Origin of the sequence: Streptomyces sclerotialus (assembly GCF_040907265.1) — a bacterium.
GTDB lineage: Bacteria > Actinomycetota > Actinomycetes > Streptomycetales > Streptomycetaceae > Streptomyces > Streptomyces sclerotialus.
In genome coordinates this window covers 7,010,069-7,238,128 of record NZ_JBFOHP010000002.1, presented here as the reverse complement: position 1 = coordinate 7,238,128, position 228,060 = coordinate 7,010,069, and the positions used below count along the sequence as shown (strand labels likewise).

Annotated in this window: 197 protein-coding genes, 2 tRNA genes, 3 pseudogenes and 1 riboswitch (2 of these 203 only partly in view); of the genes and pseudogenes, 91 read left to right on the top strand and 111 right to left on the bottom strand. The window is 72.8% G+C overall.

Going from position 1 to position 228,060, the window contains the following annotated elements; genetic code table 11:
- The 13 genes from AAC944_RS31865 to AAC944_RS31805 form a co-directional block, all read left to right on the top strand.
- On the top strand, positions 1-731 hold the 3' portion of the coding sequence (locus AAC944_RS31865; RefSeq protein ID WP_030612132.1) for an acyl-CoA dehydrogenase family protein. Its footprint begins 508 nt before the window's first position; the window shows 731 of its 1,239 coding nt (coding positions 509-1,239); its start codon lies off the left edge, out of view; its stop codon occupies positions 729-731.
- Positions 732-944: 213 nt separating this feature from the next.
- On the top strand, positions 945-1,496 hold the full coding sequence (ssuE, locus tag AAC944_RS31860; RefSeq protein WP_030612134.1) for an NADPH-dependent FMN reductase: 552 nt from the start codon (positions 945-947) through the stop codon (positions 1,494-1,496).
- On the top strand, positions 1,493-2,683 hold the full coding sequence (locus AAC944_RS31855; protein ID WP_030612137.1) for an SfnB family sulfur acquisition oxidoreductase: 1,191 nt from the start codon (positions 1,493-1,495) through the stop codon (positions 2,681-2,683). Before ssuE ends, AAC944_RS31855 begins: the two co-directional genes overlap by 4 nt.
- Before the next feature lie 71 nt (positions 2,684-2,754).
- Positions 2,755-5,706, top strand: a complete 2,952-nt coding sequence (locus AAC944_RS31850; protein ID WP_051871600.1) for a glycoside hydrolase family 2 TIM barrel-domain containing protein — start codon at positions 2,755-2,757, stop codon at positions 5,704-5,706.
- 13 nt (positions 5,707-5,719) lie between these two features.
- A complete protein-coding gene (gene mmuM, locus AAC944_RS31845) occupies positions 5,720-6,640 on the top strand; it encodes a homocysteine S-methyltransferase (protein ID WP_030612143.1) in 921 nt (306 codons plus the stop codon).
- A gap of 182 nt (positions 6,641-6,822) precedes the next feature.
- On the top strand, positions 6,823-7,620 hold the full coding sequence (locus AAC944_RS31840) for a basic amino acid ABC transporter substrate-binding protein (protein WP_030612146.1): 798 nt from the start codon (positions 6,823-6,825) through the stop codon (positions 7,618-7,620).
- A 34-nt stretch (positions 7,621-7,654) separates the two neighbouring features.
- Positions 7,655-8,440, top strand: a complete 786-nt coding sequence (locus AAC944_RS31835; protein WP_030612148.1) for an amino acid ABC transporter permease — start codon at positions 7,655-7,657, stop codon at positions 8,438-8,440.
- 5 nt (positions 8,441-8,445) lie between these two features.
- Positions 8,446-9,288, top strand: a complete 843-nt coding sequence (locus AAC944_RS31830) for an amino acid ABC transporter ATP-binding protein (RefSeq protein WP_030612151.1) — start codon at positions 8,446-8,448, stop codon at positions 9,286-9,288.
- A gap of 114 nt (positions 9,289-9,402) precedes the next feature.
- Positions 9,403-10,368 carry an acetylxylan esterase gene (locus AAC944_RS31825; RefSeq protein WP_030612154.1) on the top strand — a complete coding sequence of 322 codons (966 nt, stop codon included), beginning with the start codon at positions 9,403-9,405 and terminating at the stop codon, positions 10,366-10,368.
- A 61-nt stretch (positions 10,369-10,429) separates the two neighbouring features.
- A complete protein-coding gene (xylB, locus tag AAC944_RS31820) occupies positions 10,430-11,860 on the top strand; it encodes a xylulokinase (protein WP_030612158.1) in 1,431 nt (476 codons plus the stop codon).
- Positions 11,861-12,107: 247 nt separating this feature from the next.
- Positions 12,108-13,526, top strand: coding sequence for a family 2B encapsulin nanocompartment shell protein (locus tag AAC944_RS31815; RefSeq protein WP_030612161.1), 1,419 nt, complete (start codon positions 12,108-12,110; stop codon positions 13,524-13,526).
- Between the two features lie 168 nt (positions 13,527-13,694).
- A complete protein-coding gene (locus tag AAC944_RS31810; RefSeq protein ID WP_030612165.1) occupies positions 13,695-15,110 on the top strand; it encodes a family 2B encapsulin nanocompartment shell protein in 1,416 nt (471 codons plus the stop codon).
- A 371-nt stretch (positions 15,111-15,481) separates the two neighbouring features.
- Positions 15,482-16,102, top strand: coding sequence for an N-acetylmuramoyl-L-alanine amidase (locus AAC944_RS31805; protein WP_030612168.1), 621 nt, complete (start codon positions 15,482-15,484; stop codon positions 16,100-16,102).
- Between the two features lie 24 nt (positions 16,103-16,126).
- On the opposite strand, the gene AAC944_RS31800 is transcribed toward AAC944_RS31805, so the two are convergent.
- Positions 16,127-16,969 (bottom strand): phosphatidylinositol-specific phospholipase C/glycerophosphodiester phosphodiesterase family protein, encoded by an 843-nt coding sequence (locus AAC944_RS31800; protein ID WP_030612171.1) that lies wholly within the window; start codon positions 16,967-16,969, stop codon positions 16,127-16,129.
- Positions 16,970-17,134: 165 nt separating this feature from the next.
- On the opposite strand from AAC944_RS31800, the gene AAC944_RS31795 reads away from it, so the two are divergent.
- Positions 17,135-18,379, top strand: a complete 1,245-nt coding sequence (locus AAC944_RS31795) for a phosphodiester glycosidase family protein (protein ID WP_030612173.1) — start codon at positions 17,135-17,137, stop codon at positions 18,377-18,379.
- A gap of 45 nt (positions 18,380-18,424) precedes the next feature.
- On the opposite strand, the gene AAC944_RS31790 is transcribed toward AAC944_RS31795, so the two are convergent.
- The 8 genes from AAC944_RS31790 to AAC944_RS31755 form a co-directional block, all read right to left on the bottom strand.
- A complete protein-coding gene (locus AAC944_RS31790; RefSeq protein WP_030612176.1) occupies positions 18,425-18,619 on the bottom strand; it encodes a hypothetical protein in 195 nt (64 codons plus the stop codon).
- 110 nt (positions 18,620-18,729) lie between these two features.
- A complete protein-coding gene (locus AAC944_RS31785) occupies positions 18,730-19,395 on the bottom strand; it encodes an ABC transporter ATP-binding protein (RefSeq protein ID WP_030612180.1) in 666 nt (221 codons plus the stop codon).
- Positions 19,388-20,368, bottom strand: a complete 981-nt coding sequence (locus AAC944_RS31780; protein WP_107054118.1) for an ABC transporter ATP-binding protein — start codon at positions 20,366-20,368, stop codon at positions 19,388-19,390. Before AAC944_RS31780 ends, AAC944_RS31785 begins: the two co-directional genes overlap by 8 nt.
- Positions 20,369-20,433: 65 nt before the next feature.
- Positions 20,434-21,309 carry an ABC transporter permease gene (locus AAC944_RS31775; RefSeq protein ID WP_030612187.1) on the bottom strand — a complete coding sequence of 292 codons (876 nt, stop codon included), beginning with the start codon at positions 21,307-21,309 and terminating at the stop codon, positions 20,434-20,436.
- Complete coding sequence (locus tag AAC944_RS31770) at positions 21,302-22,258, bottom strand: ABC transporter permease (RefSeq protein ID WP_438272841.1); 957 nt, start codon at positions 22,256-22,258, stop codon at positions 21,302-21,304. Before AAC944_RS31770 ends, AAC944_RS31775 begins: the two co-directional genes overlap by 8 nt.
- A gap of 38 nt (positions 22,259-22,296) precedes the next feature.
- A complete protein-coding gene (locus AAC944_RS31765) occupies positions 22,297-23,907 on the bottom strand; it encodes an ABC transporter substrate-binding protein (RefSeq protein ID WP_030612193.1) in 1,611 nt (536 codons plus the stop codon).
- Between the two features lie 128 nt (positions 23,908-24,035).
- On the bottom strand, positions 24,036-25,457 hold the full coding sequence (locus tag AAC944_RS31760; RefSeq protein ID WP_030612196.1) for a hypothetical protein: 1,422 nt from the start codon (positions 25,455-25,457) through the stop codon (positions 24,036-24,038).
- A gap of 87 nt (positions 25,458-25,544) precedes the next feature.
- On the bottom strand, positions 25,545-26,654 hold the full coding sequence (locus tag AAC944_RS31755) for an FAD-dependent monooxygenase (protein WP_030612199.1): 1,110 nt from the start codon (positions 26,652-26,654) through the stop codon (positions 25,545-25,547).
- A gap of 183 nt (positions 26,655-26,837) precedes the next feature.
- Between AAC944_RS31755 and AAC944_RS31750 the strand changes: the two genes are divergently transcribed.
- A complete protein-coding gene (locus AAC944_RS31750; RefSeq protein WP_030612202.1) occupies positions 26,838-27,779 on the top strand; it encodes a TetR/AcrR family transcriptional regulator C-terminal domain-containing protein in 942 nt (313 codons plus the stop codon).
- A 103-nt stretch (positions 27,780-27,882) separates the two neighbouring features.
- Here the strand turns inward: AAC944_RS31750 and AAC944_RS31745 are convergent, their stop codons facing one another.
- The 4 genes from AAC944_RS31745 to AAC944_RS31730 all read right to left on the bottom strand — a co-directional run bounded on the left by AAC944_RS31745 (position 27,883) and on the right by AAC944_RS31730 (position 31,993).
- On the bottom strand, positions 27,883-29,055 hold the full coding sequence (locus AAC944_RS31745) for an acyl-CoA dehydrogenase family protein (protein ID WP_030612204.1): 1,173 nt from the start codon (positions 29,053-29,055) through the stop codon (positions 27,883-27,885).
- A complete protein-coding gene (locus AAC944_RS31740) occupies positions 29,052-30,239 on the bottom strand; it encodes an acyl-CoA dehydrogenase family protein (RefSeq protein WP_030612207.1) in 1,188 nt (395 codons plus the stop codon). The genes AAC944_RS31745 and AAC944_RS31740 overlap by 4 nt, the downstream gene beginning before the upstream one ends.
- Positions 30,236-31,234, bottom strand: coding sequence for an NADPH:quinone oxidoreductase family protein (locus tag AAC944_RS31735; RefSeq protein WP_030612210.1), 999 nt, complete (start codon positions 31,232-31,234; stop codon positions 30,236-30,238). Before AAC944_RS31735 ends, AAC944_RS31740 begins: the two co-directional genes overlap by 4 nt.
- Before the next feature lie 123 nt (positions 31,235-31,357).
- Complete coding sequence (locus AAC944_RS31730; protein WP_030612213.1) at positions 31,358-31,993, bottom strand: SAM-dependent methyltransferase; 636 nt, start codon at positions 31,991-31,993, stop codon at positions 31,358-31,360.
- 102 nt (positions 31,994-32,095) lie between these two features.
- Here AAC944_RS31730 and AAC944_RS31725 point away from each other — a divergent pair, with 102 nt between their 5' ends.
- Positions 32,096-32,689 carry a helix-turn-helix domain-containing protein gene (locus AAC944_RS31725; protein WP_030612216.1) on the top strand — a complete coding sequence of 198 codons (594 nt, stop codon included), beginning with the start codon at positions 32,096-32,098 and terminating at the stop codon, positions 32,687-32,689.
- A 17-nt stretch (positions 32,690-32,706) separates the two neighbouring features.
- Here AAC944_RS31725 and AAC944_RS31720 read toward each other — a convergent pair whose 3' ends face one another.
- Both AAC944_RS31720 and AAC944_RS31715 read right to left on the bottom strand, forming a co-directional pair.
- Positions 32,707-33,189, bottom strand: a complete 483-nt coding sequence (locus AAC944_RS31720) for a phosphatase domain-containing protein (RefSeq protein ID WP_030612219.1) — start codon at positions 33,187-33,189, stop codon at positions 32,707-32,709.
- A gap of 3 nt (positions 33,190-33,192) precedes the next feature.
- The gene (locus AAC944_RS31715; RefSeq protein WP_078888469.1) at positions 33,193-33,891 is read right to left on the bottom strand and encodes a winged helix-turn-helix transcriptional regulator; all 699 of its coding nucleotides are present in this window, start codon (positions 33,889-33,891) and stop codon (positions 33,193-33,195) included.
- A 106-nt stretch (positions 33,892-33,997) separates the two neighbouring features.
- Here AAC944_RS31715 and AAC944_RS31710 point away from each other — a divergent pair, with 106 nt between their 5' ends.
- The 7 genes from AAC944_RS31710 (at position 33,998) to AAC944_RS31680 (ending at position 41,371) form a co-directional block, all read left to right on the top strand.
- On the top strand, positions 33,998-35,209 hold the full coding sequence (locus AAC944_RS31710) for a pyridoxal phosphate-dependent aminotransferase (RefSeq protein ID WP_030612225.1): 1,212 nt from the start codon (positions 33,998-34,000) through the stop codon (positions 35,207-35,209).
- Positions 35,210-35,372: 163 nt separating this feature from the next.
- On the top strand, positions 35,373-36,737 hold the full coding sequence (gene egtA / locus AAC944_RS31705; protein WP_078888451.1) for an ergothioneine biosynthesis glutamate--cysteine ligase EgtA: 1,365 nt from the start codon (positions 35,373-35,375) through the stop codon (positions 36,735-36,737).
- Positions 36,734-38,050 (top strand): ergothioneine biosynthesis protein EgtB, encoded by a 1,317-nt coding sequence (gene egtB / locus AAC944_RS31700; protein ID WP_030612232.1) that lies wholly within the window; start codon positions 36,734-36,736, stop codon positions 38,048-38,050. The genes egtA and egtB overlap by 4 nt, the downstream gene beginning before the upstream one ends.
- Positions 38,051-38,117: 67 nt before the next feature.
- The gene (gene egtC, locus AAC944_RS31695; protein ID WP_030612235.1) at positions 38,118-38,879 is read left to right on the top strand and encodes an ergothioneine biosynthesis protein EgtC; all 762 of its coding nucleotides are present in this window, start codon (positions 38,118-38,120) and stop codon (positions 38,877-38,879) included.
- Positions 38,876-39,838 carry an L-histidine N(alpha)-methyltransferase gene (egtD, locus tag AAC944_RS31690; RefSeq protein ID WP_030612238.1) on the top strand — a complete coding sequence of 321 codons (963 nt, stop codon included), beginning with the start codon at positions 38,876-38,878 and terminating at the stop codon, positions 39,836-39,838. Before egtC ends, egtD begins: the two co-directional genes overlap by 4 nt.
- 575 nt (positions 39,839-40,413) lie before the next feature.
- Positions 40,414-40,566, top strand: coding sequence for a hypothetical protein (locus AAC944_RS31685; RefSeq protein WP_368396588.1), 153 nt, complete (start codon positions 40,414-40,416; stop codon positions 40,564-40,566).
- 40 nt (positions 40,567-40,606) lie between these two features.
- Positions 40,607-41,371, top strand: coding sequence for a bestrophin-like domain (locus AAC944_RS31680; RefSeq protein ID WP_030612243.1), 765 nt, complete (start codon positions 40,607-40,609; stop codon positions 41,369-41,371).
- A gap of 8 nt (positions 41,372-41,379) precedes the next feature.
- Here AAC944_RS31680 and AAC944_RS31675 read toward each other — a convergent pair whose 3' ends face one another.
- The 3 genes from AAC944_RS31675 to AAC944_RS31665 all read right to left on the bottom strand — a co-directional run bounded on the left by AAC944_RS31675 (position 41,380) and on the right by AAC944_RS31665 (position 43,629).
- Entirely contained in the window at positions 41,380-41,883 is a 504-nt protein-coding gene (locus tag AAC944_RS31675) for a VOC family protein (protein WP_030612246.1), read from the bottom strand.
- A gap of 18 nt (positions 41,884-41,901) precedes the next feature.
- Positions 41,902-42,435 (bottom strand): DoxX family protein, encoded by a 534-nt coding sequence (locus tag AAC944_RS31670; RefSeq protein ID WP_030612249.1) that lies wholly within the window; start codon positions 42,433-42,435, stop codon positions 41,902-41,904.
- Positions 42,436-42,579: 144 nt separating this feature from the next.
- The gene (locus tag AAC944_RS31665; protein WP_030612251.1) at positions 42,580-43,629 is read right to left on the bottom strand and encodes a phosphatidylinositol-specific phospholipase C domain-containing protein; all 1,050 of its coding nucleotides are present in this window, start codon (positions 43,627-43,629) and stop codon (positions 42,580-42,582) included.
- Between the two features lie 127 nt (positions 43,630-43,756).
- On the opposite strand from AAC944_RS31665, the gene AAC944_RS31660 reads away from it, so the two are divergent.
- Together AAC944_RS31660 and AAC944_RS31655 are read left to right on the top strand one after the other, a co-directional pair.
- Positions 43,757-44,269, top strand: a complete 513-nt coding sequence (locus tag AAC944_RS31660) for a DUF2165 domain-containing protein (protein ID WP_030612254.1) — start codon at positions 43,757-43,759, stop codon at positions 44,267-44,269.
- Between the two features lie 44 nt (positions 44,270-44,313).
- Entirely contained in the window at positions 44,314-45,258 is a 945-nt protein-coding gene (locus AAC944_RS31655; RefSeq protein WP_030612257.1) for an NADP-dependent oxidoreductase, read from the top strand.
- 47 nt (positions 45,259-45,305) lie between these two features.
- Here the strand turns inward: AAC944_RS31655 and AAC944_RS31650 are convergent, their stop codons facing one another.
- Together AAC944_RS31650 and AAC944_RS31645 are read right to left on the bottom strand one after the other, a co-directional pair.
- The gene (locus AAC944_RS31650) at positions 45,306-46,508 is read right to left on the bottom strand and encodes an FAD-dependent monooxygenase (protein WP_030612260.1); all 1,203 of its coding nucleotides are present in this window, start codon (positions 46,506-46,508) and stop codon (positions 45,306-45,308) included.
- 236 nt (positions 46,509-46,744) lie between these two features.
- Complete coding sequence (locus tag AAC944_RS31645) at positions 46,745-49,915, bottom strand: bifunctional cytochrome P450/NADPH--P450 reductase (RefSeq protein ID WP_030612263.1); 3,171 nt, start codon at positions 49,913-49,915, stop codon at positions 46,745-46,747.
- Positions 49,916-50,102: 187 nt separating this feature from the next.
- Between AAC944_RS31645 and AAC944_RS31640 the strand changes: the two genes are divergently transcribed.
- From AAC944_RS31640 to AAC944_RS31615, 6 genes are all read left to right on the top strand, one after another.
- Positions 50,103-50,768, top strand: coding sequence for a PAS domain-containing protein (locus tag AAC944_RS31640; RefSeq protein ID WP_051871604.1), 666 nt, complete (start codon positions 50,103-50,105; stop codon positions 50,766-50,768).
- 341 nt (positions 50,769-51,109) lie between these two features.
- Entirely contained in the window at positions 51,110-53,971 is a 2,862-nt protein-coding gene (locus tag AAC944_RS31635; protein ID WP_030612280.1) for a peroxidase family protein, read from the top strand.
- Between the two features lie 92 nt (positions 53,972-54,063).
- Positions 54,064-54,525 carry a universal stress protein gene (locus AAC944_RS31630; protein ID WP_030612285.1) on the top strand — a complete coding sequence of 154 codons (462 nt, stop codon included), beginning with the start codon at positions 54,064-54,066 and terminating at the stop codon, positions 54,523-54,525.
- Positions 54,526-54,694: 169 nt separating this feature from the next.
- Complete coding sequence (locus AAC944_RS31625; protein ID WP_030612288.1) at positions 54,695-54,910, top strand: dodecin; 216 nt, start codon at positions 54,695-54,697, stop codon at positions 54,908-54,910.
- Positions 54,911-55,043: 133 nt separating this feature from the next.
- Positions 55,044-56,495 (top strand): amino acid permease, encoded by a 1,452-nt coding sequence (locus AAC944_RS31620; RefSeq protein ID WP_030612291.1) that lies wholly within the window; start codon positions 55,044-55,046, stop codon positions 56,493-56,495.
- Positions 56,496-56,661: 166 nt separating this feature from the next.
- Complete coding sequence (locus AAC944_RS31615) at positions 56,662-57,057, top strand: hypothetical protein (RefSeq protein WP_030612294.1); 396 nt, start codon at positions 56,662-56,664, stop codon at positions 57,055-57,057.
- Between the two features lie 100 nt (positions 57,058-57,157).
- Here the strand turns inward: AAC944_RS31615 and AAC944_RS31610 are convergent, their stop codons facing one another.
- From AAC944_RS31610 to AAC944_RS31585, 6 genes are all read right to left on the bottom strand, one after another.
- Positions 57,158-57,373, bottom strand: coding sequence for an EF-hand domain-containing protein (locus AAC944_RS31610; RefSeq protein ID WP_030612297.1), 216 nt, complete (start codon positions 57,371-57,373; stop codon positions 57,158-57,160).
- Positions 57,374-57,453: 80 nt separating this feature from the next.
- A complete protein-coding gene (gene uvrA / locus AAC944_RS31605; RefSeq protein WP_107054113.1) occupies positions 57,454-59,895 on the bottom strand; it encodes an excinuclease ABC subunit UvrA in 2,442 nt (813 codons plus the stop codon).
- Positions 59,896-59,976: 81 nt separating this feature from the next.
- The gene (locus AAC944_RS31600) at positions 59,977-61,224 is read right to left on the bottom strand and encodes an NAD(P)/FAD-dependent oxidoreductase (protein WP_030612301.1); all 1,248 of its coding nucleotides are present in this window, start codon (positions 61,222-61,224) and stop codon (positions 59,977-59,979) included.
- Positions 61,221-61,415, bottom strand: a complete 195-nt coding sequence (locus AAC944_RS31595; protein WP_030612304.1) for a ferredoxin — start codon at positions 61,413-61,415, stop codon at positions 61,221-61,223. Before AAC944_RS31595 ends, AAC944_RS31600 begins: the two co-directional genes overlap by 4 nt.
- A 36-nt stretch (positions 61,416-61,451) precedes the next feature.
- Entirely contained in the window at positions 61,452-62,672 is a 1,221-nt protein-coding gene (locus AAC944_RS31590) for a cytochrome P450 (RefSeq protein ID WP_030612307.1), read from the bottom strand.
- Positions 62,673-62,876: 204 nt separating this feature from the next.
- Entirely contained in the window at positions 62,877-63,512 is a 636-nt protein-coding gene (locus tag AAC944_RS31585; RefSeq protein ID WP_030612310.1) for a TetR/AcrR family transcriptional regulator, read from the bottom strand.
- Between the two features lie 110 nt (positions 63,513-63,622).
- Between AAC944_RS31585 and AAC944_RS31580 the strand changes: the two genes are divergently transcribed.
- A complete protein-coding gene (locus tag AAC944_RS31580) occupies positions 63,623-64,657 on the top strand; it encodes an aminoglycoside phosphotransferase family protein (protein ID WP_051871605.1) in 1,035 nt (344 codons plus the stop codon).
- Positions 64,658-64,748: 91 nt separating this feature from the next.
- Positions 64,749-65,342 (top strand): alpha/beta fold hydrolase, encoded by a 594-nt coding sequence (locus AAC944_RS31575; RefSeq protein WP_078888470.1) that lies wholly within the window; start codon positions 64,749-64,751, stop codon positions 65,340-65,342.
- A 23-nt stretch (positions 65,343-65,365) separates the two neighbouring features.
- Here AAC944_RS31575 and AAC944_RS31570 read toward each other — a convergent pair whose 3' ends face one another.
- From AAC944_RS31570 to AAC944_RS31560, 3 genes are all read right to left on the bottom strand, one after another.
- A complete protein-coding gene (locus AAC944_RS31570; RefSeq protein ID WP_030612318.1) occupies positions 65,366-65,716 on the bottom strand; it encodes a DUF1330 domain-containing protein in 351 nt (116 codons plus the stop codon).
- A gap of 127 nt (positions 65,717-65,843) precedes the next feature.
- On the bottom strand, positions 65,844-66,539 hold the full coding sequence (locus AAC944_RS31565) for a CE1759 family FMN reductase (RefSeq protein ID WP_030612321.1): 696 nt from the start codon (positions 66,537-66,539) through the stop codon (positions 65,844-65,846).
- Positions 66,536-67,636, bottom strand: coding sequence for an LLM class flavin-dependent oxidoreductase (locus AAC944_RS31560; RefSeq protein WP_030612324.1), 1,101 nt, complete (start codon positions 67,634-67,636; stop codon positions 66,536-66,538). The genes AAC944_RS31565 and AAC944_RS31560 overlap by 4 nt, the downstream gene beginning before the upstream one ends.
- Positions 67,637-67,844: 208 nt before the next feature.
- Between AAC944_RS31560 and AAC944_RS31555 the strand changes: the two genes are divergently transcribed.
- The 3 genes from AAC944_RS31555 to AAC944_RS31545 are packed head-to-tail and all read left to right on the top strand — an operon-like array spanning position 67,845 to position 70,137.
- Positions 67,845-68,627, top strand: coding sequence for a triose-phosphate isomerase family protein (locus AAC944_RS31555; protein ID WP_368396583.1), 783 nt, complete (start codon positions 67,845-67,847; stop codon positions 68,625-68,627).
- Positions 68,624-69,076 (top strand): RpiB/LacA/LacB family sugar-phosphate isomerase, encoded by a 453-nt coding sequence (locus AAC944_RS31550; RefSeq protein ID WP_030612329.1) that lies wholly within the window; start codon positions 68,624-68,626, stop codon positions 69,074-69,076. The genes AAC944_RS31555 and AAC944_RS31550 overlap by 4 nt, the downstream gene beginning before the upstream one ends.
- 50 nt (positions 69,077-69,126) lie before the next feature.
- Positions 69,127-70,137: a zinc-dependent alcohol dehydrogenase family protein gene (locus AAC944_RS31545; protein ID WP_030612332.1), complete on the top strand. Its 1,011-nt coding sequence runs from the start codon at positions 69,127-69,129 to the stop codon at positions 70,135-70,137.
- Between the two features lie 42 nt (positions 70,138-70,179).
- Here the strand turns inward: AAC944_RS31545 and AAC944_RS31540 are convergent, their stop codons facing one another.
- The 3 genes from AAC944_RS31540 to AAC944_RS31530 form a co-directional block, all read right to left on the bottom strand.
- A complete protein-coding gene (locus AAC944_RS31540) occupies positions 70,180-71,205 on the bottom strand; it encodes a HEAT repeat domain-containing protein (protein WP_030612335.1) in 1,026 nt (341 codons plus the stop codon).
- Positions 71,206-71,208: 3 nt separating this feature from the next.
- Positions 71,209-71,880: a HEAT repeat domain-containing protein gene (locus AAC944_RS31535; RefSeq protein WP_030612338.1), complete on the bottom strand. Its 672-nt coding sequence runs from the start codon at positions 71,878-71,880 to the stop codon at positions 71,209-71,211.
- A gap of 112 nt (positions 71,881-71,992) precedes the next feature.
- On the bottom strand, positions 71,993-73,543 hold the full coding sequence (locus AAC944_RS31530; RefSeq protein ID WP_030612341.1) for an AMP-binding protein: 1,551 nt from the start codon (positions 73,541-73,543) through the stop codon (positions 71,993-71,995).
- A 149-nt stretch (positions 73,544-73,692) separates the two neighbouring features.
- Here AAC944_RS31530 and AAC944_RS31525 point away from each other — a divergent pair, with 149 nt between their 5' ends.
- The gene (locus AAC944_RS31525; RefSeq protein ID WP_030612344.1) at positions 73,693-74,268 is read left to right on the top strand and encodes a TIGR03086 family metal-binding protein; all 576 of its coding nucleotides are present in this window, start codon (positions 73,693-73,695) and stop codon (positions 74,266-74,268) included.
- Between the two features lie 100 nt (positions 74,269-74,368).
- Here the strand turns inward: AAC944_RS31525 and AAC944_RS31520 are convergent, their stop codons facing one another.
- Positions 74,369-74,542 carry a hypothetical protein gene (locus AAC944_RS31520; RefSeq protein ID WP_196942923.1) on the bottom strand — a complete coding sequence of 58 codons (174 nt, stop codon included), beginning with the start codon at positions 74,540-74,542 and terminating at the stop codon, positions 74,369-74,371.
- A 271-nt stretch (positions 74,543-74,813) separates the two neighbouring features.
- Between AAC944_RS31520 and AAC944_RS31515 the strand changes: the two genes are divergently transcribed.
- The gene (locus AAC944_RS31515; protein WP_030612347.1) at positions 74,814-76,247 is read left to right on the top strand and encodes a lipase maturation factor family protein; all 1,434 of its coding nucleotides are present in this window, start codon (positions 74,814-74,816) and stop codon (positions 76,245-76,247) included.
- On the opposite strand, the gene AAC944_RS31510 is transcribed toward AAC944_RS31515, so the two are convergent.
- The 6 genes from AAC944_RS31510 to AAC944_RS31485 all read right to left on the bottom strand — a co-directional run bounded on the left by AAC944_RS31510 (position 76,150) and on the right by AAC944_RS31485 (position 83,560).
- On the bottom strand, positions 76,150-77,229 hold the full coding sequence (locus AAC944_RS31510) for a tetratricopeptide repeat protein (RefSeq protein ID WP_030612352.1): 1,080 nt from the start codon (positions 77,227-77,229) through the stop codon (positions 76,150-76,152). The two genes, AAC944_RS31515 and AAC944_RS31510, sit on opposite strands and share 98 nt — an antisense overlap.
- 199 nt (positions 77,230-77,428) lie before the next feature.
- Complete coding sequence (locus tag AAC944_RS31505; protein ID WP_030612354.1) at positions 77,429-78,139, bottom strand: ATP-binding cassette domain-containing protein; 711 nt, start codon at positions 78,137-78,139, stop codon at positions 77,429-77,431.
- Entirely contained in the window at positions 78,136-79,182 is a 1,047-nt protein-coding gene (locus AAC944_RS31500; RefSeq protein ID WP_030612357.1) for an ABC transporter ATP-binding protein, read from the bottom strand. Before AAC944_RS31500 ends, AAC944_RS31505 begins: the two co-directional genes overlap by 4 nt.
- Positions 79,163-80,998 carry an ABC transporter permease subunit gene (locus tag AAC944_RS31495; protein ID WP_078888452.1) on the bottom strand — a complete coding sequence of 612 codons (1,836 nt, stop codon included), beginning with the start codon at positions 80,996-80,998 and terminating at the stop codon, positions 79,163-79,165. The genes AAC944_RS31500 and AAC944_RS31495 overlap by 20 nt, the downstream gene beginning before the upstream one ends.
- Positions 80,999-81,024: 26 nt before the next feature.
- On the bottom strand, positions 81,025-82,506 hold the full coding sequence (locus AAC944_RS31490; RefSeq protein WP_030612362.1) for an ABC transporter substrate-binding protein: 1,482 nt from the start codon (positions 82,504-82,506) through the stop codon (positions 81,025-81,027).
- A gap of 64 nt (positions 82,507-82,570) precedes the next feature.
- Positions 82,571-83,560: a CPBP family glutamic-type intramembrane protease gene (locus AAC944_RS31485; protein WP_368396582.1), complete on the bottom strand. Its 990-nt coding sequence runs from the start codon at positions 83,558-83,560 to the stop codon at positions 82,571-82,573.
- A 132-nt stretch (positions 83,561-83,692) separates the two neighbouring features.
- Positions 83,693-83,865: riboswitch (cobalamin riboswitch) on the top strand.
- 52 nt (positions 83,866-83,917) lie between these two features.
- Between AAC944_RS31485 and AAC944_RS31480 the strand changes: the two genes are divergently transcribed.
- Both AAC944_RS31480 and AAC944_RS31475 read left to right on the top strand, forming a co-directional pair.
- Positions 83,918-84,583 (top strand): ABC transporter ATP-binding protein, encoded by a 666-nt coding sequence (locus AAC944_RS31480; protein ID WP_078888453.1) that lies wholly within the window; start codon positions 83,918-83,920, stop codon positions 84,581-84,583.
- A gap of 72 nt (positions 84,584-84,655) precedes the next feature.
- Positions 84,656-85,546: a DUF72 domain-containing protein gene (locus AAC944_RS31475; RefSeq protein ID WP_030612370.1), complete on the top strand. Its 891-nt coding sequence runs from the start codon at positions 84,656-84,658 to the stop codon at positions 85,544-85,546.
- A gap of 29 nt (positions 85,547-85,575) precedes the next feature.
- Here the strand turns inward: AAC944_RS31475 and AAC944_RS31470 are convergent, their stop codons facing one another.
- Positions 85,576-86,562 (bottom strand): Rossmann-fold NAD(P)-binding domain-containing protein, encoded by a 987-nt coding sequence (locus AAC944_RS31470; protein WP_030612373.1) that lies wholly within the window; start codon positions 86,560-86,562, stop codon positions 85,576-85,578.
- Positions 86,563-86,706: 144 nt separating this feature from the next.
- Here AAC944_RS31470 and AAC944_RS31465 point away from each other — a divergent pair.
- Positions 86,707-86,780, top strand: a tRNA-Met gene (locus AAC944_RS31465).
- Between the two features lie 214 nt (positions 86,781-86,994).
- Here AAC944_RS31465 and AAC944_RS31460 read toward each other — a convergent pair.
- A complete protein-coding gene (locus AAC944_RS31460; protein WP_030612376.1) occupies positions 86,995-87,810 on the bottom strand; it encodes a SigB/SigF/SigG family RNA polymerase sigma factor in 816 nt (271 codons plus the stop codon).
- A gap of 670 nt (positions 87,811-88,480) precedes the next feature.
- Between AAC944_RS31460 and AAC944_RS31455 the strand changes: the two genes are divergently transcribed.
- Positions 88,481-90,187 carry an ATP-binding cassette domain-containing protein gene (locus tag AAC944_RS31455; RefSeq protein ID WP_051871627.1) on the top strand — a complete coding sequence of 569 codons (1,707 nt, stop codon included), beginning with the start codon at positions 88,481-88,483 and terminating at the stop codon, positions 90,185-90,187.
- A 36-nt stretch (positions 90,188-90,223) separates the two neighbouring features.
- On the top strand, positions 90,224-91,213 hold the full coding sequence (locus tag AAC944_RS31450) for an aminoglycoside phosphotransferase family protein (protein ID WP_051871607.1): 990 nt from the start codon (positions 90,224-90,226) through the stop codon (positions 91,211-91,213).
- Here the strand turns inward: AAC944_RS31450 and AAC944_RS31445 are convergent.
- A complete protein-coding gene (locus AAC944_RS31445; protein WP_368396581.1) occupies positions 91,158-91,964 on the bottom strand; it encodes a methyltransferase domain-containing protein in 807 nt (268 codons plus the stop codon). The two genes, AAC944_RS31450 and AAC944_RS31445, sit on opposite strands and share 56 nt — an antisense overlap.
- 68 nt (positions 91,965-92,032) lie before the next feature.
- Between AAC944_RS31445 and AAC944_RS31440 the strand changes: the two genes are divergently transcribed.
- The 3 genes from AAC944_RS31440 to AAC944_RS31430 all read left to right on the top strand — a co-directional run bounded on the left by AAC944_RS31440 (position 92,033) and on the right by AAC944_RS31430 (position 94,873).
- A complete protein-coding gene (locus AAC944_RS31440) occupies positions 92,033-92,491 on the top strand; it encodes an RrF2 family transcriptional regulator (RefSeq protein ID WP_030612386.1) in 459 nt (152 codons plus the stop codon).
- 140 nt (positions 92,492-92,631) lie between these two features.
- Entirely contained in the window at positions 92,632-93,561 is a 930-nt protein-coding gene (locus AAC944_RS31435) for a sulfite exporter TauE/SafE family protein (RefSeq protein ID WP_030612387.1), read from the top strand.
- A gap of 79 nt (positions 93,562-93,640) precedes the next feature.
- The gene (locus AAC944_RS31430) at positions 93,641-94,873 is read left to right on the top strand and encodes an acyl-CoA dehydrogenase family protein (protein WP_368396579.1); all 1,233 of its coding nucleotides are present in this window, start codon (positions 93,641-93,643) and stop codon (positions 94,871-94,873) included.
- A 9-nt stretch (positions 94,874-94,882) separates the two neighbouring features.
- Here the strand turns inward: AAC944_RS31430 and AAC944_RS31425 are convergent, their stop codons facing one another.
- From AAC944_RS31425 to AAC944_RS31415, 3 genes are all read right to left on the bottom strand, one after another.
- Positions 94,883-95,548 carry a phosphoribosyltransferase gene (locus AAC944_RS31425; RefSeq protein ID WP_030612390.1) on the bottom strand — a complete coding sequence of 222 codons (666 nt, stop codon included), beginning with the start codon at positions 95,546-95,548 and terminating at the stop codon, positions 94,883-94,885.
- Positions 95,549-95,621: 73 nt separating this feature from the next.
- On the bottom strand, positions 95,622-96,965 hold the full coding sequence (locus AAC944_RS31420) for an erythromycin esterase family protein (protein WP_196942911.1): 1,344 nt from the start codon (positions 96,963-96,965) through the stop codon (positions 95,622-95,624).
- Positions 96,953-97,636, bottom strand: coding sequence for a dienelactone hydrolase family protein (locus AAC944_RS31415; protein ID WP_051871608.1), 684 nt, complete (start codon positions 97,634-97,636; stop codon positions 96,953-96,955). The genes AAC944_RS31420 and AAC944_RS31415 overlap by 13 nt, the downstream gene beginning before the upstream one ends.
- Before the next feature lie 204 nt (positions 97,637-97,840).
- On the opposite strand from AAC944_RS31415, the gene AAC944_RS31410 reads away from it, so the two are divergent.
- Positions 97,841-99,040, top strand: a complete 1,200-nt coding sequence (locus AAC944_RS31410) for a lactonase family protein (RefSeq protein ID WP_051871609.1) — start codon at positions 97,841-97,843, stop codon at positions 99,038-99,040.
- A 48-nt stretch (positions 99,041-99,088) separates the two neighbouring features.
- Here AAC944_RS31410 and AAC944_RS31405 read toward each other — a convergent pair whose 3' ends face one another.
- The 4 genes from AAC944_RS31405 to AAC944_RS31390 all read right to left on the bottom strand — a co-directional run bounded on the left by AAC944_RS31405 (position 99,089) and on the right by AAC944_RS31390 (position 102,615).
- Positions 99,089-99,322, bottom strand: coding sequence for a hypothetical protein (locus tag AAC944_RS31405; RefSeq protein ID WP_030612404.1), 234 nt, complete (start codon positions 99,320-99,322; stop codon positions 99,089-99,091).
- 108 nt (positions 99,323-99,430) lie between these two features.
- Positions 99,431-101,392: an ABC transporter permease gene (locus AAC944_RS31400; protein ID WP_490368276.1), complete on the bottom strand. Its 1,962-nt coding sequence runs from the start codon at positions 101,390-101,392 to the stop codon at positions 99,431-99,433.
- 8 nt (positions 101,393-101,400) lie between these two features.
- Positions 101,401-102,192, bottom strand: a complete 792-nt coding sequence (gene modA / locus AAC944_RS31395) for a molybdate ABC transporter substrate-binding protein (RefSeq protein WP_030612410.1) — start codon at positions 102,190-102,192, stop codon at positions 101,401-101,403.
- A gap of 21 nt (positions 102,193-102,213) precedes the next feature.
- Positions 102,214-102,615 (bottom strand): TOBE domain-containing protein, encoded by a 402-nt coding sequence (locus AAC944_RS31390; protein ID WP_030612413.1) that lies wholly within the window; start codon positions 102,613-102,615, stop codon positions 102,214-102,216.
- 74 nt (positions 102,616-102,689) lie between these two features.
- Between AAC944_RS31390 and AAC944_RS31385 the strand changes: the two genes are divergently transcribed.
- Positions 102,690-103,715: a triphosphoribosyl-dephospho-CoA synthase gene (locus AAC944_RS31385; protein WP_051871610.1), complete on the top strand. Its 1,026-nt coding sequence runs from the start codon at positions 102,690-102,692 to the stop codon at positions 103,713-103,715.
- 62 nt (positions 103,716-103,777) lie between these two features.
- On the opposite strand, the gene AAC944_RS31380 is transcribed toward AAC944_RS31385, so the two are convergent.
- Positions 103,778-104,575: a PaaX family transcriptional regulator C-terminal domain-containing protein gene (locus AAC944_RS31380; RefSeq protein ID WP_078888456.1), complete on the bottom strand. Its 798-nt coding sequence runs from the start codon at positions 104,573-104,575 to the stop codon at positions 103,778-103,780.
- Between the two features lie 84 nt (positions 104,576-104,659).
- On the opposite strand from AAC944_RS31380, the gene AAC944_RS31375 reads away from it, so the two are divergent.
- The 5 genes from AAC944_RS31375 to AAC944_RS31355 all read left to right on the top strand — a co-directional run bounded on the left by AAC944_RS31375 (position 104,660) and on the right by AAC944_RS31355 (position 109,856).
- Complete coding sequence (locus AAC944_RS31375) at positions 104,660-106,324, top strand: acyl-CoA dehydrogenase family protein (RefSeq protein WP_030612419.1); 1,665 nt, start codon at positions 104,660-104,662, stop codon at positions 106,322-106,324.
- Positions 106,321-107,085, top strand: a complete 765-nt coding sequence (locus AAC944_RS31370) for a crotonase/enoyl-CoA hydratase family protein (RefSeq protein ID WP_030612422.1) — start codon at positions 106,321-106,323, stop codon at positions 107,083-107,085. The genes AAC944_RS31375 and AAC944_RS31370 overlap by 4 nt, the downstream gene beginning before the upstream one ends.
- 107 nt (positions 107,086-107,192) lie before the next feature.
- Positions 107,193-108,044, top strand: coding sequence for a YndJ family protein (locus AAC944_RS31365; RefSeq protein ID WP_037771855.1), 852 nt, complete (start codon positions 107,193-107,195; stop codon positions 108,042-108,044).
- Positions 108,041-108,589: a DUF1990 domain-containing protein gene (locus AAC944_RS31360; RefSeq protein ID WP_030612426.1), complete on the top strand. Its 549-nt coding sequence runs from the start codon at positions 108,041-108,043 to the stop codon at positions 108,587-108,589. The genes AAC944_RS31365 and AAC944_RS31360 overlap by 4 nt, the downstream gene beginning before the upstream one ends.
- 43 nt (positions 108,590-108,632) lie before the next feature.
- Entirely contained in the window at positions 108,633-109,856 is a 1,224-nt protein-coding gene (locus tag AAC944_RS31355) for a metallophosphoesterase (RefSeq protein ID WP_030612428.1), read from the top strand.
- Here the strand turns inward: AAC944_RS31355 and AAC944_RS31350 are convergent, their stop codons facing one another.
- The gene (locus AAC944_RS31350; RefSeq protein ID WP_030612431.1) at positions 109,857-110,744 is read right to left on the bottom strand and encodes a universal stress protein; all 888 of its coding nucleotides are present in this window, start codon (positions 110,742-110,744) and stop codon (positions 109,857-109,859) included. It lies immediately after the preceding gene.
- 170 nt (positions 110,745-110,914) lie between these two features.
- Here AAC944_RS31350 and AAC944_RS31345 point away from each other — a divergent pair, with 170 nt between their 5' ends.
- On the top strand, positions 110,915-113,059 hold the full coding sequence (locus AAC944_RS31345; RefSeq protein ID WP_078888457.1) for a SpoIIE family protein phosphatase: 2,145 nt from the start codon (positions 110,915-110,917) through the stop codon (positions 113,057-113,059).
- Between the two features lie 45 nt (positions 113,060-113,104).
- Here the strand turns inward: AAC944_RS31345 and AAC944_RS31340 are convergent, their stop codons facing one another.
- Positions 113,105-114,502 carry an NADP-dependent succinic semialdehyde dehydrogenase gene (locus AAC944_RS31340; RefSeq protein ID WP_030612438.1) on the bottom strand — a complete coding sequence of 466 codons (1,398 nt, stop codon included), beginning with the start codon at positions 114,500-114,502 and terminating at the stop codon, positions 113,105-113,107.
- Positions 114,503-115,007: 505 nt separating this feature from the next.
- Between AAC944_RS31340 and AAC944_RS31335 the strand changes: the two genes are divergently transcribed.
- Complete coding sequence (locus tag AAC944_RS31335; protein WP_051871611.1) at positions 115,008-115,751, top strand: L,D-transpeptidase family protein; 744 nt, start codon at positions 115,008-115,010, stop codon at positions 115,749-115,751.
- A gap of 16 nt (positions 115,752-115,767) precedes the next feature.
- Here the strand turns inward: AAC944_RS31335 and AAC944_RS31330 are convergent, their stop codons facing one another.
- A complete protein-coding gene (locus AAC944_RS31330) occupies positions 115,768-117,042 on the bottom strand; it encodes an MFS transporter (protein WP_030612444.1) in 1,275 nt (424 codons plus the stop codon).
- A 127-nt stretch (positions 117,043-117,169) separates the two neighbouring features.
- Positions 117,170-119,257, bottom strand: a complete 2,088-nt coding sequence (locus AAC944_RS31325) for a SpoIIE family protein phosphatase (RefSeq protein WP_030612447.1) — start codon at positions 119,255-119,257, stop codon at positions 117,170-117,172.
- Between the two features lie 194 nt (positions 119,258-119,451).
- Between AAC944_RS31325 and AAC944_RS31320 the strand changes: the two genes are divergently transcribed.
- The 4 genes from AAC944_RS31320 to AAC944_RS31305 all read left to right on the top strand — a co-directional run bounded on the left by AAC944_RS31320 (position 119,452) and on the right by AAC944_RS31305 (position 122,810).
- Positions 119,452-120,318, top strand: coding sequence for a TetR/AcrR family transcriptional regulator (locus AAC944_RS31320; RefSeq protein ID WP_030612449.1), 867 nt, complete (start codon positions 119,452-119,454; stop codon positions 120,316-120,318).
- A 137-nt stretch (positions 120,319-120,455) separates the two neighbouring features.
- Positions 120,456-121,343 (top strand): beta-keto acid cleavage family enzyme, encoded by an 888-nt coding sequence (locus AAC944_RS31315; RefSeq protein ID WP_030612451.1) that lies wholly within the window; start codon positions 120,456-120,458, stop codon positions 121,341-121,343.
- Between the two features lie 28 nt (positions 121,344-121,371).
- Entirely contained in the window at positions 121,372-122,334 is a 963-nt protein-coding gene (locus AAC944_RS31310) for a 3-hydroxyacyl-CoA dehydrogenase NAD-binding domain-containing protein (protein WP_030612454.1), read from the top strand.
- Positions 122,331-122,810, top strand: a complete 480-nt coding sequence (locus AAC944_RS31305) for a thioesterase family protein (protein ID WP_030612457.1) — start codon at positions 122,331-122,333, stop codon at positions 122,808-122,810. The genes AAC944_RS31310 and AAC944_RS31305 overlap by 4 nt, the downstream gene beginning before the upstream one ends.
- A 10-nt stretch (positions 122,811-122,820) precedes the next feature.
- Here the strand turns inward: AAC944_RS31305 and AAC944_RS31300 are convergent, their stop codons facing one another.
- A complete protein-coding gene (locus AAC944_RS31300) occupies positions 122,821-124,188 on the bottom strand; it encodes an FG-GAP-like repeat-containing protein (protein WP_030612459.1) in 1,368 nt (455 codons plus the stop codon).
- Positions 124,189-124,363: 175 nt separating this feature from the next.
- On the opposite strand from AAC944_RS31300, the gene AAC944_RS31295 reads away from it, so the two are divergent.
- Entirely contained in the window at positions 124,364-124,696 is a 333-nt protein-coding gene (locus tag AAC944_RS31295; RefSeq protein WP_030612462.1) for a DUF427 domain-containing protein, read from the top strand.
- A 74-nt stretch (positions 124,697-124,770) separates the two neighbouring features.
- Entirely contained in the window at positions 124,771-125,367 is a 597-nt protein-coding gene (locus AAC944_RS31290) for a DUF309 domain-containing protein (protein ID WP_078888473.1), read from the top strand.
- Between the two features lie 49 nt (positions 125,368-125,416).
- Here the strand turns inward: AAC944_RS31290 and AAC944_RS31285 are convergent, their stop codons facing one another.
- The 9 genes from AAC944_RS31285 to AAC944_RS31245 all read right to left on the bottom strand — a co-directional run bounded on the left by AAC944_RS31285 (position 125,417) and on the right by AAC944_RS31245 (position 135,509).
- Positions 125,417-126,757: a serine hydrolase gene (locus AAC944_RS31285; RefSeq protein WP_078888459.1), complete on the bottom strand. Its 1,341-nt coding sequence runs from the start codon at positions 126,755-126,757 to the stop codon at positions 125,417-125,419.
- A gap of 172 nt (positions 126,758-126,929) precedes the next feature.
- The gene (locus AAC944_RS31280) at positions 126,930-128,156 is read right to left on the bottom strand and encodes a cytochrome P450 family protein (RefSeq protein ID WP_030612472.1); all 1,227 of its coding nucleotides are present in this window, start codon (positions 128,154-128,156) and stop codon (positions 126,930-126,932) included.
- Between the two features lie 190 nt (positions 128,157-128,346).
- Positions 128,347-129,561 carry an MAB_1171c family putative transporter gene (locus AAC944_RS31275; RefSeq protein ID WP_030612475.1) on the bottom strand — a complete coding sequence of 405 codons (1,215 nt, stop codon included), beginning with the start codon at positions 129,559-129,561 and terminating at the stop codon, positions 128,347-128,349.
- On the bottom strand, positions 129,554-130,234 hold the full coding sequence (locus tag AAC944_RS31270; protein ID WP_030612478.1) for a hypothetical protein: 681 nt from the start codon (positions 130,232-130,234) through the stop codon (positions 129,554-129,556). Before AAC944_RS31270 ends, AAC944_RS31275 begins: the two co-directional genes overlap by 8 nt.
- Positions 130,221-130,712: a helix-turn-helix domain-containing protein gene (locus AAC944_RS31265; RefSeq protein ID WP_030612480.1), complete on the bottom strand. Its 492-nt coding sequence runs from the start codon at positions 130,710-130,712 to the stop codon at positions 130,221-130,223. The genes AAC944_RS31270 and AAC944_RS31265 overlap by 14 nt, the downstream gene beginning before the upstream one ends.
- A gap of 168 nt (positions 130,713-130,880) precedes the next feature.
- A complete protein-coding gene (locus AAC944_RS31260) occupies positions 130,881-131,759 on the bottom strand; it encodes an alpha/beta fold hydrolase (RefSeq protein ID WP_078888460.1) in 879 nt (292 codons plus the stop codon).
- Between the two features lie 20 nt (positions 131,760-131,779).
- Positions 131,780-133,123, bottom strand: a complete 1,344-nt coding sequence (locus AAC944_RS31255; RefSeq protein WP_030612484.1) for an MFS transporter — start codon at positions 133,121-133,123, stop codon at positions 131,780-131,782.
- 122 nt (positions 133,124-133,245) lie between these two features.
- Entirely contained in the window at positions 133,246-134,466 is a 1,221-nt protein-coding gene (locus AAC944_RS31250; RefSeq protein WP_030612486.1) for an acetyl-CoA C-acetyltransferase, read from the bottom strand.
- A 128-nt stretch (positions 134,467-134,594) separates the two neighbouring features.
- The gene (locus tag AAC944_RS31245) at positions 134,595-135,509 is read right to left on the bottom strand and encodes a LysR family transcriptional regulator (RefSeq protein ID WP_030612488.1); all 915 of its coding nucleotides are present in this window, start codon (positions 135,507-135,509) and stop codon (positions 134,595-134,597) included.
- 99 nt (positions 135,510-135,608) lie between these two features.
- Between AAC944_RS31245 and AAC944_RS31240 the strand changes: the two genes are divergently transcribed.
- The 7 genes from AAC944_RS31240 (at position 135,609) to AAC944_RS31210 (ending at position 143,042) form a co-directional block, all read left to right on the top strand.
- A complete protein-coding gene (locus AAC944_RS31240) occupies positions 135,609-136,577 on the top strand; it encodes a CoA transferase subunit A (RefSeq protein ID WP_051871613.1) in 969 nt (322 codons plus the stop codon).
- Entirely contained in the window at positions 136,574-137,356 is a 783-nt protein-coding gene (locus AAC944_RS31235) for a CoA-transferase subunit beta (protein ID WP_030612493.1), read from the top strand. Before AAC944_RS31240 ends, AAC944_RS31235 begins: the two co-directional genes overlap by 4 nt.
- A gap of 205 nt (positions 137,357-137,561) precedes the next feature.
- Positions 137,562-139,106, top strand: a complete 1,545-nt coding sequence (locus tag AAC944_RS31230) for a 3-hydroxyacyl-CoA dehydrogenase (RefSeq protein ID WP_030612496.1) — start codon at positions 137,562-137,564, stop codon at positions 139,104-139,106.
- Between the two features lie 184 nt (positions 139,107-139,290).
- Positions 139,291-140,178, top strand: coding sequence for an MBL fold metallo-hydrolase (locus AAC944_RS31225; protein ID WP_078888461.1), 888 nt, complete (start codon positions 139,291-139,293; stop codon positions 140,176-140,178).
- Between the two features lie 183 nt (positions 140,179-140,361).
- Complete coding sequence (locus tag AAC944_RS31220; RefSeq protein WP_051871628.1) at positions 140,362-141,159, top strand: ABC transporter ATP-binding protein; 798 nt, start codon at positions 140,362-140,364, stop codon at positions 141,157-141,159.
- Positions 141,104-141,982, top strand: a complete 879-nt coding sequence (locus tag AAC944_RS31215) for an ABC transporter permease (protein WP_078888462.1) — start codon at positions 141,104-141,106, stop codon at positions 141,980-141,982. Before AAC944_RS31220 ends, AAC944_RS31215 begins: the two co-directional genes overlap by 56 nt.
- A 28-nt stretch (positions 141,983-142,010) precedes the next feature.
- Positions 142,011-143,042 carry an ABC transporter substrate-binding protein gene (locus AAC944_RS31210; RefSeq protein ID WP_030612506.1) on the top strand — a complete coding sequence of 344 codons (1,032 nt, stop codon included), beginning with the start codon at positions 142,011-142,013 and terminating at the stop codon, positions 143,040-143,042.
- Positions 143,043-143,089: 47 nt separating this feature from the next.
- On the opposite strand, the gene AAC944_RS31205 is transcribed toward AAC944_RS31210, so the two are convergent.
- The gene (locus AAC944_RS31205) at positions 143,090-145,105 is read right to left on the bottom strand and encodes a glycoside hydrolase family 84 protein (RefSeq protein ID WP_030612509.1); all 2,016 of its coding nucleotides are present in this window, start codon (positions 145,103-145,105) and stop codon (positions 143,090-143,092) included.
- Between the two features lie 243 nt (positions 145,106-145,348).
- Between AAC944_RS31205 and AAC944_RS31200 the strand changes: the two genes are divergently transcribed.
- The 3 genes and pseudogenes from AAC944_RS31200 to AAC944_RS31190 form a co-directional block, all read left to right on the top strand.
- Positions 145,349-146,512 (top strand): isoaspartyl peptidase/L-asparaginase family protein, encoded by a 1,164-nt coding sequence (locus AAC944_RS31200; RefSeq protein ID WP_051871614.1) that lies wholly within the window; start codon positions 145,349-145,351, stop codon positions 146,510-146,512.
- A 181-nt stretch (positions 146,513-146,693) separates the two neighbouring features.
- Positions 146,694-147,935 (top strand): nickel pincer cofactor biosynthesis protein LarC, encoded by a 1,242-nt coding sequence (larC, locus tag AAC944_RS31195; protein ID WP_030612513.1) that lies wholly within the window; start codon positions 146,694-146,696, stop codon positions 147,933-147,935.
- A 124-nt stretch (positions 147,936-148,059) separates the two neighbouring features.
- Positions 148,060-148,193: pseudogene (locus AAC944_RS31190) on the top strand (aminoglycoside phosphotransferase family protein); the annotation flags it as partial.
- Positions 148,194-148,276: 83 nt separating this feature from the next.
- Here the strand turns inward: AAC944_RS31190 and larB are convergent.
- The 6 genes from larB to AAC944_RS31160 all read right to left on the bottom strand — a co-directional run bounded on the left by larB (position 148,277) and on the right by AAC944_RS31160 (position 154,971).
- Positions 148,277-149,014: a nickel pincer cofactor biosynthesis protein LarB gene (larB, locus tag AAC944_RS31185; RefSeq protein ID WP_368396570.1), complete on the bottom strand. Its 738-nt coding sequence runs from the start codon at positions 149,012-149,014 to the stop codon at positions 148,277-148,279.
- Positions 148,998-149,873: an ATP-dependent sacrificial sulfur transferase LarE gene (larE, locus tag AAC944_RS31180; RefSeq protein WP_030612522.1), complete on the bottom strand. Its 876-nt coding sequence runs from the start codon at positions 149,871-149,873 to the stop codon at positions 148,998-149,000. The genes larB and larE overlap by 17 nt, the downstream gene beginning before the upstream one ends.
- A gap of 10 nt (positions 149,874-149,883) precedes the next feature.
- Complete coding sequence (locus AAC944_RS31175; protein WP_051871615.1) at positions 149,884-151,197, bottom strand: lactate racemase domain-containing protein; 1,314 nt, start codon at positions 151,195-151,197, stop codon at positions 149,884-149,886.
- 56 nt (positions 151,198-151,253) lie between these two features.
- On the bottom strand, positions 151,254-152,177 hold the full coding sequence (locus tag AAC944_RS31170; RefSeq protein ID WP_196942918.1) for a hypothetical protein: 924 nt from the start codon (positions 152,175-152,177) through the stop codon (positions 151,254-151,256).
- Positions 152,178-152,287: 110 nt separating this feature from the next.
- Complete coding sequence (locus tag AAC944_RS31165; protein WP_030612531.1) at positions 152,288-153,199, bottom strand: YceI family protein; 912 nt, start codon at positions 153,197-153,199, stop codon at positions 152,288-152,290.
- A gap of 326 nt (positions 153,200-153,525) precedes the next feature.
- Complete coding sequence (locus tag AAC944_RS31160) at positions 153,526-154,971, bottom strand: MFS transporter (RefSeq protein ID WP_063759910.1); 1,446 nt, start codon at positions 154,969-154,971, stop codon at positions 153,526-153,528.
- A 112-nt stretch (positions 154,972-155,083) separates the two neighbouring features.
- On the opposite strand from AAC944_RS31160, the gene AAC944_RS31155 reads away from it, so the two are divergent.
- From AAC944_RS31155 to AAC944_RS31140, 4 genes are read left to right on the top strand one after another with little or no spacing between them, the layout of a single operon-like run.
- On the top strand, positions 155,084-155,884 hold the full coding sequence (locus tag AAC944_RS31155; protein WP_078888465.1) for an IclR family transcriptional regulator: 801 nt from the start codon (positions 155,084-155,086) through the stop codon (positions 155,882-155,884).
- A 60-nt stretch (positions 155,885-155,944) separates the two neighbouring features.
- Complete coding sequence (locus AAC944_RS31150) at positions 155,945-156,712, top strand: (Fe-S)-binding protein (protein WP_051871618.1); 768 nt, start codon at positions 155,945-155,947, stop codon at positions 156,710-156,712.
- Positions 156,709-158,247: a lactate utilization protein B gene (locus AAC944_RS31145; RefSeq protein ID WP_051871619.1), complete on the top strand. Its 1,539-nt coding sequence runs from the start codon at positions 156,709-156,711 to the stop codon at positions 158,245-158,247. Before AAC944_RS31150 ends, AAC944_RS31145 begins: the two co-directional genes overlap by 4 nt.
- Complete coding sequence (locus AAC944_RS31140) at positions 158,244-158,744, top strand: LutC/YkgG family protein (protein WP_051871620.1); 501 nt, start codon at positions 158,244-158,246, stop codon at positions 158,742-158,744. Before AAC944_RS31145 ends, AAC944_RS31140 begins: the two co-directional genes overlap by 4 nt.
- Before the next feature lie 67 nt (positions 158,745-158,811).
- On the opposite strand, the gene AAC944_RS31135 is transcribed toward AAC944_RS31140, so the two are convergent.
- The gene (locus AAC944_RS31135; protein ID WP_078888466.1) at positions 158,812-160,440 is read right to left on the bottom strand and encodes an AMP-binding protein; all 1,629 of its coding nucleotides are present in this window, start codon (positions 160,438-160,440) and stop codon (positions 158,812-158,814) included.
- Positions 160,441-160,855: 415 nt separating this feature from the next.
- On the opposite strand from AAC944_RS31135, the gene AAC944_RS31130 reads away from it, so the two are divergent.
- Together AAC944_RS31130 and AAC944_RS31125 are read left to right on the top strand one after the other, a co-directional pair.
- A complete protein-coding gene (locus tag AAC944_RS31130; protein ID WP_030612550.1) occupies positions 160,856-161,716 on the top strand; it encodes a GNAT family N-acetyltransferase in 861 nt (286 codons plus the stop codon).
- Between the two features lie 167 nt (positions 161,717-161,883).
- Positions 161,884-162,675, top strand: coding sequence for a VOC family protein (locus AAC944_RS31125; protein WP_030612553.1), 792 nt, complete (start codon positions 161,884-161,886; stop codon positions 162,673-162,675).
- Positions 162,676-162,881: 206 nt separating this feature from the next.
- On the opposite strand, the gene AAC944_RS31120 is transcribed toward AAC944_RS31125, so the two are convergent.
- Positions 162,882-163,733, bottom strand: a complete 852-nt coding sequence (locus AAC944_RS31120) for an alpha/beta fold hydrolase (protein ID WP_051871621.1) — start codon at positions 163,731-163,733, stop codon at positions 162,882-162,884.
- 237 nt (positions 163,734-163,970) lie between these two features.
- On the opposite strand from AAC944_RS31120, the gene AAC944_RS31115 reads away from it, so the two are divergent.
- Positions 163,971-164,963 carry a DNA cytosine methyltransferase gene (locus tag AAC944_RS31115; protein ID WP_030612557.1) on the top strand — a complete coding sequence of 331 codons (993 nt, stop codon included), beginning with the start codon at positions 163,971-163,973 and terminating at the stop codon, positions 164,961-164,963.
- A 180-nt stretch (positions 164,964-165,143) separates the two neighbouring features.
- On the opposite strand, the pseudogene drmB reads toward AAC944_RS31115, so the two are convergent.
- The 5 genes and pseudogenes from drmB to AAC944_RS31090 all read right to left on the bottom strand — a co-directional run bounded on the left by drmB (position 165,144) and on the right by AAC944_RS31090 (position 177,251).
- Positions 165,144-167,010: pseudogene (drmB, locus tag AAC944_RS31110) on the bottom strand (DrmB family protein).
- Positions 167,007-170,270 carry a helicase-related protein gene (locus AAC944_RS31105; protein WP_030612562.1) on the bottom strand — a complete coding sequence of 1,088 codons (3,264 nt, stop codon included), beginning with the start codon at positions 170,268-170,270 and terminating at the stop codon, positions 167,007-167,009. The pseudogene drmB and the gene AAC944_RS31105 overlap by 4 nt, the downstream one beginning before the upstream one ends.
- Positions 170,271-170,272: 2 nt before the next feature.
- Positions 170,273-172,192 (bottom strand): UvrD-helicase domain-containing protein, encoded by a 1,920-nt coding sequence (locus AAC944_RS31100; protein ID WP_030612563.1) that lies wholly within the window; start codon positions 172,190-172,192, stop codon positions 170,273-170,275.
- Complete coding sequence (locus AAC944_RS31095; RefSeq protein ID WP_030612564.1) at positions 172,189-176,946, bottom strand: sacsin N-terminal ATP-binding-like domain-containing protein; 4,758 nt, start codon at positions 176,944-176,946, stop codon at positions 172,189-172,191. Before AAC944_RS31095 ends, AAC944_RS31100 begins: the two co-directional genes overlap by 4 nt.
- A gap of 50 nt (positions 176,947-176,996) precedes the next feature.
- Entirely contained in the window at positions 176,997-177,251 is a 255-nt protein-coding gene (locus AAC944_RS31090; protein WP_030612565.1) for a hypothetical protein, read from the bottom strand.
- A gap of 550 nt (positions 177,252-177,801) precedes the next feature.
- On the opposite strand from AAC944_RS31090, the gene AAC944_RS31085 reads away from it, so the two are divergent.
- Genes AAC944_RS31085 through AAC944_RS31075 form a run of 3 tightly spaced genes read left to right on the top strand, consistent with a single transcriptional unit; the run spans position 177,802 to position 181,846 of the window.
- Entirely contained in the window at positions 177,802-179,946 is a 2,145-nt protein-coding gene (locus tag AAC944_RS31085; RefSeq protein WP_030612566.1) for a helix-turn-helix domain-containing protein, read from the top strand.
- On the top strand, positions 179,943-180,947 hold the full coding sequence (locus AAC944_RS31080; RefSeq protein ID WP_030612567.1) for a hypothetical protein: 1,005 nt from the start codon (positions 179,943-179,945) through the stop codon (positions 180,945-180,947). The genes AAC944_RS31085 and AAC944_RS31080 overlap by 4 nt, the downstream gene beginning before the upstream one ends.
- Positions 180,944-181,846 (top strand): DUF6339 family protein, encoded by a 903-nt coding sequence (locus AAC944_RS31075; protein ID WP_030612569.1) that lies wholly within the window; start codon positions 180,944-180,946, stop codon positions 181,844-181,846. The genes AAC944_RS31080 and AAC944_RS31075 overlap by 4 nt, the downstream gene beginning before the upstream one ends.
- Here the strand turns inward: AAC944_RS31075 and AAC944_RS31070 are convergent.
- The 3 genes from AAC944_RS31070 to AAC944_RS31060 form a co-directional block, all read right to left on the bottom strand.
- Positions 181,771-183,141 (bottom strand): DNA cytosine methyltransferase, encoded by a 1,371-nt coding sequence (locus tag AAC944_RS31070; RefSeq protein WP_030612572.1) that lies wholly within the window; start codon positions 183,139-183,141, stop codon positions 181,771-181,773. The genes AAC944_RS31075 and AAC944_RS31070 overlap by 76 nt on opposite strands.
- Before the next feature lie 126 nt (positions 183,142-183,267).
- Positions 183,268-184,680 (bottom strand): MFS transporter, encoded by a 1,413-nt coding sequence (locus tag AAC944_RS31065; protein WP_030612575.1) that lies wholly within the window; start codon positions 184,678-184,680, stop codon positions 183,268-183,270.
- 542 nt (positions 184,681-185,222) lie between these two features.
- Positions 185,223-185,296: transfer RNA gene (locus AAC944_RS31060), tRNA-Pro, on the bottom strand.
- 166 nt (positions 185,297-185,462) lie between these two features.
- Between AAC944_RS31060 and AAC944_RS31055 the strand changes: the two genes are divergently transcribed.
- The 3 genes from AAC944_RS31055 to AAC944_RS31045 all read left to right on the top strand — a co-directional run bounded on the left by AAC944_RS31055 (position 185,463) and on the right by AAC944_RS31045 (position 187,499).
- Positions 185,463-185,675 (top strand): hypothetical protein, encoded by a 213-nt coding sequence (locus tag AAC944_RS31055; RefSeq protein ID WP_030612577.1) that lies wholly within the window; start codon positions 185,463-185,465, stop codon positions 185,673-185,675.
- 191 nt (positions 185,676-185,866) lie between these two features.
- Entirely contained in the window at positions 185,867-186,580 is a 714-nt protein-coding gene (locus AAC944_RS31050) for a thiamine pyrophosphate-binding protein (RefSeq protein WP_037771862.1), read from the top strand.
- Between the two features lie 4 nt (positions 186,581-186,584).
- Entirely contained in the window at positions 186,585-187,499 is a 915-nt protein-coding gene (locus tag AAC944_RS31045; RefSeq protein WP_030612584.1) for a transketolase family protein, read from the top strand.
- A gap of 105 nt (positions 187,500-187,604) precedes the next feature.
- Here the strand turns inward: AAC944_RS31045 and AAC944_RS31040 are convergent, their stop codons facing one another.
- A complete protein-coding gene (locus AAC944_RS31040) occupies positions 187,605-188,534 on the bottom strand; it encodes an alpha/beta fold hydrolase (protein ID WP_030612587.1) in 930 nt (309 codons plus the stop codon).
- Between the two features lie 177 nt (positions 188,535-188,711).
- Here AAC944_RS31040 and AAC944_RS31035 point away from each other — a divergent pair, with 177 nt between their 5' ends.
- Together AAC944_RS31035 and AAC944_RS31030 are read left to right on the top strand one after the other, a co-directional pair.
- Positions 188,712-191,894: an amidohydrolase family protein gene (locus AAC944_RS31035; protein ID WP_030612590.1), complete on the top strand. Its 3,183-nt coding sequence runs from the start codon at positions 188,712-188,714 to the stop codon at positions 191,892-191,894.
- A 444-nt stretch (positions 191,895-192,338) separates the two neighbouring features.
- Positions 192,339-193,607, top strand: a complete 1,269-nt coding sequence (locus AAC944_RS31030; RefSeq protein ID WP_078888467.1) for an acyl-CoA dehydrogenase family protein — start codon at positions 192,339-192,341, stop codon at positions 193,605-193,607.
- Between the two features lie 158 nt (positions 193,608-193,765).
- Here the strand turns inward: AAC944_RS31030 and AAC944_RS31025 are convergent, their stop codons facing one another.
- From AAC944_RS31025 to AAC944_RS30990, 8 genes are all read right to left on the bottom strand, one after another.
- On the bottom strand, positions 193,766-194,374 hold the full coding sequence (locus tag AAC944_RS31025; protein WP_030612596.1) for a GAF domain-containing protein: 609 nt from the start codon (positions 194,372-194,374) through the stop codon (positions 193,766-193,768).
- Positions 194,371-195,006: a GTP-binding protein gene (locus AAC944_RS31020; RefSeq protein WP_078888468.1), complete on the bottom strand. Its 636-nt coding sequence runs from the start codon at positions 195,004-195,006 to the stop codon at positions 194,371-194,373. Before AAC944_RS31020 ends, AAC944_RS31025 begins: the two co-directional genes overlap by 4 nt.
- Positions 194,984-195,385 carry a DUF742 domain-containing protein gene (locus AAC944_RS31015; RefSeq protein ID WP_030612603.1) on the bottom strand — a complete coding sequence of 134 codons (402 nt, stop codon included), beginning with the start codon at positions 195,383-195,385 and terminating at the stop codon, positions 194,984-194,986. Before AAC944_RS31015 ends, AAC944_RS31020 begins: the two co-directional genes overlap by 23 nt.
- Positions 195,386-195,387: 2 nt before the next feature.
- The gene (locus AAC944_RS31010; RefSeq protein WP_030612605.1) at positions 195,388-195,834 is read right to left on the bottom strand and encodes a roadblock/LC7 domain-containing protein; all 447 of its coding nucleotides are present in this window, start codon (positions 195,832-195,834) and stop codon (positions 195,388-195,390) included.
- Positions 195,824-197,791 carry a sensor histidine kinase gene (locus AAC944_RS31005; RefSeq protein ID WP_368396560.1) on the bottom strand — a complete coding sequence of 656 codons (1,968 nt, stop codon included), beginning with the start codon at positions 197,789-197,791 and terminating at the stop codon, positions 195,824-195,826. Before AAC944_RS31005 ends, AAC944_RS31010 begins: the two co-directional genes overlap by 11 nt.
- 276 nt (positions 197,792-198,067) lie before the next feature.
- On the bottom strand, positions 198,068-199,237 hold the full coding sequence (locus AAC944_RS31000) for an MBL fold metallo-hydrolase (protein WP_030625381.1): 1,170 nt from the start codon (positions 199,235-199,237) through the stop codon (positions 198,068-198,070).
- A gap of 236 nt (positions 199,238-199,473) precedes the next feature.
- Positions 199,474-200,328, bottom strand: coding sequence for a GNAT family N-acetyltransferase (locus AAC944_RS30995; protein ID WP_030625378.1), 855 nt, complete (start codon positions 200,326-200,328; stop codon positions 199,474-199,476).
- Between the two features lie 43 nt (positions 200,329-200,371).
- A complete protein-coding gene (locus AAC944_RS30990) occupies positions 200,372-201,154 on the bottom strand; it encodes an alpha-ketoglutarate-dependent dioxygenase AlkB family protein (protein ID WP_030625375.1) in 783 nt (260 codons plus the stop codon).
- A 364-nt stretch (positions 201,155-201,518) separates the two neighbouring features.
- Between AAC944_RS30990 and AAC944_RS30985 the strand changes: the two genes are divergently transcribed.
- Entirely contained in the window at positions 201,519-202,445 is a 927-nt protein-coding gene (locus tag AAC944_RS30985) for a carbohydrate kinase family protein (protein ID WP_051872450.1), read from the top strand.
- 46 nt (positions 202,446-202,491) lie between these two features.
- On the opposite strand, the gene AAC944_RS30980 is transcribed toward AAC944_RS30985, so the two are convergent.
- The 3 genes from AAC944_RS30980 to AAC944_RS30970 are packed head-to-tail and all read right to left on the bottom strand — an operon-like array spanning position 202,492 to position 204,506.
- Positions 202,492-203,382, bottom strand: a complete 891-nt coding sequence (locus AAC944_RS30980) for an SAM-dependent methyltransferase (RefSeq protein ID WP_051872449.1) — start codon at positions 203,380-203,382, stop codon at positions 202,492-202,494.
- A complete protein-coding gene (locus AAC944_RS30975) occupies positions 203,358-203,636 on the bottom strand; it encodes a DUF397 domain-containing protein (RefSeq protein ID WP_030625367.1) in 279 nt (92 codons plus the stop codon). Before AAC944_RS30975 ends, AAC944_RS30980 begins: the two co-directional genes overlap by 25 nt.
- Positions 203,637-203,639: 3 nt before the next feature.
- Positions 203,640-204,506 carry a Sco1979 family transcriptional regulator gene (locus tag AAC944_RS30970; protein WP_030625353.1) on the bottom strand — a complete coding sequence of 289 codons (867 nt, stop codon included), beginning with the start codon at positions 204,504-204,506 and terminating at the stop codon, positions 203,640-203,642.
- 136 nt (positions 204,507-204,642) lie between these two features.
- On the opposite strand from AAC944_RS30970, the gene AAC944_RS30965 reads away from it, so the two are divergent.
- The gene (locus AAC944_RS30965) at positions 204,643-205,086 is read left to right on the top strand and encodes an ATP-binding protein (protein ID WP_368396555.1); all 444 of its coding nucleotides are present in this window, start codon (positions 204,643-204,645) and stop codon (positions 205,084-205,086) included.
- Positions 205,087-205,214: 128 nt separating this feature from the next.
- On the opposite strand, the pseudogene AAC944_RS30960 reads toward AAC944_RS30965, so the two are convergent.
- Positions 205,215-206,003, bottom strand: a pseudogene (locus AAC944_RS30960) (SGNH/GDSL hydrolase family protein); the annotation flags it as partial.
- Positions 206,004-206,311: 308 nt separating this feature from the next.
- Between AAC944_RS30960 and AAC944_RS30955 the strand changes: the two are divergent.
- Entirely contained in the window at positions 206,312-207,124 is an 813-nt protein-coding gene (locus AAC944_RS30955) for a tyrosine-protein phosphatase (protein ID WP_030625345.1), read from the top strand.
- 79 nt (positions 207,125-207,203) lie between these two features.
- Here the strand turns inward: AAC944_RS30955 and AAC944_RS30950 are convergent, their stop codons facing one another.
- The 17 genes from AAC944_RS30950 to AAC944_RS30870 all read right to left on the bottom strand — a co-directional run bounded on the left by AAC944_RS30950 (position 207,204) and on the right by AAC944_RS30870 (position 227,457).
- The gene (locus AAC944_RS30950) at positions 207,204-208,586 is read right to left on the bottom strand and encodes an aspartate aminotransferase family protein (protein ID WP_030625343.1); all 1,383 of its coding nucleotides are present in this window, start codon (positions 208,584-208,586) and stop codon (positions 207,204-207,206) included.
- The gene (gene dxs, locus AAC944_RS30945; RefSeq protein ID WP_030625340.1) at positions 208,583-210,490 is read right to left on the bottom strand and encodes a 1-deoxy-D-xylulose-5-phosphate synthase; all 1,908 of its coding nucleotides are present in this window, start codon (positions 210,488-210,490) and stop codon (positions 208,583-208,585) included. Before dxs ends, AAC944_RS30950 begins: the two co-directional genes overlap by 4 nt.
- A gap of 49 nt (positions 210,491-210,539) precedes the next feature.
- Positions 210,540-211,706: a flavodoxin-dependent (E)-4-hydroxy-3-methylbut-2-enyl-diphosphate synthase gene (gene ispG, locus AAC944_RS30940; protein ID WP_368396552.1), complete on the bottom strand. Its 1,167-nt coding sequence runs from the start codon at positions 211,704-211,706 to the stop codon at positions 210,540-210,542.
- Positions 211,707-211,710: 4 nt separating this feature from the next.
- A complete protein-coding gene (hpnH, locus tag AAC944_RS30935) occupies positions 211,711-212,736 on the bottom strand; it encodes an adenosyl-hopene transferase HpnH (RefSeq protein WP_030625470.1) in 1,026 nt (341 codons plus the stop codon).
- Between the two features lie 5 nt (positions 212,737-212,741).
- The gene (locus tag AAC944_RS30930; RefSeq protein ID WP_030625468.1) at positions 212,742-213,386 is read right to left on the bottom strand and encodes a phosphorylase family protein; all 645 of its coding nucleotides are present in this window, start codon (positions 213,384-213,386) and stop codon (positions 212,742-212,744) included.
- Positions 213,387-215,414 carry a squalene--hopene cyclase gene (shc, locus tag AAC944_RS30925; RefSeq protein ID WP_030625467.1) on the bottom strand — a complete coding sequence of 676 codons (2,028 nt, stop codon included), beginning with the start codon at positions 215,412-215,414 and terminating at the stop codon, positions 213,387-213,389.
- Between the two features lie 131 nt (positions 215,415-215,545).
- Entirely contained in the window at positions 215,546-216,667 is a 1,122-nt protein-coding gene (locus tag AAC944_RS30920; RefSeq protein ID WP_051872455.1) for a polyprenyl synthetase family protein, read from the bottom strand.
- Entirely contained in the window at positions 216,664-218,127 is a 1,464-nt protein-coding gene (gene hpnE / locus AAC944_RS30915; RefSeq protein WP_030625461.1) for a hydroxysqualene dehydroxylase HpnE, read from the bottom strand. Before hpnE ends, AAC944_RS30920 begins: the two co-directional genes overlap by 4 nt.
- A gap of 115 nt (positions 218,128-218,242) precedes the next feature.
- Entirely contained in the window at positions 218,243-219,196 is a 954-nt protein-coding gene (gene hpnD / locus AAC944_RS30910; protein WP_037773720.1) for a presqualene diphosphate synthase HpnD, read from the bottom strand.
- Entirely contained in the window at positions 219,193-220,080 is an 888-nt protein-coding gene (gene hpnC / locus AAC944_RS30905) for a squalene synthase HpnC (protein WP_030625455.1), read from the bottom strand. The genes hpnD and hpnC overlap by 4 nt, the downstream gene beginning before the upstream one ends.
- A 387-nt stretch (positions 220,081-220,467) precedes the next feature.
- A complete protein-coding gene (locus AAC944_RS30900; protein WP_438272766.1) occupies positions 220,468-221,289 on the bottom strand; it encodes an ABC transporter ATP-binding protein in 822 nt (273 codons plus the stop codon).
- Positions 221,282-222,211 (bottom strand): ABC transporter permease, encoded by a 930-nt coding sequence (locus AAC944_RS30895; RefSeq protein WP_368396548.1) that lies wholly within the window; start codon positions 222,209-222,211, stop codon positions 221,282-221,284. Before AAC944_RS30895 ends, AAC944_RS30900 begins: the two co-directional genes overlap by 8 nt.
- A gap of 82 nt (positions 222,212-222,293) precedes the next feature.
- Positions 222,294-223,166, bottom strand: coding sequence for a glycosyltransferase family 2 protein (locus AAC944_RS30890; protein ID WP_030620760.1), 873 nt, complete (start codon positions 223,164-223,166; stop codon positions 222,294-222,296).
- A gap of 20 nt (positions 223,167-223,186) precedes the next feature.
- Positions 223,187-223,966, bottom strand: a complete 780-nt coding sequence (locus AAC944_RS30885) for a CDP-alcohol phosphatidyltransferase family protein (RefSeq protein WP_078888817.1) — start codon at positions 223,964-223,966, stop codon at positions 223,187-223,189.
- A complete protein-coding gene (locus AAC944_RS30880; RefSeq protein ID WP_030620756.1) occupies positions 223,944-225,008 on the bottom strand; it encodes an iron-containing alcohol dehydrogenase family protein in 1,065 nt (354 codons plus the stop codon). The genes AAC944_RS30885 and AAC944_RS30880 overlap by 23 nt, the downstream gene beginning before the upstream one ends.
- Positions 224,996-225,733, bottom strand: coding sequence for a phosphocholine cytidylyltransferase family protein (locus AAC944_RS30875; protein WP_030620754.1), 738 nt, complete (start codon positions 225,731-225,733; stop codon positions 224,996-224,998). The genes AAC944_RS30880 and AAC944_RS30875 overlap by 13 nt, the downstream gene beginning before the upstream one ends.
- Positions 225,730-227,457 carry a DUF5941 domain-containing protein gene (locus tag AAC944_RS30870; protein ID WP_490368285.1) on the bottom strand — a complete coding sequence of 576 codons (1,728 nt, stop codon included), beginning with the start codon at positions 227,455-227,457 and terminating at the stop codon, positions 225,730-225,732. The genes AAC944_RS30875 and AAC944_RS30870 overlap by 4 nt, the downstream gene beginning before the upstream one ends.
- Here AAC944_RS30870 and AAC944_RS36605 point away from each other — a divergent pair.
- A complete protein-coding gene (locus tag AAC944_RS36605) occupies positions 227,338-227,775 on the top strand; it encodes a hypothetical protein (protein ID WP_490368273.1) in 438 nt (145 codons plus the stop codon). The two genes, AAC944_RS30870 and AAC944_RS36605, sit on opposite strands and share 120 nt — an antisense overlap.
- Positions 227,772-228,060, top strand: the 5' end (the start) of a protein-coding gene (gene galE, locus AAC944_RS30865) for a UDP-glucose 4-epimerase GalE (protein ID WP_030620750.1). It continues 722 nt past the right edge of the window; the window shows 289 of its 1,011 coding nt (coding positions 1-289); its start codon is at positions 227,772-227,774; its stop codon lies off the right edge, out of view. The genes AAC944_RS36605 and galE overlap by 4 nt, the downstream gene beginning before the upstream one ends.

The window sequence follows — 228,060 nt, the reverse complement described above, 5'->3', positions numbered from 1 at the left end:
GCGTCCTGGAGGGCAGCGTCGGACCCGGCAACCCCGACGGCGACCATGTCTTCGCCATCGTGCCGTCCGACAGCGCGGGCCTGACCTTCCACGACGACTGGGACAACATCGGTCAGCGGCTCACCGAGAGCGGCAGTGTGACGATCGACGGGGTGCGCGTCCCGTGGAGCGCGGCGGCGGGCTACGTCGACAAGTCGTTCCAGCGACGTGTCTACAACACACTCAACGTGCCCACGATCCAGCTGGTGTTCGCGCACTTCTACCTGGGGATCGCGGCCGGCGCCCTGGAGACCGCCCGGACCTACACCCGTACCAAGTCCCGCTCGTGGCTGCACGGCGGTCACGAGCAGGCCGTCGACGAGCCGTACGTCATCGACGCCTACGGGGACCTGACGGCGAAGCTGTGGGCGGCCGAGGCGCTGGCCGACCAGGTGGCCGAGGAGGGCTGGGAGCTGCACGCGGACCCCGATGCGGTGACCGAGCAGGCCCGCGGTGAGCACGAGGTGCGGGTCGCGGCCGTGAAGGCGCGGGCCACGGACGTGGCCCTGGAGGTGGCGAACCGGATCTTCGAGGTCACCGGGGCGCGGTCCACGGCCACCGCCGAGGGCCTGGACCGCTTCTGGCGCAACATCCGTACGCACACCCTCCACGACCCCGTCGCCTACAAGCGCCGCGAGGTCGGCCGCTTCGTCCTCACGGGCGAGCTGCCGCAGCCGACCTGGTACTCGTAAGGCCGGACCCTGCTCGTACACGGGTGCGCGGGCCCACTGCTGCTCGTGAGCCCGCGCGCCCGTAGGGCCGCGCCCGCCCCGTACTCATAAGGCCGTTTCCGCTCGGTACTCGACAAGCCGTTCCCGCTCCGTACTCGTAAGGCCGCGCTCGCTCGGTACTCGTGAGCGCACACCACAGGTCCCGCACCGCTACACACTTCGAGGTGAACTTCCATGGCCACCGTGCTGTCCCTCTCCGGCAGCCCCTCCCCCACGTCCCGTACGGCGCGACTGCTGCGCCACCTGGACGCCGAGCTCGTCGCACAGGGACACGAAGTGATCCCCCTGGACGTCCGTACGCTGCCTCCCGAAGCCCTGCTGGGCGCGGACTTCGCACACCCGGCGATCGTCCGGGCCACCCGGCTCGTCGAGCGCGCCGACGGCATCGTCATCGGCACGCCCGTCTACAAGGCCGCGTACTCCGGCCTGCTGAAGTCCCTCCTCGACCTGCTCCCCCAGTACGCGCTGACCGGGAAGACCGTGCTGCCGCTGGCCACCGGCGGGTCCACCGCGCACGTCCTCGCGATCGACTACGCGCTGCGGCCCGTGCTGTCCTCGATGGGCGCCTCGCACATCGTGCAGGGCTGGTTCGTCCTCGACCGCGACATCACCGTGCGGGAGGACGGCGGGGTCCACGTGGCAGCGGAGACCCGCGAGGCACTGGACGGCGTGCTCGGCCAGTTCGCGGCGGCGCTGGACCGCGCGCCCGTGCGAGTGGCGGCATGACCGGCACGGCGCACGTGATCGCCGACGACGCCGAGGCGCTGGCGGTCGCGGCCGAACTCGCCACGGAGTTCCGTACCGGCGCGGCGGGCCGGGACGCGGAGCGCCGGCTGCCGCGCGCCGAGCTGGACCGGCTCTCCGACAGCGGGCTGCTCGGCATCTCCGTGCCGCGTGAGCACGGTGGCGCCGAGGTGTCGGCCGAGACGCTCGCCGGGGTCTTCCGCCTGCTGGCCGCCGCGGACGCGAGCCTGGCGCAGATTCCGCAGAGCCACTTCGTGTACGTGGCGGTGCTGCGCCGCCAGGGGAACGCTGAGCAGCGGAAGTTCTTCTTCCAGGAGGTGCTGGCCGGGCGGCGGCTGGGCAACGCGCAGTCCGAGGCGGGCACCAAGCACGTCCAGGACATCCGTACCCGGCTCCTTCCGCAGCCGGACGGCTCGTACGTATTGGAGGGCACCAAGCACTACTCCACGGGGGCGCTGTTCGCCGACTGGATCCCCGTGCTGGCCCGCGGTGCCGACGAGGAGTTGCACGTCGCCTACGTGCCGCGGGACGCCCCTGGGGTGACGGTCGTGGACGACTGGGACGGCATGGGGCAGCGCACCACCGCGAGCGGCACGGTGCGCCTGGAGTCCGTGCCGGTCCCGCGCGAGCGGGTGGTGCCGCATCACCTCACCTTCCGGGGCCCGCAGCTGCACGGCGCGCTCGCGCAGTTGCTGCACGCGGCCATCGACACCGGGATCGCCGAGGGGGCGCTGTCCGAGGCGGCGGAGTTCGTCCGGGTCAAGAGCCGCCCGTGGTTCGAGAGCGGGCTGGAGACAGCGGCCGAGGACCCGCTGCTCATCCAGCAGTTCGGTGAGCTGGCGCTGGCCGTTCGGGCCGCGGGCGCGCTGCTCTCCGAAGCGGCGCGGACGGTCGACGCGGCATCCGGTGACCTCACGGACGACAGCGCGGCCGCTGCGTCCATCGCGGTGGCGGCCGCGAAGGTGCAGGCCGCGCGCGCCGCGGTGGAGACCGGCAGCGCGCTCTTCGAAGTGGCCGGTACCCGCGCGGCGCTGGACGGCCTCAACCTGCACCGGCACTGGCGGGACGCGCGTACGCACACGCTGCACGATCCGGTGCGCTGGAAGGTCCAGCACATCGGCCGGTACGTACTGAACGGCACCCTGCCGCCCCGGCACGGCCTCCTCTGAACGGCGGGCGCCCTCCCGGTGAACAGCCGGATGTGGTCGCAATCGGGAGGCGTGCGTGCTTCGCTGACGGCATGGTGTCGTACGAGGAAGACGTGCCGTATTCAGAAGCGCATTCCGCAGCAGACGTGCCGTACTACGAAGACGTGACGCCGGGGAGCGGCTGTCTGCCGCCCGCCGCCTGGCTGCCCGGGTCGGACGCCCGGCGGCTGTCGCTGAACGGGACCTGGCGGTTCCGGCTGTCGCCGGCCGCGGCCACCGAGGACGAGAGCTTCGCCCGCCCCGAGTACGACGACTCGGCCTGGGCCGGGCTGCGCGTGCCGGGGCACTGGGTCCTCCAGGGGCACGGCGCCCCGGCCTACACCAACACCGGTTACCCGTTCCCCGTGGACCCGCCCCGGGTACCGGACGAGAACCCCACCGGCGACCACCGGTACGCGTTCGACCTGCCGGCGGACTGGCCGGCGGGCTCCGCCGTGCTGCACTTCGGGGGCGTCGAGTCCTGCGCCCGGGTATGGCTGAACGGAAGCGAGCTGGGCCACTTCAAGGGCAGCAGGCTGCCGCACGAGTTCGAGGTGGGGGCACTGCTGCGGCCCGGGCGCAACGTCCTGGCCGTCCGCGTGCACCAGTGGTCCTCCGGTTCGTACCTGGAGGACCAGGACCAGTGGTGGCTGCCGGGGATCTTCCGGGAGGTGGAGCTGCGGCAGCGCCCCGAGGGCGGGGTGCGGGACGCCTTCGTGCACGCCGGGTACGACCACCGCACCGGCAGCGGCACCCTGCGGGTGGACTGTGCCCCGGGCGGGCGGGTGTCGGTACCGGAGCTGGGCCTGGACCTGGCGACCGGTGAGAGCGCGACGGTCCCGGTGGAGCCGTGGACGGCGGAGACCCCGCGCCTGTACGACGCGGAGCTGGCCACTCCCGGGGAGCGTGTCCGGCTGCGCATCGGGTTCCGTACGGTCGTCGTCGAGGACGGGTTGCTGAAGGTCAACGGGCGGCCGCTGCTGCTGCGCGGCGTCAACCGGCACGAGTTCCACCCGGCGCGCGGGCGCGCGGTGGAGGCGGAGGACATGCGGCGCGATCTGCTGCTGATGAAGCAGCACAACATCAACGCGGTCCGCACCAGTCACTATCCGCCCGCTCCCGCCTTCCTGGAGCTCTGTGACGAGCTGGGCCTGTGGGTGGTCGACGAGTGCGATCTGGAGACGCACGGCTTCGCCCAGCAGGGCTGGCGGGGCAACCCCGTGGACGACGAGCGCTGGACACCGGCGCTGCTGGACCGGGCGCGGCGGATGGTCGAGCGGGACAAGAACCACCCGTCCGTCCTCATGTGGTCCCTCGGCAACGAGTGCGGTGCGGGGCGCGGGCTGTCCGCGATGGCCGCCTGGATGCGGGAGCGCGACCCGTCCCGGCCGCTGCACTACGAAGGCGACCCCAGCTGCGCCGACACCGACGTGTACTCCCGGATGTACGCCGACCACGCCGAGGTCGAGCGGATCGGGCGGCGCACGGAGGAGCCGCTGCCGGACGCCGCGCTGGACGCCCGCCGGCGCGGTCTGCCCTTCGTGCTGTGCGAGTACGCGCACGCCATGGGCAACGGCCCCGGCGGGCTGAGCGACTACCAGCGGCTGTTCGAGACGTACGAGCGCTGCCAGGGCGGCTTCGTATGGGAGTGGATCGACCACGGGCTGCGGCAGGAGACCGCGGACGGCGTCGCGTACCACGCGTACGGCGGCGACTTCGGGGAGGAACTGCACGACGGCAACTTCGTGTGCGACGGGCTGGTCCTCCCGGAGCGCACGCCCTCCCCCGGGCTGATCGAGTACAAGAAGGTCATCGAGCCGGTGCGCATCGAGGCGGCCGGACCGGACGCCGCCCCGGGGGCAGTGCGCGTCACGAATCTGCAGGACTTCGCCGACCTCTCGGCGCTCGTCTTCCCCTGGCGTTACGAGGTCGAGGGCCGGACCGAGGCGGAGGGGACCCTCATGGTGCCGCCCCTGCTGCCCGGCGAGAGCGCCGAGCTGAAGCTGCCGCCGCCTGCCGACGGCGCCCCGGCCGGTGAGGCTCTGTGGACGGTGCGGGCGGTGCTGGCCGAGGACACCGCCTGGGCGCCGGCCGGGCACGAGGTCGCGTGGGGCCAGCTGCCGGCCGCGCCGCGCCCGGTACCGCGTCCCCTCGCGCCCGCCGTGGCTCCACGGCGGGGCGCCGACCGCACGATCGCGCTCGGTCCGGGCTTCTTCGACGCCGCCACCGGGGTCCTGGCCAAGCTGGACGACCGCCCGGTGGCCGGCCCGCGGCTGGACGTCTGGCGGGCACCGACGGACAACGACGAGGGTGCGCCGTGGCAGCCGGGGCAGCGCTGCGGACCGGAGTGGCGGCGGATCGGGCTGCACCGGATGCGGCACCGTACGGACGCGGTGGCGGCGGACGGGGACACGCTGGTCGTCCGTTCCAGGGTCGCGCCGGCCGCGACGTCGCTGGGCCTCACGGTGGTGTACCGCTGGACCTCGGACGGTGCGGCGCTGCGGCTGGAGGTGGCCGTGACGCCGGAGGGCGACTGGCCGGTACCGCTGCCGCGGCTGGGGGTGCGGATGGGCCTGGACGGCGCTGTGGGGACCGTTCGGTGGTTCGGCGGCGGGCCGGGCGAGGCGTACCCGGACACGTCCGCAGCGGCCCGCGTGAGCCGTTGGGAGCTGCCCGTCGACGAGCTCCGAACCTCGTACGTCCGGCCGCAGGAGAACGGCGCGCGCATCGGTGTCCGGTGGGCGGAGCTGACGCGCGCGGACGGCACGGGACTGCGCGTCGAAGGGCAGCCGGACTTCTTCCTCACGGCCCGGCGGTGGACCACCGAGGAGCTGGACGCCGCCCGCCACACCCCGGACTTGGCCCCCGGCGACCGGGTATGGCTCCATCTGGATCACGCGCAGCACGGAATCGGCAGCCGGTCGTGCGGCCCCGGGGTGCTCCCGCGGTACCGCCTCGACGCCGCTCCGGCCACGTTCGCCTTCACGTTCCGGCCGGTCGGATGACAGGCTGCTCGACATGAGCACTACCTCCCCCGCCTTCGCGGCGGCCCTGGCCCGCGGCCCCGTCGTCCTCGACGGCGGGCTGTCCAACCAGCTGGAATCGGCCGGGCACGACCTCAGTGACGAGCTGTGGTCGGCCCGGCTGCTCGCCGAACAGCCGGAGGCGATCACCGCCGCGCACCAGGCGTACTACGAAGCCGGCGCGCAGGTCGCCATCACGTCCAGCTACCAGGCCACGTTCGAGGGCTTCGCGCGGCGCGGCATCGGCCGCGAGGCGGCGGCCGGGCTGTTGCGCCGCAGTGTGGAGCTGGCCCGGGAGGCGGCCCGGCGCGCCACGGAGGGCGGCGTGCCCGGCCCCCTGTACGTCGCCGCCTCGGCGGGTCCGTACGGCGCGATGCTCGCGGACGGCTCCGAGTACCGCGGCCGGTACGGGCTGGGCGTCGACGAGCTGGAGCGGTTCCACCGGCCGCGGCTGGAGGTGCTGGCGGCGGCGGAGCCCGACGTGTTCGCGCTGGAGACGGTGCCGGACGCGGACGAGGGCCGGGCGCTGGTGCGCGCGGTGCGCGGCCTCGGTGTGCCGGCCTGGCTGTCGTACAGCGTCGAGGGCGACCGGACGCGGGCCGGGCAGCCGCTGGAGGAGGCTTTCGCGCTCGCCGCCGAGGCGGCGGAGATCGTGGCCGTCGGGGTCAACTGCTGCGTACCGGAGGACGCGGACGCGGCGGTGGAGCTGGCGGCGCGGGTGACCGGCAAGCCTGTCGTGGTCTACCCGAACAGCGGTGAGGAGTGGGACGCGCAGGCGCGTGCGTGGCGCGGTCACGCGACCTTCACGCCGGAACGGGTGACGGCGTGGACCGCGGGCGGCGCACGCCTCATCGGTGGCTGCTGCCGCGTGGGCCCCGACTCCGTCTCCGCCCTCGCCGGCCTCGTCTCCCCCTGACACCCCTCGGCGAACCGCGGCCCCGTCCATGTGCGGCGGGGCCGTTCCGTGCGCGTACGGATCAAGGTCGTTATGCAGACGCAACCCTCGCGCCGGAGACAGCGGAGACGGCCGGTGGCAGGATTCAGCCCAACTCGGTGTCAATACCCCGCTGTTGATCTTCACGTCCCCCTGGAGGACCGGTGTCAGCTCGCTCGTCGCTGCCTGTCATAGCCGTCGTCGCGGCCGTCGCCCTGGCGGCCGGCTGCACCAGCACGAAGTCCGAGGGGAACCAGGGTTCCGGATTGCAGCTGGTGTCCAAGGGGACGCTCAAGACCTGTACGCACCTGCCGTACGCGCCGTTCCAGGTGAAGAAGGGCGACAAGATCGTCGGATTCGACGTGGACCTCGTGGACCTCGTGGCCAAGGACATGAAGGTCAAGCAGGAGATCGTGAACACGCCCTTCGAGGGCATCGAGACCGGCCAGGACTTCAACATTCGCAAGTGCGACCTGGCCGCGGCGGGCATGACGATCACGCCCGAGCGCAAGAAGGTCATGGGCTTCTCCGACCCGTACTTCAACGCCACCCAGGCGCTCATCACGAAGAAGGGCGAGCCCTACAAGAAGCTCGAGGACCTCAGGGGCAAGACGCTCGGCTACCAGAAGGCCACCACCGGCGGCGTCTACGCCAAGAAGCACGCGGGCGACGACGTGGACCTCGTGGAGTACGAGGACCTCGGGCTGCTGCTCACCGCGGTCAAGACCGGCAAGGTGGACGCCGGCATCAACGACAACGGTGTGCTGCTCGACTACGTCAAGGCCAACCCCGACACCGAGGTCACCGCCGAGTTCGACACGGGAGAGCACTACGGGATCGGCGTGCGCAAGGGTAACGACGCGCTGCTGAAGCAGATCAACGCCTCGCTGAAGAAGGCGAAGTCCGACGGCAGTTACGACCGCATCTACAAGAAGTGGTTCGGCACCACTCCGCAGAGCTGATCCGCGCCGTCCACCACTGAGGAGCTCTGCACGCATGCCCCTGTCCAAACGGCAGCGGACCCGCGCGGTCCGCGGGTCGCAGTACGCCCTTCTGGTCCTCGTCGTGGTCGTCGTCGCGCTGGTCGCCGACTGGGAGCAGTTGCAACGGGCGTTCTTCGACGTCCGCATCGTCCAGGACCTGTTCCCCGACATCCTCATCACCGCGCTGGTCAACACGGTCATCTACACCCTGCTCGGCTTCGGGTTCGGCCTGGTGCTCGGACTGGTCCTGGCGCTGATGCGACTCTCGTCGGTGCCGCCGTACCGCTGGATCGCCGTCACGTACATCGAGTTCTTCCGCGGCGTGCCCGCCCTTCTGGTCTTCATCGCGCTGGGCTTCGGTGTGCCGCTCGCCTTCGAGGTGGCGCTGGACCAGTACATCACCGTGATGCTCTCCCTCGGGCTGGTCGGCGCGGCCTACATGGCGGAGACCATCAGGGCGGGCATCCGGGCCGTGCCCAAGGGGCAGACCGAGGCGGCCCGCTCGCTCGGCATGTCGCACGGCCGGGCCATGGTCTCCATCGTCATCCCGCAGGCCTTCCGCATCGTCCTGCCGCCGCTCACCAACGAGCTGATCCTGCTCACCAAGGACTCCTCGCTGGTGTACCTGCTGGGCCTCTCGATCGGCCAGTACGAGCTGGCCAACTTCGGCCGGGACGCGCTCAACCAGTACAAGAGCCTCACCCCGATCCTGGTGGCGGGCCTGCTCTACCTCGTCATCACCCTCCCGCTCGGCCATCTGGTCCGGCGGCTCGAGGCCCGTACGGCAAAGGCCAGGTGACCGGCATGACGACCGACGCAGCGAAGGCACACGGGACGCCGGCGGCCGGGGACGCGACCGCCATCGAGGTCACCGGGCTGCACAAGTCCTTCGGCGACCTCGAAGTGCTCAAGGGCATCGACTTCACGGTGCGGCGCGGCGAGGTGGTGTGCGTCATCGGGCCCTCGGGCTCGGGGAAGTCGACGCTGCTGCGCTGTGTGAACCTGCTGGAGGAGCCCACCTCGGGGCGGGTCACGGTGGCCGGTACCGAGGTCACCGACCCGGACGTGGACATCGACCGGGTACGGCGCCGGATCGGGATGGTCTTCCAGTCCTTCAACCTCTTCCCGCACCTGACCGCGCTGGAGAACCTCACGATCGCCCAGCGGCGGGTGCTGCGCCGGGAGAAGGCCGAGGCGGAACGGACCGCGCGGGCCAACCTGGCACGCGTCGGGCTGAGCGACAAGGAGCACTCCTACCCGGCGCAGCTCTCCGGGGGCCAGCAGCAGCGGGTGGCCATCGCCCGTGCGCTCTCCATGGACCCGGAGCTGATGCTCTTCGACGAGCCGACCTCCGCGCTCGACCCGGAGCTCGTGGGTGACGTGCTCGCCGTCATGCGGTCGCTCGCCGACGAGGGCATGACGATGCTCGTCGTCACGCACGAGATGAGCTTCGCCCGGGAGGTCGCCGACCGGGTGGTCTTCATGGACGGCGGGGTGATCGTCGAGCAGGGGCCGCCGGACCGGGTGGTGGGCGCACCGCAGCACGAGCGCACGCGTACCTTCCTGGCCCGCGTACTGGACCCGGCGGCGGCCGAGGTCGGTGAGGTCGTCGACACCGGCCCGGAGGGCAAGCGCGTGGACCGGTGAGCCGTACGGGCGGGTGGTGTACGCGGACGCGTGCCACCCGCCCGTGGTCGGACCGGCCGCCGCCGGGGCATGGTGTCCGGTGATCGGATTTCCCCGAGCCTCAGGAGACCGCCGGTGTTCGTCGACATGCCCCTCGAAGACCTGCGTACCTACCGTCCCGACCGGCCCGAGCCGGCCGGCTTCGACGCCTTCTGGCAGCGCACCCTCAAGGAGACGCGCACCTTCCCGCTCGATGTGCGCTTCACCCCGGTCGATGTGGGCCTGGCCCTGCTCGACACCTACGACCTGGAGTTCTCCGGTTTCGGCGGGCACCGCATCCGCGGCTGGTTCCTGGTGCCGCGCGGCGCGGCGCGGCCGCTCCCGTGTGTCGTGCGGTACCTGGGCTACGGGGGCGGGCGCAGCCTGCCGCACGACTGGCTGCTGTGGCCGGCCGCCGGGTACGCCACCCTCGTGATGGACCCCCGGGGCCAGACCGGCCCGAACCGGTCCGGCGACACCCCCGACCCCGTGGGCTCCGCCAACCCGTCCGTGGGCGGGATGATGACGCGCGGAGTCCTGGACCCCGACGAGTGCTACTTCCGGCGGCTCTACACGGACGCCGTACGGGCCGTGGAGGCGGCCCGCGAGCACCCGGCGGTGGACCCGGACCGCATCGTCGTGGAGGGCAACAGCCAGGGCGGCGCACAGGCGCTGGCGGTGGCGGGGCTGGTGCCCGGGCTCGCCGCCGCGCTGGTACGCGTGCCGTTCATGGCCCACATCCGGCGCGCCGTGGAGATCGCCGAGGCCGGTCCGTACACCGAACTGGCCGCCTACTTCGCCGGGGAACGGCTGCACATCGACACCGCGCTGGACACGCTGGACCATTTCGACGGGCTGAACTTCGCGGCCCGCGCGGAGGCCCCCGCGCTCTTCGGTACCGGCCTCGCCGACACCATCACGCCGGCTTCCACCGGCTTCGCCGCGTACCACCATTACGCGGGCCCGAAGGACCTCCGGGTGTGGCGGTTCAACGGCCATGAGGGCGGCGGGGCGCACCATCAGGCGGACGAGGTCATGTTCGTACGGGAGCTGTTCGCATGAGGCCGCGCCGGACGGTCCATGAAGCAGCGGCGTGCGCCGGGCATCCGAGGGAGGAGTGGCGATGAGCGCGTGGGGAGCGGGCCCGCTGGTGGTCGGCGTGGACAGTTCCACGCAGTCCACCAAGGTGCTGGTCGTGGACGCGGCGTCGGGCGAGGTGGCGGCGCGCGCCCAGGCGCCGCACACGGTCACCGCCGGGCCCGGCAAGGAGAGCGACCCGGAGGAGTGGTGGGAGGCGCTCGGGCGGGCGCTGACGGCCTGCGGGGACGCCGCGCGGCAGGTGTCCGCCGTCTCCGTCGCGGGCCAGCAGCACGGGCTGGTCACGCTGGACACGGCCGGCCGTCCGGTGCGTCCCGCGCTGCTGTGGAACGACGTACGGCCGGCGCCGCAGAGCCGCCGTCTCGTCGAGGAGCTGGGCGGACCCGAGGCGTGGGCCGAGCGGGTGGGCAGCCTGCCGGGGCCGTCGTTCACGGTGGCCAAGTGGGCGTGGCTGCGCGCCGAGGAGCCGGCGGCGGCGCGTGCCACCGCAGCGGTGCGGCTGCCGCACGACTACCTGACCGAGCGGCTGACCGGCGAGGCCGTCACCGACCGCGGGGACGCCTCGGGGACGGGCTGGTGGTCCTCCGCCACCGGAAGCTACGACGCGGACGTCCTGGACCACGTGGGGCTGCGTACGGAGATGCTGCCGCGGGTGGCGCGCCCCGGTGAGGCGGCCGGGACCGTACGCCCCGACTCGTTGCCGCTGCCGCGCGGCGCACTCGTGGCGGCCGGTACGGGCGACAACATGGCGGCGGCGCTCGGCCTCGGGCTGCGCCCCGGGCACCCGGTGCTCAGCCTCGGCACCTCGGGGACGGTGTACGCGGTGACCGGCCGCCGCCCCGCCGACCCGACGGGCACGGTCGCCGGCTTCGCGGACGCGCGCGGCGACTGGCTGCCGCTCGCCTGCACCCTGAACTGCACGCTCGCGGTGGACCGGACGGCGGCGCTGCTGGGCCGGGACCGGGAGGCCGTGGAGCCGGGCGGCTCGGTGGTGGTGCTGCCGTTCCTGGACGGCGAGCGCACGCCGAACCTCCCCGATGCCACGGGGCTGCTCCACGGGCTGCGGCACGACACCACGGGCGGGCAGGTGCTGCAGGCCGCGTACGACGGTGCGGTGTTCGCATTGCTCCGGGCGCTGGACCTGGTGGCGGGGCCCGAGACGGCGGCGGACGAGCCGCTGCTGCTGATCGGCGGCGGGGCGCGCGGGCAGGCCTGGCGGGACACCGTACGGCGGCTGTCGGGCCGGCCCGTGGTGGTACCCCGGGAAGGCGAGCTGGTGGCGTTGGGTGCGGCGGCGCAGGCGGCGGGGCTGTTGCTGGGTGAGGACCCGGCGGCGGTGGCGCGGCGCTGGGGGACGGACCGGGGCGAGCGCTACGAGGCGGTGGAGCGGGACGCGGTCGCGTGGGAGCGGCTGTCGGGAACCCTCACTGCCGCGGGGCCGCTCTTCGGGGCCTGAGCCCTCTGCTCCTGTAGGAGGGGCGGCGTGCCGGCCGCCCCTCCTGGGCGCCGTTGTACGCCCGCGCACCTTTCGCCGGGTTCCGTCATCGCGCGCCGACGACACAGCTATTCCGGCGAGCCTATCCACTCAATTCCTATTTCATGCCACTCATTTGAGGGATTGTGTAGATAAAATCAGTGCGACTACCTTCTCTGTTCGGCGGATAGGCCGATTTCAACTTCTTCCAGAGATGGGTGGGGCAGCTGTGACGGTTCCGGAAGAAACACTCTCCGACACCGGAGGCGAAAGCCAGAATTCGAACCTGACCAGTCTGGCCACGACTGCCGCGCGCAATCTGGCGACCACCACCAAGACCGTACCGCAGATGCAGAACATCACCTCGCGGTGGCTGCTGCGTCTGCTGCCCTGGGTGGAGGTCTCCGGTGGCACCTACCGCGTCAACCGCCGCCTGACCTACGCCATCGGGGACGGGCACATCGAATTCGCCGCGGACGGCGGGGAGCTGCGCGTCATCCCCGACGAGCTGCGCGAGCTGCCCGCACTGCGGGATTTCACCGACGGCGAGGTGCTCGGCGCACTCGCCGAGCGGTTCGAGCGGCAGCAGTACGAAGCGGGTGACGTGATCGCCGAGGCGGGGACCGCGGCCGACCGTGTCGTGCTCGTCGCGCACGGCAGGGTGGACCGGATCGGCACGGGCAAGTACGGCGACGAGGCCGTGCTGGGCGCGCTGGCCGGCGGTGACCACCTCGGCGACCGGCCCTTCACGGACCCCGAGGCCACCTGGCAGTTCACCTACCGGGCGGTGACCCGGGTGACCGTCCTGTCCCTGCCCGGCAGCGCGCTGGCCGAGCTCCGGGACCGTTCGGAGGGGCTGCGGGACCACCTGGAGTCGGCGCGGTCCGGCGCCCCGGCACCGCACAACGAGAGCGGCGAGGCGGCCATAAGGATCGCTTCGGGCCATCACGGCGAGCCGGTCCTCGACAGCACCTTCGTGGACTACGAGCTGTCCCCGAGGGAGTACGAGCTGAGCGTCGCGCAGACCGTGCTGCGCACCCACACGCGCGTCGGGGACCTCTACAACGACCCGATGAACCAGGTCGAGGAGCAGCTGCGGCTGACCATCGAGGCGCTGCGCGAGCGGCAGGAGCACGAGATGGTCAACAACCGCGAGTTCGGCCTGCTGCACAACGCCGACCCGCGGCAGCGGATCCCCACCCGCAGCGGCCCGCCCACCCCCGACGACATGGACGAACTGCTCTCGACCGTATGGAAGGAGCCGTCCTTCCTGCTGGCCCACCCGAAGGCCATCGCGGCCTTCGGCCGGGAGTGCAGCAAGCGTGGCCTGTATCCGACGGCCGTGGACTTCATGGGCCACTCCCTGCCGTCCTGGCGTGGAGTGCCCATCTTCCCCTGCGGCAAGATCCCCGTCAGCGGCGACGGCACCAGCTCGATCTTCGTGATGCGTACCGGCGAGGAGCGCCAGGGTGTCGTGGGGCTGCACCAGACCGGAATTCCCGATGAATATCAGCCAAGCCTGTCCGTCCGCTTCATGGGCGTCGACGACAAGGCCGTTCTGAACTACCTCGTGAGTGCCTACTACTCCGCGGCCGTCCTGGTCCCGGACGCACTCGGAATTCTCGACGACGTGGCGATCGGCCACTGAGACGGATAATTCCAGCCACTACAGCGGTGATTCAAGCCACCGCAACGGCAATTTGCCCGCCGGGCTGCGTACACCGGGGGACGGTACCCCGCCGAATACCGCCCGCCCTGCGGGGCCGGGCCTTCGGCCGCACGTTTCACACTGGCACAGGAATAGGTGAGCATCTCCATGACCACTTCGCTCGACCCGACGTCCGGCCTCGACGACTCCTCGAACGAACAGGCCCGGTCGAGCCTCGCCACGGCGGCGGCACGGAATCTGGCCACCACCACCAAGACCGTGCCGCAGATGCAGGGGATCTCCTCCCGCTGGCTGCTGCGCGTCCTGCCCTGGACGGAGGTCTCCGGCGGTACGTACCGGGTGAACCGCCGGCTCAGCCACACCCTCGGCGACGGCCGCGTGGAGTTCACCAGCACCGGCAGCGAGGTCCGCGTCATCCCCGTCGAGCTGCGGGAGCTGGCACCGCTGCGCGGGCTCACCGACCAGGCGGCACTGGAGGCCCTGGCCGGCCGCTTCGAGCAGCGCGACTTCGCCCCGGGGGACGTGCTCGTCGAGCGCGGCACGCCCACGGACCGGATCCTGCTGGTCGCGCACGGCAAGCTGGAGCGCGTGGGCCAGGGCAAGTACGGCGACGACACCGTGCTCGGCGTGCTCGCCGACGGCGACCACGTGGGCGCGACGGCGCTGCTCGGCGGGGACGGGACGTGGGAGCACACCGTCCGGGCCGTGACCCGGGGTACCGCGCTGGTGCTGCCCCGTTCCGCGGTCCAGGAGGTGACCGGTCAGTCCGAGGCGCTGCGCAGCCACATCGAGGAGTTCCGCTCCGCGCTGGTCCCGGCGCAGAACAAGCACGGCGAGGCGGCCATCGAGGTGGCGTCCGGCCATGTCGGCGAGCCGCAGCTGCCGGGCACGTACGTGGACTACGAGCTGGCGCCGCGGGAGTACGAGCTGAGCGTCGCGCAGACCGTGCTGAAGATCCACAGCCGGGTCGCCGACCTCTACAACGACCCGATGAACCAGCTGGACCAGCAGCTGCGGCTGACGGTCGAGGCGCTGCGCGAGCGGCAAGAGCACGAGATGATCAACAACAAGGAGTTCGGCCTGCTGCACAACGCCGATCTCAAGCAGCGCCTGCACACCCGTTCCGGCCCGCCCACCCCGGACGACCTGGACGACCTGATCTCGCGCCGCCGGAAGACCCAGGTACTCCTGGCGCACCCGCGCACCATCGCGGCCATCGGCCGGGAGTGGAACGCCCGGGGCATCTACCCGACGGGCGTGGAGTTCGGCGGCCAGGAGGTACGGGCCTGGCGCGGCATCCCGCTGCTGCCCTGCAACAAGATCCCGATCAACCCCGACCAGACCAGCTCCATCCTCGCCATGCGTCTGGGCGAGGAGAACCAGGGCGTGGTGGGCCTGCACCAGACGGGCATCCCGGACGAGTACCAGCCGGGCCTGTCGGTGCGCTTCATGGGCATCAACGAGCAGGCGGTCATCCGGTACTTGGTCAGCGCGTACTTCTCGGCCGCCGTGCTGGTGCCGGACGCGCTGGGTGTCCTGGAGGACGTCGAGATCGGGCACTGAGGGGCCCGCGGTCCCTGCGGACGGTGCGGCGTCCAGCAGGGACCGGTCACCCTCACGGAGCTGACGGCGATGGCCCGCGCGGCCATCGCCGCCGGCGGTTCCGAGTGGCTGCCGGGAGCGGTGGGGCGCGGCGGGTCCGTGCGGAACCGCGGGCGGGGCCGCGAAACCGCGCTGAGCAGGGGCGAAGGCTCTGCCCGGAAACTTCCCCGCCGTTATTGGTCGAGCCATTGGCGGACCGGGCAGAACCTTGGCAACGGGCGTGCGGTTCCGCATGATGGCGGAGCCGCATGTTCATGACATCACACCATGGCCCGCGGGCCGTGACAGGTACGCGAGCATCCCCTTCCCCCATGGCTCTGGCAGGAGATCGCATGCAGTACGACCGCCCCCAGCCGTCCCGCCGCAGGCTGCTCACCGGTGCCGCCGCCGCGGCCGCCGCCTTCATCCCCCTCGGTACCGGCCTGACGCACGCCGCCCCTCAGCGCTCCGGCAGCGCCCTGCGCGCCGCCTACCCCGACGTGCACTGGACGCCGGCCGCCCCCGCCAACTACACCGCGGCCGACCGCCCGGCGCAGTACGGGATCGACAGGGTGATCGTCCACGTCACGCAGGAGACGTACGCCGACACCGTGAAGATCTTCCAGAACCCGAAGAAGCAGGTCTCCGCGCACTACTGCGTGCGCTCGGCCGACGGGTACATAGGCCAGTTCGTCCGCGAGGACGACGTCGCCTGGCACGCGGGCAACTGGGGCTACAACACCCGCAGCATCGGCATCGAGCACGAGGGCTGGGTGGACCAGCCGCAGTGGTTCACCGACGTGATGTGCGAGCAGTCCGCGCTCCTCACCGCCGCGATCTGCACGCGGTACGGCATACCGAGGGACCGTCAGCACGTCATCGGGCACGTCGAGGTGCCCGGGACTGACCACACGGACCCGGGCCGCTACTGGGACTGGGCGCGCTACATGAGCCTGGTGAAGGCGGCCCCCTGAGAGCCGGTCCCGCAGACTCCGGTCTCACCGGCCGGCCGCGCGCAGGAAGCGCTCCAGTCCGGCCAGGTCATCGGTGTTGAGGTGATCCACGCCCGCCGCGAGCAGTTCCCGCCACACGGCTTCGCGTTCGGGGCCCGGCGCGTCCGGCGTGGCCCAGAAGCGCAGCCGCCGCCCCTCCCCGTGGGCGGCGGCCACGATCCGGTGCAGTTCGGCGCGCTCGGCCCCGGGTATCGGTCCCGCGCCCCGCCAGCCGAACCGCTCGGACCAGTTCGCGGAGACCAGCGGGACGAAGGAGGCGGGCGCCGCCGTGCCGAGGTCGGTCAGCCGGCCGTCGTAGAAGGCCCGGCGCACCTTCTCCGCCGCCATCGGCTCGCGTGCGCCCCGATCGCCCGAGATCACGGCGGTGACGGCACGCGTGCGGACCCGGTCCGCCGCGCAGACGCTGAGCATCGGCGCGTACGGCCGCAGGCGGCGGGCCAGTTCACGGTAGGCCGGTGCGCCGGCGGTCTTGATGTCGACGAGGAGTTGCAGGGACAGCCGGTGGCCCCGGTACACCGTGCCGCCGTTCTTCCTGACCAGCGACCACAGGGGATCGAGGTACAGCGCTTCCAGGGTGCGCCGCGGGTCCAGCTCCGACTCCTCGTGGGCGACCAGCAGTCGTCCGTCCACGAGCCAGATGTCGGCCTCGACGCTGCCGAACCCGTGGTCCAGCGCGTCGAACAGGGGGCGGTCGTGCGCGTAGTCGTTGTGGGCGTGGGCCCGGCGCAGCGGTGCCGGGCCACGGTCCGCCGTGCCGTGCGGCTCCCTCCCCCGGGCGGTGGCCGGCGCCGCCGCCCCCGCCAGGAGGGCGGCGCATACCGACGCCACGGCGCTTCTGCGCGTGAACGGGCCCGTGCCGGTGTACGAACGACTACGGACAGGTGCATTTCTCGGAATGTACGGACTCATGACATCTCCGGGATTCCTGACGGCTTCGGTCAGCGGTGTACTCCGTTGGCCCGAGGAACAGTTGGCGTGACAACAGGGGTGATCGTGAAGCAGCGATTCGGTCGTGTTCGCGCAGTACTGACGGTTCTGGTGACGGCCGGCGTGCTGGCCGGCGGAGGGGTGGCGGGCGGCGGGAGCGCGGCCGCCTCGGGGGACGCGCTCCGGGCGGGCCGGGCGGCCCCGGCGGCGTCCGGGGTGACGTACGCGCAGTTCTCGTTGGCGGTGCCGCGGGGCACGGCACACGGGCATCTGCTGACGGTGGACCTGAGAAGACCGGGGGTCTCGGTCGACCTGCTGTACGCGGGATCGGTCGGGGCCCGTAAGGCGGTGTCCGCGATGGCCGGCGCGCAGCGCGCGGTGGCCGGCGTGAACGGGGACTTCTTCAACATAACGGAGACGCAGCACCCCGGGGTCGAGCCGACCGGGGCCTCCGTAGGGCCCGCGATCGCCGCCGGGCAGCGGCTGAAGTCGGCGGTGCCGGACGGCCAGCGGTTCGGGCCCGCGCTGCCGCCCGGCACGACGGCCGAGGACGTCATCGCGGTGGGCGCCGACCGGCGGGCCCGGCTGGACCGGCTGTCGCTGCGCGGCTCGGTGACCACGCCGGACGGGCGGCTGCCGCTGCGCGGGCTGAACCTGTACGCGCTGCCGGTCGGCGGTATCGGCGCCTACACCCCGCAGTGGGGCACCACGTCCCGGGTGCGCGCCACCTGCGGTACGGACACCGACCGCGCGGCCCCGTGCAGCACGGACACCACCGAGGTCACGGTGCGCAGGGGCCGGGTCGAGAAGATCGCGGACACGCCGGGGCGCGGCGGTGTGCCCGAGGGGACGACCGTCCTCGTCGGCCGCGAGGAGGGCGCACAGCAGCTGCGGAAGCTGTCGGTGGGCGAGCGGGTGCGGGTGACCGAACGGCTGGCGGGGCAGCGGCCGGGGGCGCCACGGTTCGCGGTGGGCGGCTTCCCGGTGCTGCGGGACGGTGCGCCGCTCCCCGGCCTGGACACCGTCGCGTCGGCGGTGCGGACCGCGGCGGGTGTCGGCGGGGGCGGTCATGTGCTGTACCTGCTCGCGCTGGACGGCACGAAGGGGAACGCCGGGCTGACGATCGGTGAACTCGCCTGGTTGATGCAGCGGCTCGGCGCGCGGGACGCGGTGAACCTGGACGGCGGCGGCTCCTCGACGCTGGTCCTGCGCGACCCCGGGAGCGGCACGGCAACCGTACGCAACCACCCTTCGGGCGGCGCGGAGCGGCCGGTGCCCAACGGGATCGGAGTCTTCGCACGGCAACCTTGAGCGCGGCCGGCGGGCCCCGTGAGCGGCGGCCCCGGGGGCGCTCCCTCAGGGCTGTACGCTGCTGACCAGGTCCGCGGCGCCGGAGAGGCCGTTGCTGATGTCCGGGGCGAGGCTGCTGCCGGCCAGGAAGAAGCCGAGGAGCATGCACACGATGGCGTGCGAGACCTTCAGCTGGCCGCTGCGCATGAAGACGACGGCGAGCACCACCAGCAGTAGGACGACTGAGATCGAAATAGCCATGGCGAACCTCCCTCGGTGGCCCGAACGGGGCCATCACCGGCGCCAGTTTGGCGTATTTCGCGCCGTTCACCCCACTCTCAGGCGTCCACCGATCGGGTGATCACTGCGGGTCACCGGGCGGCCGGCTCCAGCGACTCCCAGCGGACCGTACGGTCGCACCACCGTTCCAGCAGCACCCGGTCGTGACCGACGGCCAGCAGGCCCGCGCCGGTCATCCTGCGGTACTCCTCCACCACCGCCACCAGCGCGGCCGTGGTGGAGGCGTCCAGCATCGCGGTCATCTCGTCGCAGATCAGCCAGCGTGGGCGGAGGACCAGGGCGCGGGCGAGGCAGGCGCGTTGCAGCTGGCCGTCGCTGACCTCGTGCGGGCGGCGGCCGAGGAGTTCGGGGCTCAGGCCGACCCGCTGCACCAGCTCGGCGAGCCGTTCGGCGGCCTCACCGCGGCGGCCGGCCGCGCGCAGCGGCTCGGCGATCAGGTCTTCGAGGCGCAGCCGGGGGTCGGCGGCGAGCCTGGGTTGCTGGAAGACGACACCGAAGGCGGTACGGAGGGCGCGCGGTGCGCGGTGCCGCCAGCCGGGCGCCGCCTGCCCGTCCACGACGACGGTCCCCCGCTCGGGCCGGTGCAGCAGGACCGCGACCTTGGCGAGCGTGGACTTGCCGCAGCCGCTGGGGCCGAGCAGTCCGACCGCCTCGCCGGGGGCCACCCGCAGGGAGACGTCGCGGACCACGGGCCTGGCGGGGTCGTAGCCGGCGGTGATGTCCGTCAGTTCAAGCATCGGCGGGCTCCTGTGCGTGGGCCTGCGCGTCCGTCGGTACGTGGTGGCAGGCCACGCCGTCGACCGGTTCGGGGACGGTCGCGCAGGCGGCCGTGGCGTGCGGGCAGCGGGCGGCGAAGGCACAGCCGTCCGGGAGCGCGCCGAGCTCGGGCGGCAGGCCGGGGATGGGGGCGAAGGCGCGTTCCGGGAGGGCGTCGAGCAGCCCGCGCGCATACGGGTGCCGCGGGCCCGGCGTACCGAAGAACTCCGCCGCGTCAGCCAGTTCGACGATCCGGCCCGCGTACATGACGGCGACCCGGTCGGCGATCCGTTCGGCCGCCGCGAGGTCGTGCGTGATCATCAGCAGTGCGCGTCCGTCGTCCGCGTGCCGGCGCAGCTCGTCCACCGTACGGTCGACCAGGTCGCGGTCCAGCCCGGTGGTCGGCTCGTCGGCGATCAGCAGCGGCGCCTCGCCGACCAGCGCGAGCGCGGTGGCCGCGCGCTGCGCGAGGCCCCCGGAGAGCTGGTGCGGGTACCGGTCGAGGTGGTCGGCGGGGAAGGCCGCGCGCTCGGCTGCCCCCTCTGCAGCCGAGCGCAGTTCGTGGCGGGGGACGTCCGTCAGCTCCCGGACGGTCTCCTCCAGCTGGGCCCGTACGGTGCGTACGGGCGTGAGGTGCGCGGCCGGGCTCTGCGGGACCAGGCCGACCCGCCGGCCGCGCACGCTGCGGGCGAGCTCGCGCTCGGTGGCGGTGAGCAGGTCGATGCCGGGCAGCGGTGCGCTGCCGGCGGCGCCGGGCCGCGGTGAGCCGTCGGCGGGCGTCCCGGTGAGCACGGCGGCGCCGGCGGTCCGCGCGTTGCCGGGCAGCAGGCCGAGCAGCGCGGAGGCCAGGACGGACTTGCCGCAGCCGCTCTCGCCGACCAGGGCCAGGCACTCGCCGGGCGCGAGGTCGAAGGAGGCGTCGGTGACCGCGGCGATGTGCCGGCCGCCGCGCATCCGGAAGCGTACGGAGAGCCCTCGTACGGACAGCACGGACTCGCCCAGTGGCGCGTCTGCGGTGGTCACAGCATCAGCTCCGATCGGCGGCGCGGGTCGAGCCGTTCCCGCCAGGCGCCCGCGAGGCCGGCGACGGCGAGGGTGGGCACGATGATGAACAGGCCGGGGAAGAGCGTGGGCCACCAGTCGCCCGCCAGCAGGGAGCTGCGCGCCGAGTTGACCATGATGCCCAGGCTCGCCTCGTGGGCGGGCAGGCCGAGCCCCAGGAAGGACAGCGCGGACTCGTGCCAGATGGCGTGCGGCACCATCAGGACGGCGGCGAGCCCGGCCCGTGGCAGCACGCCGGGCAGGAGGTGGCGTACGGCCACCCGCCACCGCGAGGCGCCCCCGGAGACCGCCGCGTCCACGAACGGGCGGCCGCGCAGCGACAGCACTTCGGCCCGGACGATGCGCGCGGTGGACAGCCAGTGCGTGAGCCCCACCGAAATGATCACCGGCCAGACGCCGGGCCGGAACATCGCCACGATGAAGATGCCCATCAGCAGGTGCGGCACGGACGAGAAGAGGTCGACGACCCGCATCACGGCCCGGTCCGCCCAGCCGCCGAGGGCGCCGGCGAGCGCGCCGACCGCGGTGCCGATGACCGTGGCGGTGAGCGCGGCGACCACGCCGACCAGAAGGGAGACGCGCAGCCCGTAGACGCAGCGCAGCAGCAGGTCCCGGCCGACCTCGTCGGTCCCGAAGGGGTGCGCGAGCGACGGCGGCCGCAGCTTGGCGGCGAGGTCGACGGCCTGCGCGTCCACGGGGACGAGCGGCGGTACGAGGAGCACGGCGAGCAGGACCACGGCCATGACGACGGCCGAGCTGCCCACCCTCAGGGTGCGGTTGCCGCGGTCCTTCGAGGTGCCGGACCGCGCCGGGTGCCAGGTGAGCTCAGCCATCGAACGCCACCCTCGGGTCGGCGAGTCCGTACAGCAGGTCCGAGAGCAGGTTGCCGACCAGCACCGCGGCCGTGGCCAGTACCGTCAGGGCGGCCAGCAGCGGGAAGTCGACGCTGGTGGCGGCCTGGACGGTGGCCGCGGCGATGCCCGGCCAGCTGAAGACGGTCTCCACCAGCAGTGCGCCGGTGATCAGTTCGGGCACCCGGGAGCCGATCAGGGTGAGCACCGGCAGCAGGCCGCTGCGCAGTGCGTGCTGGAGCAGGACCGTGCGCTCGCGCAGGCCCCGGGAGCGTGCGCCGCGCACCGGGTCCTCGGCGAGCGCGTCGCCGACGCCCTGCCGGACGTACAGCACGAACCACGGGAGCTGCGAGACGGCCAGCACGAGGGCGGGCAGGAGCACATGACGGGCGATCTGGCCCGCGGTGGCGGTGCTGCTTCCCGTGTCGGTGAGGCCGCCGGCCGGCAGCACGCCGAGCTTGAGCGCGAACAACCAGACGGCGAGCAGGCCGAGCCAGAAGGGCGGCGCCGCCTCCAGTGCGTACGCGGCGCCGGTCACGGTGCGGTCGAACATGCCGCCGCGCCATCGGGCGGCGAGCACGCCCAGTACGGTGCCGAGCAGGACGGCGACCACGAAGGCCAGCGCGCACAGCAGTACGGACCAGCCGAGGCGTTCGCCGATGACCTGGGAGACCGGGGCGCGCAGCGAAGCGGAGTCGCCGAGGTCCCCGGTGAGGGCGCCGGTCAGCCAGTCCCACCAGCGGGCGAGGAGCGGCTGGTCCACGCCGAGGTTGTGGCGGATCTGGTCGAGGTTCTCCTGGGACGCGGTCAGGCCCGCGGCCCCGGCGTACGCCTTGACCGGGTCGAACGGCGAGGCGGCGGCGATGGCGAACACCCCGAAGGTGACGGCGAGGAGGACCGGCACGGCGAGCAGCGCCCGCCGACCGGTCATCCGCGCCATCGGCCCCCAGGGCAGGGACTTCAGAGCGCTCACTTCTTGGGCTGCCAGTCCTCGACGTTCCACCAGGGGCCGGAGGCCAGACCGTGGTCGTGCGGCTCGACCTGGGTGGTCAGGCCCTTCTCCCCCGGCACCCGCCACTTGTCGTCGACCACGTAGAGGTGGTCGATGTGGGTGAGGAAGATGTACGCGGGGTCCTTCTCCAGCGCGCGCTGGACGGTGTCGTACCCGGCCTTGCGGCGGTCGTGGTCGTCGGTGCGGCGGGCGTCGACGAGCGCCCGGTCGATCTTCTCGTTCCTGTACCGCGACATGTTGTTGAAGCCGTCGCCCGCGAGCGAGGAGTGCAGCAGCAGGTACTGGTCGAAGTCGGGGTCGGCGGGGCTGCCGCCGCCCGCGAGCACCGCGTCGTGCTTCATGCGCGGCTCGATGACCTCCCAGGTGCCGGACTCGACCTTGGCCTCGATGCCGGCCTTCTTGGCGTCGGAGGCGAAGGCGAGGGCGTGCTCCTGGCGGAGCTTGTCGCCGGAGAGGTACCAGAGGGTGAAGGACGCGCGCTGCCCGCCCTTCTTGCGGATGCCGTCCGGGCCCTTCTTCCAGCCCGCGTCGTCCAGGATGCGCTCGGCCTGCTTCAGGTCGTGCGGGCGCTCGGTGCCCTTGGCGAACCAGGGGCTGTCGGTGGGCACGGGCCCGTAGGCGGGCTTGCCCGCGCCGTTCAGGATGCCCTTGACCATGGCGTCGCGGTCCACGGCGAGGTCCAGGGCGCGGCGGACGGCCTTGGCGCCGGTAACCGGGTTGGCGCTGGGCAGTGTGACGTTGCGGTAGTCGAAGGTCTTCGCCGTGTACGTCTTCTTGTCCTGCGCGGACTTGAAGGCGGCGGCGAGGTTGGGCGGCAGGATGGCGCCGTCGAGGTCGCCGGAGCGCAGCCGGGTGGCGCGCACGTCGTCGTCCTTGATGATCGCCATGGTGAAGTTCTTCACCTCGGGCGCGCCGCCCCAGTAGTGCGGGTTGGCCTTGAAAGTGAGCTTCTCGCCCTTGGACCAGCGGGTGAGGACGTACGGGCCGGTGCCGACCGGGTGGGTGGTGAAGGACCCGTTGTTCACGTCCTGCTTGCCCGCGATGTGCTCCGGGGCGATCGGCAGTACGGTGCGCTCGGCGAACGGCGCATACGGGTACTTGAGGTGGAAGACCACGGTGTGGTCGTCCTTCTTCTCCACACTTCTGATCGCGTCGAGCTCGGCCTTGGAGGCGTTGTTGGTCTTCGCGTCGAGGATGGTCCGGTAGGTGAAGACCACGTCGTCGGCGGTGAAGGGCTTGCCGTCACTGAACTCCACGCCCTTGCGCAGGGTGTAGGTGTAGGTCCGGCCGTCGTCGGAGATCTCGGGGAGCTTCGCGGCGAGCGCCGGCTCGAGCTTCATGTCCGCGTCGTGGGTGAGCAGCCCGTCAAAGATCTTGGAGTTGCCGTCCTTGCCGTAGCCCAGCAGCGGGCTGAGGCTGTCCGGTTCGTACGCGATGCCGACCACGGCCGAGTCCTTCGGGCCCGCGGCGCCCGTGCCGTCGGACGGCGTGGAGCAGGCGGCGGCGCCGAGGGCCAGCGTCGTCGCCAGGGCCGCTGCTGCCACTCCTCGTATGGACCGGGCGGACATGCACCACTCTCCTCTTGCCTCATGCTGTCTCATGCCGTCGCAAAGCTTTTGCGAACGGGTCGCAATTAAACAGCATGTAAGAGAGTGCTGTGAGACGTGGTCCTTACCGCTTCCTGCGGACGCGGCGGTCAGTCGCCGAAGCCGCCGCCGAAGCCGCCACCGTCGCCCCCGAAGCCCCCGCCGCCGAAGCCGCCGCCGAAGTCACCACCGTCGAAGTCACCACCGGAGTAGTCCCCGCCGCCGAGCCCGTCCCCGTGGTACGCGCCGTCGCCCCACCCGTAGGCGGCCGGGCCCGTCATCGAGGAGCCGAGCAGCGTACCGAGGAAGAGGCCGGGCAGCAGACCGCCGCCGAGCATCCCGTAGTAGCCGCCCGCCCAGGGGGCGTAGACGGGGCCGGCGTCCCAGTACGGGCGGTCCTCGCCGTACGGGGTGCGCACCGTGCGGGCCATCGGTTCCTGGCCGTCCGCCAGCCGCGCCTGATCGGCCGCGCATACGGGGACGGTGCGCTCCGCGCCTCCTTGCGGGGTCCACCGCGCATCGGCGACGGACGGGCCGTGCCGCGGGTCGAAGAAGCACGGCGGCCGGCGCTCCGGGAGCGGGCTGCCCTCGCGCCGGGCGGCCAGCGTGGCCAGCGCGAACCGGCCGTCCTCCAGCGCCTCGGTCACCTTCCGCACGTCCTCGGGGTGGCGCACCTGCCCCATCGCCTGCTTGGCGTTCTCGTACGCGTCCAGGGCGTGCGCGTAGTCCCCGCGCATCGCGTCGTCGGCGCCCGGCTCACCGGGCCGGAAGTCCAGCCGGTCCAGCTCCTCGCCGTACGCGGTGATGTCCTCGTCGACCACCACTCGCAGCGAGTCCAGCGCGGCCTTCTCCTCGGCCTCACGACGGCGCTTGGCACGCCGGTGGACGGTGTAGGCGCCGCCGGCCCCGAGGACCACGAGCGCCCCGAGCCCGACCAGCGCACCGCTGCTGACCCCGGCGCCGCCCGAGCCCTGCCACGACCCCGGTGTGCCCATTCCGGCCTGCTTCTCGGCCTGTGCCACGAAGTCCTTCAGCTGAGCCGTCGCGTCGTTCGGATGCGCCCGCTGGGCGGCCCCCACGAGGCGGCGTACCGACTCACGGGACATCACGTCCCCGTCGGCCCGGGCGTCGAAGCGGTCGCCGAGCTGCACCGCGTACACGCCCTTGAGGCCGACCCGGGCCCGCAGGTCCTCGAAGAGCGTGGCGGGCGGGTAGTCGGCGGTCGCGGGCAGCACGGCGACGAAGACCGGCTTGCCGGCCTGCTCGATACCGCTCGCCAGTGCTTCGGCCTGCCCGGCCGGCAGCCGTCCCTCGGCCCGTGGATCGACGTACACCGGCCCTTCGGACAGCGCGTCGGCCGCCGCCTGGAGCCCTCCGTCGTCCCGTGCCACGGAGCCGGCGGCGGCCGGCGGTGCGCCGTAGGCGGCCGGGAGGTCAGCGGCGGCCGGTGCCGCCGCGAGCAGCAGCGCCGCGGACACGGCCGTCAGGGCCGGTACCGGCCGGTGCCGGGGTCGTCCGGGTGCGACCTTCATACGTACGACGCTACTCCGGACTTCACTTTTCCGACATGCCAGCTGAGACAACCGCAAAATCATTTGGCCGGCCCGGTCGCCGCCGGGTCAGCCGTCGAGTGCGATCGCGTTCTTGGCCAGCTCGACCGCCTCCTCGTCGGCGGGTCCGGAGCGGCCTTCCGGGACCAGCGCCTGATTGCGGGCGACGAACGGACGCATCCGCTCCTCGTAGCGCTCGAACGCCACGGCGTGACCGGCGCCCGCCCGGCCGAGCTCGTCGGCGAGCACATAGGCACCCACCAGGGCCAGGCTGGTTCCCTGGCCGGACAGCGGGGAGGCGCAGTAGCCCGCGTCCCCGACGAGCGCCACCCGGCCCGCGGTCCAGCGGTCCAGATGCACCTGCGCCATGGCGTCGAAGTAGAAGTCGGGCGCCTCCCGCATGGCCGCCAGCAGCTTCGGCGTCTCCCACCCCAGGTGGCCCAGCCGCTCCTGGAGGAGCGCTTTCTGGCGCTCGGTGTCACGGTGGCCGCAGTCGAGCGGCCCGGACCGGAAACCGAGCGTCGCCCGCAGCTCACTGTTGCCGCGCACCGGGTAGACGCAGTAACTGGCGCCGCCGTCCTGGAGCCACACCTGCCAGTCCTCGAGGCCGAGGAAGTTGTCCGTACTGAACACGGCCACGTATGCGGAGAGGTGGCGCAGGAACCGCGCCTCGGCACCGAAGGCCGGCCCGCGCACCGTGGAGTGCAGCCCGTCCGCGCCCACCACGAGGTCGAAGGTGCGGCTGCCGCCGCCTTCGAAGCCGACACGCACGCCGCCGGGCCCCTCCTGGAGAGTGGCGACGGAGTCGCCGAAGAGGTACTCGACGCCGTCATACGCCCGTTCGTACAGCAGCCCGGTGAGGTCGTCCCGCAGCAACTCGATGTCGCCGCTGTCCAGCCGGCCGCTGCTGTAGGTCATCTCGGTGGACCGCCACAGTTCCTCGCCCGCGCCGTCGAGCATCGACATGCCGCGCATCCGAGTGCGCAGCCGGCGCGCGTCGGCCAGCAGGTCCATCCGGTCCAGAACGTCCAGTGCGACGCCCCGGACGTCGATCGCCTGACCGCCCGGGCGTACTCCGGGGGCGCGCTCGACCACGGTCGGCAGGTGGCCGCGCCGGCGCAGCCAGTAGGCGGTCGCGAGGCCGGCGATCCCGGCACCGGAGACGAGCACGGTCTTCATGGCTCCCCCTTGATTGACGCATACGGCGTACGCACCTGAATGTACGACGTACGCGCCTGTCCGCCAAGCACCTACTCGCTGCCTGAAGTCTCGGTTCCTGGTGCGCCTGTTCTAGGGCAGACAGGGTTCGGAAGCGCTCGCCACTGGTAGCCTCTGTGCTAGTACAGCCGAGGGAGGGGCGCGATGGTCGCAGAGAAAAATGTCCCGCCGTACCGGCGCATCGTGGCGGAGATCCGGCGGCGCATCGAGGACGGCGAGCTGGTCCCCGGTGACCGGGTTCCGTCCACCCGCCGGATCGCCCGGGAGTGGGGCGTCGCCCTGGCCACGGCCACGAAGGCGCTGACCACCCTGCGGCAGCAGGGCCTGGTGGAGGCACGGCCGCGGGTCGGCACGGTGGTGGCGCCCGCCCGGGACGCCGCGGGCCCGGCTCGTGCTCCCCGTACCGCGGCGGCGCCCGAGCACGACCTGACCCGTGCGCGCATCGTGCGCGCGGCCGTCGAGATCGCCGACGCGGAGGGACTGGCCGCGCTGTCGATGCGGGGCGTCGCGGCGCGGCTCGGGACGGCGGCGATGTCCCCCTACCGGTACGTCGACGGCAAGGAGGACCTGGTCCTGCTGATGGCGGACAGCGTGCTCGGTGAGATCGCGTACCCGGCCGAGCCCCCCGTCTGCCGGCGGACGCGCCTGGAGACGGGCGCCCGGGCCCTCTGGGCGCTGCACCGCGTCCACCCCTGGCTGGCCCAGCTCGCGCCGCTCACCCGCCCGTTGGCCCTGCCGAACCTGATGGCCTACTCGGAGTGGATGCTCGCCGGCCTCGACGGCCTGGGCCTCGACGGGACCGCCATGCTGAACATCAATGTGCTGCTCTACAGCCACGTCCAAGGGCTCGCCGTCCACCTCGAACGGGAAGCCCAGGCGGAGAGCCTGACGGGGCTCTCCCAGGACGAGTGGCTGGCGGAACAGGAGGCCGCGTTCGGGGCGATCGCCGCTTCGGGGCGGTACCCGACGTTCAGCCGGCTCCGGGAGTCCTTCGGCACCGGCGGTTACGACCTGGACCTCGACGGGCTTTTCGAGAGCGGCCTCCAAGCCCTGCTCGACGGGTTGGTGGCGCCCCGCCTCCGGTGACGGGGCGACGCCGGCGGACGGCCCCCACAGCCGCCGGCCGGCGTCCGTCCCCGAGCGGCCCTGCCCGGCCCGGAAGCCGGTTCACAGGGCCCTCCCAGGGGGCCTACGGCGCCGTGAGATCCACCAGTTCGGCGAGGGCCGCACGGTGATGGCCGGGGGCGCCGAGGGCGATCTCGTCGCTCTTGGCTCGCTTGAGGAAGAGGTGCAGCGGATGCTCCCAGGTCATGCCGATGCCGCCGTGCAGCTGGAGGCATTCCTGTGCGGCGCGGACGGCGACCGGGGCGCAGTACGCCTGGGCGACGGCCACCGCCACAGGCGCGTCCGGGCTCTCGGTGGCCAGCGCGTCCGCCGCGTTACGCGCCGCCGCCCGTGCCGACACCACCTCCAGCCAGAGCGCGGCCATGCGGTGCTTGAGCGCCTGGAACGAGCCGACCGCCCGGCCGAACTGATGGCGCTGCTTGGTGTACTCCACGATCTCGGTCAGACACCACTCGGCGAGGCCCAGCTGTTCGGAGGCGAGCAGCCCGGCTCCGGTGAGCAGCGCCTTCCGTACGGCCACGCCGGCCCGGTCGGCACCGGCCAGCCGGCGGCCCGCCGCTCCGTCGAAGGTGACGCGGGCGAGCCCGCGGGTGAGGTCCAGCGGGGTGACCGTCTCGATGTGCAGCCCCGGCGCGCCGGCGTCCACGGCGTACAGCTCGATGCCGTCCGCCGCGCGTACCGGTACCAGCAGCACGTCGGCGGCGGCCGCGTCGGCGACCGAGGTGACCGTGCCGAGCAGGGCACCGTCACCCCCGGCCCGTACGGTCGGCTCCAGCGGCCCGCCGGGCGCGGCCGTCAGGGGCAGCGCGAGCACGCCAATGCGCTCGCCGCGGGCCAGCGCCGCCAGCAGCCGGGCCGGCTCCTCCTCGTCGGTGTCACAGCCGAGCAGGGCGGTGACGGCGAGGACGGCGCTCGTCAGGTACGGCACCGGGGTCACCGCCCGGCCCAGCTCCTCCAGGACGACCGCCGCCTCTCTGGGGCCGGCGCCCTGGCCGCCGAGCTTCTCGGGGACGAGCAGCCCGGCCGCCCCGATGTCCGCGGCGAGCGAGCGCCAGAGGGCCGCGTCGTGCGTCCGCCCGGACTCCAGCTCGGCGAGCACCCCGGCCGGGCCGCCGCGGTCGGCCAGCAGGGACCGTACGGCGGCGCGCAGGTCGTCCTCGGGCTCCGAGTAGAGCAGGTCCGGGCCTTCGGGTACGCCGGGCGCCGTGGTGTCGGCGAGCGTCTGCTGGTCGGTCATCGGGGCAGGTCCTTCCACGCGACGTCCTTGTCGGTGCGCGGCTCGGACGGCAGGCCGAGCACGCGTTCGGCGACGATGTTGAGGAGCACCTCGGAGGTGCCGCCCTCGATGCTGTTGCCCTTGGCGCGCAGGTAGCGGTAACCGGCCTCGCGCCCGGTGAAGTCCACGCCTTCGGGGCGGCGCAGCGTCCAGTCGTCGTACGTGAGGCCGTCCTCGCCGAGGAACTCCACCTCCCAGCCGCTGATCTCCTGGGCGAGCCGGGCGAAGGCGAGCTTCATGCCGCTGCCTTCGGGGCCCGGCTGGCCCTGCGTCAGCTGCTGGCGCAGCCGTTCGCCGGTGAGGCGGGCCACCTCGGAGTCGACCCAGAGGCGCAGCAGCCGTTGGTGCAGGTCGTGCGTACGCAGCTCGGGCCGCTCGCGCCAGTCGGCGGCGGCGACGCCGATCATGCCGCCCTCACGGGGGATGCGGGCGCCGCCGATGGCGACCCGCTCGTTCATGAGGGTGGTCTGCGCGACCTTCCAGCCCTCACCCACCTCGCCGAGCCGGTGCGCGTCCGGGATGCGTACGTCGCCGAGGAAGACCTCGTTGAACTCGGCCTCGCCGGTGATCTGGCGCAGCGGCCGGACGTCCACTCCGGGGTCGGTCATGTCGCAGACGAAGTACGTGATGCCGCGGTGCTTGGGCGCGTCCGGGTCCGTACGGGCGATGAGGATCGCCCAGCGGGCCTTGTGCGCGCCGGAGGTCCACACCTTCTGGCCGTTCACCGTCCAGCCGCCGTCGCCGTCGCGTACCGCACGGGTGGCCAGGGCCGCCAGGTCGGATCCTGCGCCGGGCTCGCTGAAGAGCTGGCACCACACCTCCTCGCCGGTCCACAGGGGCTTGAGGAAGCGCTGCTTCTGCTCCTCGGTGCCGAAGCGCAGGATGGTCGGCGCCGCCATGCCCAGGCCGATGCCGATCCGGCGCGGGTCGTTGTCGGGCGCGCCGGCGGCGGTCAGTTCCGCATCGACGACGGCCTGGAGGGCACGGGGCGCGTCCAGCCCGCCGAGCCCTTCGGGGAAGTGGACCCAGGCGAGCCCGGCGTCGAAGCGGGCGCGCAGGAAGTCCATGCGGTCGGTGGTGGCGGGCGGGTGCGCGGCGAGCAGTTCGGCGGTGCGCCGGCGCAGCTCCTCGGGGCCGATGCTCATCGGGTGGCCGCCTCTCCGGGGACGACGACCAGGCGCCCTGTGGTGACGCCGTCGGCGACCCTCTGTACCGCGTCGGCGGCGCCCTCCAGTGGCACGCGGTCGCCGATGAGCGGCTTGATGACGCCCTGGGCCGCGAGCTTGGTCAGCTCCTCGTGGCAGGCGCCGATGGCGGACGGCTCCTTGGTGGCGTACAGGCCCCAGTGGAGGCCGAGTATCGAGTAGTTCTTGACCAGCGCGTGGTTGAGCGCGGGGCTCGGGATCGTGCCGCTGGCGAAGCCGACGACGATGATGCGGCCTTCGAATGCCACGCACTTGGCCGACTGGGCGTACGCGTCGCCGCCCACCGGGTCGTAGATCACGTCGGCGCCGCGGCCGCCGGTGGCCTCCTTCACGGTCTTGATGACGTCCTCGGTGCGCCGGTCGACGACCACGTCGCAGCCGAGTTCGCGGGCGACCGCCGCCTTCTCGGCGCCGCCGACGACGCCGATGACGCGGGCGCCCGCCGCCCGGCCGAGCTGGACGGCGGCGCTGCCGACGCCGCCGGCCGCCGCGTGCACCAGCAGCGTCTCGCCGGCCTGGAGGTGTGCGCGGCGGTGCAGCGCGAACCAGCCGGTCTGGTACCCGATGTGCAGCGCGGCGGCCTCCGCGTCGTCCAGCGCGTCCGGCGCCGGGAGGACGGTCCTGGCGTCCGCCACGGCCAGTTCGGCGAACCCGCCGTCGGGCAGCGGCGGCTGGGCCAGTACGCGGGTGCCCACGGCGATTTCGGCGCCGTCACCGGCGGCGAGCACCTCGCCGCAGATCTCCACGCCGGGCGTGAAGGGCAGCGGCGGGCGCACCTGGTACTGGCCGCGGCACAGCAGGGCGTCGGGGAAGTTGACGTTCGCGGCCTTCACCCGGAGGAGCAGCTGTCCCGGCCCGGGGTGCGGGTCCGGGACCTCCTCCAGCCGCATCGCCTCTCGTGGCTCGCCGTTCGCGTGTACCCGCCATGCCTTCACTGAGCTTCCCCTCACGACGTCGGTCGGCCTCGGTGCCATCGGCATACTAAGCGGTCGGTATGGCTGAGGGAACAGGTGTCAGGGAGGCAATCGGGACGGGGGCAGCCGCTCGGGGAGAGGGGGTCAGCCCTTCAGGCGGCGCACCTTGACCGTGTTGTCGGTCCGGACGGCCGGCTGCCCGTCAGGGGCGGTCTGGAGACGTTCGTGCTCCTCGCAGACGAGCACCTCCCACTCCCCCTCGGGCAGCCGGAGGTCCGCGAGCACCTCTTCAGGGCCGGGCAGGCGGACATCCGGGTGCGCGTCGGGCTCCCACGGGGGCGGCCCGGAGTGGCCGGTCACCAGGAGCGTCCCGCCCGGCTCCACCGCGCCGGCGGCGGTCCGCAGGACCTCCTCCCGCGGCAGCTCGCCGAGGGTGTGCAGGAAGTGGGAGGAGACCAGGTCGAAGCTGCCCTCGGGGAAGGTCTCGCCCAGGGTGTGGCGCTGCCAGTCGATCCGGTCCGCCACCCCGGCGTCGGCCGCGTGTCCGGCCGCGCGGTCCAGCGCGACGCGCGAGACGTCGACCGCGGTGACCCGCCAGCCCTGCCGGGCGAGCCAGATCGCGTCGCCGCCCTCGCCGCAGCCCAGGTCCAGGGCCCGGCCCGGCGTCATGCCGGACACCTCCCGTACCAGCGCGGCGTTGGGCTCGCCGCTCCAGATCCGCTCGCTCTCGCCGTACCGGCTGTCCCAGAACTCCTCGTCCGAGATCTGCGTTTCGGTCATCGGTGCGCTCCTCCGTCATGCCGGCGTGTCACTTACCACTGCCGATGCTCCGGGGCCCCGTGCCGCTTGACAAACATTGTTGCCGGGACGGCAAATAGCGACATGCCGGACGACGACCTCACGAGTGTGCTGACCGCCGTAGGGCCGCGCCTACGGGCGCTGCGCCGCAAGCGGGGCACGACCCTGACGGCGCTGAGTGAGCGCACCGGGATATCGCTCAGCACGCTCTCGCGCCTGGAGTCCGGACAGCGCAAGCCGACCCTGGAACTGCTGCTGCCACTGGCGAAGGCGTACGGCGTCCAGCTGGACGAGCTGGTCGGCGCGCCGTCCACGGGCGACCCCCGCATCCATCCGCGTCCGGTCGTCCGGAACGGCGAGGTCCACGTGCCGCTCACCGGCCGCCTGGGCGGGCTGCGCGCGTACAAGCGGATCCTGCCCGCCGGGCGGCCGGGCGCGGCGCGGCCCGAGCAGCGGGTGCACGAGGGCTACGGATGGCTCTACGTGCTCTCCGGCCGGCTGCGGCTGGCGCTGGCCGAGCACGACCTCGTCCTGGTTGCGGGCGAGGCGGCCGAGTTCGACACCCGTACGCCGCACGGCTTCGAGAACGCGGGCGCGGAACCGGTGGAGTTCCTGCACCTGTTCGGCCCTCAGGGCGAACGGGTGCACACCCGCGCCCGCCCGGCCGGCGACGCCTGACCGGGCCGCCGGGTCTCTCAGGTGCGCCCCTCACGCTCCTGGGCGTCCTCGAGGGCGGCCGAGTGCGTGGCCCAGCCAGCCCGCACGACCGGGAAGCCGGCCTTCTGGACCGCGTCGCAGACCAGCTCGTCGTCGTCCACGACCACCCGGACCTCGCGGCCCCTGGCGAGCTTGCGCAGCAGTTCGAGCTTGGTGTGACGGGCCGGACGGCGGTCACCGGACGGGCGCATCCAGACGCGGCCTTCGGGGAGGCCGTGCCGGGCCAGCCAGTCCAGGGTGGCGGCGCGGCACCGCTCGGGCCGCCCGGTCAGGTAGACGATCTCGCACTCCGCGGCGCTCTCCAGAGCCAGCGCGACGCCTTCGGGCAGCGGCGGATCGTCCGGCGCCGCGGCGAAGAAGCCGTCCCAGTCGCGCGGCCGCCGCTCCAGGAAGTGCTGCCGGTGCGCCGTGCCGGCCAGGGTGTTGTCCAGGTCGAAGACCGCCAGGGGTGCCGTTCCCATGTGTCATCCCGTCGCTGTGCGTGCGGTCGCCGCGGCGACGCCGGCCGGTTCGCCACAGGCCGTCGCCCGGATGCGGCCGGTGCCGATGCCGTGGGCGAGTGACAGCCGATCGTAGATCACCTCGGCGCAGGCCGCCGTGTCCAGCTCCAGGACGACGTCGGGCGCGGGAGCGGGCCCGTCGGTGTAGCCGTACGCGTCCGTTCCGGGCCCCTGGACGCCCTCCTCCGCGTCCAGCGTGACGTGAAAGGTTCCCTCGTCCAGCCGCACCTCCACGACCCGTACGGGCGCGTCCTCGGCCCGCCGGGCGGAGAAGTGCCGGGCGAGCCGGGGCATGAGCGGTACGGCGAACCAGTGCGCGCGCACGGCGTCCGTCGGCCGCGGCGCACCGAGCTCGGGGGCGCCCCAGTCGGCCAGTGCGGTGAGGACGGGCAGCAGGGCCCGGCCGCGCGGGGTGAGTTCGTACACGAAGGCGGCGGCGGGCGGGTCGAGTCTGCGGCGGACGGCCACGCTGTCGCGCTCCATGTCCTTCAGGCGGGAGGCGAGCATGTCCGTGCTGACGCCCGGCAGGTCGGCGTGCAGGTCGGTGTAGCGCCGGGCCCCGGCCAGCAGCTCCCGGACGATCAGCAGGGTCCAGCGGTCGCCCACGACGTCCAGGGCGCGGGCGACGGAGCAGTACTGGTCATAACTTCGGCGCGGCATGATCCCAGCATAGACAAGAAGTTGGACTTTCCAAGTTGTCGCTTGGTAAAACCAAGTAGAGCCAGAGACGCGCCGCGCCGCGGCGAGCGAGGGACCGGGAGGCCGCCGCATGGAGTTCAAGCAGTCGAGCAAGATGGCCGACGTCTGCTACGAGATCCGCGGGCCGGTGATCGAGCACGCCGACGCGCTGGAGGAGGCCGGGCACAGCGTGCTGCGCCTGAACACCGGCAACCCCGCGCTGTTCGGCTTCGAGGCGCCCGAGGAGATCCTCCAGGACGTGCTGCGCAACCTGTCCCGCGCGCACGGCTACACGGAGTCCCGCGGCATCCTCCCGGCGCGCCGGGCCGTCGCGCAGCACTACCAGTCGCTCGGCCTCACCGACGTCGACGTGGACGACGTCTACCTCGGCAACGGCGTCTCGGAACTGGTCTCGATGGCGGTCCAGGCGCTGCTGGACGACGGCGACGAAGTACTGATCCCGGCCCCGGACTTCCCCCTGTGGACCGCGGTGACCACACTGGCGGGCGGCAAGGCGGTGCACTACGTGTGCGACGAGACCGCCGACTGGCTGCCCGACCTGGACGACATGGCAGCGAAGATCACCGACCGGACCCGGGCGCTGGTCATCATCAACCCCAACAATCCGACGGGCGCCGTGTACCCGCGCGAGCTGCTGGAGGGCATGCTCGACCTGGCCCGGCAGCACGGCCTGATGGTCTTCGCCGACGAGATCTACGACCGGATCCTGTACGACGGCGAGGTGCACCACAACGCCGCGGTGCTCGCCCCCGATCTGGTCTGCCTCACCTTCAGCGGGCTCTCCAAGGCGTACCGCGTGGCCGGCTTCCGCTCCGGCTGGCTGGTGGTCTCCGGGCCCAAGCAGCACGCCGCCGACTACCTGGAGGGGCTGGGCACGCTGGCCTCCATGCGGCTGTGCCCGAACGCCCCTGCGCAGTACGCCATCCAGGCGGCGCTCGGCGGCCGCCAGTCGATCAACGAGCTGGTGCTGCCCGGCGGCCGGCTCCGGGAGCAGCGCGACCGGGCCTGGGAGCGGCTGAACGAGATCCCGGGCGTGTCGTGCGTGAAGCCGAAGGGCGCGATCTACGCCTTCCCGCGCCTGGACCCGGCCGTGCACAAGATCCACGACGACGAGAAGTTCGTCCTCGACCTGCTGCTCCGGGAGAAGATCCAGGTCGTCCAGGGCACCGGCTTCAACTGGCCGCGCCCGGACCACTTCCGTATCCTGACACTCCCGCACGCCGACGACCTCGACGCCGCCATCAGCCGCATCGGACGCTTCCTGGCGGGGTACCGGCAGTGAGAGACTCCCCGTGCGGGCGCGCCGTCGTACACCGGCGCGGCCGCGGGCGGGCCGTGCGCGGCTCGTGCTCCCCGGGGCGCTGATGCGCCCTTGAGTGCGCCGCTCGCACCCGCTTAGGTGGGAGGCCTGCGTCCGGCGTCCGGCCACGGAGGGAGTGAGGTCCATGTCCGCCCAGCGCGCTGTCACGGAAGAGGAGCTGGCAGCCCACCTGCACGGCATATGTTTCAAGACCGGGCCGCCGCGGCGCATCGGGGTCGAGATCGAGTATCTCGTCCACGACGCGCGCAACCCCCGATGTCCCCTCCCCCGCGAGCACGTCCGCACCGCGATGACCGCACTGCGCGCCCTCCCCCTGCGGTCGGCGCTCACCTTCGAGCCGGGCGGGCAGCTGGAGCTCAGCTCGCTCCCCGCCACCTCACTCACCGACTGCGTCACCACCGTCTCGGCGGACCTGGCCCTGGTACGCACGGCGCTGCGCGCCATGGGCCTGAGCCTGGCGGGCCACGGTCACAACCCCTGGCACCCGCCGCACCGCATTCTCGACGAGCCGCGCTACGACGCCATGGAGGCCTACTTCGACCGCTGGGGGCAGGCCGGGCGGTCCATGATGTGCGGCACCGCCTCCGTACAGGTCTGCCTGGACGCCGGGTACGAGGAGCCCGGCCCGCTCGGCCACGGCCGGCGCTGGCGGCTGGCCCATCTCCTGGGCGCCGTGCTCACCGCGGCCTTCGCCAACTCCCCCACCAGCGAGGGGTGCCCGACGGGCTACCGCTCGACCCGTCAGGCCGTCTGGACGCAGCTCGACCCGGCCCGCACCCTCGCCCCCGCCGACGCGCCCGAGCCGCGCGCGGCCTGGACCGCGTACGTCCTCGACGCGCCCGTGATGTGCGTGCGCAGCCCGGACGGCCCCTGGGACGCGCCCGAGGGCCTGACCTTCCGCGACTGGGTGCGTACCGGAATCCCCAGGCCCCCCACCCAGGAGGACTTCGACTACCACGTCACCACGCTCTTTCCGCCGGTCCGGCCGCGCGGCCATCTCGAACTGCGCATGATCGACGCACAGCCGGGCGACGGCTGGATCGTGCCGCTCGCCGTGACGGCGGCCCTGTTCGACGACCCCGAGGCCGCCGAGACCGCGTACCGCGCGGTCAAGCCGCTCGCCGAGACCGCCGGCGAGCGCCCCGCACCGCGCAACCCCCTGTGGCGGCGCGCGGCGCGGCACGCGCTGACCGACCCGGAGCTGGCCGCCGCCGCGACGGCGTGTTTCGCCGCGGCCCGTGAGGCACTGCCCCGGCTCGGGGCCGGGCCCGACGTGCTCGCCGCCGTCGAGGAGTTCACCGAGCGCTACGTGGCGCACGGCCGCTGCCCGGCCGACGACCTCCTGGACGCCGCGTACGCGGCACCCGAGTACGCCACGGAACCCACGGAGAGCGCGGCGGCCCGGCTCGCCGCCGACGCGCAGGAAGCGGCGCTCGCCGCGGAGTACGCCCGCACCGCCGAGCGCATCCCAGGGAAGGACAGCCAGTGATCCACGATCCCGAAACGCTCCGGGACCGCGCGGCGACGGCGCTGCTCGCCGCGCGCGCCCGTACGCACACGCTGACCACCTGCGTCGACGAGCCCGACCTGACCGCCCAGCACTCACCACTGATGTCGCCCCTGGTGTGGGACCTCGCCCACATAGGCAACCAGGAGGAGCAGTGGCTGATGCGGGCGGTGGGCGGCCTCGAAGCGCTGCGCCCGGAGATCGACTCGGTCTACGACGCCTTCGAGCACCCCCGGGCCGAGCGGCCCTCCCTGCCGCTGCTGGCCCCCGCCGAGGCGCACAGCTACGTGGCCGAGGTGCGCGGCCGGGTGCTGGACGTCCTGGAGAAGACCCCGCTGCGCGGCGACCGGCTGGTGGAGCAGGCGTTCGCGTTCGGCATGGTCGCGCAGCACGAGCAGCAGCACGACGAGACGATGCTCATCACCCACCAGCTGCGGCGGGGCCCCGCCGCGCTGTCCGCTCCGCCGCCGCCGGACACCGCGCGCGGCGTGGTGGGTCCCGAGGTGCTGGTGCCGGCGGGGCATTTCACGATGGGCACCTCCAGTGAGCCGTGGGCGCTGGACAACGAACGCCCCGCGCACCACCGGCTGCTGCCCGCCTTCCACATCGACACGGTGCCGGTGAGCAACGCCGCGTACCTCCGGTTCGTCGAGGACGGCGGCTACCGGGAGCAGCGCTGGTGGGCGCCCGAGGGCTGGCGGATGGTGCGGGAGAACAACCTCGAGGCGCCGTTGTTCTGGCGCCACGAGGGCGGCGAGTGGCTGCGCCGCTCGTTCGGCGTGACCCAGCCGATCGCTCCTGAAGAACCGGTTCTGCATGTGAGCTGGTACGAGGCCGACGCGTACGCCCGCTGGGCCGGGCGCCGGCTGCCCTCGGAGGCCGAGTGGGAGAAGGCCGCCCGCTGGAACCCGCGCACCGGGCGCAGCCGCCGCTACCCGTGGGGCGACGAGGACCCCCGCCCCGAGCACGCCAACCTGGGCCAGCGCCACCTGCGGCCCGCGCCCGTGGGCAGCTACCCCGAAGGCGAGTCGCCGCTGGGCGTCCGGCAGCTCATCGGGGACGTGTGGGAGTGGACCTCGGGGGACTTCCTGCCGTACCCGGGCTTCCAGGCGTTCCCGTACGCGGAGTACTCCGAGGTGTTCTTCGGCGGCCCCTACAAGGTGCTGCGCGGCGGCTCGTTCGCGGTGGACCCGGTGGCCTGCCGCGGCACGTTCCGCAACTGGGACCTGCCCGTCCGCCGGCAGATCTTCGCCGGCTTCCGCACCGCCCGCGACGCGACTCCGGAGGAGGCGTGAGGTCCCCGGCCCCGGAGCGCCCCGTGAGCGCCCCGGCCGCGCGCCGCAACCGGGCAGGGTGGAGCTGATGTGCCGCCACCTCGCCTACCTCGGCCCCGAGGTGTCCCTCGGCGACCTGCTCACCGCGCCCGAGCACAGCCTGTACCGGCAGTCCTGGGCGCCCCGCCGCCAGAAGTACGGCACCGTCAACGCGGACGGCTTCGGAGTCGGCTGGTACGCCCCTGGCGACCCCGTGCCGGCCCGCTACCGCCGCGCCGGGCCGATCTGGGCGGACGCCTGCCTGCCCGACCTCGCCCGGGTCGTACGCAGCGGCGCCGTCCTGGCCGCCGTACGGGACGCCACGCTCGCCTGCCCGGACGGTGAGGCCGCCGCCGCGCCCTTCGCCGGCGGCCCCTGGCTGTTCAGCCACAACGGCGCGGTCAGCGGCTGGCCGGGCTCGCTCGGCCCCCTGGCCGCCACGCTGCCCTCCGAAGCGCTGCTCGGCCTCGAGGCGCGCTGCGACGCGGCGCTTCTCTGGGCGCTGGTGAAGCACCGTCTGGAGCAGGGTGCCGACGTCTCCGAGGCGCTGTCGGAGACGGTGCGGGAGGTGGCCGGGGCGGCCCCCGGGTCCCGGCTGAACCTGCTGCTCACCGACGGCGCCACGATCGCCGCCACCACCTGGGGCGACACGCTCTTCCACCGCCGCGTTCCGGGGCCGGCGCCCGGCATGCTGATCGCCTCCGAACCCTCCGACGACGAAGACGACTGGACCGAGGTCCCCGACCGCACCCTGCTGACCGCCACCGCCACGGATGTCCTGCTCACCCCGCTCAAGGAGCCCACCGCGTGAGTCCCCTCGCCGTCACCCGCACGCTGCCCCTGGACGCCACCGCCGCCGCTCTCCGTACCGATGTCGCCCATGGCCTCACCGGCAGCCCGAAGACGCTGCCGCCCAAGTGGTTCTACGACGCCCGGGGCAGCGCCCTCTTCGAGGACATCACCGCACTGCCCGAGTACTACCCGACGCGCGCCGAGCGGGAGATCCTGGTGGCCCGCGCGGGGCGGATCGCCACCGCCACCGGCGCCCGGACCCTGATCGAGCTGGGCTCGGGGTCCTCCGAGAAGACCCGGCACCTGCTGGACGCGCTCACCGGCCTGCACACGTACGTGCCCGTCGACGTGAGCGAGAGCGCGCTGGCCGCCGCGGGCGAGGCACTCCTCGCCGAGCGCCCCGGGCTGACCGTGCACGCCCTCGTGGCCGACTTCCAGCACGGCCTGGAGCTGCCCGACGCGCCCGGCCCCCGGCTGCTGGCCTTCCTCGGCGGCACGATCGGCAACCTGCTCCCCGCCGAGCGGGCCGGCTTCCTGCGCTCCGTGCACGACCTGCTGGAGCCGGGGGACGCGCTGCTGCTCGGCACGGACCTGGTCAAGGACGAGGCGACGCTGCTGGCCGCGTACGACGACAGCCAGGGCGTCACCGCCGAGTTCAACAAGAACGTCCTCGCCGTCGTCAACCGCGAACTGGCCGCCGACTTCGACCCGGCGCAGTTCGCGCACCACGCGGTGTGGGACGCCGAGCGCGAGTGGATCGAGATGCGGCTGCGCTCCCTGAAGGAGCAGACCGTGAAGATCCCGGCGCTGGACCTCGCGGTCCACTTCGACGAGGGCGAGGAGGTGCGCACGGAGGTCTCGGCGAAGTTCCGCAAGGAGGGCGTCCGCACGGAACTGGACGCCGCGGGGCTGGAGTTGCGCGAGTGGTGGACGGACGGCACGGACCGCTTCGCACTGTCCCTCGCGGTACGGAGGTAACACCGGCCACCCGCGGGCGAACCTGGCCGTACGGGGATGAATCCGCCCGCCCCGTAAGGCAGTCGGCCGTTTTTGTACACCCGACCGTACGGTAATCCGCACTATCAGGGGAATCACCCGTCCGGGACGCTTGATGGGCGGCGGGGCTGCGCAGCCTCCTGGCGTGTACAGATCGATTCGCGCGGGACTGACCCTGGCTGCCGCCGCGTTCGTGGCAGGGGTGGGCTGGGCGCCGGCGGCGGCCGCACACGGTGACAACTGTTCCTACGCGGGGACGAAGCCGCCGGTGACGGCCCCGACCGGCGTGCCGGGGCTGCCCGACGACTGGCCCTGGCCCTGTACGTCACCGACGCCCCGGCCACCCACACCGACGCCGCCGTCCCCCGAGCCCCCGCCGCCGCCCCCGAAACCCACGCCCCCGAAGCCCGCACCACCGGAGCCCGCGCCGCCCCCCGCCGGCCACCACGCCGCCGCCGGCTCCGCGGCCCGAGCCGCCGAAGCCCGCGCCGCCGAAGCCGAAGCCGCCCTCCGCTCCCCCGCCGACGACCGAGGCGCCGAAGCCCTCGCCGTCGCCGATGAAGCCCCGGTCGTACGCCGTCAGCAGCCGGCCGCCGGAAGGCGGCCGCTCGCTGGTCACCAACATGCTGCTGCTGACCGCTCCGGCCGTGCTCGCCGCTGCCGCCCTGCGTCCCCGCTCCTCGTCCGGCTCCGGCGGCAGCCGCTCCTGACCACGGGTCCGCTCCCCATCGCTCTTCTCTGGAGGTCTTCATGTCGGACTGGCTCGTGCTGGGCATCGCCATGGCCGCGACGTGCGGCGTCGTGCTGCTCGTGACCGTGCTGCACCAGCGGCGGATCGACGAGGAGGAGGACGACCCGACCGAGACGCCCGACGTCATGGAGTACATGACGATGATGGTCGGGGTGGTCTACGCGATCGTGCTGGGCCTGGCCATCGCGGGCGTGTGGGAGGCACGCAGCGCGGCGGAGGACACGGTCCGTACGGAGGCGCAGGCGCTGCACGAGGTGAGCGCGCGGGCCCGGGCGTATCCGGACCCGGTGCGCGACCGCATCCGCGCGGACGTGGACGCCTACGTCTCGCACGTGGTGGACAAGGAGTGGCCGGTGATGACCGAGGAGGGCGAGCTGACGCCGCGCGGGGACGCGCTGCTGCTGAAGGTCCGCGCCGACGTGTCCGACTACCACCCGCGCGACGACTTCGAGAACCAGACCTACCAGCCGCTGGTGGACCAGGTCGCGGTGGCGGACGGCGCCCGGTCGGCCCGCGGGCTCAGCGCCGGGCCGACCATGCCGCCGGTGGTGTGGTTCGGCCTGCTCGCGGGCGCCGTGGTCACGGTGGGCCTGATGTTCACGCTGCAGATCAGGCGGTCGGGGCGGGAACTCCTGATGGCAGGGGTGTTCACCGCCCTGATCGCCTTCCTGCTCTTCCTGGTGTGGGAGTTCGACGATCCGTGGCTGCGCAGTACCGACGCGATCCAGCCCCTGAAGGACCTGCTGCCTTCGGGCCGGGGCTGACCCGGCTCTCAGGTGGCGGAGCCGGCGGCGGCCCCGGTCGCCAGGTCGGGGCCCCAGCGGCGCAGCGCGTCCTCCAGGTCGAGCGGGCGGACCTGCGCGCCGCCCTCCTCGGGGCCCGGCCAGTCCTCGCGCGGCACCCGCCACATCACCTCGAACTCGATGCCGTCCGGGTCCTTGGCGTACAGGGACTTGGAGACGAGGTGGTCGCTGGCGCCGACGAGCGCGCCGGCGGCCCGCAGCCGTCCGGCGGTCTCCGCCAGTTCACCGAGGGTGCCGACCTCCCAGGCGAGGTGGTACAGGCCCGCCCGGCCGTGCTCGGGGCCCGGGGCCTGGTCGCCGAGCGCGAAGAGGCCGAGGTCGTGGTCGTTCCGGGTGCCGTCGGCCCGCAGGAAGGCGGCCCGCCCGGGGATCTCGGTGTCCACGGTGAAGCCGAGGGCGTCGGTGTAGAACGCGACGGAGCGCGACAGCTCGCGTACGTAGAGGACCGCATGGTTCAGGCGGCGTACGGACATGGGGACCTCCTTACGGGGTCACTTGCGCAGCAGCAGGACGACGAAGGCCACGATCAGGCCGAGGGCGACAGCGGCGAAGCCGTAGGCGGCGCGCTCGCGGCGCAGGCCGGGCAGCAGCCGGTCGACGGCCCAGCGGCCGGGCCCGGTGAGGGTGAGCGCGGCGGCGGCCACGGTGAGCAGCAGCTCGTACTCGATGCCCTTGGGCGCGAAGAAGCCGCCGCCCCACTTCACGGCGAGCGCGTTGACCATGGTGCCGAGGACGGCGGCGCCGGCGAGCGGGGTGAGCAGGCCGAGGGCGAGGCCGAGACCGCCGAAGGTCTCGGTGAGCCCGGCGATCACGGCCATGGCCTTGCCGGCGGGGTAGCCGCTCACGGTGAAGAACTGGCCCGTGCCGTCGAGGCCGGGCCCGTCGAACCAGCCGAAGAGCTTCTGCGAGCCGTGCGCCGCCATGGTGAGGCCGACGGCGAGCCGCAGCACCAGCAGGCCCAGGTCGTGGGCGGGCGAGGACGCGGCCGCGCCGGTACGGGCGACGGTCGTGGCGGGGGACGTCATACGGGCTCTCCCTGTGGGGTCGGCGAAATACTTGAAAGTTCAAGCCACGCTTCGACCATACACAGTGCTTGAAACCTGTACAACAAGCCCCCGCCCGTCACGCCGCTTCTCAGCCGTTCCTCAGCCGCGTCTTCGGCCGCGTCTTCAGCCGCGCGGCGCCACCGTGCCGAGCACGTCCGGCAGCGGGTACCAGTCGGCGGTGAGGACGCTGGCGTGCGCCTTGGCCAGCAGCGCCACCCGGTCCCTGGCCTCCTGCGCGGTCGGCTTCGTACCGTCGATCGCCGGGGCCACCTTGTGCGCGTCCGTCATGACCACGAGGTAGTGGCGGGTGTCGTACCAGGCGGTGTCGATGCCGCCGGTGTACGCGGTGGCGTCCCCGTCGAAGACCACGAACCAGGGGCGCAGCGCGGGGTCGGTGTAGCGGGAGCGGGGGTCGCCGGACTCGGCACCGTGCACGGCGGGGAAGGCGGTGGACGTGGCCAGTTGTCCCTGGCCGGCGAGGGTGCGCAGATGGGTGGCGTACTCGCGGTCGGTCCACAGCTTGTCGGCCGGATTTCCCTCCTCGACCGTGCCCGGTATCAGCTCGATCAGGAACTTGCCCGCGAGCGCCGACCGCTCCGGCCAGCCGTCGGCCCGCACCGCCTCGTCCAGCGTCGCGTGGTCGCCGATGAGGTCGCCGGGCCCGAAGACCGCGTCCCCCAGCTTGCCGCGCACCAGCGCGTCGAACTCGTCCGGGCCGCGGCCGCCCTTGTCGTTGAAGCCGTCCTTCAGCTCCATCTTGAGCAGGACGGGGCGGTGGCCGGGATGGGCGTCGTGCCAGGCCCGCAGGTCGGCGAGGCAGCCGCCGAGGTCCTGGTTGCGGGACTTGGTGCGCAGCTCCGCAGGTGTGGCGGCGTTCTCGCAGTTGTTGTCGTTGCCGAGCGGGTTGCCGTGCGAGACCCGCCAGGACTTCCCCAGCCCGTTGGTCCACACGTCCAGCTCCAGCAGGCCGGCGCCGGAGTCGAGCGCGTCCGCGAAGTAGGGGTACTTGTCCTTCTCGTACGCGTTGTGCACGCCCACCGTCGTGGTCGTGTCGTACGTCGTGCCGGCGGCTGCCGCGGTGCCGGCGCCGGCCGGCCAGGCGACCACCGCCGCCACCAGTGCCGCTCCTGCCACACCCGCCACCATCGTCCCCGTACGCCGATGTGCGCCCATGTGTCCCTGCTTCCTCGTTGGTCAGTCGATCAGGCGGCAGCGTACGGGACTTGGGATACGCGTGGGACGCGTGCGACCTCACCGACGCCCCGTTCCCAGGCGGCCTGAGGGCCTTTACCATGACGCCATGGCCGGCAGAAGAGCAGCGGCGGCGCCCACCCTCGCCGCCGGCATCCTCACGGGCACGGTCGCGCTGTACATGGCGCTCGTCGCCTTCGGTAACATCACCGACTTCGGCACCAACCAGGCGTTCGTCCAGCACGTCCTGGCGATGGACACGACCTTCAAGGACCCCGACCTCATGTGGCGGGCCATCACCTCGCGTCCGCTCCAGGACGCCGCCTATATCGCGATCATCGTCTGGGAGACCGCGGCCGCCGCCGTACTGGTCGTGGCCACCGTGCTGTGGGCGATGCGCCGCGAGCAGGCCCGTCGGCTCAGCACTCTCGGGCTGCTGATGGTCCTGCTGCTCTTCGGCGCCGGCTTCCTCGCCATCGGCGGCGAGTGGTTCGCGATGTGGCAGTCCGAGGACTGGAACGGGCTGGATGCCGCCACCCGCAACGTCCTGCTCGCGGGCCTGGCCCTGCTGTTCGTGCAGTCCAGCTCCCCGGGCGGCGGGCGGAAAGCCACCGGCACCTGAGGCAGCCGCGGAATAGCCGCACCGGCGCCCCGGTTGCCCCCGGTATGCGAGCAATCGGAGTGGAAGAATACGGCGGGCCCGACGCGCTGCGGGTCCTGGACCTGCCGGAGCCGCAGGCCGGGCCCGGCGAGGTACGCATCAGGGTGCACGCCGCGGCGGTGAACCCCACGGACACGCTGCTGCGGTCCGGCGCCCACGCACAGCGGCTCACCGACCGCGAGCCGCCCTACATCCCGGGCATGGACGCGGCCGGTGTGGTCGACCAGCTCGGTCCGGACACCGGTGACCGGCTCGCCGTCGGGCAGCGGGTGGTCGCGGTGGTCGTGCCCACCGGACCGCGCGGCGGCGCGTACGCCGACCTGATCGTGGTGCCGGCGGCGTCGGTGGTGCCGGCGCCGGAGGGTGCCGGCTTCCCCGCGGCCGCCACGCTGCTGATGAACGCCCTGACGGCCCGGCTCGCCCTCGACGAGCTGGCCCTCTCGCCCGGCGACACGCTCGCCGTCACCGGTGCGGCCGGTGCCCTCGGCGGGTACGCGGTGCAGCTGGCGAAGGCCGACGGACTGCGGGTCGTCGCCGATGCCAAGCCGGCCGACGAGGCGCTGGTGCGCGAGCTCGGCGCCGACGAGGTCGTGGCGCGCGGCGACGACGTGGCGGAGCACATCCGGAAGCTGGTTCCGCAGGGCGTCCCGGGCTTCGTGGACGGCTCGCTCCAGGGCGAGAAGCTGTTCGGGGCGCTCGCCGACGGGGGCCGGCTCACGGTGTTCCGCGGCTGGTCGGGCGGCTCGGAGCGGGGCATCGACGTACGGCCGGTGCTGGTCTCGGACCACGCCACGGACACCGAGCGCCTGGACCGGCTGCGCCGCCAGGCCGAGGAGGGTGTCCTCACGCTGCGGGTCGCTGAGGTCTTCCCCGCGGAGCGGGCACCCGACGCCCACCGCCTGCTGGAGGCCGGCGGCGTCCGCGGGCGGCCGGTGCTCGACTTCAGCTGACGTACCGTCAGGGCCCCGCCCGCCGCACCGTGCGAGCGGGGCCCCGCTCACCACTCGATCCGGTACGACCTGAGCCAGTCGGCCGCGCCCGCCTCACTGCGCCGGGCACGGTGCGGGAGCACGGTGTCACGGACGACGCGGCGTACGGGGCCCACCGCCGAACGGCGGACCATGTCGGCGCCGGCCGCGACGACCTTCTCCACGCGCGCACGGCGGAGTTCCTCGTACGCCCGGAAGGCGCGCCGGTTGCCGGCCTGGTCACGCAGGGACTTGGCCAGCACGATGGCGTCCTCGACGGCCATGGAGGCGCCCTGCGCCACGTTCGGCGCGGCGGCGTGCGCGGCATCCCCGATGATCACCATGGTGTCGGTCCACCAGCGCGGGGCGCCGGCTATGTCGTAGGCGTTGGAGCCGATGATGGTCTCGCCGGTGGACCGGATGATCTCGGCGGCCGGGGTGTTGTCCTCGTCGAACAGCCCGGCGAGCCGGTGCCGCCAGTGGTCGGGGGTGGACGCGGCCAGGTCCTCGCGGGAGAGTTCGGGGCCCGGTGCGCTGGCGAACCACCAGGTCTCGCCGTCCGGCGCGCGGGTGCAGCCGAAGAACGCCTTCTTGCCGAAGAACATGCTGTACGTGCCGGGGTCGGGCGCGTTCTTCGCGTCGCGGGTGTAGCCGCAGACGGTGTGCCGGCCGGTGTACCGGGGCCGCGCCGCGGCCGGGTCGATGAGCTTGCGGGTCACGGAGTGGATGCCGTCGGCGCCGATGAGCAGGTCGCCCTCGGCGCGGGTGCCGTCGGAGAAGGTGGCGACGATCCGGCCGTTCTCCACCGTCTCGGCGGCCACCAGCCGCTTCCCGTGCTGGACGGTGATGCCGCGCCGGGTCGCCTCGTCGTGCAGGACCCGGTAGAGCGTGGCGCGGCGCAGCGTACGGGGGCCCTGGCCGTCCGGCGTTGTGCCCTCGGCCCCGGTGTCCTGGCGCTCGGTCGTGCCCATCGGCCGTTCGCCCAGCCGCTTCCCCGTGTTGCTCAGGAACTCCACCCGGCCGGCGGGGAAGGAGTTCTCGATCACGGGCCCGTGGGCGTCGATGACGCGCAGCGCCGCCAGGCCGTTCTCGAAGACGACGAGGAAGGCCCCGACGTCGTCGGCGCCGCTCGCGTACGCCTCGAAGACCTCCGATTCGATGCCGGCTTTCTGCAGGGCCATCGCGGTCACCGCTCCCGCGATGCCACCACCGATGATCAGGGCGTGGGTCATGACGCTCCAAGGTCGGACGGCCGGTCTCAGGGGCGCAAGTCGTACGCCCCGGCAGCGGGCGCGGCCCCCTCGGCGCCTGTGTCCGAGGGAGCCGCACCCGTCGCACGGGTCCACCTTGGCGCGCCGGGCGCGCCGGGGCCAGAGCGGGAACCGGCATGTCGTAGGCGTGGGCCGTACTTCCCGTCGTACCCGTGCCGCTCCCCGCCGTCCCGCCAGCCCCCGCGCGCCCCCGGGGATCAGCCCGCCGCGTACACGTCCTCGATGTAACGGCCCTCGGTGGTCAGCCCGGTGAGCCAGGCCTCGGCGTCCTCCGGGGTGCCGCCGCCGTGCCGCACGTACAGCTCGCGGAAGGCCTCGCGTACGCCCGGTGCCATACGGCTGCCGTCGCCGCAGACGTACACCCGGGCGCCCGACTCCAGCAGCCGCCAGACCTCTTCGCCGTCCGCGGCGATGCGGTGCTGGACGAACCGGCGGCCGTCCTCGGGCCGTTCGCTGAAGGCGGGGCGCACCCCGACGACGCCGGCCGCCTCGGCGGCACGCAGCTCCTCGGCGTGCAGGAAGTCCGCGTCGGGCGCGTCGCAGCCGAAGAAGAGCAGTGCCGGGGCGAGCGGCCCGGTGGCCGCCGTGCGGTCGGCGACGGCGCCGCGGAAGGGCGCCAGGCCGGTACCGGCCGCCACCATGATCACCGGCGTGGAATCGGCCGGATCGATGCGGAAGGCGTCCCGGCACGGCTGCACTCGGGCGAGCACCGTGTCGCCCGCCTTCAGGGTGTGCAGATGGCTCGAACCGGTGCCGCCGGGCAGCAGCGAGACCATCAGGTCGGCATGGCGGCCGTCGGCGGCCGGGGAGGACGAGACGGAGTAGTGCCGGGTGCGCATCGGCGGCAGCAGGTCCAGCACCACCGGCCAGGGCAGCGCGCCGCGCAGGGCCGGGTACGCCTCGATCAGCTCCAGCATCGTACGGGTGTCGTCCCCGGCGGGCGCTTCGAGCGCCGCCCGCTCGGGCGGGCAGGGGTTGTGCGCGGCCAGCAGGGCGCGCTGCTCCGGGGTCGGCCGGGCGTTCAGCTCCAGGTGGTGCGTGAGGAGTTCGCGCACGGTCAGCGGGCGGTCGACGGGCAGTGCGTTCCGTCCCGCGCCCGGCTGGCGGATGCTGAGCACGGCCGCCGGGTCCACGCCGAGCGCCCGCGCGGCGCGGGCGACCCGCTCCGGGGTGTTCTCGGGCAGCACACTCAGGTGGTCGGCGGTGCGGTAGGTGACGCCCTCGGGGAGGGCGAGCCGCAGGAACCGCTTCTTTCGCGGGTAGCCCTCAGCGGTGAGGTCGTACGCCTCGGTGACGGTCATCGGGGTGAGACCGTGCCGGGCCGCGAGCGCGTCCAGGGGGCCGCCGGTGATCTCGGTGACGGTGCACGCGGCCTCTTCGGGCGCCGTGGTGCTGCCGATGCTCTCCGGGTCGCCGTAGCGGGTCAGCAGTTCGGTGCGGAGCGCGGTGGTGAAGTCCTTGACCGTGCCCGCCATGTCGCCGGAGGCGTCGGCCTCGGCGCGCGGCAGCAGCCGGTCGCCGCCGAGCGCGGCCAGCCGGTCGTCGAGGAGGGTGGGCACGCGCTGGTAGGTGGCGGCCCAGTTGCGGTCGCCGACGCCGAGGACGGCGTACGGGACCCCTTCGGCGGCGCCTTCGGGGGCGTCCTCCAGCCACGCCACGAAGGCGGCTGCGTCGTCCGTCGGGCGGCCGTTGTAGGACGCCGCCACGACCACCACGGGGCGGTCCGTGGGCAGCCCGCCGGCATACGTGTCCAGCGGCGCGACCTCGGTGGCGCAGCCGAGGGACGTGGCCTCGTCGGCCAGCCGCTCGGCGAAGTCCTTGCAGGTGCCGTAGTTGGTGCCGTGCAGGAGCAGCAGGCCGGTGTCCTGGTGGACGCGGGTGGGCAGCCCGTCGTCGGCAGCGGGCCCCTCGTCCGCGGTACCGGTGCCGGGGAGCACGGCGAGCGCCGCCCGGTCGGCGGCGCGGTCGGCGGCGGTGCGCCCGGCGAGCCGCACGGTGAAGCCGTCCGGCTTCAGCGTCAGCGTCTCCTTGATGGTCAGCGCGTAGTCGCCGTGGTCCTCGAAGCGGTACCGGTGCACCAGCAGGGCCAGCAGCATGGTCGCCTCGTGCAGCGCGAACTGCCGCCCGATGCAGGCGCGTTCGCCGGTCCCGAAGGGCTTGTACGCGTGCGGGGAGCGGGCCGCTTCCGCCTCGGGCGCGAACCGTGCGGGGTCGAACAGCTCGGGGTTGTCGCCCCACACCGGGTCGCGGTGCAGCATCGGGGTGAGGACGGTGAAGATCTCCCCCGCCTTGACGGGGTACCGGCCGCCGAGCACCGTGTCCGTCTTCGCGCGGCGGCTGAACGCGGCAGCGGTGGGCCACAGCCGCAGCGCCTCGTTGAGCACCTGCCGGGTGAAGGCCAGCTTGCCGATGTCCTCGAACGACGGGTCCGGGTCCGCCGCGTCGCCGAACAGCTCGTCGGCCTCGCGGCGCGCCAGCCGCAGCGCGACGGGGTCCTTGAGCAGGTGGTACAGGGCGAACGAGAGCGCACCGGAGGTGGTCTCGTGACCGGCGATCAGGAAGGTGATGACCTGGTTGCGGATGTTGGCCGGGTCCAGCGTCGTGCCGTCCTCCGGGTGCGGCGCGCCCAGCATCAGGCCCAGCAGGTCGTCGGCGGAAGTGTCACCGGAGGCGGTACGCGCGCTGATGACCTCGTCCACCACCGACGCGAGGTAGTCGGCGTCGGCCCGGAACGCCTCGTCCTTCTCGGTGTAGTCCACGCCCGGCTTACGGGCCAGCCGCGTCATGCTCCACTCCAGGCAGCGCACCATCGCGTCCACGAAGGGGTGCGGCTGCTCGCGCCCGAAGGACTCGAAGTCGAAGCCGAATCCGGCGAGTCCGATGGTGTCCAGCGTCATCCGGGTCATGTCGTCCGGCACGTCCACCGGCGCGCCGTCCTCGACCCGGCGGTCCCAGCTCGCCATCAGCCGGCGGGCGACCTTGAGCATCGCCGGGTGGTAGGTGCGCATCGAGCCCAGCGCGAAGGCGGGCATGAGGATGTCGTGCGCCTTGGCCCAGTTGGGCTCGTCGTTGTAGGCGGTGAAGAGGCCGTCGGCGGCGAACTCCCGTACGTTCTCCAGGGCAGGACCGATGGCCTTCTCGAAGCGCGTCTCGTCGGCCAGCTCGGTGACCAGTTCGACGGAGGTGACGAAGGTGGCGTCCCGGCCGTGCAGCCGGCGGCGGAAGATGGGGCCGCCGTGCGCGCGGGCGATGCCCATGGCCCGCTGGAGGGGGGTACGGGAGAGACCGGCGGCCGTGATGTCGACCACGGGGATCCCGTCGTCGCCGAGGGTGACGGTGTCGGCGCTCTGCAGCTGCGTGTCGCTCATGACTCCACAGTGACCGGCCCGGTGTGCCGCGCTCCCCGCGGTAACTGCATGATTGTGCAGTGTTTTCCTGCGTCCGGGGCTTGCGCTCCGGGCGAAGATGATCATTGCGGTACGGCGGCCCGGCCGGCCGCGGAGCGGAGCAGGACCGATGGACGCACGAGACGAGAGGGACGGGTGCCGCCGGCCGATGAGTGACGACCTCTTCGCGCACCCGGGAGTGCCGGGTCCGGCGGCCGCGCCCTGGCACAACTACTTCCTGATCCTGCTGGACCGGATGCCGCTGCCGGTGGCGGTGTGCCGCGCCGACGGCGAGGTGCTGATCGCCAACCCGGCGATGGCGGCGGTCTGGGGCACCACCCGCGGCCAGCTGCGCGGCCGCAACCTCTTGGACCACTTCCGCCCGCGCGCCATCTCCCAGGTCGGCCGGCTCGTCGAGGCCGTACGAGCGGGCCGCCGCTCCCGCTACCCCGTCGAGGTCCGCTGGCGCGAGGGCGCCGACGGGCCCGAGCGCGAGGGGATGCTCACCCTGGACCCGGTCGGCGACCCCTCCGACGAGCCCCCGGCCCTGCTCGCCATCCTCCGCGTCCACGAGTCCCGCCCGGCGCCGCCGCCCGCCGCGCAGGTCAGCCCGGTGGAGTCGCGCATCCTCGCGCTCGCGGCGGCCGGCGCCACCACGGCGGCCATCGGCAAGGACCTCGGCCTCACCGTCGACGGCGTCAACTACCACCTCACCCGCCTGACCCGCCGCTACCGCGTCCCCAACCGCACCGCACTGATCGCCCGCGCCTACACGCTCGGGCTCCTCTCCCCCACGGCGTGGCCTCCGGCCCCGGCCGCCGACGAGGACGCCTGACGGCCGGGACGCCTGAGGGCACGCGAGGAAGCCCGTACGACGCGCACGGCCGCCGCCCGTACGGATGCCGGACACCGGGCTGGACACCGGTGACCGCGCCGGGCCCGCCGTCCGGGCACCGTGTCCACCTCCGCCTCGGCGGTCCCGCCGAGCCGGACCGGGCACCCGCCGTAGCGCACCCCGCTGTCCAGCGACGGGCGGACGAAGCGGCACCGCACGGCGTCCGTCCGAGGTGACCGGCCACCGCGGTCCGGGCGGAATCGGCCCGAATCGGCTCCTGCCGGGCCGCCCCCGGGCGAGTAGCGTCGGGCCCCTTCTTCCCGTACGGAGGGTGCGGACCCATGGCCGACACCGTGAGTTACGTGCAGTACGAGACGTACGAAGGCGGCAGTCCCGAAGCGGAGCGACTGGTCTTCGAGAAGCTGGCGCGCGACATGATGCGCGTACAGCTGCGCAACAAGAGCAGCGGCGGGGCGCCACGCGTCCGGCGGGCCTTCCACGCCAAGGGCGTCCTCGGTGTGGAGAACGCCCGGCTGCGCTTCAACGACGATCTGCCGCCCGCGCTGTCCCAGGGGTTCGCCCAGCCAGGTGCCGAATACCCGGCTCTGGTACGGATGTCCAACGCCAGTGGCATACCCCGGTCCGACGTCTCGCCCGACCTGCGCGGCATCAGCGTACGGGTGGAGGTGTCGGCGGAGGAGACCCACGACCTGCTGGCGGCCAACTTCCCGGTGAGCCATGCCCGTGACGCCCGCGAGTTCGTGGCCTTCGCCAAGGCCATGGCAGGCGCCAGGACGCCGCTGCAGAAGGCGTTCGGGCTGCTGGTGAAGCTGCCGCTGGCGGTCGGCTGGTCCACCGCGACGCGGATGCGGCGCAACGTGCAGGCCGCGGCGCGCCACACGGTCGGCTCGCTGGCCCGCGAGACGTACTGGAGCCGCGGCGCGTGCCTGTGGGGCGACGCCGGGCCGGTGCGCTACCAGCTGCGGCCCGCGCCCGGCGGCGCGCCCGCGCCCCGCCCGGACCGGCACGACCCCGACCACCTGCGCCACGAGCTGGCCGAACGGCTGGCCGCCGCGGACATCGAGTTCGACCTGTGCGTGCAGCGGTTCGTCGACGAGCGGCGCACACCGATCGAGGACGGCGCCTCGGACTGGCGGGAGTCGGACGCGCCGGTCGTCCCGGTGGCCCGGCTGACCATCCCGCGCCAGGACATCACCACGGCCGAGGCCGGCTCCGCCGCCCGCCGCATCGAACAGCTGGCGTTCAGCCCGTGGCACACCACGGAGGACTTCCGCCCGCTGGGCAACCTGAACCGGGCCAGGAAGGCCGCGTACCAGGCGAGCGCCGCACACCGCCTCGGCACCCGCTTCCGGGCCGAGGAGCCGCTGCGCAACACCGTGCTCGGCGCACCGCTGCGGGCGGTGTTCACCACGCTCAACCGCTATCTGCCCTGGCACCGGCTGCCCCTGAGCGCGAGCCTGCTCAACCTGGTCGTGCTGCGGCAGGTGCTGCGCCGCGACAACCTCATCGACACCGAGCCGCCCGAGGCGCCGCCGAAAGCGGTACCGGTGCCGGAGCCGGTGGACGAGCGCGCCCGTACGGCCCGCTCGTACGACGGCTCCCACACCGACCTGTCGGCGCCCCGGATGGGCGCGGTGGGCTCGACCTTCGGCCGCAACCTCAAGCCGGTCTACCGCCCCGACCTCTTCGACACCCCGAACGCCGTCACCGTCGCCCGCGAACTGCTGCACCGCCGCTCGTTCCAGCCCGCCTCCTCGCTGAACATCCTGGCCGCCGCCTGGATCCAGTTCCAGGTGCACGACTGGGTCGACCACCGGCGCTACGCGCTCGCCGAGCGCTCGGTGGAGGTACCGCTGCCGCCCGGCAGCAGCTGGTACAACACCCCCGGCGGCCCCGCCGAGAACGTCATGCGGATCGCCGACAACAAGGGCCTGGAGCGTCCAGGACAGCCGCCCGTCCTCTTCACCCACACCACCTCGCCGTGGTGGGACGGCTCCGAGGTCTACGGCAGCGACGAGCGGACCGCGCGCACCCTGCGCGAGCCGGACGGCGCGAAGCTGCGCCTTGAGGACGGCCATCTGCCGATGGGCGGCAACGGCATCCCGCTGACCGGCTTCGCCGACAACTGGTGGCTGGGCCTGTCGGTCATCCACACCCTCTTCGCGCGCGAGCACAACGCGGTCTGCGAGGCGCTGCACAAGGAATACCCGAAGATGAGCACCGAGCAGGTGTACCAGACCGCCCGGCTCGTCGTGTCCGCGCTGATCGCCAAGATCCATACGGTCGAGTGGACCCCCGCGATCCTCGCCACCAGGTCCGTCGACATCGCCCTGCGCACCAACTGGGAGGGACCGCCGGACAACTGGCTGCACAAGCTGGGGCTGTGGCTGGTCGAGTCGCACTCGCTGGCCGGCATCCCCAGGACCCTGCCCGAGCACCACGGCGTGCCCTACTCGCTGACCGAGGACTTCGTCACCGTCTACCGGATGCACCCGCTCATCCCGGACGACTACGAGCTGCGCGAGCACCACTTCGGGCAGCGTCTGGAGGCCCTGTCCTTCACCGATCTGCAGGGCGTCGCGGGCGAGGCGCTGGCCCGCAAGACGGGGCTGACGGACTCGCTGTACTCCCTCGGCATCGCGCACCCGGGCGCGATCACCCTGCACAACTACCCGCGCGCGCTGACCCGCTTCGAGCGGGACGGCGAGATCATCGACCTGTCGGTGGCGGACATCGTCCGGACGCGGCGGCGCGGGGTGCCCCGGTACAACGACTTCCGGGCCGGGCTGCACAAGCCGCGGGTCACCCGGTTCGACGAGATCTCCGCCGACCCGGACACGGCCGCGCTGCTGAAGGACGTGTACCGGAACGTCGACGAGGTCGACACCGTGGTCGGACTGTTCGCGGAGAACCCGCCGGACGGCTTCGGATTCAGCGACACCGCCTTCCGGATCTTCTTCCTGATGGCGAGCCGCCGCATCCAGTCCGACCGGTTCCTGACCGTGGACTTCCGACCGGAGATCTACACGCCGCTGGGCATGGACTGGGTGGCACGCGGCGGGATGAACTCCGTCATCCTGCGGCACTGCCCGGAGCTCGCGGCGATGCTGCCCCGCGACGCCGGCGCGTTCGCGCCCTGGCGGCCGGTACTGCCGGTGCGCGGCAGCGGCGCGGAGTCGTGAGGGACCGCCGCCGTCGGGCCGCGTACGCGGGGCGGGCGGTCTCGTGAAACCCCACGAGATCGCTCCCGGGCGCGGGCGTTAACCTCCTCCCTGTGGAGGACAAGACGCCCGCGCCCTTCGAGCGCGGCACGGACGGCCCCAAGGTCATCGTCGTCGGCATCGACGGCTCGCAGTCGTCGTGGCGGGCCGCCGCGTACGCAGCGGGGCTGGCCCGCCGGCAGGGCTCGAAGCTGGTCCTGGTGTACGTCCAGCCGGTGCTGGCGGCCGGCGTCGCGCTCGGCGCCCCGGTCGCGCCCACGACGGACGAGATAGCCGAAGAGCTGATGGCCGAGATCCGCGCCTCCACCGAACGCCTCCAGGGCATCTACGACCTGCGCTGGGAATTCCACATCGTGCGCGGCGACCCGTACGGCGCGATGCTCCGGATGGCTGACGAACTGAAGGCCGACGCGGTGGTGGTCGGCGCGTCGGAGTCCGCCGGGCACCGGATCATGGGCTCGGTCGCGGTACGCCTGGTCAAGGCGGGCCGCTGGCCGGTCACGGTCGTCCCGTAACGGCGCTCGTCCCGTGCCGCGTCCGGGAGGCGGACCGCGGCGGGCCGGTGCACCGTGGGAGCACAGCCCGGTGCACCGGGGCAGCAGAGCCCGGTGCACTGTGGCAGCACGGCCGGCACGCCGAACGACACGCTGACGAGTACCCGACACGCCGACGAGGGAGTCTGCCGTGACCGACCGGACCTACCGTGTGACAGAGATCGTGGGAACGTCCCACGAGAACGTGGACACCGCCATTCGCAACGGCGTACGGCGCGCTTCGCAGACGCTGCGCAACCTGGACTGGTTCGAGGTGACCCAGGTGCGCGGCCACATCGTCGACGGCGAGATCGAGCACTACCAGGTCGGCCTGAAACTCGGCTTCCGCCTGGAGGACGCGGACTGACCCGGCCGGCCGCCCCCGGCGGCCGGTTCCGCACCGCCGCCCTCCGTATGGGGAGTCCCCTCCCGAGTCGCCTTCCGTAAGCGCCCGATAAGGGCCATGATGATCCGCCGTCGGACCGACGAGAGGACATCGCATGGGCCTGCGCGCGGGACAGGGCGTACTACGCCGCAAACCGATCGAAATGATCCAGGAGACCGAGGGCGGCTCGGGCGAACAGCTCACCCGTTCGCTCGGCCTGTGGCAGCTGACGGCCATCGGCGTCGGCGGCATCATCGGCGCCGGCATCTTCACGCTGGCCGGCACCGTGGCGAACGAGAAGGCCGGGCCCGCCGTCCTCCTGTCGTTCCTCATCGCCGGCATCGCGAGCGCGGCCGCGGCCTTCTCCTACGCGGAGTTCGCCGGGATGATCCCGAAGGCGGGTTCCGCGTACACGTACGGGTACGCGGTCCTCGGCGAGCTGGCGGGCTGGTTCATCGGCTGGGACCTGCTGCTCGAGTACACCGCGATCGTCGCCGTCGTCGCGATCGGCATCTCCGGCTACTTCAGCTTCCTCCTCGGCGAGCTGGGGGTGGAGCTGCCCGCCTGGATGCTGGGCGCGCCGGGCACCGGTGACGGACACCGGGTCGACCTCTTCGCCGCGGTCCTCTGCCTCCTGATCGCCTACCTCCTCACCCTCGGCATCAAGAACGCCGCGCGCTTCGAGACGATCGTCGTCGGCCTGAAGGTCCTGGTCGTCCTCGTCGTCATCGGCGTCGGCTTCTTCCACATCAAGACCGGGAACTACACGCCGTTCTTCCCGCACGGCCTCAGCGGCGCGTTCGCGGGCGCGGCCACGGTCTTCTTCGCCGTCTTCGGGTACGACGCCATGTCGACCGCGGCGGAGGAATCCAAGGACGCCCAGCGCCACATGCCGAAGGCGATCCTGTACTCGCTCCTGATCTCCATGGTCCTGTACGTCCTCGCCTGCCTCGTCCTGACCGGCATGCAGAACTACACGAAGATCGACCCGGAGAGCGGCTTCTCCACGGCGTTCAAGTCCGTCGGCCTCAGCGGCCTGGCGGACGTGATCGCCGTCGGCGCGATCATCGGCATCCTCACCGTCATGTTCACGTTCATGCTCGGTGTGACCCGCGTCTGGTTCTCCATGAGCCGCGACGGCCTCCTCCCCAAATGGTTCGCCAAAACCCACCCCACCCGCCACGTACCCACCCGGGTGACGTGGATCGTCGGCGTCGCCTCGGCGGTGATCGCGGGGTTCCTGCCGATCCGGGAAGCCGCCGAACTCACCAACATCGGAATCCTGCTGGCCTTCGTCGTGGTCTGCATCGCCGTCATCGTGCTCCGCTACAAGCGTCCCGAACTGCCCCGCGCCTTCCGGTGCCCGGGTGTCCCGGTCGTCCCGGCCATAGGAGTCGTCTTCTCCATCTGGCTGATCACCTTCCTGGAGTGGCAGACCTGGCTCCGCTTCGCCGCTTGGTTCGCGCTCGGTCTGATCATCTACTTCGCCTACTCCTACCGGCGCTCGGAGCTGGCCAAGGCCGACCGTGAGGTCAGCGATCTGGAAAAACGCGAAGACCGGATGTGAGTTCGGAATTCCCCAGTCCGAAATAACGGTACGGTGAGCTGATTGAAGCGGTAATTGGACTGCCCGGCGCTTCTGCCGCTAACGTCCGCAGCAATCAAGCAGAGCCGTCCGGTGCTGTTTTGGACGCGCCGCTGCACAAGAACAGCGGACGAAAGACGAAACACGTATGCGCAAGACAATCCGTTCGACCCTGGCGGCAGCCCTCGCAGTGGGCTTCTCCGCCACGCTGTCCACGCCGTCGTACGCCAGCGCAAGCGACTGCGTCGGCGGCAACGGGACGAACGACTCGTACCAGACGTGCACGACGGTCGAAGGCACGGGCCTGTGGGTCCGCAGGTGGCAGACCTCGGCGTACTCCTCACTCGGCGGACAGCACGTGTACGCGCGCTTCTACGTCAACGGGAAGCGCGTGCACACCGTGAAGAGGTACACGGGAGCCCCCAAGCGGCTGGCCGTGAAATTTCCCGGGAAGCTGCCGCGGAAATACCGGGACGGCACACGGCTGTGCAATGTGTGGAGCGTGAATACGCACTACAAGTCCTGCATCACCGTGCACAAGTGACCTGCCGGAAAGTGAAACGCGTACTCCCGCCGGAGGCAATTCCGGCGGGAGCACGCGTACAGGGGGCGGCAACCGGGCTGTGGGGTCGGTTGCGGGGAGGTCAGGAGTTCTGGAGGGCGGTCCAGAACTCTTCGAAGGACATCAGGCCGTCGTTGTCGGTGTCACGGGCCTTGATGACGGCCTCGGCGACCGGGCCGGTGACGTAGGGGTCACCCATCTCGGCCATCGCGTGCTTGAACTCCTCGGCCGTGACCATTCCGTCGCCGTTCGCGTCGAATCGTGCGAACGTCGCCTTGGCCGTCTCGATGTCTGCCATGGGTGTGCCCCCTTCGTGCGGTGCTGTCGTCGTGCCGCCCGGGTGGCCCACCCGGGTGACCCGGGTACATTAACCGACCGTCAGGGGCGGCCGAGCGCCCGGGCGAGGTATGGGGCCGTGCGGCTGCCTTCCGCGGCCGCGACCTCGGACGGTGTACCGGCCGCCACGACGTGCCCGCCGTCGGCGCCGCCGCCGGGGCCGAGGTCGATGACGTGGTCGGCGCCGGCGACCACGCCCATGTCGTGTTCCACGACGACCACCGTGTTCCCGGCGTCCACCAGCCCGTGCAGCTGGCGCAGCAGCACTTCGGTGTCGGCCGGGTGCAGGCCGGTGGTGGGCTCGTCGAGCAGGTAGAGGGTGTGCCCGCGGCGGGTGCGCTGCAGCTCCGTGGCGAGCTTGATGCGCTGGGCCTCGCCGCCGGAGAGCTCGGTGGCGGGCTGGCCGAGGCGGAGGTAGCCGAGGCCCACGTCCTGGAGTGTGCGCAGGCTGCGGACCGCGGCGGGGACTTCGGCGAGGAAGTCCGCGGCGGCGTCCACGGTCATCTCCAGGACCTCGGCGATGTTCCGGTCCCGGTAGGTGATCTCCAGGGTCTCGGGGCGGTAGCGGGCGCCGTGGCAGGCCGTGCAGGGCGCGTACGTACCGGGCAGGAAGAGGAGTTCGACGGCGACGAAGCCCTCGCCCTGGCATGTCTCGCAGCGGCCGGACGCGACGTTGAAGGAGAAGCGGCCCGCCTTGTACCCGCGGGCGCGTGCCTCGTCGGTGGCCGCGAAGACCCTCCGTACGGCGTCGAACAGGCCGGTGTACGTGGCCAGGTTGGAGCGCGGGGTGCGCCCGATGGGCTTCTGGTCGACGCGTACGAGCCGGTCGACGGCGTCCAGGCCCTCCGCGGCGGCCACTTCGGCCGCCGGGCCGACCTCGGCGTCCTCCTCGTCGCCCGCCCCGAGCCGGTCCCGTACCGCATCCGCGAGCACCCGTGTCACCAGGGTGGACTTGCCCGACCCTGAGACGCCGGTGACGGCCGTGAACACCCCGAGGGGGAACTCCGCGTCCAGCCCCCGCAGATTGTGCAGCCGGATGCCCGACAGGCGCAGGGTGCCCGAGGGCTTGCGCGGCTCGCGCACGCCCCCGCCCGGCTCCTCGAAGAGGAAGCGGCGGGTGAGGGATTCGTCCACCGCCGCGAGGTCGTCGACGGGGCCACTGTGCAGTACCCGTCCACCGTGCTCGCCCGCCCGCGGTCCCACGTCCACGAGCCAGTCGGCCCGGCGGACGACGTCCATGTCGTGCTCGACGACGAAGAGGGAGTTGCCCGCGTCCTTCAGCCGGTGCAGGACGGTGAGCAGCGCCTCGGTGTCGGCCGGGTGGAGTCCGGCGGAGGGCTCGTCCAGGACGTAGACGACGCCGAAGAGCCCGGAGCGGAGCTGGGTGGCCAGCCGCAGCCGCTGGAGCTCCCCGGCGGAGAGGGTGGGCGAGGGTCGGTCCATGCTGAGGTAGCCGAGGCCGAGTTCGGTGAGGACGTCGATGCGGGCGACGAGGTCGCGCGTGAGGGTGCCCGCCACGCTGTCCTCGGCCGTGCCCTCGTCCGTGTCCTCGGCCGTCGGCCGCAGCAGCGCGGCGAGCGCCGCGAGCGGCATGCCCGCGAGCGCGGCGATGTCGTGCCCCGCGAAGGTGACCGCCAGCGCTTCGGGCCGCAGCCGCCGCCCGTCGCACGCCGGGCACGCCTCGGACACCAGGAACCGCTCGACGCGCCTGCGCTGCGTCTCGCTCTGCGAGTCGGCGAAGGTGTGCAGGACGTAGTGGCGGGCGCTCTGGTACTGGCCCTGGTACGGCCGCTGGATGCGCCCGGCCTCGCGTACCGGGTGCACGGTGACGACCGGCCGTTCCTCGGTGAAGAGGATCCACTCGCGGTCCTCGGCCGGGAGTTCACGCCAGGGCCGGTCGATGTCGTGGCCGAGGGTGGCGACGATGTCGCGGAGGTTCTTGCCGAGCCAGGCGCCGGGCCAGGCGGCGATGGCGCCCTCACGGATGGAGAGGCCGGGGTCGGGTACGAGGGAGTCCTCGGTGACACGGTGGACGCGGCCCAGCCCGTGGCACTCGGGGCAGGCGCCCGCCGCCGTGTTGGGCGAGAAGGCGTCGGAGTCCAGGCGGCCGGTGCTGTCCGCCGGGTAGTCGCCCGCGCGTGAGAAGAGCATCCGGAGCGAGTTGGAGAGGGTGGTGACGGTGCCGACGGAGGACCGGGAGGTGGGGGCCGAGCGGCGCTGCTCCAGGGCCACGGCCGGCGGCAGGCCGGTGATCTCCTCGACCTTGGGCGCGCCGACCTGGTGGATCAGCCGTCGGGCGTAGGGCGCGACCGATTCGAAGTACCGGCGCTGTGCCTCGGCGTAGAGGGTGCCGAAGGCGAGCGAGGACTTGCCGCTGCCGGAGACACCGGTGAAGACGCAGAAGGCGTCGCGCGGGAGGGCCACGTCGACGGCGCGGAGGTTGTGCTCACGGGCGCCACGCACCCGTACGTACGCATCGGTCATGCCTTCCATGATCGGGGACGCCTGCCGGGTACGGGGACGCCGGCCGGCCGGCGGGGAGGTGGCCGGCCGGCGTCCCCGGGCTCATTGCCCGCCGACGGCGGCGAGCAGGCGCGCGTGGGCCTCGTCCCACGGTCCGGGCGTGGCGATCACCGCGCGCAGCCCGCGGATCTGCCGGGGCGGCAGTCCGGCGGCGAGCACGCCGGTGGCCAGCCCGTCCCGGCCGTAGAGCGCGGCCACCTGGCGCTGCTCCTTGTCCAGGAGGACCGTCTCGGCCCGGTCGGCGCCCGCGAGCACCCCGTACGCCTGGAGCTTCATCCCGTACTGGTCGGACCAGAAGTACGGGACCGGCGTGAACGGGCGGCGCTCGTCCTCGGTCGCGCCCAGCTCGGCGAGCAGGTTGCGGGCCGCGGCCATGGCCTGCTCGGTGGCGTTCATCCGGTGCTCGATCCGCAGGTGGCGGCCGTGCCCGGGGTGGTACCAGCGGGCCACGTCACCGGCGGCGTAGATCCCGGGTGCCGCGGCGCAGTACTCGTCGCAGCGCAGCCCGTCGGAGGTGTCCAGTGCCGCGTCGGCGCGCAGCCAGTCCACCGCCGGTTCGGAGCCGATGGCGAGCAGGACGGTGTCGGCTTCGAGCGCGGTGCCGTCGGCCAGCCGTACTCCGGTGACGTGTCCGTCCGCCGTCTTCACGCCGTCCAGGCTGCCGGTCAGCATCCGTACGCCGTGCCGCTCGTGCGCGTCGGCCAGCAGCGCGCCCGTGCCGTCGCCGACGAGGCGGCCCATGGGCAGCGGGTCGCGCCCGACGAGCGTGACCTCGTGGCCCAGCTCGCGGGCGACCGCCGCGGCCTCGCAGCCCAGTACGCCGTTGCCCGCGACGACCAGCCGCCGCGGCGCGCCGGACGCTCCGGACAGCCAGGTCTGCAGCCCGAGGGCGTCGTCGAGCGTGCGCAGCGTGTGGATGCCGGCGGTGCCGGCCAGGCCGGGCAGCGTACGGGCCCGCACGCCGGTGGCGACGATCACGCCGGCGCACTCCAGCCGCTGGCCGTCGGCGAGGGTCACCGTACGCGTCACGGTGTCCAGCGCCGTGGCCCGGGTGCCGAGGCGGAGGTCCAGGTCCAGTGTGTCGAGCTGGCCTGCCGTCCGCAGTCCGAGCCGGTCGGCCTGCCAGTCGCCGGACAGCAGCTGCTTGGACAGCGGCGGCCGGTCGTACGGCAGGTGCGGTTCGTCGCCGATCAGGGTCAGTGCGCCGGTCCAGCCGCCCCGGCGCAGCGCCTCGACGGCGGCGAGGCCCGCCGCCGAGGCGCCGACGACGGCGATGCGCCCGACGGTCATGCGTGGACCTGGATGGCGGCGGCCGGGCAGATGGCGGCGGCCTCGTGGACCGCGGCGTGCTGCTCGGCGGGCGGCTGGGCGTCCAGCAGGACGACGATGCCGTCCTCGTCACGCTGGTCGAAGACCTCGGGGGCGACCAGGACGCACTGGCCGGCGGCGCAGCACTTGTCGGCGTCGAGGGTGATGTTCATGGCTTCTTGCTCCTGTGGGGTGGTGGGGGGAACGGATTACCAGGTGACCGGCAGCTCGTGGCAGCCGTAGATCGCCATGTCCGTGCGGAAGGGGATGGTCTCGATCGGCACGGCGGGCCGCATCGTCGGGAAGCGGCGGAGCAGGGTCGCGAGGACGACCTGGAGCTCGACGCGGGCCAGGGCCTGGCCCAGGCACTGGTGGATGCCGTAGCCGAAGGCGACGTGGTGCTGCGCGTTGGGGCGGCAGACGTCGAGCGTGTCGGGGTTCTCGAAGGTCTCCGGGTCGCGGTTGGCGGACGGCACGGCGACCACGACGCCCTCGCCGGCGCGGATGAGCTGCCCGCCGATCTCGACGTCCTCGGTGGCGGCGCGGCGCGGGCCGTTGCGGATGATGCTGTGGAAGCGCAGCAGCTCCTCGACGGCGCCGCGGATCAGCGAGGGGTCCTCGCGCAGCTGCTGCGCGGTCTTCGGCTCGCCCATCATGCTCAGCGCGGTGAGGCCGATCATGTTGGCGGTGGTCTCGTGCCCGGCGACGAGGAGCAGGGCGGCGAAGCCGATGACGTCGTCGTGGGTGATCTCGCCGGCCTGCTGCTGCTCGACGATGAGGCGGCTGAGGATGTCCTCGCCCGGGTTCACCTCCTTGGCGGTGACCAGGCGGTCCAGGTACGCGCGCAGCTCTTCGCGGGCGGCGTCGGCCTCCGCCTTGGGGATGACGCGGGAGAGCAGCTTGCCGGTCAGGTCCTGGAAGAGCGCGTGGTCCTCGTACGGGACGCCGAGCAGCAGGCTGATGACGAGGGAGGGCACCGGGAGGGCGAGGGCCTCGACGAGGTCGACCGACTCCGCGCCGTTCAGCTTGGCGGTCTGCATCGCGTCGCAGAGCTCGTCGGTGATCCGCTGGATCTCCGGGCGCAGCGCCTCGACCTTCTTGACCATGAACTCGCGGGTGACCATCCGGCGCAGCCGGGTGTGCTCGGGCGGGTCCATGCGGATGAAGCCGCGGTTCTGCTGGCTGGCGCCGCCGGTCATGCCGCTGAGCGGGTAGCCCGGGGTGGTGGTGTCGGAGCTGAACCGGGTGTCGCCGAGGATCGCGCGGATGTCGGCGTACCGGGTGACGAGCCAGGCCCAGCTGCCGTCGGGCAGCGAGATCTTCTTGACCGGCTCCTCGATGCGCATCCGGCCGAACTCGGCGGGCGGGTCGAAGGGACAGCCGGTGGGGGGCTCCACGGGCAGCGGGGCATGGGGGGAAGTGACGGTCATGTCGCTCCTTGCGGACACGCGGACGGTGGCGCCGTGCTCGGACGCTCGCCTAACACCCGTAAACTTACACCCGTAAAAGGCAGGCAAACGGACCGGGGGCGGCCTCAACTCCCGCACCGGCAGCGGGTAGGCTGGTGGTGGTTGCCAAATACAACCCTCCGGTCACACGCCCCGTACCGGACATACGAGGTCATTCAGGGACCGTCAGGCGCGGGAGTCCGCCCGCTCCAGCAGCAGGTCGAGGATGTCGTCCACGAAGCGGTGCAGGCGCTCGGGGTTCTTCGCGGCCGGCAGCACCTGCCAGAGCATGACCCTGCCGTGGACCGCCGACCACAGGACGTACGGCGCCTCGTCCCGCGAGCAGCGCACCCGCCAGCCCGCTTCCTCGCACGCCGTCAGCGCGTCGTGCAGACCGCGCACCAGGAGGCCCGCCGGATGCTGGGCCAGCCGCTCGGGGCCGACCGGGGACTGCCGGGTCTCGTAGAGCAGCCGGTACTTCGCCGGATGGTCGATGGCGTACCGGCAGTACGCCCGCAGCCGGGCCCGCAGTCGCGCCACCGGGTCCCCCTCCGGGACCAGCGCGCCGGCCGCGGCCATGTCCTCGACCAGCCGTTCGTAGCTGACCTGCATCGTCGCCCAGACCAGCGCGGTCTTGTCGGCGAAGTGCCGGTAGATGCTGGGGGCCGCGACGCCCGCCTCCCGGGCCACGGCGCGCAGCGACAGCGCGTCCTCGCTGCCCACCTGTTCCAGCAGCCGCTCCGTGGCGGTCAGCAGCTCGGCGCGCAGCCGGTCACCCTGGCCGCGCGGGTTCCTGGGCCGTGCGGCCGCGCTCTCCGTCATCGCCGTACGCCTCTTTTTCTCGTCCTGGCGGGCCTCAAGAGTTTCACACCCGCGCCCCGGATCCCGCCGCGTGCCCACCCGGGCGGCCACCGAGCCGCTACCGTGCGCCCATGCCCGAGCACCTGGACACCGAGACCGGCACCGGCTCCGCCCCCTGGCGGCCCGACCTCTTCCCGCCCGGCCTCCTGGTCGCCGACACGATGGACCGGCACGCCTCGGGCCGCGCCTGGCTGGCCCGGCTGCCCGGGCTGGTCCGCGCGGCCGCCGAACGCTGGGAGCTGCGCCTGTCGGCACCGTTCGACGGCGGCAGCTGCTCCTGGGTGGCCCCGGCGCGGCTGCCCGACGGCGGCCGGGCGGTGCTGAAGGTGACCTGGCCGCACCGGGAGGCGGCGGGCGAGGCCGCCGCGCTGCGTGCCTGGGGCGGCCACGGCGCGGTCCGGCTGCTCGACCACGACCCGGCACGCCACGCGCTGCTCCTCGAACGCTGCACACCGGGTACGACACTCCTGGACGCGACCCCGGAGACCAGCGCCGCCGAGGACGTACGGGACGCCGCTCCCCCGGGTGCGGCGCTGTCGCCCTCCGAAGGACTCGGCCGTGCCGCCGAGGTCCTGGACGCCCTGTGGAACGCGCCCCGGCCGCCGGACGGCGAGCTGGAGACCATGGCGGCGGTCTGCGCCGAGTGGTCGGACGGGGTACGCGAACGCCAGGACCGGCTCCGCCCGCCGTACGACCCGGGCCTGGTGGAGCTCGGCGCCGGGCTGCTCCGGGAGCTGCCCGCGACCGCCCGCCGGGAGGTCGTCGTGCACGGCGACTTCAATCCCGGCAACGTGCTGGCCGCCGGCGGTTCCCGCGGCTGGCTCGCCATCGACCCCAAGCCGATGACCGGCGATCCGGGGTACGACCCCTGGCCCCTGCTGACGCAACTGGACGATCCCTTCGCTCACGAGTCGCCGGACAAGGTGCTCCGCGCCCGGCTGCGGCTGCTCGCCGACCGGCTCGGCGAGCCGCCCGAGCGGATGGCGGCCTGGGGCGCGGCCCGCTCCGTGGAGAGCGCGCTGTGGGCCGCGGCGCACGACGACGTGGCGGGCGGTGCCGAGGAACTGGCGGAGGCCAGGGTGCTGGCGGAGGTCGCGGGACTGTGACCGCACGGCGTGCCGGACGGTACGAGCGCCGGCCCCGGGGCGAGCGGCACGGTCTCCGGGCCGGCTGCCCATGAGACGCGAGTGTCCGGTGGTGACGGTCTGGGACGAGGCGACACCCGGCGCCCCGCGCGTCGTCATGGTGTACGGTCCGCTCGCACCGGGGCCGGAGGTCTTCGCCGCTCAGCGCCCGCTGGCCGAACTGTTCCGGCTCGAACTGGCCGGCCCGGCGGCCGGCACCCCCGGCCCGGACGGCTCCCGCCTCGCGCAGCTCCTCGGCCACGGCGCCCACGTGGTGGGCCACTGCGCCGGGGCCACGGCCGCCCTGCACGCCGCGGCGGCCGCCCCGCACGCCGTACGCTCGCTCACCCTGATCGAGCCCTGCGCGCTGCGGGCAACGGCGGACGGCCTGCGCAGCGCGCCCCCGTGGTCCGCGCCCCTGAACCCCGGGTTCAGCGCCGCCGCGCTGATCACCGCCGACTGGCCCACGCTGATCGTCAACGGCGCGCCCGGCGGCCCGTACGACGCCCGCCGCAGCTGCGTGCATCCCACGCCGCCCGGTTACGGCGAGCAGCTCGCCGACGCGCTCGGCGCCCGGCAGCTGCGGGTCGAGGACGCGGGCCACGCCCCGCAGCGCGACCGCCCCGGCCGGGTGAACGCCGCGCTCAGGCGCCTGTGGCAGGGCTGACGAGCCCGCGGAACCGCTTCCGGTCAGTCGCCGTTCAGCACCGCTGACCGGACGGCTGCCGCCGTGTGCTTCGCGTCGTAATCGGCCGGGACCCCCGGCACGAGCACGACGTCCGCTTCGATGTGCCGGGTGCGCAGCGGCAGTATCTCCTGGTACTCGGGCGAGTCGTACCACGCGCTGGCCCGCTCCAGGTCGGGGAACTCGACGAGGATCACGTACCCGGGCCAGGTGCCCTCGCGGACCTCGGGCGTGACGCCGTGCACCAGGAAGCGGCCCCCGAAGGGGACGAACGTCCCCTGGATGCGCTCGATGTAGGACAGCACGTCCTCGTGCCGGCTGTCGTTCTTCAGGTGGGCCACGGCGTACGCGCTCATGTCGGTCCCCTCTCCCCGTCGAGTGGCGCCGGCCGCCCGTGCGGCCCGCGCTGACCCCTAGATTCCCAGGCCGGGGTCAGCGCGTCGATGACCTCGGAGGTCATGGCGGGCATGCGGCACACGGGCCTCAGCCCGCGCGCAACGCCGCCAGCTGCTCCTCGAACGGCACGACGGTGTCGAGGTCGTCGGGGCCGTCGGGGCCGTCCGGGCCGTCCGGGCCGTCGGCCTTCACGGGCCCGCCCGCCCGGCCGGCGACGGGCGCCGTACCCGCGCCCGCGCCCAGGAGCCCGGCCAGTTCCCCCGCAGCCCGTTCGATGCGTTCCGTGAGTGCGCCGCCGGGGCCGCCGCCCGAGCCCCAGTCCTCGGACGCGGCGTACACCGCGGTCGGTACGACCACCGCGCGCAGATACGCGAAGAGCGGGCGCAGGGCGTGCTCCAGGGCGAGCGAGTGCCGGGCCGTGCCGCCGGTGGCCGCGATCAGTACGGGCTTCCCGGTCAGCGCGGTGTGGTCGACGACGTCGAAGAACGACTTGAACAGCCCGCTGTAGGAGGCGGTGAAGATCGGCGTGACGGCGATGACGCCGTCCGCCTCCGTGACCGCCTCGATCGCCTCGGCGAGGGCGGGCGAGGGGAAGCCGGTCACCATGTTGTGCGCGATGTCGGTGGCCAGGTCGCGCAGTTCGACGACGCGGGCCTCCACCGGCCGGGCCGCCCCTTCCGACAGCTGCTGCCGGGTGGCCCCGGCCAGCCGGTCGGCGAGCAGGCGGGTGGACGACGGGACGCCCAGCCCCGCCGAGACGGCAACGATCCTCAGCGGCTTCATTCCGCCACCTCCTCCAGGGCCGCGGCGTCGCGCCGGGCGACGCGCTCCGCGTGCGTGGGCCCGTCCGGCACCTCGGCCGGGCGGTTCTTCGCGAACTCCTTCCGGAGCACGGGGACGACCTCTTCGCCGAGCATGTCCAGCTGCTCCAGGACGGTCTTCAGCGGCAGGCCCGCGTGATCCATCAGGAACAGCTGGCGCTGGTAGTCGCCGAAGTACTCGCGGAATTCGAGGGTCTTCTCGATGACCTGCTGCGGGCTGCCGACGGTCAGCGGGGTCTGCTCGGTGAACTCCTCCAGGGAAGGGCCGTGCCCGTAGACCGGCGCGTTGTCGAAGTACGGACGGAACTCGCGTACCGCGTCCTGGGAGTTCTTCCGCATGAACACCTGGCCGCCGAGGCCCACCATGGCCTGCTCGGGGGTGCCGTGCCCGTAGTGCGCGTAGCGGTGGCGGTAGAGCCGGATGAGCCGCTGGAAGTGGTGCTTGGGCCAGAAGATGTTGTTGGCGAAGAAGCCGTCGCCGTAGTACGCGGCCTGTTCGGCGATCTCCGGGCTGCGGATCGAGCCGTGCCACACGAAGGGCGGCACGCCGTCCAGCGGGCGGGGCGTCGAGGTGAAGCCCTGGAGCGGGGTCCGGAACTTGCCCTCCCAGTCGACCACGTCCTCGCGCCACAGCTTGTGCAGCAGGGCGTAGTTCTCGATGGCGAGCGGGATGCCCTGGCGGATGTCCTGGCCGAACCAGGGGTAGACCGGGCCGGTGTTGCCGCGGCCCATCATCACGTCGACGCGGCCGTCGGCGATGTGCTGGAGCATCGCGAAGTCCTCGGCGATCTTCACCGGGTCGTTGGTGGTGATCAGCGTGGTGGACGTGGAGAGGATCAGCTTCTCCGTGCGCGCCGCGAGGTAACCGAGCATGGTGGTCGGCGAGGACGGCACGAAGGGCGGGTTGTGGTGCTCGCCGGTGGCGAAGACGTCCAGGCCGACCTCCTCGGCCTTGAGCGCGATGGCGAGCATCGCCTTGATCCGCTCGTGCTCGGTCGGCGTCCGGCCCGTCGTCGGGTCGGTGGTGACGTCGCCGACGGTGAAGATCCCGAACTGCATGGTGGCCGCCTCCGTACGGTCCGCGAGGGCTCGCGGTAGTTGAATCGTGAACTACTCGGCCAACCGTATCGGACCCCGCGACTATTCCGCATCTTCACCCCCGCCCCGCCGCGACGGGACACCGAGCAGAAATAACACCGATCCCGTGAAGTTCACGTCTTGATTTGAGAACTTCACATGTGCTTTTGTTTTAAGCATCATGAACGACGTGATCTCTGACCGCCGCCGCCCCGTGGTGGGCGTCTCGCTGAAGCTTTACTTCGGTCTCGCCGAGACCCGGAAGTGGCTCGCCGACGTCGCCGCGCTGGCCGGTACCGCCGCGCTCGGCCGGCACGCCGTCGACCTCTTCGTCCTCCCCTCCTTCCCGGCCCTGGCCGACGCCCGCGAACTGCTGGCCGGTACCGGGGTGGCCTTCGGCGCCCAGGACGTGCACTGGGCCGAGTCCGGCCCCTGGACCGGCGAGGTCTCCGCGGGGATGCTCGCCGAGGCCGGCGCCACGTACGTCGAGGTGGGACACGCCGAGCGGCGCGCGCACTTCGGGGAGACCGACGAGACCGTGCGCGCCAAGACCCGCGCCGCCACCGCCGCCGGGCTGATCCCCGTCATCTGCGCGGGCGAGCGGGACGGCACCGACCTCGCGGCGGCCGTCGAGGAGACGCGTCAGCAGGTGCGGGCCGCGCTCGCGGGCGCCGTGCCCGGCAGCGAGGTCGTCATCGCCTACGAACCGGTCTGGGCGATCGGCGCCACCGATCCCGCGCCCGCCGCGCACGTCCTGACCGTGGCCGCCGCGATCCGCGCCTGCCTGGACGCCCACGACGTACGCGGCCGTCTGGTCTACGGCGGGACGGCCGGGCCCGGCACGTACGAACGGCTCTCCGCCGGCCCCGTCGACGGCCTCTTCCTCGGCCGGCTCGCCCATGACACCGAGGGCCTGCGCCGCGTCCTCGACGAGATCGCCCCGTCCGACCACTCCCAGGGAGACCACCCATGACCTACCGCATCGCCATCGGCTGCGACGACGCCGCCGTCGAGATGAAGGACGCGATGATCGCCCACCTCAAGGGCCTCGGCTACCCCGTCACCGACCTCAGCGCGTCCCCGGACGAGGACTACCCGGACGTGGCCGAGCGGGTCGCGCGCAGTGTCGCCCGCGGCGAGCACGAGCGCGCCGTCCTGGTCTGCGGCACCGGCATCGGCATGGCCATCGCCGCCAACAAGGTGCCCGGCATCCGTGCCGCGCAGATCCCGGACAGCTACAGCGCCGAGCGGGCCCGTAAGTCCAACGACGCGCAGGTCGCCTGTTTCGGCAGCCGCACCATGGGGGTGCACGCCGCGCTGGTGTGCCTGGACCACTGGCTGGTCTCCGACTTCGCCGGCGGCGGTTCAGCGCCCAAGGTGGAGAAGATCAAGCAGGTCGAGACCCGCAACCTGGTCGCCTGAGCCGTCCCCTCCCCCGCCCCCTCCCGTCCCTCCCGAAAGGCGGTAGCACCATGCGCGCAGTAGTCATCGAGGAACCGAACAAGCTGTCCGTCACCACCGTGCCCGACCCGACGCCGGGCAGCGGCGAGGTCGTCGTGAAGGTCACCGCCGCCGGGCTGTGCGGTACGGACGTGCACATGCTGGCGGGCGAGTTCGGGCCGACGCAGTACCCGGTGATCCCCGGGCACGAGTTCTCCGGCGAGATCGTCGCCGTGGGCGAGGGCGTCACGGACTTCGCCGAGGGCGACAAGATCGCCGCCGATCCGGCGGTCTACTGCGGCGCCTGCCACTTCTGCGCCATCGGCCGCGGCAACCTCTGCGAGCGGTGGGGCACCATCGGCATCACCGTGGACGGTGCCGCCGCCGAGTACGTGAAGGTGCCGGCCCGCAACTGCTACCGGCTGCCGGAGACCGTGGAGCTGCGGCACGCGCCGCTCATCGAGCCGCTGTCGACGATCGTGCGCGGCTTCGACATCGTCGACCCCAAGCTCGGGGACCACTTCCTGATCTACGGCGCGGGCACGATGGGGCTGCTCTACCTGCAGGTGGCCCAGCGCGCCGGGGCCGGCTCGGTGTCCGTCGTGGACATCAACGCGGACCGGCTGGAGGTGGCGAAGAAGCTGGGCGCCGACCAGGTGGCCACCAGCGCGGACGACCTGGCGGGCCCCCGGCTGGGCTGGCAGGTCGTCACGGACTGCACCGGCAACGTCAAGGCCATCGAGGACGGGCTGACCCGGCCGATCCGCGGCGGCACGTTCCAGCAGTTCGGCTGCGCGCCCGACCAGGAGATGGCGCAGTTCTCGCCGTTCCGGATCTACAACGACGAGATCCGCATCGTGGGCTCGATGGCGATCCTGCACAGCTATGGGCGCGCGGTGGAGCTGCTGGGCAAGGGCGTCATCGACGCCGAGATGATGATCACCCATCAGTTCGCGCTGGACGAGTACGCCGAGGCGCTGGCGACCTTCAAGCGCGGCACCGGCCGCAAGCTGCAGATCGTCCCGGACAAGGCGCCCGCCTGACGCGCCCCGGCGACGGCCCGGAGGCTCCTGCCCCGTCCGGCCTCAGCCCCCGCCCGCCCTTCGCTCTCGTGCCTCGCGCAGCTGGAGAATGTATGTCGCGGTGAGCGCAACGGCGCGGTCCTCGTCATGGGACAGCTCTTCGAGGGCACGTGACGCCGTGCTCCCCGGGATGTCCGCGAGCGCCTGTGTCAGCCGCCGACGGGCAGACGATCCCACGGTGGCGCGGGCGAGGGCCTCGACGAGCCCCTCAGCGATCTCATCCGCCCACGCGGGATCGGTCGCCAGCGCGCTCAGCGCATCGGCTGCGCCGGCGTCGTCCCGCTCCTCGACGATCATGTCGAGGAGCGTCGGGACGGCGTCGGTCACGCCACGTGCCCCGAGCGCCAGAGCCGCGTACCTGCGGACCACGGCGTCGGGGTGGGTGAGGGCGTCCCGCAGCAGTGCGGTCGCCGCACCGTCCGGGATCTCGGCGAGGGACCGGACGGCACGTTTCCGCACTTCGGCCGCGGGTGAGCCGAGGCCCTCCGCCAGCAGTGCCGACCCGTCCTCCCCCGATTGCGCCAGAGCCCAGCGAAGGGCTCCGGCGACGTTCGGGTCCGACTCGCTCAGCACGGCCTCGACCAGTGCTTCCACCGGCACGGGAACGTCCTCGGCCGCGGACAGGGCCGCGCGCTGCCGCGTCCCCGCGCTCTTCGACCCCAACCCCTGGAGGAGCGCGACGGTCTGGAGGACGTCCTCCCAGCCGGCGGGTTCCGCGGCACCGATCCGGCGAAGCCGCGTGAGCAGCTCCGTCTCCGCCGCGATGCGGTCCCGCGTCTGACGGATGAGGTCGTCGACGAGGTCCGCGGGCGCGAAGCCGGGGTCGTCGAGCGCGCGCCCGACGTCGCGCAGCGACAGCCCCAATGACCGCAGGCTCTCGATGTGGAAGATCCGCCGGATGTCCTCGCCGGAGTACTCCCGATAGCCGGAACCGGTACGCCCCGTCGGCCGCACCAGGCCCAGCGACTCGTAATGCCTGAGCATGCGGGCGCTGACCCCGGACCGTCGCGCGACGTCACCGATCAGCACTGCCTACCGCCCCTCCTGGCCGGCCCCGCCGAGGGCCACGACGCGCTTCGCCTCCTCGATCGCGAACTCGAATCCGGCGTCCGGGTCGCGCCACAGCCGTTCCGTGGCGAACGCGTGCGCGCGCACGCGAGGGTCGGGATCCGTCGTCGCGGCGCCCAGTATCGGCAGCATCACCTCACCGAGCGCGATCAGCGCCCGGCTGAGGCTCAGCTGCGTCTCGCGTGCGCCGCGCCCGAGCTGTGTCGCCAACACTACGGCCAGCTCGCGCTCCGCACCTTCGGGGACGAGTACGACCGCTGCCCGCCAGGCGCTCCGGGCCACCTCGTCGTCGGCGTCGGACAGCAGCGCCGGTGTGATCACCGGCCACGCCCGCCGATCCCCGATCTTGGACAGCGTGTGCAACGCCTGGCTCCGTGCCTGCGCACGCCCCGAGCGGACTTCGTCGAGAAGCACCGGCACCGTCATCGATGCCGCGTGGCGGGTCAGTGCCCACGTCAGCATCTCGCGCACGGCGAACTCGGGTTCGGTCGCGCATCGCTCGACGAGCTTGCCGATGAACCCCGGGTCCGGGGCCGTACCGACCGCCAGCGCCGACCGCAGCCGAACCGACGCGCTGTCGTCCGCCAGCCCGCGGAGGGCTCGCATCGTGGTCGTGTCCTCTTTCGACATGGTCATGAGGACCACCTCCTCGGCGACAGTGAAGACCTTGTCACTGTGTCAAGGTCAAGCGGCCCGTGCGGCGCACAGGGTGGCATGCCCACTCCGATCGGCGGCGAAGGCCTTGCGCTCAGATCTTCGTGCCGTGCCCTTCCCAGTACGGCTCGCGCAGTCGGCGTTTGAAGAGCTTGCCGGACGGGTCGCGGGGCAGGGCCGCCTCGAAGACGACGGTCCTGGGGACCTTGTACTTGGCCAGCCGGGCCGCCACGTGGGCACGGACGTCGGCGGCCGTGAGTCCGGCGGCGGGGTCGGCCTGCACGTGTGCGGCCAGCGCCTCGCCGTACTCCGCGTCCGGTATGCCGAACACCGCGGCGTCCCGTACCCCGTCCAGGGAGAGCAGACAGCCTTCGATCTCGGCGGGGTAGATGTTGACCCCACCGGAGATGACCATGTCGTTCAGCCGGTCGCTGAGGTAGAGGTAGCCGTCCTCGTCGAGGTGGCCGATGTCGCCGATGGTGACGTAGCCGGGCAGGGCTGCGGACTCCATCGCGGCGCGCTTGGCGGCGTCGCCGAGGTAGGTGAAGCGCGGCCAGGTGTCGGCCGGTCTGAGATAGATCTCGCCGGTCTCGCCGGGCGGCAGCACCCGCCCGTCGGGCCCGAGCACGGCCACCCCGCAGGTGCCTTCCGCGCGCCCGACGGTCCCCGGGTGGGCCAGCCACTGTTCGCTGTCGCACCAGGTCACGGCGCCGGTCTCGCTGCCGCCGTAGTACTCGCGGAGGATCGGCCCGAACCAGTCGATCACCGCGTGCTTGACGTGCGGCGGGCAGGGCGCCGCCGCGTGCACGACCGAGCTGAGGGAGGACAGGTCGTACCGCTCGCGTACCTCCTTCGGCAGCCGGAGCAGGCGCACCAGCATGGTCGGGACGACCTGCACGTTCTCGATCCGGTGCGCCTCGATCAGACGCAGGAACTCCTCGGCGTCGAAGCGCGGCATGAGGGTGATGTCCAGGCCGCAGGCGACCGCGAGGACGGCGTGCTGGCTGGGCGAGGCGTGGTACAGCGGTGCCGGGATCATGGTCCGCCCGCCGGGGCGCACGGCGAAGTAGGAGAGGAAGTTCGCCACCGCCTCGGGCAGCGCGGCGGACGGGACCGGCTCGCGCAGCACGCCCTTGGGGCGGCCGGTGGTGCCGGAGCTGTAGATCACGGTGGAGGGGCGGTCCGGTACCGGGTCGGCCAGCGGCTCGTACCCGGCCAGCCAGTCGTCCAGGACCGGGTGCGCGCCGCTGACCGGGGGCGCGTCGAACCCGCAGGCCGCGGCGACCCCGTCCGGGACGGGTGCCTCGATGACATGCACGCCGGCGGGGAGGTGGGCGGTGACGGCGGGCAGCATGTCGGAGTGGACGAAGACGGCGCGGCTGCCGCTGTCGGTGAGGACGTGCGCCAGGTCGTCGTGGCGGAAGTGCCAGTTGACCGGCACCGCGGAGACGCCCGCCTGGGCGGCCCCCGTGGTGACTTCGAGATAGGCCGGTTCGTTGCGCATCACCACCGCGATCCGGTCACCCGGCGCGATACCGAGGGCGCGGAGCCCGGTGGCGATACGGGCCGCGCGGTTCTGGAAGGCGGGGTAGGGGCGTTCGTGGCCGGCGGAACGGATGGCGGCGGGTGCAGACGCGAGATCCATGCAGCCTCCAATGATGTTCGGCTCGCGCACATCAAACCGGCCGTACGGGAGATTGACCAGAGTGCTGACAGCACGTCAGTGAGACGCCCCGGCGCCACGGGCGCGCGTCGGAGGGCCGCCGCGGGGCATCGCTCCTATGCTGAGGAGGCATGGAGACCGACAACATTCTGCGCCGGCACGGCGAGGCCATCGCGCTGTTCGGGGACCGCGTCCACTCCGTGCGCGTCGACCAGTGGGACGCGCCGACGCCGGACACGGACTGGACGGTCCGCGACCTGGTGAACCATCTCACCGCCGAGCAGCTGTGGGTGCCGCGGCTGGTGCGGGACGGGGCCACCATGGAGGAGGTCGGCGACGAGTTCGACGGCGATGTGCTGGGTGCGGACCCGGTGGGAACCTGGGACCGGGCAGCGGTCGCGGCGGTCGCGGCGTTCAGTGAGCCGGGCGCCCTGGACCGGGAGGTACACCTCTCGTACGGCAAGAGCGGCGCCGCCCCGTACTGCAGTCAGATGACGATGGACGCGGTCGTGCACGCCTGGGACCTGTCACGGGCGATCGGCGCGTCGGAGGTGCTGCCGGGCGAGCTGGTGAGCCAGGCGCTGCGGGAGGTCGAGCCGTACGCGGCGGAGCTGAGCAAGTCGGGGATGTTCGCTCCGGCGATCGAGCCGCCGCCGGGGGCCGATGACCAGACCCGGCTGCTCTGCCTGCTGGGCCGCCGTCCGTAGGCGACGGCCCGAAGGGGTGCCGGCCGGTCACCCGGCCGACCGTACGCTTCACCGGCCGTACGCGTCAGCAGCCGTACGCGCCGGTCGACAGCCGTACGCGTCAGTCGATCCCGCGGAAGATGTGCTGCTCAGCCGTCGATTCGTCGTCGCAGCCCGCCAGGTGGACCGGGGCGCAGCGGCTCCAGACCTCCAGGTTGCGCACCTCCCGGATGCGCCCCTGGCGCTCGCTCTGCTTCGGTCGGGGCTGCTTGCTGATCGTCTGTTCCGGTGCCACCACGCACTCCTTAGCCAAAAGGGATGAGGTAACTGACGCGGTGGCGCCGTATGTCATAACCGGGAGTTCGGCCATGGTTCGTGGCGCATCCCGCGACGGGCCGAGGATGTCGGCATCTCCCAGACAGGTCGTCCGTCGCCCCTCAGCCTAACGACATGAGTTCCCCGCTGCGCGGTAATTACCGTCGACCGGGTCACAGGACGGAGAAACTGCCCCCGTACGGCCCGTTTCGGCCACGCCGACGACCCGCCGCGGTGCTACGGATAGGCATGTGGAGTGGTTTCCGGCATCCGAGTACTGGCTGGGCCGGCTGGTCTTCCAGCGGGCCCTGGCCGCGCTGTACGTGATCGCGTTCGTCTCGGCGGCGCTGCAGTTCAGAGCGCTGATCGGGGAACGCGGCATGACCCCGGTACCGGATTTCGTGCGCCGGGTGCCGTTCCGCAGGTCGCCGTCGGTCTTCCACTGGCGCTTCTCGGACCGGTTCTTCGCGGGCTGGGCGTGGGCGGGCGCGCTGCTGTCGGCTGCCGTGCTGGCGGGCGCCGCGGACGCCGTGCCGCTGTGGGCGTCGATGGTGTGGTGGGCCGCGCTGTGGGCGATGTACCTCTCGATCGTCAACGTGGGCCAGACCTGGTACGGCTTCGGCTGGGAGACGCTGCTCCTGGAGACGGGCGCGCTGGCGGTCCTCCTGGGCAACGCCCGCACCGCGCCGCCCGTCCTGGTGCTGTGGCTGCTGCGCTGGCTGCTGTTCCGGCTGGAGTTCGGCGCCGGGCTGATCAAGATGCGCGGCGACCCGTGCTGGCGGGACCTGACCTGCCTGTACTACCACCACGAGACGCAGCCCATGCCGGGCCCGCTGAGCTGGTTCTTCCACCGTCTGCCGAAGCCGCTGCACCGCGTGGAGACGGCCGCGAACCATGTGGCGCAGCTCCTCGCGCCCGTCCTCCTCTTCACTCCGCAGCCGGTGGCCACGTGGGCGGCGCTGGCGATGATCGCCACCCAGCTGTGGCTGGTGCTCTCGGGCAATTTCGCCTGGCTGAACTGGCTGACGATCGTGATCGCCGTCTCGGTCGTGGACGCCTCCGCCCTCGGCCTCGGCGGTCTCGCGGGGCCGCCCGCTGACCTCGCGCCGCCCCCGCTCTGGTACGAGGTCCTGGTCGTCGCCGCGACCGCGGCCGTCCTCGTGCTCAGCTACCGCCCGGCCCGCAATCTGCTCTCCCGCAGGCAGCGGATGAACACCTCCTTCGAGCCGCTGCACCTGGTCAACGCGTACGGCGCCTTCGGGTCCATCACCCGCGTCCGGCACGAGGTGGTGATCGAGGGCACCGCGGACGAGGTGATCACCGATGCCACGGAGTGGCGGGAGTACGACTTCAAGGGCAAGCCGGGTGACGTACGCCGCCTGCCCCGTCCCTTCGCCCCGTACCATCTGCGGCTGGACTGGCTGATGTGGTTCGCGGCGCTGTCGCCGGGCTACGCGAGCCGGTGGTTCGGACACTTCCTCGAACGACTGCTCGAAAACGACCGCGACACGCTGCGCCTGCTGCGCCGCAATCCCTTCCCGGACGCGCCGCCCCGCCACGTACGGGCCCTGTTCTACCGCTACCGCTTCACGACCTGGCGGGAACTGCGGGAGACCGGCGCGTGGTGGCACCGGGAGCCGGTACGGCAGTTCTTCCCGCCGACAGCTCTGCGCGAAAGGCCCTGACCATGTCCCGGGCGTGCCGCAGCCCGATCCGGGCGACCTCGCGCTCGACGTCGTCCAGCTCGGCGACCACCTCGTCGTACGGCCACCCCGTGTGCGCCCGGGACTTCACCAGCCCCAGCCGCGCGAGCGCCGTGCCCCGCGGCTCCGACATCGACCGGAACTCCGCCAGCGCGCCGCGGTAGACGACGGCGGCCTCCTCGTACCGTCCGGCCCGGTACAGCACGTTGCCGCGCATCTTGTGGTTGTACGCCAGCGCCCCCGCGAGATCCAGCTCCCGGCACAGCGCCTCGCCGCGGCTCAGCAGCCGCAGCGCCTCCTCGGTCTCCCCCAGCACGGACCGCACGTCGGCCACGCCCCGCAGTGACCAGGCGAGCCCCCGCCAGTCCTCGGCCCGCTCGGCGACCTGGGCCGACTCCTCGAACAGCGCCAGCGCCTTCTCGTAACCCCCCGTGTTGCGGTGCATCTGGGCTATCCCCGACATCGCCCACACCATGTGCCGCGCCTCACCGTGCGCCCTGGCCTGCGCCAGCAGCTCCTCGTGCAGCTCGGCGACGGCTTCGTAGTCCCCCTGTATCCGCCCGGTCTCGGCGAGCCCGGCCAGTGCGTACCCGTGCGCCAGGCGGTCGCCGCTCGGCTCGGCGAACGCGACGGCCGCCGCGAGCAGCCGCCGCGCGAGCGCGAGCCGCCCGCACTGGCGGGCGAGCGTGCCGCCGCTCCACAGTGCCCAGGCCATGCCGCCGGTGTCCCCGGCGGCCCGCGCGCTGCGGTAACTCGCCCGCCACGCGGCACCGGCCTCAGCGACCCGGCCGAGCCGCCGCCCGGCCTCCGCCTCCGCCAGCGCGGCCCGCGCGGCCTCCTGCGGCCCGCCGGCCGTCCCCCGGGCCCGCCGCGCCGCCGCGAGCACGTCCTCGTACGAGGAGTTCACACTCAACTCCGCCCCCAGCTCACCCTGATACTCCGGAGCGAATGCCTTCCCGTACATCGCGAGTCCTCCTGGTCACTTGCGTCGGTCAGGCACCGACGCTATGTGCCGAGGAAGCTGCCGGGCGTCCCTCCACCTGCGGTTATCCCGATCGCTCTCGGGATGTACGGCCGAGCTGCCGATCACCCCGGAGATGTACGGGGTGTCCCCTAGGGGGAGGAGCCGGGAAGCACCGGTGTACCGCCGGTGAGGGCCGCCGCTAAGCGCTCCCGGCCCCCGTGACGCGGCCGTCCCGCATCTCGACCGACCGGTCGGCGAAGTGGCGGACGACCGCCCGGTCGTGGCAGATGAAGAGGTAGCCGAGGGCCAGCTGGTCCTGGAGGTCGGCGAGCAGGTTCAGGACCCCGGCGCGGACGGAGGGGTCGAGGGAGGAGACCGGTTCGTCGAGGACCAGGAGACGCGGCTCCGACGCCAACGCCCGTGCGATACCGGCACGTTGGCACTGCCCGCCGGAGAGCTCGTGCGGGAAGCGGTCGCCGGTGGCGGGGCCGAGGCCGACCCGGTCCAGCAGCTCGTCGACCCGGGCCGGGCCCGACGCGTCCCAGCGGCCCTGGACGCGCAGGGGCTCCGCCACGGCGTCGCGGATGCGGTGCCGGGGACTGAGGGAGCCGTACGGGTCCTGGAAGACCGGCTGCATACGGGGGCGGATCGGCCGCAGCGCGCGGTCGCCGAGCCCGGTCAGCTCCACGCCCTCGAAGCGGACCTCGCCCGAGGCCGGGCGGCGCAGCTGGAGCACCGCCATGGCCGTGGACGACTTGCCGCAGCCCGACGGGCCGTTGAGGGCGAGCGTCTCGCCCGCGTCCAGGGTGAACGAGACGTGGTCGACGGCGGTGACGGTGCCGTACCGCACGACGAGGTCGCGGACGTCCAGCAGGGGCGCACCGGTGTTCCCGGGCACGGAAGTCGTCATGCGGGCTGCTCCAGGAACAGGCCGGACGCCGCGTACGGCACGTCGTCCCGGCGATGGCAGGTGACCTCGTGGCCGTCGCCGGCCGGCCGCGGCAGCGGCTCCTCGGTACGGCAGCGGTCCTCGGCCAGCGGACAGCGCGGCGCGAAGGCGCAGCCGGGCGGCAGCCCGTCCGGGGCGGGCGGAGCGCCGGGGATGACGGGCAGCCGCCGGCCGGTGCGGCGGCCCCCCGGCCCGTCCGGCGGCAGCGAGGCGAGCAGCCCCGCGGTGTAGGGCGCCCGGGGGCGGTCCAGCACCTGCCGTGCCGGCCCCTGCTCGACGGGACGCCCGGCGTACATCACCAGCACCCGGTCGGCGTGCTCCCTGACCACCGCCAGGTCGTGGGTGACGAGCACGAGGGCGGCCCCGGCCGCCGCCCGCCGCTCGCCGAGGACCCGCAGCACCTGCTCCCGCATCCCGGCGTCGAGGGCGGTGGTGGGTTCGTCGGCGACCACCAGGGCCGGTTCGTTGACGGTCGCCATGGCGATCACGGCGCGCTGCCGCATCCCGCCGGAGTACTCGTGCGGGTACGCCCGTGCCTTGCGCGCGGCGTCGGCGATGCCCACCCGGTCCAGGGCGGCGACCGCCCGTGCGCGGGCCTCCTTGCGCGAGACGCGGGACACCGACCGTACGGCCGCGGCGAGTTGGTCGCCCACCGGGTGTACGGGGGACAGTGCGGACAGGGCGTCCTGCGGTACGAGGGCCACGCGCCGGCCGCGGAGGGCGGCGACGGTCCGGGGAGCGGCGCCCACCAGCTGGGTGCGGGCTCCCGTGCTCTCCCGGAGCCGTACGCTCCCCGTGGCCGTCGCGCCGCGCGGGAGCATGCCGAGCAGCGCCCGCGCCGTCAGCGACTTGCCCGCGCCCGACTCCCCCACCACGGCCAGCGTCCGGCCGGCGCTGACGTCGAAGGACACGCCGCGTACCACGTCGGTGCCGTCGAAGGAGATCCGGAGGTCGCGTACGGAGAGGAGCGGATCGGCGTGCTGATCACGGTGCGGTGCGCTCAACGGACGTCTCCTTCCGGGGAGTTGCGTCGAGGTGGTGGGCGGGACGGGAGGACCGGCCGGAGCGGGTGGCGCGGCCGGTCACGGCGCCACGGAGGCGGGCGGGGCGGCCGTCCGACGCCGGGCGGTCGTCCGCGTACGCCGCCGTCGACACCGCGAGGCCCGCCAGCAGGGCCAGCGCGACGGCCGGGGCCAGCGCCGCCCACGGGGCCCGCTCCACGTACGCGCGGGACTCGTCGAGCAGCAGCCCCCATTCGGGCGCGGGCGGCTGGGCGCCCAGTCCGATGAAGCCCAGGGAGGCGAGGGCGAGGGCGATGCCGGGCAGGCGGAGGACCGCGTGCCGGGTGACGGGCCCGGCGACGGACGGCAGCACGTGCCGGGTCAGGATCCACCAGGGCGGCGCGCCCATGGCCCGTTGGGCGGTGAGGAACGCCGACGCGCGGACCTCCTGCACCAGGACCGCCGCGTGCGCGGCGAGCGGCGGCCAGGAGATCAGGGCCACCGCGAGGGCCGCGCCGCCCGTGCCGGGCCCTGCCGCCGCCGCGACCAGAATGCCGACGATCACCGGGGGCAGCGCGTTCGCGATGTCCGCTGCGCCGGTCGCCACCCCCGGCAGGAAGCCGAGGGCCAGCGCCACCAGCAGGCTCAGCGCGCACACCGCGGCCGCCGTGCCGACCGTCGAGGCCGCACCGTGCCCGAGGCGGGCCAGCACGTCACGGCCCAGTCCGTCGGTACCGAGCGGATGCGCCCACGACGGGGCGAGCAGCCGGGCCGTGGTGTCCACCGCGTACGGGTCGCGCAGCAGACCCCAGCCGATGGCGGCCGGCAGGACGGCACCCAGCACCACCGGCACCGCCGGATGCGCGCGCACCGGACGCGGCGCGGGCAGCGTCAGCCCCGCGTCGCGCAGGGCCGGGCCCAGGAGCCTGCGCCGGACGAGTGCCGCCAGCGCGCCCGCCGCCAGGCCGAGGGCGAGCAGGGCGAGCACGGCGCCCTGGAGCAGCGGCAGGTCCTGGGACTTGGCCGCGCCCAGTGCCGTACGGCCGATGCCGGGCACCGCGAAGACCGTCTCCACGGCGACCGCGCCGCCGGTCAGGCCCACGGCCGCCATGCCGAACTGCGGGACGAGGGGCGGCAGTACGCGCCGGAGCGCCGCCGCCGCGATGCGGGCCCGCCCGGCCCCGGCGCCCCGCCACAGCGCCACCCACCGCTCGTCCAGGACGGCGGGCAGCGCGTCCGCGACGAGCCGGCCCAGCAGCCCGCCGGCGGGCACGCCGAGGGCGACCGCCGGCAGCACCAGGTACTGCGGGCCCTGCCAGCCGGACGTGGGCAGGACGCCCAGCCACACGCCGCACACCAGGAGCGCGACCGTGGCGAGCAGGAACTCGGGGACGGCGGCGAGCATCGCGGCGAGCGCCCCGGCCGAGCCGCGCCCCCGCACCAGCACCGGCGCGACCAGGACGCAGGCCAGCAGCACAGCGACGCCGAAGGCGGCGGCCATCAGGCCGAGGGACACCTGGAGCCCGGCGACCACGGACGGCAGGACGTCGGTGCCGGAGACCCACGAGGTGCCGAGGTCCCCGCGCAGCACCCCGAGAGCCCACCGCCCCAGCGCGGACAGCGGCCCCACGTCCAGTCCCAGGTCGGCGCGGATCGCGGCCAGTGCCTCCGGGGTCGCCTCCTGCTCGGCCGACCGGGCTCGCAGCACGGTCAGCGCCGGGTCCCGGCCGGAGAGCCAGGGCAGCAGTCCGACCGCCGCCACCACACCGGCCAGGCAGAGCACGCGGACCGGCCCGGCGGCGCCGACCGGCCGCCTCACGAAAGATTCTCTGCGACGTTCGGGGCTCACTTGATGCGGGTCTCCGCCGTGACCAGCTCGCGCTCGCGCGGGTCGTGGGCCGCGCCCGTGACGCGCGCGGCGTCGCCCTGGATCACACGCTCGTGCAGCAGCGGCACCGCCGCATCCGTCGCGAGCACCGCCGCCTCGGCCTCGACGACCGCCTTGCGGCGCGCGTCACCGACCTCGTGCCGGCCGGCCTCGGCCAGCGCCTTGTCGGCCTTCCCGTCGGCGAGCTGGGAGATGTTGAAGGAGCCGTCGGACCCGAAGTCGCTGTAGAGGTAAGCGGCCGGGTCGCCGGAGTCGAGGACGGTCGCGCGGGAGAGGAGGAACGCGTCGAACTTGCCCGCCAGGGCGTCCGACTCGATGTTGGCGTACTCGCGGATCTCCAGCTTCACCTTGAAGCCGGCCTTGCGGAGCTGCTGCTGGAGCGTCGCGGCGACCTCGGGCAGCTCGGCCCGGTCGGTGAACGTACCGATGGTGATCGTCTTCCCGGGTGCGGCACCGGCCGCCGTCCGCTTCACCGGCGTCCGCAGACCGTCGGCCCAGGGGAGCGCGGGGCCGAGCAGTCCCTCGGCGACATCGGCCCGGCCCTCGTACACGCCCTTGACGATCGACTTCGCGTCGATCGCTTCCCGGACCGCCGCCCGCGCCGAGGCGTCCTCGAAGGCGCCCTTCCCGGTGTTGAGGTACAGCGTGTTGGTGCGCGGCATCGGCACCTCGGTGATCAGGTCCTGGTCGAGCACCGCGGCCTGCGAGACCGGCACCGCTTCCACGATGTCGGCCTCGCCGCTGCGCAGCGCCGCGGCCCGCGCCGTGCCGTCGGGTACGAAGGTCACGTCGATGCCCGGGGCCTGGGCCTTGCGACCCCAGTAGCCGTCGTAACGGTCGAGGGTCGCCGAGGAGGTGCCGTGGACGTCGGTGAGCTCGAAGGGGCCGGTGCCCGCGCCGACCGGGTCCACCGTCTTCTTCCCGTACGCCCTGGCCGCGAGGACCGACAGCTGCGGCGAGCTGAGGCGCTGCGGGACGAGCGGGTCCTCCTCGGCGGTGGTGACGACGACCGAGTCGCCCCGGGTCTTCGCGGTGAGCTCGACGCCGTCGAGGATGCGGGGCTTGGGGGAAGCGGTCGCGGCCCTGGTCAGGGAGCGGACGACGGCCTCGGGCGTGAGCCGGGTGCCGTCGTGGAAGGTGACGCCGTCCCGGATGGTGAACGTCCAACTGCGGCCGTCGCGCCGCCAGTCGGTGGCCAGCGCGGGCTTCGCGTTCCCGTCCGCGTCCAGCTTCACCAGCGTCTCGGCCGTGGACCAGCGGGAGAGCTTGAAGGCGTCGTCGGAGAGCGGGGAGAGGCCCGAACGCGGCGGCTGCATCATCGCCACGCGTATCCGTTCACCTTCGGAGGACGTGCCACCGGGACCGGACGACGCCGAGAAGCAGCCGGTGAGCAGTACGGAGGCCACGGCTAGGGACAGGAGGCGGGCGGGCAGGCGCACGGAACTCTCCGGTAAAGGGACGGTCAAGAGGAGACGGGAAAAGGTAACACGATGACAATCGTTTTCAATAGTTCCCGTTCTCCGGACCGCGGCCGAAGCGCCTGCACACCGCGAATCCGGCGGCGGCGAGCAGCAGGTACGCCGGTACGAGCAGGACCGCGTCCGGCGTCATGAGCTCCGCCGACCAGCCCGCGCCCCGCGCGTCGCCCTCCAGCAGGAGGCGATTGACGCTCAGGAACGTCAGGTGGGCCCCGATGGCGGCCCAGAGCGGGGACCGGCGCACGGCCGTACGGGCCGCGACGAGGGTCAGCCCGAAGACCGCCAGCAGGATCAGGTAGTCGGCCGGGGGCTGCCCGTCGGGCGCGAAGCCGATCGGCTGCGGAGCCCGGCCGAGCAGCCGGGCCGTCCCGGCTTCCACGACCGTCGACGCCGCCGGCACCAGCAGGAACACCGCCGTGGTGCCCAGTGCGGTGACCGTGCCGCCGAAGCGCTCGCGCAGGGCGGTCCAGGTGTGGCCGCGCAGCGTCGTCTCCTCCGGCAGCGCTTCGAGCAGCAGGGCGACCACCGCGTTGGAGACGAGGAACCCGGCGAGGGTGCCGAGGTCCGGACTCGACCAGCGCAGCATCCCGCCCGCCGTGGCCGCGCCGAGTACGAGTGCCGCCGCTGCCGCCGTCACGCCGACGCCCGTCAGGAACGCCCGTACGCTCGCGCCGGGGCCGCCGAAACCGAGCGGAGCCGCCGCGCGGCGCCGGTGCACGGCGACGACGACCGGCACGGCGAGCACACTGACGAGTGCGGCCGGGATCAGGCGCGCCGCCAGGCCCGAGGCACCGACGCGGTCGGCGACGGCCGTGCCCAGGGTCGTACCGCATCCCAGCGCGACGGCCATGACCAGACCACCGGCCAGGGCCCGGCCCACCGCCGCCGTACGCGACGTGGTGGGGGCGGGGCGGGGAAGGTCCGCCGTCCGTCGTTCTCTGATCGTCCCGCTCCGCCGCATACCTGCCCGGACCTCGCGTTCGTACCTCGTGTCGCCGACTCGTACCTCTGGCATCGTCGCCGTCGGCACCGCCTCCGACCTCCTGCTCAGGAGGGAAAGCCGGCTACATCCTTCGGTCTACGCGGGCGGGAGCTCCCACCTCCGGTCGCCGGCCGGTGCCGTGAAGTGCCTGTGGTAGCTGCGTGGGCCAGTCGTACCTTGCATGCGCATGTGCACATGTATGGGTCAGGGAATCCGGTGCGAATCCGGAACTGACGCGCAGCGGTGAGGGTGACGGGCGGGGCATCGGCCACTGGACGGCGCACGCGGTCCGGGAAGGCGTCCCGTCCGGGTGACCCCGAGTCCGAAGACCTGCTGGCGGCCTCCGGTGCGTGCCGCGCCGGGGGGAACACCGCAGACCGGGCTTCGCCAGTGCTCGCCCCGGACTCCGGCACCGTCACCCTCGACGGCCGCCGGCTGGGTGACACGGGCCGCCGGACGGTCGCCCGGCGCGTCGCCGTGGTCGACCAACAGGCCGAAACCCGGAGCGCGTTGACGGTACTGGACGTCGTACGCCTGGGCCGCGTCCCGCACCGCAGCGCATGGACGCCGGCGTCGGCGGCGGACGAGGAGGCCGTCCGTACCGCACTGGCCCGAACCGGCATGGCCGACAAGGCACACCGGCACTGGCACACCCTCTCCGGCGGCGAACGCCGGCGGGCCCAGATCGCCCGCGCCCTCGCCCAGGAGCCGCGTGAACTGCTGCTGGACGAGCCGACCAACCACCTGGACATCCGGCACCAGCTCGACCTGCTGAACCTGATCGCCGGCCTCCGCCTCACCAGCATCATCGCGCTGCACGACCTGAACCTGGCGGCGATGTACTGCGATCAGCTCGTGGTCCTCAAGGAGGGCCGGGTGGTGGCCGGCGGCACCCCGCAGGAGGTGCTGACCGAGACGATGGTCGCGGGCGTGTACGGGGTACGCGCGCGCATCACCCGGTCCGGGCCCGAGGACCGGCCCCACATCCGCTTCCTGCACACGCACACGTCCGCCCCCGCTCACCCGCCTGCCTCCGGGACGGGCCGGGGGCGGTGACCGGGAAGGCCGCTGGAACGCCGATCGCCACGCAGCACGGCTGCTCCCCGCGACACGGGGTACGCGGGCGCCATGAACAGCAGTGGGATCGCGGTCGGTACGTGTTCGTGGACGGACCAGGCGCTGGTACGCAGCGGCTGGTATCCGCGGGGACGCCGGGACGCGGAAGGCAGGCTGCGGTACTACGCCGAGCGGTTCCCCGTCGTGGAGGTCGACGCCACGTACTACGCACTGCCCAGCGCGCGGAACAGCGCACTGTGGGCGGAGCGCACACCGGACGGCTTCCGCTTCGACGTGAAGGCGTTCTCCCTGCTCACCGGGCACCCCACTGCACCGCACGCGCTCCCGCCCGGCCTACGGCCGGCACGCGAGCGGCCGGGCGCCGCGCGGGGCACCGACCCGGCGCTGCTCGACGAGGTCTGGGACCGGTTCGGACAGGGGCTGGAGCCGCTGCGCCGGGCCGGCCGCCTCGGCACGCTCCTCTTCCAGTTCCCGCCGTGGTGCGCGCCCGGCAGCCGGTGGGAGACGTTCCTCACCGCATGCCGGCAGCGGACCGAAGGGTGGCCCGTGGCCGTCGAGTTCCGTCACCCGGCCTGGTGGCAGGGGGACCAGGCGGAGCGGACGACGGCGCTTCTCGCGGAGCTGGGCATGGCGGCCGTGGCCGTGGACATGACCCGGACGCTCCCCCGTTCCGTCCCGCCGGTCACCCCGGTGACCTCTGCGCACACGGCGGTGGTCCGCTTCCACGGCCGCAGCGCCTCGTGGGGCAGCGGCAGCAAGGAGGACCGCTTCCGCTACGCCTACGCACCGTCGGAGCTGGCGGAGTGGGTACCGCGCATCCACGACATGGCCGCGCGGACCGACCGGGTCCACGTCCTCTTCAACAACTGCTGCGGGGACGCGGCGGTACGCGCGGCGGAACACATGCAGCACCTACTGGCCGGCGCCGGCCACCGCGGCTGAACACCACACCGCGGCCGGCCCCGCCGCCGTCAGCCGAGCGCGTCGAGCAGCTCGCGCTCGCGCGCCGCGCTGAGCCCGGCCCGGCGCGCGCGGTCCAGGCCCTGCTCCCGCTCCCAGCGCAACGTGTCGGCCAGCAGCTCCGCCGGGGGCCGGTGGCGCAGCCCCGCGGCACGCGCCGCGGCGCCGCTGCGCGCCGACCACCCCTGCCAGCCCGGCTCGACCAGCCACATCGGCAGCGACTCGGCCCCCATGTACTCGGCCACGCCCTGCGCGAGCAGCCAGGCCGAGTCCGCGGTGACCACGGGGCCGGTGTGGCCGCCGACGGCGCGGGACAGCTCGATCCACTCCGCGAACGGCACGACCGGCCCGACGGCGTCGTACGTCCCGGCGCGTCCCGCCTCCGAGGCGTCGAGCACCCAGGCCGCGAGGTCCCGCACGTCGACCGCCTGGGTCGGCATGTCCGGTACGTCGGGCACCAGCATCGGCCCCAGCGGATCGCGCGCGGCCCTGGCCACCCAGTAGCCGGAACGCCCGCTGTGGTCCCCGGGTCCTCCGATGAGACCGGCGCGCACCACGAGGAGACGGTCGCCCACGGCAGCGGCCGACGCCTCCTCGCAGGCGGCCTTCGCCTCGCCGTACGACTCACGGCCGGCCTCGCTCCGGCCGGTGGGAGCGAGGAGGGGAGCGGACTCGTCGGCACCCACGGTGGCGTGCGAGGCGTACGCGCTGATGGACGAGACGTAGACCCAGTGCCGGGCCCTGCCGCCCAGTGCGTCGAGCGCCCCGCGGACGAACCCGGGCTGCCACGACACCTCGACGACCGCGTCCCAGTCACGGCCGGCCAGCGGCGCGTACGCCGCCGGGTCGCGCCGGTCGGCGCACACCAGCACCGCGCCGTCCGCCACCCCTCCGCTCTCGCCTCGCGCGAGGCACGTCACCTGATGGCCGCGCCCGATCGCCTGTCGCGACAGCTCCCGCCCCAGCCAAGCCGTCCCACCCAGCACCAAGATCTCCATTGCGCCACCCAAGCACCGCCCGCCCGTTCCCCGAACGCGGTTCGCTGTCAGCGGAGTTCACAGTGACGGTGCCGCGCGGCGGTGCCCCGCCTCCGCCGCGATTGGGCTTTCGACCGGACCATAGCGTAGGGTTGCATTCACCGACGCGGGGTGGAGCAGCTCGGTAGCTCGCTGGGCTCATAACCCAGAGGTCGCAGGTTCAAATCCTGTCCCCGCTACTCATCGCAGCCGGCCCCTCGACACTCGTCGAGGGGCCGGCTGCTTTCGGTGTCACCGAGGTGTCATCGAGGTGTGGCGTTCAGGCCGCCTCGCCGGCCGCGCTCGGCCGGCGGACGGTGTGCCGGCCGGGTGCGGCCGGCGCCGGGCGGCCGCGGCGTACCAGGAGTCGGTACGCCGCTGACCGGACCCGGATCGTGAGCAGGCGTGCCGTCCTCACGCCGCGGCACGCTCGCCACGGCTCTCGCCGATGCGGTCGGCGATCTGGCGGCAGGTGCGGGAGATGATGCGGGAGACGTGCATCTGGGACAGGCCCAGCCGCTCGGCTATCCGGCTCTGCGTCATGTCGCGGAAGAACCGCAGGTAGAGGATCTCCTTTTCGCGCTCGGGGAGTTTGGTGAGGTACGGCTTGACCGCTTCCCGGGCGACGACCAGGTCGAAGCCGGCCTCCGGGGTGCCGAGGGTGTCGGCGAGCGAGCAGCCGTCGTCGCTGTTCTGCAGCTCCGCGTCCAGGGACAGGGGACTGAAGCTGTTCAGGGCCTGCGAACCGAGCAGCACGTCCTCGACGGGCATGCCGGTGTGCTCGGCGATCTGCTCGGGGGTAGGGCCGTGGTCGTCGATGCTGCTGGTGAGTTCCTGACGGGCGGCGCGTACGCGGTTGCGCAGTTCCTGGACCCGGCGGGGCACGTGCACACCCCACATGTGGTCCCGGAAGTGGCGCTTGATCTCGCCGATCACGGTGGGTACGGCGAAGCTCTCGAAGGCGTTGCCGTGCGCGGGGTCGTAGCGGTCGACCGCCTTGACCAGCCCCATGGCGGCCACCTGCTGCAAGTCCTCCAGGTTCTCACCGCGGTTGCGGAAGCGGAGTGCGAGGCGCTCCGCCATCGGCAGCCAGGCACTGATCACCCGGCCGCGGAGCTCCTGCCGCTCGGGGCCGTCCGGCAGGGCGACCAGGCGGCGGAAGTCCTCGGCGGTGTCGGGAGCGTCGTCGTGCGGGTGCCGGCCGCGGCGCTGGGGAGCGGCCGGCGTCACCGCCCGCGCACTCCGGCGCTGCCGCTTGATGCCGCGGGGCTTGTTCGGCGGCCGGTTCGGGGCCTGGTCGGCGCGTCGCCGCGCGGCCCGTGCTTCCGTGCCGCCCTGCGGTGCCACCGCTCCGTCCGACGCCTGCTCCGCCGCGCCGGCGAGCTGACGGTCATCGATCTGAACTGTGTTCTGCGTCTTCACGAGCATGGTCCGGGCTCCTGGGTCAGCAAGTCGTTCTTCAGGACACTTCATTCACCCGTGGGAGCGTGGCCAGGCAGGCTCGCCGGGCGGAAGTCACACTGCTCCCACGGGGCGTGCCTACGGGCCGAAGCACGTAGTCCCTGCTGCCCCCGGCCTGCCCCGGCAAACAACCCGCTGAAAATTTTTCGCCGGGCGTCCGGTGTCCGTGCTGAACGGCCTTGCGGGAGCTCTTTCCCGCGTCTCGGATCGGCCGCTCCGCTGAATTCGCGAGACGGTCCGGTTCGCCCCTGTTACCGTAGGAGCGTGAGATTCTTCTACTTCCTGTGACGGAACACGCGGCCGCCCGCTCCTCGTGAAGTGACCGAGGCAGCAGGCCGCTTGCTGTGTCCACGGCCCGCTTCGCCGGCCTTCCGTCCTCATCACAGGAGGACCGCTCCCCGCCGCCCGGCGGGTGGAGTGTGTCCTGATCCGGAGAATCATGAACACCCGCACCCTTCCCGCGCGTGCCCGCGCACAGCTCACCGCTTCCGACGTCCGCCTCGTCCGCGGCGGCCGTCCCGTCCTCACCGGTGTCGACATGACCGTCTCCCCCGGCTCGCGCTGGGGCGTCGTCGGCGAGAACGGCTGCGGCAAGTCGACCCTGCTGCACGTCCTCGCCGGCGCCCTGACCCCGGACGCCGGTTCCGTCCGGCGCGTCGGCACGCTGGGCAGCGCCGAACAGGAGATGGACGCCGACGAGGACCGTACGGTCGGCGACGTCATCGACGGGCATCTCGCCGACGCGCGTGCCGCACTGGCCGCCCTCGACGAGAGCGCGGTGGCGCTCGCCGAGGGGCGCGCGGACGCGGACGCGTCGTACCAGGCCGCCCTGGAGGCGGCCGAGGCACTGGAGGCGTGGGACGCCGACCGGCGCGTGACGGTCGCGCTCGACGCGCTCGGCGCGGTGACCGACCGCGACCGGCGGCTGGTGACGATGTCGGTGGGGCAGCGCTACCGGGTACGCCTGGCGTGCCTGCTCGGCGCGGCCTACGACTTCCTGCTGCTGGACGAGCCGACCAACCACCTCGACCAGGCGGGTCTGGACTACCTGACCGGACGCCTCACCCGGTGGCCGGGCGGTGTGGTGGTGGTCAGCCACGACCGTACGCTGCTCCAGGACGTCGCCACCACGATCGTCGACCTCGACCCCAGCAGCGACGGCCGCCCCGCCGTGTACGGCAACGGTTACGACGGTTACGTGGCCGGCCGCCGGGCCGCCCGCCTGCGCTGGGAGGAGGAGTACGGCAGGCAGCAGGCCGAGCACGCCCGGCTGGCGGCGGACCTGACGGCCGCGCAGAACCGTCTGGTCACCGGCTGGCGGCCGGACAAGGGCACGGGCAAGCACCAGCGCGCCACGCGTGCCGCGGGGCTGGTCCGCTCGGTGCACCGCCGCGAGGAGGACCTCCGGCGCCACGAGGTGTCACTGCCCGAGCCGCCACTACGCCTGGCCGCGCCCGCACTGCCCGCCCGGGCCGGGGTGACCCTGGTACGCGCCGAGGGCGTCACCGTCGCCGGCCGGCTCACCGCACCCGCCGACGTGACGCTGCGGTCCGGCTCGCGGCTGATGGTCTCCGGTCGCAACGGGGCGGGCAAGTCCACCCTGCTCGCCGTGCTCGCCGGGCGCCTGGAGCCGGATTCCGGGCAGGTGCGCCACGCCCGGCACGTGCGGGTCCAGTTGCTGTGCCAGGAGTCCGCGGCGGCGGGCCGGCGCCGCGCACACGAGCTGTACGACACGCACATCACCGCGCTGGTCACGGCGGGCCGGCTCGACGGGAACGAGACGGTCGGCCTGGCGGAGCTGGGACTGCTCGCGCGGCGTGATGCCGACCGGCCCGTGCGGGAGTTGTCCATGGGACAGCGGCGGCGCCTGGACCTCGCCCTCGCGCTGGCCGCCCGGCCGCACGCCCTGCTGCTGGACGAGCCGACCAACCACCTCTCGATCGCCCTGGTCGACGAGCTCACCGAAGCCCTCGAAGCGACGGCCGCCGCGGTGGTGGTGGCCACCCACGACCGCCGGCTCCGGCGTGACACCGCGCACTGGCCCCATCTCACGCTCGGGACCGGCGCCACGGCGGCCGCCGCACGGGCCGCCGACGGCACGGACCGCGGAAATCCCGTGGCCGGGGCGGCTTCCGGGCAGGCATAGTGCCGTCGGCGAGGACGGCGGGACGGGGAGGTCTCCATGGGTGACGGCGCGGAGCCGGGCGTCGGTGCGGCCCTCGTACGGCGGCTGCTCGCCGCGCAGTTCCCCCAGTGGGCGGAGCTGCCCGTCGCGGCGGTCGGGACGGCGGGGACGTCCAACGCCATGTACCGGCTCGGCGCGGACATGGTCGTCCGGCTCCCCCGCGCGGCGGGCGCCGCGGCGGACGTGGTGAAGGAGCACCGGTGGCTGCCGCGGCTCGCCCCGCGGCTGCCGGTGGCCGTCCCCGTACCACTGGGCCTGGGAACGCCCGCCGAGGGGTTCGCCTGGGACTGGTCCGTCCACCGCTGGCTGCCGGGCGCGAACCCGGCGGTCGGGCGCGGCGCTCCCGATTCAGGCGTGGCGGTGGAGGACCCCGCGCTGTTCGCCGCAGAACTGGGGGAGTTCGTCACGGCGCTGCGCCGGACCGATCCGGCGGACGGTCCGCCCTCGTACCGCAGTGAGCCGCTGCCGGACCGGGACGCCGCGACACGTGACGCCCTCGAGGCGCTGCGCGGCTGCGTCGATCCGGTGGCGGCGACGGCCGTGTGGGACGCGGCGCTGCGGGCTCCGGGGCCGGCCGGGCCGCCGGTCTGGATCCACGCGGACCTCCAGCCGGGGAACGTCCTGGTCGACGGCGGGCGGCTGAGCGCCGTCATCGACTTCGGCTGCCTGGGGCTCGGCGATCCCGCGGTCGACCTGCTCGCGGCGTGGTATCTGCTGCCGGCCGGCGCGCGCGAGGTCTTCCGGGCCGCCGTGGCGGCGGACGACGCGGCCTGGGCGCGCGGGCGCGGCTGGGCGCTGTCGGTCGCGCTCCTGGAACTGCGCAACTACCGGGAGAGCAACCCGCGTATGGCGGCGATCGCGCGCCATGTGATCGGCGAGCTCACCTCCGACGGGGCGGGCGGCGGCAGCACACGGCTCCGAGCCGGGCCGGTCACCGCTCCCCGCCCGGCTTGCGGCCCCACGCGGAGACCAGCGGTGCCGTCGTGAGGTCGAGCCGTCCCGCGGTGACGTTGGCGAGGTGCTCCTCGATCTCGGCCTCGGTGGCGAGGCCGGCTTCGACGAGGCGGCCGCGGAGCTGCCGTACGGTCGCGGCCTCCAGGGCGTCGCAGGCCGGCGAGGTGACCGGGAAGTACGCGTCGGCCGCCACGTCGGTGAGGCCCGCCTCGCGCAGCAGCCGCGGCAGCGTCCGCCCGAAGGCCAGGTCGGCGCCGCGCCGGGCCAGGAGTTCGCGGAAGCCCCGCCGCAGCCGGTTGGCCAGCCGCTCCGCGTGACCGTGCTCGTCCAGGCAGCTGAGCGGCTGGAGCGCCGGGTCGGCGTCCTCCAGTACGAGGCGTCCGCCGGGGCGCAGCGCACGCACCATCGCCTCGAGGGCGGCCGCGCGCCGCGGTACGTGGACGAGGACCAGCCGCGCGTGCACCAGGTCGAACGGGCCCGGCGGTGGCTCCTCCGTCCCCACGTCGTGCCGCGCCACCTCGAAGGGGGCGTCCGGCGGCATCCAGGCCGTGTCGATGTCGGTGGCCAGCACACGCCCTGCCGGTCCGGTACGCGCGGCCAGCCAGGCCGGTACGCCCGGACTGCCGGCCCCGACCTCCCAGCAGTGCCAGCCGTCGGTCACGCCCACGGCCGCCAGGTGCCGGAAGGTGACCGGGTCGAAGAGCTCGGACATCGCGCCGAAGCGCTGTCCGGCCTCGGCCTGCCGGTTGTCGAGGAGGTATCCGTCGTCGTTCACGCGAGCCACCCGATGATCGTAGGACGCGGTTCGCCGGGCCGCCCGGCGCGCCGTCCACCGTGCGGGATAATGCGGCCATGCGCATCTCAGCCAGGGCGGACTACGCGGTACGGGCCGCGCTGCAGCTCGCCGCCTGTACCGACGCCGGACCGCTCAAGGCCGAGGCCATCGCCGCCGCCCAGGACATCCCGCACAAGTTCCTCGAAGGCATTCTGAACGACATGCGCCGCGGCGGGCTCGTGCGCAGCCAGCGCGGCGGCGGCGGCGGTTACCGGCTGGCCAGGCCGGCCGGGGCGATCAGCGTCGCGGAGGTCATCCGTGCGGTGGACGGGCCGCTGGTGTCGGTGCGCGGCGTCCGCCCGCCGGAGTTGTCGTACACCGGCCCCGCCGAATCGCTGCTGCCGCTGTGGGTGGCGCTGCGGGCCAACGTCCGCCAGATCCTGGACGGGGTGTCGCTGGCCGATGTCGCGTCCGCCCGACTCCCCGCCGATGTCCTGTCGCTGACGGAGAGTCCGGAAGCGTGGACCAACCCCTGACGGAACCCGCTCCCACCTGCGGCGTCTCGTATCGCGAGAGCATTCTGTCCACTTCTTGAACACCCCCTTGTCACCACGCGGCAGCGCGCCGAGTATTCCTACCAATCCAGTGGGAAAACTAGGGAATCTGTGAGGTCGCCGTGCGTACGCTGATCCTGTTGGCCTTGGCCGGGCTGGGCGCCCAACTGGTGGACGGCAGCCTGGGCATGGCCTACGGCGTCACCTCCACCACCCTGCTGCTCGCCGTGGGCACCAACCCCGCCGCCGCTTCCGCCACCGTCCACCTCGCGGAGATCGGCACCACCCTCGCGTCGGGCGCCGCGCACTGGCGCTTCGGCAACGTCGACTGGCGCGTGGTCCTGAAGATCGGCATTCCCGGGGCCGTCGGTGCCTTCGCGGGCGCCACGTTCCTCTCCGCCCTCTCCACCGAGCTCGCCGAGCCGGTGATGGCCCTGCTCCTGCTGGGCCTCGGGCTGTACGTGCTGGGCAGGTTCACCGTCGCCGGGCTGCCCGCCGACAAGCTGGACAAGCCGCTGCGCAAGCGTTTCCTGTCCCCGCTCGGGCTGGTCGCCGGATTCCTGGACGCCACCGGGGGCGGCGGCTGGGGACCGGTCGGCACGCCGGCGATCCTGGCCAGCGGCCGCCTGGAGCCCCGTAAGGTCATCGGCTCCATCGACACCAGCGAGTTCCTGGTCGCGGTCGCCGCGAGCCTCGGCTTCCTCGTCGGCCTCGGCTCCGCAGGCGTCAACTGGCTCTGGGCCGTGGCCCTGCTGGCCGGCGGACTCGTCGCCGCGCCGATCGCCGCCTGGCTGGTCCGCCACGTACCGCCGCGCATCCTCGGCTCGGCGGTGGGCGGGCTCATCGTCCTGACCAACATCCGCACCCTGCTGCGGAGCGACTGGGTCGGCGCCGGCGACACCACCCAGTGGACGGTCTACGGCTTCGTCTACGTCGTGTGGGCGGCCGCCGTCGGCTACTCCGTCAAGGAACACCGCCGCGCGAGCAGGACCGCGCCGCACCCCGCGGCGGAGGCGGCGGATGCACGCGCCGCCGAAGTCACCACCAGCTGACGGCCCGAGTCCCCGAACCCCCACCGGCGACCCGCCGACCCCCCGGAGGTACCGCGTGCCCCTCAACCCCTCTTGTCCGGTGCCCGCCGGACAGCCGGCCGACGGCGGGACCTGGCCGCGCGCCGTACAGGAACTCGCCGACGACCTCGCCGTGGACGCGAGCGCCCGCGACCGGGCGGGCAAACCGCCCTTCGAGGAGGTCTCCCGGCTGCGCGAAGCCGGCCTGCCGGGCTTCCTCACGCCGCCCGGCCCGGACGGCCGCGGCACGGACTGGCACACCGCCTGCGCCGCCGTACGGGAGATCGCGACGGCCGACAGCTCCCTCGCCGAACTCCTCGCCCACCACTACGTGTTGTCCTGGGGGCCCCGGCTCTTCGGCGCACCGGAGCGCGCCGCGCGGCTCGAACTGCGGGCCGTGCGCGGGCAGTGGCTCTGGGCGGGCCGTACCGACGCGCCGGAGGGCCCGGACGGGAGCGGCCTGTGGCTCGCGCCGCACGGCAGGAAGTACGTACTCAGCGGATACCGCGCGGTGGCCGCGGGCGCGAGCGTGGCCGACCGGTTCCTGCTCTCCGCCACCCACGCCGACACCGGTGAACCGGTCGTCGTCCTGGTGGATCCGGCGCGTACCACCGTGGCGCCGGACGCGCCGGAGGAGCGGCTCGGCCAGCGGCTCACCGGCGCCGCCACCGTCACGTGCGACGAGGTGCCGGTGACGGCCGCGCAGGTGCTGGGCACCGTGCCGGGGGACGAGCACACCGTCTCCCCGTACACCGCGCTCGCGCCGCTCGCGCTCCGGCTGATCCTGCTCCACGTCGGCCTGGGGAACGCCGAGGGCGCCCTGGCCGAGGCGCGGGACGTGAGCCGGGTGGCGCCCGGCGTCCATCCCTTCACGGACACCGGCAGCGGGGAGTACGCCGCGGCGCCCGGCGAGGACCCCTACCTGCTCCTGGCCTACGGCGAGCTGGCCACCGCGGCGCACAGCGCGTCATCCGTCGTCGACCGGGCGACGGACGCGATGGCGCGGGGGCTGCTGACGGGGCCCGGACTCGGCCCGGACGAGCGTGCCGACATCGCCTTCCTCGTCGCCGCCGCCGAGGCCGTCACCACCGACTCGGCGCTGCACATCACCACGCGGATCCTCGAACTGACCGCGGGGGCGCCGGGCCTCTCCCCCGCCACCGACCCCGGCTTCGACCGCTTCTGGCGCAACGCCCGTACGCTCACCGCCCGCAGCTCCCCCACGCACCGGCTCCGCGACATCGGCGCCCACTACCTCAACGGCGCCCGGCCGTCACTGACCCTGCACGCCTGAGGGCACCGTTCATGGCCGCTGCAGGGTCTTGATGACGTCCTCGTCGGAGACCTGCGTGAAGTCCTCGTACCACTCGCCGACCGCGCGGAAGTCCGGCGGCTTGCTCAGGCAGAGCACCTCGTCGGCCTCCTCCGCCAGCGCGGCGGCGGTGGTCGGGGAGGCGACCGGTACGGCGAGGACGACGGCGGCGGGGCCGTGGCGGCGGAGGTTGCGCAGGGCGGCCCTGGCCGTCATGCCGGTGGCCAGGCCGTCGTCGACGAGGACGACCGTACGGCCGGCGAGTTCGGGCGGCGGGCGCCCGCCGCGGTAGAGGTGCTCGCGGCGGTGCAGTTCGGTCCGCTCGCGCGCGACGTCCGCGGCGAGCTCCTCCTCGGTGAGGCCGAGGAAGTCCAGGGCGCGGCGGTCGAAGAGCGGCGGGTCCTCGCCGGCGAGGGCGCCGATGCCCAGTTCGCGCCGGCCGGGGGCGCCGATCTTGCGGGCGACGAAGATGTCCAGCGGTGCCCCCAGGTCGCGGGCGACCTCGGCGGCCACGGGCACCCCGCCGCGCGGCAGGGCGAGGACGAGGGGGCCGTCCGGCGGGTGACCGCCCTGGAGGTGGGGCCGGGCCGCCGCGAGGTGCTCCCGCACCCGCAGTGCGAGCTGCCGGCCGGCGTCTCTGCGGTCCGTGAAGCGCATCGGGCTGTCTCCTTGGCAACGGGGCGGCGGTGCCGCCGGCCGGCGCGGATCGCACCGGACGCCGGCGGTGCGGTCATTGGCCGGTGGGCCAGGTCTCCTCCTCGCCCGTGCCGGCCGGGTGCCGCTGCGGCAGCGGCGTCAGCGCCCGGGTGGTGTCGAGGTGCAGGAACGCGTCGTAACGCCGGTCGAGGACGGTGGGCACGTAGTTGCCCCACTTCTCCCGCTCCGGGCGGTAGACGACGCCGATGGCCCGGTGGTCGTGCGGCATCCGCGTCCAGTGGCCCGGCCCGGCCGGCCGCTCGCCGGGCGTCGCCGAGGTCAGCAGGAAGAGCGCGGCGCCGCCGGGCAGCGCGCGGTGCAGCAGCTCCTCGGTGCTGCCGGGCCGGGCCGCGGGGACGGTCATGACGCGCGGTTCGGCGCCCCAGCTCTCGCCCGCCAGCACCGTGCCGTCGTAGGAGCCGAAGCCGACCAGGACGACGCCTTCGGCGGCGTGCCGCTCACGGACCAGCTGCCCGACGTTGACCAGTCCGGCCTCCGCCATGTCGGTGGCGCGGGCGTCCCCGACGTGTGTGTTGTGTTCCCACACCACGGCCTTGGCGGACGGGCCGTGATGCGCCGTCAGGCGGTCGAGGGTGTCGGCCATGTGGTGGTCGCGGACGTTCCACGACTCGGGTCCGCCGCGCACCATCGCCCGGTAGTACCGTTCGGCCCCGGCCAGCACCTCCGCGTTCTGCCGGGCGGCGAGGCCGGCCAGGCTGCCGTCGGCCGCGGTGGCCCGCTGGGCCCGTTCGCGGACCGCGGTCAGCAGCCGGATCACCTCGGGTTCGCAGCCGCTGGGCACGAGCCGGGTGGCCAGCGCGTAGCTCTGCGGGTCCTCGGCGTACGGCTCGAAGCACCGGTACGCCTCCAGGGCCTGCGCCACCTGACCGGGATCGTGCTCCCGCAGGTGGTCCAGGACGGCGTCCAGGGACTCCCACAGGCTGTAGACGTCCAGGCCGTAGAAGCCGACGCGCCGTTCGGGCGGCAGTGCGGTGTTGTGGTCGCGCAGCCAACGGGTGAACCGGGCCACCTCCGTGTTGGCCCACATCCACGCCGGCCAGCGGCGGAAGCCCGCGAGCGCCTCGGCCGGGTCGGCGGGCGCCCCGGGCGCCCCGGTGAGGGAGCAGTGCACGGCCTGGCAGTCCGGCCAGTCGCCCTCGACCGCGACGAAGGAGAAGCCCTTCTCCGTGATGAGCCGGCGGGTCAGCTCGGCGCGCCAGTGGTAGAACTCGGCCGTGCCGTGCGACGCCTCGCCCACCAGGACGTACCGCGCGTCGCCGATCCGTGCCAGCAGCGGGTCCAGCGACTCGGGGCCGGTCAGCGGCCGGGCGCGCCCGGTGATCTCCGTGCGGTCCGCCGGGCCGGTCACGGTGCGCACTGCGGGCCCTCCTCCCCGTGGGGCGGCTTCCCCGGGGCGAGGAACCAGTCCCGGGCGGCGAGGGCGACCTGGTCCAGGGCGCCGGATTCGGGGAAGAGGTGGGTGGCGCCGGGGATCACGTGGAGGTGGCAGGGGGCCGTCAGCCGTTCGGCGGCCTGCCGGTTCAGCTCCAGCACCTGCGCGTCGTGGCCGCCCACGACGAGCAGGACGGGGGCGCGCACCCGGCCCAGCGCGTCGCCCGCGAGATCGGGGCGGCCGCCGCGGGAGACGACGGAGCCGACCTGTTCCGGGCGTTCGGCGGCCGCCACCAGCGCGGCGGCGGATCCGGTGCTGGCGCCGAAGAGGTGCGGCCGCAGCCGTGCGGTGGCCGGGTGGGTGCCCAGCCAGTCGACCGCCGCCACCACCCGTCCGCCGAGCAGACCGATGTCGAAGCGGTGCTCCCGGGTCACCTCGTCGACCCGGTCCTCGTCCTCGGTCAGCAGGTCCATCAGGAGGGTGCCCAGCTCGTTGGCGTGCAGGTACTCGGCGACCCCTCGGTTGCGGGGGCTGTGCCGGGAGCTGCCGCTGCCGTGCGCGAAGACGACCACGCCCCGGGCGTGCTCGGGGACGTTCAGGTCACCCGCCAGGGTGACTCCGCCGGCCGGTACGGACACCGTTTCGTCGAAGGTCATGGGACTCGCTCCCGCTCCGTTCGCTTGCGGTCTCTCGCTTGCCGATACGGGTAACCCTCCACGAAAGATCGTACTCTTCCCCGCAGAACGGGCAACGGCGGCGCGGGCGGGCCGGGCGTGCACGGGGTCTTGTCAGCCCCGGTGGTATGGACCACTCTGGCTGCCGACCGACGCCGATCATGCCGATGGATGCCGAGGTGTGCCATGAACGACCGCTCGTCAGCGTCAGCGCGCAGGCTCTCCGGGCGGCCCGGCCGCCGTGGCTTCCTCGGTGCGCTGGCGGCGGGGGCGACGGCCGCCGGCCTGGCGGCAGCGGCACCGGCCGCCGCCGCGGGGCGGGGACACCCGCGGCCCGCCGGACTCCGGCCGATGTTCCTCGGGACGTACACCTCCACCGCGGGCGGCGGCAGCGGCGTGGGACTGGCCGCGTACTGCCCGAGGACCGGGCGGATCACCGGCACCGGCGTGCTCCCCGGCGTCGCCGACCCCTCCTACCTCGCCCTCTCCCCCGACGGCAGGACGCTGTACGCGGTCGAGGAGAACGCGGCCGGTGCGGTCACCGCCGTGGCGCTCGCCGCGGACGGCGCGCACCGCGTACTGGGCAGCCGGCCGACCGGCGGCGCCGGCCCCTGTCACCTGTCCGTCCACCCCTCCGGCCGCTGGCTGCTGAGCGCGCACTACACGTCCGGCAGCGTCGCCGTGCACCCCGTCGACCCGGCGACGGGTGCCCTCGGCGCACGCACCGACCTGGTGACGCACTCCGCGCCGCCGCCCGGCCCCGGGCAGGACGGGCCGCACGCGCACCAGATCGTCACCAGCCCCGACGGCGGCCACGTCCTCGCCGTCGACCTGGGCACCGACACCGTCTACAGCTACCGCCTGGACCCGGTGGCCGGCACGCTGCGGCAGGTCTCCACGGCGGCGCTGCGGCCCGGCGCGGGCCCGCGCCATCTGACCTTCCACCCGGGCGGCCGGTACGCGTACCTCGCGAACGAGGTCGACAACACGGCGGTGGTCTGCGGCTACGACCCCGCCACCGGCCGGCTCACGCCCGGCACCCCGCAGACCACCGGGACCGGCCCGGGGACCAGCTATCCGGCGCAGTTCGTCCTCACCCGCGACGGCCGGTTCGCCTACCTGGCCAACCGGGGGCACAACAGCCTGACCCGGTACGCCGTCGAGGAGCGCGGCGCCCGGCTGCGCCTGCTGGACACCGTTCCCGTGGGCGGCGACTTCCCGCGCCACCTCGCCTTCTCCCCCGACCACCGGCTGCTGTTCGCGGGAAACCAGCGCTCGAACACGGTCACGGCCTTCCACGCCGACCCCCGCACGGGTGCCCTGCGCCCCGCGGCAGCACCGTTCGGGGCCCCGATGCCGGTGTGCGTGCTGCCGCTGCAGGCATGACGAGTGCCGGGTGGTTCTCTCCTGGAGACCACCCGGCACCCCGGGTACTCAGCTGCCGAGCCGGCTGCCGAGCAGCTGCTTGCCGAGTTCCGCGCCCTTGCGGCTGTCGGCCTGGGCCTTGCGGAACAGCTCCGCCAGCTCGGTGTCCTTCTCCCGCTCCGCGTCCTGGATGTACGTCTCCATCCGCAGGGCGTTGTCCAGGCACGTCTGGGTGTACCAGAGCAGGTTGTAGTTCTTGTCCTTGGTGCCGGTGACCTCACCGGTCTCGTGCGTGCCGGCCATGTGACTCACCTCCGCGTGTCGTGAACTGGAGCCCGTTGCGGGTTACCGGCGCCCGTCGGCCCAAACTCCGTGCCGCGGTCCTCGGCTGATTCACACCGGTACGCCGGTTCACACCGGTACGAGGGTGACCTCCGTGGCCTTGACGCTCACCCAGACGTCCGTGCCGTCGCGCAGGTCCAGTTCGGCGGCGGCCTGGTGGGTGATCTCGGCGATCAGGTCGGGGACCTCGGGCGAGCCGATGAGGACGCGCAGCCGGCTGCCGACGGCGGTGAGCTCGCGGACCCGGCCGGGCCAGACGTTGCGCGGGCTGCCGCCGGGGCGGGTGCGGTGCACGGACACCGCCTCGGGGCCGATGACGGCGAGCGCTTCGGTGCCCTTCTCCAGTGGTTCGGCGGCGGTCAGGGAGCCCTGGCCGCCCGCCAGGCCGAGGCCGTCGGCGGTGGCCGTGCCGGGCCAGGCGTTGCGGCCCAGCATCCGGGCCACCCAGGGCGAGCGGGGATGCCGGGACACCTCGGCGGGCGCCGCGTCCTGGAGGGTGCGGCCGTCCTGGAGTACGAGCACCCGGTCGGCCAGCGAGACCGCTTCCACCGGGTCGTGGGTGACGAGCAGGCAGACGCCGCGGAAGCCGGCGAGGTGCTGCCGCAGGGTGTGCCGGACGTGCGCCCTGGTGGTCTGGTCCAGGGCGGCCAGCGGCTCGTCGAGGAGGAGCAGCCGGGGCCCGGCCGCCAGCGCCCTGGCCAGCGCGACCCGGCCGGCCTGCCCCCCGGACAGGCCGGCCGGACGGCGGTGCGCGAGGTGGCCGACGCCGAGCCGGTCCAGCCATTCCTGGGCGGCGCGGCGGGCCTCCGCGCGGCGGACGCCGCGGGCGCGGAGGCCGTACGCGGTGTTGCCGAGCGCGGTCAGGTGCGGGAAGAGCGCGCCGTCCTGCGGTACCCAGGCGACGCCGCGGCGGTGCGGCGGCCGGGCCGTCACGTCGTCGTCCCCGAGGGTCAGGGCCGCGTGGGCCCGCGGGGTGAGGCCGAGGAGCGCGCGCAACAGGGTGGTCTTGCCCGCGCCGTTGGGGCCGACGACGGCGATGGTGGTGCCGGGCCCGGCGTCCAGGGTGAGCCGGGTGAAGCCGGTGACGTCGGCGTGCAGCGGCCAGGCTTGAGTCGCCGCCGGGGTGCCGGCGGGGGCCCGGCCGGGCGCCTCCGGGAGCGGGCCGGCGGGCACCGCGTCCGGGAAGGTGTGGCCGCCCGGCGGCTGCGGGTCCGCGGGGGGTGCCGCGGCGGCCCCCGCCCGGCCCTTCGCCGTCGCACCCACCGACCACCGGCCGCGCAGCGCGATCAGTACGGCCATGGCGACGGCGAGCAGCAGCAGCGAGACCGAGGTCGCGGCCTCCGGGCTGTCCTGGAGGAGCAGATAGACCTGGAGCGGCAGGGTCTGGGTGACGCCGGGGAGGTTGCCGGCGAAGGTGATGGTGGCGCCGAACTCGCCCAGCGCGCGGGCCCAGGTGAGCGCGGCGCCGGCCGCGAGGCCGGGGGCGACCATGGGCAGGGTGACGGTGCAGAAGACCCGGAAGGGCCCGGCGCCCAGGGAGGCCGCGGTCTCCTCGTACCGTGCGTGCAGCCCGGCCAGCGCGCCTTCGAGGCTGATCACCAGGAACGGCATCGACACGAACGTCGCGGCGACCACCGCACCGGAGGTATGGAACGGCAGCTGGACGCCGAACCAGTCCTCCAGCACCCCGCCCAGCAGGCCGCGCCGCCCGAAGCCGAGCAGCAGCGCGACGCCGCCCACGGTCGGCGGCAGCACCATCGGCAGCAGCACCAGCGAGCGGACCAGCGCCTTGCCGGGGAAGTCCACCCGGGCCAGCAGCCAGGCCAGCGGCACGCCGAGCAGCAACGAGAGGCCCAGCGCCCAGAACGCGACGGCGAGCGACAGCCGGATCGCGTCGGTGACGCCGGGCGCGGTGAGATGCTGCCCCAGGTCCGACCAGGTCGTCCGGACGAGGATGCCGGCCAGCGGGACGAAGAGGAACGCCACCGCCAGCACGGCGGGCACGGCCAGGGCGAGCGGTGCCCGCCGCAAGGAGGGCCTCACGGCTTCTGGAATCCGGCGTCGCGCAGGATCTTCTGGGCCTCGGCGGACCGCAGCCACGTCACGAACGCGTCGGCCTGCTTCTTGTGCTCGGAGACCTTGAGGGTGGCGGCCGGGTAGGCGGCGATGGCGTTCTGGTCGTCGGGGACCTGCACGGCGTCGACCTTGCCGGGCGCGGTCATGGCGTCGGTGGCGTAGACGATGCCCGCGTCCGCCTCGCCGAGCTCCACCTTGCTGAGCACGCCGCGTACGTCCTGCTCCTGGGAGACCGGCCGCACCTTCAGGTGCTGCTCGTCCAGCACCTGCTTGCTGTAGCGGCCGACCGGGACCTCGGGCGCGGCGAGCACGACCTTGAGCTTGCTGTCGGTGAGGCCCTTGAGGTCCTTCACCTTCTTGGGGTTGCCCTCACCGGTGGCGATGACCAGCCGGTTGTGGGCGATGACGGACGGCGTGCCGGTCTTCCCCTTCAGGCCGTCCATGGTCCTGGTGTCGGCCGTGACCAGCGCGTCGGCCGGGAAGTCCTGCTCGACCTGGGCGGCGAGCTGCTGCGACCCGGCGTAGGAGAACTTCACGACCGTGTCGGGGTGGGCCTTCTCGTACGCGGCGCCGGCCTTCTGGAAGACGTCGGTGAGCGAGGCCGCGGCCAGCACCTTGATCGTGGTCTTTCCTCCGCCGGCGGACGCGTCGTCGCTCTTGCCGCCGCAGCCGGCGGCGAGCGGGACGAGCAGGGCGGCACCGAGCGCGGCCGCCACGGGGGTGCGGTGGCCGCGGAACGTACGGGTGCGGGGCATGGGCACTGGCTCCTTGGGTGCTTACTGGACCCGGTCGATGTGGACGTTGGTCGACTTCACGCGGGCGGTGGCCCGCATGCCGACCTCCAGCCCCATCTCCTCCACCGCTTCCCGCGTCAGCAGCGACACCAGGCGGTGCGGGCCCGCCTGGATCTCCACCTGGGCGGCGACGTCACCGAGCTTGATCGCGGTGACGATGCCGGGGAAGGCGTTGCGGACGGAGGTGGTGGCGGGGGAGTCGTCCTCGGCGGAGCCGCTCTTGGCGAGCTCGGTGGAGAACGCGGCCAGGTCGCGGCCGTCGATCAGCCGGCGCCCTGCCTCGTCCCGGTGGGTGGGGACCTTGCCGGCGTCCGCCCAGCGGCGTGCGGTGTCGGCGCTGACGCCGAGCAGCCGCGCCGCCTGACCGATCGTGTAGGACTGCATGTGCGGCACGCTATGGCAAATACCCTCTCACCTGCAACGAAGTCTGTGCGTTGCACGCAGCAGATGCGAGCCGCATGGTGGGATCGCACAAGATCACGTCCCCGGGGCACTGCCGCACCGCCGCCGACGACGGGACCTACGGGCCGGACATACAGGGCGGAAGTCCCGCGTACCGGGGCGTCACGGGCGGCATCACAGAGGCGGACGCCGTTCCGCGCGCCCTACCGACCGATTCGTACGACCAGGAAGGCACCGCCATGCTCCGGCCCGCGCCGACCTCGCCCGCCCACCTCACTCCCCCGGTGACCCCGCACCTCCTCGCGGACCTCGCGGTGGCCGCCTGCACCGCACGCCTGCGGCTGCCGCACATCCCCGACGTGGCCGCGCCCGACGACCCCGACGGTGCCGCCGAGGCGCGGTCCCTCCAAGCGCTCCGCCCGACGTTCGCGGCGATCGCGGAGACCGCCGACGGCCGCCCCCTCGACCGCGGCCTGCGCGCCGAACTCGGCAGGCTGGGCGAGCAGGCCCGGGACGGGGCCGCCGGCCACCAGGGCGAACTGTGGGCCGTCGGCCTGCTCGTCGCGGGCGCGGCGGCCACCGGCTGCCGGTCGGCGTACACGGCCTGCGCGGCGGCGGCGACGCTGGCGCGGCTGCCGTACGACGGCGCGCCCGGTCCCGCCGACACCCCGGGCGGCCGGGCCCGGCTGCACTTCCACGTGCCCGGCGCGACCGGCCAGGCCGAATCGGGGTTCCCGAACGTACGGCGTGTGGCGCTGCCCGCGCTGCGCGAGTCCCGGGCGCACGGCAGGCCCGAGGTCGCCGCGCGGATGGACGCGCTGCTCACGCTGATGGCGACGCTCGACGACACCTCGCTGCTGCACGAGGGCGGTCCGGCGGCGCTGCTCTCGGTACAGATGGACGCCCGGGACGTGGTGCGGGCCGGGGGCTACGACAGCCCGGGCGGCCGGGCCGCGCTGGACCGCCTGCACGCCCGCATGCGGGACTCCGGACTGACCCCGCGCGGCAGTCACGCGGTCCTGTCCGCCGCCCTCTTCCTGGACTTCACCTTCGGCACGGAGGGCATGACGCCGGGGGTCTGAAAGCCGGCGGGGCGGGCCCTCCCGCGGCTCCTGGCCCGCCCCGCCTTTCCCTTTTCGCCGTCTCAGCCCTCGGCGTGGCGGCGGAGCAGCTCGCCGAGCTCCGCCTCGAACTCGCCGTACCGGGCGCGGAGTTGCGGACCCGGCCAGTCGTCGGGGAGCAGCGCCTCCGGGAGGAGGGGGTCGGTGAGGAGGTGACGGAGGATGGCCGCGGAGACCGTGAAGCGGCCGGCGGGACCGGCGGCCCGGTCGAGAGCCGTGAGGAGGGCGCGGGCCCGCGCCGACCAGCCGGCCAGGTCCCAGAGCCGCGCGGCGAGGGCGCGGGGATCACCGTCCGGCGCGCCGGTCAGCCATGTGCACTGTTCGGCGGCGACGGCGGGCCGCGGCCGGTCGAGGTTGGCGGGGCGCAGCCAGCTGCCCTCCCGCAGTTCGCCCAGGCGCAGCGCCGCCATGGCCTGGCGGAGCGCGGTACGTTCCGCAGCGGTGCGTGGTTCGGCGCCGCTGACCAGGGCGATCTCCCAGTCGCCCGACCAGGGCACGGTGCGCGGCACGCGGCTCTCGTCCTGTCGGCGCTGGCGGTCCAGCAGCCGTGCGGTGAGTCCGTACGCACCGTCGCGCTGTTGCAGGTCACCGGCCGCGACCATACGGGACAGGGCGACGCGTACGGTGCCCTCGGCTATGCCGAACAGCTCGCCCACCCGGACCAGGGCGCGGGCCGGCAGCCGGGGCGGGTGGTGTCCGAGGAGGGTGCTGAGCACGACGGAGCGCGCCGTGAGCGGACGCAGCCCGAGGGAGGAGTCCTCCCCCACGCCGTCGTGCGCCGCGGCGGCGCCCCGCGTCCCGGTACCCGTCTTCGTGTCCATGTCTGTTCGGAATCCTAACCACCGGCCGGAGCGGCGCGCATTACACTCTTCCGCCGCCTGATGTGACTCTGTAATGTCCACCGTATGACCGTGACCCATGAAGTCGTGAATCAGGCGCCGCCGCTCACCGGGTTCAGCGCGGCGGACGACCCGGCCCTGCTGGAGGCGCTGCGCCGGGAGGACGCCGGGTGGGGCGAGCGCGAGGTGCAGGTGCTGGGCGCGCTGGCCGGCTCGGCGGAGGTCCTGGAGCTGGCCCGGATGGCGGAGGAACAGCCGCCGAAGCTGCACACCCACGACCGGTACGGCCACCGGGTGGACGAGGTGGAGTTCCACCCGGCCTGGCACCAGCTGATGACCGTGGCGGTCGAGCAGGGGCTGCACGCCGCGCCGTGGGCGGAGGCGCGCCCCGCCGGCCATCTGGTCCGTGCCGCCAAGTTCTACGTGTGGTCGCAGGCCGAGCCGGGCCACGGCTGCCCGATCTCCATGACGTACGCGGCGGTCCCCGCGCTGCGGGCGGCACCGGAGCTGGCCGCGCGGTACGAGCCGCTGCTCGCGGCCCGCACGTACGACTTCGGGCTGCGGCCGCCGCTGGGCAAGGCCGGGCTGATCGCCGGCATGTCGATGACGGAGAAGCAGGGCGGCTCGGACGTCCGGGCCAATACGACGCGCGCGGTGCCGGCGGGCGACGCCGACGGGACGTACCGCATCACCGGCCACAAGTGGTTCACCTCCGCGCCGATGAGCGACGTCTTCCTGACGCTGGCGCAGACGGACGAGGGGCTGACCTGCTTCCTGCTGCCCCGCGTACTGCCGGACGGCAGCCGCAACCGCTTCCATCTGATGCGGCTCAAGGACAAGCTCGGCAACCGCTCGAACGCCTCCTCCGAGGTCGAGTACGACGAGGCGGTGGCCTGGCCGGTGGGCGAGCCGGGGCGCGGGGTGCGGACCATCGTGGAGATGGTCAACATGACCCGGCTGGACTGTGTGCTGGGGTCGGCCGCGGGGATGCGCGCCGGACTGCGGCAGGCGCTGCACCACACCGCGCACCGGCGCGCCTTCGGCCGGGAGCTGGCCGACCAGCCGCTGATGCGCGCGGTGCTGGCGGACCTCGCGGTGGAGTCGGAGGCGGCGACCACGCTGGGGCTGCGGCTGGCGGCCGCGGTGGACCGGGCGCAGGCGGGCGACGCCGCCGAGGCCGCGCTGCGCCGCCTCGCGCTGGCGGCCGGCAAGTACTGGGTCTGCAAGCGGGGCGCGACGCACGCCGCGGAGGCGCTGGAGTGCCTGGGCGGCAACGGCTACGTCGAGGAGTCGGGGATGCCCCGGCTGTACCGGGAGGCGCCGCTGCTCTCCATCTGGGAGGGCTCGGGCAACGTCGCGGCGCTGGACGTGCTGCGCGCGCTGGCCAAGGAACCGGCGGCGCTGGACGCGTACTTCGCCGAGGTGGAGGCGGCGGCGGGCGCCGATCCGCGGCTGGACGCCGCGGTGGCGCGGCTGAAGGCGACGCTGCCGGAGCTGGCCGACCCGGAGCGGGCGCAGCTGATGGCGCGGACCCTCGCGGAGCGGCTGGCACTGGTCCTCCAGGGCTCGCTGCTCGTCCGGTACAGCCACCCGGCGGTGGCGGACGCCTTCTGCGCCTCGCGGCTGGCCGGTGAGTGGGGCAACGCCTTCGGCACCCTGCCGGCCGGCGCCGACCTGGGCGCGATCCTGGCCCGTACGCGCACCAAGTCACCGGACGAGGCGCGCGGATGAGTGCGGTACGGGCCGAGCGGCAGGGGCCGGTCACCACGGTCGTGCTGTCCCGGCCGGCGGCCCGGAACGCGGTCGACGGCGGTACGGCGCGGCAGCTGGCCGACGTCTTCCGGGAGTTCGACCGGGACGACGGTGCGTCGGTGGCGGTGCTGTGGGGCGAGGGCGGCACGTTCTGCGCGGGCGCCGACCTCAAGGCGGTCGGCACCCCGCGCGGCAATCGTGTGTCCCCGGACGGCGACGGGCCGATGGGGCCGACCCGGCTGCGGCTGTCCAAGCCGGTGATCGCGGCGGTGAGCGGGTACGCGGTGGCGGGCGGCCTGGAGCTGGCGCTCTGGTGCGACCTGCGGGTCGCCGAGGAGGACGCGGTCTTCGGGGTCTACTGCCGCCGCTGGGGCGTGCCGCTGATCGACGGCGGCACGGTCCGGCTGCCGCGGCTGATCGGCGAGAGCCGGGCGATGGACATGATCCTCACCGGCCGCCCGGTGCCGGCCGCCGAAGCGCTGGACATCGGGCTGGCGAACCGGGTGGTGCCGAAGGGCCGGGCCAGGGCCGAGGCGGAGGCGCTGGCGGCGGAGATCGCCCGCTTCCCGCAGGGCTGTCTGCGGGGCGACCGGGCTTCGGCACGGGAGCAGGCCGGGCGTACGGAAGCGGACGCTATGGCCACCGAATTCCGTTACGGGCAGGCGTCGTTGGCGCAGGCGGCCGAGGGTGCCGCACGCTTCGCCGCGGGCGCGGGGCGGCACGGCGCGAAGGAGGCCTGAACCGGCTCGCGGGGCGCCGCACCCACCACCCGGCTTGAACGCGTTCAAGACACCGCGTACGGTCTGCCGTGAGCGTTATTTGAACACGTTCAAGGACAGGGGGAAGCATGGACGTACTCGTCCGCCTCGTCGTCGCGCTGGGCATGCTGGCGGTGGTACCGACGGGCCTCGCATTGACCGGCGAGCCCGGCGCGGCGCGGCTGCGCGGCATCTGGTGGCTGCCCGCTACGCTCGGCGCGGTGAGCATGTGGCTGCCCCGCGGTCCCGCCGCCACCGCACTCGCCGCCTGTTACGCCGCGGCCACGCTCGCCCTCGCCCTGCTCGCGCCCCGGCGCCTGCTGCGCACCCGGTCGCTCGCGCCGCGCGAGGTCGCCGTGCTCACCGCGCTGGCCACCCCGGCGGTCGCGGGCGTGGCGCTGGTCGCCGAGCGGCACGGCACCGAGCTGTTCGGCTTCTCGCTGCGCATGCTGTCGCTGACCGTGCCGCACTTCCACTTCGCGGGGTTCGCCGCCGCGCTGGTGGCGGGGCTGGCCTGCGGCGCCGCCGACAGTCCGGCCGCCCGGTGCGCCGCGCTCGGCGTCCCGGCCGGCACGCTGCTGGTACTGGCCGGGTACTTCACCGGCGAGTGGGTGGAGTTCGCGGGCGCCGCGGTCCTCACCTGCGGGCTGTGGCTGGTGGGCCTGGCCACCCTGCGCGGCGCGCGCGCCGCCGCGGCCGACCGCACCACCCGCACCCTGTTCGCCGTGTCCGCCGCGGTGCTCGTGGCGACCATGCTCCTGGCGCTGAGCTGGGCGCTGGGCGAGGCGACCGGCCTGCCCCACCCGACCCTGACCTGGATGGCCGCGACCCATGGCGTGGGCAACGCGCTGGGCTTCGCCCTGTGCGCCCTGCTCGCCTGGCGCCGCCTCGCCGCCGCCCCGGCCACCGCCGCCCCGAGCCTCACGGAGGAGCCCGCATGAACCGCACCGAGCAGCCCGCCGTCCTCACCTACCCCGAGCAGGGCGCCACCGCGCGCTCCCCGCTGCCCGCCGGGTACCACCACCTGCACGAGGAGATGCCGATCGGGCACGGCCGGGCCGTCTTCGAGCGGGCGGGCGAGGCGGTCACCACCTTCCGGATGCACCGTGCGGCCGGGGTGCGCATCCGGGCGGGCGCCGAACACGCCGACCCCGGCGTCCCGGTCGAGAGCGGGCTCGGGGTCGGCCCGCTGCGGATCACCGCCCCCTGCCGGGTGGTGTGGAGCGCGTACGACAGCGATCACATCGGCTTCGCGTACGGCTCGCTCACCGGGCACCCCGAGTGCGGCGAGGAGTCGTTCGTGGTGCGGCTGCGGTCCGACGGCTCCGTCTGGTTCACCGTCACCGCCTTCAGCAAGCCGGCGCGTTGGTACACCCGGCTGGCCGGGCCGCTGGTGCCCGTCTTCCAGCGGGCGTACGCGCGGCACTGCGGACGCACGCTGCGGCGGCTCGCCGCCGACCCCGGTACGTCCACGTCACGTTCATGACATCTTCACCAACTGACCAGTAGGTCATGAGACAACTCCCTGCATGTGTGAGCTGATTCCGCCGCAGGCGGACATGACCGAGGACCGGTGGCTGCGGAGCGGCACGGTCCCCGGCGGGGACCCGACCAGCCCCGCCGACACCCGCACCGCTCCCCTGCTGAACCGCCGCACCCTGCTCGGCGGCGCCGTCGCGGGCGCCGCCCTCGCCGTGCTCCCGTACGGCGCGGCCGGGACCGCGACGGCACGGGACCGGACGGCGGACGGGAAGTACCCCTTCCCCACCGCGACCGACGGCGACGGGGAGATCGCCGTGCTGGTGACCGGCGACGCCGGGACCGGCGAGGAAGGCCAGTACGCGGTGGCCGCGGCAGCCCGCGACCTGATGCGCACCGAGCGGATCGGGCTGGCCGTCGGACTGGGCGACAACCTCTACGAGAACGGGCCGGAGTCGGCCCACGACTCCGAGTTCCAGGACAAGTTCGAGAAGCCCAACACCGGCATGGACGTGCCGTGGCTGATGATCCTGGGCAACCACGACTGCTCGGGGCTGATACCCGGCAGTGGCGGCGACCCCTCGCGCGGCGACCGTGAGGTGGCCTACGCGACGACCTCGAAGCGCTGGTACATGCCCAGCCGCTACTACAGCGTGGCGCTGCCCGCCGGATCCGGTGCCGACGGCGCGGCGGGCGGCGATCCGCTCGTGGAGTTCTTCGCCCTGGACACCACCCCGGTCTCCTCGTACGTCGTCCAGACCGACCCCTACTTCCACTGGGACGGCCCGTACATGCGCGAGCAGCGGGCCTGGCTGGAGGGCGCGCTCAAGGCGTCGCGGGCACGCTGGAAGGTCGTGCTCGGCCACCACCCGTACCTCAACAACGGCAAGCACGGCAGCGCCGGCTCCTACGACGGCTTCACCCTCGGCCACTACACGAGCGGCATCCACCTCAAGGAGCTGTACGAAGAGGTGGTGTGCGGCCGCGCCGACCTGATCCTGTCGGGCCACGACCACACGCTCCAGATCCTGGAACCCTCGGCGCGCACCGGGGGCACCCGCCAGGTCGTCTGCGGCGCGGCCTCGAAGACGGGGGACGGCAAGGCGCACTTCGACGTGCCGGCGGAGTGGCAGGACTTCTCCAGCCACGGGTTCATGGTGCTGAAGGTCTCCGCGAAGGGGCTGACCATCGACGCGTACACGGTGGACGTGCCCACGCGTACGGCGAAGCTCGCGCACCGTACGCGGAGCGCCGCGCCGGTGGCCGTGGGCTGATCACCGTACCGGGATCACCGCCGTCGGGCAGTGCCCGTGCAGCAGTACCGCGTTGGCGACGGAGCCCATCAGGCCGCCGTCGCGCAGCCGGCGGCGGTGCCGGCCGACCACGACCAGGTCAGCGGCGCGGGAGGCGGCGACCAGGCGGCCGGCCACGTCGCCCTGCGCGAGGACCGGGTCGACGGTCACCTTGGGGTAGTGGCGCTCGGCGAAGGGACGCAGCCGCTCCTCCTGCCGGGCGCCGGCGTGGGCCTCCAGCTCGCCCGAGGTCCGGTGGCCGGGCGGCAGGTCGTCCGGGTCGACGAGCAGGGGGTACGGGTTCGGGTACGCGGTGACCACGCGCAGCACGGCGGCCCGGCGCTCGGCCTCGGCGAAGGCGAACTCCACCGCCTCCTCGGAGGTCTCCTCGGGATGCAGGCCGAGCACCACCCGCTGCTGCGCCCCGGCGCCCGGCTCCGCACGCCGCTCGTCGGGCACGACCACGACCGGGCAGGCGGCCCGCATGGCGGCGGCCCGGCCCGCCGAGCCGAGCAGCAGGCTGGTGAAGCCGCCGCGGCCGCGCGAGCCGAGGACCAGCAGTCCGGCCTGTGCGCTCAGCCGGATCAGTGTCGAGGTGGACGCGCCGTGCGTGGAGAGGTAGCGCGTCTCCGGGACGTCGCCGCGGCCGGCGAAGCGCTCCTGGACCTCCTGCAGCACCGGGTCGGCGGGGTCGGGCACCGGTTGCGGGCGGGCGTCGCCCAGCGCGCGGGGCATGGGGGTCACCGGCCAGACGTGCACCACGTGCAGCGTGGCTCCGGCGAGCCGGGCCGCACCGGCCGCCCAGTCCAGCGCCCGGAGGCTGTTCACCGAGCCGTCGACGCCGGCGATGACGGGAAGCGTGCTGTTCACGGTCTCCTCGATCCGTCGGTGCGGGCACCGCGTCTCCGGCGCCCTGGTGTCCTGGGCCGTGCGGCGGGCGGCGGAGCCCGCGCACGAGGGGGCACGGCACCGCGTACGGACCGGGACACCCCACCGTCCCCAGTTCCCATACTCACCCGATATGACCTTAAGATCCCGTTATGGAGCAGAGCTGGGACGGGGCGGAGCGGGCGGGGCCCGACGGCGCACGCGAGCCGCGCCGGACCCGCCACAGCCTCCTCGGCCGGCCCGGGAAGGACCGGCCCCGCCGGCCGGGGATCGCCCTGCCCGACCTGCTCGCGCTCAACCGGATGGGGTCCTTCGACTGGAACCTGGACAACGGGGCCTTCGACCTGGACCCGGGCGGCCTGGCCGTCTTCGACCTGCGTCCGGAGGAGTTCGACGGGACGCGGCTGTCGCTGCTCCCCCGGGTACCGCAGGAGGAGGGCTACCGGCTGGACACCGCCGTCGTCCAGGCGATCCAGCAGGGCCGGGAGGCCTGCGGCGCGTACTTCCGCATCCGCTGCCGGGACGGCACGCCCCGATGGACGCACGCCCAGGGCCGCATCCTGCGTGACGGCGGCGGCCGCCCGTACCGGATGGCCGGGATCGTCCGCGAGGCCACCGCCGAGCTGACCGACTCCGCGCTGCTGAACATCTCCGACGAGGAGCGCGAGCGGCAGACCCGGCTGGTGCAGTGGACGACCACCGCGCTGTCGCGGGCGCTGTCGGTCGCGGACGTCACCGAGGTGCTCACCGCGCACGGCGGTCCGCTGCGGCTGGGCGCCGACGCCCTCGTCCTCGGCCTGGTCGAGCACGGCGTCTTCGACGTCATCGCGGCCACGCCGCCGCTGGACGAGGTGCCGGAACTGCTGCACATGCCGCTGGACCGGACGCTGCCGCTCTCCGACGCGGTCGTCACCCGCCAGCCGTCCTACGTCTCCTCCCACGAGGAGCTGCTGCTGCGCTACCCCCGGCTCCGCCCGTACCTGCGGCACATCAGCATCCGCAGCGCGGCCTTCCTGCCGCTGGTCGCGCAGGACAAGGTGATCGGCGCGCTCGGGCTGATCAACACCGAGGCGAAGGTCTACACGGCGGAGGACCGCAACCTGGCGCTGGCGCTGGCCGGCGTCATCGCGCAGTCCCTCCAGCGGGCCACCCTCTTCGACCAGGAACGGGAGATCGCGACCGGGCTGCAGGCCTCGATGCTGCCGCGCCGGATCCCCGCCGTCACCGGGGGCGACGTCGCGGTCCGGTACCACGCGGCGCGCACCGGGCGGGACGTCGGCGGCGACTGGTACGACGTCGTGCCGCTGCCGCAGGGCCGTACCGGTGTGGTGATCGGCGACGTGCAGGGCCACGACACGCACGCGGCGGCCGTGATGGGCCAACTGCGGATCGCGCTGCGCGCCTTCGCCGGTGAGGGGCATCCGCCACAGACGGTACTGGGGCGGGCCTCCCGGTTCCTGGCCGAGCTGGAGACCGACCGCTTCGCGACCTGTACGTACATCCAGGCGGACCTGGCCTCGGGGGTGCTGCACGTGGCACGGGCCGGGCATCTGGAGCCGCTGCTCGCGGACGCGGAGCGGCACGTGCACTGGCCGACCGTGCACGGCGGCCTGCCGCTGGGACTGGCGACCGTACTCGGCGAGGACCACTATCCGGAGACGCAGCTGTTCCTGGAGCCGGGCTCCACGCTGCTGCTGTGCACCGACGGGCTGGTGGAGCAGCCGGGCTCGGACATCCTCGCCGGGCTCGAAGCGCTGACCAGCGCCGTACAGGACGGGCCCGGCGAGCTGGACGCGCTGGCCGACCACCTCTCGGACCTGCTGTGGGAGCAGCCGGGCTCTCCGGACGACATGGCCCTGTTGCTGCTGCGCCGGCCGGCCGAGCCGGGCGGCCCGGCCACACCGCGCATCCGGCTCCACGTCCACCAGGCCGACCCGGCGGGCCCCGCCGAGGTCCGCACCGAACTGCGGCGGATGCTGGACCAGTGGCGGGCCGGCGCGGTGGCGGGCGACGTGGAGCTGGTGGCCACCGAGCTGATCACCAACGCGCTGCGGCACACCGACAGCGGGGCGCTGGTCTCCCTGGAGCTGCGCTGCGGCCCGCCGGACCGGGTGCGGCTGGAGGTCGAGGACCGGTCCAGCCACTGGCCGCGACGGCGCAGCCCCGGCGAGACGGCGACGACCGGCCGGGGGCTGCTGCTGGTGGAGGCGCTGTCGGACCGGTGGGGCGCGGAGGCCCGGGGCGCGGGCAAGGCACTGTGGTGCGAGTTCACCGTGCCCGGCCCCGGAGGTCCGTGAACCGTGCCCGGTCCCGGGCGCCCGTGAGGTGGCGGTCATGGGCGCTCAGCCCTTGGCGCCGTACCAGACCGTGGTGATGTTGCAGAACTCGCGGATGCCGTGGTCGCCCAGCTCCCGGCCGTACCCGGAACGCTTGGTGCCGCCGAACGGCATGCCCGGGTGGGAGGCGGTCATCCCGTTGAAGAACACGCCGCCGGCCCGGATGTCCCGCACCAGCCGCTCCTGCTCGGCCGCGTCCTCGGTCCAGGCGTTGGAACTGAGGCCGAAGGAGGTGTCGTTGGCGGTCTCGATCGCCTCGTCCAGGCTGTCGACGCGGAAGAGCGTGGCGACCGGGCCGAACGCCTCCTCGTAGTAGATCTTCATCTCCTTGGTGACGTCGGCGAGCACGGTCGGCGCGTAGAACCAGCCCTGGTCCAGGCCCTTGGGCCGGCCGCCGCCGCACAGCACGGTGGCACCGTGCATGGTGGCGTCGTCGACCAGCTGCTCCAGGTCGGCGCGGCCCTGCTCGCTGGAGAGCGGGCCCACATCGGTCCCGTCCGCCATCGGGTCGCCGACCCGCAGCGCGGCCATCTTCTCGGCGAAGCGGGAGGCGAACTCGTCGTAGACGTCGGTGTGGACGATGAAGCGCTTGGCGGCGATGCAGGACTGGCCGTTGTTCTGCACCCGGGCGGTGACGGCGGTGGCCGCCGCCTTCTCCAGGTCGGCCGAGGGCAGCACGAGGTACGGGTCGCTGCCGCCCAGTTCGAGCACCGTCTTCTTGATCTCGTCACCGGCGATGGACGCCACCGAGCGGCCCGCGGGCTCGCTGCCGGTGAGCGTCGCGGCGGCCACCCGGGGGTCGCGCAGGATCATCTCGACCGAGCCGGACCCGATGAGCAGCGTCTGGAAGGCGCCCTCGGGGAAGCCGGCGCGGCGGAAGAGGTCCTCGAGGTAGAGCGCCGTCTGCGGGACGTTCGAGGCGTGCTTGAGCAGGCCGACGTTGCCCGCCATCAGCGCGGGCGCGGCGAAGCGGATCACCTGCCAGAGCGGGAAGTTCCACGGCATCACCGCGAGCACCGGGCCCAGCGGGCGGTAGCGCACGTAGGCGCGGGCCGCGCCGGAGTCCTTGATGTCGGCGGCCCGCGGGTGCTCGTCGGCGAGCAGCGCCTCGGCGTGGTCGGCGTACCAGCGCATGGTCTTCACGCACTTGGCGGCCTCCGCGCGGGCCTGCGCCAGCGGCTTGCCCATCTCGGTGGTCATGGTGCGGGCGATGTCGTCGGCGTCGGCCTCCAGCAGGTCCGCCGCCTTGCGCAGCAGGTTGGCGCGCCGGTCGAAGCCGGTGGTGCGGTACTCCTGCCAGGCCTGGTCAGCGCGGACCAGGCGGTCCTCGATCTCGCCTTCGTTCAGCGCGTCGAACGTCTTGAGGGTCTCGCCGGTGGCCGGGTTCACCGTGGCGATGGCCATGGGAAGCACCTCTCCTTCTGGTCGTGCGGGCGGCCGCCTCACGGCGTGCGTACGGCCGCGGGGCCGTACGCACGGGTGCCCGTTCGGGCCGGGTCAATCCCGGGTCAGCCGAGCGGGCTCGGCTGCGGCGACGGTTCCGGTACCGGGTCGGGGTCCGGGCCCGGCGGGCGCGGGACCGGTGACGGTTCGGGGGTGGGCGGTACGGGGTCGGGTGGGCCCGGTACGGGGTCCGGCACCGGGCCGGGGCCCGGATTGGGCGGTGTCGGGCCGCCGGGGTCGTGAGCGCGCGCGGGGTGCGGCTGCCGTTCCACGGAAGACCTCCTGGATCTCACGGTGCGGTGCGTGCCGCGGGTGTTCCGCCCGCGGCGGTGGTTCTCCTGGCCCCCGTACCCGAGTCTGGCCCGGCTATCGCTCCGGCGCGCGGCGGAATCGGCCGGGTCCCGCGCGCGGAACGCGTCCCGTTCGCGGGGGCGCGGGCGGCGCCGCGGCGCCCTACAGTGCCGTCATGAAGCCTTCGTTCCTGGCACTGGCGGCCGGTGCGGCCGCGCTCGCGCTGGCCGCGACGGCCGGCTCGGGACCGGCCACGGCGGCGCCCGGGCCCCCGGCGGCGGACCGTACCGGTGGTCCGCTGCCCGCCCGGATGGCGGACACCGGCGGCGGCAGTCAGCTGATCACGGCGGTGGCGCCGAGGACGTCCGCCACGCACGGGCGGCTGGTCTGGTGGGAGAAGCGGCACGGTCACTGGAAGCGGGCGGGCTCGGCACCGGCCCGCTTCGGCGCGAAGGGCGTGACCGAGGGCAGCACCCGGAAGCAGGGCACGAACACCACGCCCACGGGGCTGTACGACCTGCCGTACGGCTTCGGGATCAGCGCTGCTCCGCCCGGTACGGAGGTCACCTACCGCCGGGTGCACGGCGACTCCTGGTGGTGCGAGGACAACGCCTCCACGGCGTACAACCGCTGGGCCGAGCCGCTGCCCGCCGACTGCGCGGCGAAGGAGTCGGAGCGGCTGGCCGCCTACCCGAAGCAGTACGACCGGGCGCTGGTCATCGGGTTCAACTACGACAAGCCGGTGCGCGGCCGGGGCGCCGGGATCTTCCTGCACGTCAACGGCAAGGGCGCGACGGCGGGCTGTGTGTCCGTACCGGCCGGCGCGATGGCCCGCATCCTGGCCTGGGCGGACCCGGACAAGCGGCCGCACATCGCGATCGGGACGCGGTCCGGGGACACGGCGATCACGCGTTACTGAGCGGCCGCGCGGCGGCTCAGGGCTGCGGGTCCCGGGCGTCGTAGCGGGCGAAGGCGGGGCGGCCCAGGCCGAGGAGCGCCACCACCAGGACGCAGGCCAGGCCGCCGCCGACCACCGCGGCGGCCGGGGTGGCGAGGTCGGCGGCCGACCCGGCGAGGAAGTCGCCGAGCCGCGGCCCGCCCGCGACCACGACGATGAAGACGCCCTGGAGCCGGCCGCGCATCCGGTCGGGGGTGGCGGCCTGGAGCATCGTGGAGCGGAAGACCATCGAGACGGTGTCCGCGCAGCCCGCGACGGCGAGGAAGAGCAGGCCGAGCCAGAGGTTGCGGGTGAGGCCGAAGACGGCGACGGCCGCGCCCCAGGCGGCGACGGCGAGCAGGATCGCCAGGCCGTGCCGGCGGATCGCGCCCAGCCAGCCGGAGAACAGGCCGCCCAGTACGGCGCCGACGGCGGGCGCGGCGACCAGCAGTCCGACGGTCTTGGCGTCGCCGCCGAACCACAGGGCGGCGACGGCCGGGAAGAGGGCGCGCGGCTGGGCCAGCACCATGGCCGCCATATCCGCGAAGAAGGTCATCCGCAGGTTGGGGCGGGTGGCGAGGAAGCGCAGGCCGTCCAGGACGGAGGCCCGCTTCGGCCGGGCACCGTCCGGCCCTGCCTCATGGTCGGGTCGCATCGAGGGCAGCCGCCACATCGCGTACAGGGAGGCGGAGAAGGCGACGACGTCGATGAGGTAGGCGGCCTGGTAGCCCCACAGGCCGACGATGACGCCGCCCAGCATCGGGCCGCCCATCAGGCCGAGATTGCTGGTGAGGGAGTTCAGCGCGTTGGCGGCCGGCAGCTGCTCGATGGGCAGCAGGCGCGGGATCATCGACGCGCGGGCCGGTGAGTTCATCGCGAAACAGACGGCCTGGAGTGCGACGACGACGTACAGCAGCCAGACCTGCCGGACGTGGAGGAGCGCGGCGGCGGCCAGCACGACGGACATCGCGGTGGCGCCGAGGGCGCTGGCCAGGCCCAGGGTGCGGCGGTCGACGGTGTCGGCGACGGCGCCGCCGTACAGCCCGAAGACGACCAGCGGGACGAGCGAGCAGAGGCCGACCAGGCCGACGGAGAACGTCGAGTGGGTGAGGTCGTAGACCTGGAGCGAGACCGCGAGCGCGGTCATCTGCTGACCCACCCAGGAGACGGTGTTGCCGGTCCACAGCCGGCGGTAGTGGACGGAGGTACGCAGCGGTGTGATGTCGGCGAATATGCGCGAGCGCAGGCCGGTGGGGGCGGTCTCAGTGGGCACGCGGCAGTAAAGCACGCGGGACAGGGCATGTATGTGGCGGGGGCCACCTTCACGCCTTACAGCCTGTAGACGGCAGCCATTCGTGCGGCCCTGCTGACGACTCCGCCCGCGGCTCGCCGGACCGGCCTCACGGGCACTGGAACTCGCACCACACGCTCTTGCCGTTACCGCGCGGGGTCACCCCCCAGACGTCCGCGAGCCGTTCGACCAGCAGCAGACCGCGCCCGGAGATGCCCCCCTCGCCCGGCCGGCGGCGGCGCGGCAGCGTGCTGGAGCGGTCGGCGACCTCCAGGCGCAGCCGCCGCTCGGCGGTCCCGGGCAGGGTGAGGGTCACCATGGCGGCGCCGTCGGTGTGCAGCAGCGCGTTGGTGATCAGCTCGTCGGCGGCCAGCTCGATCTCCGCCGCACGCTCCCGGGCGCCCCAGGCCCGTACCGCGTCCCGGATCATGTGCCGCGCCGCGACCAGCGCCGCGGGGTCACCGGGGGCGATGTGCCGGCGGACCGTACCGCGGTGGCGCGCCGGGGGCGTGCCGCTGCGGCGGAGCAGCAGCAGCGCCATGTCGTCCTCGCCGTCGCCGCTGAGGGAGAGCGTGCACAGCAGGTCGGCGAGTTGCTGGACGTCCTGCGGTCCGGTGCGCACCGCCCGGGCCAGCCGGGCCATCCCGTCGTCGAGGTCGGCGCCGGGCCGCTCGACCAGCCCGTCGGTGCACAGCACCAGCGTCTCGCCGGCGGCGAGGTGCACCGTGGTGACGGGGTAGTCCAACTGCCCGAACTGGGCGGACAGGCCGAGCGGCAGCCCGCCGACCACGGGGAGTTGGCGGCAGAGTCCCTCGGCGTGCCGGAGCAGCGGGTCGACGTGGCCCGCTCGGACGATCTGCAGGGCGCCGGTGGTCAGGTCGATGTCGGCGTAGGTGCAGGTGGCGAAGCGTTCGGGGTCCAGTTCGTGCAGGAAGGCGGAGGCCCGGGCCATGACGGTGGCGGGCGCGTGGCCCTCGGCGGCGTACGCGCGCAGCACGATGCGCAGCTGGCCCATGAGGGTGGCGGCCTGGGTGTCGTGGCCCTGGACGTCGCCGATGACGACGGCGACCCGGCCTTCGGAGGAGGGGCCACCGGGCAGCGGGATCACGTCGTACCAGTCGCCGCCGATGTCCCGGCCCAGCCGCGCCGAGCGGTAGCGCACCGCGATCTGGGCGCCGGGGATGCCGGGGATGCGGCGCGGCAGCATGGCCTTCTGGAGCGCCTCGGCGAGGTCGTGTTCCTGGTCGAAGAGCATCGCCCGGGCCAGGCTCTGCGCGATGCTGCTGCCGAGCGCCACGAGGATGCTGCGCTCATGCGCGCTGAACTCGCTCTCCTCGCGGTAGAAGAGGCCGATCACACCGATGGGGCGGGCCTGCGCGATCAGCGGGAGGTAGGCGGCGGAGCCGATGTCCAGCGGCTGGACGTGCGGCCAGAGCCGCGGGTAGCAGGCGGCGAACTCCGCCCGGGAGCGGACGAAGCGCGGCGTGAGGGTGCGCACGACCTCGCTCATCGGGAACTCGTCCGCCACTCGGGTGAACCGGTGCTCCGGCACGAAGCTGCCGGCCTGCCCCTCGGAGACGAGCTGGATGCGGCCGGCCTCCACCAGCCCCAGGATGACGTTCTCCGCACCGAGCCGGCTGAGCCCCTGGCTGTCGCCGAGGACGGCGATGACGTCCCCGACGCTCCTGGCGTGGGCCAGCGCCGCCGTGGTGCGCTCCACGACGGAGTGGTGCCGTCGGCGGCGCCGGTCGCCGGAGGTGGCCGGGCTCGCGGTGCGGGAGAGCTCCAGCTCCTGGCGGGCGTCGCGGACGATGCCGATGATGCGGTGCGGCCGTCCGGTGTCGTCCCGGTAGATCGTGCCGTGGGTGTGGAGCCAGCGCAGCGCGCCGCTGCGGCGCCGGACGCGGAAGTACGCGCCGTACGACTCGCTGCCGTCCTTGATGGCCTGGGCGACCAGGGAGTCCAGGCGGGCGGCCTCGGCGGGCGGGACCCGGCGGGACAGTGTGGTGGGGATGCCGTCGTACTCGTCGGGGCGCAGGTCGAAGACCCGCAGCGCGGCGGCGTCCATGTGCAGCCGGCCGCGCTTCAGGTCCCAGTCGAAGCCCCCCATTCCGTTGAGCGCCAGGATCAGGTCCGGCGGGGCGGGCCACTCCTCCGGCAGCGACACGGCAGGGGGCTGCGCGCCCCGATCGGCCATGTCGTCACTTTGCCACATTTCCACCCCTAGGGGGGGTGTCCGTACTCCTGGCCGCGCCCTCCGGACAAGGGGTCTGACTTGCTCATCAGTCAGCCCTCATCACAAGCCCTTCTCCGCAGGAAACCAGGGTTTTTCACGGAAACGAGCGCATCGAGCGTTGCGCTGACCTCATCACACTGCTACGGTCCCGAACCATGCAGGAAGACCCCGGCACCCGGCTCGCCGACGAGAACGGCGACCTCACGGACCGCGTCAAGAAGGTGATCGACGGCATCGGATGCAGCCGCCGTGAGTTCGCCCGGCGGATCGTGATGGACCCCTCGAAGCTCTCCCGCTCCCTCGGCGGGACCCGCCGCTTCACCGTCGCCGAGATCGTCCGGATCGCCGAGATCGGCGGGGTGGACGCGGGCTGGCTGCTGGGCTCCCGGGCCGGGACGCCCGCGCCGCCGGCGGACGACGCGGCGCCCGCCGCGCTCCCCGAGGGCGGCCGGCCGCTGCAGATCGTCCGCGAGACGGTCCGGCTGATCGCCGAGCACGGCTTCCACTCCGTACGGGTCGCCGACATCGCCGCGGCCTGCGGGACGAGCACGGCCGCGATCCACTACCACTTCCCCGGCCGGGACGACCTCCTGGAGGCCGCCGTCCGCTGGTGCATGGACGAGGACACCGCGCGCCGCGCCCAGGGACTGGCCGGGGCCGCCGACGCGCGCGAGGAGATGCTGCACCTCATCGCCCTGCAGACGCCGCGCACCGAGCAGCAGCGCCGGCAGTGGCTGGTCTGGCTGGACATGTGGGCCCAGGCGGCCCGCTCCACCGAGGTCGGCCGGCTGCACGACCACTACTACCGGCAGTGGCGGACCACCGTCGCCGACGTCGTGCGGCGCGGCGTCGAGCAGGGCGTCTTCCGCCCCGTCGACGTGGAGTTCACCGCGCTGCGGCTGACCGCGCTGATCGACGGCCTGGCCACCCAGGTACTGGCCACGGCCCCCGGCAGCACCACCCCCGACAGCATGCACGCCGCGCTGACCGCCTTCGTGGAGGACGAGCTGACCGCCTCGTAAGGCGCTCCCCCGGACGACCGTCCGCCCCCGATCGTGCGCGGGCAGGCGTGGCCGACGCCTGCCCGCGCACCCCTCCCTTCCCCTCCGCCGTCACCTGACGGTACGTCACCACACCACCCGCAGAAGGGACTCCCGTCATGAACGACGAGGTCATCATCACCTGTGCGCTGACCGGCGCGGGCGACACCGTACGCCGCTCCCCGCACGTCCCCGTGACGCCCGAGCAGATCGCCGGATCCGCCGTGGAGGCGGCGGACGCGGGCGCCGCCGTGGTGCACATCCACGTCCGCGACCCCGAGACCGGCGACCCCTCGCGCGACCCGAAGCTGTACGCCGAGGTCGTCGAGCGCATCAAGGAGACCGGCACCGACGTCGTCATCAACCTCACCGCCGGCATGGGCGGCGACCTGGTGCTCGACGCCGACCAGCCGCTGGAGAAGGGCGCGCAGCCCGGCACCGACCTGGTCGGCGGCCTGGACCGGCTGCCGCACGTCGAGGACCTGCTCCCCGACATCTGCACCCTGGACTGCGGCTCGCTGAACTTCGGCGACAACCTCTACATCTCCACCCCCGAGATGCTGCGCAAGGGCGCCAAGCGCGTCCAGGAGCTGGGCGTCCGCCCCGAGCTGGAGATCTTCGACACCGGCCAGCTGTGGTTCGCCAAGCAGCTGCTGGCCGAGGGCCTGCTGGACGACCCGACCATCTTCCAGCTGTGCATGGGCATCCCGTGGGGCGCCCCGGCCGACCCGGGCGTGCTGCAGTCGATGGTCAACATGCTGCCCGAGGGCGCGCAGTGGGCCAGCTTCGCGCTCGGCCGCATGCAGATGCCGTGGGTCGCCCAGTCCATCCTGCTCGGCGGCAACGTCCGCGTCGGCCTGGAGGACAACCTGTACCTCGCCAAGGGTGTGAAGGCCACCAACGGCCAGCTCGTCGAGCGCGCCGTGACCATCACCGAGTCGCTCGGCGCCAAGGTCGCCACCCCCGACCAGGCCCGCGCCCGCCTGGGCCTGAAGCCCCGCGCCTGACGTACGTCCCACCTCCTTGGAGCCCCGCATGACCGCCACCCCTCCCCTCGCCCCCGAAGACGTACGCAAGGTCGCCTGCATCGGCGCCGGCGTGATCGGCGGCGGCTGGGTCGCCCACTTCCTCGCCCGCGGTTACGACGTGACCGCCTGGGACCCCGCCGACGACGCCGAGGAGAAGCTGCGCCGCCTGGTCGCCGCCGCCTGGCCGGCCCTGGAGCAGATAGGCCTCGCCGAGGGCGCCTCGCAGGACCGCCTCACCGTCGCGCCCACCCTCGCCGAGGCCGTCGCCGACGCCGACTTCGTGCAGGAGAGCGCCCCGGAGAAGCTGGAGCTGAAGCGCTCGCTGCTGGCCGAGCTGACCGCCGCCACCCGCGACGGCGTCGTCATCGCCTCCTCCACCTCCGGCTACCCGATGTCCGACATGCACTCCGACGCCGCCGACAACGGCCGCCTCGTCGTCGGGCACCCCTTCAACCCGCCGTACCTGATCCCGCTCGTCGAGGTCGTCGGCGGCGAGAAGACCGACCGCGCCGCCGTCGAGTGGGCCTCCCGCTTCTACGACGTGGCGGGCAAGTCCGTGATCACCATGGACCGGGAGCTGCCCGGCTTCATCGCCAACCGCCTCCAGGAGGCCCTGTGGCGCGAGGCGCTGCACATGGTCGCCAACGGCGAGGCCTCGGTCCAGGACATCGACGACTCGATCACCGAAGGCCCGGGCCTGCGCTGGGCGTTCATGGGCCCGCTGCTGACGTTCGCGCTGGCCGGCGGCGAGGGCGGCATGGGCCACATGCTCGACCACTTCGGCCCGTCCCTGAAGTCCCCGTGGACCCGCCTGGAGGCCCCCGAGCTGACCCGCGAGCTGCGCGACGCGATGGTGGACGGCTGCGAGGCGGAGGCGGGCGACCGGACGTACGCGGACCTGGTGGCCGAGCGCGACCAGGGCGTCATCAACGTCCTGCGCGCCACCGGCCGGCTCGGCGGCGCCAAGTGACGGCGGCCACCGGGGCACTGCCGCTCTTCCGGCAGACCGTCAAGGACGAGTGGATCGACTACAACGGCCACCTGAGCGAGGCGTACTACGTCCTCGTCTTCGGGTACGCCACGGACGCGCTGATGGCGGAGACCGGCCTCGGCCCGGAGTACCGGGAGGCGAGCGGCTGCTCCCTCTACACGGTCGAGGCGCACGTCCGTTACCTGCACGAGGTCGACCGCGGCGCCGGCCTCACCGTCCGCACCACGGTGCTGGGCGCGGACACCAAGAAGGTCCGCTTCCTGCACGAGATGTTCGCCGACGACGGATCCGGCACCCCGTCCGGTGACCCGGTCGCCACGGAGGAGCTCTTCGCCCTCCACGTCGACCAGGCCACCGGCCGCTCCGCACCCCTGCCCGACGCGGTACGCGACCGTCTCACGGCCCTGACCGCACCCGCCCCGGAGTGGGCGGGCCGGGGCATCCGGGAGGTCTAGCAGCCTCGCCTCACTGGAGGAAGCCGTCGACGATCTCGTTGTCGGCCGGCCGGGTGACGCCGGCAGTGGTCAGGCCACTGCCGGTGCCCGGCAGCCGGAGTGCCCCCTCCGTACCGCTGACGAAGAGGTCGGCGTGACCGTCGCGGTCGGTGTCGCGCAGCCGGACGTCGGCGCCGAAACCGTCGTCCATGCGGACGGCGCCGGGCACGCCGCTGGTCCCCCGGTCGAACCACTGGGAGCCGGTGCCGGTCAGACCGCCCTTGCCGCCCTTGAAGAGGTGGACGCCGCCGGCGTACCCGACCGTGCCGATCGCCTCGCCCCGTACGCCGACGGCCAGGTCCGCGCAGCCGTCGCCGGTGACGTCGGCGGCCGAGAGGCTGTCGCCGAACCAGTCGTCGGCCTCCGGGGTGCCTGCCACGCCGGACGTGGCCTGCGTGAGGCGCTGGGAGGTGGTGCCCGGGCCGGTGGAGCCGCCCCGCCAGACGGTCACCGCGCCCTTGTACCCGCTCTCCTCCGGGTTGCCGAGGGCGATGTCGCCGTAGCCGTCCTTGTCGAAGTCGGCGATCACGCCGGACGGGGCCGAGGCCCAGTGGCGGGCGTCGATCCGCAGCGTGCGGCCCGGCTGGAGCGTGCTGCCGCCCCGGATGAACCAGGCGTCCGTCGCGGTGCCGCTCGCGGTCACGGTGGCCCCGGTGACCACCAGGTCGGTGGCCGAGTCCTTGGTGACCTTGCCGGCGGTGAGCGTGTCCGCGGTGAACCCGGCCCCCTCGATGTCGTGCTCGGTCACCGCCCCCGTCTTCCCGCCGCGGGTGACGGCGCCGCGGTAGACGTACGTGTTGCCGCCGCTGATCGCGGCCAGGTCCGGCCTGCCGTCGCCGTCGAAGTCCCCGGTGGCGAGGTCCCGCCCGAATGCGCTCCAGCTCTGCCGGTCCTTGTTCGCCACGGAGGTGCCGCCGGACAGGCCGGTGCGGGAGCCCCACAGAATGGTGACGGCCCCCTGGTTCTCCTTGCCGTCGACGTCCTCGCCGGGCGCCGCCACCGCGAGGTCGCCGTAGCCGTCCCGGTCGAAGTCCGCGGCGGCGCGGACCTCGCCGAACTCGTCGTCCGCCTCGTCCGCGCCGGGCACGCCCTTGCTGCCCTGGCCGATGATCTGGGTCTTCGTGCCGGGGCCGGTCGCGGTGCCGAACACCACCTTGACCGCGCCGCCGTCGGTCGAGCCCCACCACCGGTAGGCGTAGTCCCGGTAGCCGTCGCCGTTGAAGTCATCGGCGTACTTGGCGGCGGCAGCAGCCGCGGGGGGCGCCGCCATTATGACCGGGCCGGCGGTGAGGGCCGCGGCGGCCGCGGTGGCCGACGCGAGACGGAGTCGTCTGGGCACGTGAAGTTCTCCTGCTGTCCACGGAAGTTTGTCGGACAGGAGACTCCGTATGCGGCACAAGAGTTGTACGGACCGGCGAAACTCGCGGCGCCGCGGCGTGCCGCCGGCCGGACCGGCACCGCCGCGCACCGGGTGACATCCTGGGAGGGACCGTTCCTCACCCGGGAGGACCCTCATGACCACAGGCCACCGCATCACCGTCGAGCGGAGCACCGACCACGTGCGCGTGGTGCACGGCGGGCAGGTGCTCGCCGACAGCACCCGGCCACTGGTGCTCCGCGAGACCGGCTACCCGGCCCGGTACTACCTGCCGCCGGCGGACGTCCGTACCGACCTCCTCGTCCCCTCCGGAACCCGGACCCACTGTCCCTTCAAGGGCGACGCGTCCTACTGGTCGCTGCCGGACGGGCCCGAGGACGCCGTGTGGGCGTACACGGAGCCCAAGGACGCCGTGGCGGACATCAAGGACCACTACTGCTTCTACGAGACCGAGGTCGTCGACGGCTGATGAGCGCACAGGGCCACGACGAAGGCGGCGACCCGGCCTGCTGGCTGGACCGGGTCTGCGACGCGTGCGGCCGGATCCGCGAGGACCCGGCCGCCGCCTGCCCGCACTGCGCGGCGGACGCGGCGGAGGAGACGGGCGGCGCCGCGGCGCCCCGGAGCGCGCCGGACGCGTCCCCGAGCGCGCCGGACGCATCCCGGCGCCGGGACCGGGACGCCGAGGGGCGGGCGCGCAACGCCCGGCCGCGGGACGGTCTGGGCCGTCCGCTGCCGTACGGCTCCCCCGGCGTCGCCCGGCAGCCGGAGGGCGTCGTACGGGAGCCGGCGGAGTCGCTGGCGGAGGCGCAGCGGCTGCTGGACGACGGGATGCCCTTCCACGCGCACGAAGTGCTGGAGGACGCCTGGAAGTCCGGGCCGCCGGAGGAGCGCGAGCTGTGGCGCGGCCTCGCGCAGCTGGCGGTCGGCCTCACCCACGCGGCGCGCGGCAACGTCACGGGCGGCGCCGCGCTGCTGACCCGCGGCGCCGCCGCCATCGAGCCGTACGCGGGCTCGGCTCCGTACGGCATCGACGTGGCCGGGCTGACCCGCTGGGCCGGTGCGCTGTCCGCGTCCCTGCGCGGACCGGTGCCGGCGGCCGCCCACGCGCCCCGGCTGCGCGCCGCCCCGCAGCGCTGACCGGCGCCCGGGAGCCGTACGAGCCGGCTCCCGGGCCCGGCGGAGCCCGTCAGGGCACGACGACCTCTTCGGGCTGGAACACCTCTCCGAGCTCCGGTACGTCCCCGGGCTCAGGGACGTCTCCGGGCCGGGCAGCGTCTCCTGGCTGAGCGCCCCACTCGGGTTGAGCGTCCCACTCGGGCTGGCCGTCCCACTCGGGCCGAGCGGCTCCGCCCGGCTCGGTGTCCCCGCCGGGCTTGGTGGCTCCGCCCGGTTCGGCGGCGCCTCCGGGATCGGTGGCTCCGCCCGGCTCGGTGGTGCCTCCGGGATCGGTGGCTCCGCCCGGCTCGGCGGCGCCTCCAGGATCGGTGGTGCCTCCAGGCTCTGTGGTTCCGCCCGGCTCGGTGGTTCCGCCCGGCTCTGCGGCGCCTCGGGGTTCCTTGAAGCCCCAGTCCAGCAGTGCGGCGGCCTCCTTGTAGACCGCGTTCTCCTTGTTGACGGGATCGAGGACGGTGACCACGAGGGTGCGCCCGTCCCGTTTCGCCGCGGCGATCAGGGTGTTGCCGGCCTTGCTGGTGTAACCGTTCTTGACGCCGATGATGCCGGGGTAGCGCTGCACACCTTTCGAGCCGGCCAGCATCCGGTTGGTGTTCACGATCTCGTACGGACCGCGGGAGCCGCCGGGGAAGGTGGCCCGTACGGTGCCGCAGTACCGCGCGAAGTCGGCGTTCTCCAGGCCCTTGCGGGCGAAGAGGGAGAGGTCGCTCGCCGAGGAGACCTGGCCCGCCGCGTCGTACCCGTCCGGCGTCTTCACGGTCGTGTCCTGGGCACCGAGCTCGCGGGCCTTGGCCTGCATCTCCTGGGCGGTGGCCTGCCAGCCGCCGTTCATGTTCGCCAGGACGTGCACCGCGTCGTTGCCCGAGCGAAGGAAGACACCGCGCCACAGGTCGGCGACCTTGTAGCGCTGCCCCTTCTTGATACCGACGAGACTGCTGCCCTCGCCCACGCCCTTGAGGTCCTCGGCGGTGACCGTGCGGACCGTCCCGGCGGGGAACTTCGGCAGGACGGTGAGCGCGAAGAGCGTCTTCAGGGTGCTCGCGGGGGCCAGTTGGCGGTGCGGCTCCTTCGAGGCCAGCACCCGGCCGGTCGCGGCGTCGGTGACGGCCCAGGCCTTGGCGCTGATGCCACTGGGCGGCGGTGCGGCGGGCCGGGCGGCGAAGGTGCCCGCCCGGGCCGGTCCGGGCCAGGCCGCCGTACGGGTGGCCGTACCGGGGACGGAACGTTCGGGGAGTGCCCTGCCCTGTGCTGCCGGCGCGGCGTGCGCGGGGGCGGGCAGAGCGGTGAGGGCGCCCGCCACGGCTATGGCCGTCAGGGTGCCGGTGGTCCTGTGCGAAACAGCGTCGGTTCCCATGCAGCTACGTTAGGGAAAGGTGCGGTCACGCGCAGTACCTGATGCGCCAGACGGCTCACGCGTCGCGAAGGAAGACCCGCCCGGTGCGACGGGGGATGCACACCGGGCGGGCTCAGAACCTTTCTACCGCATGCCGGAACGGTTATGCAGGAAAAGCCTGTTCGAGTCGCTGTTACCAGGCGACGGGGAGCGACATCAAGCCACGCGCACGGATGGTCCGGCGCCACCGCAACTCCGTCCTCGGCACGGCGGGACGGAGCCCGGGAAACCGCTGAATCAAGGCGTCGAGGGCGGTTTGCGTCTCCATCCGGGCGAGCGGGGCCCCGAGGCAGTAATGGATGCCATGCCCCAGCGCGAGATGGCCGAAAATATCGCGGTGCGGGTCGAGCTTCGCGGCGTCGGGGAACCGTTCCGGGTCACGGTTGGCGGACGCCAGCGAGAGCAGCACGCTCTCCCCGGCCGGAATCCGCACGCCGCCGATCTCCACGTCCTCGACCGGGAAGCGGCGGATCGCCAGCGGCGCCGGCCCGTCGTACCGCGCGAACTCCTCCACGGCGGCGGGCATTCCGGCCGGATCGGCGCGCAACTCCGCCAGCACGTCCGGGTGGTCGAGCAGCGCGAGGACGGCGTTGCCGATCAGATGGACGGTGTTCTCGTAGCCCGCGAAGAGGATCAGGAAGGCGAGCGAGGTCAGTTCGTCCTCGCTGAGCCGGTCCCCCGCCACACCGCCGTCGGCGTCCGGCTCGTCGCGCACGGCGATCAGGTCGGAGAGGAGGTCGTCGCCCGGCTCGGCACGCTTGGTGGCGATCAGCCCGGTGAAGAAGCGCAGCATGGCGCCGATCGCCTCCTTCATCGCCTCGGGCCGGGACGGGTCGGGCGTGATGAGCGCGTCGGTCCAGGCGCGGAAGTCGTGCCGGTCGCCCTCCGGCACGCCCAGCAGATCGCAGATGACGATGATCGGCAGCGGTCCCGCGAAGTCGGCGATGAGGTCGGCGGCGCCCTTCGCCTCGACGGCGTCCAGCAGGCCGTGCGCGACCTTCGCCACGGGGGCGCGCAGCTTCTCGACACGGCCGGGCGTGAAGGCCTTGACGACCAGGCGGCGGACGCGGGTGTGGTCCGGCGGGTCCATGTTCAGCAGGTTGGCGTCCAGCGCCGGCGGCAGGGAGAAGCCCCGGTAACCGTTCGAGCTGTTGCGCTTGTCCAGGCTGAGCCGGGGGTCGGCCAGCGCGGCGCGGACGTCGGCGTAGCGGGTGACGAGCCAGGCGGGCTGCCCGTCGGGCCCGGTGATCCGGTGCACCGGGCCGGCCTCGCGCAACTGCTCGTAGGCCGCGTACGGATCGTCGAGCAGCGTCGTCGGGTCGAGGGGGTCCGGGCGGTCGGGCGTGGGGGTGTTCTGCATGGATCCCGACCTTATGGGGTGGCGGCCGGCCATCCGTATCCGGGGCGGGACCCGGGTCCGGGGCGGGAGCCGTATCCGGCGACGGCAAGAGCACAGGGCGGCTCCGGGGCAATGCCCCGTGCCGCCCTGTGCCGTAGGCGGTTCGGACCCCCGTACCGAGCCACCTCGTCTGTGGTGCGCCGCCGCGGCGTCAGGCTCCGCGCTCCCGCACGCTGCTGCGCTGCCGCAGCTCGGCGAGGACGGTGTCGGCCAGGGACGAGCGGTAGACGTCCGCGACCAGTGCCAGGTGTTCGTACTCGGCGGCCGGTGCCATGTCCGTGGTGACGACGACGGATTCGGCGTACGGCTCCGGGAGCCGGCCGGCCTGCCGGTTGTCCATGCCCCGGCGGAGCGCCACCGCCTCGGCCACCGCGGCCAGTTGCGCCGCCTCGATGCCCACCGCGCGGGCCCGCTCGCGGGCGAAGTCGACGGCGTCGGCCTCGACGTACCGGCGGATGCCGCGCTGTACGTCGCGGATTTCGGCCATCTGGCGGTTGGCCCGCCACTCCAGGTCGGCGAAGGGCCAGCCGCCGGGCCGCGTGCCCTCCATCGTCACCTCCGGGGCCTGGGCGGTGGCTTCACGCCACAGGGGCGAGAGGCGGCGCAGCCGGCGCCAGGCGGAGGCGCGGGGCCCGGCGGCGGGCAGCGCGAACCCGACGAGGACGAGGATCGCGGCGACCGAAGCGCTCAGCGGGGCCACGCCGTTGGAGAGCCAGAGCGCCGGGCTGCCGGCCCAGGAGAGCGCGAAGCCGACGAGCTTGCAGGCGCAGTACAGCAGGCCCAGCCAGCAGCCGGCGGCCAGCACGCGCAGGCCGCGGGCCAGCCAGGAGGGGCCGACCTTGGCGGCGTAGCGCGGGCAGAGCGTGCCGAGTCCGGCCAGACTGGCGCCGAAGATCGCCAGGTACAGCATCAGGAAGAGCATGACGCCGGGCGCGTCGGTGTACGCGGTGCTGAAGTCGCGCGGATGCTCCACGGCGTCCGGGCGGCCGACGGCGAAGCCGGTGACGGCCACCGCCCACGCCACCACGACGAGGGCGAGGACCGTACGCGTACGGGAGCGGGCCCGGCGGCGGCCCGTCTCGTCCTCGCCGCCGGTCCAGCGGAGCAGCAGCACCAGGGCGCCGGCCGCGAAGACCACGACGGAGGAGTACAGGAAGACCATGGCGAGGTTGGCGACGCCGGTGAGCCGGTCGAAGGCGCGGTACAGGCTCGGGGCCGAGAAGAGGAACACCGTGGCGACGCCCGCGGTCATCAGGGAGGTCAGGCCCAGGTCGGCGTTGTGCCGGTCGCGCAGCCAGGCGCGGAACTTGTAGCCCGCGAGCGCCCAGGCGACGGCCGCGAAGCAGAGGTAGACCACGTCAAACACGCGGCGGCCCTCCGTCCTCGGAGCCGGCCGGCGGGGCCTCCGCTCCGCCGGCCGGGACGCCGTCCAGCTCGCGGCGGATGTGCTTGAGCGCCGGGCCCAGCGCGGCGGCGATCTCGGCCGCGTCGCCGCTGAGCGGCGGGTCGTCCTTGGCGGTGGCGGGCACCAGGTGCGCCATGAGGAGCGTGCCGAGGACCTCGGTCTCGCGCTCGGTGGCGTCGTCGTAGCAGTGGTGGCGCGCGAAGCGGGCGGTCAGGCCCATCCGCCGCGCCGCGGTGGCGACGTCCATCGAGGGCGTCCAGACCTTCAGTGCGTTCTCGGTGACCGTGGGGTCCTGCTCGTGGCCGAGGAGGAGGTGGCTGAGTTCGTGGAGGACGATGTGCGTCTGGTGCCAGGGCGAGGTCTGCCGCTCGTAGAAGACCCACCAGCCGTCGTCGGTGCCCGCCGTCATGCCGGAGACCACACCGCCCAGGCTCATCGGTGCGATGTGCACGGGGCGTCCCACGCGCCGTGCCACGACCTCGCACAGGCCGGGCAGGTCGGTCGCGGCGGGCAGCGCCAGCTCCTGGACGAGCTGCTTGCACCTCCGGCGTATCCGCCGTACCCGCATGGCCGTACCGTCCTCGGTTCCCGTCCGCCGCCAGGCGACGAAGAGCTGTTCGTCAGTGGCCGGCATGCGGTTCCTCACCGCTGGTCGCCGGCGGGTCCGGCGGCAGGTCCATCTGCTGCCGGAACTGGGAGATGATCGTCGTGAGGCTGTCCTGCACCTCGGGCGGCAGGCCGACCGAGCGCAGCGCGATGGTCCGCACCCGCTGGTCGCGCATGGCCGCGAGGAAGCGCAGCTCCTCCTCCACCCGGTCGGCCTGCGGCTGGGAGAGGTCCCCGACCAGATAGCCGACCGGCACCGCGAAGAACTTGGCGAGCGCGCGCAGGACTTCGTGGCTGGGGTTGGTGCGTCTGCCCGTGCGGAGCATGGAGAGGTACTGCTCGGAGAGCGTGACGTCCCCGTACTCGGCGCCCTCGCTGATCTCCTCGGCGACGTAGGCGTTGGTGTACGGCGCGCCGGGCGGGTGCATGTGCGCGAAAAGATGGTTCAGCCGCTCGGCGAGCGGGCTGTGCCCACTCTTCGGCGTACCGTCGCCTCCTCGCGCCATGTCGGTGTCCCACCCCTGTCCGCCCTGGTCCCAGCCACGGTCGAGCAACGCGCATACGCAACGGACAGTTGAGTCGCGCGTCTCTCCGCTTCGCTCATCCTTTCACGACCGGAACGACACGCACCAGTCCACCTACGGACAGTGATCATCTCTGGGGAACCGGTCGTATCAACTCGTGGTTGAGCCCGTGGTGGGGAACGCTCCCCCGGCGCGGACGGTATCGAGGAACCGGCCGGTCTCCCGCGCGAATCCTGCGGGGTCGTCCGCGTAGAGCCAGTGCCCGCAGCCCGGGAGTTCGGCGAGCTCCGTGTGCGGCCGGGCGCCGGCCATCCACTCCGCGGTGGCACGGGTCAGCAGGAAGCTCCGCTCCGCCCTGAGCAGCAGGGCCGGCTGCCGGGAGGCGGTCCACGAGGCGGAGAGGTCGCCGGTGAAGGCGCGTTGCGAGGCCATCATGGCGTCGGTGTCGAAGAGCAGCCCCCAGCCGTCCTCGAACTCCGCGGCGCTGTCCATGAAGGAGGAGGCGTCCGGGATGCCCCGCGCTTCGATGGCGGCGCGCAGAGCCGCGCGCGAGGCGGTACGGCGCGGCCAGGCCGACACGTCCAGGACGGGGTGCGTCTCGGGTTCGTGGTTGCGCACGGTCATGTCCGCCACGACGAGCGCGGCGACGAGGCCGGGGTGGCGCGCGGCGAGCGAGAAGGCGACGGCGCCGCCCATGGAGTGCCCGAGCACGGCGGCGGGGCCGCAGTCCATGGCGCGCAGGAAGGCCGCCGCGTCCTCGACGTACTCCTCAGGGGCGAGTACGCCGCCGTTGTCCGAGAGGCCGTGGCCGCGCTGGTCCAGGGCGACGACGCGGTACCGGCCGGCCAGCGCGGCGGCGAGCGGCGCGAAGATCCGGCCGCGGCCGAAGTGGCCGTGCAGCGCGAGCAGGACCGGCCCCGGGCCGCCGGGGTCCAGGTAGGCGAAGCGGCGGCCACGGAGGCGGACGAAGGACTCGGCGGCGGGCACGGCGGACCTTTCTGCCGGCGTCGGACGGACACCGACGAGCATGTCATCCGGGCCCGGCCGGGTCACCGCGCGGGCAGCGGAGCCGTGGCCGGGGCCCCGTGCGTGCCGTCGGCGGCCGTCTCGTCGTGGTTCGGGCGGCGCAGGAGCAGCAGCATGCAGCCCATGGTCAGGGCGACCTGGAAGACCGCGTAGACGATGACCGCGGTGATCGAGCCGGTCCAGTTGAGCAGGGACTGGCCGATGATCGGGGTGGTGCCGCCCAGCAGCGTGCCGCACAGCTGGTAGCAGAGCGAGATGCCGGTGTACCGCAGGTGGGCCGGGAAGCGGCTGGCGAGCATGCCGGCCAGCGCCGCGTAGTACAGGCAGTGCGGGATGGTGGCGACCGCGACACCGAACATGGCCAGGCCGTAGTTCTCGGTGCCGATCAGGAGGAACATCACCGGCATCAGGAACAGTTCGGGGATCAGCATCACGCAGACCGCCCGCGACCAGCTCTTCATCTTCGTGGCGAGGACCGCGCCGAAGGGCTGCACGACGATCTGGGTGATGTTGGCGACCAGGATGATCGTGAGGAAGGAGCTGCGGTCGAAGTCCAGGGCGCTGGTCGCCCAGGACAGCGCGAAGGTGGACTTGAAGTACGTCGCCGACAGGCCGATGGTGCAGGCGCCGATGCCGAGGACGATCAGCATCGGGTGGCTGCGCAGCACCTCGGTCAGCGGCAGCTTCGCGACCTCCTTCTTCTCGATCAGCTTCGCCATCGCCGGGGACTCCGCGACCTTGAGGCGGACGAAGAGGCCGACCATGACCAGCAGCGCGGAGGCGAGGAACGGCACCCGCCAGCCCCAGGAGATGAAGGCGTCGTCGGGCAGCCGGCTGATGGCGAGGAAGCTCAGCGTGCTGAGGGTGTTGCCGACGGGCGAGCCCTGCTGCGCGAACGCCCCGTACAGCACCGACTTGCCCTTGGGCGCCGACTCGGAGGCGATCAGGACGGAGCCGCCCCACTCGCCACCCAGGCCGATGCCCTGGATCATCCGTATGCAGACGAGCAGGACCGGCGCCGCGACGCCGATGGAGGCGTAGCCGGGCAGCAGCCCGATGGCCGTGGTGGACACGCCCATCATGAGCAGGGTGATGACGAGGGTCTTCTTACGGCCGAGCCGGTCGCCGTAGTGCCCGAAGACGATCCCGCCGAGCGGGCGGGCGAGGAAGCCGACCCAGAAGGTCGCGAAGGCGACCAATGTGCCGAGGGCACCGCCGAGTTCGGGGAAGAAGACCTTGTCGAAGACGAGGGCCGATGCGGTGCCGTAGATGTAGAAGTCGAACCACTCGATGGTGGAGCCGATGAAGGCGCCGATCCCGGCGCGGTTGGCGGCTCTGGTGCGGTCGCGTGCGGTGGGCGCACTCATACGGACTCCCTGGGCGTCTTTGAGCAGGGGAAGGGGACACCAGGGGCGCCGCGTCGTCCCGAGCGGCGCCCCTGGGTGGTACGGGTGGTGCGCGTCTGCTGGTGTGTTCCGTGTACGCGGTGTCAGGCGATCCGCTCGAAGACGGCCGCGAGTCCCTGGCCGCCGCCGATGCACATGGTCTCCAGGCCGTAGCGGGCCTCGCGGCGCTTCATCTCGCGGGCGAGGGTGGCCAGGATGCGGGCGCCGGTGGCGCCGACGGGGTGGCCGAGGGAGACGCCGGAGCCGTTGACGTTCAGCCGCTCGTGGTCGGCCTCGCCGAGGCCCAGCTCCTTGGTGCAGGCCAGCACCTGCGCGGCGAACGCCTCGTTCAGCTCGATCAGGTCCATCTCGGCGAGCTTCAGGCCCGCCTTCTCCAGGGCCGAGCGGGTGGCGCCGACCGGGCCGAGGCCCATGGTCTCCGGGGCGCAGCCGGTCCGCGCGAAGGAGACCAGCCGCACGATCGGGGTGAGGCCGAGCCGCTCGGCGGTGGCGGCACTGGTGACCAGGCAGGCAGCGGCGGCGTCGTTCTGGCCGCTGGCGTTGCCCGCGGTGACGGTGGCCTCGGGGTCCTGCTTGCCCATGATCGGCTTGAGCTCGGCGAGCTGCTCGGCGGTGGTGTCGGGACGCGGGTGCTCGTCGGCGGCCACCACGGTCTCACCCTTGCGGCCGCGCACGGCGACCGGCACGATCTCGTCGTCGAAGAGGCCCGCCTCGATGGCGCGCCCGGCCCGCTGCTGGGAGCGGAGCGCCAGCGCGTCCTGGGCTTCGCGGCTGATCCCGTACCGGCGGCGCAGGTTCTCCGCGGTCTCGATCATGCCGCCGGGGATCGGGTGGTGCGCGCCGCCCGCGGTGACCCGGCCGCGGGTCAGGGAGTCGTGCAGCGTGAGGTTCGGGCCCTTGATGCCCCAGCGGCCCTCGTGGGTGTAGTACGGCGCCGCGCTCATCACGTCCACGCCGCCGGCGATCACGACATCGCTGAAACCGGCCTTGATCTGCATCGCCGCGTCCAGCACCGCCTGCAGACCGGAGCCGCAGCGGCGGTCGACCTGCACGCCGGTGACGGTGTCGGGCAGGCCGGCGTCCAGGGCTGCCACCCGGCCGATGGCCGGCGCGTCGGAGGTGGGCCAGGCGTGACCGAGGATCACCTCGTCGACCTTCTCGGGTGCGACACCGGTACGCCGGACGATCTCGGTGATCAGCAGCGCGGCCAGGGCGGCGGGGCGCTGCCCGGCCAGCGCGCCGCCGAACTTGCCGATCGGGGTGCGCAGCGGTTCGCAGAGGACGATTTCGGTGGGGTCGGACATGCCACGGCCTTTCCTGGTGCCCTGAGGGACGCTTCCCGGTGACTTTTCCACCCGAGCACTGAGCCGGTCCAATATCCAATTCGGCCAGGATTCGGACGCCGGCTTTATCAATCAGTCATCACCGCAGGTCAGGAGCGAACCGGAGCCTTGCCTTCAGGCGTGGGCAGCGCCTCCTCGGCCACCGCGAGGACGGTACGCAGCGCCGCCGAGGGGTTGTCCGGACGCCAGGCCAGCGCGGCCTGGAGCCGGATCGGCGGGCCCGCGAGCGGCCGGTAGACCAGCCCCGTCTGCTGGATGTGCTGGCAGGAGGTCACGGTGAGGGTGACACCCACGCCCGCGGCGACCAGCGCCAGGATCGTGTACGAGTCGGGCGCCTCCTGCACCACCCGCGGGTTGAACCCGGCGTCCTCGCACGCCCGGACCGTGGCGTCCCGCACCGTGGACCCGGCGTTGGCGGGGAAGCTGACGAACGGCTCCTCGGCCAGCGCGGCGATGGGGATGCGCCGGCGGCGGGCCAGCGGATGATCCGAGGGCAGCGCGCAGACCAGTTCCTCCTCGTCGATCACCCGCGTCGCGACGCCGGGCTGGGTGACGGGGAGCCGTACGAAGCCGAGGTCGAGCGAGCCGTCCGCGACCCCGGCGAGCGCGACGTTGGCGTACGTCTGCCCCTTCATCACCAGCTCCAGCGCCGGGTGTGCGGCCCGCACCGCGCGGGTGAGCAGCGGCAGCGTCTCGTGCGTGGAGGCACCCGCGAAGCCGATGGTCACCCGGCCGTACTCACCCCGCCCGGCGGCCTTCGCGGCGCGGGTGGCGGTGTCCAGGTCGGCCAGGACCGTGCGTACCGGATCGAGGAAGGACTGGCCCGCGCTGGTCAGCCGGACCGAGCGGGTGTTGCGCTCGAAGAGCTGGACGCCCAGCTCCTTCTCCAGCTGGCGGATCTGCTGGCTGAGCGGCGGCTGCGCCATCTGGAGGCGCTTGGCGGCACGCCCGAAGTGCAGCTCCTCCGCCACCGCGACGAAGGCGGTGAGATGCCGCAGTTCCATGACCGCCCCCGTCCGTCTCCGCGCATCGACTATTTCTTCACTGGTATCAGTCTGACCTTAATTCGGTATTGGACGGGAATCAATGGCCGGTGAAACGGTATGTGGGACCGATCCACACCCCGCACGCCGAGGAGCACCGTGGACAAGACCATGACGATGCGGGAGGCCATCTCCTCCTTCGTCCATGACGGTGACACCGTCTCTCTCGAAGGCTTCACGCACCTCATTCCCACCGCCGCCGGGCACGAGATCATCCGGCAGGGCCGCCGGGACCTCACCGTCGTCCGGATGACCGCGGACATCGTCGTGGACCAGATGCTCGCCGCCGGCTGCGTCACCCGGCTGGTCTCCTCCTTCGTCGGCAACTCCTCGGCCGGTTCGCTCGGTGAGCTGCGCCGCCGGGTGGAGAAGGCCGACCCCGCGCCGCTGGTCTTCGAGGAGTACAGCCACTACGGCATGATCTGCCGCTACCTCGCGGGCGCCCAGCGGCTGCCCTTCTACCCGCTGCGCTCGTACGGCGGCAGCGACCTGCCCACGGTCAACGAGGGCCTGCGCAAGGTCACTTCGCCCTACCCGGGTCCGGACGGCGAGCCCGAGCAGGTGTACGTCGTCCCGCCCGTCAACCCGGACGTGACGATCATCCACGCGCAGCGCGCCGACCGCAGCGGCAACACCCAGATCTGGGGCCTGACGGGCGTTCAGGCGGAGGCGGTGTACGCCGCGGACAAGGCGGTCGTGGTCGTCGAGGAGATCGTCGAGGACGAGGTCGTCCGCTCCGACCCCAACCGGACGGTGATCCCCTCGCACGCCGTGGACGCGGTGGTGGCCTGCCCGCGCGGCGCCCACCCGTCCTTCGCACAGGGCTACTACGACCGGGACAACGCCTTCTACCGTGCCTGGTCCGGCATCAGCAAGGACCGTGACCGGCTCCAGGAGTGGCTGAAGGAGTGGGTGTACGGCACCGCGGACCACGCGGAGTACGTCAGCAAGCTGGGCGAGGAGTTCTGGGACTCGCTCGCCGTCGGTGAGGCGATGAGCCTGCCGGTCAACTACGGGAGGCGACTGTGAGCACGGACCTGACCACCACCCCCGGCGTGACCTCTTCCGAACTGCTCGCCGTCGTCGCCTCGCGCGAACTGGCGGCCCGGCGGACGGTGTTCGCCGGGATCGGGCTGCCCACGCTGGCCGCCTCGCTCGCGCACCTCACGGTCGCCCCGCAGCTGGAGATCGTGTACGAGTCCGGGGTGTGCGGCGCGCACCCCTCGCACCTGCCCGAGACCATCGCCGACGCGGTACTGATCACCGGGGCCGAGGCGGTCCTGTCGATGCCCGCGCTCTTCGGGTACGTCCTCCAGGGCGGCCACATCGACGTCGGCTTCCTCGGCGCCGCGCAGATCGACAAGTGGGGCAACCTCAACACCTCCGTCATCGGCGACTGGGAAGCCCCGAAGGTACGGCTGCCCGGCTCCGGCGGCGCGATAGAGGTGATGGCCAACTCCCGTGAGGTGTTCGTGGTGATGCGCCGCCACGACCCGCGCTCGTTCACGGAAGAGCTGGACTTCTGTACCACGCCGGGGCCCGACCGCGCCCGCGAGGAAGGGGTGCGCCCGCTCGGTACGGGCGTCACCCGGGTCATCACCGAGCTGGGCATCATGGCGCGCGCGGGCGTCGGCGAGGAGCTGACGCTGGTGGCCGTGCACCCGGGCGTCACGGTCGGCCAGGTACGCGAGAACACCGGCTGGGACCTCGCGGTCGCCGACACCGTGGAGACCGTCCGGCCGCCGAGCGACGACGAACTGCGCCTGCTGCGCGAGGATGTCGATCCGGACCGCGTGTATCTGCGCTGACCGCAGTGGACGTCGCCCGGGGCCTCGCCGGATTGTCAGTGGGTGGGGGTAGCTTCACGAGGAGTGTGGTGGAGGCGGGGGAGGGGGTCTCGATCACGGGGCTCTCCTCGCGGGGCGCGGGACTCATCTCGTGGGGAGAGGGAGGGGCCCTGCCAAGGCGCGGAAGAGGCAGGGGCCCTGCCAAAAAACCGAGGGAGTATCTGACGTGCGTATCAGGATCGTCGGCGCCGGCGTCATGGGCCGCGGCATCGCCCAGTGGGCCGCGACCGCCGGCCACACCGTCGAGCTGGCCGACATCCGTACGGAGGCGGTCGCGGAGGCCGGCGACTTCGTGCGGGGCATGCTCGACCGGGCCGCCGCCAAGGGCCGGATGACCGAAGGGGAAGCGGCGGACGCGCTGGCCCGCATCGTGCCGCTGGACTCCCCCTGGGCGCCCGGCGACGACGTCGAGCTGGTCATCGAGGCGGCGCGGGAGGACCTGGACACCAAGGCCGAGGTGTTCGGGAAGCTGGCCGAGGCGCTGCCCGCTTCCACGGTCTTCGCGACCAACACCTCCTCCCTGTCGGTCACCGCGATCGCGGCCACACTGGCCGACCCGTCGCGCCTGGCGGGCCTGCACTTCTTCAACCCGGTGCCACTGATGAAGATCGTGGAGGTGGTACCGGGCGCGGCGACCCGGCCGGACATCCCGCCGCTCCTCACCGAGCTGGTACGGGCCACCGGGCACCGCGCCGTCGTCGTGGCCGACACCCCCGGCTTCCTCGTCAACCACGCCGGGCGCGGCCTGGTCACCGAGGCGCTGGCGCTGCTGGAGGAGACCGTCGCCGACGCGCCGGGCATCGACCGCATCGCGCGCGACGTCCTCGGCCTGAAGATGGGGCCGTTCGAGCTGATGGACCTCACCGGGCTCGACGTGACGGCCGCGGTCATCGACACCATCTGGCACGGCTTCCGCCACTCCGACCGGCTCCGCCCGTCCTTCCTCACCCCGGGCCGGGTGACCGCCGGGCTGCACGGCCGCAAGACGGGCCGCGGCTGGTACGCGTACGGCCCCGGCGACCCGGCACCGGCCGCCGTCCCCGAACCGCCCGTCACCGGCGACGCCGGGCGGCCCGTCCGGGTGGCCGGCACCGGCCCCGGTACGGAGGCGCTGCGTACGGCGCTCACCGCGTCCGGCGCGGTGCTCGACGACGGCGAACGCCCGGGCGACGACTCGCTCGTCCTGGTCGCGACCTGGGGCACCACGGTCGCCGAAGCGGTCGCGGGGCTGGGCCTGCCGCCGGCCCGTACGCTCGGCGTCGACCCGTTGTCGCTGCCCACCCGCCGCCGGGTGCTGGCGGCCACACCGGCCACCGACCCGGAGGTGGCGGCCGACGCCCGTGCCGTCCTCGCGGCCGCCGGGAGCGAGGAGGCGGAACCGTACGCCGTCAGCGTCGTACGGGACACGGCGGGCTCCGTCGCGCAGCGGCTGCTCGCCTCGGTCGTCTCGGTCGCCGCGTCCCTCGCGGAGCGCGGGCTCGCGACGCCGGCCGACATCGACCTCGCCGTCACCACCGGCCTGGGCTATCCGCACGGCCCGCTCGCCTGGGGCGACACCGTCGGCGCGCCCCGCCTGCTCGCCCTCCAGCAGGCCCTGCACCGCACGACGGGCGACCCGCGCTACCGCCCCACCCGCTGGCTCACCGAACGCGCCCAGCTGGGCATGTCCCTCACCGACCCGGGCAACAGCCCCTTCCCGCAGGCCGGCTGAGCCTGCCGCAGACCGGCCGCGGCGCACCGACGATCACGCCCTGACTGCCCGGTGCGCCGCGGCCGCGGCCTGTCTCCCTGTCATGCACCGGACAATATGGCAGTGCCCTGAGAGAGCCCGTGACCAGCAAGAACAAGACCCGGTGGGGCTTCCGCTTCCCCCGCACGGCCGCTGTACTGGCGCCATGGACAACGACTGGTACGTGGACGACTGGTACGTGGACGACCGCTGCACCGACTGCGACGTCGCCAGGCAGCTGGCGCCCGGCCTGATCGCCCGGGTCGACGGGCGGTCCGAGGTGGTGGCCCAGCCCAGGAACGCGGCGGAGGACCGGGCGGTGCACGCCGCCGCCTTCGCCTGCCCGACCCGCTCCGTCCGCCCCGCCTCCGGACGCCTGGACCCGGCGCTCGACCCCTTCCCGCTCGCCCTCGACGACACCGTCTGGCTCTGCGGGCACAACTCGCCGCACACCGCCGGCGCCAACTCCTACCTGCTCCGGCGTCCGGCGGGGAACCTCGTGCTCGTGGACACCCCCCGCTGGAGCCGGGCCCTCGCCGCGAAGTACGCGGCCCTCGGTCCGGTCACCGACGTCCTGCTCACCCACCGGGACCACGCGGCGCACGGCCGCCGGTACGCGGACCACTTCGCGGCCCGCCTCTGGATCCACGAAGGCGACCTGGACGCCGCGCCCGACGCCGACCAGGTGCTGCGCGGTACGGAGAGCGTGGAGATCGTCCCGGGACTGGTCGTCCACCCGCTCCCCGGCCACACGCGGGGCAGCGTGCTCTACGTCGCCGACGAGCGGTACTGCTTCAGCGGGGACAGCTTCTACTGGTCCCGTACGACGGGCGACATCGAGGTGGCGGAGAGCGTCACCTGGTACTCCATCGAGGAACTGGCCGCCTCCCTCGCGCGCACCGCGGGGAAGCTGCGCTTCGAGTGGCTGCTGCCCGGCCACGGCGACCGCAAGCACCTCCCGGCGGACCGGATGGCGGAGCGGCTGCATGAACTGGCGGCGCGTGCCCGGCTGTTGACGCCTCGTCCGGTCGACTTCACCGCGATGCGCTGGTGACACCCGCCCCGCCCACGGACCGTGCCATACGTGCCCCGGCCAACTTTCGTCCTGCGGGACCGTTGCGCGATCACGGTGCGGTGATCGATCATGCTCAGCGAGTGATCGTCAGGGGCCGCTGAACGGAGGGTGCCCGTGGCTGACGGGGACGACAGCGCGGCCGTCGAGCTGCGCGGCGTCACGATGACGTACCAGGGCGCGGAGGGCGACTACACGGCCGTACGGGAGGTGGATCTGACGGTGCCGCCGGGGCGGTTCGTCTCGGTGGTCGGGCCCACCGGATGCGGCAAGTCCACGGTGCTCAACGCCGTCGCCGGGCTGCGCGAGCCGTCCGCCGGGCAGGTGCTCATCGGCGGCGCACCGCTGCACGGCCTGAACCGCAGAGCCGGTTACATGTTCCAGCAGGACGCCCTGCTGCCCTGGAAGACCGTCGTGCAGAACGTGGCGTTCGGCCTCGAACTGGCCGGCGTGGACAAGGCCGAACGGCTGGCGCGGGCCCGCGAGTGGGTCGTACGGGTCGGCCTGGCCGGCTTCGAGAACGCCTACCCGCACCAGCTCTCCGGCGGCATGCGCAAGCGCACCGCCGTCGCCCAGACCTGGATCGGTGACCCGGACATCCTGCTGATGGACGAGCCGTTCGGCGCGCTGGACGTGCAGACCCGGCAGGTCATGGAGAACGAGCTGCTGTCGCTGTGGACCGACAGCGGCAAGACGGTCCTCTTCGTCACCCACGACCTGGAGGAGGCGGTGTCGCTGTCGGACGAGGTGGTGCTGCTGTCCGCGGGGCCCGGCAGCGGCATCGTCGGCCGGTACCCCGTCGACCTGCCGCGCCCGCGCGACCTGCTCGACATCAGGACCACGCCGCGCTTCACCGAGCTGTACGGCGCGATCTGGGCGGATTTGAGGAACGAGGTGATGAGGACCTATGAGCGCGCTTCCCACGGGACCGCGGGCGCCGGAGCTGTCCAAGACGCCGGCTGACGCCGCACCGCCACGTCCCGCCGGGCCCCCGCGCCGCCGCCGCAGCGGCCCGTCCCGGCCCGCCGTGCTCGCCGCGCAACTCGGCCTCGCCGTGGTGCTCGTGGCCGGCTGGGAGCTGGGCGCCCGTACCGGCGTCGTCGACCCGTTCTTCTTCAGCTCCCCGGCCGCCGTCGCGGACCGCATCGGCCGCTGGCTGGGCGGTGGCGAGATCTACGGGCATCTGCTGACCACCCTCCTGGAGGCGGCGCTCGCGCTGGTCATCGGCGGTGTGCTGGGCCTGGGCATCGGCTTCCTGCTGGCCCGCGCCCGGACGCTGGCCGCCGTGCTCGATCCGTACATCAAGGTGCTCAACGCGCTGCCGCGGGTCGTGCTGGCGCCGATCTTCCTGTTGTGGTTCGGGCTCGGCATCTGGTCGAAGGTCGCCTTCGGCGTGACGCTGGTGTTCTTCATCGTCTTCTTCAACACCTATCAGGGCGTACGGGAAGTGGACCGGGTACTGGTCGACAACGCCCGGATGCTCGGCGCGAAGGAGGGCCGGCTGATCCGGCACGTGCTGCTGCCCAGCGCGATGTCGTGGATCTTCTCCAGCCTGCACACCAGCGTCGGCTTCGCGATCGTCGGCGCGGTGGTCGGCGAGTACCTCGGCGCGTCCGAAGGCATGGGCTATCTCATCGCGCAGGCGGAGGGGACGTTCGACACCACCGGTGTGTTCGCCGGGATGGTCGTGCTCTCCGCCGTGGTCGTCGTCATCGACCTGCTCGTCAACCGCGTCGAACGCCGGCTGCTGCGCTGGCAGCCGGCGCGCGAGCGCGGCCACGGCTGATCCCCTTCCACACCTCCAGGAGAGTTCCATGGCGCACCACTTCAGGCGACCGCTGCGGACCGTCGTGGCCGCGGCGGCCTGCCTCGCCACGCTCGCCGCCGCCTCCGGCTGTTCGTCCGCCGGCGGGGGCGAAGCCGTACGCATCGGGGTCGGCGGCCAGCCGCTGCTGGTCTACCTGCCCACCACGCTCGCCCAGCAGCTGGGCTACTACAAGGAGGCGGGCGTCCAGGTCCGGCTGGAGGACCTCCAGGGCGGGTCGAAGGCGCTGCAGGCGATGCAGGGCGGCAGTGTGGACGTGGTGAGCGGCTACTACGACCACACGATCCAGATGCAGGCCAAGCACCGGGACGTGGTGTCGTTCGTCAACATGCTGCGCTACCCCTCGCTGGTGCTGGCCGTCTCCCCCAAGGCGAGCAAGAAGATCGACTCGGTGAAGGACCTCGAGGGCGCCAAGGTCGGTGTGACCGCGCCCGGTTCCTCCACGGACTTCTTCCTGAAGAAGCTGCTCACCGACCACGGCATGAAGGCCGACGCAGCCAGCGTGCAGGGCATCGGGGGCGACTCCACGGCGGTCGCGGCCATGGAGCAGGGCCGGGTCGACGCGGCCGTCATGCTCGACCCGGGCGTGTCCCAGCTCCAGAAGCGGGTGGGCGAGAAGAAGGTGAAGATCCTCACCGACACCCGCACCGAGAAGGGCGTCGAGGAGGACTTCGGGGTGTCGACCTACCCCGCCGCCGTCCTCTACTCCGACCGCGACTGGCTGGAGGACCACCCCGACCAGGCACGCAAGCTCGCGAAGGCGATTCTGAAGGCGCTGAAGTACATCGACACCCACTCCGCCGAGGAGATCGCGGCGAAGATGCCGCGCCAGTACGCGGGTGACGACCCGGCGGTCTACGAGAAGGCCATCGCGCAGGCGAAGGACGCCTACGCCAAGGACGGCCGGATCCGCGCCGACGGCGCCGAGGCGGTGCACAAGGTGCTCGCCGCCTTCACGCCGGAGATCGCCAAGGCGGACGTGGACCTGAGGAAGACCTACACGAACGAGTACCTGAAGTAGGGCGGGCGCGGGGGCCGTTCCCGGCGGGAGCGGCCCCCGCCCGTCGCTCAGTCCCCCGCCGCGGCGTCCTGGATCTTCCGCACCTCGGCGAGGAAGTCGCCGATGAACGGGTCACCGACCTTGACCGTGCCGTGCGGGCGGGTCTCCTCGGGATCAGAGGTGATCTTCCCGGCGGCGACCGCGTCGCGGTCCATGGCGGCACGTTCCTTCGCGGCCCGGGCCTCGTCACCGTCCTCGACGGCGGTCAGCGCGGCGAGGCCGTGCCGCATGGCCGAGCCCCACAGCGCGGTGGCGTCCAGCCACCGGTCGGCGTCGTGCAGGAACAGCTTGTCGGGCACGCCCTCCCGGATCACGCGCGGTGCGCGGGCGATGCCGTCGGCCGTCGGGCGCAGCTTCGCGACCGCCGCCTCCGGGTCGCCGTCGTACGTCTTCCAGAACGCCGCCAGCCGGGCGCTGAGCACCGGGGCCTGCGGCTGCCACGGCGTCGGCGTGGAGCCGGGCGCCAGGTGGTTGAGGTCGACGAAGGTCTGCACGGCGTCGGCGGTCCTCGGGTCGCCGCCCGCGAGGTGCAGTGCGGACTGCCGGGCCGAGCGCCGTACGTCGTAACCGCGGTCGTTCCAGGCGAAGTCGGCGATGGTGAAGACCGCGAGCTTGCTGGCCGCCTCCTGGTTCATCGGGTTGGAGACGATGCCGCTGAGGTGGTCGGAGAGGCCCGGCTCGCGCTTGTCGTACGGGGCGAGCAGCAGCCGGCCCGCGGTCTTGTCGAAGTCGTTGACGGGATAGTTGTCCCAGACGAAGACCTTGCGGCCGAACAGCTCGGCGGCCTGGGCGGCCTGATCGTTCGTGATCTCCGAGGGCACGACCTCGGTGCCGGTCCACATCACCTCGACGTCCTCGTCGAGCGCCGAGCGCAGCTTCTGCTTGTACGCGGTGTCGGTGAGGTCGCCGTACTCGGTGGGGACCATCTGGAGCGGGTGGGTGCCCTCGTGGGTGGCGATGAAGTCACGCCGGACGGTGTTGAGCAGGCCGACCTGTGCCTCGGCGGCGGGGCCGCGGCCCGGCGCACCGAACTTCTTCTCGTCCCCCGCGCAGTTCCACTTGGTGTAGCTGATGTCGTCCAGCGGGACGGAGAAGGAGCGGACCCCGATGCCGTACAGCGACTCCAGCTTGGCGGTGAGGGCCTTGACGTCGGCCGGGTCGGAGTAGCAGATGGAGTTGCCGGGCGAGACGGCGAAGGTGAAGCGGACGTGGTGCGCCGTGGCGCGCTTCACCAGCTCCCTCAGCTCGGCGAGCTTGTCGGCGGGGTAGGGGTCGCGCCACTTCTCGCGGTGGTACGGGTCGTCCTTCGGCGCGTAGACGTAGGTGTTGGACTTGACCTCGCCGAGGAAGTCCATCTGGTCCAGGCGCTCCTGGTGCGTCCACGGGGAGCCGTAGAAGCCCTCGATGGAACCGCGCAGCGGCATGGCCGGGAAGTCGGAGACGGCGGCCCCGGCGATCCGGCCCTCGGTGATCAGACCGCGCAGGGTCTGTACCGCGTAGTACTGGCCCGCCGCGTCGGTGCCGCCCAGTGCGACGGTGGCCTGCCGGGAGCGGTCGCCGGTGACGCGCAGGGCGTAGCCCTCGGCGTGGTCCGGTACGTCGGTACCGCGCAGCGCCGCCGCGAGGTCCGGGCGTGCGGCCGGGCCGAGCAGCACGGTGAGCGGGGCGTGGCGCGTGGCACGGGTGCTGACATCGATGTCACGGACGCCGTGCGCGCGCAGCGTCTCGGTGAGCAGCCGCCGCGCCGCCGCGTCGGTGTCCTTGCCGACGACGACCTCGACGCGGCCGCCGAGCCGCACGTCGGACGAGACCCGGCTCATGTGCTGCGGGGTCGGCGAGATGACCGGCAGCGGCCGCTCGTGCGCGGGCTCCGGTGCCGCGCCGGACGGTGCCGCGGCGGACGGTGCCGCGCCGGACGGTGGCGCGGCGGACGGTGCCGCGGCGGACGGTGGCGCGGCGCCCAGTGCGGCGGCGGCGAGCAGCGCGGCGAGCGAGCCGGTGAGCGATCTGGCGAGGACGGTCACGTGGCCTCCGGGGGTGTGGCGGACTGCGGGAGCGCGGCCGCCCCATGGGGGGACGGAGCCGGTGCCTGAACCGCTCGCAAGCCTCCGACATGCGGGAACGGACGTCAATGCCGCCTCGCCGGTCGGGACTTGGACTTTTGTCGGCCCCTTTCGCCCTGGTGCGCACACGGCACATCCGCCTGTACGGTGCATCCGCTTGGTGGTCCGTCCGTGGTCCCGCGCACCGAACGGCGAGGAGGATGCATGCGTTCCCGTCCACGTCCCAGAAGGCTCGCTTCCCGTCCCTGGACACTGCCCGTACTGGCCGCGGCCGCGGTGGCCGCCGCGCTGCTGACCGCCGTACCGTACGGGGCCGGCGGCGGTCCCGCGGCGGACGGCGCGCCGGACGCGCCCGCCGCCGGACGGCTGACGGCGGCCGGAGCGCCGCAGGGCAAGGCGCGGCCCGACGCCCGCCATGTGGTGCTCGCCGTGCACGGCGGCGCGGGGACCGCCCTGCGGCGCGACGAGACCTCGCCCGAGCGGGAGAAGGCGTACCGGGACGGACTCGCGGACGCGGTGCGGGCCGGGCAGAGGGTGCTGGACCGGGGCGGTGACAGCGTCTCGGCCGTCGAGGCCGCGGTCCGCTCCCTGGAGGACGACCCGCTCTTCAACGCGGGCAAGGGCGCCGTCTTCACCGCGGACGCCGGGCACGAGCTGGACGCGTCGGTCATGCGCGGCTCGGACCTGGCGGCGGGCGCGGTCGCCGGGGTGCGCAGCGTCCGCAATCCCGTTTCGGCGGCCCGCCTGGTCATGGAGAAGTCGCCGCACGTCCTGTTGTCCGGGGAGGGCGCCGACGACTTCGCGGCCCGCAGCGGCCTGGAGACGGTGACGCAGGACTACTACTGGACCCAGGCCCGCTGGGACGCCCTGCTGGCGGCCAAGAAGAAGACCACCGGTGCCCGCTCCGCCGCCGCGGCCCTCGCGGACGAGCAGGCGAAGGGCACCGTGGGCGCGGTCGCCCGCGACCGGAAGCGCGATCTGGCCGCGGCCACCTCCACCGGCGGTCTCACGAACAAGCTGCCGGGCCGGATCGGCGACTCCCCCGTGATCGGCGCCGGTACGTACGCGAAGAACGCCACCGTCGCGGCCAGCGCCACCGGTGCCGGGGAGGTCTTCCTGCGCGGCGCCGCGACCGCCACGATCTCGAACCTCATGGAGTTCGGCGGCAAGGACGTGGCAGCGGCGGCGTACGAGGTACTCGTCGAACGGCTGCCGAAGCTGGGCGGCGACGGCGGGGTGATCGCACTGGACCGCAAGGGGACCTTCGACGCGCCGCACAGCAGCGAGGGCATGTTGCACGCCTACCTCACCGAGGACGGCACCGTCTTCACCAAGATCTTCGCCGACGAGACGCCGCCGAACACCTGATCCCGCCGGAGCCGGTGCGGGCACCCCGTCAGGGTCCGGCGGCACCCCGTCAGGGCCCGGCGGCACCCCGTCAGGGTCCGGAGGGAAAGACCTGGTCGCACGGGACGGACCGGGTCCATAGGATCGGTGGTATGTCCGCTCCGCCGTACCTCCGCCCGCCCGGCCGCCAGGAGATGACCGCATGACCGCCCCGTACCGGGACGCCTGGCTCGACGTCACCTCGGGCGTCGCCGGGGACATGCTGCTCGGCGCGCTGGTCGACGCCGGGGCCTCGCCGGCGGCCGCGCAGCAGGCGGTCGACGCGGTGATCCCCGGCGCCGTACGGCTGGCGCAGGCGTCCGTCACCCGCGCCGGGCTGCGGGCCACGAAGGTCGACGTCGAACCGCTGGCCGAGGACCACCCGCACCGCACCTGGCGCGCCATCAGAGGCCGGATCGAGGAGGCCGGGCTGCCGGGGCCCGTGGGCGACCGTGCCCTGGCGGTCTTCGGCCGGCTCGCGGCCGCGGAGGCCCGGGTGCACGGCGTGTCCGTCGAGGACGTGCACTTCCACGAGGTCGGCGCGTGGGACTCGATAGCGGACGTGGTCGGGGTCTGCGCCGCCCTGCACGACCTGGGGATCGCCCGGGTCACCGCGAGCGCGGTCGCGCTCGGCTCCGGCCGGGTGCGTACGGCACACGGTGACCTGCCGGTGCCGGTGCCCGCCGTGCTCGAACTGGCCGCGGGCTGGGAGGTGGTGGGCGGCGGCACGGGCGAACTGGCCACGCCGACCGGCATGGCACTGGTGACCGCGCTGGCCACGGAGTGCGGCGACCTGCCGCGGCTGCGGGCCGAGGCGACCGGCGTCGGCGCGGGCACGCGGGACACCCCGGGACGCCCGAACGTCGTACGGGTGGTGCTCGGAGCCCCGGCGGCGGCCGCGTCCGGCACCGACCAGGAGACCTCCGCCGTCGTCCTGGAGGCCAACGTCGACGACCTGGACCCGCGGCTGTGGCCCGGCGTGCTCGCCTCGCTCCTGGCGGCCGGGGCCTCGGACGCCTGGCTGGTGCCCATCGTGATGAAGAAGGGCCGCCCCGCGCACACCCTGCGCGTGCTGGCACCGCGGCAGCGGGCCGACGCGCTGCGCGACCTGATCTTCCGCGAGACGACCACGATCGGGGTACGCGAGTCGGCCGTACGCAAGACCGCGCTCCAGCGTACGTGGGTGCGCGTCCCCGTGGCGGGCGGCGGCGAGGTGCCGGTCAAGGTCGCGCACCGCGGCGGGGTGATCGTACGGGCCACCCCCGAGTTCGACGACGTGGCCGCGCTGGCCGCCGAACGGGGGCTGCCCGCGGGCACGGTCCTGGACGCCGCGGTCGCGGCGGCGGTGGCGGCCGGCCTGGTACCGGACGCCGCGCTGCCCGCGGGGGCCTCTCAGGACTCCTGACACAACAGGACTCCTGACGGAAGTGGTCGCCATGGATGAGGCCGAGGTCGTCGTCGCCCGCTTCGCACGCCCGGCCCCGCGCGTCGGCGACGTGTTCCTGAAGGCGGACGCCGATCAGGCGCGCACCGACGCCGGCCTCGGCGTGATCCGCGCGTGGTGGTCGTTGCGAAGCCTGCTGGGGGTTCGCCGGCCGGCCGAGCACGGCTTCGACCCGTTCGCGCCGGCTGTGAGGTCGACGTACGCAGATCCCGGATGTGAGGCTGCGCGGGCCCGGCTGCGGGAGTGCGTACCCGGCGGTACCCGCCCAGGCCGGAGCCCTGCCCGGTCGGCGTAGGGAGTCGTCAGGGCCCGGCCGGGAACGGGGCGGCGATCTGGGCCGCCAGGTGGCCCGCGCCGTAGCCGTTGTCGATGTTGACCACCGCGACGCCCGGAGCGCAGGCGTTGAGCATGGCCAGCAGCGGGGCGAGGCCGCCGAAGGCGGCGCCGTACCCGACGGAGGTCGGCACGGCGACGACCGGCGCCGCGACCAGCCCGGCCACGACGCTGGGCAGCGCGCCGTCCATGCCCGCGACGACGACCACGGCCCGCGCGGAGCGCAGCAGGTCGAGCTTGCCGAGGACGCGGTGCAGCCCGGCGACGCCCACGTCCGCGACGAACTCGGTCTCCCGGCCGAGGTAGCCGGCGGTGAGCAGGGCTTCCCGGGCCACGGGCAGGTCGGAGGTGCCGGCGCAGACCACGGTCACCTTGCCGCCGGTCGCGGGCGGCGGCGCCGGCGGCCAGGCGAGCAGGCGGGCCTCCGTGTCGTGGCGTGCGTCGGGGAGTTCGGCCAGCACCGCCTTGGCGTGTCCGTCGTCCGCCCGGGTGAAGAGGGTGGCCGGAACGCGGGATGCCGCGTCCCCGGGCTCGGCGTACCGCTCGCGTACCGCGGCGGCGATGGCACCGACCTGGGCCGCCGTCTTGCCCTCGCAGTAGACGGCCTCGGGGTACCCGCGCCGCGCGGCGCGGTCGTGGTCCAGCTCGGCGAGGCCGGCGAGCATGGCGTCAGCGGGGTCCGGTGTGCCCTCACGCATGGTGGTCATGGCCCTCCGTCACGCCGACCAGGGGCAGGGTGAACGCGCCCGACTGGATGCCCGCCAGATCGACCGCGACCATGCGGAAGCCGGCCGCGCGCACGGCGCTCAGCACCGCCTCACGCAGCTCGCCGGAGGCGGCGCGGGCGATCTCCGCGACCGGCAGTTCGACGCGTGCCACCTCCCCGTGGTGCCGCACCCGGCAGTCGCTGAAGCCCAGCCCCCGCAGCGCCTTCTCGGCCCGTTCGACCTGGCCGAGCTTGGCGGGCGAGACCTCGTCGAAGTGCGGGATGCGGGAGGCCAGGCAGGGCGCGGCCGGCTTGTCGGCACAGGGCAGCCGGAGGGCGCGGGCGAGGCGGCGTACGGCGGCCTTGTCCAGGCCCGCGTCGGCGAGCGGCCGCAGCACGCGGTGTTCGGTGGCGGCGCGGCTGCCGGGCCGGTCCGGGCGGCGGGCGTCGTCCGCGTTCTCCCCGTACGCGACGGCCACGAGGCCGTGCTCGGCGGCGACCTCGTCCGAGATCCTGGTGAACAGCTCGTCCTTGCAGTGGAAGCAGCGGTCCGGCCCGTTGGCGCGGTAGGCCGCCGACTCCCCTTCGTACGTGGCGACTTCGACGACCCGGGCGCCGATGTGGGCGGCCACCCGGTGGGCCCCGGCGCGTTCGTCGGCGGCGAGGCTGGGCGAAACGCCGAGGACCGCGAGGACCTGTCCGGCGCCGAGCGCCCGTACGGCGAGGGCCAGCAGCAGCGAGGAGTCGACGCCGCCGGAGAAGGCGATGCCCAGGGGCGCGGTGCCGCGCAGCAGCGCGGCCACCGCGTCGGCCGCTTCGGCGTCGGCGCCCGTGAGCTGCGGAAGCCGGTCGGATGTCATGTGCGGCTCCTCATTTCGTGCGCAGCCGGTGCAGGATCTCGCCCGCGTGCGGCACGACCAGGGTGTCCGGGTCCGCGGCGAAGGCGGCGGGGTCGATGCCGGCCGGGTCGAGGTGGTCGAGGTTCGCGGCGCGTACGACGTCCTCCGGGATGCCGGTGGCGAGCGTGACCGTGACCCGGCAGCGCTCCTCGCCGGTCTCCGCGTCGTACGTGCCCGCGCCGCGCAGGTGCGTGGAGTGGGCCAGCACGCCCCAGTGCAGGTGCCGGAACCGGTCCCACTGCTTGGTGAAGTAGTCCCGGCAGTGGTATCCGATATCGGCGATCTCCGGGTGCATCGCGGAGAGCTGCGTGATGTGCGGCGCGTAGAGGATGACCTCGCCGCCGTCCGCGACCACCGGTTCCAGCTTGTAGAAGCCCTTGGCGGCGGTCCAGATGTCCTCGTACTTCTCCGGCATGACCGACAGGACGCGCCGCACGGGCGCGTCCAGGTAGCGCACATGGGTCTCGGCGGACACCTCGGCCGCCGCGGCCCAGGCGTCCTCCGGTGTGCCGTACGCGACGGAGTGCAGCGCGTCCGTCCCCGACTGCGCGACGACGCAGAGGGCGAGGCGGCGGCCGGGGATGAGGGCCGCGGCCTCGTCGATGAGTGCGCGTACGGGCGTGCTGCCGCGGGTGCCGATGATCTCCGCACTGCTGATCAGGGCGCCCAGCCAGTGCGAGAGGTCGATGATGTCCGCGCCCGCGACACCGGGGAAGAAGTATTTGTTGCCGCCGGAGAAGCCGACGACCTCGTGCGGGAAGACGGGACCGAGCACGAGGGTGACGTCGTGGTCGACGACGGCGCGGTTCAGGCGGACGTCCACGGCATGGTGCAGCAGCCCGCCGGACAGCTCGCCGACCCGGTCGGCGGAGATCGTGCCGAGCGAGACGAAGGTGTCCGGGTCCCACCACTCGTGGTTCCGCACGGTCATGCCCGGGTACCGCGCCGCGAGCTCGCCCTCCGGGTAGCCCAGGTGCCGGGCCAGCCGCGGCTCGTCCATGGCGGCGTGGGTGCCGAGCGCGATCAGTACGGTCAGCCGGCTCACCCGCCCGGCGAGCGCACCGTGCACGGCGGACAGCAGCAGCGGCAGCGGACAGCTGCGCGTCCCGTCGGGCACGACGACACAGACACTGCGCCCGTCCACGTCGGCCCCGGCCAGCTGCCCGGAGACGAACTCCGTCACCTGCGCATCGGTGAGCACCGTACCGGCCCCTCCGATGCGGGCGGCGCCGGACGCCGTCCCCTCACCCCGCGCCCCGTCCTCCGGATACCCGTTCACCCTCATGCCGGAACGATCTCCGAGCCCACCCCCGGCCCGCAAGGGGCCCGCATCCGATTCCGCTACCCGCCCGCGCCCGCGGCACCCCGCGTCCGGGTCAGCGTGTACCACCGCGGCTTGTCCGGGTCCCCGTACTGGTAGGCCAGCTTCGGCCGGGCCCGCGTGCCGCTGATGCGCCACTCCGAGCCCGAACAGCCGCCGATGTCGATCGTGACGGTCTGGTCCCAGGGGTCGTCGGCCGGCTCGTGAGTCCAGGTGCCCGAGCCGTCACAGCGCACGTCACCGAATGCGTGATCGAAGTCCTCGGACAGCAAGCGGTCGGCGGCTGCCGTGCCGTCACCGGCGAGCCGGAGCGTACCGCCGCGGCCGTCGCTCCACGCGCCGGTCATGTGGGCCGGCGACAGACGCGGTGGGCGGTAGGCGTCGATCGACCCGGTCCGTACCGCCGCCGCGCCCAGCGCGTGGACGACCACGACGGCCAGGACCCCGCAACCGGCCACCTTGGAAACCAGCAGACCCGGACGCGCTCCGGAGGGGGTGCGCAGCGTGACACACCGGGCGAGCAGCGCCGCTCCGCCGACCGACACCCACAGCAGCGGCCACAGCCACAGGACGGTGGCACGGCCCGCGCCGAGAGCGGCCGTCGCGAGCGCGGCCACCAGCGCCACGAGGGCCGCGACGACCGGTACCCACCACCAGTCCCGCCCCGCCCGGCGGGCCAGCGCGAGCGTCGGCAGGACGAACGCTCCCACGGCTGCGAAGAAGACCGGTGCGCCGCACAGTGCCCCTACAGGCGCCAGTATCGGCAACCACAGGAGGCTGTCGGGCCGCTCCACCGACTCCTGCGTCACCTCCCACAGCCCAGCGGCTTCCAGGGCCAGTACGCACGCCAGGTACAGCACCACCGCCGCGACCAGCACCGCCGGCCACTTCCCCGCTGTGTCGCGCCCGCCGCCCGGCCGCGCCCCGTGCACCTGTTGCCGCACGACACCACCCCCTTGCCGGTCATGATGTCCGCTCGGGCTCCGGGTGGTTCCACCGGCCCCCGCTGCCGCAGTCCCGGCGGGGCAGCTGCGGCAGCGGGGCCAGGACAGGCCTAGTCCGGCGGGGTCGGGGTGTCCTCGCAGCGGTACATGGCCTGCATGTCGAGTTCCAGCTTCACCGTGGGGCCGACGATGGCGATGCCGCGGGCGAGCATGTTGCGCCAGTTGAGGGTGTAGTCCTCACGGTGCAGCTCGGTCTTGGCCAGGGCGGCGCAGCGCAGTTCCTCGCCGTAGCCGCCGTTGACGGCGCCCAGGTAGTTGGTGTCCAGGTTGACGGTGCGGCTGACGCCGTGCATCTCCAGGACGCCCTGCACGATCCACTTCTGGCCGCCCTTGTGCACGAAGCGGGTGGAGGCGAAGTGCAGGTACGGGTAGTTCTCGACGTCCAGGAAGTCCGCCGAGCGCAGGTGGTTGTCCCGGGTGTTGTTGCCGGTGTTGATGCTCGCCGCCTCGATGCGTACCTCGATGCGCGAGTCGGCCATGTCCGGGGCGACCCGGATGCCGCCCTGGAAGCGGGTGAACCGGCCGTGCACGTTGGCCATGCCGACGTGCTTGGCGATGAAGCGGATCGCGGTGTGCGGCGGGTCGAAGAGCCATGTGCCGGGCTGGGGCAGCTCGGGCGGCGCGGAGGACTCCAGCCGGATCGTGGACAGCGGCAGGGTCTCGCCTTCCCTGACGTCGATGGTCTGCCGGTTCGGCTGCAGCCCGTCGGCGGAGACCAGGACGCTGTACCGGCCGACGGGCAGCGTCACGAAGAACAGACCGTACGGGTCCGTCGTCAGCTTCGCCACCACCTGCCCGCCGTGGGCCGAGGTCACGACGACCTCGGCCTGGGGCAGCGGCTCCCCGAGGGGGTCGAGCACCTCACAGTTGAAGGCTCCCGCACCCGGGGGGACGGGATGCAGGAGTCCGGCTCCGCGCGGGCCACGGGCGGCCCGCTTCCTCCGGAGCAGTGCGATGGGCATGCCATCACCTTTCTTCGCGGTGCATGTCAACAAGACCCCTGTGAGGGGGTCGCAGGAGAGGGGGGTGACGGTGACCAGGACCGTCCCTGTGCCCACGATTACATGCGCCTCGCACTGCCGCTCACCCGACCCCAGGGCACTGACCTGTGCATATTCGGGCGCATCGGCATGAACTGGCGGCCTGTGCGGCCGATTCGTCCATCGAATTCCCGGTGTCCGGCACCCGCGGTGCGGAGATCGCTCAGCACCCTGAGCGCCGGACCCGAACGTTCATCTGTTGTGCACCTTCCCGTTGCCGGGCACGTCCGCCGTCGTGCGCGCCGCCGTCACGCGGCGGGCTCGCCGGAATCCCGAAGTGCCGTACGTCCGGGGGCCGATGGGCCGCCGGCCGGTCCGGCGGGGCTCTCCTCCTGCTCCACGTAGCCGTAGACCTCGGGGAGGATGTAGGTGGCGGCGAGGTACCCGGTCAGCGAGAGCAGCGAGACGATGACCGTCGCCAGCGGCACGCCCAGCTCGGTGAAGAGGATCGGGAAGAAGAAGATGGTCACGAAGGCGGCGAGCTTGACGAAGATGTAACCGAAGCCGGAGGCGGTGGCCTTGTAGCGGCTCGGTGCGACCATCGAGGCGATCGTCATGCCGTTCGAGGCGTCCCAGTAGTGGCCCCACATCAGGCCGGCGGCGGCCAGCGGCACCAGGACGTGCCACTCCAGCTGCAGGAAGAGCGCGGCGAGCAGGAGCGAGACGAAGGCCGTGCCGAAGCCCCAGCGTGCCACGCCGCGATGGCCCAGCTTCGGTGTCACCATCGGCGCCACGAAGCCGCTGACGGTGGCGATGATGTAGATCGCGCCGGTCACGAAGTTGGTGGCGCCGATGCCGGACACCCCGGTGAGGACGAGGATGACCGGCAGGTAGAAGGCGAAGGCGGCGAACTCCGCGCCCTGCATGGCGTTGGAGATCCAGGCGAAGACGCTGGCCTTGCGGCGTACCGGGTCCTGCCAGATGCTCGACAGGAAGTCGCGGGTGCGCGGCCGCTCGATGACGTAGTCCTCGTCCGGCAGCATGTCCAGGTCGTCGTTGAACATCTTCTTCGCGACGGCCTTGGCCTGCTTGAACTTGCCGCGCTGCACCAGCCACAGCGCGGTGTCCGGCACGTCCAGCCGCCCGATGAGCAGCGCGAGCGCGGGCAGCGCGCCGAGGCCGAGGCCGATCCGCCACAGCAGGCCGTGGTCCATGCCGCTGAGGTACATCACGGTGATCACGGCGATGGCGGCGATCTCACCGAGCCCGAACATGCCCTGCCAGCGGTTCCCCATCACCTCCCGCTTGCCCTTGGGCATGGTCTCCATGATGTACGCGTAGCCGGTGGAGATGTCGCTGCCCAGCGGGATGCCGAGCAGGAACCGGACCAGGACCAGCTGCCACATGCTGGTCACGAAGGACTGGCTCAGCGCGAGCACCACGAACAGGGCCATGGTGATGATGAAGACCTTGCGCCGGCCGATCCGGTCGGCGACCCAGCCACCGCCCAGCGCGCCGATCAGCGCCCCCAACTGCACGGCGCCGGAGGCGAGTCCGAGCATGGCGGCGCTGGGATGCAGGTCGTTCTTGACGAACAGCAGCAGGAACGAGATCGCGTAGAGGTCCCAGGCCTCGATCAGGATGGTCGAGATCATCAGCCAGCCGGTACGCCGCCCCGTGTCGGTGCCCTGTTTGCTGAGGACGTGCTGTGCTGCGCGGTCGGACAACTGCCGTATCTCCGCCTGAGTCGGCACGGATTCTCCTGACGTCGGCACGAATGGTCCAGGGCGTTCCGCCCGTTCCGCCTGGCGAAACGTCGTTCAGGGGGGTGGAATATCGGGGGAAGCTAGCCCTAGCCTCGAAGACGTGTCAACGAGTTCTGCACGGACGTCGGCAAGTTCTGCGAGGACGCGTTCCGGTAAGCCCAACGACGGCGCGGGGCCCCGCAAGGTGCTGCGGCTCATCGAGGTGCTCTGCCACGCGCAGGAGCCCCTCCGGCTGGCCGAGCTGGCGGCGGAGGCGGCCGTCTCCAAGCCCACGGCCCACCGGCTGCTGGGCACCCTGGTCGCCGAGGGCTGGGCGGTGGCGTACCCCGGCGGGAGGTACGGCATCGGCCCGACCGCCAGCGGTGTCGGCGCCGCGGTGAGCCAGGGCCGCCGGCACACCACGGTCGAGGCGGTCCTCGTCGAGCTCCAGGCGCAGATCGGCCAGACCCTCCACATGGGTCTACGCAGCGGCGACCGGGTGGTCTACACCCACAAGGTCGAGGGCGTGCAGCCGTTCGCGATGCTCTCCCGCGTCGGGATGCAGCAGCCCCTGCACTCCACCGCCATCGGCAAGTGCATCCTCGCCGGTCTCGACGCGGAAGCGCTGGCCGAGCTGGTGGCCCGCACCGGCCTGGAGCGGCGTACGGAGCGCACCCTCACCACCCTCGACGCGCTCGCCGCCGAACTCGCCGGTGTACGGGAACGGGGCTACGCCCTGGACGACGAGGAGAACGAACCCAACGTGCGCTGCCTCGCCGCGCCCGTCCACACCCCGGACGGCCGCACGGTCGGCGCGGTCAGCGTCTCCACCGTCACCTTCGTCATCGGCCACGACGAGGTGCTGGCGCTGGCGGACGCGGTACGGGACACGGCGCGGCGGGTGGAGTCGGTGATGGCCTGACCGCCCGGGACCGGCCCGGTGGAGTCGTACGACGGAAGCGGACACAGCTGGAGGAGTCGGATGAGGGACGTGGAAACGGACGCGGGAGCGCCGCCCCGCCCGGCGCGGGTCGCGCTGTTCACCTCGTGCATGGCCGATCTGGCCGCGGGCGGCCCGGCACGCGCCACGGTGGAGGTCCTGGCGGCGATGGGCGTCACGGTGGAGCTGCCGCGCGGCCAGACCTGCTGCGGCCAGCCCGCACTGAATTCCGGGCACCCGGCGGAGGCCGGGACACTGCTCGACCGCTGGCTGCGGATCTTCGCACCGTACGACGCGGTGGTCACCCCTTCCGGCTCCTGCGCCGCCTACCTCCACCACCACCTCGGCCGGCTCCGTGCGCCCGCCCCGGAGCACCGCGCGCTCGTCGAACGCACCTATGAGTTCAGCCAGTTCGTCATGGCGTACGGCAGCGGACTGCGGCTCCGGCTGCGCGGCTCGGTCACGTACCACGACTCCTGCCATATGGCCCGCACGCTCGGCGAGCGCCGCACGCCACGCCAACTCCTCGGCAGAATCGAGGGTCTGGAGGTGCGCGAGATGGCGGGCTGCGACACCTGCTGCGGCTTCGGCGGCACCTTCGCCGCGAAGTTCCCCGACGTGTCGGTGGCGATGGCCGACACCAAGCTCGGTACGGCAGCGGCCGGCGGCGCCGACTGGCTGGTCGCCGCCGACCCCGGCTGCCTGCTCCATCTCGGCGGCCGGGCGCGGCAGGCCGGGCCGCCGGTCCGCACCCGCCACCTCGCCGAGCTGGTACGCGACGCGCTCGTCCCGGCGGAGGTGCCCGCATGAGCGAGCACCGCCGGGACGGCACCCGCACGGCCGGGCAGCGCTCCTCCGCCCTCGCCGGCCGCGAGCGCCTCCACCCCGACCGGCCCGAGTGGGCGGCCGGCGACATCCCGCCGCACCGGCGCCCGCTGCCCCTGATCACCCGGGACGCGCTCACCGTCCGCACGGCCCGCCCCACCCACGACCGCCTCGCGGCACTGAACGAGGAACGGCACGTCGGCACCTGGACCCCGGAGGTGGCGCGGCTCCGCGAACAGGGCGCGGCGATCCGCCGGGAGACCCTTCCCGACCTGGAGAAGTACCTCGCGCAGCTGACCGGGAACGTCGAGCGGAACGGCGGCGTCGTGCACCGGGCCGCCACCCCCGCCGAAGCACGCGCCGTCATCGAGCGGATCGCCCGCGAGAACGGCGTACGCCTCGCGGTGAAGTCCAAGTCGATGGCCACCGAGGAGATCCATCTCAACGCCCACCTCACCGCACAGGGCATCGAAGTGGTCGAGACGGACCTGGGCGAGTACATCGTCCAGCTGGCCGACGAACGGCCCAGCCACATCGTCGGACCCGCGCTGCACAAGTCCCGGCAGGACGTGGCGGATCTGTTCGGGCAGCTCGCCGGTGACGAGGTGTCAGGCGAGCCGGAGGACCTGGCGTCGTTCGCGCGTACCCGGCTGCGCGCCGACTTCAAGGCCGCCGACATGGGCATCAGCGGCGTCAACTTCGCCGCCGCCGACACCGGCACCCTCGCCCTCGTCACCAACGAGGGCAACGCCGACATGGTGACCTCGCAACCACGCGTCCACGTCGCCGTGATGACCGTCGAGAAGGTGATCCCGCGCTTCGCCGACCTCGGCGTCCTGATCCCGCTGCTGTGCGACGCGGCCACCAAACAACGCGTCTCCGTCTACCAGACGCTCCTCAACGGGCCGCGCCGGGAGGGCGAGACCGACGGCCCCGAGCAGCTGCACCTCGTCATCCTCGACAACGGCCGCACGAAGGCGCTCGGTACGCCCCAGGAAGAGGTCCTCGCCTGCATCCGCTGCGGCAACTGCCAGATCTCCTGCCCGGTGTACCGGACGGTGGGCGGCGGCCACCCCTACAGCGCGGTGTATGGCGGCCCGATCGGCGCCGTCCTCAGCCCACTGCTCGGCGAGCGGCCGAACCAGGACTCCGACCTGCCGTTCCTCTCCTCCCTCTGCGGCGCCTGCTACGACGCCTGCCCCGTCAAGATCCCCATTCCCGACCTGCTGGTGAACCTGCGCGCCGCGCACGAACGCCGGCAGCCCGCCGCCCGGACGGCCCGCGCCGGCTGGCGCGCCTGGGCGCTGGCCTGGCGTACGGAGACCGGCTTCCGCGCCACGATGGCCGGGGCCCGGCTCGCGGGCCGGCTGCTCCCGGACGGCGTCCTGGCCCGGCTGCCGGGACCCGGCCGGGGCTGGGCGAGGGGGCGTGCCCTGCCGCCCCTGCGCGAGGCGGGCGCCTTCCGCAGGTGGTTCCGGCGTCAGGAGGAGAGCCGGGACCGCGACAGGAGGCAGGGATGAACCAGGAGCTGGCGGAGCTGTTCCGGGACCGGCTGGCGGAGGCCGGCGGGCTGGCGGAGCTCGCCGCCTCGCGCGAGGAGGCGCTGTCGCTGGTCCGGGACTGGGCGGGCGACCGCCCGGCGCTCGTCGACGACCACCCGGACCTGACGGGCCTGGCGGTCGCCGGGGAGCGGCCGCGGGACCCGTGGGACGCCGAGGTCGGCGTCACCGGGGTGCTCGGAGCCGCGGCGGACACCGGCACCCTCGCGCTCGGCCCGGCGCCGGGACGCCCGCGCGGCACGGCCGTACTGCCCGGCACCCATCTCGCGGTCGTACCGCTGTCGCGCCTGCACGCCGACTACGCGGCGCTGATCGCGGCGCTCGGCCGGCTCGACCCCATGCCGTCCGGCCTCCAGCTGGTCACCGGCCCCAGCCGCTCCGGGGACATCGAGTCGGCGATGATCCAGGGCATGCACGGGCCGCGGGCGGTACGGGTGGCGGTGTACCCGGACGCATGAGGCAGGGCCGCCCGGTGCCCCCGTACGGGCAGGTTCGCGTACGGGAGCACCGGCGCGGGCGCCGTGCTCAGCTCGCGCCGGCCTGCGCGGCGTCGCGCTCCTGCTCGGCCAGCTGCCGGAGCAGCTTCTTGTCCGGCTTGCCCGCGTCCGTCAGCGGCAGCGCGTCGACGAAGCTGATGTGAGCCGGTTCGTACATGGCACCGCGCGCCTCGCGCACCCAGGCGCGCAGCTCCTCGGCCTCCAGCCGGCTGTCCGGCGCCGCCACGACCGCGGCGTACACCTGCTCCATGTTGTCCGCGTCACGGACGCCGAAGACCGCGCTCTGCTGCACCTTCGGCTGCGAGTTGAGCAGGTCCTCCAGCTCGGTGGTGTAGACGTGGCCGCCGACGACCACGATCATGTCCTTGATCCGGTCGACGACGGTGATGTAGTCGTCGGCGTCGACGAAGCCCACGTCACCGGTGTGCAGCCAGCCGTCCCGCAGCACCTCGGCGGTCAGCTCGGGCTGCTTCCAGTAACCGGTCATCGTGCCGGCCGAGCGGACGCAGATCTCGCCCAGCTCGCCCGTCGGCAGGTCGTTGCCGTCGGTGTCGCGGATGGCCACCTCGACGCCGGGCAGGATCTTCCCGGCCGAGCGCAGCCGCTCCAGGTTGTCCGGGTCGTGCTCCTCGGCGGGCAGCACGCTGATGCCGCCGGCCTCGTTCTGGCCGTAGAACTGCACGAGCACCTTGCCGAAGCGGCGTACCGCGTCCGCGATCCGGGCGGGCGAGGACTGGCAGCCGCCGTAGGTCAGGGCGCGCAGGCTGGAGAGGTCGCGGCGCTCGGAGTCCGGGTGGTCCATCAGCTGGTAGACCAGCGGCGGCAGCAGGAAGAGGTGGGTGATGCGCTCGCGCTCGATGGTGGCGAGGGCCTCGGCGGCGTCGAAGTCGTCGTGCAGCACGACGGTGCCGCCGTTGAGGAACATCACGTCGGCCAGCATGCCGGCGGCGTGCGCGATGGTGGTGCACACCAGCTGCTTGGGCGTGTAGTCCTGCTCGGTCTGCTCGGGCATCATCCGGCGCATGCGGTTGAGCTGCCGGAACGTGGTGACGATGCCCTTGGGGTGGCCGGTGGTGCCGCCGGTGTGCCGGATGGTGCAGATGTCGTCCGGCTGCGCGGGGCTCACGAACGGTTCGGCGGTCTGCTCGGCGGCGAGCGCCAGCACGTCCTGGCCGATCTCCCGCTTGGCCTCGCCGAGGGTGAGTACGGTCGGCACGGGCGCGCGCTCGGTCAGCTCGGCGGCGCGGTCGGTCAGCCGCGGGTCGACGATCAGCGCCCGGGTCTCGACGTCCCGCACGATGTTGGCCTGCACGTCCGCCGACAGCTTGTTGTAGAGGTGGTTGACGCGGCAGCCCACCAGGTTGGCGGCGTAGCGCGCGGCGATGGCCTCGGGGAGGTTGCCGCTGAGCAGCGTGACGGTGGTGCCGCGCTCGACGCCCTGTGCCGCCATGGCGTGCGCCATGCGGTGTACGAGGTCACAGAACTGACCCGCGGTCAGCCGCCGGTCGCCGTGCACGAGGAGTTCACGGCCGGGGTCGGCCGCGAGCGCGTCGAGGTTGTCCTCGACGTACGTACGGAAGGCAGGCTCCGGCGAACTTCCCTGGTCTTCGCGGGGGGTTGTGGGGGTGGTCTGGGATGCGGCTGCCTCGGCAGGCATGAATCGTCCTCCTGACACCGGCACGCTCGTCCCCGCGTCCCGGTGGTGGTACTCCGTCGGTCGGTGGCGCCCAGGGCCGGTCCCGCAGATGACGCCGCGCCCGGCACAAGTGATCCCCCGCCCGCGGAATTGGTTGCCCCAGACAACCAATTACCCATGCTAACGCCCGGATCCGCCGTCCGCACGTCACAATCCGTACGATCCAGGCACTTGACCCCCTCTTTCCCTTTCTTTTCCCTACTCGTTCCCCTACTTGACCTTCCCTTCCGTCATCGTTCGCCGCACACAGGGGCCCGCACGCGGGCCTCGCGGCGACCGGTTCGGCCGCTGGATAGCCGCGCGCCGATCGGGAAGGATGGCCCCGCGCCGGGCCGCCCCCGCGGCGCGGCCCGTTCCCGCCGGAAAGGACACCGCAATGCCTCAGCATGCCCCTGACCAGCTCATCGTCACGCGAGCAACGCCGGAGGACTGGACCGTCGTCAGCGAGTGGGCGGCGGCCGAAGGATGGAACCCGGGCCTCTCCGACGCCTCCTGCTTCTTCGCCCAGGACCCCGACGGCTTCTTCCTCGGCCGGATCGACGGCGAGCCGGTCTCCGCCATCTCGGTCGTCAACTACAGCCCCACCTACGCCTTCCTGGGCTTCTACCTCGTCCGCCCCGACCAGCGCGGCCGCGGCCACGGCCTCGCCACCTGGAAGGCCGCGCTCGCCCACGCCGGCGACCGCACCGTCGGCCTGGACGGCGTACCGGCCCAGCAGGACAACTACCGCCGCTCCGGCTTCGAACTCGCCTACCGCACCAGCCGGTTCGGCGGCACCGCCCCCTCCGGCGACCGCCCGACCCCCGACCACGTCGTCCCGGCCGCGACCGTCGGCCCCGACGCGATCGCCGCGTACGACAGCGCCTGCTACCCCGCCGACCGCGCACGGTTCCTGCGCCACTGGCTCAGCTGCGACGGCCATCGCGCGTTCGCCCGCGTGCCGGACGGCCGGGTGACCGGTTACGGCGTGATCCGCCCGGGCCGCGACGCCCACCGCGTCGGCCCGCTCTTCGCCGACACCACCGAGGACGCCCGCGCCCTGCTCGACGCGCTCACCGCCGACCTCGACGGCGCCCCCTTCGCCGTCGACGTCCCCGAGACCAACCCGGAGGCGGTGGCACTGGCCAAGAGCCTCGGCCTCACCCCGTCCTTCGACACGGCCCGCATGTACACCGGCCCCGTACGCCCCGTGGCCACCTCCCGGATCTTCGGCGTGACGAGCCTGGAACTGGGCTGAGGCACCACCCCCGGACAGCCCTTCCCCGCCCCCTTTTCCCCACCCTCAAGAATTGACCATATGTTCGAATACTTGCCGGGCGGGAACCAAGATCAGTGGCTAACGTGTCAAGCCCGACAAGTCCTCCCTAGAGGCATCCTCACTGATACCGGCAGAGGAAGGCAGCCATGGCCGCTGAACCTGAGGGCACGCCCATCTGGCTCGACGCTTCGTTCCCCGACCTGGAAGCGGCGAAGACCTTCTACGGCGAAGTACTGGGATGGACCTTCGGCGAGAGCGCGGAGGAGTACGGCAACTACACCCAGGCCTTCTCCGACGGCAAGGCGGTCGCCGGCCTCGCGCCCCGGATGCCCGGCCAGGAGGACTGGCCGACCGGGTGGTTCCTGTTCTTCGCCTCGTCCGACATCCAGGCCGGCACGGCGAAGATCCGCGAGCTCGGCGGCCGGACCGTCATGGACCCCATGGCCGTCGGGGACTTCGGGCACATGACGATCGCCGCCGACCCCGGCGGCGTCACCTTCGGCCTCTGGCAGCCCGGCACCCACCAGGGCTTCGAGAAGCAGGGCGAGCCCGGCTCGTACTGCTGGGCCGAGATCACCACCCGAGAGCCCGAGAAGGCGGACCAGTTCTTCCCCGCCCTCTTCTCGTACGACGTGAAGCGGATGGAGGACGACGCGATCGACTTCAAGGTCTACGACCTGGGCGGCGAGACCGTCATCGGCCGGATGAAGATGACCGAGGACTTCCCGCCCGAGCTGCCGTCGCACATCAACCCGTACTTCGCGGTGGAGAACTGCGACGACGCGGTCGCCAAGGTCGTCAAGCTCGGCGGCCAGAAGCACTTCGGCCCGCACGACACGCCCTTCGGCCGCTTCGCCGCCGTCTCCGACCAGCAGGGCGCCGGCTTCTCCGTGATCGACCTGTCGACGACCAGCGGGGACCTGCCGAAGATCTCGTGACCCGCCTTTCGGTACCACCTCGCCCCGGAAGCCGCCCCTCGGCTCCCGGGGCGTAGTCCTCCGGGGCGTAGTCCTCCGGGACGGAATCCTCCCGAGACGGAATCCTCCCGAGACGGAATCCTCCCGAGACGGAATCCTCCCGAGACGGAATCCTCCCGGGACGGAGTACGAACGAGCACGGCCAGGCGCCTGCTGTCCGTCCCTGCCTACCCCACCCGCTCCAGCGCGGCCGTCAGCCGGGCCGTGACCGCCGCCGGCCGCTCGACGTTCATCAGATGCCCCGCACCCGGGATCTCCTCGTACGTCACCTCGCACTCCGCGCCCTTCAGCCCGTCGAGCATGATGTCGGCGGCCCTGCGCGGACAGAAGGTGTCCTGCGCGGCCCCGACCACCACCACAGGGCACCTGACGGCAGCCAGTTCCGGGGTGAGCGGACGCTCCCGCAGCCCGGCCATCGCGGCGGCCGCGTTGGCGTACCCGCGACCGTCCCCGATCGCCGCCATCCGCCGCGCGGTCACCGCTTCCGCATCACCGTCCGTGCCGTACAGCGCGGCCACCGTGTCCGCCCGCATCGCCGCCGCCAGCCGCTGCCGGTCACCGCCGCGCACCAGCGCGATCCGCTCCTCGTAGAACTCCACCGCGGCCTTCCCCACCACCGTGGACGTACCGAACACCACGGCCCCGGTGACCAGCTCGGGAGCCGCGGCCGCAGCGGCCAGCACGACCGTGCCGCCCAGCGAGAACCCCACGCACACCGCGGGCCCCGTCACCTCCCGCAGAAACCCCAGCAGGTCGTCCCGCAGCTGCCCGAGACTCCCCTCGGCCGCCCCCAGCCCACTCCCCCCGTGCCCGCGCAGGTCGTACGCGTACGTCCGCCACCCCCCGACCTCCTCCTGCTGCCGCTCCCACGCCCCGAGGTCCTCCCCCAGCCCGTGCACCAACACCACAGCGGCCCCGCTCCCGGCCGCCCGGTACCGCACGTCGACACCATTGACACGGACCGTCCCCACCACCGCGCCCCCCGCCGCGCGGGCCCCGTCCCCTGACTCCACCGTCATCCTGGCCTCCTGCGATTCATCCGTCCCGTTCCCGCTGCCCTCGTACCCCTGATGCCCGGAAGCCAGGCGTCGGTTCGGTCGCCTCGACGGGAACGGCCGCGGAACCGACCGTGTTGCGATCATGGACGCTCAGGACTCCGCCCCTCTCCGTTCCGCAGCCGCATGACACCAGGGACGGGCGGGGTAGCCTCTCTCAACCCGTCCGGTCATATTTTCCGAAGAGCATGAACGGTAGTCATGGAAGAGTCTCGCCTCGGAAACCTCAGCTCCCTTGCCGTGTGTGCCGGCGCAGGCGGCCTCGCGCTCGGCCTCGAACAGGCCGGATTCGATCCTGTTCTGCTCCTGGACAACCGGGCCGCGGCTTGCGAGACGCTGCGTCTGAACCGTCCGAAGTGGAATGTCGTCGAAACCGACCTCCTGGACTTCGACCCGGTGGACCACCAGGAGACATATGACGTGGATCTCCTGGCTGCCGGCTTACCCAGGGTCAAGGCGAGCGCCGCGGTGGCACGCGAGGACAGCGCCGAGGAGATTCGAGTACTCGAAGCGACGATCATGCTCATGCACGGCGTACAGCCCCGCGCCCTGCTCATCGAGAACGTCCCCGACCTGGTCTCCAAGCCCGCGTACGAACCGATCCGCGCCTACGTCACCACCGAGCTCGAGCACCTCGGCTATCGGCATCGTTGGTTCGTCCTCAACGCCATGGACCACGGTGTGCCCCAGGACCGCAAACAAGGGGTCCTGGTGGCTTTCAAGGGAGATCTCATCGAGAACTTCGTCGCCCCCGTGCCCGACACCAAGCCGCCGATCACCGTGGGCGCGGCGCTACGTTCCTCCATGGCCGCACGCGGCTGGCCGTACGCGGACGCCTGGGCCGCGCAGGCCGACCAGCCCGCCCCGACACTGGTCGGCGGTTCCTGGAATCGCGGCGGGGCCGATCTGGGGCCGACCGGGTCGAAGCGTTCCTGGGCCCGTATGCGTGTGAACGGCGGCACCGTCGCCGATGAGCTCCCCGGCCCTGAGTTCCCTTGGGACCTCTCGCTCGGCGTCAAGGGCATGGTGGCGCTCACCGTCGAGCAAGCGGCAAGGCTGCAGGGCTTTCCTGCGGACTGGTCCTTCGCCGGCCGTAAGACAGCCCGCTATCGGCAGGTGGGCCACGCCTCGCCACCCCCGGTGGGCCGGGCCCTCGGATGCGCGATCCGGGCCGCCCTGGGCCACCGGGCATGAACGCCCGCAAGGCGGGTTCCCTCCGTGAACCGATGGTGGGCCACGACCGAAGGCACCGCACGCGACCTCGCACTCGGACCGGAGCTCAGGTCACGTATCGCCGTCCGAGTCGCTCCGCTGCTCCGGTGCCGAGAGCCGGGGCGGGGCGCTGTCTGCCGCCCCGGCGTCGCTGCCCGGTGCTCACCGGGTGAGCAGGTGGGAGAAGAAACCGATCGACGGATCCTCCGGGGTGCCGACGAGAAGGGCCCGGTCGAGCAGGCCGTTGTTGTGCTCACAGCTGGTCTCCGGGAGCATCACGCAGGCGTGGCAGGCGGCCAGGTTGGTGCCGCCCGCGCCGGAGCTGTCGGTCTCGACGCAGAGCGGGTCGGCGGAGCACCACTCGGCGCGGTGGACGGCCGAGCGCACGGCCTGGGCGAGGCGGACGCTTTCTCCCTGGGTGACCAGGCCGCCGAGGCTGCCGGCCGAGTCACTGGTGGCCGTGTAGATCAGCACGCCGGCCATCTCGTCACCCGAGTAGATCCGCTCACGGAGCGAGGCGGCCGGGTAACCGGAGTCCAGGCTCCACTCATTGATCATCACGTGCGCGAAGGTGTGCAGCAGGGCCATGCGCGGGGTGGCGGGAGAGGACGGGACTCGGGTCGGGTCGGCGGCCCGCTCGGCGAGGACCCGCTGGTGCCGGTGACGGATGCGTTCCACGCGAGCGGCAACGGCGGGCAGTTCGGCCCAGGCGTCGACCCTGTCCTCGTCGAGCCGGAGGAAGACTCCTTCGCCATGGACCTCCATGGCGGGCAGCCAGTCCGTAGGGACGAGGGAAAGATCCGCCTCATGGCCCTCGGAGGAGGTCTCGGGGTCGATGACCCGGGTGAAGGCCTTGAGAGCGCGGACCTCGCGGAGCTTCTTCACCAGCATCGGGGTGACCAGTCCCAGGCCGGACAACGGCTTCCCGTCGTCGGTCGGGGGCTCGCAGACGAACTGCTCGGTGTGGTGGCCGGAGTCCTCCGGGTTGCCCGCGCACAGCCGCTCGTACTCCAGGTCGCGCAGGGCGCGGTAACGCTGTTCCTGGTCGAGAACGGGCCCGTCCTCTCCGGTGAGCTCCTCGGCCTCCATCGCGGCAAGCAGTTCCATCACCTGCTCAGGGCTCACCGGACACGGTGAGCCCTCGAAGATGTACTTCAGGTGGATCTCGATCTCGGCGAGGGTGGAGCACGAACGGAGCTTGTCCCAATGCTTCTCCAGAGCGTGCACCCGGGTGTCGCTCCACGGCGGGATGGACAGGGCCGAGCGGAGCACCGGCTGCCACACCGAGGAAGAACCACGCTGCAGGGTCCGGGGCGGCTGGGAGCAGAGGAGGTCGGGGGGCGTCCTTCAGCCAGGGGCGCTTGCCCTCGCAGCGGATGTTCAGGTCCTTGAGGGCACCGCGCCGGAAGGAACCCTCCATGGACACCTCCGGCACTCCGCAGGAGCAGGAGAGCACCACCGACCGGAGCGAGGAGGTACGTCCCGAGGAACGCAGACTCATCCGGCCGCCGCAGAAACCGGCCTCGCCGTCGCCGCGTCGCCCCCTGTGCAGCCACTTCCAGTACGGGAAGTCGGCGATGTGCCCGTCCTCGCAAGCCACCACGAATCGGGAGGGCACCAGGGTTTCGGAGCACTCGGCGCACTCGTTGCGTCCAGGCGGGGAGTTGAACCTCCGCACGTGGTCCAGCGCGTGGCATTCGGGGCAGTGGTGCCACAGCGGGAAGCGACGCACCCGGATGCCGTCACGGCTGTCCTCGGCGGAGGCGGGCGGCAGACGGAACCGGCGCACGCCCAACACCCGGGCGAGGCGCGGCTCGTGGATCACCGGGGCTTCGTCGCGGGGCCACTGCCCCTCGGCGTCGTCGATGCCGGAGACGATGAACGACTCCTGCTCCACAGCGATCAACGAACCCACACCGTACGTGGTGATGGCCTGGGCGCGGCGGACCGCACCGCGGCGGGGCAGGGTGCGGGCCGGTGCGGCGGATCCGCCGCTGCCGCGCCGGCGGCGGGGAGGGGGCGGGGTCATCGGGATGCCTCCATGAACAGGGCGGACTCGGCGTCGACGTCGCGGAGGGACCACAGGGTCTCCCACGCCTCGACGTCCTCCAGGGCGTCGTTGTAGGGCTTGAGCAGAGAGGGAGCACTGCGTCCGCGCTTCGGTTCGTAGTACAGGCCGCCGTGCGCCTCGGCCTCCTCGTACCACCAGTCGACGAACTCGTCGAAGGCTGCGGCCACGTGGGAGACCTCCTTGGCGGCGGTCTCCACCGGAGAGACCTTCTCGACCCGTTCGAGGATCTTCGGGCGGATGCGTTCCCTCAGCTCGTCCTTGAAGAGGTCGATGTTTCCCGCGGCCTCGTCGGCGCGAGCAGCGGGAATCAGGATGCGCGCCAGGGCGACGATCACCGCATGCAGGCCTCGGTCCCGGGCACGGGCCGAGAACGGGGTCACCGAGGTGGACTCGACCTCACGGTAGAGAGCGGAGTGGAAGTGCTGGAAGTTCTCGTAGTGTGAACGGTCACGGGAGCGGCTCGCGTTGAGCATCACCGCCACCAGGCCGGGGTGAGCACGGCCCACGCGGCTGGTCGCCTGGATGTACTCGGCAGTGGTCTGCGGCTGACCCATGACGGCCATCAGACCCAACCGGTCCACGTCCACGCCAACGGCGATCATGTTCGTGGCCAGGAGCACGTCCACCACGTCGCCGCCCGGCAGCCGCCGCTCGATCTGCTTCAGACGGGCCGGGATGTCGCTGGCGTCGACCCGGCTGGTCAGCTCGGAGTAGTTGCCGACGGAGCGGGGCTCACAATCGTCGCGGGCGGCCAGATGGTCCAGATGGGCCACGACGTCGTCGTGCACCTGGAGTTCCGCGGCCGACAGCAGGCGCAGGCTGTTGAAATACCCGACCAGCGTCCAGTACGCGTCGCGCACCTCCTGGGTGGTGTCGGCCCGCATCGCCTGGTGGAGCAGGGTGGCGTAGGTGCGGATCAACAGGGTGGACTGGCTGGTGCCGGGGGCGAGCAGGCCCACGTAGCGGCGGGAGGCCTTGTCACGGGCCGGGGTCTCCACGGCGAACCAGGAGTCGCGTGAGTCCAGGCCTGCGGGCGGGAACTGGCGCACCTCGCGGGAGAACAGTGCCTTGCCCTGGTCGGCGGCGCGGCGGATGGTCGCGGTCGAGGCGATCACCTTGGGTCGGTCGGCGAGCAGGTCGACAGCCGTCTCGTACAGGCCGGTCAAGGTGCCCAGCGGGCCGGAGATCAGGTGCAGCTCGTCCTGCACGATCAGTTCCGGGGGCGGAGTGGCGTCCTGACGGTCCCGGTTGAAGAGGGCGGCGGTCTGCGCACGCCACGGCATCGAGGCGAACTTGTCGACGGTGGCGATCACCAGGGTGGGCCGGGCGCGGTACACGGTCTCGTCGACCAGGTGCACGGGCAGTCCGTCGGAGAACGCGCAGCCCGTGCCGGGGCAGCGCACATCCATCCGGACGGCCTGCTCGTCGACCGTGTAGTGATGGGCGTCGAGGGCGGTCCCGCACCACGGGCAGGCGTGCAGCTGGACCGGGTTCTCCTTCTGGAGCACCTTGCCGGAGCGGGCCGCACGGAGCTGCCTGGAGGCGACCTCCAAGGTGTTCGGGGTGGCGGACCGACCCACCCACATACCGAGGGAGATCTCCTCGTGCCCCAGCTCGGCGGGGTTCTGCCGGCGCATCCGCTCCATGGCGCAGATCAGGATCGCGGCACGCTCGAACTGCTGCAGGGTGAGCAGGCGCAGCGTGTACCGCATCAGGACGGTGACACCGCCGCCCGCCCCACCGAGCCGCATCCGACGCAGGAAAGTGGTCAGCGCGATCAAGCCCAGGTACGCCTCGGTCTTGCCACCACCGGTGGGGAACCACAACAGGTCCGACACCCCCCGGTCACGGTGTTCCGGGTCGTCCACCCCGGCCAGGCACAGCAACACGAAGGCGATCTGGAACGGACGCCAGCGCGCGGAGGCCAGGTCCGGCTCGCCGACCCGACCGCCCTTGACCCAGGCGCTCCGGGCACGCTGGGTCGCCATCGCCTGGTTGGCCAGGCGGAACGCCTGCATCAGGTCAGGCTTGTCACGGAGCAGCGCGATGCCCTCCCGGATCCGGTCCAGGGCCTCCACGCAGGAGTCGACCTGAACGAACGCGGCCTTCTCGTACGAGGTACCGGCGAGCGCGGCGGCTTCGTCCCGCTTCCGTTCGATCCACCGCTCGTAGCCTGTGGCCAGCCCTTCCAGGGCGGCGATCACTTCGCTGTCGGAGCCTTCGGCGAGGCCCGACATGGTGAGGGCACGGTCGTCGATCTCCGGGTTGGAGTCGGTGAGCAGCACCTCGTGCGTGGGCATGAACTCGGTGCGTACCTCCGCCACGCCCGCACGCTCTATGTCGGTGATGCCGACGGGGGGCGGGGTCCAGTCCCACACCGCCGCGCAGCCGTGTCCTGCGGCGAACGTGGGGGCATGCCGGTGCAGCAGCCGGCTGGTCTCCAGCTCGGAGTCCACTGCGGACAAGGCGCCGGGACGCTCCACGAACGCGCTCGACGCGTTGGCGGCGCGGACCGTCAGCCCGGTCTGGAACAGGGCGAATGCGTCCTGGAGTTCCCGCTCACCCACCTTCTGGACGTTGACCAAGGTGACCGTGACGGTGACCGTACCGGTCTCCGGCGACGGACGACGCACGTGCACTTCCAGCCGGGCAGTGCCGTCGATCAGATCGCGTGAGGCACCGCGACCCGGGTACGTCACGTCGACCGTGGTGTCCGGCAGGTCCAATTCCACCCGACGCCAGCGTTCTCGCTGGTCGGAGGTGGTGCGGGCCTCGCTGCGGCGGGCGGAGATCTTGCGCCCCTCGGCGTCCTCCGGCTCGTACACGGCGGCGCGCGCCGAGACCACGATCTCCCGACACACGGCGAGGTCGACCGCGAAGGTCAGGCCGACAGAGGACGGGCGTCGGTCACCGGCGTTGGGGCGCTCGGCGGCCGACCCGGACTCGTCGAGACTGTCCGCCCCGGTCACAGGCTCCTCGTCCAGGCCCTCTTCTTCTGCGGCGTCCTCCTTGAGACGAAGGTCGGCCTCGGCGTCCGTCGGGCGGGGGAAGAGCACGCCCATGGGGTAGCGGGTGATCGGGGCGTCCTGGTCCAGCACCTCGGCACGGTCCTCGGCGGAGGCGGCGGCATCGGGGCCGAGCAGCTCCCGGCGGAGCCGGCCCACCAAGTCCTCGCGGACCTCGTAGTGCGCGGCGTGCCGCCCTGCGTGGATCGTCATTTCTACTCCTCCTCGGCACCGGCGGCGCGCCGGAACCGTCCGATTCCGCTGATGCGCGGGGCGATCCACACCCCGTGGTCGCCCAGGCCCGCGTTGGCCCCGGCGGCAGTGCTCCCCGCGACCGATTCCAGGCAGTCGATCCGCAGGCCGGAGATCTCCTCGGGCCACTGGATGTCCCAGTCGGTGCCGACCTTCAGCAAGGAGTACAACTCGCTCCTGAAGGCCTCGGAGGCGTCGCCGATCTCCCGTCCCTCGTGCAGCAGCGCGTACCGGGGGCTCTGCTCAGGGCCCATGGGGAGGGCGTCGCGCAGCCGGAACGTCACCGCGTCCCCCGGCCGCACCCGCTCCATCAGATACGACTGAGCGCCGGGAGCGTCGCTCAGGGCGTCGGCCGGTTCCAGGGCGTTCACGTCGCCGGCCCGCACCTCGACGCCGTCGCGCCGCCACCTCTGGCGCGGGTTCGGGACTCCCCGGTACCAGCGGCCGGTCGGCTTGTGCTTGAGCACCGTCACCGTGTCGGGCGCGGCGACGCGGTACAGGTCCTCGCGGGCCCTGGTCATCGCCACGTGGAGCGCGCGCGCCTCGGCGGGCACGTCGAGTTCGTCGTTGCGACGACGCAGCTCGGCCACGGTGGGCGGGGTGAGCAGCACCACCCGGTCGAACTCCAAGCCCTTCGAGCGGTGCACCGTGGACACGACCAGTCGGGCCGGTTCCGGGTCGGCCAGCTCGTCCGGGAAGCGGCGCTCCGCCACGAGTCTGCGCAGCCGTCCCACATCGAGCGTCCCCCGTCCGGTACCGCGGGCCGAAACGCGCAGGGCCCGCCACACCCGGCCCGGGTCGACGCCCTCAGGCAGCGGCATCTCATCGAGCAGCTCACGCAACCGTGCCTCGGTGAGCGTGGCGGTCTCGGTGCGGCGCAGCAGCTCGGCGGCCCAGTACGGCACCGGCCGGTCCTGGAGCGAGCGCCGCAGGGCGTGCGGCACGCCGTGGGTGTGCAGCAGCTCCGAGACAAGCAGGGCCTGCCGGTTGTCGCGGGCCAGGACCGCGCAGGTGCCGGGGAAGGACCGGAGCGAGTCCAGAGTGAACGAGTCGGTGAGCAGGCCGAGGTCGGGGAGGTCGAGCAGCAGCTCGCGCAGCTCCCCGTGGAGCCGCTCGGCCGCGATGTCGGCGCCCTCTGGGGCGCTGCCGATGCCCTGCACGGCGGGGCCGAGCGGGAGCGCGGTGCGCGCTTCGGGGGTAACGGCCCGGAAGTTCCGCGTCAGCCGCAGTTCCACCAGGTCCTCGCAGTAGGAGCCGCGCACCCAGCGAAGGAAGAGGTCGGCGCGGTCGGCGTACTCCTCCGGATTCTTCTCCCGGTCGATCTGGAAGTCGTAGATCGCCTGGGCGGAATCGCCGACCAGTGTGAATCCGCAGGAGTCCTGGAGCTGGTCGAGCAGCGACTCCACCATCTCGCGGCGCGCGCTCGCCAGGTCCTGCACCTCGTCGATGATCACGTGCGCGGGCGGGCCGGACTCCAGGGAGTCCAGCGCGCCCTTCTCGATCGCTTCGGTGGCCGCCCGGATGCGCTCGTCGAAGGAGAGCGCCGACCACTCCCCCTCCGGGTGCGCCTGCATCAGCAAGGAGTACGCCCAGGAGTCGAAGGTCTGCACCCGCACCCGCCGGGCGTGCTCGCCGTATCGGGCGATCCGGTCCCGCAGTTCACGGACGGCGGCTCGGGAGAAACTGAGGACCAGCAGTTCGGAGGCCTCCAGAGCCTCGTCCGGATCGGCGTGGCCCACGAGCGCGTCCATGCGACGCACCAACGTGTGGGTCTTGCCGGTGCCCGCCCCGGCGGTGACCAGCAGACGGGTGTCCCAGGGCTGGTCCACGACGGCCTGCTGCTCGGGAGTGAGGACGGGGTCGTCCGCGGACGAGAAGGTCACTTCTTGCTCCACAGGTGCTCGAACTTGGTGAAAGCCAGGGCGGTGTCGAAGTTCCGGATGTTGTCGCGGACGTTGAGGATCAGGCAGGTGTCCTTGCCGCCGTTGCGGGGGCCGCGCAGGCCGCGGCCGATCATCTGTTGGTACACGTTCGGGCTGTAGACCGGCCGGGCGACGACCACCGCTCGGGTGGCGGGGGCGTCGAAGCCCTGAGTGAGGACCCCGTAGTTGGTGAGCACCTGCACTCTGCCGTCACGGAACTCCCGGACACGGGACCGGCGGTCGCTGTCGGAGGTGGTGGAGTCCACGGAGGACGCGGAGATCCCGTGGTCCTTCAGCCGGGCGGCCAGGTACTTGGCGTGCTCCACCGAGGTGGCGAACACCAGCACCGGCCAGTCGTCGGGCATCGCGGTGATCTCCGAGACGATGCGGCGGCTGCGGTCGTGGTCCTCGGCCAGCCGCTGCTCGGCTGCCTTGGACAACAGGCTGAACTGCTCGGCGCTCTCCCGCTCCTGGCGGGACAACTCGATAGTGCCCCCGGTGAGTTCCCGGTGTTCGACCTGCGCCAGGACACCCAGCTCCTGGAGGTGTCCATAGGGGTCGTCGGACGGGAAGACGCCCTCGTCCAGTCGGCGTGAGCCGAAGCGGTTGACCAGGCGACGGGTCTCCTCCTCGTTGTGGCCGCGGAACGGGGTGGCCGTGAGGCCGAGCAGGTGGCGCTCGGTCCGATGCTGGGTCAGGCCGAGCGAGCTCAGGATCTCGGTGTAAAGGGGACTGGTCGCCACATGCGCCTCGTCCACCACGACCAGCGCGGCCTCCCGCAACCAGGCGTACCGGTCGGTGTCCAGGCACACCCGCAGCTTGGCGTCGGTGGCCACGACGAGCTGCGGGCCGTCGGTGACCGGCGCCGCCTCGTTCGAGGTCCACAGCCTGTTGATCGTCAGTCGGGTCTGCGCGCCGGCCTTGCTCCAGACGAACTGCCAGCTCTGCACCGCCTGTTCGCACAGCTCCTCGGTCTGGGCGATCCACAGGATCGGCCCCTTGAGCTCGCCGGCCTGCTTCACCCAGCGGATGACGGCCTCGGCGGTGACACGCGTCTTGCCGGCGCCGGTGGGCAACGACAGCATGGCGCGCTGCGGGGCCAGCCGGTCCAGCATCTCGAAGATGTTGAGGGCGAGCCGCTCCTGGTAGTCGTGCAGACGCGGGAAGTCGCGGGGGCCTTCCACCGTCAGGCTCTGTTCGAGGGTCGGGGCCCGGTAGCCGGCGAAGGGCGCGGGCAGGCCGAGGTCGGCGACGAACGAGACCGCCGCCGAGCCGCCGGTGTAGGACGACGGGGCGCTCGGGAAGCGCTCCTGGATGTCGCGGGCGTGGGTCTTGAGCACGGTGTCGCCGTGGGCGTTGAACGCCATCTGGGCGATCCGACGCCCGGTGGGCTCCTGCCCGTCCAGCTCCTGGCGCTCGGCCTCCATCAGTCCGGCGGGCAGCCGGTCGCGCAGGGCCTCCGCGCCGATCAGCAGCTCCAGCTTGGCCGTCACGTCCGCGGCCTCGCGGACCGCCTTCAGCGCGGTCCGCACCTTTTTGTCCTGCTCTTGACGGGTCTGCGCATCCAGCACGGCACGGCAACCGGCCTCGCCCATCCGCAACCCCAGCTCACGGTCGACGGCCCGGAGCGCACCCAGCCGATCCAGCGAGTCCAGAACCTTGATCACGTTGCCCTGACGGGCGCTCTCCAAGGACTTCGCCCGCGCGCCGTTCGGAGTGCGGACGACCTCCTCCAACGTGGCACAGCGCAGCAGGGAGTACGTGCTGACGGAGGCCCCCATCTTCTGGCGCAGCGTCGGGAACTCCTCGGACAGCGGTACCGCCTCCACGGTCGACTCATGCCGAGTCTCACGGCTCACGACGTCGTCATGACGCAACATGCCCCATCGCTCGACCATGAGGTCGGCGGACTCCTGGTCCGGCATCATCAGCGCAGGCACCCGCTCGGCCCGCAGCGAGCGGTACTCCTCCGCGTTCGCCGCGACGGCGATCTCGCCGTCCTCCCGGGTGCCCCAGGCGTCGCCGATCCGGCAACGGGTCAGGGAGTCCTCCGGGAAGTCGACCTCCAGGCGGGTCAGCAGGGCGTAGGTGGAGCCGACGAACACGTCGTCCTCGCTCTCCTGGAGCTTTTCCAGCAGCTGTTCCCACTGCTGGGGTCGGACCTTCTCGACACTGTCGGCAAGCCCGAGCTTGCGGGCCTTCTCCGAGCTGATGCGGGCAACCGGGAGCACGTCGCGGTATGCGTCGAGCTGCGGACCGACGGCTTCCTTCAGGGGCTTGAGTCCCTGAGAGGTCCGGACTCGACCGTGCCGGACGAGCATCCAGCGGATCGGGGACTGCGCCGTCCGACGCGTACCGGCCTGCGCGCCGATCTGCAGTGTCCAGTTCTCGATCAACGCGTCCTCGGGCAGGCCCTGGAGAAAGGCGGCGCGGGCCTCCTCCGAAAGTCGGGGCAGCAGGTGCAGCGGCCCGCCGACGGGGGCCCCCTCGATCCTGGTCCTGGCGAGGGTGGGTCTGCTCGCCCGGTTGTCGAGCGTGCGGCAGTACGCCGCGTGCACGGCCTCTCGGTACTCCTCGAACCAGGGCTCCGCCTCGGGCCTGTGGCCGGAGGTCGGGCGGTCCCGCAGACCCAACTCGCGGAAGAAGCCGGCGTCGTCGGAGTGGAACCGCATGTCCACCGCAATCCCCGGGTCGCTCTCCGCGGTGACGACGACGCCGGGCAGCATGCAGTCGCGCATGCTGTGGAAACGGCCGTCCACCGTTCGGACCTTCAGGGTGTCCATCGGTGTCGCTACCCGCTTCGTCACCTCGTGGCCCACAGCGGTGGCCCCGGCCCGGTGGAACAGCTCCCAGAAGTGGTTCCACTCCTGCGGGCCGTACGAGGCGAAGCCCTGGTCGAGGATGCTCACGAAGCGCCCCCGGACGTCGGCCTCCTGAATGCCGAGGGTGGTGAGGGCGGAGGAGAGCGACGGGTCGTCGGACAGGGCGCGGTCCACGTAGACCAGCGACTCCCGCAGACCGTCCTCGTCGGCGCGCCTGTAGACCACACCGCCCATCGGGGCGACCAGGCCGTGCTCCTCGGTGAGCACGATCTTGGCCTTACGGGCATCCGCGGCACAGTCGGCACCCGACTCGAGCATGTCGGCGACGATTCGGATCGCGGTCTCCGAAGCCTTCGCCGTGCCGTCGGAGACCAGCGCCTCGAGCCATTCGCGGACATCGGCCCGCGGCTGCTTGGTCCGCTCCAGGATGTGGCCGACCTTGCCGGAGCGGAGGGCCGTGGCCTCCACCGAGGGGTGCAGCCACGCCTTGGGGCGCCCCGGATAGGAGTGCCACAGCCGCAACCAGCGGTTGGTCGCGGTGAGGTCCTTGGCCAGTTCCGGGTGGATGCGCAGCTCGCGAGGGTTGCGCAGAACGCCGTCCTGGTCGGGCAGTGACGGACGCTGAGCCGCCATTTCCCAGATCTGCTCCAGCAGGTGCCGATCGGCCCAGCTGATGGCCTCCCTGGAACGGCCGGGCAGGAGTGGCAGGTACGCGGCAGGGTCTTCCGCAGGCGCCAGTTCGGGCAGGGAGTCCACCACCAGACGGGCGGCGACCTGGATCATCTCCACGTTGAAGGGTGAGGCGTCGAGCAGGTTCTGCCGGTCCTCGTTGGTCTTCCAGGCACCGTTGAGTATGCCGGTGAGGGACATCTCGTACTTGCTGGGGAAGTACGCCCAGAACTGCCCACGTCGACGCCGGCCCCCGGGCGTGAACAGGCCGTTGTCTTCCCGCTTGTAGTCGGGGACGGCCCAGGCGACATCGATGGTCAGACGGTCGTGCAGCTCGCCGGCGTCACGGCGGGCGGCCTCGGTCGGCTCGTGGGTACAGGTGAAGACCCGCCACTGCGAGGTGGCGGGCGGCCTCCCGACGCGCTCCTCGTGGATCGTGCGCAGGCTGCCGTCCTGCTCGGCGTAAAGGGCCCGGCGGGCGATCGGGCGCGGCCGGCGGTCCTCGAGGACCACCTGACCGACGTGCGGGGAGAACAGGTGGAAGCCGGCCGGGAATTCCTCGCGGGTCTCGTGGCCGGCCGTGCCCTGGTGCCCGTGCATGTCCTTACCCAGTCGGTCGGCAGCCCCGGGCAGCAGCGGCAGGCGGACGACGGTGGTGGCCCACTCGAGCAACTCGTCGAGCACTCGATCCCGAAGTCGCTCGGCCGCCATGTCCAACTCGCGGGCCATGCGCAGGACGGGCGCTTCGAATTCCGCACCGAGTCGCTCGCGCACGCCGGGCACGTCGCGGATGAGCTGGTACGACCAGGCCCGGTCGAAGCCGAAGCTGCCGCTGCGGCTGAAGAACTGGGGGGTGTCGGTCACCACCAGAACCGACTTCACCCCCACGCCGAACCGGCCGATCTGGCCGCCGCGCTTCTTGGACATGCTCATGCGCAGGATGGTCTCCGCGCCCTCGGCGGTCACCGGCTTTCCCTCGTTGGCGCAGTACAGGTGGGTGTCGGTGAGGACGACGTGGATCCGCCCGCCGGGCTCGTCACGGATCTCGTCGGCGGCGTTCTGAACCAGCTCGAAGAGCTGGCGGTCGCCGTACCCGCCCTGGGTGATGCGGCGCTCGCCGTTCGCGTGCTCGGGAATCAGGCCCGGATCGACACGGTAGGTCTCCAGCACGCGGGAGGACTGTTCGACAACGGTGGGGATCACGGAGGACTGCGGGTCGGCCACGAATGTTTCCACTTCGGTACAAGAGGAGGAGACGACGGTCGGTGATGAGGTCAGCAGGAGAGCCGCACGGTGAACGTGACGGTGATGGTGGCGACGCGCTGGCGGCCGATCGGGTTCCGGGCCGGGCGGGGCGCGGACTTCCGGGCGTCGGTGTTCAGGAGGACGTCGCGGTAGGCGGCGACCATGCCGTGATCGAGACCCATGACATCGAGATAGGCCTGCTGAGCCTGAGGGTCGGTCGAGAGCTGGTCGTACTGCTGGACGACCATGCGCATGTGGTCGAGCGGGGACTTCTTCGAGGACACCGGGGTACCTGCGCTTTCGCTTTCGTGGAAACAGTCACGAGGAAATGGTGCGAGGTGGTGCGGAGGAGAAAAACAGACCGTCCGGAATTCCCCGGAAGAGAACCGACGAACGAATGGAGAAAAGTTTTCCTCGGGCTTTGCAAGGCGGTGCGTCGTACAGGCCGCCCCGAGCGCAGGAGGAACCAGGTTCCCTGTCCGCCGCCTGTGCCGGAGGTGACGGAAGGGAAAAGAGATGCAGCTGTCCCCTTGGGTACGGGGGTTGCCGCGGTTGCTACCGGGACTACCGAAGCGAAACTCAACCATGAACATCGCTGGGACGCAAGAGGCGTTGTCGACCCGTTCTCACGCTCGCCCCAGCAGGCTTTTCCGGAGAATTCCGGCACGAATAGGACGGAACTTCGAGTTCCGCTTTTGAACCACTTCACACAGCACCCGAGCCAGGAGACCCGCTTGTCAAAGAACCGTTGACAAGAGTTCCAGCGTGTCAACAGCGGTGCTGTACCGTGGGACTCGCCCAGTGAAGAGGGATACGAACGGAAGCGGGTGGGACATGGAGGCGGCTGAGGGCTTCGGCCCCTGGCTGGCACGCCAGCTCAAGAACGCCAGGAAGAGCCAGACCGATCTGGCGGAGGAGCTGGGCATGACCCGAGCCGCCGTCTCGGCCTGGATCGTGGGCCGCTCGGTCCCCCGGGACGAGACCATCCGGCGCATCGCCGAGGTGCTCCGAACCGACCTGGAAACCATCCACACCCGCAGCGCCGACGCCCAGGTAGGACTACCCGTCTCCTGGTACCACCGCCCCGCCCACGCCGACGGCGGCCGCGAGTACGGCAACGCCGCCGCATTCGCCTTCGAAGCCGACGTCTCGGTCCTCGCCCGCGAGGCCACCCAGAACAGTCTCGACGCGCGCCTGGACCCCGCCGAGCCCGTCCGGGTCCGGTACACCCTTCACGAACTGACCGGCGAGGCCCTTGCCCGCTTCCGCGAAGCCGTCGACTGGGAGCGGCTGCTCCCGCACTACGAGGCGCTCACCGCCGAGAACGGCAAGCAGGGCAAGGTCTCGCGCACGATCGCCGCCGGACTGCGTGACATGTACCAGCACGACCGCCTGGTACTGCTCCGCGTCGACGACTACAACGCCACCGGCCTGACCGGCGGAGACTACGACAACGGACTCTTCGCCGCCGTCGTCCGCCGACAGCTCGACAGTCACAAGAAGGGCCCCGGGGCAGGCGGCTCGTACGGTCTGGGCAAGGCCACGCTCTGGGCCACCAGCCGGCTGGGCCTCGTGCTGATCAATTCCACCCTTTCCGAACCCCACGAGGGGCGCACCGAGCGCCGTCTGATCGGCCGGCTCGACCTCCCCTGGCGCGAGGTCGACGGCCAGGAATTCGCGGGCCCGGCCTGGTTCGGGCGTCCTGACCCGGACGCCAGGTCCGCCGACGTGGCCCGCTCCTGGTGGGCCGACGAGGAGACCGTCGAAAAGCTCCGCCTCACCCGCGAGAGCGCGGCCCCCGGGACCTCCTTCCTCATCGTCGGCGCCCACGACGTCGCCAGCCTGGCGCCCGTCACCGGCACCTTCGACGAGGAGGAGAGCCCCGAGGACGACGACTCCATCCACCGCATGCACGCCCGACTCGTCGACGCGCTGGGCCGCAACTTCTGGGCGGCGATGACCGGCGGCGGCGTCCACAAGCCGCATCTCGAAGCGTCCGTTCGCACCTACCGGAACGATGAAGTCCTCATTGCCGAGGAGCGTGTGGATCCGGTCGTCACACAGCCCTCCCGGACCCGCGCCCTGCGTGCCTTTCTGGAGGGTGACACCGTCGACCGTCTCACCGGCCCCGGACAGGTCGCCCGCGCCTCCGTGCAGCTGAACGTGCCCCTCCACGGCGGTCAGGTACGCGGCGGTGTGCCCCACGAGGCGGTGCTCCTGGTCACCCACGCCGAGGACGCCGACGGCCGCCCCAATCGGCTGGTCTCCATGCGGGGCAACCGTATGACCGTCAAGGACAGCGCCGTCACCAACGTTCCGATCGGCACCAACCCCTTCCAGGCCATCCTTCTCACCGGCCGCGCGGCCGGTGAGGACGCCCCCGGCGCCGAGGCCGCCGAGGAGTTCCTCCGCGCCTCCGAGCCACCCGAGCACAACAAGTGGGGCCAGACCGAAGAACTCCGCCTCACCTACTCGCCCTCGGCCCACCGACGCATCGCCGCCATGACCACCGCTGCCAACAGCGCGGTGCGCGATCTGGTCGCCGTGCCGCGGGCCAAGCGCCGCAGCGGGGGCGAGGCCAAGATCGCCGGCCGGCTCAAGGTGGGCGGCGGCACGAAGAAGGCGCGCCCGGCCGGTACTGCGGCCCTGCCCGAACTGGACAACGTGGACGCGTTGATCGACAACACCGGAGCCTGGTCGGTCACCGTCGACCTGCGGGTGTCGCCGGGCGTCGACACGGACCGTCCGGTCACGCCGATCGCCAAGTTCGACGTGCGCTCCGGCCCGCGTCCCGCCGCGCCCTGGAAGGACCTCGTCGCCGTCAGCGGCTGCGAGGTCGTCGACGGGTCCCTGCACCTGTCCCCCGGCAGCCGCAAGGTCGTCTTCCGAGGCGTCACCGATGTGTCCCGCCACCCGGTCCGGGCCCAACTCACCGGGCTCGTCGTCGAACTCCGCAGCGGAAAGGGGGAGCAGGCGTGAAGGTCTACCCCTACCGGCGGCTCAGCGGCAATGTGTCCTGGCGCGTCGAGAGCGCCCAGCTCAAGGCCGAGGGCGAACCTTGGGAGGACGTGGAGAGCAAGTACGTCTCCACCGTCGAGCGCGTCGTGGCCCTCGGGCCCGACGAGGACCGTCCCGACTGGGTCGAGGCGCGACTCCGTCTCTTCGCCGGCCTCCCGGCCAAGGCGTTGGACCCCACAGGCCCCTGGCAGGACGTCAAGGTCGTGGCGGTGCTCACCGAGCGCGCCACCAACACCCGCACAGCCGTGGAGTTTTCCTCGGTCTCCGTCGACGACCGCGAACGGACCGCCGAGCTGTACATCCACCGCTGCGACCTCCTCGACCGTGCGTCCCTCGCCGTACACGTCGTCGCCACCGTGGACGGCGTCCCCGGCCGGGTGATCGCCACCTCCGACGCGGAGTGGTTCGTCGACGTCGTCGAGGCCGCTCCCTCGCTCGCCCGTGAACTCGATGTCAAGATGGTCGGCTTCGCCTCCGGAGCGAGCCGACTTCAGCGCTTCAAGGACTCCCCCTGGCTGGTCGACACCACCGGACGGATCCCTGTCGTACGTGTCAACACCGACTTCGACGGGCTCGGCGACCTGATCGGTGCGGACGGCGGCAACGGCGCGGAGAAGACCGTCCGGGAACTCCTCCTCGCCCAGATGTGCTCCGAGGTCTGGACGGCAGTCTTCCACTCGGCCGTCGGCGACCTGGAGATCGAGGAGGACGGCACCCCGCTGTTCCCGCACGGCTGGCAGGGTGACGTGCTGCGGGAGATGCTCCCCGACATGTACCCCGAACGCGCCCCGGAGGATGCTCTGCGCGAGGTCCACGCGGCCCGGGCAGGCGTCTCCGCCACCGGCTGGGGGGCGCTCCAGTCCCGCATCCATTTCGCCGCCTCCCGACGCGCAGGCATCCCCCGAACGCTCTCCACCACCATCCGCGACCTGGAACGACTCACGCAGGGGGACGACGCATGACCGGCCGGCCCGAGCACCTCCCGGAGCGCCTCGCGCTGCTCCCCAACGCCGAAGTGGCAGAACTCCTCACCGAAGGACTGCTCACCGGCCGCGAGGAGGTGCAGAGCATCAAACTCAACCAGGTCACCGAACCGCTGCCGCACACGGAACGGCGCGGCGACCTGCGGCCGGTCCGGGACCTGGCCGAGGACGCCATGGCCTACTGCCGGAGCAACGGTCTCAAGGCCACTCAGGCCGACGCCTGGCTCGCTCCTCGCCTGCACGCGGCTCTCCGCCTCACCCGCCGTGAGGCGGCCGAGCCCGGCCTCTGGAACTACCTCGCCCTCGGCGTGGCCCCCGATTACGTGGTCTGGCGGCATCTGCCGGAACCCAAGGACGGCAAGGTCGCCAAGGTGGTGACCGAACGCTTTCGGGGGCAGTACCACAAGCAGGCCTTCGCCCGCCTGTGGTGGGCAGCCGAGCTCTTCCGTGACGGCTCGGACTACGGCCCCGTGGTCACTGCCTGCGGCAACCAGGACATTCTGAACACCGCTCTGCGCATGTCCGTGATCAACCACCGGCCCACCGCCCAGGCGATCGTCCGGCTGGTCGCGAAAGGGGTCATCACCACCGGCCGTGAGGTCAACGCCCTGGTGGGAGCCGTCAACGCCTCCGCCGCGACGCTGATGTACGACGTGATCGCTCCCGACGCCGAGCGTGAGTCCCGTTCGCTGCTCGCCTGGATCGACGAGGCCGAGACCGCCCGCCAGGTGTCACGGAACACGCTCCCGACCGGTCCCGAGGAGGAACGCGCGCCGGAACTCTCCGTGAGCACGCTGGTGGACTACTTCACCGATCTCTTCGCGGACGCGCCGGTACGGGGACGGGAGGAGTCGGAGGAGGACGACGGGGAGGGCTGATTCTTGGGCGGGCAGTCGGGGCCACAGCCGTCCGGAGCTCCGCAGCCCTCCTTCCGGAGAGTGGCGCGTTCCTCGTCGTCGAACTCGGGCCAGTTCTCCCGCAGCTTCTCCTCCGGCGGGAGCGGCAGAGCCAGCGCCGCCGCGAGCACGTGCATGCCGAACAACGGGGGAACGGCATTGCCCACCTGCTGCGACTTGTCGTTTCCCGACCAGGGGTAGTTGGGCGGGAAGGTCTGGAGTATGCCGGCCTCGGGGATGGTCAGGCGGTCCGGGTGGTGCGGGGTGCCGTCCGGGTGCCGAACCGCGTTGCGGGAGACCTTCCCCGTGACGGTGAACGACGGTTGGCGGTCCGTACGGATCCCACGCTTCTTCGGATCACCGCCACTGCCGTAGTTCGACACGATCTCGAAGGAGGACTTCCTGCCTTCCGGGCGTTGCTTCGTCGCCCTGAGCACTTTCCCCATCGAGACCCAGGGCTCGGGCGACTTGTCGCCCTCCTCCATCGGCAGCTGGAGGGCCTGTGCCACTGCCTCTTCGTCCTCGGGGCCGCCCTGCTTCGGCCTGTGCGGGTTGTAGGTGTGGTGAGTGGGGCCCGGAAGCGGAGGGGTGCCGTGCTCGTCGAGCCGCGCGATGAGGATCGTACGGCGACGGGTCTGGGGGACACCGTATGCCTCGGTGTGCAAGGTCTTGACCTTGGCGACCTTGTACCGGAACAGCCTCCCGCCCGGGCCGGGCAGACCTACCTCCAAGGCCTTCTTGTAGACGTCCCAGAGAGCCTTGACCTGGGGTACCTGCTCCAGGACGATCACGTCGAACGGTCGCCCCTCGCGGTTCGGACTACCGAGTGCCTTGATCGCGTACCGGAGGGGTTCCAGGACCAGAGCGGTCCTGGGATCGCCGCCCTTCTCCTGCAGCTCCTCCAGCCGCTTGTCGATCTCGTCCTCCGCGACACGCTGCACCATCAACGCATCGACGAGCTCTTCCACCTTCGCCAGGGCCTTACGCCCCGCACCGCTGCCGGCCACCGAGTACGTCTGACACGGCGGACCGCCGGCCAGCACGTTCAGTTCCTTGGGCAGCTCCTCGAACCTGTCGCGACGCACGGCACTGACGTCCGCATGCCATGTGCGGAGTCCGGCCTTGTAACGCGTCTCGCAGGCATCCTTGTCCCACTCGATCCCGAGTGAGGGGACGTCGAGCATGTGCGCGGCTACGTCAAGACCACCCGGACCGGCAAAAAGGTCCAGAATATACGGATTCTCAAGGAATCGAGCGCCTACGTCCGAGCTGGTCATGTGGCGAAAGTTTAGCCTGCGGTGGTCGGTGCGACGTACCGAGCCGGCGCTTCACCACGACCAGTTCGGTTTGCACCGCCCGTCGTTCCGACCGAGGCAGCGATCCATACGACGGGCGGTGCCGGCTCAGGAAATGGAGGAAGCGGCGGCGGGGGTCGTGTCCTGATCGGGGGTGGGGGTCTCGCCGTCGTCCAGGGAGACGTTCCGGGTCTCCTTGCTGATCGCCAGGGCGATCAGGGTCAGTACGGCCATGACGGAGAGGTAGCCACCGACCAGCCACGGGGAGCCGTCGCCGGCCTCCCAGAGGGCGACCGCGATGAACGGGGCGACGGCCGCGCCGAGGATCGAGCTGACGTTGTAGGCGATGCCGGAGCCGGTGTAGCGCACGCTGGTCGGGAAGAGCTCCGGCAGGAGGGCACCCATCGGACCGAAGGTCATGCCCATCAGCGTGAAGCCGAGCACCAGCCACAGCACCACGCCCAGCGTGCCCAGGCCGATCAGCGGCACCCACACGAGCCCGAAGACCACGATCGCGGCGGTGACCCGGAGCAGGGTGGTGCGACGGCCGTACTTGTCGGCGAGCGGGCCGGAAACCAGGGTGAACACGGCGAAGAACAGCACACCGAAGATCATCATCAGGACGAACGTGGTGTAGCTGTAGCCGAGACCCGGCACGGCGGCGTCCTTCGGGGTCCGGCCGTAGCTCAGCGAGAACGTGGTCATCAGGTAGAAGAGCACGTAGGTCGCCAGCATGGCGAAGGTGCCGAGGATCAGCTGCTTCCAGTGGCTGCGGAAGACGGTGACCAGCGGCAGCTTCCGCACCAGGCCGGACTCGCGGGTCTTGGCGAAGACGGTCGACTCGACCAGCCGCATCCGCACCCACATGCCGATGGCGACCATCACGGCGGAGAACAGGAACGGGATGCGCCAGCCCCAGCCGAGGAAGGCCTCGGAGGGCTGGGAGGGGTCGGCGCCCGCGGCGGACGGCAGCAGCGCGCCGATGATCAGGAAGAGGCCGTTGCCGATGATGAAGCCGAGCGGGGCGCCCAGCTGCGGGAAGGTGCCGTACAGGGCGCGCTTGCCGTTGGGCGCGTTCTCGGTGGCGACCAGCGCCGCGCCGCTCCACTCGCCGCCGAGCGCGAAGCCCTGCGCGATCCGCATCAGTACCAGCAGCGCGGTGGCCACCCAGCCGGCCTGCGCGTACGTGGGCAGGACGCCGATGAGGAAGGTGGCGATGCCCATGGTGAGGAGCGAGACCACCAGCGTGCCCTTGCGGCCGAGCCGGTCGCCGAGGTGGCCGAAGAAGACGGCGCCGATCGGGCGGGCGACCATCGCCGCGCCGAACACCGCGAAGGACGAGAGCAGAGCCGTCGTCGGGTCGCTGCTCGGGAAGAAGAGCTGGGGGAAGACCAGAACGGCGGCGGTCGCGTAGACGTAGAAGTCGTAGAACTCGATCGTCGTGCCGATGAGGCTGGCGATGAGCACGCGGGACCGCGGATTGACGGGTGTCTGAGCGGAGCTGGTAGCTGGTGCGGGCATTTCTCGAGTCTTTCGCGCGAGAGTGAGGAACGGTCGTCGGCGGCGAGCACCGACGGCCCGAACGGCAGCGCGCGTCCCCCTCGCGGACAGGCCGCACGAACCGCCTGAGCAGCGCGACGATCTCACGTATCTCATGTGACGGTCGGGGTATATCACGATGTGGGATGGCGGGACGGAGTGCCGGGTGCTCTCGGTGAGCGCGTTCACCCTGCCGGGCGGCCTGCCGGCCCCCTTGGTGCCGACGGTGGATTCGAGGCGACCCGTGCCGCCATGCCGACCTGTACCGGCGTGCCGAACTCGCCGGCGCTTCGATCGCCTGGCGGTGGTGGTGTCGAATCCGGCGCAGCCGACGACGAGTTCGTGGTCCTTGTCCGCGAACTCGCTGATCGACCCTGCGAATGCCGCCAGGCGCCAGGCCGATGGCGGCGGCGAGCTCATGGGGGCCGCACCCGTGCGGCGGGGCGCGTGAACCGGGGGCATGTGGACACGGAAAAAGCCGCCCCAGCAAAGCTGGAACGGCTTCCGATCTGCGATCTTCGCAGTCGGGACGACAGGATTTGAACCTGCGACCCCTTGACCCCCAGTCAAGTGCGCTACCAAGCTGCGCCACGTCCCGGTGCCCGGTCGGTCCGGGATGTCCCGGGCGGCCGTGCACGAGAACAATACCCCATGTCAGAGGGTGCGCGCTGCGCGATACAGAGAAGTGGCGGACGGGGCGGCCGAGGCCGGGATGAGTAGGCGTACTCATGTGGCGCGGGTCACGGAGCGCCACGCTACCCCTCATGAGCACTCCATCCATTCAGCGCCCGACGACGACCGCCTTCTTCGTGCAGGCGGCGCTCTCGTTCGGGCTCGTGTTCGTGGTGTCGTCGGCGTTCACCCTGGCGAAGTGCGTCCGCGACCGGCAGGAGGTCGAGGAGGTGACCAACCGGGTGGACAAGGCCCGGATCGACAAGCTGCTCATCGAGCAGGACGTGTTCAAGCCGGGGGTGTAGAGCCACACGCATGAGGGGCGCGCGCACGAGGGCATCACATAGGACGGCCACCCGCACGAGGGCGACACGTATGGCGGCCGTGCGTGTGAGGGTCGCACGGAGCGGGAGCGCGTCGCGGTCGATGGGCGCTTGACCTCAAGTTTGGTTGAGGTTGCAGGGTGGTCGGCATGACAGGGATGACGAACGCTCTCATGAGGGAACGTGCCGGGGCCGGCCCGCTCCCGTACGACCGTTACGACCAACTCGGCCCGCTCATGGGCCTGATGACCGGCGACGAGAAGCACGGGCCCGCCGCCACCTCCACCCTCGACGCCCTCTGGGTCCTGTACGACCGGGTGCTGCGGGTCTCGCCGGACACCGCCGAGGCACCTGACCGGGACCGGTTCCTGCTCTCCAAGGGGCACGGGCCGATGGCGTACTACGCGGTGCTCGCCGCGAAGGGATTCTTCCCGGTGGAGTGGCTGCCCGAGTTCGGTGCGTACGACTCGCCGCTCGGGCACCACCCGGACGGACAGCTCGTACCGGGCGCGGAGATCGGCAGCGGGTCGCTCGGGCACGGGCTGCCGCTCGCGGTGGGTACCGCCCTCGGGCTGCGCGCCCAGGGGCTCACCGAGCCCGCGGTCTGGGTGCTGATCGGCGACGCCGAACTGGACGAGGGCAGCAACCACGAGGCCATCGCGTACGCGGGGCCCGCCGGGCTGGACCGGCTGCACGTGGTGGTGGTCGACAACGCGTCCGCTTCCTACCCGCTGGACGGCGGGATCGCCGCGCGCTTCGCCGCTGCGGGGTGGTCGGTACGGACGGTCGACGGGCGGGATCACGACGCGTTGTTCGCGGCGTACACCGCGCCGCATCCGGGACGGCCGCACGCCGTCGTCGCCCGCGTCGAGCCGAAGGAGGCCTGAGCACATGGACACCATGCGGGAACGCTTCGCCGCGGTCACCTCGCGGCTGTTGGACGAGGATCCGCGACTGGCCGTCGTACTGGCCGAGATCGGCAAGGACGGCTTCGACGCGGCGCGGCAGCGGCATCCGGACCGGGTGCTGAACGTCGGGATCAGGGAGCAGCTGCTGGTCGGCGTGGGCGGCGGGCTGGCCCTCACCGGGATGCGGCCGGTCGTGCACACCTTCGCCAGCTTCCTGGTCGAGCGGCCCTTCGAGCAGGTGAAGCTGGACTTCGGGCATCAGGGAGTCGGTGGGGTGCTCGTGAGCGCGGGCGGGTCGTACGACTGGCCCGCGGGCGGCTTCACCCATATGGCGCCGGGGGACGTGGCGCTGATGGACACGCTGGACGGGTGGACCGTGCATGTACCGGGGCATCCGGACGAGGCGGAGGTGCTGCTGCGGCACGCCGCGGCGGCCGGGGACGACAAGGTGTACGTACGGCTGTCCGTGCAGAGCAACGAGGCGCCGCGGCCGGTGGACGGCAGTCGCTTCCTGACGCTGCGCGAGGGGCGTGCGGGGACCGTCGTCGCGGTCGGGCCGATGCTGGACAACGTGCTGGCGGCGACCGCGGGGCTGGACGTCACCGTGCTGTACGCGACGACCGTACGGCCCTTCGACGGCGCGGCGCTGCGGGCTGCCGTCGGCGGGACGGAAGCGGCGGACGTCGTGCTCGTCGAGCCGTACCTCGCGGGTACGTCGGCGGCGGCCGCGGGCGAGGCCCTGCAGGACATTCCGCACCGCGTACTGGGGCTGGGCGTGGGGCGGCGGGAGCTGCGCCGCTACGGCGACATGGCGGCCCACCTGGCGGCGCACGGCCTGGACCCGGCGTCGCTGCGGGGGCGGATCGGGGGGTTTGCCGGGGGGTTTGCCGGGGGGTGATGGGGGAGGCGGCGGGGCGCGCGTTCCTGGGCAGGGCCCCTCCCTCTCCCCAAGTCGGGGACGGTGACGCGGCCCCTCCCCCACCACCGCCACACCCAAGTCAAGCTAGCGGCCGCCACTGACAACGCGCTTGTCCAGCCACTCCGCCAGGTCCCGCTGCACCTCGTCGCGGTTGGTCTCGTTGAGGATCTCGTGGCGGGCGTCCGGGTACGCCTTCCAGGTCAGGTCCTCGGTGCCGAGGTAGCGGAAGTCCTCCAGGAGTTCGTAGACCAGCGTCATCCGCTGGTTGCAGGGGTCCTGGTCGCCGACGGCGAGGTGGACGGGCAGGTCCCGGGGCGTGCGGGCCAGGTTGGCCGGGTCGTTGACCTTGCGGACGGCGCGTACCCAGTCCAGTGCGAGGCCCGTGCAGAAGGGGAAGCCGCAGTGCTCGTCGGCGACGTACGCGTCGACCTCTGCCTCGTCCCGGGAGAGCCATTCGAAGCCGGTGCGGTGCGGATAGGGATCGTTGAACGAACTGAAGAGGCGCGGGATGAAGTCGGAGAGCGCGGTGCGGCCCTGCCGCGCCGCCTCGGCCTCCAGGGCCTCGATCGCGCCCTCGATCTCGGCGCCGGGCAGCGTACGGAAGGTGCCCGACAGGATCAGCCCGGCCAGCCCGTCGGCGTACTCCTGGGCGTAGTCCCGGGCGAGCATCGAGCCCATGCTGTGGCCGAGCAGTACCAGGGGGACGCCGGGGTGCAGCCCGCGCGCCGTGTCGCCGATGGCCTTGAGGTCGTCGACGGTACGGCGCCAGGCGTCCTCGCCGACGACGCCGCGCCCGCCGGTGGACGCGGCGGTGGCGCCGTGCCCGCGGTGGTCGGAGGCGAGGACGCCGTATCCGTGTGCGGTCAGGAAGCGGGCGAAGCGGTCGTAGCGGCGGGCGTGTTCGGCGGCGCCGTGCGCGATCTGTACGAGGGCGCGCGGGTGGCCTGTTCCGGGGAGCCAGGTGTAGGTGGCCACTCGGGTGCCGTCGGGCGCCTCGTGGAAGTCCTGCTGCATGGCGTCGTCTCCTGACTGCTGACGCGGGTGGGCGGACCAGGACACCTTCTCCTCCGGTGGCCGGGCGCGCCAAGGGGTGGTGTGCGCGGTGTTGACCTGTCCGCTCCGGTGCATGGAAAGATCAGCGGGTTCCTGACCGGTTGTGCACCACACGTATCCCCTGTCGTAGGAGGACCGTTGGACACCACGGACAGCTTTCCGGACGACACCGCTGGCCCCTCCCCCTTCTCCCGCCGCCGCTTCCTGCAGGGCACCGCGACGGCCGCGGCCGCCGTGGGCCTGGTGGGCGTTCCCGTGCCGGCCACCGCCCGCGCCGCCACCACCCTCTCCTTCACCGCCGCCACCAACGGGGCCGCCACCCTCGCCCCCGACGGCAAGCGGCTGATCGCGGAGATCCAGAACGTGCTGTGGTCCGTGCCGCGCTCGGGCGGTACGGCGACGGCGCTCACCCCGCCCCTCCTGGAGCCGACCCGGCCGGTCTTCGCGCCGGACGGCTCGCGGCTGGCGGTCTGCGGGTACCAGGGCGGCCAGTTCCACATCTGGACGCTCGCCCCGGACGGCTCGGGGCTGCGACAGGTGACCGACGGGCCGTGGGACGACCGGGGGCCCGCCTGGTCGCCGGACGGCAAGCGGATCGCGTTCGCCTCGGAGCGCGGTGGTGACCCGGTGGCGGGCAGCCCGTACCGGATCTGGGTGCTGGATCTCGCGAGCGGGAAGCTGACGCGGGTGACGGGGGTGCCGGGCCAGGACGGGCCGCACCAGGGCGGCGGGTGGGAGGACTTCGATCCGGTGTGGGCGCCGGACGGGGCGCGCATCTGGTTCGTGCGGGGCCGGCTCGTGGGGACCGCGCTGGAGTCCCGTACGGTCGCCTCGGTGCCGGCGGACGGCCGCGGCCCCGTCGTCACGGAGCACACCGAGGAGGCGGCCGCGCAAGTCATGGTGCCGGCCCTGTCGCCCGCCGGGCGGCTGGCCTATGTGCGGACCACTCCGGCCCCGGGCCCGACGTGCACGCTCGTCGTCGACGGGGCCGCGGTGGCGGTGGACGGCGATGTGATGCCGGTGCCGCCGCGCTGGATCTCGCGCGAGGAGCTGCTGGTCACCGTGGGCGGGCAGTTCACGGTCGTCCGGCCGGAGCGGCCGGACGCCGCCGAGACCATTCCGTTCGCCGCGCGGATGCCGGTCGAGCGGCCGCGGTACCGCGTCAAGGATTACGGCTTCGAGCGGGACGGTGCGCGCCCGGTGCGGGGGGTGCATCTGCCCGCGCTCTCCCCCGACGGCCGCCGGGTCGCGTTCGCCGCGCTCAACGGGCTGTGGGTGGCGCCTGTTTCGGGTGGCGCGCCGCGGCGTGTGGTGAAGACCGGTCCGACGCGTTATCTGCTGGCGCCGTCCTGGACGCGGGACGGCCGGGCGCTGGTGTACGCGGACGACCGGGACGGGCTGTACGCGGTGCGGCGCCGGGACGTGGCGTCGGGTGCGGAGCGGGTGCTCGCGGAGGGCGGCCGGGTGCATCCGGCGCTCTCCCCCGACGGACGGCGGCTGGCCGCGCTGGACATGTCGGGCAATCTGCTGGTGCGGGACCTGGGGACCGGTGCGGAGCGGAAGCTCGCGGCACCGCTGGGCGGGGGCGGGCTGCCGGGGCGGCCGAGCTGGTCGCCGGACGGCCGGTACCTGGCGCTGTGCGACCGCAACCGGCTCAACCAGCGGTTCCGCGAGGGCTACAACCTCATCCGGGTGCTGGACACGGAGTCGGGGGCGAGCCGGCTGCACGCGGTGGACGCACACGTCTCGGTCTCCGACCGGTACGACTCGGGCCCCGTGTGGTCGCCGGACGGGCGGTGGCTGGCGCTGGTCGCCGAGTCGGCGCTGTGGCTGCTGCCGGTGCGGCCCGACGGCACTCCGGACGGCGCGCCGCGGCAGCTGACGGAGGAGCCGGCGGACCATCCTTCCTGGTCGGGTGATTCCCGTACGCTGCTCTACCTTTCGGCGGGGCGGCTACGGACGGTGCCGGCCGCGGGCGGGGAGCCGCGTACGGTGCCGCTGCGGCTGGATCACCGGCGGGCGCGGTCGGCGAACACGGTGGTGCACGCGGGGCGGTTCTGGGACGGGGTGGGTGAGCGGGTCCGGGACGACGTGGACGTGGTGATCCGTGACGGGCGGATCGCGGCCGTCACGCCGCACCGTGCCGGGCGGCGGGCGGCCCGCCGGGTGGACGCCTCGGAGCGGACGGTGATCCCGGGGCTGTGGGATTCGCACACGCACCCTTGGCAGTTGACGTACGGCGGGCGGCAGACGGCGTTGCAGCTGGCGTACGGGATCACCACGGCGGTGTCGTTCGGCGGCTTCTCGTACGAGCAGGCGCGGCTGCGGGAGGCGGTCGCCGCGGGGGTGCTGGCCGGTCCGCGGCTGCTGAGCTGTGGTGAGCTGCTGGACGGGTCGCGGGTGGCGTACAGCATGGGGCGGGCGCACCGGACGCGGGCGGGGCTGCGCCGGTCGCTGGCCCGGGGTGCGGCGCTGGACTGGGACTTCGTGAAGACGTATGTGCGGGCGCCGGGCTGGATCATGCGGGAGGCGGCGGAGTTCGCGCACGAGCGGCTGGGGGTGCGGTCGGGGAGCCATCTGCTGACGCCGGGGGTGCAGCTGGGGCAGGACCTGACGACCCATCTGCAGGCGACGCAGCGGCTGGAGTTCGGGCGTGCGACGTCGGCGGCGGCCCGTACGTACAGCGATGCCGCGGAGGTCTACACCGGGACCGATTTCCACCTGGTCGCCACGCCCTTCACGGCGGGGGTGCTGCTGGGTGCCGATCCCGGGCTGGCGGACGATCCGCGGGTGACGGCGCTGATGCCGCCGTGGGACGTGGCGCTGGTACGGGAGGACGCGGCGCACCGGCCGACGGAGGCGGAGCTGGCGGATCTGGCCAGGGAGACGGCGTTCTACCGGCGGGTGCTGGCGGAGGGCGGGCTGGTGGCGCTGGGGACGGACGCGCCGCTGATGCCGATCGGGCTGTCGCTGCATCTGGCGCTGCGGGCGCTGCACGGCGCGGGGCTGTCGGTCGCGGAGACGCTGCGTACGGCGACGGCGTTGCCGGCCCGGGTGTTCGGTGCCGAGCGGGATCTGGGGACGCTGGAGGAGGGCAAGCTCGCGGACCTGGCGCTCGTGGACGGTGATCCGTTCCGTGATTTCGATGCGCTGGTGCGGACGACGGGGGTGCTGCGCGGCGGGCGGCTGTACGAGCAGGCCGGTCTGGTGGGCGCGTTCGAGGGGAGCCGGACCGCTGCGGTGCAGGGGGCGGGTGCCGAGGACTGGGCGGAGGTGGGCCGGCAGCTGCGCCGGGACTCCTGTTGCGAGCCCGGCCACTAGGTCTACGAGCGGGGAGGCGTCGGGTGGCGCGGGGCCGGCGTGCGGGTGCTACGGCACCGGCAGGCCGCGCTCCGCGCCACCTGGCGCTGCTCCGGTGCGCCGGGGACGAGTGGCTTGCGTGCGTGCGCTACGCACTCCATCGGTGACGCGACCCCGTCGAAATTCGGTCACACGTACCTACGGGGCGAGCAACTCTGATCACTCCTGCCCCAGTTCTGCGTTTTCGCATGTGGCAGCCCCATGGGGTGGTGAAGGATCAATGCGCACTCCAATGTCTCCGCATAAATGCGACGAGTAGAGGTTTTATGCGCCCTGCGCCAGGTATGCCAACGGGTATTGCACGCCGGGTAACCACTGAACAACTGTCCGGATTCAATCGAGGAATGACACGTACCGGATGAGCGAATTCCATTAGCGCGGACGCATAACGGAGGAGGGCTCGTCTTGCATCGCTACTTCACCGATCAGCGGCATGAGGCACTCCGGCACAGGGTGCGGGACTTCGCCGAGCGCGAGGTCCGGCCCCGCATAGCCGAGATGGAGGCAAGCCGTTCCGTTTGCCACGCCCTGTCGCGCCGGATCGCCCGCCAGGGGTGGATAGGCGCGACCGTACAGCGCGGTTACGGCGGTATGGGGGCCGGCCACCTCGCCAAGACAGTGATCATCGAGGAGCTGTCCCGGGTCAGCGCCGCCATGGGCGCGATGGTGCAGGCGTCCCAGCTCGGCGTCGCGAAGATCATCCACTTCGGCAGTGAGGAGCAGAAGCAGACCTGGCTGCCGGCCATCGCCGCGGGTGAGTGCCTGCCGACCATCGCGGTCACCGAGCCCCACTCCGGCGGCCACGTGCTCGGCATGACCAGCAGCGCGGTCCGCGACGGCGACGACTACATCCTCAACGGCCGCAAGATATACGTCGGCAACAGCCACGTCGGCGACCTGCACGGCGTGGTCGTCCGCACCGGCGAAGGCTCGCAGGGCCTGTCGGCCTTCCTGGTGGAGCACGACCGCCCCGGCTTCCGCGTCGGCCCCCAGGCGGACACGATGGGCCTGCACGGCTTCAGCTTCGGCGAGCTCTTCTTCGACGACTGCCGCGTCCCGGCGGCCAACCTCCTGGGCCAGGAGGGCGACGGGCTGGCCGTCGCCTACTCCTCCAGCGTGCTGTACGGCCGCCCGAACCTCACCGCCGTCTCCCTCGGCATCCACACGGCGGTCCTGGAGGAGACCGCGCGCTTCTGCGCGGAGCGGCAGCGGTACGGCAAGCCGCTGTCGGCGCTGAGCAACATCAAGATGAAGCTGGGCCGGATCCAGTCCAGACTGCTCACCGCCCGGCTCGCGGCGTATCACGCGGTGCACCTGCTGGACCGGGGCGAGAGCTGTGACGCGGAGCTGATGAACGCCAAGCTCGTCAACGTCGAGTCGGCGATCGAGTCGGCCCGCGACTCGATGGACATCCACGCCGCGTGCGGGCTGTTCACCGACCGCCCGGTGGAGCGCTATCTGCGGGACGCGCACCACATCTTCGCGCCGGCCGGCACCTCCGACGTCCAGCTGCTGCGCCTGGGCGAGCTGGCGCTGGGCTCCGCGCGCGGCGAGTGGTCCAGCCGGCTCTCGCACCAGGTCCGTACGCAGGAGCACGTTGCCCCGCAGTACGACCCCCAGCACGCGTACGCGGCAGCCGGCCACCACCTGACAGGAATCGCTGCGGGAGCCTGACAGGACCGGCCGGCTGCGGAAGAGGACCTACTGCGGGACAGGACCTGCTGCGGGAGAGGACTTACTGCGGGAGAGGAGAAGCGCAACGGCCCGGCGGGGCCTCGCCGAATGCCGGCGGGCCCCACCGGGCCGTTGTGTGTCACGCGGGCGCGGGGAGCTCACAGCCCCTCCGTCCGCTCCCGCTCCATCAGGTGGATCTGGTCGACCAGCCGCGCCGCCATGGACTTGATGGTCTCCAGCCCCTCGCGGCCCCACGGGCGTGGTTCGAGGTCGACGACGCACACCGTGCCGAGCGCCATGCCCGTACGGTCGATCAGCGGCGCGCCGAGGTAGGAGCGGATGCCGATCTCGTCGACGACCGGGTTGCCCGCGAACCGCGGGTAGTCGCACACGTCCTCCAGGACCAGCGCCTTGCGGCGGACGATGACGTGCGGGCAGTAGCCGTGGTCGCGGGCCATCACCCGGCCCGGCTGGGCGCTGGCGGGCGCGGGTCCCAGCTCGACGGGGGCCTGTTCCTCGGCCGGGGTGTAGAGCCCCGCGAAGTACTGCCGGTGCTCGTCGATGAAGTTGACCATGGCGTACGGCGCCCGGGTGGTGCGGGCGAGGCCCCGCGCGAAGTCGTCGAAGGCGGGCAGCGGGGCCTCGCCGATGCCGAGCGTGCGCAGCCGGGCGACGCGGGCCGGGGCCTCGTCGTCGTCCGGCGTCAGCAGCAGGTGGCGGGTCGGGTCGTACGTGGCGGCGGGCAGGCGGGACGCGGGGCGGTTCATGGCAGCTCCGAGGCGAAGGCGGGGGTCAGTAGGTGCTGGACGAGGGAGACCAGGACATTGGTCGCGGAACTGCAGTGCCGGGCGTCGCACAGCACGACCGGGGTGCTGGGTGAGAGGTCTATGGCGGCGCGCACCTCGTCCGGTTCGTAGTGGAAGGAGCCGTCGAACTGGTTGACCGCGACGATGAATTCGATGCCGCGGCGCTCGAAGAAGTCGACGGCGGAGAAGCAGTCCTCCAGGCGCCGGGTGTCGGCGAGGACGACGGCGCCGAGCGCGCCGGCGGACAGCTCGTCCCACATGAACCAGAAGCGCTGCTGGCCGGGCGTGCCGAAGAGGTACAGCACATGGTCGGTGCTGACGGTGATCCGCCCGAAGTCCATCGCGACGGTGGTGGTGGTCTTCTGCTCGACCCCGTCCAGGCAGTCGGTGCCGATGCTGACCTGGGTGAGGAGTTCTTCCGTGCACAGCGGTTCGATCTCACTGACCGCACCGACGAAGGTCGTCTTGCCGACGCCGAAGCCGCCGGCGACGAGGATCTTCAGGGCGGAGGGAAAAGGGTCGCCCTCGTGCCCGGTGTCCGGGGCGTACGGTTCACAAGTACCGGTCGTTTCAAAGACGCTGTCGGAGTCCATGCAGCACCGCCTCCAGGAGGGCTCGGTCGGTATGGGGCGACGGGCCGTGCGGATCCTGCGTGGGGGCCCGGGCGGTGAGGGCTCCGCAGTCGACGAGGTCCGCGAGGAGCACCTTGGTGACCACCGCCGGCAGGCGTATGTGTGCGGCGACCTCCGCCACGGAGACCGGACCGCCGCACAGACCGAGGACCTGCATGTGGTCCGGGCCCTGGCACGCCACCGGCCGCTTGCCGGTGGCCATCACCATCGTCAGCAGGTCGAAGTGGGCGGTCGGGCGGGTACGTCCGTTGCTGACGGTGTACGGACGGACCAGCCGGCCGGCCTCGTCGTCGAGCCAGAGCGGCTCCGACCCCTGCCGCCTCCGGCGCCGTACCGCCATGTTCAGCGCCCGCCCGCCCGCGTCTGGTGCCGCGCGGGCGTGGCGAGGTAGGGCCGTACGCTCTTGACCAGCATGCCCATCTCGTAGCCGAGCACGGCGACGTCGGCCTCCCGGCCGGCGAGTACGGCGAGGTTGGCACCGGATCCGGCGGTGGAGACGAAGAGCAGCGTGGACTCCAGCTCCACGACGACCTGGAGGACGTCGTCGCCCTCGCCGAAGCGGACGCCGGCGCTGCGGGCCAGGCTGTAGAGGCCGGAGGCGAGCGCGGCCATGTGGTCGGCGCTGTCCGGCTCGAAGCCGTGCGCCGCCTTCACCAGGCCGTCGGAGGAGAGCAGCAGGGCACTGCGGGCGTGCGGTACCCGCTGTACGAGTCCGGTCAGGAGCCAGGACAGGTCGGTCGTCGGCCGGCCGCCATGTCGCTGGGGCTGTACGTGAACGTCACTCACCATGGTTCTGGTCGTCTCCTCGTGGGCGGCTCACGGCCGTTCCGTTGCCGGTCTGGTCGTACGGGGCGCTGCTGCCGTACGCGGGGGCGGTGTCGTGGTCGGTCACCCGGGCGACGGCCGCGTCGTAGGCGTCGTCGGCGCGGTTGATGCCGCTCCGGAAGGCGGCCATCAGGCCGGGGTCGTGCTCGGGTTCGGGGCGGCCGGAGGCGCGGGTGCCGCCGGGCGGGGTGGGGTCGCCGCGGAGTTCGGGGACGAGGTGTTCCTGCTTGCGGCGGCGGGGCAGCCGGGGCCGGTCGGTGGTGGTCACGGGCGGGGCCGGGGGCAGGACGACGGGGCCGGGTTCCGGGACCGCGGCGGCGGTGGGAGCGTCCGCCGCCGCGGTCCGGCCGCTGCCGGGGCCGCGCGCATCGGCGTGTGCGGCGTCCCGGCGCGGGTCGGTGGGCCCGGCGGTGGTGCCGGCCGGGGCGGGGGTGGTGCGGGGCGCGGCCGGGGCGGCCTCGGGGTGCGCGGCCTCGGGGTACGTGGTCCCGGTGTGCGCGCCGACGGCGGCGGGCTGCGGGGCCGGGGCGGGCATGGGGGCGGCCGGGGTGGGGTGGTCCGTCAGCGGCGCGGCGGGCGGCAGCGGGCCGGGGCCGGGGTCGGCGTGGCCGTTGGCGGTCCGCACGATGCGGCGGCGCTGCGCGAGCCCCTCGGCGGGCGGTGCGGCGGGGGCGGGGGGCGGGGCGCTGTCGGCGTCCTGGTTCTGTTCGTCGGCGGGCTCCTCGCCCAACAGGCCCTGGGGAAGGATGAGTACGGCCTGGACGCCGCCGTAGATGTTGCTCTGCAGGCGGACGACGATGCCGTGCCGGCGGGCGAGGGAGGAGACCACGAAGAGGCCGATGCGGCCGTCGTTGAGGAGTTCGGCGACGTCGACGTGTTCGGGGTCGGCGAGCAGTGCGTTCATCCGGTCCTGCTCCGCCAGGTCCATGCCCAGGCCGCGGTCCTCGACCTCGACGGCGAGGCCCGCGGTGACCAGCTGGGCGCGGAGCAGGATGTGGGTGTGCGGCGCGGAGAAGACGGTGGCGTTCTCGACCAGTTCGGCGAGGAGGTGGATGACGTCGGCGACGGCGTGGCCGCGCAGGGTGCCTTCGATGGGCGGTACGAGCTTGACGCGCGGGTACTGCTCGACCTCGGCGATGGAGGACCGCATGACCTCGGTCATGGTGACCGGGCGGCTCCACTGGCGGCGGGAGATGGCGCCGCCGAGGACGGCGAGGTTCTCGGCGTGGCGGCGGATGCGGGTGGCGAGGTGGTCGACGTGGAAGAGGCCTTTGAGCAGGTCGGGGTCCTCGACGTGGTTCTCCAGCTCGTCGAGGAGTTCGATCTCGCGGTGCACCAGGGACTGGAGGCGCCGGGCGAGGTTGACGAAGACCTCGACCTTCTGCTCGCTGCCGCTGGCGTTGCCGCGGGTGATCGCGACGGCGTCGATGACGGCGGTCTCGGCGGCCCGGCCGGCGGCGGTGACGTCGTGGATGAGGAGGTCGAGGGTGTCACCGGCGGGGCGGGGCAGTGGTTCGGGGGCGCGTTGCTGGAGCCATTCGCCCTGGCGTACACGGTGCACGAGGGCGTACAGGTCGGACTGGCCGCGGGCGCAGACCTCCCGGAGCCGGGCGTAGCGCTGGACGGTGGCGCGGGCCTCGGCGGTGGCGGCCGTGCAGGCGACGGCGGTGATGCCGCACACGAGCGCGAAGCCGCAGGCGAGCACCGTCCAGGCGGCGCCGCTCAGGGGTGCTCCGCCGGACCGCGCGACGAAGGCGGTGGCGGCGGAGCAGGTCGCGGCGACGAGCAGGCAGGGCACGGCCGCGAGGCGGACGAGGCGGACGCGTATGACGGAGTCGGCGGCCGTCTCGCGGAGGGGTACGCGGCTGTGCCGGGCGCCTTCGCGATCCCGCCGCCGTCCGGGCAGCGGTGCGGGAACCATTCCCCTGGTCCCCCTGGTCCCGTGGGATTCGGGGGTGTCCTGGGGCACGTCTGTCCCCGTCCCCTGGGGAAATGCAGCAGGCATCGGCGCCCTCCGGATCGGCCGTCGGCGGTTCGCGGAGCACGCACGCTAGTTGTTGCGGGAGGGCGGATCAGACGCACTTCGGGGTTTCGCTACCCCGCGCCACCTCCCTGAGGGGCAGTTGCTCGCACGACCGTACGAAGGGCACGAACTGCCGTTCTGCTGCCGGGTTTTTCTTCCCTTCCGGTTCCGGGGTCATTCCCCCGTGGCCGGGGCACTGCCCGCTCCGCTCGCCATCGCCGCGGGTCCCTTCGGCGGCCAGCACGGCCAGCCGTGCGCGGGCGGTACGGCGACGGCCCGCCACCAGGGCTCCACGGTGAACTCGTCCGCGGGCTCGAACGGCTTGCCGGGGACCGGTGCCGCGAGCTTCGCGCCGGCCGCCACGGCGGCCGCGGCCGTACGCTCCGCCGGCTCCGCCCACGGATGCGGCGCGAGGTTGAAGGTGCCCCAGTGGATCGGCAGCAGGACACCGGCGGGGCGGCCGCCGCCGAGGTCGAGGTGGGCGCGCAGGCCCTCCTCGGGCGTCATGTGGATGTCCGGCCAGAACTCCTCGCTGTACGCACCGATCTGGATCATGGTGAGGTCGAACGGGCCGTGCGCCTGCCCGATCTCGGCGAAGCCGCCGAAGTAGCCGGTGTCGCCGCTGTGGTAGACGCGGTGCTCGGGCCCGGCGACCACCCAGGACGCCCACAGGGTGTGCTGCGGGCCGCGCAGCCCGCGCCCGCAGAAGTGCTGCGCCGGGGTGGCGGTCAGCGTCAGCTCGCCCACCCGGGTCGACTCGTGCCAGTCCAGCTCGGTGATGCGCTCCGGCGGGACGCCCCAGTACTCCAGGTCGGCGCCGATGCCGAGCGGCACCACGAAGGCGGTTCCGGTGGCGATCAGCTGCTGGACGGTGGGCATGTCGAGGTGGTCGTAGTGGTCGTGCGAGATCACGACGGCGTCGACCGGTGCCAGCTCCGTCAGGGGTACCGGCGCCGGGTGCAGCCGCCGGGGGCCGACCCAGGTGAACGGGGAGCACCGCTCGCCCCACACCGGGTCGAAGAGCACCCGCTGTCCGTCGATCTCCGCCAGCACGCTCGAATGGCCCATCCAGGTGATGCGCAGCCCGGAGGCGGGCGGCCGTCCCCAGTCGGCCGCGGTCGGCCGGTGGACGGGGATCTCGCCCACGGGGGCCCGGCGCAGCCTGCCGTCCCGGTTGAGCTGCGTACGGACCATCGGCAGGGTCTGGCCCTGACGGAGCTGCCGGGTGGCGACCGGGTTGCGGAACTGTCCGTCCACGAACTGCGGGGAGCGGCGGATCCTGGCCAGCCGCTCTCCTGTGGGCACGGCGCCGAAAGCGGCGGTGCGCCACGAGCCGGAACTCATACGCCAAGAGCGGGGAGCGGTCACGACACCTCCAGGTTCGGGACGGTCGACGGAAAGTGCGGGCCCGGCGGACGACGACGACCGCGGTGCCGCACCGCCCGGACACAACACCATCACCCTCGACGGACAACCGCGCGACCGGCCCGGGCATTCCGCGTACCGCCGGACGGGTGAGGGGTACCCACAGAACGCGGGACGACGCGTGGCGAGGATGAGCCGGGCGTGCCGTCCGGTCCTCAGGGGGCCGGCGGGAAGTCGTACCGGCGGTGGTCGCCGGCCCGGCGGTAGCCGAGCCGCTCGTACAGGGCGGTGCTGGTGCGGTTCGCGGCGTCGGCGAAGAGGAGCACCTGCCCGGCGCCCGCCGCGAGCGCGCCGCGGGACACGGCGGCGGTGACGCCCGCCGCGTAGCCGTTGCGGCGCAGCGCGGGCGGGGTGTGGACGGGCCCGACCTTGGCCATGCCGCCGACGGTGCGCGAGACGCCCGCGAAGGCCGCCGGGCGGCCGCCGTCCTCCCAGAGCGTGAGCCCGCCGTAGGTGAGCCGGTCGTCGACGGAGCCGGCGTGTCCGTGCGGCTCGCCGCCGCTCTCACGGGCGAACTCGCCCCACCAGTCCACCAGCAGCGCCCGGTCGGCGGCGGTGGCGGTGCGGGCCCGGCCGCGCGGCTCCGGGTCGGGCGGGGTCAGCTTCTCCAGCCGGTAGAGCCGGAGGTGCGTGCGGAGGCGGGCGGCGCGGCCCGTGCGGTGCTGCCAGGCCGCGGTGAAGGCGTCGGCGGCGGCCCGGGTGCCGTTGACCCCGCCGACCGGCAGCGGTCCGGCGGCGAGGACGTCAAGGAGGGCGGCGGCCGCCCGGTCCGGCATCGGGGAGAGCAGGGGCGGGCGGGGCGGGGTCCATGCGTACGCGCCGTCGACGCGGCCGTCCGGGCCCTGCCACCAGCCGTACCGGGGTGGCCGGTCGCCGTAGGCCGCCGGGCCCGAGGCGGCCAGCGTGGCGGTGACGCTGAGCAGCTGCGTGTGCTCGTCGGGGCGGGTCCGCAGGAAGTCGCCCGCCGTGGCCAGAAAGGCGTCGAGGTCGTGTGTCGTCGTCCAGTCCATAGGTCAGCGTGCCGCCGGGCGCGGTGGGTGCGCATGCGGTTTTTCAGGGGCCTGCGGCCGGGTGGCCGAGACCGCCGACGCGGAGGGTGAGGTTCACGCGGCCCTTCAGGCCGAGTGCCGCGGGAGCCGTGCCGGGGCTGGTGCGGGGGACGCCGTGGTACGCCCGTCGGGAGGGGCCGCCGAAGACGAAGAGGTCGCCGCTGCGCAGTTCGACGTCGGTCCAGGGGCGGTTGCGGGTCTCGGTGTTGCCGAAGCGGAAGAGGCAGGTGTCGCCGAGGCTGAGGGAGACGACGGGCGCGCCGGAGTCCTCGTCGATGTCCTGGTGCATGCCCATCCGGGCGGTGTCGTCGTAGAAGTTGACCAGGGCGATGTCGTACGGCGCGTCGGGCGCGTACGGTGCCGCGTCGGCCCCGCTGCCGTACGCCGCGCGCAGTGCCCGGCCGGCGAGCGTGCGGAGCCGTCCGGGGAAGGGCTTCACGGGTGCGCCGTCGCCGTCGACGACGGTGCGGGAGTAGGCGTACGGGTAGGAGTGCCGGCCCGGGCAGCCGGGGTTGTGCCGGACCGCGCGGCGGCAGTACGGGCAGCGGGGCACCGCGCTCCAGTGCCGTCCGAGGCACACCTGCCGGACGGACATCACGCCGCCGCCCGGGGTCCGTACGGTCCGCAGTCCGGCCGGCGGCCTGGCCCAGTCCCGGCACGCCGCCAGCAGTTCCCGCTGCTCCCCCGCGTCCAGCCAGTCCGGTACGTGCACCGCGCCGGGTGCCGGCTCCGTCCGCTCGCGCGGGAACGCCTCGGGTGGGAACAGTCCGTCCGCTTCGCCCTCCATGCCTCCATCATCACCCGGTCCGGCGGGGCGTCGGGTATCGGCCAAGTGGAGCCGTGGCCGGCGCGGGGCGGGCGCGGGCACCACGAGCTGAGCGGCACGCCGGGGCACGGGGCGCGGGACGGGCCGGGTGGGGCGGGTGCGGGGCGGGAGCTGTCCGGAAAGCGGTGGTGGCGGGGGCGCGGAGAACGTCCCGGGGAGTGACGGGGTGGTCACTTGCCGTTGTGCGGGGTGCGTGGCGTCTACACTCCCCGGAGCGGCTCCCGATGGGCCGTCATCGGTCTCACCAGCCAGGGATTCAAGGACACTTGTGACATTCCAGCAGGGATTCCAGCAGGACACCCGGCCGACCCAGCCGTACGACGTGCTGGTCGTCGGTGGATCGGGTGTGGACACGATCGTCCGGGTCGGCGCGCTGCCGGTACCGCAGGCCGACTCCTTCGCCGTACCGCCGATCCGGGAGTGGGCCGGGCATACGGGTACGGGCGTCGCGCTGGGCTGTGCGGCGCTCGGGCTGTCCACCGCGTTCGTGGACTTCATCGGCGCGGACCACGAGGGTGAGCTGGTCAGGGAGCGGCTGCGGGGCACCGGCGTCGACTTCGATCCGATGATCTCCCCGCACGGGACGCGCCGCGCGGTGAACCTCGTCTCCCCGGACGGCCGCCGCACGTCCTTCTACGACGGCCGGGACCCGCTCGACCTGCGGATGCCGCCCGAGCACTACTTCCCGTACCTCCGCAGGACGCGGCATGTGCACCTGTCGATCATGCACTTCGCCCGGTTCCTGTACGACGACATCCAGGAGCTGGGCGTCCCCGTCTCCACCGATCTGCACGACTGGGACGGGCTCGCCGACCACCACCGGGAGTTCGCGCTCCGGTCGGATCTGGTGTTCCTCAGTGCGGCCGGCGCCGGGGAGCGGATCGGCGCGGTGATGCGGGAGATCCTGCGGGAGGGCCGCGCCGAGGCGGTGATCGCCACGGCGGGCGCCGGCGGCGCGTACCTGCTCACCCCGGACGACTCCACCCCGCGGCACGTCCCCGCGGCCGTGCCGTCGGCGCCGGTGGTGGACAGCAACGGCGCGGGCGACGCGTTCGTGTGCGGCTTCCTGCACGGCCGGCTGGCCGGGCGCGACCTGGAGGAGTGCGCCCGCCTGGGGACGCTCGCCGGCGCGCACGCCTGTACGTCGGAGGGCACGCACACGGCGCTCATCTCGGCGGACGAACTGCTCGCGGCAGCGGCGGAAGAGGAGGAGCCCGCCGCTGAGCTGCGGGCCCCCTCGCTCACCTCGTGAACTTCACTTCCGTGAGCCGCACCCCGTGAGCCTCAGCCTGTGAGCTTCACTCCTTGATGCCCACTCCGCCGTAGAAGATCGTGTTGTTGATCTCCTCGGCGGTGGGCACGGGGCCGTCCGGGCGCCACAGCGGGACCCGTACGACGCCGGGCTCCTGGAGCCGGAACGGGCCGAAGAGCCGCTGGATCGCGGCCTTGTCACGGAGGTTGAGCGTGGCTGTGGCGTTCTTGTAGACGTCCAGGACACCGTCCCGCGCCACCTCGTCCGTACGGCCCTCCGCGTACTCCTCGTACGGCTCGCCGGTGGCGTGCGAGAGGATCAGCCGGCTGCCGGCGGGCAGTGCGTCCGCGAGCGCGGTGACCACGCCGGCCGGGTCCTCGTCGTCGCGCAGGAAGTGCAGTACGGCGACGAGCAGTACGGCCACCGGCTGCCCGAAGTCGATCAGCCGGTGGACCGCCGGGGCTGCCAGCAGCGCGGCGGGCTCGCGTACGTCACCGAGGACGAAACCGGTGCCGGGCGCCGCGGTGAGCCGGGCGTCGGCGTGGGTGGCGACGATCGGGTCGTTGTCGGCGTAGACCACCCGCGCGTCCGGCGCGCTCTCACGGGCCACCTCGTGGGTGCTGGGCGAGGTGGGGATGCCGGTGCCGAGGTCGAGGAACTGCCGGATGCCGCTGTCCGCCGCGTCCCGGACGGCGCGCCGCATGAACGCGCGGTTGGCGCGGGCGCTGTCGCGGACCTGCGGGTGCACGCGGATCACCTGGTCGGCGGCCTCGCGGTCGACCTCGTAGTTGTCCCAGCCGCCGAGGTAGTAGTCGTACATCCGGGCCGGGTGCGGCCTGCTGGTGTCGATCTCCTCGGCGGCGAAACCGCGGTCCGCCGCGGGATCGCCGTGCGCCGGGAAAACGATGTCGCTCACGCCGTCCTCATCTCTCCGCATCCGCAGGGCGCCGCGTGCAGCAGGAAGTCGGCCTCGCCGGCCTTCGCGCCCCGGATGAAGCTCTCGATCTCGCCGTGGGTGTAGATCAGCGCGGGGCCGTTGGGATCGGTGGACTGGCGGAGCGCCACCCGGCCGTCCTGCAGTCTCATCGCCTCGACGCACTCGCCGCCGTTGCCGCCGCTCCACGGCTTGTGCCAGCCTTCGCTGCCCAGTTCGCTGGCGGGCATGCCGTTGTAGATGCGTATGCGATCCATGGTTCAGATCTCCTTGCGAAAGCCACTCAGAAGGGCTGCGGTGCGGTGTGCGGGCGCGGCCTGCGCGCACATCCGGTCCAGCGCCTCCAGGAACTGCGAGACATCGCCGCGCTGGTCGAAGTACACGGCGCCGACCAGGCTCTCCGCGTACGCGATGTCGGGCAGTTCCGGGATGGGGAACCGGAAGATGTGGAACGGCCCGTACATGGCGGGGTGCGGGCCGGTGGCGAACGGGATGATCTGCAGCCGGACGTTGGGCAGTTCGGTGGCTTCGATCAGCCGGTCGAGCTGCGCGCGCATGACCTCGGGGCCGCCGACCGGGCGGCGCAGCACCGTCTCGTCCAGGACCATCCACAGCATGGGGGCGTTGTCGCGGCTGAGCAGCGACTGGCGTGCCATGCGCAGGTCGACGGAGCGGTCGATCTCCTCCTGGGCGGCGTGCGGCATGCCGGCGTGCAGCACGGCGCGCGCGTAGCCCTCGGTCTGCAGCAGCCCCGGTACGTAGTGCGGCTGGTAGGCGCGGATGAGGTTGGCGGCGCTCTCCAGGCTGACGTACGCGCTGAACCAGTCGGGCAGGACGTCCCGGAAGCGGTGCCACCAGCCGGGGCGGTTGGCCTCCCGGGCGAGCGCGATGAAGGTCTCGCTCTCCTCGGTGTCGGTGACGCCGTAGGTGGCGAGCAGCTTCTCCACGTACGGGATCTTGAGGCCTACCTCGGCCTTCTCCATGCGGCGAACGGTCGCGTGCGTGACGTCCAGGGCGTCGGCGGCCTGTTCGAAGGTGAGTCCGGCCTTCTCGCGAAGGTCCTGCAGCCTCTTGCCGAGGACAACCCGCAGGACGGTCGGAGCGCCGCCCGACCGTGCGTCCACCACTTGTGATCTCCTCCAACTGAGTTCCGTGGTCAGCAGTGTGTCATGCCATCAGAAGTGCGAACAGACTGCGATGTCGATTCTGCAATTTGCAGATTGATCCTTGCCAAGGTTGTCCAACATCGCACATAGTTGCGGAGTGCCTTCCTCCCACAACGCGGCATCGTTAAGGGGATGCGGCGGCGTCGCCGTCGAACTCCTCAGCGACGCCTTCCAATTGCCGGCGCTGCGCACCTCCGTCCCGGAGGCCCGCCGAAGAGTCACCGCCGCGCTGCGGGAATGGGGCGCCGTCGAGCAGGTGCGCGACGACGCCGAGCTGGTGGTCTCGGAGCTGTTCACCAACGCCGTGCGGCACACCGACAGCGAGTGGGTCCACTGCGAGCTGACCCTCGGCGGCGCACGGCTGCGCGTGGCGGTCACCGACCAGGGACACGGCGACTCCCGGCCGCAGGCGCAGCCGCGCAGTACGGACCGGGAGTGCGGGCGCGGCCTGCTGCTGGTCGGCGCCGTCTCCGAGGACTGGGGCGTACGGCCCGACGGCACCGGCCGGGGCCGGGTCGTCTGGGCCGATCTCGCGTACTAGCCGGTCTCGCGCGGACCAGCCGATCCCGGGTATCAGCCGGCCCGGCGGGACGCCACCGACGGGGCGTCGTCAGCGGACCGCGGCGGGACGACCGCACCGGCGAGCGCGGTGTCGCCCGCCAGCAGTGCCAGCTCGGGCCGCTTGGCCGTGACGTGGTCGCCCGAGGACTCGCCGCGCAGCCGCCGCCCGATCCACGGCACGAGGTGTTCGCGCGCCCAGTGGATGGTCTCGCGGCGGGCGACCGCCGCCGAGCGTGCGGTCTCCGGGGGCCAGGCCTGGTCGGGGTCGGCCGGTACGTCCAGGCCGAGGACCTGGGCCGCACGGAGCGCCACCCGGGTGTGGCCGTCGGGCGAGAGATGCAGCCGGTCGTCGCTCCAGGCGCGGCGGTCCTGCACGGACCGCAGCGACCACAGGTCCAGGACCGGGCAGTCGTACCGGTCGGCGATGGCCCGGACGTGGGCGGTGTACGTCGCGATCTTGCCGCGCAGGTGCTTGAGCACGGGGATGTCACGGGTGTCGAAGCCGGTGCAGAGCAGGACCGTGCCCACCGACTCCTTGAGGTCGGCGACGGCGGCGGCGTAGCGCTCGGCGACGGCGTCCGGGTCCGAGCCGGGCCGCAGGATGTCGTTGCCGCCGGCACAGAAGGTCACCAGGTCCGGGCCCAGCTCCTTGGCGCGCGGGACCTGCTCGGCGACGATCGGGTCCAGGAGCCGGCCCCGTACGGCGAGGTTGGCGTACCGGAAGTCGTGCTCCGGGCGTCGGTCGGAGAGCAGAACCGCGAGCCGGTCGGCCCAGCCGATGAACGTGCCGTCCGGGCCGGGGTCGCCGACGCCTTCGGTGAAGCTGTCCCCGACGGCTGCGTACGACCCGATCGAGCCAGCTTCGCTGCTGCTTATCTTCTTCGAATCCTCTGCCACGTCAGGACATACTTCACCTTCGGGCGTGACCTACGCCATCGTAACCAGGGGTTGACGACAGGTGATGATTGCCACTCAGTCAAATTCTGCCCAAGTCGGAATAAGAGCGAACGCCCGTCACGGGCCCGGATGAGCGCCGAGCGACCACATACCGGCGCCGAGTAGGCGCCGAACGGCGGAATGGCGACGTCATACGGTCGGGATCAGTGGCCGGACGAGCTAGTTGCCTATTGCACCAGTGCCGTATGGTCGGAACAGCCCGCTCGCCGACGAGCAGCGTCGGCGGCCGACGTCAAAGGAGCGCGCCCGTGACGACGCAGCAGCCGCCGCGAGTCCAGCCGACCGAGCCCCTGCTCGCGGAGGTGCGCAACTTCCGCGACGTCGGCGGGCTCCCGACGGTCGACGGGCGGCGGGTGCGGCACGGACGGCTCTTCCGCAGCGGCCACCTGGCGCACGCCACGGAGGCGGACGCCGCCTTCCTGGGCACCCTCGGGCTGCACACCATCTTCGACTTCCGCAACGCCGCCGACATCAAGCTCGAAGGCCCGGACGTCACCCTGCCCGGCGTGCGCCACGTCAACATCCCGCTGACCGACCCGGCCGACGGCGCGGAGTTCTGGGCGATGGTGCGCGACGGCGAGCTGGACCAGCTGCGCGCCGCGCTGGGCGACGGCCAGGCGGCCGGCCGGATGGCCCGCACGTACCGGCACATCATCTCGACCCGCACCGCCGACCACAGCCGCGTGCTGCACTCCCTCGCCGAGGAGAGCGTGCCCGCCCTCATGCACTGCGCGGCCGGCAAGGACCGTGCGGGCCTGTCCATCGCGGTCACGCTGCTCGCCGTGGGCGTCGACCGCGAGGCCATCGAGGCGGACTACCTGGAGTCCAACGACCCGCGCCGCCGGTACAAGGTGCGCCGCTCCGACCGCTCGGCGGCCGGCATGTCCGAGGAGGTCATGGCCCTGCTGGCGCCGCTCTTCGACGCCCGCGCGGAATACCTGCACGCCGCCTTCGACACCATCGAGACCACCTGGGGCTCCACCGAGGCGTACCTCACCGAGGGCCTGAAGCTCACCCCCGAGACCCGCGGCCGGCTGCGGGACCGCCTGCTGGAGGACTGAGCCTCCTCGGCACGGCACACACAAGGGGGCCCCGGCCCGTCCTGTACGGGCCGGGGCCCCGCCGTGACCGCGTACGGCCTCAGCGGTCGGCCATCGCCTGCCTGACCAGCGTCCGCCCGAAGTCCCAGATCAGCCCGCCGCCCGCGTGGGCGTCGTCCATGACGGCCGTGAACGCCGCGACGAACCGCTCCACCTCCGGCTCCCCGATGATCAGCGGCGGGATCAGCTTGATGACCTCCAGGTGATCACCGGAGACCTGGGTGAGGATGCGGTGCCGCTGGAGCAGCGGCACCACGACCATCTGCGCGAACAGTCCCTTGCGCGCCGCCTGGAGCATCGTCCAGCGGCCGCGCAGCCCCAGCGACCTCGGGCGGCCGAACTCGATGCCGACCATCAGGCCGCGGCCCCGCACGTCGTGCAGCAGCTCGTACTTCGGGATCAGCTCGGTCAGGCGGGTCCGCAGCAGCTCGCCCGTCGACCGCACCCCGGCGAGGATCCCCTCGTCCTCCATGACCGTGAGGACGGCCAGCCCCGCGGCCATCGCCTGCGCGTTGGACCCGAAGCTGGCGGAGTGCACCAGCACCCGGTCCATCGAGGAGTAGACCTTCTTGAAGACCGACTCCTTGCCGAGCGTGGCGCCGACGGGGACGTAGCCGCCGGACAGCGCCTTGGCCACGCAGACCAGGTCCGGTTCCACCCCGGGCTCGTGCTGGTACGCGAAGAAGTCGCCGGTCCGGCCGAGCCCGGTCTGCACCTCGTCGGCGATCAGCAGCGCCTTGTGCTTGTGCAGCAGCTCCTGCGCGGCCCGCAGGAAGCCCGGCGGTGCCGGGTGCACGCCCTTGCCCTGGATCGGCTCCACGACGAACGCCGCCACGTCGCCGCGCTTCAGCTCCCGCTCCAGCGCGTCCAGGTCACCCATCCCGATCGCGGTGTCCGGCAGCAGCGGCGCGAAGCCGTCGCGGAAGCCGGCCTCGCCGTTGACCGAGAGCGAGCCCGTGGTCAGGCCGTGGAAGGCGTGCGTGCAGTACAGGACGCGCGGTCTGCCGGTCGTGTACCGGGCGAACTTCAGCGCCGTCTCCACGGCCTCCGTACCGCTGTTCCCGAAGAAGACCCGGTCCAGGTGCGGCGCGTACCGGAGCAGCTTCTCGGCGAGCAGGCCGGGCAGCGGCGGGCAGTCGAAGCGGGTGAGGTCGGCGAGGTCCGCGTCCAGTACGTCGTGGAGCGCCTGCCGGACCACGGGGTGGTGCCGGCCGAGACCCATCACGCCGAACCCGGCGAGCATGTCCAGGTACTCCTGGCCCTGGTCGTCCCAGAAGTACGCGCCTTCGGCCCGCTCGTAGACCTTGTCGAAGCCGATGGTGTGCAGCATCCGCGGGAGCTGGTGGTTGAGGTGCCTGGCGTGCAGGTCGTAGCGTTCGCCGCCGCGCTCGGCGAGCAGCTTGGTGAGGTCGAATCCGGTCATGCGTCGTTGGTCTCCTTGACGGCCGCGACGGCCGCGCCGTCCGTACGGGGCAGGCTCTCGGCGATGCGGCCCGCGATCTCCGCCGGCGTCAGCCCGATGTCGGCCAGCACTTCGCCGCGCTTGGCGTGCGCGAGGAACTGCTCGGGGATGCCGAAGGTCCGCAGCGGCAGGTCCACGTCGGCGTCGCGCAGCGCCTGGCCCACCGCCGCGCCGACGCCGCCGGTACGGCTGCTGTCCTCCACGACGGCCACCGCGGCGTGCCGGGCGGCCAGCCGCGGGATCTCCGGGTCGACCGGCTTGACCCAGCGGGGGTCGATCACGGTGGTGCCGATGCCGCGCGCCGCGAGCAGCTCCGCCGCCGCCAGGCAGACCGGCGCCATCACGCCGACCGCGACGAGCAGCACGTCCTCCCGGTCGCCGCGGGCGAGGACGTCCACTCCCCCGGCGCGTCCCAGCGCGGGGATCGCGGGGCCGACGGTCTCCTTGGGGTAGCGCACGACGGTCGGCGCGTCGTCGACGGCGACGGCCTCCCGCAGCTGGGCGCGGAGCTGGTCGGCGTCGCGCGGCGCGGCGATCCGCAGTCCCGGCACGACCTGGAGGACGGACATGTCCCACATGCCGTTGTGGCTGGGCCCGTCGGTGCCGGTGACGCCGGCCCGGTCCAGTACGAAGGTCACCCCGCACCTGTGCAGCGCGACGTCCATGAGGACCTGGTCGAAGGCGCGGTTGAGGAAGGTGGCGTAGACCGCGAAGACCGGGTGCAGGCCGCCGGTGGCCAGGCCGGCCGCCGAGACGGCGGCGTGCTGTTCGGCGATGCCCACGTCCCAGATCCGGTCCGGGTACGCCTCGGCGAACTTCCCCAGGCCCACCGGCTGCAGCATGGCCGCGGTGACCGCCACCACGTCCGGCCGCTCGGCCCCGATACGGACCATCTCGTCGCCGAAGACGGAGGTCCAGGACGGCGCGCCGGGCGGGGTGACCGGCTCGCACGTGAACGGGTCCATCACGCCGACCGTATGAAAGCGGTCGGCCTCGTCCTCCAGGGCCGGCTGGTAACCGCGGCCCTTCTCCGTGAGGCAGTGCACCAGTACGGGGCCGTGGAAGCGGGCGGCGCGGCGCAGCGCGGACTCCACCGCCTCGATGTCGTGGCCGTCGATCGGGCCGATGTACTTCAGGCCCAGGTCCTCGAACATGCCCTGGGGCGCGAAGGCGTCCTTGAAGCCCTTCTTCGCGCCGTGCAGTGATTCATACAGCGGCCTGCCGACGACCGGCGTGCGGTGCAGGACGTCCTTGCCCCAGGAAAGGAAGCGTTCATAACCGTCGGTCGTACGGAGCGTGGCGAGGTGGTCGGCCAGGCCGCCGATGGTGGGCGCGTAGGAGCGTTCGTTGTCGTTGACGACGATGATCAGGGGCCGGTCGTCGGCCGCGATGTTGTTGAGCGCCTCCCAGGCCATGCCACCGGTGAGCGCACCGTCCCCGATGACCGCGACGACGTGGTCGCGCTTCCCCAGTACCTGGTTGGCCTTGGCCAGGCCGTCGGCCCAGCCGAGGACGGTGGAGGCGTGGGAGTTCTCGATGACGTCGTGGACGGACTCCTCGCGCGAGGGGTAGCCGGACAGGCCGCCCTTGCCGCGGAGCTTGGAGAAGTCCTGCCGGCCGGTCAGGATCTTGTGGACGTACGACTGGTGCCCGGTGTCCCACAGGATGCGGTCGGCGGGTGAGTCGAAGACCCGGTGCAGGGCGATGGTCAGCTCGACCACCCCCAGGTTGGGCCCGAGGTGCCCGCCGGTGCGGGCCACGGCCTGGATGAGGAACTGGCGGATCTCCGAGGCCAGTTCGGCGAGGCGGTCCGCCGGCACCTCCTTGAGGTCCTGCGGTTCCCGGATGTATTCGAGCATCGACATGCTGGGTCCCCCTCCTCTTTGTCCGTCCGACGGAGCCGTCGGGGTTCGTTCAGCCGACGGTGACGTCCGGTGCGCCGGTCGCCGCTCCCTCAGCCGCCATGCGTTCGGCGATCTTCATGGCTTCCTCGATGAGGGTCTCCACGATCTTCGACTCCGGCACGGTCTTGATGACCTCACCCTTCACGAAGATCTGCCCCTTGCCGTTACCGGAGGCCACCCCCAGGTCCGCCTCACGGGCCTCACCCGGACCGTTGACCACACAGCCCATCACCGCGACCCGCAGCGGCACCTCCATGCCGTCCAGCCCCGCGGTGACCTCCTCGGCCAGCTTGTACACATCCACCTGCGCCCGCCCGCACGACGGACACGAGACGATCTCCAGCCGCCGCTGCCGCAGATTCAGCGACTCCAGAATGGAGATACCGACCTTGACCTCCTCCGCCGGCGGCGCCGACAGCGACACCCGGATCGTGTCCCCGATCCCCTCGCTCAGCAGCGCCCCGAAGGCCACCGCCGACTTGATCGTCCCCTGGAACGCCGGACCCGCCTCGGTCACCCCCAGGTGCAGCGGATAGTCGCACTGCGCGGCCAGCTGCCGATAGGCGTTGACCATCACCACCGGATCGTTGTGCTTCACCGAGATCTTGATGTCCCGGAACCCGTGCTCCTCGAACAGCGACGCCTCCCACAGCGCCGACTCCACCAGCGCCTCGGGAGTGGCCTTGCCGTACTTCTGCAGCAGCCGACGGTCCAGCGACCCCGCGTTCACCCCGATCCGGATCGGCGTGCCGGCGTCCGAGGCCGCCTTGGCGATCTCCTTGACCTTGTCGTCGAACTGCTTGATGTTGCCCGGGTTCACCCGCACCGCCGCACAGCCCGCATCGATCGCCGCGAACACGTACTTCGGCTGGAAGTGAATATCGGCGATCACCGGGATCTGCGACTTCTTCGCAATGATCGGCAGCGCATCCGCGTCGTCCTGCGTCGGACACGCCACCCGCACGATCTGACAGCCCGACGCCGTCAGCTCCGCGATCTGCTGCAGCGTCGCCCCGATGTCCGCCGTACGCGTCGTCGTCATCGACTGCACCGACACCGGCGCATCCCCGCCGACGGCCACCGGCCCGACCTGGATCCGGCGCGAGACGCGCCGGACGGCCAGGGGCCGGGCCGGGACCTCGGGGAGCCCCAGTGCGACAGGCTCACCAATGGTCATGACGTCACCTGCTGCTTCCGGCGACGGTCTCACGGGCGGCGCGCAGCGACTCCTTCAGGGAGCCCATGGTCGCCAGGACGGCGGTGGGCTCGTAGCCGCAGTGCGCCATGCAGTTGGCGCAGCGCGGATCCTTGCCGCGGCCGTACTTGTCCCAGTCCGTCTCCTCGATCAGCTGCCGGTACGTGGGGACGTACCCGTCGCTCATCAGGTAGCAGGGGCGCTGCCAGCCGAACAGGGAGTAGTTCGGGATCGCCCAGGCGGTGCAGGGGAAGTCCGCCTTGCCCTCCAGGAAGTCCAGGAAGAGCGGGCTGTGGTTGAGCCGCCAGCGGCGCCGGTTGCCGCCGGCGAACGCCTTCTTGAACAGCTCCCTGGTCTGCTCGACGCCCAGGAAGTGCTCCTGGTCGGGGGCCTTCTCGTAGGCGTAGGCGGGCGACAGCATCATCTCGTCGACCTTGAGGTCGTCGTTGAGGAAGTTGAGCACCTCGATGATGGTCTGCGGGGTGTCGGTGTTGAAGAAGGTGGAGTTGGTGGTGACCCGGAAGCCGCGCCGCTTGGCCTCCTTGATCGCCTCCACGGCCTCGTCGAAGACGCCTTCCTTGGCCACGGACTCGTCGTGCCGCTCGCGCATCCCGTCGATGTGCACCGCGAAGGCGAAGTACGGCGACGGAGTGAACTTGTCCATCTTCTTGCGCAGCAGCATGGCGTTGGTGCACAGGAAGACATACTTCTTCCGGTCGACCAGCTGGCGCACGATCTCGTCGATCTGCGGGTGCATCAGGGGCTCGCCGCCGGCGATGGAGACCATCGGGGCGCCGGATTCCAGGACGGCGCCGACCGCCTGGGCGACCGGCATCCGCTGCTTCAGCACGCCGGCCGGGTGCTGGATCTTTCCGCAGCCCTCGCACGCGAGGTTGCACGCGTACAGCGGCTCCAGTTCGACGATGAGCGGGAACTTCGCACGCCGCCGGAGCATTTTCTGTTCAAAGAGATAGGTCCCGACCCTGATGGTCTGACGGAGTGGCATGGCCATCTGGCTCACCTCCTGGGGAGCAGCAAAGAACGGTGCCATTCAAAGAAAACGGGAAGGACGGCACGCAAGACGCGGAAGGCAGATATTCCCCCGCGTATCGTGCCGATACGGACGAGTTCATGCTCTGGAGCGTCCACGACCACCCGGACGGCCGCAACGGGGCGGGGCCCGGCCCGTAGCGCGCTGCCCAGGGTCGCGGCGGACTCCATGTCCACCGCGACCGCTCCGGCGGCGTGCAGCGCGGCCCGCTCGGTGCCGCGTACGACGTGGTCGCTGCCGAGCAGCAGGCCCCGGTGCACGGTCAGGCCGCGCTCCTTCAGGGCCGCGAGGAGCGGCGCGTTGTCGCGGCAGACGCTCTCCGGGCGGTCCGGCTGGTGCTCACGGGTGGCTTCCGCGACGACCACGTCACCGGGGCGCATGCCCGGCGCGAGGCCGGCGCAGAAGCCGCTGGCGACGACGGGCGAGGCAGCGGTGGGCGAGCCGGCGCCGAGCGCGGCGCCGACGGCCCGCTCCGCCGCCTGCGGGCCCATGCCCGTACGCAGCACGGTCGCGGCCGGGCCGCCGCGCAGCGCGAGGCGCTCGATGCCGAGCGCGCAGGCGACCAGCAGCGGTGGCGGCGGGCCCGGAACCGGGCCGTCCGGGGCGGTCATCTAGGCCCCCGGCACAGCACCGGCCGGACCGCCGCCCAGATAGCGGCCCAGGGCCGTGAGCGGGAAGACCTGCCGGTAGAGGTGGTAGTTGATCGAGAAGTCCCAGGGGAAGCCGGTGCCGGTGAAGTACGGCTCGTCCCAGGAGCCGTCGGGGCGCTGCGTGGCGGCGAGGTACGCGACGCCCCGCTCGACGGCCTTGCTGTCCCGCTCGCCGGCCGCGAGCAGTGCCATCAGCGCCCAGCCGGTCTGCGAGGCGGTGGAGGCGCCGCGCCCGATCCAGTCCCGGTCCTGGTACGAGCGCTGGTCCTCGCCCCAGCCGCCGTCCTCGTTCTGCACCGACTCCAGCCAGCTGACGGCGCGGCGGATCGCGGGGTGCGAGACCGGGAGACCGGCCGCGGTCAGCGCGGGCAGCACGGAACCGGTGCCGTAGACGTAGTTCGTTCCCCAGCGGCCGAACCACGCGCCGGTCGGGTCCTGCTCGGCGAGCAGCCATTCGATGCCGCGCCGGACGCGCGGGTCGTGGGTGGAGCCGACGTCCGCCGCCATCTCCACGACATGCGCGGTGACGTCGGCCGACGGCGGGTCGATGACCTCGCCGAAGTCGCAGAACGGCAGCCGGTCGGGAAAGGGGCTGGTGTTGTCGGCGTCGAAGGCGGCCCAGGCGCCGTTCTTCGACTGCATGCCGAGGCTCCAGCGCACGGCGCGGCGTACGGCGTCCTCGACGCGCTGCGGGTCGGGGTGCTCGACGCGGCGCAGGGCGAGGACGACCTCGGCGGTGTCGTCGATGTCCGGGTAGTTGTCGTTCTCGAACTCGAACGCCCAGCCGCCCGAGGGGAGCGTCGGCCTGCGCACGGTCCAGTCGCCGGGCCGGTCGATCTGCTCGTCGAGCAGCCAGTCGGCGGCCTTGACGAGCTGCGGGTGGTCCCGGGGCAGACCGGCGTCGGCGAGCGCGATGGTGGCGAGGCAGGTGTCCCAGACCGGGGACTGGCACGCCTCGATCATGCGGACGGGAGCACCGTGACCGTCCTCGCGCCAGACGGCGAAGCGGTCCAGGGAGGCCAGGCCCTCGCGGAGCACGGGGTGGTCCAGGTCGTAGCCCAGCAGGTGCAGGGCGATGACCGAGTAGACCGCCGGGGGCTGGATGCCGCCCCAGCAGCCGTCGTTCTCCTGCCGCTCGATGATCCAGCGGGCCGCGGTACGCATGGCGCTGCGGCGCAGCCTGCGCGGAGCGACCTTGTGGTACAGGTGCAGCGCCTTGTCCAGGCGCTGGAAGAGGCCGTCCCAGGTGGTGGCGGGGGCGAGCGGCCGCGGCGGGTTCGGGTTCCGCGGGTCGGTGTGCAGCTCGTCGAGGGCGAACGGCGCGGGGCGTACGGGCCGGTGGGCGGAGACGATCGTCAGCGGGACGATGGTCTGCCGGGCCCAGCAGCCGAAGTCGTAGATGTTGAGCGGGACCCACTTCGGGAGGGCGATGAGCTCCGGCGGCAGGTCGGGCAGGTCCTCCCACTTCCACCAGCCGAAGAGGGCCAGCCAGATGCGGGTGAAGACGCGGGAGGCGGCGACCCCGCCGCGGTCGCGGATCCAGGCGGACGCCTTGGCCATGTGGGGCGCGTCGGGCGCGTCGCCCGCCAGGCGGAGCGCGACGTAGCCCTCGATCGTGGTGGACAGCTCGCCGGGCCCGCCGTGGAAGGTGGCCCAGGTGCCGTCGTCCCGCTGCTCGCCGCGGATGTAGCGGGCGGCGGCCTCGGTGGTCCTCGCGTCCCTGATGCCCAGGAACTGGCGGAGCATCAGGTCCTCGGCGTCCATCGTCACATTGGTGTCGAGGTCGCCCTTCCACCAGCCCGCGGGGTCCTGGAGGGAGAGGAGGTGTGCGGTGGCCCGGGCGGTCGCCTGCCGCGCCGCGCCCGTCACGTCACCGGACGCCGGGGGCGGGCCCTGGAGGGCCTGGCCGGTGTTCTCAGCGGTGGCATCGCTGGCCGAAGGGGACCGGGGCGGCAGGGCCCCGGTACTTCCGTCGGTCGTCGCTGTCATGGCTTCCCCTTCTGCAGTGATCAAAGACAAATGCATGGGGCTTCCGTCGGCCGGTGCCGGGCTCCCGGTATGGCGTACCGGGCGCGGCCGGCGCCGGCCGGCGACTGCGAACTAGATCGGTGTAATCGTGATCATCTCTTCCGTACGACGACGAAGTCCGCGAGGGCGGTCAGCTGGGCACGGACCTTTTCGGGCATGTCGATCTCGTCGAGCGCGGCGATCGCGGTGGCGTGCTGGCGGCGGGCCTCCTCCGAGGTCCACTCGCGGCCACCGGCCTCCTCGATGAGAGCTGCGCGGGAGGCGAACTCCGCCTCCGTGAAGTCGGCGATCTCGGTCTCGCTCTTCTTGGCGTCGTCGGCCAGGATGCGGGCGAGCTTCTCGGACGCCGCGCCGCCCGCGTCCAGGGCCGCGACGACGGGCAGCGACTTCTTGCGCTGCCGCAGGTCGGACCAGGTCTGCTTGCCGGTGGCCTCGGGGTCGCCCCAGATGCCGAGCAGGTCGTCGACGGCCTGGAAGGCGAGGCCGAGGTGGTAGCCGTACTTCTCCAGGACGTCGGCGGTGCGGTCGTCGGCGCCGCCGAGCACCGCGCCGATGGAGACGGCGCAGGCCAGCAGCGCCCCGGTCTTGTTGCCCTCCATCTCCAGGCACTCCGCGACGGTGACCCGGTCGCGGTGCTCGTAGGAGATGTCCTGGGCCTGGCCGTCGATCAGCTTGCGGGTGGCGACGGTGAGCCGGCGCGTCGCGCGCCCGGCGTCCACGGTCTCCAGCTCCAGCAGTATTTCGTTGGCGAGCGCGAAGAGCGCGTCACCGACCAGGATGGCCTGGGCCGGGCCGTGCACCTTCCACACGGTGTCGCGGTGGCGGCGCTGTTCGTCGCCGTCCATCAGGTCGTCGTGCAGCAGCGAGAAGTTGTGCACCAGCTCCACGGCGACGGCACCGGGGATGCCGACCTCGGGCGCGGCGCCCGCGGCCTCGGCCGAGAGCAGGGCGAGGGCCGGCCGTACGGCCTTGCCGCCGTCACCCGCCGAGGGCGCGCCCGCGGCGTCGATCCAGCCGAAGTGGTACGCGGCTACGGTGTCCATGGGCGGCGCGAGCCGGTCAACGGCGGCCCGCAGCACCGGAGTGGCGAGCCTGCGCCCGCGCTCCAGGAGTGCGGTGACGCCCTCGGTGTCGATTACTGGGGAAGCCGGATGCACGGTTTCTCCTCTGTTTCCGGTGCTCGTGCTCGTGCGAGCGCGCGTACTCGTTGTCATGCCGCCTCCTGGGGCAGTGATCCCTGGGGGAAGCCGAGTTCGGTGAGTGCCTCGCGTGCGGCACTGATGCCACTGCGAACAGCGCTTTCCATGGTCGCGGGCCACCCGGTGGCGGTCCACGCACCGGCCAGGTACAGGCCGGTGGACTGGGTGCGGGCGGCGGGCCTGAGCCGGCCGACGCCCGGTGCGGGTGCGAACGTCGCGGTGCGCTCGCGGGTGACGAAGAAGTCGCGGACCTTCGCACCGCGCGCGGCGGGCAGCACCCGCGCCAGCTCCGGGAGGTACCGCTCGCGCAGCACGCCCACCGGCAGGTCGATCTCGTCCTGCGCGGCGGACTGCGAGACGGCGAGGTACTGTCCGCCGCCCTGCAGCCCCGAGGCGTCCGTACGGTCGAAGACCCACTGCAGCGGCGAGCCGAGCGCGGCGAAGAACGGACGGCGCAGCACCTTGCGGTCGTACAGCACGTGCACGTTGAGGATCGGGGCCGTGCCGATCTCCAGCAGCCGGTCCGGGCTGTCCAGCGTGCCGGGCGGCAGCAGGCCGTGCGTCTCGCGCTGCGGCAGGGCCAGTACGACGGTCTCGGCGGTCAGCTGCTCCTGGCTGTGCGGGCCGTTCTCGACGGTGACCTGCCAGCGCTTCTCGTCCGTACGGGTCACGGCGGTGGCGCGGGTACGGGTCTCCACGCGCACCCCGGCCTTCTCCAGCGCCGTCCGGGCGAGGCCGTCGTGGACGTCGCCGAGCGGGACGCGGGACCAGCCGATGTCGGCGGCGCCCGGCTCCGAGAGCAGCCCGGTCTTGAAGACCATGGCGGCGAGCCCGGCGGAGGCGTCACCGGCGCGGGCGTTGAGCGTGGCGACGCCGACCAGGTCCCACAGGGCCTCGACGGCGCGCGGCGACTGGCCGTGCCGGGCGAGCCAGCTCCCGAAGTCGGTCCGGTCCAGCGCGGGATCCGCGGGGTCCAGGGCCTTCAGGGCGAGCGCGGCGCGGCCCACGGAGGCCCGCTCGGCGAGCGAGAGGTGCGGGTAGGTGGCCAGGCTCGCGGCGAGGTGCAACGGGACGGGCAGCGCTGTACGGCGCAGCCGGCCCAGGCGCGCGCCGGCGGCGGCCCGCGCGGGGTCGGCGTCCAGGACCGGTACGTCCAGCCGGTCCTGGAGCGGCATCAGGTGCGCCCCGCCGACCCGCTCCAGGAAGTCCCGGTAGGCGGTGCAGCAGCGCAGGTAGACGTGCTGGCCGTTGTCCACGCTCAGCTCGCCGGCGGCGGAGTCGCGGCGGAAGGAGAAGGCGAGGCCGCCCAGGCGCGGCCGGCCCTCGACGAGGGTGACGCGCAGCCCGGCGTCGGCGAGCGCGAGGGCGGCGGTGGTGCCCGCGAGGCCGCCGCCCACGACGACCGCGGCGGCGCCTCCGCCACCGGCGGCACCCGTGGTGACGTGCGAGGCCGGCCGTGTGTCGGCGGAAGTCATGCGTCCTCCCGGATTGCTGCTGTCATGGACGCAGCGGTCACCCGGAGGGTTGCCCGGGGTTCCAGGGCGTGTGCGGTGCCGACGTCCACGGGCGCGCACCGGTTCGTCGAGTGCGTCATGCGCGCCTCCTGACGGCCTGCCGGCGGCCGATCGCCCGCGCGTCCAGCCCGGAGAGGCCGCGGACGGCGACGAACGCCTTCTCGTGGCCGGGCAGCGAGACCCGGCCGCGCAGCACGGCCTCGGGGTCGTCGGCGATCCGGCGGAGCAGGCGGTGGTAGATGCCGGCCATCGCGGCGACGCAGGCACCGCTGCGCCGGTCGAGCATGGGCAGCAGCCGGAACCCCTCGGCGAACAGGGCACGGGCCCTGCGTACTTCGAAGTGCACGAGTCCGGTGAAGTCCGCGCCCGGAGGCGGCACGGGGCTGTGGAAGCCGGCGGCGCAGCCGAACTTCTCCAGATCCTCGGCGGGCAGGTAGGTACGGCCGTTGCCCGCGTCCTCCCGTACGTCCCGGAGGATGTTGGTCAGCTGCAGCGCAAGCCCCAGCGTATCGGCGTACTCCGGAGCGCGTTCCGGCTCCGGCGCGCCGGGCACGGTGCCGAACACGCCGAGCGAGAGCCGGCCGATGGCCCCGGCGACACAGCGGCAGTAGGCCTTGAGGTCGTCCCAGGTGTCGTACGTCTCGCCGTGCACGTCCATCAGGACGCCGTCGATCAGCTCGTCCAGGCCGTCCAGCGGCAGCGGGAAACGGTGCGCCGCGTCCGCGAGCGCGACGGCCACCGGATCGGTGTCGTCCTCGGCGACCTCGCCGTCCTTTATGCGCGCGAGCACACCACGGGTGTCCTTGAGCCGCTGCTCCTTCTCGGCGGGCGCCAGCGCGCCGTCACCGATGTCGTCGACCCGGCGCGAGAACGCGTACAGCGCCGACATCGCCTGTCGCTTCTCGGTGGGCAGCAGCCTGATTCCGTAAGCGAAGTTACGCGCCTGCTGCCCGGTAACGGCCTCGCAGTAGCGGTACGCAGCGAGCACCGGCGCGGACGCGTGTGCACTTGCCTCCACGGTCCGACTCACCCCTCTCTTCGCAGTGTCGCCCCTACCGCGCGCAGCAGACCGAGCTTGCTGGGCTTGGGCGGTCCAGGGAGGACGTCGTGATCGGCGGCCGCCACCGCCTGGAGGGCAGCGCGTCCGCCGGCGACGAAACCGGCGAGCAGCAGCTTGAGTCTGCCGTGGACGCTACCCACCAGCGGGGCACCTTCATTCAGCAGGTCACAGGCGCGTTCCGCCTCGAATGCGACCAGCGCGCGCGCCTGTGCGCCCCCTCTCGGAGCGGCCAGGTCGGATTCGGAGACCCCGAAGCGCTTCATGTCTTCAGCCGGCAGGTAGATGCGGTCCCTCCGCAGGTCCTCGGCGACGTCCTGAAGGTGCTCGACGATCTGGAGGGCGGTGCAGATGGCGTCCGAACGGCGGACCCGCTCGGGCGTGGTCGTGCCCGTGATGCCCAGAACCAGCCGGCCCACGGGATTGGCGGACAGTTCGCAGTAGTCCAGCAGGTCCGCGTAGCTCTCGTACCGGCTGACGCGCTGGTCCTGCCGATTGGCTTCGATCAGACGCTCGAACGGCTCAGGGCTCAGCCGGCAGCGCCGTACGGTCGGGCCGAGGCGGCGCATGAGCGGGTGCCCGGGGCCGGGCGCGCGGTCGCTGTAGACCCGGCGCAGGTCGGCCTCCAGGGCGTCGAGCATCGCGAGGCGGTCCCCGGCCTGCGCCCGGTCGAGGCCGAGCAGTACGGCGTCCGCACCGCCCGGAGCGAGGTCGCCGTCGCCGATGTCGTCGACCAGGCGTGCGAAGCCGTAGACGGCCATCAGGTCGGCGCGCCAGGCGCGGGGCAGGAAGAACGGCGCGACGGGGAAGTTCTCGTGCGCGGCCTTGTCGAGGACGGCGCGCTCGGGCGCGGGCACGACAGGCTCCGGGCTCACCGGAGGCTGCCCGGCGCGTTCCGGAGCCGGAGAGATCCCGTAGCCATTGCCGTCACGTCTCCCGTTCTACACCGCCACGCTAAAACTTCATATTTCGGACACGCCGCAGCGCGCTGCCCGTCCGATCAGGGCGTTCGTCGTCGCCGTCGGATCATATTGCCCGACTTGTACCACATGTGCCGTTCGGCACCCGTACAGCTTACGCCGTACATCTCACACTGGTTCGCGGGGGTACCGAACCGCGAAGCAACGATCCGGACAACTCCACAGGGCCGCCAACTGTTCCTGCTGGGGCCAGAGTTGACCATCTCTTGAGCAACGGAAGGCCCCCGCGCCCGGAGGCGCGGAGGCCTTCGCTGCGGATACGGGTTACTTGCCCGTTTCCTTCTCGTACGCCTTGATCACTTCGTCCGTGGGGCCGTCCATGACCAGCTCGCCCTTCTCCAGCCACAGCACCCGGTCGCAGGTGTCCCGGATGGACTTGTTGTTGTGGCTGACCAGGAAGACCGTGCCGGCCTCCTTGCGCAGCTCGCGGATGCGGGCCTCGGAGCGCTTCTGGAACTTCCGGTCGCCGGTGGCCAGCGCCTCGTCGATCATCAGCACGTCGTGGTCCTTGGCCGCGGCGATGGAGAACCGCAGCCGGGCCGCCATGCCCGAGGAGTAGGTGCGCATCGGCAGGCTGATGAAGTCGCCCTTCTCGTTGATCCCGGAGAAGTCGACGATGTCCTGGTAGCGCTCGCGGACCTGGTCCCGGGACATGCCCATGGCCAGCCCGCCCAGGATGACGTTGCGCTCGCCGGTCAGGTCGTTCATCAGGGCCGCGTTCACGCCCAGCAGGGAGGGCTGGCCGTGGGTGTAGACATGGCCCCGCTCGGCCGGCAGCAGCCCGGCCACCGCCTTGAGCAGGGTGGACTTGCCCGACCCATTGGTGCCGATCAGGCCGATCGACTCGCCCCGGTAGGCGGTGAAGGACACGCCCTTGACCGCGTGCACCTCTCGCACCCCGGTCGACGGCTTGCGGCGGATGATCCGGTTCAGTGCCGCGGTGGCGCTGCCCCGGCCCGCGCCCGAGCCGTAGACCCGGTACACGATGTGCAGATCGTCGGCGATGACGGTGGGAATGCGCTCCTCGGCGGCCGCTGCCGCCTCCACCGCCGGCTGCTCCAGTTCGGTGCTCTGCTGCTCAGCCACGGCCGTACCGCTCCTCCGCCTTCCAGAAGTACACGAAGCCCACCAGGCCCATCACGACCGCCCAGCCCAGCGCCAGCGCCCACACATGGGTCGGCAGCTGCTCGTACGTGAAGGAGTCGATCAGCGCGAACCGCACCAGGTCGATGTAGACCGCGGCCGGGTTCACGTCCAGCAGGAAGTGCACGAAGCCCGGGACGGGCTTGCTCTTCATGATCTGGTCGATGCTGTACATGACGCCGGAGGCGTACATCCAGGTGCGCAGGATGAACGGCATCAGCTGCGCGAGGTCCGGGGTCTTGCTGCCCAGCCGCGCCATGATCATGGCGAGCCCGGTGTTGAAGACGAACTGCAGGCACAGCGCGGGGATCGCCAGCAGCCAGGACCAGCCCGGCACCTGCCCGAACGCCAGCAGGATGACCACCAGCACGCCCATGGAGAACATCAGCTGCTTGAGCTGCATCAGGCAGAACGAGATCGGCAGGCAGGCACGCGGGAAGTGCAGCGCGCGGACCAGGCCGAGGTTGCCCGAGATGGCCCGCGTCCCCGCCAGCACCGAGCTCTGCGTGAAGGTGAAGATGAAGACGCCCGTGACCAGGAACGGCACGAAGTCCGGCACACCCCGGCTGGTCCCGAGCAGCAGGCCGAAGATCAGGTAGTAGACCAGCGCGTTCAGCAGCGGCGTCGCCACCTGCCACAGCTGGCCCAGCTTGGCCTGGCTGTACTGCGCGGTCAGCTTGGCGCTGGAGAACGCCGAGATGAAGTGGCGCCGCTGCCACAGCTGCCGGACGTACGCCGGCAGGCTCGGCCGGGCGCCGCTCTGCGTCAGCCCGTACTTCTGGGCCAGCCGCACCGGCGTGAGCCCGTCCTCCGGGGACCGCTGGGCATTCACGGCGACCGCACTGTCGTGCCTGGTCTCGCTCACAGTTGACACTCTCGTCCTCAAGGTGCGCTTCCCGGGGTGGACACCCCGGGCCGCGCCGGATGCTGCTCTCGACCCGAGCTTGTCAGATCACCGGGGGCCGGCCCAGCCGGGTCAGGCGCCACACGGTACGCCACTTCATGGGGCGCCTGGGGCCGCACGGCTTGGTCCAGCCCTCCTTGAAGCCGCCCAGCCAGGCCCGGAGCGCGGGCCAGGAGGGGCGCCGGGCGAGCGTCAGCAGCAGCCATACCCCGAGATAGACCGGGACCAGCAGCGCCGGAAGGTTGCGCCGCGCCAGCCACACCCGGTTGCGCGCGACCAGCCGGTGGTACACCGCGTGTCGGCTGGGAGCCGTCGTCGGGTGCAGCAGGACCATGTCGGCGCGGTAGTCGATCATCCAGCCCGCGTCCAGGGCCCGCCAGGCGAGGTCGGTCTCCTCGTGGGCGTAGAAGAAGTCGTCGGGCAGCCCGCCGACCTCCTCGAAGACCTTCGTGCGTACCGCGTTCGCGCCGCCCAGGAAGGTCGTGACGCGGGAGGACCGCATCGGGTCGGCCGCGCGCAGCCGCGGTACGTGGCGGCGCTGGGTCTCCCCGGTGTCCGGGTCCGCGATGCGGAAGCTGACGATCCCGAGCTTCGGGTCGCGGGCGAAGGCCTCGCGGCACAGCTCGGCGGTGTCCACGTTGGCGAGCAGGCCGTCGTCGTCGAGGAAGAGCAGGACGTCGACGTCGCTGCCGCCGGGCCCGAAGGCCTCGATGCCCACGTTGCGCCCGCCGGGGATGCCCAGGTTCTCGGGCAGCTCGATGGTGCGTACGCCCTCGGGAACCTCCGGCACGGGCGAGCCGTTGCCGACGATCACCACCTCGACCGGGTCGCCGTCCTGCTTGGCGACCGAGTCGAGGAGGGCGCGCAGCTCCTGCGGGCGGTTGCCCATGGTGATGATGACCGCGCCGACCTTCATCGCCGTCCTCCCTGACGTACTCACTTGAGCCTGCTCGACACGAGGATGGACACGAGGTGGAGCAGGGTCTGGACGAGTGCGATACCCGCCAGTACCGCGACGCCGAGCCGCGAGAAGAACAGGTCACCGCGGACCGTGTCCACGATCGCCAGGACCAGGATCAGCAGCGACGCCTCGATCCCGAGGATCAGCCGGTGGAACTTCAGCGCGGCGGCGGCCTTGCGGGCCAGCGCCATGCCGGACGAGCGCGGCTCGGACGCCGCCTCCTTGACCGGCGGCAGCCCGCCCTGGTGGCGGGCGACACCGACGAGGTCGGTCTCCGCCTTGATCAGGATCGCGCCGAGCGCCGCGAGCGTGCCGAGGAACGCCCACAGCCAGTCGATCCGCCCCGTGCCCCAGGGGTCGGCGGCGCGCAGCCCGAAGCCGACCAGCACGGCGGCGTCGGTCAGGTAGGCGCCGACCCGGTCCAGGTACACGCCGCCGAGCGAGTACTGCTTCTTCCAGCGGGCGACCTCGCCGTCGACGCAGTCGAGCAGCAGGTAGAGCTGGACCGCGACGACGCCGAGGACGGCGCCCGCGATCCCCGGCACCAGCAGTGCCGGGGCCGCGAGCACGCCGAAGACGGTCATCAGGTAGGTCAGCTGGTTGGGCGTGATCCTGGTGTTCACCAGGTAACGGTCGCAGCGCAGCGAGATCTCTCGCATGTACAGGCGGCCCGCCCAGTGCTCACCGCTGCGGCGGTCCTTCACCCCTGCGGGGTGAACGACGGGCCGGAGTTCAGCTACCGATGGCCTTGGCATAGTCGGCGTATGCGTCCTTGATCTGGTCGGAGTTCAGATTGAGGTGTTCGAGGATCGTGTAGCGCCCCGGACGCGTCTGCGGGGCGTACTCCACGACCTGCACGAACTCGTCCACGGAGAAGCCGATCTCCTGCGGCAGGACGGGCAGTCCGTGCCGGCGCAGTACCTCCGCCATGTACGCGGACTCCTCGTGCGCCCCGCGGAGGTGCATCGCGAAGGCCGCACCCAGGCCGCACTGCTCGCCGTGGCTGGCAGCGCGCTTGGGGAAGAGGAGGTCGAAGGCGTGGTTGATCTCGTGACAGGCGCCGGACGCCGGCCGGGAGTCGCCCGACACGGACATCGCGATACCGGTGAGGACCAGGCCCTCGGCGAGTACCTGCAGGAAGCCGTCGTCGCCGACGCCGCCGGGGTGGCGCAGGACGGCCTCACCGGCCTGGCGCGCCATGGCGGCCGCGAGACCGTCGATGTCCTCGCCGCGCTCGCGCGCCGCGAGCTCCCAGTCACGGATCGCGGAGATGTTGGACAGCGCGTCGCCGATGCCGGAGCGGACGAAGCGGACCGGAGCCTCGCGGATCACGTCGAGGTCGATGACCACGGCTATCGGGTTCGGCACGCCGTACGAGCCGCGGCCCGCGTCGTTGTCGAGGGTCGCGACGGGCGAGCAGAGGCCGTCGTGCGACAGGTTCGTCGCGACGGCGACCAGCGGCAGGCCCACCCGCGCCGCGGCGAACTTGGCGCAGTCGATGATCTTGCCGCCGCCGAGGCCCACGACCGCGTCGTAGCGCCCCTTCTTCTTCATGGCGTCGGCGAGTTCGATGGCGTCGTCGAGCGTGCCGCCCCCCACCTCGAACCACTCGGCGCTGGGCAGCGCCGGCGCGAGCCGCTCACGCAGCACCGCGCCGGAGCCGCCGCTGATGGCGATGGCGAGTTTGCCGGACGACGAGATCCGCTGGTCGGCGAGGACACCGGCCAGGTCGTCGAGCGCCCCCGGCCGGATGTCGACGACGACTGGCGAGGGAATGAGCCTCGTCAGTACTGGCATGCGATCTCACGGCCCTTCGCGAGGTCGTCGTGGTTGTCGATCTCGACCCACTTGACGTCGCCGATGGGCGCCACGTCGACCTTGAAGCCGCGGTTGACCAGCTCCTGGTAGCCGTCCTCGTAGTACAGCTGCGGGTCACGCTCGTACGTGGCCTTCAGCGCGTCGGCCAGCTCCTCGGCCGCCTCGCCCTCGATGAGGGTGACGCCGATGTACTCGCCGGTGGCCTCGGCCGGGTCCATCAGCTTCGTGATCTTCTGGACGCCCTTCTCGGGGTCCACGACGACCTTCATCTCCTCGTCGGCCAGCTGCTTGACCGTGTCGAGGGCGAGGATGATCTTCTGGCCGTTGCCGCGCGCCTCGAGCAGGGTCTTCTCCACGGAGACCGGGTGCACGGTGTCACCGTTGGCGAGGATCACGTCGTGCTTGATCGCGTCCCGGCCGCACCACAGGGAGTAGGCGTTGTTCCACTCCTCGGCCTTGTCGTTGTCGATCAGCGTCAGCTTGAGGCCGTACTTCGCCTCCAGGGCGGCCTTGCGCTCGTACACGGCCTCCTTCTTGTAGCCGACGATGATCCCGACCTCGGTCAGGCCGATCTCGGCGAAGTTGCCGAGGGTGAGGTCGAGGATGGTCGTGTCGCCGTCGACCGGCACCAGGGCCTTGGGGAGGGTGTCGGTGTAGGGACGCAGACGCCGTCCGGCGCCGGCCGCCAGCACGAGGCCGATCATGCGGGTTCTCCTTCGTCGTGTACGGCGGGTGCATGGGAGGACACCCAGAAGCGGATGCTCTCGGTGAGCACCAGCAGCGCCAGGGCCCCCGCGAGGACCGTGAGCGCGATTGTGAAACCTGAGGGGGGCAGTACGGCCGCGGCGAGCGTGACCACGAGGGCGCGGCCCTCGTGTCCGCCGGTCGCCCGCACCAGAGCACGCGGCGGCGCGCCACTGCCGCCGCGGATGCGGTACACCGTGTCGTAGTGATGGTAGGCGACCGCGGCCACCAGCCCGAATGCCGCGGGCAACGCTCCGTTCACCTCGGAACGGGCCGCAATCACCAGAATCGCGACGTATTCCCCGGCCCGGAAGAACGGCGGTACGAGCCAGTCGAGGGCGCCCTTGAGGGGGCGGGCCACCGCGATCCCGGAGAGCACGGCGTAGATCAGCGCGGCGACGCAGACCCAGGGGCTGCCCCAGCCGGCGAACGCGGCGGTGGCGATCATCACAGCGGCGCCGACGGCCGCGATCACGGGCGCCGCGAAGCCGGGGAGCTTGCGGGCCGCGCCCTTGAAGGCGGCCGCGAAGCCCTCGGCGAGCGGTCCGGAGTCGCCGAGGTCGGCGAGCGCCTGGGCGGCCCGGTCGGTACGGCGGGCACGCCGGGTCAGCGAGCGCAGCACGCGGCCCGCCGTGGTGTAGCAGGCGGCCAGCGCGCAGCCGATGAGCAGGACCCAGAAGACGATGCGGGGCGTGGTGCAAGCGGTGAGGACCGCGATCAGGGCCCAGCGTTCGCCGATGGGCAGCACGATCATCCGGCGGGCCCAGACCGTCCAGCCGACGCTGTCGAGCTTGTCGGAGAGCGCCGCGGTGGGGCTGGTGTTGGCGGTGGCGTCGTGGTTCGCCTCGTTGAAGGAGAAGTCCACGACGTGCCGGACCGTCTGCAGCACCATCGCGCCGAGCGCGAGGGCCCATACGTCGTCGCCGCCGCGGGCCGCGCCGAGCGCCAGGCCCGCGTAGTACGCGTACTCCTTGGCCCGGTCGAACGTGGCGTCGAGCCAGGCACCCATCGTCGAGTACTGCAGGGAGTAGCGGGCGAGCTGCCCGTCGGTGCAGTCCAGGACGAAGGAGAAGAGGAGGAGCAGGCCGGCGGCGACGAAGCCGCCGCGGCTGCCGGTGGCCGCGCAGCCCGCCGCGACCAGCGCGGTGAGCAGGGACGCGGTGGTGACCTGGTTGGGCGTGAAACCGCGCCGCGCGCACCAGCGGGCGAGGTAGCGGGAGTACGGGCTGATGCAGTACGTCGTGAAGAAGCCGTCGCGGGACTTCACGGCGGTCCGCAGGCGTACGGCCTCGTCGTCCACGGCGCTCACCGCGGCCCGCGCCTCGTGACGCTGCTGTGCACCGGTGGGTACGGAGGCGACCAGCGAGCCGAGCTCGGGCCAGTGCACCGATACGCCCTCGGCGTCCAGTGCCTCCGCCGCGGCGTCCGGAAGTGTTTCGGCGGAGCCCGCCCTGGCGAGCGCGCGGGTGAGCGCGGCGCGCGCCTCGGGCTGCGCGGTGAGCGCGCCGGTGACAGCGGCGGCCGGGAAGCGGGGGTCGGTCAGGGCCAGCCGCAGGCTGTGCAGATGCCCGACGAACCGGGGGTCGACCAGCGCGACCCGCCGTCCCGCCGGGACCTCGGCCAGCAGCCGGGCCGCATCGGCGGCGTCGGCCGCGCTGCGGACGTCGAAGCCCAGCTCGCGCAGGTCGCCTTCGAGCGACGACCCGGCGACCGGCGCACCGGTGAGGATTGCGGTCGACAGACGAATTCACTCCCTGAATGCTGGCAAGGCTGCGTCGGCCGGTCCGCATTCGGTACGAACTACCCGGGCAGCAGTCGTGGCACACCTCGGGTCCCGGAGGGCCGGTGGCACGTCGGCAGAGGTTATCGGATCGCCGGATGCGGCCGTTCACCATGCATTCACCGCTCGGTAGCCGGACCGGCGGTGGCGTCTGCCGCGCTCATCATGGTGGATCTTGCCGTCGATGAACAACTGCGGCCCTGGTTAGGGTGCCGGTTATGACATGGCTGATCACAGGTGGGACGGGTTATATCGGCGCGCATGTGGCGAGGGCCATGGTGGCGGCGGGCGAGCAGGTCGTCGTGCTCGACGACGTCTCCAGCGGATTCCCCGAGCGGCTGCCCGCCGGGGTGCCGCTGGTGCGCGCTTCGGTACAGGACCGTGACGTGGTGGACGCCACGCTCGCGGAACACGGCGTGACCGGCGTCATCCACCTCGCCGCGAAGAAGCAGGTCGGTGAGTCGGTGGAGCAGCCACTGACGTACTACAAGGAGAACGTGCACGGGC

What these genes read in the sequence shown, in the direction of transcription:
- AAC944_RS31585 (WP_030612310.1), bottom strand. Translation starts at nt 63,512, where the DNA reads ATGACGGAGAGCGCGGCCGCACGGCCCAGGAACCCGCGCGGCCAGGGT.
- AAC944_RS31010 (WP_030612605.1), bottom strand. Translation starts at nt 195,834, where the DNA reads ATGGTGAGTGACGTTCACGTACAGCCCCAGCGACATGGCGGCCGGCCG.
- AAC944_RS31240 (WP_051871613.1), top strand. Translation starts at nt 135,609, where the DNA reads ATGTGGGACCGATCCACACCCCGCACGCCGAGGAGCACCGTGGACAAG.
- AAC944_RS31440 (WP_030612386.1), top strand. Translation starts at nt 92,033, where the DNA reads ATGCGCATCTCAGCCAGGGCGGACTACGCGGTACGGGCCGCGCTGCAG.
- AAC944_RS31255 (WP_030612484.1), bottom strand. Translation starts at nt 133,123, where the DNA reads ATGAGTGCGCCCACCGCACGCGACCGCACCAGAGCCGCCAACCGCGCC.
- AAC944_RS31370 (WP_030612422.1), top strand. Translation starts at nt 106,321, where the DNA reads ATGAGTGCGGTACGGGCCGAGCGGCAGGGGCCGGTCACCACGGTCGTG.
- AAC944_RS31685 (WP_368396588.1), top strand. Translation starts at nt 40,414, where the DNA reads ATGAAGCCCCGGTCGTACGCCGTCAGCAGCCGGCCGCCGGAAGGCGGC.
- AAC944_RS31270 (WP_030612478.1), bottom strand. Translation starts at nt 130,234, where the DNA reads ATGCCGGCCACTGACGAACAGCTCTTCGTCGCCTGGCGGCGGACGGGA.
- AAC944_RS31135 (WP_078888466.1), bottom strand. Translation starts at nt 160,440, where the DNA reads ATGCCTGCCGAGGCAGCCGCATCCCAGACCACCCCCACAACCCCCCGC.
- AAC944_RS31755 (WP_030612199.1), bottom strand. Translation starts at nt 26,654, where the DNA reads ATGAAGACCGTGCTCGTCTCCGGTGCCGGGATCGCCGGCCTCGCGACC.
- AAC944_RS31425 (WP_030612390.1), bottom strand. Translation starts at nt 95,548, where the DNA reads ATGCGCTTCACGGACCGCAGAGACGCCGGCCGGCAGCTCGCACTGCGG.
- AAC944_RS30890 (WP_030620760.1), bottom strand. Translation starts at nt 223,166, where the DNA reads ATGAAGGTCGGCGCGGTCATCATCACCATGGGCAACCGCCCGCAGGAG.
- AAC944_RS31545 (WP_030612332.1), top strand. Translation starts at nt 69,127, where the DNA reads ATGCGCGCAGTAGTCATCGAGGAACCGAACAAGCTGTCCGTCACCACC.
- egtA (WP_078888451.1), top strand. Translation starts at nt 35,373, where the DNA reads ATGTCCGCCCAGCGCGCTGTCACGGAAGAGGAGCTGGCAGCCCACCTG.
- AAC944_RS31000 (WP_030625381.1), bottom strand. Translation starts at nt 199,237, where the DNA reads ATGAGTTCCGGCTCGTGGCGCACCGCCGCTTTCGGCGCCGTGCCCACA.
- AAC944_RS31285 (WP_078888459.1), bottom strand. Translation starts at nt 126,757, where the DNA reads ATGGGAACCGACGCTGTTTCGCACAGGACCACCGGCACCCTGACGGCC.
- AAC944_RS31640 (WP_051871604.1), top strand. Translation starts at nt 50,103, where the DNA reads ATGAGTGACGACCTCTTCGCGCACCCGGGAGTGCCGGGTCCGGCGGCC.
- AAC944_RS31670 (WP_030612249.1), bottom strand. Translation starts at nt 42,435, where the DNA reads ATGACGTCCCCCGCCACGACCGTCGCCCGTACCGGCGCGGCCGCGTCC.
- AAC944_RS31365 (WP_037771855.1), top strand. Translation starts at nt 107,193, where the DNA reads ATGGACGTACTCGTCCGCCTCGTCGTCGCGCTGGGCATGCTGGCGGTG.
- AAC944_RS31680 (WP_030612243.1), top strand. Translation starts at nt 40,607, where the DNA reads ATGTCGGACTGGCTCGTGCTGGGCATCGCCATGGCCGCGACGTGCGGC.
- AAC944_RS31245 (WP_030612488.1), bottom strand. Translation starts at nt 135,509, where the DNA reads ATGGAACTGCGGCATCTCACCGCCTTCGTCGCGGTGGCGGAGGAGCTG.
- AAC944_RS31355 (WP_030612428.1), top strand. Translation starts at nt 108,633, where the DNA reads ATGTGTGAGCTGATTCCGCCGCAGGCGGACATGACCGAGGACCGGTGG.
- AAC944_RS31785 (WP_030612180.1), bottom strand. Translation starts at nt 19,395, where the DNA reads ATGCTTGAACTGACGGACATCACCGCCGGCTACGACCCCGCCAGGCCC.
- AAC944_RS31525 (WP_030612344.1), top strand. Translation starts at nt 73,693, where the DNA reads ATGGAGACCGACAACATTCTGCGCCGGCACGGCGAGGCCATCGCGCTG.
- AAC944_RS31760 (WP_030612196.1), bottom strand. Translation starts at nt 25,457, where the DNA reads ATGAAGGTCGCACCCGGACGACCCCGGCACCGGCCGGTACCGGCCCTG.
- AAC944_RS31570 (WP_030612318.1), bottom strand. Translation starts at nt 65,716, where the DNA reads ATGAGCGCGTACGCCGTGGCCCACCTGAAGAACGACAGCCGGCACGAG.
- AAC944_RS31655 (WP_030612257.1), top strand. Translation starts at nt 44,314, where the DNA reads ATGCGAGCAATCGGAGTGGAAGAATACGGCGGGCCCGACGCGCTGCGG.
- AAC944_RS30990 (WP_030625375.1), bottom strand. Translation starts at nt 201,154, where the DNA reads ATGGAGGGCGAAGCGGACGGACTGTTCCCACCCGAGGCGTTCCCGCGC.
- AAC944_RS31015 (WP_030612603.1), bottom strand. Translation starts at nt 195,385, where the DNA reads ATGGCGGTACGGCGCCGGAGGCGGCAGGGGTCGGAGCCGCTCTGGCTC.
- mmuM (WP_030612143.1), top strand. Translation starts at nt 5,720, where the DNA reads ATGAGCACTACCTCCCCCGCCTTCGCGGCGGCCCTGGCCCGCGGCCCC.
- AAC944_RS31360 (WP_030612426.1), top strand. Translation starts at nt 108,041, where the DNA reads ATGAACCGCACCGAGCAGCCCGCCGTCCTCACCTACCCCGAGCAGGGC.
- AAC944_RS31635 (WP_030612280.1), top strand. Translation starts at nt 51,110, where the DNA reads ATGGCCGACACCGTGAGTTACGTGCAGTACGAGACGTACGAAGGCGGC.
- larE (WP_030612522.1), bottom strand. Translation starts at nt 149,873, where the DNA reads ATGACATCCGACCGGCTTCCGCAGCTCACGGGCGCCGACGCCGAAGCG.
- AAC944_RS31730 (WP_030612213.1), bottom strand. Translation starts at nt 31,993, where the DNA reads ATGACCGAAACGCAGATCTCGGACGAGGAGTTCTGGGACAGCCGGTAC.
- AAC944_RS31280 (WP_030612472.1), bottom strand. Translation starts at nt 128,156, where the DNA reads ATGCAGAACACCCCCACGCCCGACCGCCCGGACCCCCTCGACCCGACG.
- AAC944_RS30880 (WP_030620756.1), bottom strand. Translation starts at nt 225,008, where the DNA reads ATGCCAGTACTGACGAGGCTCATTCCCTCGCCAGTCGTCGTCGACATC.
- AAC944_RS31380 (WP_078888456.1), bottom strand. Translation starts at nt 104,575, where the DNA reads ATGGACACGAAGACGGGTACCGGGACGCGGGGCGCCGCCGCGGCGCAC.
- AAC944_RS30995 (WP_030625378.1), bottom strand. Translation starts at nt 200,328, where the DNA reads ATGGACTGGACGACGACACACGACCTCGACGCCTTTCTGGCCACGGCG.
- AAC944_RS31470 (WP_030612373.1), bottom strand. Translation starts at nt 86,562, where the DNA reads ATGGAGATCTTGGTGCTGGGTGGGACGGCTTGGCTGGGGCGGGAGCTG.
- AAC944_RS31260 (WP_078888460.1), bottom strand. Translation starts at nt 131,759, where the DNA reads ATGCTCGTCGGTGTCCGTCCGACGCCGGCAGAAAGGTCCGCCGTGCCC.
- AAC944_RS31665 (WP_030612251.1), bottom strand. Translation starts at nt 43,629, where the DNA reads ATGGGCGCACATCGGCGTACGGGGACGATGGTGGCGGGTGTGGCAGGA.
- AAC944_RS31045 (WP_030612584.1), top strand. Translation starts at nt 186,585, where the DNA reads ATGGACACCATGCGGGAACGCTTCGCCGCGGTCACCTCGCGGCTGTTG.
- AAC944_RS31810 (WP_030612165.1), top strand. Translation starts at nt 13,695, where the DNA reads ATGACCACTTCGCTCGACCCGACGTCCGGCCTCGACGACTCCTCGAAC.
- shc (WP_030625467.1), bottom strand. Translation starts at nt 215,414, where the DNA reads ATGACAGCGACGACCGACGGAAGTACCGGGGCCCTGCCGCCCCGGTCC.
- AAC944_RS31065 (WP_030612575.1), bottom strand. Translation starts at nt 184,680, where the DNA reads ATGCCCGCACCAGCTACCAGCTCCGCTCAGACACCCGTCAATCCGCGG.
- AAC944_RS31660 (WP_030612254.1), top strand. Translation starts at nt 43,757, where the DNA reads ATGGCCGGCAGAAGAGCAGCGGCGGCGCCCACCCTCGCCGCCGGCATC.
- AAC944_RS31145 (WP_051871619.1), top strand. Translation starts at nt 156,709, where the DNA reads ATGAGCGAGCACCGCCGGGACGGCACCCGCACGGCCGGGCAGCGCTCC.
- AAC944_RS31565 (WP_030612321.1), bottom strand. Translation starts at nt 66,539, where the DNA reads ATGAAGCCGCTGAGGATCGTTGCCGTCTCGGCGGGGCTGGGCGTCCCG.
- AAC944_RS31020 (WP_078888468.1), bottom strand. Translation starts at nt 195,006, where the DNA reads ATGGACTCCGACAGCGTCTTTGAAACGACCGGTACTTGTGAACCGTAC.
- AAC944_RS31165 (WP_030612531.1), bottom strand. Translation starts at nt 153,199, where the DNA reads ATGCCCATCGCACTGCTCCGGAGGAAGCGGGCCGCCCGTGGCCCGCGC.
- AAC944_RS31455 (WP_051871627.1), top strand. Translation starts at nt 88,481, where the DNA reads ATGAACACCCGCACCCTTCCCGCGCGTGCCCGCGCACAGCTCACCGCT.
- larB (WP_368396570.1), bottom strand. Translation starts at nt 149,014, where the DNA reads ATGACCACCATGCGTGAGGGCACACCGGACCCCGCTGACGCCATGCTC.
- AAC944_RS31325 (WP_030612447.1), bottom strand. Translation starts at nt 119,257, where the DNA reads ATGGCCGATCGGGGCGCGCAGCCCCCTGCCGTGTCGCTGCCGGAGGAG.
- AAC944_RS30975 (WP_030625367.1), bottom strand. Translation starts at nt 203,636, where the DNA reads ATGGATCGCATACGCATCTACAACGGCATGCCCGCCAGCGAACTGGGC.
- AAC944_RS31335 (WP_051871611.1), top strand. Translation starts at nt 115,008, where the DNA reads ATGAAGCCTTCGTTCCTGGCACTGGCGGCCGGTGCGGCCGCGCTCGCG.
- AAC944_RS31805 (WP_030612168.1), top strand. Translation starts at nt 15,482, where the DNA reads ATGCAGTACGACCGCCCCCAGCCGTCCCGCCGCAGGCTGCTCACCGGT.
- AAC944_RS31775 (WP_030612187.1), bottom strand. Translation starts at nt 21,309, where the DNA reads ATGGCTGAGCTCACCTGGCACCCGGCGCGGTCCGGCACCTCGAAGGAC.
- AAC944_RS31265 (WP_030612480.1), bottom strand. Translation starts at nt 130,712, where the DNA reads ATGGCGCGAGGAGGCGACGGTACGCCGAAGAGTGGGCACAGCCCGCTC.
- AAC944_RS31450 (WP_051871607.1), top strand. Translation starts at nt 90,224, where the DNA reads ATGGGTGACGGCGCGGAGCCGGGCGTCGGTGCGGCCCTCGTACGGCGG.
- ssuE (WP_030612134.1), top strand. Translation starts at nt 945, where the DNA reads ATGGCCACCGTGCTGTCCCTCTCCGGCAGCCCCTCCCCCACGTCCCGT.
- AAC944_RS31710 (WP_030612225.1), top strand. Translation starts at nt 33,998, where the DNA reads ATGGAGTTCAAGCAGTCGAGCAAGATGGCCGACGTCTGCTACGAGATC.
- AAC944_RS31780 (WP_107054118.1), bottom strand. Translation starts at nt 20,368, where the DNA reads ATGCGCGGCGGCCGGCACATCGCCGCGGTCACCGACGCCTCCTTCGAC.
- AAC944_RS31510 (WP_030612352.1), bottom strand. Translation starts at nt 77,229, where the DNA reads ATGTACGGGAAGGCATTCGCTCCGGAGTATCAGGGTGAGCTGGGGGCG.
- hpnE (WP_030625461.1), bottom strand. Translation starts at nt 218,127, where the DNA reads ATGACTTCCGCCGACACACGGCCGGCCTCGCACGTCACCACGGGTGCC.
- AAC944_RS31320 (WP_030612449.1), top strand. Translation starts at nt 119,452, where the DNA reads ATGCAGGAAGACCCCGGCACCCGGCTCGCCGACGAGAACGGCGACCTC.
- AAC944_RS31580 (WP_051871605.1), top strand. Translation starts at nt 63,623, where the DNA reads ATGCCCGAGCACCTGGACACCGAGACCGGCACCGGCTCCGCCCCCTGG.
- AAC944_RS31220 (WP_051871628.1), top strand. Translation starts at nt 140,362, where the DNA reads ATGACGTACCAGGGCGCGGAGGGCGACTACACGGCCGTACGGGAGGTG.
- AAC944_RS31005 (WP_368396560.1), bottom strand. Translation starts at nt 197,791, where the DNA reads ATGGTTCCCGCACCGCTGCCCGGACGGCGGCGGGATCGCGAAGGCGCC.
- egtC (WP_030612235.1), top strand. Translation starts at nt 38,118, where the DNA reads ATGTGCCGCCACCTCGCCTACCTCGGCCCCGAGGTGTCCCTCGGCGAC.
- AAC944_RS31050 (WP_037771862.1), top strand. Translation starts at nt 185,867, where the DNA reads ATGAGGGAACGTGCCGGGGCCGGCCCGCTCCCGTACGACCGTTACGAC.
- AAC944_RS31610 (WP_030612297.1), bottom strand. Translation starts at nt 57,373, where the DNA reads ATGGCAGACATCGAGACGGCCAAGGCGACGTTCGCACGATTCGACGCG.
- AAC944_RS31120 (WP_051871621.1), bottom strand. Translation starts at nt 163,733, where the DNA reads ATGACGGTGGAGTCAGGGGACGGGGCCCGCGCGGCGGGGGGCGCGGTG.
- AAC944_RS31075 (WP_030612569.1), top strand. Translation starts at nt 180,944, where the DNA reads ATGACCGGCCGGCCCGAGCACCTCCCGGAGCGCCTCGCGCTGCTCCCC.
- AAC944_RS31250 (WP_030612486.1), bottom strand. Translation starts at nt 134,466, where the DNA reads ATGTCCGACCCCACCGAAATCGTCCTCTGCGAACCGCTGCGCACCCCG.
- ispG (WP_368396552.1), bottom strand. Translation starts at nt 211,706, where the DNA reads ATGACCATTGGTGAGCCTGTCGCACTGGGGCTCCCCGAGGTCCCGGCC.
- AAC944_RS31215 (WP_078888462.1), top strand. Translation starts at nt 141,104, where the DNA reads ATGAGCGCGCTTCCCACGGGACCGCGGGCGCCGGAGCTGTCCAAGACG.
- AAC944_RS31765 (WP_030612193.1), bottom strand. Translation starts at nt 23,907, where the DNA reads ATGTCCGCCCGGTCCATACGAGGAGTGGCAGCAGCGGCCCTGGCGACG.
- AAC944_RS31310 (WP_030612454.1), top strand. Translation starts at nt 121,372, where the DNA reads ATGACCGCCACCCCTCCCCTCGCCCCCGAAGACGTACGCAAGGTCGCC.
- AAC944_RS36605 (WP_490368273.1), top strand. Translation starts at nt 227,338, where the DNA reads ATGCCCGACGAACCGGGGGTCGACCAGCGCGACCCGCCGTCCCGCCGG.
- AAC944_RS31175 (WP_051871615.1), bottom strand. Translation starts at nt 151,197, where the DNA reads ATGAGGGTGAACGGGTATCCGGAGGACGGGGCGCGGGGTGAGGGGACG.
- AAC944_RS31225 (WP_078888461.1), top strand. Translation starts at nt 139,291, where the DNA reads ATGGACAACGACTGGTACGTGGACGACTGGTACGTGGACGACCGCTGC.
- AAC944_RS31615 (WP_030612294.1), top strand. Translation starts at nt 56,662, where the DNA reads ATGCGCAAGACAATCCGTTCGACCCTGGCGGCAGCCCTCGCAGTGGGC.
- AAC944_RS30885 (WP_078888817.1), bottom strand. Translation starts at nt 223,966, where the DNA reads ATGCCAAGGCCATCGGTAGCTGAACTCCGGCCCGTCGTTCACCCCGCA.
- AAC944_RS31390 (WP_030612413.1), bottom strand. Translation starts at nt 102,615, where the DNA reads ATGCAGTCCTACACGATCGGTCAGGCGGCGCGGCTGCTCGGCGTCAGC.
- AAC944_RS31750 (WP_030612202.1), top strand. Translation starts at nt 26,838, where the DNA reads ATGGTCGCAGAGAAAAATGTCCCGCCGTACCGGCGCATCGTGGCGGAG.
- AAC944_RS31345 (WP_078888457.1), top strand. Translation starts at nt 110,915, where the DNA reads ATGGAGCAGAGCTGGGACGGGGCGGAGCGGGCGGGGCCCGACGGCGCA.
- AAC944_RS31850 (WP_051871600.1), top strand. Translation starts at nt 2,755, where the DNA reads ATGGTGTCGTACGAGGAAGACGTGCCGTATTCAGAAGCGCATTCCGCA.
- AAC944_RS31855 (WP_030612137.1), top strand. Translation starts at nt 1,493, where the DNA reads ATGACCGGCACGGCGCACGTGATCGCCGACGACGCCGAGGCGCTGGCG.
- AAC944_RS31130 (WP_030612550.1), top strand. Translation starts at nt 160,856, where the DNA reads ATGCCTCAGCATGCCCCTGACCAGCTCATCGTCACGCGAGCAACGCCG.
- AAC944_RS31340 (WP_030612438.1), bottom strand. Translation starts at nt 114,502, where the DNA reads ATGGCCATCGCCACGGTGAACCCGGCCACCGGCGAGACCCTCAAGACG.
- uvrA (WP_107054113.1), bottom strand. Translation starts at nt 59,895, where the DNA reads ATGACCGATGCGTACGTACGGGTGCGTGGCGCCCGTGAGCACAACCTC.
- AAC944_RS31505 (WP_030612354.1), bottom strand. Translation starts at nt 78,139, where the DNA reads ATGACGACTTCCGTGCCCGGGAACACCGGTGCGCCCCTGCTGGACGTC.
- AAC944_RS30930 (WP_030625468.1), bottom strand. Translation starts at nt 213,386, where the DNA reads ATGACCGCCCCGGACGGCCCGGTTCCGGGCCCGCCGCCACCGCTGCTG.
- AAC944_RS31140 (WP_051871620.1), top strand. Translation starts at nt 158,244, where the DNA reads ATGAACCAGGAGCTGGCGGAGCTGTTCCGGGACCGGCTGGCGGAGGCC.
- dxs (WP_030625340.1), bottom strand. Translation starts at nt 210,490, where the DNA reads ATGTCGATGCTCGAATACATCCGGGAACCGCAGGACCTCAAGGAGGTG.
- AAC944_RS31405 (WP_030612404.1), bottom strand. Translation starts at nt 99,322, where the DNA reads ATGGCCGGCACGCACGAGACCGGTGAGGTCACCGGCACCAAGGACAAG.
- AAC944_RS31385 (WP_051871610.1), top strand. Translation starts at nt 102,690, where the DNA reads ATGGTGGGATCGCACAAGATCACGTCCCCGGGGCACTGCCGCACCGCC.
- AAC944_RS31745 (WP_030612204.1), bottom strand. Translation starts at nt 29,055, where the DNA reads ATGACCGACCAGCAGACGCTCGCCGACACCACGGCGCCCGGCGTACCC.
- AAC944_RS30980 (WP_051872449.1), bottom strand. Translation starts at nt 203,382, where the DNA reads ATGCGGAGAGATGAGGACGGCGTGAGCGACATCGTTTTCCCGGCGCAC.
- AAC944_RS30950 (WP_030625343.1), bottom strand. Translation starts at nt 208,586, where the DNA reads ATGACCGGATTCGACCTCACCAAGCTGCTCGCCGAGCGCGGCGGCGAA.
- AAC944_RS31115 (WP_030612557.1), top strand. Translation starts at nt 163,971, where the DNA reads ATGGAAGAGTCTCGCCTCGGAAACCTCAGCTCCCTTGCCGTGTGTGCC.
- AAC944_RS30920 (WP_051872455.1), bottom strand. Translation starts at nt 216,667, where the DNA reads ATGACAACGAGTACGCGCGCTCGCACGAGCACGAGCACCGGAAACAGA.
- modA (WP_030612410.1), bottom strand. Translation starts at nt 102,192, where the DNA reads ATGCCCCGCACCCGTACGTTCCGCGGCCACCGCACCCCCGTGGCGGCC.
- AAC944_RS31410 (WP_051871609.1), top strand. Translation starts at nt 97,841, where the DNA reads ATGAACGACCGCTCGTCAGCGTCAGCGCGCAGGCTCTCCGGGCGGCCC.
- AAC944_RS31070 (WP_030612572.1), bottom strand. Translation starts at nt 183,141, where the DNA reads ATGACCAGCTCGGACGTAGGCGCTCGATTCCTTGAGAATCCGTATATT.
- AAC944_RS31485 (WP_368396582.1), bottom strand. Translation starts at nt 83,560, where the DNA reads ATGCCAGAGGTACGAGTCGGCGACACGAGGTACGAACGCGAGGTCCGG.
- AAC944_RS31595 (WP_030612304.1), bottom strand. Translation starts at nt 61,415, where the DNA reads ATGAACATCACCCTCGACGCCGACAAGTGCTGCGCCGCCGGCCAGTGC.
- AAC944_RS31550 (WP_030612329.1), top strand. Translation starts at nt 68,624, where the DNA reads ATGACCTACCGCATCGCCATCGGCTGCGACGACGCCGCCGTCGAGATG.
- AAC944_RS31040 (WP_030612587.1), bottom strand. Translation starts at nt 188,534, where the DNA reads ATGCAGCAGGACTTCCACGAGGCGCCCGACGGCACCCGAGTGGCCACC.
- AAC944_RS31645 (WP_030612263.1), bottom strand. Translation starts at nt 49,915, where the DNA reads ATGAGCGACACGCAGCTGCAGAGCGCCGACACCGTCACCCTCGGCGAC.
- AAC944_RS31620 (WP_030612291.1), top strand. Translation starts at nt 55,044, where the DNA reads ATGGGCCTGCGCGCGGGACAGGGCGTACTACGCCGCAAACCGATCGAA.
- AAC944_RS31315 (WP_030612451.1), top strand. Translation starts at nt 120,456, where the DNA reads ATGAACGACGAGGTCATCATCACCTGTGCGCTGACCGGCGCGGGCGAC.
- AAC944_RS30875 (WP_030620754.1), bottom strand. Translation starts at nt 225,733, where the DNA reads ATGATCGGCCTCGTGCTGGCGGCCGGCGCCGGACGGCGTCTGCGTCCC.
- AAC944_RS31790 (WP_030612176.1), bottom strand. Translation starts at nt 18,619, where the DNA reads ATGGCTATTTCGATCTCAGTCGTCCTACTGCTGGTGGTGCTCGCCGTC.
- AAC944_RS31150 (WP_051871618.1), top strand. Translation starts at nt 155,945, where the DNA reads ATGAGGGACGTGGAAACGGACGCGGGAGCGCCGCCCCGCCCGGCGCGG.
- AAC944_RS31025 (WP_030612596.1), bottom strand. Translation starts at nt 194,374, where the DNA reads ATGAACCGCCCCGCGTCCCGCCTGCCCGCCGCCACGTACGACCCGACC.
- AAC944_RS31475 (WP_030612370.1), top strand. Translation starts at nt 84,656, where the DNA reads ATGAACAGCAGTGGGATCGCGGTCGGTACGTGTTCGTGGACGGACCAG.
- AAC944_RS31295 (WP_030612462.1), top strand. Translation starts at nt 124,364, where the DNA reads ATGACCACAGGCCACCGCATCACCGTCGAGCGGAGCACCGACCACGTG.
- AAC944_RS31725 (WP_030612216.1), top strand. Translation starts at nt 32,096, where the DNA reads ATGCCGGACGACGACCTCACGAGTGTGCTGACCGCCGTAGGGCCGCGC.
- hpnH (WP_030625470.1), bottom strand. Translation starts at nt 212,736, where the DNA reads ATGGCCATGCCACTCCGTCAGACCATCAGGGTCGGGACCTATCTCTTT.
- AAC944_RS31055 (WP_030612577.1), top strand. Translation starts at nt 185,463, where the DNA reads ATGAGCACTCCATCCATTCAGCGCCCGACGACGACCGCCTTCTTCGTG.
- AAC944_RS31830 (WP_030612151.1), top strand. Translation starts at nt 8,446, where the DNA reads ATGACGACCGACGCAGCGAAGGCACACGGGACGCCGGCGGCCGGGGAC.
- larC (WP_030612513.1), top strand. Translation starts at nt 146,694, where the DNA reads ATGACCGCCCCGTACCGGGACGCCTGGCTCGACGTCACCTCGGGCGTC.
- AAC944_RS31650 (WP_030612260.1), bottom strand. Translation starts at nt 46,508, where the DNA reads ATGACCCACGCCCTGATCATCGGTGGTGGCATCGCGGGAGCGGTGACC.
- AAC944_RS31105 (WP_030612562.1), bottom strand. Translation starts at nt 170,270, where the DNA reads ATGACGATCCACGCAGGGCGGCACGCCGCGCACTACGAGGTCCGCGAG.
- AAC944_RS31415 (WP_051871608.1), bottom strand. Translation starts at nt 97,636, where the DNA reads ATGACCTTCGACGAAACGGTGTCCGTACCGGCCGGCGGAGTCACCCTG.
- AAC944_RS31835 (WP_030612148.1), top strand. Translation starts at nt 7,655, where the DNA reads ATGCCCCTGTCCAAACGGCAGCGGACCCGCGCGGTCCGCGGGTCGCAG.
- AAC944_RS31590 (WP_030612307.1), bottom strand. Translation starts at nt 62,672, where the DNA reads ATGACCGTCACTTCCCCCCATGCCCCGCTGCCCGTGGAGCCCCCCACC.
- AAC944_RS31210 (WP_030612506.1), top strand. Translation starts at nt 142,011, where the DNA reads ATGGCGCACCACTTCAGGCGACCGCTGCGGACCGTCGTGGCCGCGGCG.
- AAC944_RS31720 (WP_030612219.1), bottom strand. Translation starts at nt 33,189, where the DNA reads ATGGGAACGGCACCCCTGGCGGTCTTCGACCTGGACAACACCCTGGCC.
- AAC944_RS31125 (WP_030612553.1), top strand. Translation starts at nt 161,884, where the DNA reads ATGGCCGCTGAACCTGAGGGCACGCCCATCTGGCTCGACGCTTCGTTC.
- AAC944_RS31600 (WP_030612301.1), bottom strand. Translation starts at nt 61,224, where the DNA reads ATGACCGTCGGGCGCATCGCCGTCGTCGGCGCCTCGGCGGCGGGCCTC.
- AAC944_RS31740 (WP_030612207.1), bottom strand. Translation starts at nt 30,239, where the DNA reads ATGAGCATCGGCCCCGAGGAGCTGCGCCGGCGCACCGCCGAACTGCTC.
- xylB (WP_030612158.1), top strand. Translation starts at nt 10,430, where the DNA reads ATGAGCGCGTGGGGAGCGGGCCCGCTGGTGGTCGGCGTGGACAGTTCC.
- AAC944_RS31375 (WP_030612419.1), top strand. Translation starts at nt 104,660, where the DNA reads ATGACCGTGACCCATGAAGTCGTGAATCAGGCGCCGCCGCTCACCGGG.
- AAC944_RS31675 (WP_030612246.1), bottom strand. Translation starts at nt 41,883, where the DNA reads ATGTCCGTACGCCGCCTGAACCATGCGGTCCTCTACGTACGCGAGCTG.
- AAC944_RS31560 (WP_030612324.1), bottom strand. Translation starts at nt 67,636, where the DNA reads ATGCAGTTCGGGATCTTCACCGTCGGCGACGTCACCACCGACCCGACG.
- AAC944_RS31200 (WP_051871614.1), top strand. Translation starts at nt 145,349, where the DNA reads ATGCGTTCCCGTCCACGTCCCAGAAGGCTCGCTTCCCGTCCCTGGACA.
- AAC944_RS31085 (WP_030612566.1), top strand. Translation starts at nt 177,802, where the DNA reads ATGGAGGCGGCTGAGGGCTTCGGCCCCTGGCTGGCACGCCAGCTCAAG.
- AAC944_RS31535 (WP_030612338.1), bottom strand. Translation starts at nt 71,880, where the DNA reads ATGACCATGTCGAAAGAGGACACGACCACGATGCGAGCCCTCCGCGGG.
- AAC944_RS31530 (WP_030612341.1), bottom strand. Translation starts at nt 73,543, where the DNA reads ATGGATCTCGCGTCTGCACCCGCCGCCATCCGTTCCGCCGGCCACGAA.
- AAC944_RS31770 (WP_438272841.1), bottom strand. Translation starts at nt 22,258, where the DNA reads ATGACCGGTCGGCGGGCGCTGCTCGCCGTGCCGGTCCTCCTCGCCGTC.